Origin of the sequence: Streptomyces sp. NPDC038707, from assembly GCF_040636485.1 — a bacterium.
Classification (GTDB): domain Bacteria; phylum Actinomycetota; class Actinomycetes; order Streptomycetales; family Streptomycetaceae; genus Streptomyces.
On record NZ_JBEZUP010000001.1, the window covers coordinates 390,829 to 579,739 of the forward strand.

Sequence of the window (188,911 nt, forward strand, 5' to 3'; positions counted from 1 at the left end):
GTTCCTCAGGAAGTCCGCGCGCGCGGTCAGTCTGCCGGCGGCGACGGTGTAGCTGCCGTCACCGCCGGTGAAGGACGTGAGGTCGCCGGCGTCCGTGGTCGCGGGCAGATAGGCGGTGCCGGTGAAGGAGCTGTCGTGCACGTCGTACGGCACCACGAGCACGTGGTAGGTCCCGGACGCGCGCGGGATCACCGTGGCCTCGGGGTCGGCGGTGCCCGCGCCGGTGGCCACCTGCTTGCCGTGGTCGTCGTAGACGTACAGGTCGAAGTCGTCCGAGGGGCGCTTCCAGGTGATGGACAGCGGGACGCCGCCCTCGGGGTTGTCGTTCCAGTAGCCGTCCGGCACCGAGACGGTGAGGTCGAAGCGGTGGCAGACGGTGCCGCCGGGGTCGGCGGCCTCGGCGGGGCACTTCTCGGGGCCGCCGCCGGTGCCCTTGGCGTAGACCGGGCTGCGCCAGCCGACGCTGCCGTGGGCGGGGTCCAGTACGGCGCCGGAGGCGGTGGCGGCCTCGGCGGGTGCCGGACCGGACAGCACGGTCGCGGCCAGGGCGGTCGCCAGCCCCAGCGGAACCCAGGCCGGCCAGGGCACACGATGTCGGAGTCTTCGCACGGCGGAACAGCTCCCCTCGCACCTTCGCGGATTGACTGTCCTGACTGACGTTGCTCGGAAGCGCTTGAAACAAGCGATAAACGAGCAACTTCACGCACGAAGCCTCGGGGTAGGCGCAGGTACATGTCAATACCGGGGTGGCGGCCGGGCACCGGAGCGCCGTACCGGGCCGCCCGCCGCGTCTGCTGCATTGGCGGGACCCGGATCACCGGGTCGGGGGAGTGGGCCCCCGGCCGACGGGCCGGACCCCCGGGCCGGTGTGACGATCACAGCAAGGTGACCCAGCGATTCCGGCCGTCACCGCGGCCGGTAGGAGGACCACACGATGAACCCCACACTCAAGCGCCTGCTCGGCGCCGGCGCGGCGGCGGCCACGGGCGCCACCGTCCTGCTCGGTACCGGCGCCGGCACCGCCGAGGCCGCCGGCCGCGTCCACTGCGACCGTGCCGAACGGCCCATATGGAGTGAAGGGCCCAGCCGTAACGTGACCGCCCGCCACTGCGAGGTGCCGGACCAGGACCACCGCTGGTACACCGTCGAGTTCGACACCCTCGTCCAGCCGCACCAGAAGAACGACTATGCGGACGGGGGCGTCGAGCGGACCGCGACCCTGCACGACCGGAGCATCAGGTGCCTCGGCTACACCACGGACAAGGACACGGTGAACTGGTTCGGCTGCCTGCCCCGCCTGCGGCACGTCTCCTGACCACGGCCCCCGGGCCCGGACCGGTCAGGCCCCGGGGCCCGCGACGCGCAGCACCGCCGTCGCGGGCGGCGCGACGGTGCCGGCGGCGGTGGTGACGTCCGTCCACCAGTCGGCGCCGTCCTCGGCGCAGCGCAGCAGCACACCCTCGCGGATCGCCCACGGACAGACCACGGCCCGGGGCAGGCCCATCAGCTTCAGCGCCGTGTGCCCCACCACCGCCCCCGCCAGGCTCTGCGCGGCGCGCGGCGCGGAGATCCCCGGCAGCCGGGCCCGCTCGGCGGCGGGCAGCGCGGCCAGCGCGCGCACCGCCTCGCGCAGGTCCCGGCAGGCCAGTTCCCGCTCCACGAACGGGCCGAACCGCCCCGGCGGCGCCCCGCACAACCGGGCCAGCTGCTGGAACGTACGGGAGGTGACGGCGGCGGTGCGCGGCCGCTCCCAGCGGATCCGCGCGGCCACGTCCCGCAGTTCATGGCGGACCCGGCGGCGCAGCTCCTTCAGCTCGCCCGGCCCCGGCGGGTCCTGGGCGGCCAGGTACTCCCGGGTCAGCCGGCCGGCGCCGAGCGGCAGGGACGCAACGAAGCCGGGCATCCGGCCCCGCCCGAAGGCCACCTCCAGCGAGCCGCCGCCGATGTCGAGCAGCGCCAGCGGGCCCGCCTTCCAGCCCAGCCAGCGGCGGGCCGCCAGGAAGGTCAGCTCGGCCTCCGTCTCCCCGGGCAGGGTGCACATGCGCACGCCGGTCCCGGACGCCACCCGGTGCAGCACCTCGGAGCGGTTCGGGGCGGCGCGGACCACCGTCGTCGCGAAGGCCAGCGGGGCCGCCGCCTGCCATCTGCGGGCCGTGGCGCTCGCCGCGTCCACCGCCTCGACCAGCCGCCGCACCGCCTCGTCCGCGATCGTGCCGTCCGGGCCCAGGTGTTCGGACAGACGCAGCTTCCACTTGACCGTGTGCACCGGCAGCGGCACGCCCCCCTCCACGTCCGCGATCACCAACCGCACCGTGTTCGACCCCGCGTCCACCACACTCACCCGCATGGCCGGGGCCTACCCACTCCACCGGCGCGATCACTCTTCGCACGAGGGGCGTTCCGGTGCACGCAGCGTGCGGGACGCGCCTCAGGAGCGGTCTGCGCGGCGGTCCGACGCGGACCGGGAGCGCGCGGCGCGCGGGCCGGGGGCGAGCGGGCGCCCGTCCGGCGGCAGGGAGCGCGCGCACCGGCCGACCAACACGGCCGCCTCGGACGGGGCCTCCCCGCCGACCGGTGCCCGAGCGGCGGACGGCGACAGCGCGCCGCGCCGGGCACGTCGGCCGGATCCCGCCCCCGCCCGGCCGGCGCTGACCTTGGATGGACAGGCCACCAGCGCCGTCCCGCCAGGACGGCGGGCGACCGGAGTGGATGCGATGAGGGTACTGGTGATCGGCGGCGGCATCGCGGGAACCGCGACCGCGCTGGGACTGCACAAGGCCGGGCTCGACGTCACCGTGTTCGAGGCCCACCCGGACACGGCCGAGGACATCGGCGCCTTCCTGACCCTGGCGAGCAACGGCATGCGCGCACTGGCCGGACTGGGCGCCACGCACGCCGTCACGGCCGTCGGTTTTCCGCTGACTTCGCTGCGGCTGCTCGACAGCCGGGGCACCGAGACGGCGCACACCCCGCTCGGCGAGTCGGCCGACCCCGCCCTGCGCTACCGCTGCCTGCGCCGGGGCGAGCTGAACGCGGCCCTGCAGGGCGAGGCGCTGCGGCGGGGCGTCCCCCTGCGCCACGGCGTCCGCCTGGAGTCCGTGGCGGACGGCCCCGGCGGTGTCACCGCCCGCTTCGCCGACGGCACCACGGCCACCGGGGACCTGCTCGTCGGCGCCGACGGACTGCGTTCGACCGTACGCCGGCTGCTCCTGCCGAAGGTGCGCCCCCGGTACGCCGGACAGCGGGTCCACTACGGCTGCACCCGCACCGCGCCCGCTCCCGGCCCGGACGGCTCCATCACCATGGTGCGCGGCAGCGCGACCGCCTTCGGGTACACGGTGTCCCCGGCGGGGGAGACGTACTGGTTCGCCCGCGAGGGCGGCGACCCGCTGCCCGCCGGGACGGCCGCCGCGCCCCCGGCCGCGGCGCGCGAGCGGCTGCTGACGCTGCTGCGCGCGGACGCCACGCCCGCCGCCGGTCTGGTCGAGGCCGCCGGTGACGCCGCGCTGGTCACCAACGCCACCGAACTGCCGCCGGGCGCGCCCTGGCGCACCGGGCGGGTCGTCCTCGTCGGCGACGCCGCACACGCGGCCTCCCCGGCGACCGGCCAAGGTGCCTCGATGGCCCTGGAGGACGCGGTGGTCCTCGCCAAGGCGCTGCGGGACCTGCCCGATCCGGCCACCGCGTGCGCGGAGTACGAGCGGCACCGCCGGCCACGGGCGGAGCGCAACGTCACCGTCAGCGGCGCCCTGTCCCGGAACGCCACCGGCACCGTGACGGCCCGGCCGGCCGAACCCGACGCGCGCCTCCTGCGCCAACTCGCCTGGGACACCCCGCTGTCCGCCGTCCCGCCCGAGCCGGGTGCCTGAACCCGGCCGCGGTACGCGAAAGTGCAAGAGGCGGGGGACGGGAGTCCATTGCCGGGCGGGGGCCGGCGCCGGATCGTTCCGTGCGACCGGCCCTTCGGCAACCTGGAGCCACCATGCGACTGTCGATCCGGGCGGGCGGCGCCGTGGCCGCCGCCGTCGCCCTGGTCCTGGGCAGCGGCACCGCGTCCCCCGCCGACGCCCGCTACACCGTGACCGTGGGCACCCCCGTGCCGTTCCCGCATCCCACCGACACCCCCGCCACCCCGTTCACCGACCGCGACGGCACCTTCCACTACCAGCAGTCCGCCGCCCTCTACGGCGCCGACGACCCCCGGGTGTGGGACTTCTACACCGGCAAGGACTTCGACACCGCCGCCTTCGACCGGACCCTCAGCGAGGCGGCCGACCCGGCCGACCCCGCCGACCGCAACGACGACACCACCTGGCGCTGCAACGACAGCCCCACCGGGCGCGAGGCGACGTACGCGCCCGCCGGCTCGGGCTACGCCCAGAAGAACTACTGCGACCTGTCCGGGGTGTGGATCGACCCGGACACCGGGGACTGGTACGGCCTGGTGCACAACGAGTTCACCCCGCGCCCCTTCGGCGACGGACTGCACTACGACGCCATCGACTACGCCGTCTCCACCGACCGGGGCCGCACCTGGACCATCAAGGACCACGTGCTCACCTCGCCGTACAGCACCGTGCGTAGGGACACCAAGGCCTTCCCGCACGAGACGTACTCCTACGGCGACGGCGACCAGCGCCTGTTCGCCGACACCGCCTCCGGGTACTTCTACGTCTTCTACGGCTCGCGGATCGTCGACAAGAACGGCGGCTGGAAGGCGTTCTACGAGCACGTGGCCCGCGCCCCGATCGCCGCGAAGATGGCCCCCGGCTCCTGGCGCAAGTGGTACGACGGCACCTGGTCCGAGCCCGGCACCGGCGGCCGGGAGAGCGACATCGTCCCCGTCGACGCGGAACACCCCACCGGCTACGTCCCCGCCGCCGACGAGTACGACCCGGCCAACGCCGGCACCGCCGCCGAGCAGATCGCGGCCGGGAAGATGCCCCCGACCTCCCCGCTGTTCGTGATGAACATCGCCTACGACGCCCACCTCGGCCGGTACATCGGCACCCCGCAGGCCGTCGACCAGAGCGGCCGCGCACCGCAGTACCTGTACGCCACCGACGACCTGGCCACCCAGAAGTGGCAGCTCATCGGCGACACCGGTGACTACACCACCGCGTCCTGGTACCGCTGGTTCCTGGACCCCGCGAGCCGCACCGGCTCCGCCGTCCTCGGCCGGACCTTCCGTACGTACTGCTCCTTCGGCTGCTCCCACGGCTCCTCGGGCGAGTACGCCGACGTCACCGTGGACTCCGCCACGCCCGCCGCGCCGCCGGTGGACCCCGGCCGCCGCTACCGCGTCGCCGCCGGCGGCGGCCGGATCCTCGCCCAGGAGTCCGGCGGCTTTGCCGTCACCTCCCTCGCCCGGCCCACCGGCTCCGCCCGCGAGTCATGGTCCTTCACCCCGACCGGGGACGGCGCCTTCACACTCGCCAACGCGGCGACCGGCCGGCTGCTGGGCGTGGACTCCACGCGGACGGCGGGCCGGTCCTGGGGAGCGCGGCCCACGGTGACCGCCGCCCCGGCCGGCGGGCCGGCCGTCGGACAGCAGTGGTTCGTGCTCGCGAACACCTCCGCGCCCGGCACCTACCGTCTGGTCAACCGGTACAGCGGGCTCGTGCTCGGCCTGAGCGCGACCCCCGGCCGGCTCGCCGAGACCACCCCGCCGCGCACCTGGACGGCCCCCGCCGGCTCCCTCGGCGCCGGCCGCACCGCCGCCGGACAAACCCTGTCGTTCACCCCGTCCGGGACCTAGCACGCGGGGGGGTCCGGGGCCCCCCGCCTCGAAGCAGGTGGTGTCCGAAGGCTTGTGGTCCGCTTGGTTCATCCCTTAAATCAAAACCTGAACTAAGCCATGGGGCCGTCGGGTCGGCCCCGCCATGTCTGGAGCCGCCGTATGAGATGGAGACCCCTGGGTGTCGCGCTGGCCGCCACGGCCGCGCTGACCGCCCTGCCCGCCACCCACGCCTCGGCCGACGCGGCCGAAGTGCCCCTGTCCCAGGGGAAGTCCGCCACCGCGTCGTCCGTGGAGAACGCCGGCACCGCGGCCGGCAAGGCCGTCGACGGGGACAGCGGCACCCGGTGGTCCTCGGCCGCCGGAGACGACCAGTGGCTCCGGGTCGACCTGGGCGCCACCGCCTCGGTCACCCGGGTGGAACTCGACTGGGAGGCCGCCTACGGCAAGGACTACAAGGTCCAGATCTCCGGGGACGGCACGACCTGGACCGACCTGAAGTCCGTCACCGGCTCCGACGGAGGCGCCGACATCCTCGACGTCTCCGGCCGGGGCCGCTACGTCCGCATGCTCGGCGTGCACCGCGCCACCCAGTACGGCTACTCCCTGTGGGAGTTCCAGGTGTTCGGCAGCACCGACGGCGGCCAGACCGGCTGCGACAGCGCCAACGCGGCCAAGGGCAGGACCGCCACCGCCTCCTCCACCGAGAACGCCGGCACCCCCGCCTCCGCCGCCTTCGACGGCGACACCGCCACCCGCTGGGCCAGCCAGACCGCCGACCCGCAGTGGCTCCAGGTCGACCTCGGCGCCGTCAAGGACCTGTGCAAAGTCGACCTGAACTGGGAGGCCGCCTACGGCAAGGACTTCCAGATCCAGGCCTCCGCCGACGGCCAGAACTGGAGCACCCTCAAGTCCGTCACCGGAGCGACCGGCGGCACGGCGTCCTACGACGTCAGCGGCTCCGGCCGGTACGTACGGATCTACGGCACCGCACGCGGCACCGGTTACGGGTACTCCCTGTGGGAGGTCGCCGTGCACACCGGCACCAGCGGTCTGCCGCCGGTCCAGGGCGGCGGCGACCTCGGCCCGAACGTCATCGTCGTCGACCCCTCCACCCCGAACCTCCAGCAGAAGTTCGACGACGTCTTCGCCCGGCAGGAGTCCGCCCAGTTCGGCACCGGCCGCTACCAGTTCCTGCTCAAGCCCGGCACCTACAACGGCATCAACGCCCAACTCGGCTTCTACACCTCGATCTCCGGCCTCGGCCTGAACCCCGACGACACCCAGATCAACGGTGACGTCACGGTCGACGCCGGCTGGTTCAACGGCAACGCCACGCAGAACTTCTGGCGTTCGGCGGAGAACTTCGCGATCACCCCGTCGAACGGCACCGACCGCTGGGCGGTCGCCCAGGCCGCGCCCTTCCGCCGCATCCACGTCAAGGGCGGCCTCAACCTCGCGCCCAACGGCTACGGCTGGGCCTCGGGCGGCTACATCGCCGACTCGAAGATCGACGGCACCGTGGGCCCGTACTCCCAGCAGCAGTGGTACACCCGGGACAGTTCGGTCGGCGGCTGGACCAACGGCGTGTGGAACATGACCTTCTCCGGTGTCCAGGGCGCCCCCGCCACCAACTTCGACAGCGGCCCGTACACCACCCTGGACACCACCCCCGTCTCCCGCGAGAAGCCCTTCCTCTACCTGGACGGCTCCGCCTACAAGGTGTTCGTCCCGGCCAAGCGCACCAATGCCCGCGGGGTCTCCTGGCCCGCGAACGCCGGCACCTCCCTCCCGCTCGACCGGTTCTACGTCGTCAAGCCCGGCGCCACCGCCGCCACCATCAACGCGGCCCTCGCCCAGGGCCTCAACCTCCTGTTCACCCCCGGCGTCTACCACCTCGACCAGACCCTCGACGTCACCCGCCCCGACACCGTCGTGCTCGGCCTCGGCCTCGCCACCCTGGTCCCCGACAACGGCGTCGACGCCCTGCACGTCGCCGACGTCGACGGCGTACGGCTCGCCGGATTCCTCATCGACGCGGGCCCGGTCAACTCCGACACCCTGCTGCGCATCGGCACCCCCGGCGCCGCCGCCGACCACTCCGCCGACCCCACCACCATGCAGGACGTGTTCGTCCGCATCGGCGGCGCCGGACCCGGACTCGCCACCAACTCCGTGGTGGTCAACAGCGATGACGTCATCGTCGACCACACCTGGATCTGGCGCGCCGACCACGGCAGCGGCGTCGGCTGGGACACCAACCGCGCCGACTACGGCCTGCGGGTCAACGGCGACGACGTCCTGGTCACCGGCCTGTTCGTGGAGCACTTCAACAAGTACGACGTCTACTGGAGCGGAGAACGCGGCCGGACGATCTTCTTCCAGAACGAGAAGGCGTACGACGTCCCCAACGCCGCCGCCGTCACCCACGACGGCATCGTCGGCTACGCGGCCTACAAGGTCGCCGACACCGTCACCACCCACGAGGCCTGGGGCCTGGGCAGCTACTGCAACTTCACGGCCGATCCGTCGATCGTCCAGACCCACGGCTTCCAGGTGCCCGTCGCCCCGGGCATCAAGATGCACGACCTGCTGGTGATCTCCCTCGGCGGCAAGGGCCAGTACGCCCACGTCGTCAACAGCACCGGCGCCCCCACCTCGGGCACCGACACCGTCCCGTCCAAGGTGACGTCTTTCCCGTAGGACCCGTAGGACCCGTACTGCCCCGGACGCGCCAGGCCGTCACTCCTCGGCCTGGCGCAGTCCCTCCCGGGCCCGGCCGCGCAGCGCCGCGTCGTCCAGGACGTCCGCCGCCGTGCAGGCCAGCGCCTCCACCACGGCGAGGAGCACCTGCCGCGCCCGCTGCGAACCCGCGGCCTTCGCGAACTCCGGCGTGTGGTCCGACCCCTCGGCGCCCATGATCGCGACGAAGGGGTGGATCGCGGGCACCCGGCCGCTGACGTTGCCGATGTCGGAGGAGCCCAGATAGACCCCGGGAACGGGCGCGGTGAGAGTGATCCCGGCCCGGTCCAGATGCCCCGCGAACCGCTCGGACAGCGCCGGACTGTCCCGGAAGTGCTCGTAGCGCACGCTCGCCCGCTCCACCGTCACACTCGTGCCGGTCGCCCGGGCCACCCCCTCGGCGGCCGTGCCCAGCTGCCCGGCCAGCTCGTCCAGGGCAGCGGTCGTCAGCGCCCGCAGCCCGAACCGCCCCTCGGCGTACTCCGGGACGATGTTCGTGGCCGTGCCGCCGTGCGTGATGATGCCCTGCACATGGGAGCCCTCCGGCAGCCGCCGGCCCAGCGCCGACAGGACGTTGAACAGCTCGATCAGCGCCGCCAGCGCGTCGATGCCCTCGGTCGGGTTGCCCGTCGGATGCGCGGCCCGGCCCCGGAACGCGACCCGGTACTGCTCCTGCGCGGTCAGCGGGGCCCGCACCCAGTCGTACACCCCCGGGTGGAACATCAGGGCCGCGTCCACCCCGTCGAAGACGCCCGCCTCCACCTCCAGCGCCTTGCCGCCGCCGCCCTCCTCGGCCGGCGTGCCCACCGCGAGGACCGTGCCCTCCGCGCCGCCCCGCACGGCGTCCAGCACCAGGGCCGCCCCCAGACCGGCCGCCGCGATCAGATTGTGCCCGCAGGCGTGGCCGAGCCCGGGCAGCGCGTCGTACTCCAGCGGGAACGCCACCACCGGCCGCCCCCGCCCCGAACGGGCCGTGAACGCCGTCGGCAGCCCCGCCACCCCCCGCCGCACCTCGAACCCCGCGCCCTCCAGCTCGCCGGAGAGCAGCGCCGCCGCCCGGTGCTCGGCGAACGCGGTCTCCGGGTCCGCGTGCAGCGCCGACGCCACGGACCACAGCGCGTCGGCGCGCCGCGCGACCTCCTCCCCGATCCGGTGGTACAGCGACACGAGACCTCCTCGGTGCGGTGGGTGTGCTCCGTGCCGAGCCGGGTTCCACCCGGACGGCCCCTGACACCGGGCCGCCGGGTTTGGGCCGCCCCACCGGTGCAACACGGTGGGTGCGGAACCGGACAGTTCAGGAGGCAGCCATGGATCACTCCCGCGTACCCGTGCTGGAGGCTCTGCAGGAGTTCCGGCGACGAGGGGACGTGGTGTACGGGCCTCCCGGACACAAACAGGGCCGGGGCGCCGATCCGCGGGTGGCCGACATCCTCGGCCTGGACGTCTTCCGTTCCGACGTGCTCAGCCTCAACGGGCTGGACGACCGCCGTCAGTCCCAGGGCGTGCTGGAGCAGGCGCAGGAGCTGATGGCCGACGCGGTCGGCGCCGACCAGGCGTTCTTCTCCACCTGCGGCAGCTCGCTGTCGGTCAAGACCGCGATGCTCGCGGTCGCCGGACCGGGGGAGAAGCTGCTGCTGTCCCGCAACGCGCACAAGTCGGTCATCGCCGCGGTCATCATCAACGGGGTGGAGCCCATCTGGGTGCACCCCAAGTTCGACGGCGAACGGCACCTGGCCCACCCGCCGGAGGCCGACGACGTCCGCAACCGGCTGCGCGAGCACCCCGACGCCAAGGGCATGCTGCTGATCACGCCCACCGACTGGGGCACCTGCGCCGATGTGCGCGCGGTCGCCGACGTCTGCCACGCCGCCGACGTCCCGCTCATCGTGGACGAGGCGTGGGGCGCCCACCTGCCCTTCCATCCGGGCCTGCCCGTGTGGGGCATGAACGCGGGCGCCGACCTGGTCCTCACCAGCGTCCACAAGATGGGCGGCGCCATCGAGCAGAGCTCAGTCTTCCACCTCCAGGGCGACCGCATCTCGCCCGTCGTGCTCAAGCAGCGCGAGGACCTCCTCGGCACCACCAGCGCCTCCAGCCTGGTCTACGCCACCCTCGACGGCTGGCGGCGGCAGATGGTCGAACAGGGGCACGACCTGCTGGACGCGGCCCTGCACCGCGCCGAACGCGTCCGCGCCCAGCTGCGGGAACTACCCGGACTGCGGGTGATGGGCGGCGAGATCATCGACGAGGGACTGGCCGCCGAGTACGACCCGCTGAAGATCGTCGTGGATGTACGCGACCTCGGCATCAGCGGCATGCAGGCGACCGAGTGGCTCCGCGCCAACTGCCACATCGACATGGGCGGCTCGGACACCTGCCGGATCACCGCCTCCATCACCCATTCCGACGACGAGCAGACCGAGAAGCTCCTGGTGGAGTCCGTGCGTTCGCTGGTGGAGCGGGCGGACAGCCTCGAGCGGCGGCCGGCCGTGCACCTGCCCGAGCCGCACGCCCTCGAACTGGAACAGGCCATGCTGCCCCGGGACGCCTTTTTCGGCCCCGCCGAACAGGTGCCCGCCGAACGGGCCGTGGGCCGCATCGCCGCCGAGACCCTCAGCCCCTACCCGCCGGGCGTGCCGGTCGTGGCACCCGGCGAGGTGATCACCACGGAGATCGTCGACTATCTGCGCAGCGGCATCGCCCACGGCTTCCTCGTGCCGGACGCGGCGGACTCCTCCCTGGACACCCTGCGCGTCGTCGCCCGCCCCTGACCGACCGGATCCCCCGCGCACCGTTCGAACTGCGCCGCGCGGTGCCGACGCCTAGGGTGGCGGATGCGGGCGGCCGGGCACCGGCGGCCTGCCCCGGGTCAAGAAGCCGGCCCTGCTGACGGACCCGTCCGCGGCAGGAGGCTGTGGCCCTGCCGACGGTCCCCGGGCCGGACCAGCGCGTCCGGCGGGCCTGCCGTCCCGGCAACTCGATAGGAGACGGCCCGACTTCACCCCGACCGAGAACTCCCCGAGTTCCCGGTTTCGGACGCCCCGGCCCGGGGACCTCGGTACGAGGCCGCCATCGGTCCCCTCCGCCCGGGACTCCACCCGACGCGCGCCATGGCGCCGGCCGAACGCCCCGGGCGGGCCACCGCGCAGCGGACACCCGCGCGTCCGCGTGCCGCGCCCGCCCTCCCCGTGACCAGCGAAGGAATTGCCACTGATGAGCGAGACGAACCCCCTGAAGCGAGCAGCCGACAAGGTGGCGGACGCCCTCCAGGGTGGACCGAAGGGCCCCGAGAACGGCGTCCCGGGCAAGCCGGGCCCGCAGACACCGCCGGTCGCCGAGCCGACCGACCCGCACGAGCCGTTCCCGCCCAAGCCCGACCAGACCGGCCCCGACACCGTCTCCCCGACCGGGCAGCCCACCGGCGCCGACCAGGCCCGGATGGCGCAGAGCGGCAGCTATCTGACCAACGCCCAGGGCACCCGCCTGTACGACACCGACCACTCCCTCAAGGCCGGCCCCCGCGGCCCGGTACTCCTCCAGGACCACCACCTGCGGGAGAAGGTCATGCACTTCGACCACGAGCGCATCCCCGAGCGCGTGGTCCACGCCCGCGGCGCCGGGGCGCACGGCGTGTTCCGCAGCTACGGCACCGCGGCGAACGTGACGAAGGCGGCCTTCCTCGCCGAGGACGTCGAGACACCGGTGTTCGTCCGCTTCTCCACCGTGCTCGGCTCCCGGGGCTCCTCCGACACCGTCCGCGACACCCGGGGCTTCGCGACGAAGTTCTACACCAGCGAGGGCGTCTTCGACCTGGTCGGCAACAACATCCCGGTCTTCTTCATCCAGGACGCCATCAAGTTCCCGGACGTCATCCACGCCGGCAAGCCGCACCCCGACCGGGAGATCCCGCAGGCACAGAGCGCCCACGACACCTTCTGGGACTTCGTCACCCTGCACACCGAGGCCGCCCACCACACCCTGTGGAACATGTCCGACCGGGGCATCCCCCGCTCGTACCGCACCATGGAGGGCTTCGGCGTCCACACCTTCCGCCTGGTCAACGCCGCCGGCGAGACCACGCTGGTCAAGTTCCACTGGAAGCCGAAGCTGGGCGTGCACTCCCTGGTGTGGGAGGAGGCGCAGATCATCAACGGCGTCGACCCCGACTTCCACCGCCGGGACCTCGCCGACGCCATCGAGGCGGGCGCCTACCCCCAGTGGGAGTTCGGCATCCAGACCTTCCCCGACACCCCCGACCAGACCTTCGAGGGCATCGACCTGCTGGACCCGACCAACATCGTCCCCGAGGAACTGGCCCCCGTGCAGCCGATCGGGCTGCTCACCCTCGACCGCAACCCGTCGAACTTCTTCGCCGAGACGGAGCAGGTCGCCTTCCACGTGGGCCACCTCGTCCCCGGCATCGACATCACCGACGACCCGCTGCTCGCCGGCCGCCTCTTCTCCTACCTGGACACCCAGATCACCCGCCTGGGCGGCCCCAACTTCCCGCAGATCCCGATCAACCGGCCGCACTCCCCGGTCAACGACATGCTCCGCGACGGCTTCCACCAGACGGCCGTCCACCGGGGCGTGGCCCCCTACCGGCCCAACTCCCTCGACGGCGGCTGCCCGTTCACCGCCGGCGCGGACCTGGGCGCGTACGTCGAGACGCCCGTACGGGTCCCCGAGGCGACCAAGGTCCGCGAGGCACCCGAATCCTTCAGCGACCACTTCAGCCAGCCGCGCCGGTTCTGGCTGAGCATGACCCCGCCCGAGCGCGAGCACATCATCGGCGCCTACACCTTCGAACTCGGCAAGTGCTACGAAGTGGCCATCCGCGAACGGGCCCTGCAGGTCCTGGCCAACATCGACCCGGAGCTGTGCGCGGGCGTCGCGGCCGGCCTCGGCCTGCCCGCACCCGAGCCCACCGTGCCCCTCGCCGACGTCCGGCCCAGCCCCGCCCTCTCCCAGATCGGGCAGACCTGGCCCACCGACGGCCGGATCATCGGCATCGTCACCGGACCCGACGGCGACCTCGACGGCGTACGGGCCGTCCGCCAGGCGGTCCTCGACGGGGGCATGGTCCCGCTGATCGTGGCCCCGGTCGGCGGCACCCTCGGCGACGGCGACGACGCCCTGACCGTCCAGCGGACCTACGCCACCGCGCGCTCCGTGGAGTTCGACGCGGTGCTGGTGGCAGGCACCCCCGGGGTGGGCGCCGACGCCTACGGAGCCCGGGACGCCAAGGCCGGCCAGCCCACCGCCGGGACGGTCACCCCCGACCCCCGGGTGGGGCTGCTGCTGGGCGAGGCGTTCCGGCACGGCAAGGCCATCGGCGCGGCCAAGGGCGGCGAGGCGGCCCTCGAAGCGGCCGGCATCCCGCTCGACGCGCCCGGGGTGATCGCCGGGGACACCGCCACCGGTGTGCTCCCGGAGCTCACCCGGCTGCTCGGCGCGCACCGGGTCTGGGAACGCTTCCCGTCCGCCGCCTGACCGGCCGGACGGGGGAATCTCAGGGCAAGGACCGGCCCGGACGGCGTAGCAGCGCGGGCGAACGGCGCGCTTCCCGGGTGTGATGGAGACGACCCGACGTCAACCAGTGAGGCAGAACATGCGTCTTCGCAGCTTGGCCACCACCACCGTCATCACCGCAGCCCTTGCCCTGGCCGGCACGGCCACCGCTGTCGCCTCCGACGGCGGTGGCGGCGCGTCAGCCGTCGGGGTCGCCACCAACAGCCCGGGCGTCCTCTCCGGCAACGTCATCCAAGTGCCGATCGGGATCCAGGCCAATGTGTGCGGCAACTCCATCGACATCATCGGACTGCTGAACCCGGCCTTCGGCAACATCTGCGTCAACAAGTGAACCCCGCCGTGCGCCGGCCCCGCGACCGGGGGCCGGCGCACGGTCGTTCAGCCGCACGTGGTGCGGCACAGCAACAGACAGATGTCGTCGTCGTGTTCGGAGTCGTGCAGCATCGGCTTGAGCAAGGTGTCCGCCGCCGTGTCCAGCTCAGCCAGCTCCGCCGCGCCGAGCACCTGCATGGCGCGGGCGAGCCGGTCGATGCCCGCGTCGATCCCGGCGGACCGCCGCTCCACCAGACCGTCCGTGTACAGCGCGAGGACGGACCCGGCCGGCAGCTCGACGGTGTGCTCCTCGTACTCGTACGGCAACGGGACCCCGAGCATGAGCCCCGGTTTCGACTCCAGCACCCGTACCTCTCCCCGGGGCCCGCGGGCGACGGCCGGCGGATGCCCCGCGGCGGCCCACACCACCTCCCGCTCCCCGGGCGTGAACCGGGCGATGGCACAGGTCGCGTACAGCTCCGGCTGCTGGTGGCGGAGCATCCGGTGCAGCAGCGTGAGGATCCGCGCCGGCCCGTTGCCCTCGACGGCGTAGGCGCGCAGCGCGGTGCGCAACTGGCCCATGATGACCGCCGCGCGCAGCCCGTGGCCCGTGACGTCGCCTATCACCGCCAGCACACTGCCGTCCGGCTGGGCGAAGGCGTCGTACCAGTCGCCGCCGATGTTCAGGCCGTGCGTCGCCGGCAGATACCGCGCGGCCAGATCGAGGCCCGGCACCGCGGGCAGATCGGTCAGCTGCGCGCGTTGCAGCGCCTCGGCGACATCCCGGTGCTGCTCGTACTGGCGGGCGTTCTCCAGGGCGATGCCCGCCCGCCGGGCCAGCTCCAGCAGCATCACGGTGGTGTCCGGGTCGAAGCGGTCGCCCGGCGCGGCCAGCGTCAGCACCCCCTGCACGGTGCGCCCGCCCAGCGGCAGGCACAGCAGCGGCCGGTCCGGAAAGAGCGCCGAGGCCGGCAGGTCGTCCACACCCGGCAGCTCCCCGGGGTGCGGGCCCGCGTGCTGGGGGCGGCCCGTGCGCGCCGCCGTCACCGTGGCCGCCGCCCGGTCGCCCGGCGGGGTCCGCTCGTCGTCCACCAGCCACACGTCGACGTACCGGGCGTACTCCGGCACCAGCAGTTCGGGCAGCCGGCGCAGGATGTCCTCGTGGTCCAGGGAGGCGTGCAGCACCGCGCTCGCGTTGGTCAGGAACGTCAGCAGCCGGCGGGCGGTCTCCGCCTCGGCGCGGGCCGCCCGCTCGGCGTCCAGGAGGTCGCGCTGGGCCAGCGCCGCCGCCTCCAGCTCCGCGTGCAGCGCCAGTACACCCTGGTTGGTCTGGTGCAGCTCCTCCCGGTGCAGCCGCAGCAGCTCCTCCGTCTCGGTGAGACCCGTCAGCACGGCGGCGGCGTCCTCGTCGGCGCTCAGCAGCGCCTCGGCGAGCGGGGCGTCCTCCGGTCCGGGCAGCGGGCCGGTCACCGCGGTGGGGCAGAGGAGCGTGTGCTGCCACGGCTCCGGTCCGTCCACGGAGGCCCCGAGCCGGCCGTCCGGACCGGCGGTCACGGTCAGCCGGGCGCCGCCCGCGTCCAGGGCGCGCCGCAGCCGGACCCCGAGAGCGCTCAGGAAACGGGCGCGGTCCAGCGCGGGCACCCCGGCCTCCGCGGTGAGCCGCGCCAGCCGGGCACGGGCGCGGGCCGCGTCGGCGGCGGAGGCGATGGTCCAGGTGTCGCGAACGGCTGTCATGGGGCCAGGGTCCGGCGGTCGGGGGCCAGTACGGCCACGCTGGTGTCGTCGCGGACGGGGCGGGCGGGGCTGCCCGCGTCCCGCAGGATCGCCGCGGCCAGCACCGACGGATCGTGCGCGAGCAGCCAGGGGTCCTGCGGCGGGGTCCACCGGCTGGGCAGCCCGTCACTGTGCATCACGAGCAGACTGTCCCGGTGCCACGGCAGCCGGCGCACCGGGACCTGCGCCGGGAAGTACGCCCCGACGATCCCCGGATGGGACACCAGGGACGTCCAGGAGGATTCCCCGGTGCGCACCCGGGCGGCCACGTTGCCGACACCGGCGACGCTGAGTTCGGCCCGGTCGGTGTCCAGCTGGGCCACCGTGACCGCCGCGCCCCGGGTGGGCCGCAGCGCCGTGTGCAGCCGGCGCAGGATCTCCGCGGGCGGCAGGTGTCCGGTGCGGCGCAGCTCCGCCACCGCCGCGGTGGAGGCGTGCGCGGCCTTGGCTCCGTGCCCGAGACCGTCCGCCAGCAGCAGCGTCACCAGCGCTCCGGAGCGCACCCAGCCCCAGGCGTCACCGCACTGCGCGTCGTGCCCGAGGGAGACGGTGATCCCGCCCGCGGGCAGCCGCGCCGGGGCGGCCCCGCGTTCGCCGGGCTCGGGATCGATCCGGGCCGCCGCGACCGTTCCGCGGCCGGGCCGGCTGTACAGGTGGAAGGCGTTGGCGCTGCGCCGGCAACTGCCCAGCCCCGCGCCGAGCGAGCCGCCGGCGGTGGAGTAGCCGTCGCGCAGCGCGGCGTCCACGTCGGCGACGCCCGGCCCGTGGTCCAGCGAGTACAGCTGGACCGAGGTGCCCGCGCCGCCGGCCGGGGGCTCCACCAGGTTCACCACCATCAGGCCGCCGCCCGCGTGCTTGAGCAGATTGGTGGCCAGCTCGGTGGCGACCAGCTCCGCCGCCGCCGTGCGCGCGGGGGCCAGGCCCGAGTCGTCGCACGCCTCCCGGGCCGCCATCCGGGCGTCCCGCACCCGGGTGGAGTCGTGCACCGGGACCTCCCAGACCCGGCTCATCCGAGCCCCGGTCGGGACGCGGGCACCTGGGCCACCCAGGCCACGGCCGTGACGGTCGTGCCCCGGCCGGGCTCGGTGTCGACACTGAACTCGTGCACCAGCCGTTTCGCTCCGCTCAGTCCCAGCCCGAGGCCGCCGCCGGAGGTGTACCCGTCGGTCATGGCCAGCTCCAGATCGCGGATGCCCGGACCCTCGTCGATGAAACACATCCGCAGGCCGCGACTGTGCCCGTTGTCCAGCGGGGTGATCTCCACCCGCCCGCCACCGCCGTGCACCAGCGTGTTGCGGGCCAGCTCGCTCGCCGCGGTGACCAGCTTCGTCTGCTGCACCAGGCCGAAGCCCAGCCCCGCCGCGCACTGCCGCACGTGCTGCCGCACCCAGGCCAGATCCGCGTCCGAGCCGATGGGCAGGCTCGTCGTGGACACCTGGCCGGACGGCTGCATCAGCTCCCCCTCTGGTTCAGGAGTTCCATGGCCCGGTCGACGTCCAGCGCGGTGACCAGGCCGGGCAGGGTCAGCCCCAGCTCCACCAGGGTGATCGCCACGGCGGGGCGCATCCCGGCCAGAACCGTACGGGCCGCCAGCAGCCGGGCCGTGGAGGCGATCTCCGCGAGCACCCGGCCGAGGAAGGAGTCGACCATGTCGACCCCGGAGATGTCGATCACCACTCCGGTCACCCGGTCGGTGGCGATGCGGTGGGTGATGTCCTGCTGCAACTGCTCGGCCATGCCGTCGTGCAGCTCGCCCTGCAAGGAGACGAGCAGCACATCGCCGAGGGCGAGCACCGGAACCTGGGCCGACTGGCCGGGAAGGGGCTGGTTCACCGGATGCTCTCATTCGCGTGCGCCCGGGACACCTCGATGCCCTGCTTGCCCAGCGCGTAGGCCAGCGCGTCGGCCAGCGAGGACCGGGTGAGCACCGAGCCCAGGTCGATGCCGAGCTGCACGATGGTCTGCGCGATGGCGGGGCGGATGCCGGAGACGATGCACTCGGCGCCCATCAGCCGGGCGGCGGCGACCGTCTTCATCAGGTGCTGGGCCACGAGCGAGTCGACGGTCGGCACACCGGTGATGTCGAGGATGGCGTACCGGGCCCGCTGGTCGACGATGGCCTCCAGCAGCGACTCCATCACCACCTGGCTGCGGGCGCTGTCCAGGGTGCCGATCAGGGGCACGGCGACCGTGCCCTCCCACAGCTTGATGACGGGCGTGGCCACCTCCAGCAGCTGCTGCCGCTGCCGCTCGATCAGCTCCGCGTTGGCGTCCAGCGCCGTCTCCATCACCACCAGCCGCAGCGTGCCCAGCAGCAGGGTCAGTGCCAGCACGGCCTCCTGCGCCTGCGGGGCGGTGGGCTCGGCGAACTCCTCGCGCAGCAGCTCCACCGCGGGCACCCGCAGCCCGGCCACCTCGTCCGCGATCTGCGACGCGGTGTACCCGGCGCGGGCCCGGGTCTGCGTCATCCGCCCCAACTGGTCGCGCACGGGCACGAAGCCGGGCGAGCCCACGTCCTCCAGCCGCCCGCCGGCGGCCACCTCGGACAGCGCTTCCACCACGGCCTTGCACGCCTCGACCGCCTCGTCGCGGGAGACGGTGAAGACCGAGCGGAACAAGGGCGTGTCGGCCCAGCGCTGGGCGATCTGCTCCTTGCGCTGTTCCAGGAAGGAACTCACCACCTGAGGTGCCGATACGGCCGCGTCCTGCTCGGGCACTGTCAACCTCTCCTCTCGCACAGCCAGGGGCGCCGGTGGGCCGGCTCTCCGAAGCCGATCATTGCCGACCGTCCACCGTAGCGACCGGTGTCCGGCCGGGCCAAACCTGCTCGCGACCCTGTGACCAGGCCAACTGTCGCCCAAGCCGTGGGCGGTGGGCCCGGCGGGGCGGGCGGGCGAGCGGGCGGGCACCCGGTCGGTGGTCCGCTGGCTGTGCGGTACGACGGCTCGGCTCCTTCGGCGCGTGCGGCTGCGGCCGGCCCGTCGGCGCGCGTCCGCCGGGCCGGTGTGGTCAGCCGCCTACCCCCGAAACCCGCGGACTCTCCCCGGTGCCGCCGACGTCACCCGTGCGTGCGACCCACCGCGGCACGGGCGGGGCGGCCGGGGAGAGGGGGAACAGACGGCCGAAAGCAGCCGGAACACTCGGCTGGAAAGCGTGGGCCGTCAGTCGCGTGCCGGGGCCGGAGCCGTTGCCGCGGGCGGGGCTTTCCGGCGTACCGGCGCCGGGGCCGGCCGGCGGTGGCGCAGCAGCAGGCGCCGGGCCGGGCGCTCGACCGCCTCGTACAGCAGCCAGGACAGGCCGAGCGAGAGCGCGAACGCCGTCGCGCTGACCGCCAGCCCCGTGACCGGGCCGAAGCGCGGCTTCGTGCCCAGCAGCGTCGTCGCGGCGCGCAGCACCAGCAGATGGACCATGTAGAAGGCGAACGACAGTTCCCCGAGCCGCACCATCCGCCCGCCGCGCCACAGGGACGGCAGCCCGCGCAGGTCGGCGACCGCCGCCGCCGGGATGAGCAGCGCGAAACCGGCGAGGGTGCACACGGTGGCCGAGTAGCCGGGCGTGACCTGCGGGACCAGGAAGTAGCCGATGAGGGCCAGCGCGAGCGACGCCTCCAGGCCCGGGCCGCGCCAGCGGCCGAGCAGCACCAGCCGCGCGGTGACCGCGCCGAGCACGAACTCGGGCAGCCGGGCGGCGGGGAACGAGTAGACCGGGTGCGCCCACCAGTGGTGGGCGTCCGTCCAGGCCAGCAGCACGACCGCGGCCACCGACAGCCCGCCCAGCGCGGTCGTGCCGCGTGCCCCGAGCCGGCGCAGCAGCAGGATCAGCGCGGGGAAGGCGGCGTAGAAGAACGCCTCGCAGGCCAGGGACCAGCTCACCGGGTTCAGCGTCTGCCACCACGGCTGCCACCAGGAGTGCAGCAGCAGCGCGTTCGCCAGGGCCTGCTCCGGCGCCGGCAGCGCCCGGTGCGTCAGCGCGCACGCCATGACCAGCGCGAGGCCGAGCGTCACCAGGTGCACCGGGTAGACGCGGGCGATCCGCCGCCGCCAGAAGGCGAGCGCGCGGTCGCGGGGCCGCGCCGACCAGGTCAGCACGAAGCCCGACAGGACGAAGAAGAACGACACTCCGGTGGCGCCGGCGCCGAAGCCCCAGGACATCAGGCGGCCGGCGGTGCCGCCGAACCAGCCGAAGTTGTGCACGTGCAGTCCGAACACCAGCAGCGCCGCCATCCAGCGCAGTCCGGTGAGCGACGGCAGGGAGGGCGGGGCGGCCGGCGCGGGAGGCCCGGCGGCCGTCCCGCCGGTGCGCGCGTGCGGCGTCCGGAGCGTCCGGGTCGTCGCCGTGGTCATCACATCACCTGCCGCAGGAGAATCGCGTGGGGCATGAAGGGGTACGTTGCCCGTCCGCCCCCGGTCCCTCACGCGGCTCGGCGAACTTCACACTGCTGCCGGGCGACCCACCGCCGCGGACACCACGGACGGCGGGACGGCGTGGGCCCGCACGAGTGAGGACAGGGGCGGTGGTTCCTTCGGCCGGGCGGGGTGCCGGAGCGGGGGTGGTGGTCCCTCCGCGGCCGGGCAGGGGCTGTGGTCCACCAGGGCCCGGGGTCCGGCCGGCCCGTCCGGTGGACCGGCCGACGGATCGTCCGGCCCGGCGCGCCGCCGTGGCCCGCCCGGGGCCCGATGATGCGGGCATGCGCCCGACCACGTCCCGCAGCCCGGACCCAGCCGGTGCGAAGAGGCCCCGAGGACGGCTCGGCGTCGCCCGGACGCGGCCGGAATTGCATTCCTCGTTTTATTGAACCCCTCGTGTTCATGACGGTAGGTTCGGCCCATGTCCGCCTCCCCGAGAGCGACCACCGCCGAGGAACTGCGCGGTGCCGGCCTGCGCGTGACGGCGGCCCGCGTCGCGCTGCTGGAGACCGTCCGGGACGGTGACCACCTCGGTGCCGAGGCGATCGCCTCCCAGGTCCGCGATCGTCTGGGCCACATCTCCCTGCAAGCCGTCTACGAGGCCCTGCACGCGCTGACCGCCGCGGGCCTGGTGCGCCGTATCGAGCCGGCCGGCCACCCGGCCCGGTACGAGGGACGCGTGGGCGACAACCACCACCACATCGTGTGCCGGTCCTGCGGAGCCGTCGCGGACGTCGACTGTGCCGTCGGCGACGCGCCCTGCCTGACCGCCTCCGACGATCACGGCTTCGTCATCGACGAGGCCGAGATCGTGTACTGGGGCCTGTGCCCCGGCTGTTCCACCGGCCGCAGTTCCTGAGCACCGAGTCCCGCACAGTTCGGAAGGATTGCCATGACTGAGAACCACGACGCGATCGTCACAGACGCGAAGTCGCAGGAGGGAAGCGGCGGCTGCCCCGTCGCGCACGACCGGGCCCTGCACCCGACCCAGGGCGGCGGCAACCGCCAGTGGTGGCCGGAGCGGCTCAATGTGCGGATCCTCGCCAAGAACCCGGCCGTGGGCAACCCGCTCGACGAGGGCTTCGACTACGCGGAGGCCTTCAAGGCCCTGGACCTCGCCGCCGTGAAGCGGGACATCGCCGAGGTGCTCACCACGTCGCAGGACTGGTGGCCCGCCGACTTCGGCCACTACGGCCCGCTGATGGTCCGGATGGCCTGGCACAGCGCGGGCACCTACCGCATCAGCGACGGCCGCGGCGGCGCCGGCTCCGGCCAGCAGCGCTTCGCCCCGCTCAACAGCTGGCCGGACAACGGCAACCTGGACAAGGCCCGCCGGCTGCTGTGGCCGGTCAAGAAGAAGTACGGCCAGAGCATCTCCTGGGCCGACCTGCTGATCCTCACCGGCAATGTCGCCCTGGAGACGATGGGCTTCAAGACCTTCGGCTTCGGCGGCGGCCGGGAGGACGTCTGGGAGCCGGAGGAGGACGTCTACTGGGGCCCCGAGACCACCTGGCTGGACGACAAGCGCTACACCGGCGACCGCGAGCTGGAGAACCCGCTCGGCGCCGTCCAGATGGGCCTGATCTACGTCAACCCGGAGGGCCCGAACGGCAACCCGGACCCGCTCGCCGCGGCCCGTGACATCCGTGAGACGTTCCGCCGCATGGCGATGAACGACGAGGAGACCGTCGCGCTGATCGCCGGCGGCCACACCTTCGGCAAGACCCACGGCGCCGGCCCCGCCGACCACGTCGGCCCCGACCCGGAGGCCGCCGGCCTGGAGGAGCAGGGCCTCGGCTGGCGCAACACCTACGGCACCGGCAAGGGCGCGGACGCCATCACCTCCGGGCTCGAGGTGACCTGGACCAGCACGCCGACGCAGTGGAGCAACGGGTTCTTCAAGAACCTCTTCGAGTACGACTACGAGCTGGAGCGGAGCCCGGCCGGCGCCCACCAGTGGGTGGCCAAGAACGCCCCGGAGACCGTCCCCGACGCGCACGACCCGGAGAAGAAGCACCGCCCGCGGATGCTCACCACCGACCTGGCGCTGCGCTTCGACCCGGTCTACGAGCCCATCTCCCGCCGGTTCTACGAGAACCCGGAGCAGTTCGCGGACGCCTTCGCCCGCGCCTGGTACAAGCTCACCCACCGTGACATGGGCCCGAAGTCGCTGTACCTCGGTCCCGAGGTCCCCGAGGAGACCCTCCTCTGGCAGGACCCGCTGCCCGAGCGCGAGGGCGAGCTGATCGACGACACCGACATCGCCGTGCTGAAGACCAAGCTGCTCGACTCGGGGCTGTCCGTGTCCCAGCTGGTCACCACCGCGTGGGCGTCCGCGTCCACGTACCGCGCCACCGACAAGCGCGGCGGTGCCAACGGCGCCCGCATCCGCCTCGCCCCGCAGCGCGGCTGGGAGGTCAACGAGCCCGACCAGCTGGCCCAGGTGCTGCGCGTTCTCGAGGGCGTCCAGCGGGACTTCAACGCCTCGTCCGGGGCCAAGAAGGTCTCCCTGGCCGACCTCATCGTCCTCGGCGGTGCCGCCGCCGTGGAGAAGGCCGCCAAGGAGGGCGGCTTCGAGATCGAGGTGCCCTTCACCCCGGGCCGGGTGGACGCCGGCGAGGAGCACACCGACGCCGAGTCCTTCGAGGCGCTGGAGCCGGCCGCGGACGGCTTCCGCAACTACCTGGGCAAGGGCAACCGGCTGCCCGCCGAGTACCTGCTGCTCGACCGGGCCAACCTGTTGAACCTGAGCGCCCCCGAGACGACCGTGCTCGTCGGCGGTCTGCGCGTCCTCGGCGCCACCTACCAGCAGACGCAGCTCGGCGTCCTCACCAGGACGCCCGGTGTCCTCACCAACGACTTCTTCGTCAACCTGCTCGACATGGGCATCCAGTGGAGGGCGACGTCCGAGGACCAGACCGCCTTCGAGGGCCGGGACGCGAGCACCGGGGAGGTGAAGTGGGCCGGCAGCCGGGCCGACCTCGTCTTCGGCTCCAACTCCGAGCTGCGCGCCCTCGCCGAGGTGTACGCGAGCGACGACGCCAAGGAGAAGTTCGTGAAGGACTTCGCCGCCGCGTGGAACAAGGTGATGAACGCGGACCGGTTCGACCTGTCCTGACCGCGGCGCCCTGGCCGGCCCGGCCCGGCCCGGGCTGATCTGCCCGTCCCGCTCCGGACGGCCCGGCCTGGGCCGGCCTGCCCGCCTGGCCCGACCGTCCGGCCAGGACCGACCTGCCCGACCGTCCAGCCTGCCGGACAGCGCGTCCGGGTCCGCCCCTCGGGGCGCACCCGGACGCGCTGCCTTGCGCACGCGCCGGGTGGCGTCAGCGGCCGAGGACCGCCGCGCCCGCCTGCGCGTACCGCTCGTCCAGGTCGCCGGAGGGGGCGCCCGCGACGCCGATGCCCGCGACCGGTGCGCCCTTCGCGGTCACCGGCGTGCCGCCCGCGAGGAACAGCGTGCCCGGGATGTCCTTCAGGTTCGGCGCCTGCGCCAGCCGCTTGGCCAGCTCCGAGGTCGGCGCGTTCCAGGAGACGGCGGTGTACGCCTTGCGCTCCGCCGACTCGTACGACTGCGGGCCGGCGCCGTCCCCGCGCAGGGTGACCACCGTGTTGCCGTCGCGGTCGACGACGGCCACGGACACCTGCCGGCCGTCCTTCTCGGCCGCCGCGAGCGCGGCGCGCGCCGCCTTGGTGGCCGCGTCCACGGACAGGTGCGTGCTCTGGGTCAGCTCGCCGCCGCGGGCCGCCACGGGCACGGCGGCGGGCGTGGCACCGGTGGAGTCGGCGGCGCTGGCGGCGACCGTGCCGACGACGCCGGCCCCGACGACGGCCAGGGCGGCACCGCCCACCAGGACACGGGTACGGCGGGCCGGCTTCTTGAGAGTGGGCATGCTGAGGAACCTTCCGGTAGAGCCTTGGGCGGGAGGCGGAACCGCGTCCCGCAACCGATCCTGGTGCCGGACGGGGCCGCGTCCCGTCGGTGGACCGGTCGTCCCGGGGGTCATCCGATCGGATGACCCCGCACCCCTCGCACCCGGGCACAATGAAGGGTGTTTGCCCAGTTCAGCGCGGAGCCGAGGGAGGTGCCGGAAGTGGCCGCAGCCGAGCGCGACGACACCCGCGCCCTCACGGTCGTCATGCACACGGCGTTCTTCGTGCTGCTGTCCGCGTCCGTCGCCCGCTATCTGGCCCGGCACGCCGAGGGACCGCACACCCCCTGGGTGATCGCCCTGTCCGTGCTGCTGGCCGTGCTCTACGTCCTCGGGCCCGCCCTCGGCACCCGCCCCACACCGGGCCGGCTGACCTGGCTCGGCCTGGTCGTGGCTGCCTGGGCGCTGCTCGTCGTCCTCGCCCCGAGCTTCGCCTGGTGCGCGGTCCCGCTCTTCTACACCGGCCTGCGCACGCTTCCGCCGCGCGCCGCGATTCCCCTGGTGGCCCTGCTGACCGCGCTCGCGGTCGCCGCCCAGCTCGGCCTGGCGGGCTGGCCCGACCCGAACGTGCTGCTGGCGCCGCCCGCGGTGGCCGCCGTGGCCACCACCGTGTTCGTCGTCATGCAGCGCCAGGCGGTCCGCCGGGACGCCCTGATCGACGATCTGGTCCGCACCCGGCGCGAACTGGCCGCCACCGAGCGCCGCGAGGGCACCCTCGCCGAACGCGAACGGCTCGCCCGGGAGATCCACGACACCCTCGCCCAGGGCCTGTCCAGCCAGCGCATGCTGCTCCAGGCCGCCGACCGGCTGTGGGACACCGCTCCCGGCACGGCACGCGACCACGTCCGCACGGCGGCGGCCATCGCCGAGCGCAGCCTCGCCGAGGCCCGCCGCTTCGTGCACGACCTGACCCCGGCCGACCTCGCCGAGGGCGGCGGCCTGCTCCGGGCCCTGCACGCCGTCGCCGAGCGGGAGAGCACACCGGACCTCACCGTGCGCGTGCACACCGAGGGCAGCCCGGCCGAGCCGCTGCCCGCCCCCGTGGAGTCCGCCCTGCTGCGCATCGCCCAGGGCGCCCTCGCCAATGTCCGCGAACACGCGGCGGCCACCACCGCCATCCTCACCCTGACCTGCCTGGACGACCAGATCGTGCTGGACGTCGCCGACGACGGCCGCGGCTTCGACCCGTACCCCCCCGCCGGGCCCGCGCCCGCCGGCGGGGAGCGCGGCCACGGCCTGCCCGCCATCCGCGCCCGCCTGCGTCAGCTGGGCGGCACCCTCACCATCGAGTCGGCACCGGGCGAGGGCACGGTCCTGTCGGCGGCGATCCCCCTGGAGCCGAGATGACCCGCACCCCCGCACCGGCCGCCCGGACACCGGTGCGCATCCTCGTCTGCGACGACCACGCCGTGGTCCGCGCCGGACTGCTGGCGCTGCTGCACAGCGCGCCGGACATCGAGGTCGTCGGCGAGGCGGGCAGCGGCGAGGAGGCGCTCGCGCTGGCCCGCAGGACCGCCCCGGACGTCGTGCTGATGGACCTGCAACTGGGCGAGGGCATCGACGGCGTCGAGACCACCCGCCGGCTGCGCGCCGAGCCGCCCGCCCCGCACGTCCTGGTCCTGACCACGTACGACACCGACGCCGACGTCACCCGTGCCGTCGAGGCGGGCGCCACCGGCTATCTGCTGAAGGCCGAGCGCGCCGAGGACCTGTTCACGGCGATCCACGCGGCGGCCCAGGGCCGCCCGGCGCTCTCGCCCCCGGTCGCCGACCGAGTGATGTCCCGGCTGCGCAACCCGCGCCCCGCCCTCACCCCCCGGGAGCGGGACATCCTCGCCCACCTGTCCCGGGGGCTGTCCAACCACGCCATCGCCCGCGCCCTCTACATCAGCGAGGCCACCGTCAAGACCCATCTGCGCCGCATCTACGACAAGCTCGGCGTGGACACCCGGGCGGGCGCGGTCGCGGTGGCGAAGGAACAGCGCCTGCTGTCCTGAGCGCCCCGGACGTGCTGTCTCCGCTGTCTCCTATCTCCGCAATGCCTCGAACGCCTCCCGCCCCGCCGCGCCGATCGCCAGGTCGATGTCCGGCGCCAGCCCCGCGCGGCGGGTCGCCCGGGTGAGCGCCGCCATCGCCACCCGCTCCCCGGAGTCCGCCTCGACGACCCCGATCTCGTGCCGCAGGTGCAGGAATGTGCCGGTCTTGCCGCTCCACCGCAGCGTGTCCGCGCGCAGCTCACCCGCCAGCCGCTGGGTGAAGACCTGGTGTCCCATCAGCCGGCGCAGCTCGGCCGTCGCGGAAGGAGCGGAGATCTCGTCGTGCCACACCCGCTGGAGCAGGCCGACGAGTGCGGCGGCCGTGCCCGCGTTGGCGTGTGCCGGGTCCAGGGTCTCGATGGTGTGCCGGCCCGTCCCCTCGTCCCGGACGGCCAGTTCCAGCGCGAGGGAGAAGTCGTTCCCGGCGGCCCCGGCCGCGCACTCGTACAGGTGGTTCATCCGGTGCCGCAGCCGGATCCCGTCGCACCCCCAGGCACACAGCCGGGCGTCGGCCTCGGCCGCGGGCACCAGGTCGAACAGCGCGTCCGCGGCGGCGTTGTCGCTCACCGACAGCATCAGCAGGAGCAGATCGCCGACGGCCACCGTGGCCGGGTGCCGGAAGGCGGCGAGCCCGGTCGGGCCCACGCTGCTGGTGCGGGGGTCCACCGGCACCGGGCGGGCCGGGTCCAGCTCGCCGGCCGCGATCCGGTCCAGCACCACCAGGGCGAGCGGGACCTTGGCCACCGACGCGAGCGGCACCGGCTCGTCCGCGTCGAAGCCGAGCTGCTCACCGGTGTCCAGGTTGCGGGCGAGGAAGGAGCCGCGGACGCCCAGCGCCGCCCAGTCCGCGGCGATGGTCTCGGCGACGGCCGGCAGGGAGCCGTCGCCGGTGTACACGGGGTGGCGCGCCGCCCCGCTCATCCGCGCGCGGCCAGCCGTGCGGGGGCGTCCGCGCGCCCGGTCCCCGGCTCCGGTCCGCCGTCCCTGCGGGGTACGGCGCCCAGCGCGGCGGCGAGCAGCGCGGCCAGCCAGTGCGGCACGGCCGCCGTGCCGTCCCGGCCCGGGGCGGCACGCACGTCGTAGCCCCGGTGCAGGGCGGGATCGGCGAACGGTGTCCAGTGGGCGCCGTGCTGCCGGGCGAACGGTTCGGCGCACAGCAGCAGCGCGTGCCCGGCCAGGGTCTCGGCGAGCGCGGTGGCCGCCGCTCCGGCCGGCCGGATCCGCTCCTCGGGCAGCCCGGCGCGCGCGGCGGCCCGCGCCAGCCGGTCCTCGAAGCACGGCACCTGGTCCTCCGCCAGCAGCAACAGGGGCGGCACGGCGGCATGTCGGGCGTCCCGGCCGCGGCGGGGCCGCAGCTCCTCCAGGTGGAGCGTGCGCCGCGGGGCGGTGCCGTCCGGCACCGGCGCGGACGCGAGCCCCAACGGCACCCGCAGCGCGGCCTGTTCGGGAGCGGTGCGCACCAGGGCGTAACTGAGCGAACCGTCGGCCAGGCCCGACACCCGTTCTGGCGGGGGGAGTTCGCGCATGCCGAGGGTGATCCCGTGCTCGCCGCCGGTGCGCAGGGCGCGGGCCAGTGCGGCCGGGTCGCAGTGCGCGGGGACGCCGACGGGGCGTACCCGCGAGCGCCGGGCCGAGCGGGCGACCTGCCGCAGCCGCTGGGCCCGGTCCAGCACGTCGCGGGCGTAGGGGAGCAGCAGCACCCCGAGTTCCGTGGTCTCGATCTGCCGCCGGGACCGGTCGAACAGCGCGCCGCCGAAGTGCTCCTCCAGCGTCTTGACGCGGCGGCTCAGCAACGGCTGGGCGATGCCGAGCCGGTCGGCGGCCCGGGAGAAGCCCGCCTCCTCGGCCGTCGCCACGTACGCCTCCAGGTGTGCCAGCAGATCCACCCGGCACTCATATCAATAAGGCATGGGAACGTCAAAGTTTCCTCTTGGACATGGACACCCCCGTCCTGTTTCGCTGTCCCCGTCGAAGACCGGCACCGACGACGTACGTCCCGGAGGAGTACGCCCATGTCCCGTACGCCCATGTCCCCCACGCCCTTCACCCGTGCGACCGCATCCGACGCGACCGCACCCGCACCCGCCGGTCCCGTTCCGCTGCCGCGCCGCCGCCTGCTGCGGGCCGGACTCGCCCTCACCGGCGCCGCGATGGCCGCGACGGCCCTCTCCTCGCCCGTCGCGTCCGCCGCCCCGGACTCCGCCGCGCGGGCCGGCCGGGCCGAACTGGCCGAGCTGGAGCGGCGCTACGGCGCCCGGCTCGGGGTGTACGCGCGCAACGTCCGCACCGGGCGGACCGTGGCCCACCGGGCGGGGGAGCGGTTCGCGATGTGCTCGACGTTCAAGGCGTTCGCGGCGGCGGCGGTGCTCCGCGACCACGGCGACCGCGCTCCGCTGGAGCGGGTGGTGCACTACCCGCCGCACGACATCATGCCCAACTCCCCGCGCACCGAGGAGCATCTGGCGACCGGCATGACCGTGGCCGCTCTGTGCGCGGCGGCGATCCAGTACAGCGACAACGCGGCCGGCAATCTGCTGCTCCGGGAGCTCGGCGGCCCGGCCGGACTCACTCGCTTCTTCCGGTCGCTCGGCGACACGGTGAGCCGGCTCGACCGGTGGGAGCCGGAGCTGAACACCGCGATCCCCGGGGACGCGCGGGACACCACGACACCCGCGGCGATCGCCGGGAGCCTGGAGCGCCTGGTCCTGGGCCGGGCGCTGGACCGGACCGGCCGGGAGCGGTTCACCGGCTGGCTGAAGGGCAACACCACCAGCGACGAGCGGTTCCGCAAGGGGCTGCCGCCCGCCTGGGCCGTGGCGGACAAGACCGGGACCGGCGACTACGCGACCGCCAACGACATCGGCGTGGCCTGGACGACCCGGGGGACCCCCGTGGTGCTGGCCGTCCTGTCGGACAAGAGCGAGCCCAAGGCCCCGGTGGACCAGGCGCTGATCGCCGAGGCGGCGGCCGTCGTGGCCCGCACCCTGGCCCCCGGCGAATAACACCGCTCCCCGTATTCATGTTTCTGAATATGAATCATCTACGCGACTGTTGACGCGTGCATGCCGTCTCCCTACCGTCGGGAAGGTCCAGAAGGAAAGCGCTTTCCGGTCACCGTTCACCATGCCATGGCCGACCGCCGTGTTCACCCCTCTGGACCGCTCGCATCCGCACAGCCGAGTCAACCCGCAGGGAGACAAGCCGATGCAACTCAGACCAGCCATTGCGTGCGCCGGGCTGCTGACCGGTGCGCTCGTCGCGCTGTCCGGCACCACGGCCCAGGCCGTGACCACCCGGTACGAGGCCGAGAGCGCCCCAGCGGTCTGCACCGGGACCATCGACTCCGACTGGACCGGCTACTCCGGCAGCGGATTCTGCAACGCCACCAACACCACCAGCGCGTATGCCCAGTTCACCGTGAACGCCGCGAGCGCGGGCACCGCGACGCTGAACATCCGCTTCGCCAACGGCTCGGCCGCCGCCCGCCCGGCCACCCTCGCGGTCAACGGCACCACGGCCGCCACCGTCTCCTTCGAGACCACCGGCGCCTGGAGCACCTGGGTGACCAAGACGCTCACCGTGCCGGTCAAGGCGGGCGGCAACACCGTCCGTCTCACCCCGGCCACCGCCGACGGCCTGCCCAACCTCGACTACCTCGACGCCGACGTGGCCCCGGCGGCGACCGGCAACGCGCTCTACGTGTCGCCGGCCGGCACCGACGGCGCGGCCGGCACGGAGTCGGCCCCGACCACGCTCACCTCGGCCCTAGGCCGGATCACCCCCGGTGGCACGATCTACCTGCGCGGCGGGACCTACCACCCGTCCTCCACGGTCACCGTCCCGGCCGGCAGCGACGGCACCGCCGCCGCCCGCACCACTCTGACCGCCTACCCGGGCGAGAAGCCGGTCCTGGACTTCTCGGCGCAGACGGAGAGCCCGTCCAACCGGGGCATCCAGCTTTTCGCGAACTACTGGCGGCTGTCCGGCATCACCGTCCAGCACGCCGGGGACAACGGGATCTACGTCGGCGGCAGCAACAACGTCGTCGAGCGCGTGGTGACCGCCTACAACCGGGACACCGGACTCCAGCTCGGCCGGATCGCCTCCACCACCCCCAGCTCCCAGTGGCCGTCGAACAACCTGATCGTCAGCTCCGAGTCGCACGACAACGCCGACTCCGACGGCGAGGACGCCGACGGCTTCGCCGCCAAGCTGACCACCGGCACCGGAAACGTCTTCCGCTACGACGTCTCACACCACAACATCGACGACGGCTGGGACCTCTACACCAAGACGGACACCGGCGCCATCGGCCCGGTCACCATCGAGTACTCCCTCTCCTACGACAACGGCACGCTGAGCGACGGCACCGTCAACACCAACGGCGACCGCAACGGCTACAAGCTCGGCGGCGACGACATCCCCGTCAACCACGTCGTCCAGCACAGCATCGCCTACAAGAACGGCCACCACGGGTTCACCTACAACAGCAACCCGGGCACCATGACGATCTCCGGCAACGTCGGCGTCGACAACGCCGAGCGCAACTTCTCGTTCGACAAGGGCACCTCGGTGTTCCGTGACAACACCTCCTGCCGGTTCTCCGGCAGCGGCTCCAATGACAAGACGGTCGGCAGCGCCGACAGCTCCAACCAGTTCTGGACCGGCACCAACGGCTCCCGCTGCTCCTCGTACGCGGGCGCCCTCGGCTGGTCCTTCGCCTCCGACGGCCGCCTCGCGGTGACCTTCGGCGGCAGCGTCGTCAACCCGTAACCGGCGCGGGGCAGCAGCCGGAAGAGCGGGACGCCGTACGGTACGGCGTCCCGCTTCCCGTCGTTCAGCAGCGGGAGCCGGTCTGGGTGAGCAGGCCGAGCCGCCACGGCAGGCTGTTGTAGTCACCGCTCGCGGCCGGGTCCATGCCCTGGTACAGGTAGCGGAGCCCGCACGCCGGGATGGTCAGCGTCTGGTCGTAGCCGGCGCGGATCATCTCGCCGTGGCTGATGTCCTTCGTCCAGGTGCCCGACGGGAAGGTCACGTTGCTCGCCCGGGCGAACGGATTGCTCTCGGAGTCGGCCAGCGGGGACCAGGAGCCGGCCAGGCTGGAGGAGGTCCAGGAGCGGAAGTAGCGCCGTCCGTCGGAGCCGATCGCCTCCACCAGCATCAGGTACTGGTCGCTGCCCTTCACCTTGTAGACGTTGCTCGCCTCGAACAGGGCGTACCTGTCGGAGTCCTGGGCGGCGATGACGGTGTTGGTGAACCCGTTCGGGAACTGGCGGACGGTGGTCTGCGAGCGGTAGAGGTGCCCGTTGTCGTCGGAGGAGAACAAATAGCAGTTGACGCGGTCGCAAATCACCCACATGTCGACCCAGTAGCCGTTGCCGATGTTCTGCTTGATGATCTCCGGCATCTCGGGGTAGAAGTCGCGCGGCGCGCTCCAGCCGTTCGGGTCGGAGATGTCCTTGTTGGTGGAGTACGACGCGTTGCCCGTCTGGTAGACGAGGTACCAGAGCTTCTGCGGCGCGTAGTAGAACACCTGGGGCGCGGCCCGGTACCCGCTGCCGATGGCCGTGCGGTCCAGGTAGTAGTGGGTGGCCGAGCCCGCCTGCGACCAGTCCTTGAAACTCAGGTAGACGAGGTTGTAGCCGGAGGCGCTGGCCACGCTCGCGAACACGTGGTACTTGCCCTTGTAGCGGACGACAGACGGGTCCTTGATGCCGGCGATGTCGTGCGTCGCGTCGGACTTGGGCGCGATCAGCTGCTCGCTGGACGACCAGGTGAAGCTGGACGGCAGTGTCTTGTGCCCGGCCGGCGCGGCGGACCCGGAGCCGAGCGCGGACAGCACCGCGCCGTACGCGGCCTTCTTGTTGCCCGCGCCGTCGAACAGCAGCGGGTTCTCGCCGCTGCGCCAGGAGTCGCTGTCCCGGATGCCCCACACCGTGATGCCGGTACAACGGGCGACGTTCCGGCACGCCGTGACCGTGTCGGCGTACGCGGTGGCCGGCGCCTGCGCGATGTCCAGCTCGGTGATCTGCACGTCCACGCCGAGGGCGGCGAAGTTCGCCAGGGTGTTCCGGAAGCTCGCCGGCGGCCCGGAGGTGCCGAAGTGGCTCTGGAAGCCGACGCAGTCGATCGGCACGCCGCGGGACTTGAAGTCGCGCACCATGCGGTACACGGCCTGGGTCTTGGCGTCCGACCAGTTCTCGATGTTGTAGTCGTTGTAGCAGAGCTTGGCCGCGGGGTCGGCCGCGCGGGCGGTGCGGAAGGCGTCCTCGATGTAGCCGTCGCCGAGGACGTTCTGGAAGACGGAGGCCCGGCGCGCCCCGCTGCCGCCGTCGGCGAACGCCTCGTTCACCACGTCCCAGGCGTAGACCTTGCCCTTGAAGTGGGCCGCCTCGGTGGTGATGTGGTCGCGCATCACGGTGCGCAGCGTGGTGGCGTCGGTGATCGCGCCGACCCAGCCGGGCAGTTGGGAGTGCCAGACCAGGGTGTGGCCCCGCACGCGCTGTCCGTGGGCGACGGCGTGGCCGACGATCTGGTCGGCGGCGGTGAAGGTGAAGGAGCCCCGGGTGCGTTCGGTGGCGTCCCACTTCATCTCGTTCTCGGGTGTGACGGCGTTGAACTCCCGGTCCAGGATCGTGCTGTAGGTGCCGTCACCGAGCCGTCCGGCGGCCACCGCGGCGCCGAAGTACCGCCCGGACCGTTCGGCCTGGGCGCCGAGGGTGTTCGCCTGTGCGGGTGCGGGCCGGGCGTCGGCCGTTCCGGTCACCGCGAGGGTGGCGGCGGCGAACGCGCCCACGAGGGCGACCAGGCGCCTGCCTGACCACGGGGGACGTTTCATGGTTCTCCTCGTACGGTCGATCGTGCGGGCTATGTCATGGGCCTGACACACCGAGGCACCGTTTCGCCTGTTCGGTATGACGAACAATGATCGGCTGTCCGGATGACCTGGATGATAAGAGGGGGTGGCGGGTCGTCAACACCCCTCGCATCATTCGGGATTGGCAACGAAATCTTTCGGGGACTCAGCCGACCCGGTCGTCCGGGCAGACGGGCTGTGTCTCCAGGTCCGCCGTGGCAAGCAACTCCGCGATCAGCTCCGCCGAGCCGCCGACGTAGGTGCTGACCAGGTCCACGTCCCCGCCCAGCACCCAGGCCCGGTCCTGCGGCCACCACAGGTCGGGCAGTTCGGCGAACTCGTCCAGGGACACCGGGGAGACGGCGTCGGCCAGCCGGCCGGCCAGCAGGACCTCATCACGACCCGGCGTCCCGAACGTCGGGAACCGGCCCCAGTCCCAGCTGCCGTACCCGTGCCAGAGCCCGAACCAGCACCGCTCGGGCGTGCCGGTGTGCCGGGACAGCACGGGCAGCAGCGCCCCGGCGACCTCCGGCGGGGTCGGACCCTCGGCGGGGCGCTCGTCCCACACGCCGGGCAGGCCGGGGCCGGATGCGCCGAGGTGGTCCTGAGGTGCCCCGATGACCTCGTGCCAGCGGCTGCCGGGCGTCACCCGGGTGCCCTGCGCGGCGGCCACCGCCGACCAGCGCACCGGCCGCTCCCCGAGCCGGGCCGGGTGCAGGATCCGCGCGTACGCCGCGAAGCCCGGCGCGGCGACGCCCGCCACCGTGCCGAAGGCGCCCTGCCCCGGGCCGTGTGCGGTGAGCCAGTCGGCGGGGGAGAGGTCGTCCGCCCGTACCCGCAGGTGTCCGTACCACTCGGGTGCGGGCGGTCGGCCGGCCAGGGAGAAGTCGTTCACCCGCCCCAGTCTGCCCGAGCGGGCCGGGGCCGGGGCCCCGGCCCTTGTCTCAGGAGGTCACCGAGGGCTGGTGGCCGCCGTACGGACGCGTGATGATCTCCATGCCGTGCCCGGCGGGATCCTTGAAGTACAGGCCCCGGCCGCCGTCGTGCCGGTTGATCTCGCCCGGCTGCCTGCCGTGCGGATCGGCCCAGTAGGTGATCCCGGCCGCCCGGATGCGGGCGAAGGCCGCGTCGAACTCCTCCTCGGAGACGAGGAAGGCGTAGTGCTGCATGACGATCGACTCCGCCGGGATCGTGGCGAAGTCCAGGGTCACCCCGTTGCTGGTGCCGACGGGGACGAACGGGCCCCACTCGGGCCCGGTCTCCAGATCCAGGATGTGGGCCAGGAACTCGGCGGACTCCCGGTTGTCCCGGGCGTGGACGATGGTGTGGTTCAACTCTACTGACATGAGTGGAATGCCTCCGCGGGCAATCTCACGGGCACCTCCATGCCTCACCCGGACGGTGACCGACACGCGATGCCGTGCGCCGATCCTATCGGACCGCTCCGGCCGGCCCCCGGTGCGTCACATGTCCGCCGGTCACCGTCAACACCGCGGGCGCGTCGGTGAGTTCGCCGACGGGCGCGTGCACGGGGTCGACGGCCAGTGCGGTCAGGTCGGCACGGAAGCCGGGCGCGATCCGGCCGGCGACGGCGGCCTCCCCGGCAGCCGCCGCGGCGTGGCTGGTGCAGCCCTCCAGCGCCTGCGCCGCGGTCAGCCCCGGCCGGTGCGCGGCGGCGCCCTTTGGCCGGCGGGCCGTCGCCAGCACCGCCCGCACGTCGTAGTGCGCGATGGGCCAGTCCGAGCCGAGGGCGACCGTGGCCCCGGCCTCCCGCAGATCCCGCAGCCGCCAGGCGCGCCCGGCCCGGTCGCCGCCCAGCCGGCGCGACCACTCGTCGCTGCCGTCGTCGCGGGTGTAACCGGTGTGCGGCGGCTGGAGCGAGGCTGCGACACCCAACTCGGCGAAACGCGGCAGGAGTTCGTCGGGCGCGGTCTCGATGTGCTCGATCCGGTGCGCGCCGTGCCCGCCCGGACCCAGCGAGGCCACCGTGTCCAGGACGTGCCGGACGGCGGCGTCCCCGATGGCGTGCGTGGCGGTACGCACCCCGGCCGCGTGCAGGACGCGGACGGCCTCGGCGTACGCGTGCGGGTCCGGCCAGAACGCGTCGGTGCCCTGGCCGTGGCAGTCGGGGTGGTCCAGCCAGGCGGTGCCGCCCTCCACGGTGCCGTCCATGAAGAACTTGACCCCGCCGACCACCCAGTGCCGGCCGCCCCGGCCCTGCGCCCCGATCAGCTCGTCCAGCGCGTCGGCGTCCGCGCCCGGCATGCACCAGGGCGCGAACCGCAGCCGCACCGGCAGCACCGTCTCCCGGGCCACCGCCTCCACCAGCTCCAGGTCACCGCCGTCCATCACATGGGCGCCGGTCAGCCCGGTCGCGGCCATGGCGGACAGCAACTCCAGCAGCCGGGCCCGGCGTTCACCGTACGACGGCCGGGGCGCGACGGCGGTGACCAGGTCCATCGCCGCGTGCTCGACCAGATGCCCGGTGGGCCGCCCCGAGGCGTCGCACACCACCTGGGCGCGCTGGTCGAAGGCGCGCGGCCCGGACACCCCGGCGGCGGCCAGCGCGGGCCCGTTGGCGAGGGCGGAGTGACCGTCGTACAGGCGCAGGAAGGCCGGGGTGCCGCCCAGCACGTCCGCCACCAGCTCATGGTGGACGGCACGGCCCTGGAAGGCGTTGTGGTCCAGCCCGTAGCCGATCACCCAGCCCTCGATCCGCTCGGCGCGGGCGAGCGCCGCGCGCAGCCCGGCTAGGTCCGTCACGCCGGACAGATCGGTGCCGGTCGCCATGTCGAGCCCCCACACCGGGTGGCTGTGCGCGTCGGTCAGGCCCGGCACCAGGTGGGCGCCGCGCAGATCGACGACCTCGGTGCCGGGGCCGCGCCAGTCCCGTACGTCGTCCGCCGTCCCCACGGCGGCGATCAGCCCGTCGCGCAGGGCGACGGCCGTGGCGGTGGGACGGGCCGGGTCCAGGGTGCGGATCCGGGCGCCGGTGAGAATGAGATCGGCGGTGGGCATGCCGGGAACTCCTGTGCGGAAGAGGGTCATTTGGCGGGTTCGGTGCCGAACGAGGCGTACACGCCCGGTCGGTTGCGGCGCAGCCACCAGGCGAGCGGCAGACCGAGGAGGAACACGGCGGGTGCCACGGCGGCGAGCACGACGTTCACCGTCTGCGGCGCGCCGGTGAACAGGTCGATGTGGGAGACCACCAGCACGATCGCGGTCGCCAGCAGGACGGCGGCGAGGGCCGGTGCCAGCACCGTGCGCACCCGGCCCTCGGTGTGCCGTACCCGCCGGAAGTAACGGAACACGGCGAGCGCGGCCAGCAGCTGGAGCAGCAACAGGCCGATCATCCCCGGGGTGTTCACCCACAGCAGCAACTGCTGGTACGGATCGGCGCCGGCGGCCCAGAAGGCCAGGACGACCACGGCGCCGAGGACGGTCTGCGCCACGCCCGCGAGATACGGGGAGCGGTGCCGGGGGTGGACACGGCCGAGCCGACGGGGCAGCACGCCCTCCTCGGCCAGGGCGAGCGCGTAGCGGTTGATGGCGTTGTGGAAGGCGAGCAGCGAGGCGATGACGCTGGTGACGATGAAGACGTGCATCAGGTCGGCGGCCCAGCCGCCCACATAGGTGGTGATCGCGGTGAAGAAGAGCCCCGCCGGGTCCTTCCCGGCGGCCTGCACGACCCGGTCGTCCCCGAACGCCTGGACGGCGATCCAGACGGTGAAGGCGTAGAACAGGCCGAGGAAGCCGACGGCCGCGTAGGTGGCGCGCGGGACCGTGCGCGCGGGATCGCGGGCCTCGCGGCGGTAGATGACCGTCGACTCGAAGCCGGTGAACGCGGCGAACGCGAAGGCGAGGACGGCCGCCGTGCCCGGCACGAACACATGGGCCGGGGCGAGCGAGGACAGGGAGAGGCCGTGCGCGCCGCCCCGTACCAGCACCCCGCCCGCGAGCAGCACCAGTATCCCGGTCTCGGCGACCAGCAGGACCCCGAGGAGCTTGGCGCCGAAGTCGATCGAGCGGTAACCGCCGTAGCCGATCAGCACCAGGCCGGCCAGGGAGACCGGCAGCCAGGGCACGCCGGCGCCGAAGAGGGCGTGCACGGTGTCGCGGGTGGTGGTGGCGAGGAGGCCGTAGACACCGATCTCCATGCCGTTGTAGCCGACCAGGGCGAGCAGGGCGGCGCCGACTCCGGCGGGGCGGCCGAGTCCGCGGGTGATGTAGGCGTAGAACGCGCCGCCGCTGGTGACATGGCGGCTCATGGTGGTGAAGCCGACGGCGAAGACGGCGAGGGTCAGCCCGGCCAGCAGATAGCCGACCGGCGCGCCGACGCCGCCCAGCAGGAGGGCGAGCGGGGCGACCCCGGCCATGACGGTCAGGGGGGCGGCGGCGGAGACGACGAAGAAGGCGATGTCGGCCGTGCCGAGGGTGCCGGACCTCAGGCCGGGCGCGTCGGACGGCGCGTCCTCCTGGGGGAGTTCGGTGGTGCTCACGGACATGCGGGAGGCCCTTCTGGCAGCGGAGGGGAGGGGGTCCCGTTGGTGGGGCAGCGGGGTTCGCGGCACCGGCGGGCGCGGCCGGGGTGGGCCGTGGGGGCCGGCGTCTCACGGGAGCACGAGGGGATGGCGGGCGCCCGGAGCCGTAAACCTAAAGGCTTTCGGTTTCCGCAATGTAGCCTGCCGTTGGGCATCCGGGAAGACCTCAGGGGGACGCTGACCATGGGACGGCCGCGCACACCGCTGCTCGACCGCGAGCGCATCACCACCGCCGCGCTCCGGCTCATCGACGAGACCGGTGACTTCACCGTGCCGCGGATCGCCCGCGGGCTGGGCGTGCAGACCGGCTCGGTGTACCACCATGTGGACGGCCGGGAGGGCATAGTCGAGCTGCTGCGCGAGCGTGTCTGCGCCGCGATCGACCCGGCCACGCTGGACCTGACCCCGTGGGACGCCGCCATGGAAGCGTGGGCGCGGTCCTACCGGGCCGCGTTCGCCGCCCATCCCCGGGTGATCCCGCTGCTGATGACCTCGCCCGTCCGTGCTCCCCGGGTGCTCGCCCAGTACGAGCGCGCGGTGGGCGTCCTGCTCGCGGCCGGTTTCGACCCGGCCGGGATCATGCCGCTGATCGTCGCCCTGGAGAACCTGGTGCTGGGCTCGGCCCTCGACCTGGCCGCCCCCGAGGCCATGTGGCACCTGGCCGACGGCGTCCCGACCCCGCGCCTGGCCGACGCCCTCGCGGCGGCGGGCGACGGCCGCGCCGACCGCGCCTTCGAGGTGGGCCTGACGGCCTTCCTCAACCACGCGCGGGCCCTGCGGGAGGGGCGGTAGCCGGTCATCGACGGGAACCCAGGGCACGGGGCCGGGTCTCACGGGTGAACCCGCGCCCGCCGGCCCCGCTCCCGTACTCGCTCAGCGGGCCGGGATCAGGTCCCCGGTCAGCGGTACCTCCGGCCGGCCGGTGTTGTCGACCACGGCGAGGCGGGGACCGGCCGGCTCCGGGTGCCGCTGGCCGCCCACCAGGGGCAGCAGCGCGATGTTCGGGGTGGGGCCGGCCGTCCAGTCCAGCGGGCCCTCGACGGCGTCCAGCCGGATGCGGGCGACGGCGTCGGCGACCGAGACGCGGTCGGCCGGGTCGGCGCCCGTGGCCAGGGCGTGGTGCGCGGTCTCCAGCAGGGCGTGCGCGAGTCCCGGCGGCTGGAGCGGTAGGGGTGGACGGGGCTCCAGTGGACCAGCGTGGCCCCCCGCGCGTCGCCGAGTTCTGCGTGCCTGTCGGGGCGCGCTGGTGTGGGTGTGCGGGTGGGTCAGCCGGCGCGAGCAGGTGATCAGCCGGGGCCGCGGCCCGCCTGGCGGGCCTGGCGGTGGAAGAGGGCCAGGTCGGTGGCGGTGGACGCGCTGGTGACCAGGTCGGCGCCGTGCTCGCGCAAGCGGTCGGCCCGGGCCCGCAGGTCGGTGGCCGGCTCGTGGCGGGCGCCGACGTCGGCCAGGGTGTGGCCGCGGCCGGACAGCGCCGCCTCGAACCCGTACCGCTGCGCAGCAGCAGCCGGCCCTGGAGGCCGTCGTTCCACAGGCAGCCGACGGCGGCCCGGGGCGTGATCTGTTCCCGCGTCCCGGCGAAGACCCGGGCGATGTCGTCCAGGCCCCGGGCGAAGTGGTACGTCCACCGGAACCGGTGTCCGGGACCGGCGCCCCGCGCGTGCACGTATGCCCGCCAGGGGAACGTCGTGGACACACACGGCACCCCGCCTCCTCGCAGACGTCGGCGACGGTCACCTCGTGGCTCCGCCCGCCGTTGCGGACGTGCGCGAGGTGCGGGGCCAGGGCGCCGACAGTACGAGTTTCCCAGTACCGGCAGTAACATGATCACCTTGTTCCGGGTGTACCAGTCAGTCAACTAGGCGCAGTCCCCGGACGCGCCCTGCCCGGAGAAGTCCATGTCATCTGTCAATGACGCGTTGGAAAACGCGCGCTTCACCTACGAACAGCACATGAACACGTGCCGTCAGTGCCATGCCGACGCCGCGCCCTGCGCCGTGGCCAAGCATCTGCTGCGCCTGTACAACCTCGCCCGCCGGGACGCGATGCGGGCCGCCGGTCCGGACGCGCCGACCGCCTGACCGGCGCGGAACGCTTTTCACCCGCCGCCGGGCGGGAACCCGGTCGCCTGTCCCGTCCTCGTCACACACAGGAGGCCACTGTGACGGACCAGCACGGTGACCGGCCCGATCCGGTCACCCGGCACGCCCGCCCCGACTTCCCCTCCCAGGACCAGCCCCACCCGGGCTGGACCGGCCCCATGGACCCGCCGCCCGACCACGGCGAGGCGTCCTACCGCGGCGCCGGCCGGCTCGACGGGCTCAGGACCGTGATCACGGGAGGGGACTCGGGCATCGGACGGGCGGTGGCGCTCGCCTTCGCCCGCGAGGGCGCCGATGTGATCTTCACCCACCTTGCCGAGGAGGAGGACGAGGCGCGGGAGACCGCCCGCCTGGTCGAGGACGCGGGCCGCAAGGCGGTGGCCGTGTCCTGCGACATCAGGGACGAGGACAACTGCCGCGCCCTGATCGCGCGGGCGGTCGACGAGTTCGGCCGCATCGACGTGCTCGTCAACAACGCCGCCTACCAGATGGCCCAGCCGGACGGCATCGAGGCCATCAGCACCGAGCAGTTCGACCGGGTGCTGCGGACGAACCTGTACGGCATGTTCTGGCTGACCAAGTTCGCCCTGCCGCACATCCCGGCGGGCGGCTGTGTCCTCAACACCACCTCGGTGCAGGCCTACCAGCCCAGTCCCCCGTTGCTGGACTACGCGATGACCAAGGGCGCCATCGTCACCTTCACCCACGGGCTGGCCCAGATGCTCGCCGGGCGCGGCATCCGGGTCAACGCGGTCGCGCCGGGCCCGGTGTGGACCCCGCTGATCCCCGCGACCCTGCCCGACACCGCGGAGTTCGGCAAGCAGAGCCCGCTCGGCCGCCCGGCCCAGCCCGCCGAACTGGCCCCCGCCTACGTCTACCTGGCCTCGCCCCAGGCGAGCTACATCACCGGCGAGATCCTCAACGCGACCGGCGGCACCCCGCTGCCCTGACCGGCGGGCGGTCAGCCCGGGAAGGGCGGCTCGGCCAGCAGCTCCCGCAGCCACTGGGCACTCTCCGCCGCCCCCGGCGCGGTGCCGGGGGCGGCGGGGAACATCCGGCCCCAGGAGGCGGCCCGGCCCAGCGCGCTCAGCCGCCAGGCGAGGTGCGCCGCACGCCGTAGCCCGGTCGTCGTGCGGCCCTCTCCGGTCCACGGCTCCAGATAGGCGTCGAGCAGCCGGGGCAGCACCTCGGGCCCGTAGCGGTCGCGGGCCCGCTCGGCGGGCACGCGCAGGCTGCAGAACGGGTGGGTGACGGCCGCGTCGCCCCAGTCGAAGAAGGTGAACCGGCCGGGCGCCGGCCGCAGCAGCTGGCCGTCGTGCAGATCGGCGTGGTCGAGCGTGTCCGGCAGGCCGGCACCGGCCAGTTCGGCGCACCAGTCGGCCAGCCGGGGCCGCAGCGCCCGGAGCCGAGCCCGGTCGTCCGGGCCCAGCACGGGGTTCGCGGCCACCAGCCGGTCGAACACCCCCGGCAGGTCCGCGGTCCGCGCCGAGGGCACCCCGAGCCGCTCCATCTCGGCGGTGCGCGCGACCAGTTCGCGCTGCATCCCGGCGTACTGGGCCAGCAGCGCCTCCCACTCGCGCGGCTCGACCGGCTCCCGGTCCAGCACGGCCCGGAACAGCTGCCCGCCGTCGGGCAGCAGCGCCCAGCCGCGCCCGGCGTCGACGGCCAGAGGTCTGAGCACGTGCTCCGGCACCCAGCGGGCCAGTGCGGCGGTCAGCGGGCCTTCGAACGCGGCGCTCGGCGGAGTCGCCTTGAACCAGACGGCCCCCGGTCCGGCGACGGGCACCCGGACGAGCACCGACCACGGCCGCAGCCGTACCCGCAGCGGGCCGTCCACGCCGAGTCCCCGCTCGGCGAGGTGCCCGCCCACCCAGTCCAGTGCCGCCGCCCGCCAGGACTCCGTCTCCCACGGAGTCACGGCGTCCGGATAGCCTCCCCGGTCCACCTGCGCCCTGTGCATGTCGTGCATCGCCCCATCCCAACAGCGTCCGCACGGGCGTGGCCAGCGATTTTCCCCGGGCGGGGCGGCGGGTCAGTCCTTCACCGCCCCGCCCAGACCCGAGACCAGGCGGCGCTGGACCAGCACGAAGAAGACCAGGACCGGGACCGTCATCACGGTGGACGCCGCCATGACACCGCCCCAGTCCGGGTCGTCGGGCTGGTAGAAGACCAGGAGCGCCATCGGCAGGGTCGACTGCGACGTGTCGCTGATGACGAAGGACTTGGCGAACAGGAAGTCGTTCCAGGCGGAGATGAAGGAGAACACGCTCGTGGCCACCAGGCCCGGCAGGACGAGCGGGAACAGGATCCGCCACAGGAACCGCGCGCGGCTCGCGCCGTCGAGGTACGCGGCCTCCTCCAGGGACTCCGGGACGGCCCGTACGAACCCCCGCAGCATCCACACCGCGAACGGCAGCGAGAAGGCGATGTGCGGCAGGATCAGCGAACCCAGCGTGTTCAGCAGGCCGAAGTCCCGCATCAGGAAGAACAACGGGATGGTGAGCGCCTCCACCGGCACCATCTGGGCCACCAGGAACATGATCAGCAAGGTGGTCCGGAAGCGGAACCGGAAACGCGTCACGGCGGTCGCGGCGAGGAACGCGATCAGCGCGGAGGCGAGGACGACGCTCCCCGCGACCAGGAGGCTGTTGGCGAAGTACCGCCCGAAGTCGTGCTGTTGGAACACGCGCCGGAAGGAATCCAGGGTGGGGGAGGACGTCCAGGGCCGCGGCTCGGTGGACTGGATCTCGCCGGCCGGTCTCACGGCGCCGAGCAGCATCCAGTACAGGGGGAAGGCGACGACCGCGGCGACCAGCAGCGCGGTCGCCTCGGCGGCCAGCCGCCAGGGGCGCCGCACCGGAAGACGCGGGCGGCTCACAGCTCCTCCCCTTGGCGGCGCAGCAGCCGCAGATACCCGAGCGTGACGGCCAGCAGGAGCAGCAGCATCACGACACCGATCGCCGAACCGAGGCTGTACTGCGAGGACGCGAACGCCTTCTGGTAGGCGTACACGTTCAGCACCAGGTTCTGGCCCGCGATGCCGCCGCCGTCCGTCATCACGTAGATCTGGGTGAACACCTTGAAGTCCCAGATCACCGACTGGACGGTGACGATGCCCAGGATCGGTCGCAGCATCGGCGCCAGCACCGACCGCCAGATCCGCCACTGCGAGGCACCGTCCAGGGCGGCGGCCTCCAGCACCTCGCCGGGTACGGCGCGGATCCCGGCGTAGACCGTGATCATCACGAACGGGAAGGAACACCACACCACTTCGAGCAGCACCAGCAGGAACGCGCTGTAACGGCCGTACGTCCACGAGAAGTCGCCGAGCCCGAGGAGGCGGTTGACCGGGCCGAAGTCGGGGTCGAAGAGGAACAGCCAGACGGTGGAGCCGGTGACCGTCGGTGTCGCCCACGCGCCCAGCGCGGCCAGCAGCAGAGCGAGCCGGGGGAGCGCGCGGACCCGGGTGAGCAGGACGGCGAGCGCGCAGCCCACCGCGAGCGTGCCGAGCACACAGGCCGCCGCGAAGCCGACCGTCGCCAGCAGCACCTGCCCGAACCGGTCGTCCGCGAACAGGCCGGTGTAGTTGTCCAGGCCCCGGAAACGTGTCGGTTCACCGCCGCTGACCTGGGCCTGGGTGTACTCCAGGAACGACATCAGCCCGAGCTGGTAGACCGGGTAGACCAGCAGCGCGCCGAGGACGGCGAGGGCGGGCGCCAGATACAGCCAGGGCATCCAGCCGCCGCGCGGGCGCGGGCTCTCGCGGCGGGAGGGCGTCGTCGTACCGTCCCGCCGGGCGGGGGCCACCGGTGCGCCCCGCTGTGCCGGAGGTGCCGGGTGCGGCGTGCGCCTCATCCCGCGGACCCGAACGCGTCGTCCATCTTCTTCGCCGCGTCCGCCGAGGCGTCCGCCACGTCCTTCCTGCCGCTGACGATCTCCTGGAACATGGTCGGCAGCACCAGCGAGGAGTCGATCTGCGCCCAGGCGGGCGTGACCGGCACGAACCGGGTGCCGGCGGCGAGCGTGTCGACGAACGGCTTCACGAACGGCTCCTTGGCGGCGGCCTGTTCGCGTACGTCCGTGAAGGTCGGCAGGAAGCCCATCGCGTCGAAGAGTCGTCCCTGCGTCTGCTTCGAGGCCAGCCGCTTCATCAGGTCCACGGCGAGCGTGCGGTGCGAGGTGCTCTTGAGCACCCCGATGTTGTTGCCGCCCGCGAAGGCCGGCGCGACCGAACCGGGCTTCGCTCCGGGCAGCGGGACCACCGCGTACTTCCCCCTGGCCTTCCCGGCGTCCACGGCGGCGTGGCTGAAGTTCCCGCCGATCGCCATCGCGGCCTTGCCCGCGGCGAACGCGGTCACCGTGTCGTTGCCGGTCATGGTCGCGCACTTGGCGGCGGGGCAGTTGTCGTCGCCGAAGAGGGAGGTGTACGCCTCGATGCCCTTGCGGGCGGCGGGGCTGTTCAGGGCGGAGGCGTACCCGCCGCCCTTCTCGGTGGCCAGGTCGCCGCCGTTGGCCCACAGGAACGGCAGCGCGCCGTAGGTGTAGGCGCCCCCGACGGCCAGGCCGTACAGCTCCGGGCGGGCGGCGTGGATCCGCTGCGCGGTGGAGACCAGTTCGGCCTGCGTTCTCGGTACCCGCAGACCGAGCCCGCGGAAGACGTCGGTGCGGTAGTACAGGGCCCGGATGCCGACGAAGTACGGCGCCCCGTAGACCCTGCCGTCCACGGTGACCGACCGCCGGGCCGTGGGGTCGGTGTCCCGGGACTCGTTCCAGGCCTCGAAGTCCCGGGTGACGTCGGCGAGTCCGCCGTCCTTCACATAGCCGGCGGTGTCGGTGTTGCCGTACTCGATGACGTCCGGCGCGGACCTCGGGTCGTTGAAGGCGGCCTTGACCCGCTGGGCGCGGCTCTCGACCGGGATGTACTCGACGGTGACGCCCGCGCCCCGGTGCGCCTTCTCGAAACCGGCGAGGACCGCGTCGACGACGCGCTGCTTGGGCCGGTTGTCGACCTCCTGGAACAGCCAGACGCGCAGGGTGCCGGTCTTCTCGTCCTTGCCGGAGGAGGAGGTGCCGGAGGTCTGGGGCGCGCAGGCGGTGACCAGGGCGGCGGCGAGCGCGGTGAACCCGGCGAGACGGACGGACAGCTTCATGGACTGCTCCTCCGATGAGGCGTTGCAACATGCGCAATGATGGTTTCGCTGTGCACAACGCCTCGGAGGCTAAAGGCTGCGTTCACACCCCCACAAGAGGTCTCCACCACTCTGTGACCGCCCGGCGCACCCCGTGCAACGGCCAAGCGGACAAAGGGCCCTTAAGGTGCGTCAGCGCACCGGGAAGCCGAAGGAGTACCCCTGCTCCTTCAACCACGGCAGCAGGGTGCGCAGCGCCGCCACCGTCTGCGAGCGGTCGCCGCCCGCGTCGTGGAAGAGGATCGTCGGGCCGTTGGCCAGCTCACGCTCGACCGTCGCCACGATCGCCTCGCTGCCCGGCCGCTCGAAGTCCTTGGAGTCGACGTTCCAGCCCAGCGGCCGCATCCCGTGCGAGGCCGCCAGCTTGCGGCTGTAGGGGGTGAACGCGCCGCCCGGGGCCCGGTAGTACACCGGCCGCACCCCGCCCGACGCCTCGGTGATCTGCCGCTCCGCGTCGACGATCTGCCGCGCCTGGTAGGACTCGGGCCTGTGGTCCATGCCCGTGTCGTGCGTCACCGTGTGGTCGCACAGCCGGTGACCGGCCGCCACCACCTGGCGCACCAGGTCGGGGTGGGCCGCCGCCTGGGGACCGACCATGCAGAAGGTCGCCTTCACGCCGTTGTCCCGCAGCAGTCGCAGCACCTGCGGGGTCCAGACCGGGTCCGGGCCGTCGTCGATGGTGATGTTGACCGCGTGCGCGCCCCCGTCGGAGGCGTGGACTATGGACGGGGACACGGGCGCCGCCTTGGACGCGGCGGGCCGTGCGGCCGCGTCCGGTGCGGCCGGTCCGCCGCCGCTCTGCCCGGCCTGCGCCGTCCACACCGAGGTGACGGCGGCCACCGCCGTCACTCCGACCGCCGCCGCGATCACCCGGCCGTACCAACCCCGTCCGCCATGCCGTGCCATGTCCGCCCCGCCCCCTGGTGTGTCCGTCGTCCCGATCGTTTTCCGTGCACCTGGCAGGACGGCGGAAAACGATCACGGGATCCGGCTGTTACGGATCACGGACAATTCCGCGGCGCTTCGGCGACAGTCACCCGCCGCCGGGGCCGGAAATCGCCCGTCGTCCCGTCGCGACTGTTGATGCCCCGGGGTACCGCCGCGTCCAATGGCCGTCACCGGCGGCGGTCCGCCGCCGGTGACGGACGTACGCATGTGGGGGGTTGGGGAGACAGTGCGTCATTCCAGAACACGCGCCGGGCGACCGGTGGCGGTACAGAGAACCCGGCGGAACGGCTGGTCAGGTGCGGCGGCGCTCGTGGGCGCCGCCGCACTCGTCGTCTCGGCCGCCGTCACCGCGCCGGCGGCGCCGGCGACGGCCACGACCGCCGTGTCCCGGACGGCCGGTCCCGGGACGGGCACGGCGACGCCCGCGCTGGTGGACGGCATCCGGGAAGAGGCACCGGAAGCCCGCACGGCGGCCGACGCCGCGCGCGCCCACCTCGCCGCCCGCGAGGACCGCTACCGGATCGCCGACCCGGCTCGCGACCTCAGGCCCGCCGGCACCCTCGCCTCCGGCGGCCGGGAGACCGTGCGCCTCCAGCAGACCCATCACGGGGTCCCGGTGCTGGGCGGGCAGTACCTCGTCCGCATGGAGCGGCGTGACGGCCGCCGGATCGTCACCGGCACCTCCGGCCGGTACTTCACCGGGCTGCGCACCGCCACCACCGCCGGCATCGACGACGCCCTGGCCGTGGAGCGGGCGGTGGACGCCGTCGGGCGGGACCTCGCCGCCCGCGACTTCACCGCGGGCCCGGACGACGGGGACGCGGGCACCCCGCTCACCGGCACCTCCCACGGCCTGGTCGTCGTACCCCGCGGAACCGGCGTCCTCACCCGGCACATCACCGTGCGCGGCACCGGCCCGGCCGGGGGCGAACCGGTGCTGCGCGAGGTGTACATCGACGCCCGGGCCGGCTACCCCGTCCTCCAGTACAGCGGGATCCACACCTTCACCGCGCCCACCACGGCCCCGGGGAGCGCGGCCCGCGCCCTCGCCGACGAGCCCGCACCCGGCACCGCCGGCAGCGGCGTCCGGCTGGACGGCACCACCGTCCCGCTCGCCGTGACCCACGACGAGTCCCGCGACGCCTATGTGCTGCGCGACCGCACCCGCATCCAGAGCGACCCCGCGCACGTCCTCGCCACCTGGGACGCGCGCGGCCACTGGGCGAGCGACCTGTCCGGCGCCTGGCCCGACGACCTCCAGGAAGTCGCCTCTCCCGCACCGCGGTTCGGCACCGAGGCCACCGAGTCGGGCGCGGTCGACGCCCACTGGGCCGCCGGACAGGTCTACGACTACTACCGGACCGCGTTCGGCCGGGACAGCCTGGACGGACACGGCATGACCGTCAACTCCGTGGTGGGCGCCACCGATTACGGCCAGCCGTACGTCAACGCCTTCTGGGACGGGCAGAAGATGGTCTACGGGTCGGGGGACGCCGAGTACCGGCCGCTGTCCGCCGCCCTGGACGTGGTCGGCCACGAGATGACCCACGGCGTCATCACGGCCTCCGCCGACCTGGTGTACGCGGGCCAGTCCGGCGCCATGAACGAGGCCATCGCCGACTACTTCGGCAACGCCATCGAGACCGACGCCCGCCGTGTGCCCATGGACGACCCCGCCTCCGGGCTCATCGGCGAGACCCTGTGCCGCACCGAGGACCCGCGGGCCTGCGCCTTCCGCGACCTCAACGACGGGCGTACCACGGCCGGTTCCTTCCTCGGTGTCGGCTTCGGCACCGACAACGGCGGCGTGCACCTGAACTCCACCATCTTCGCCGGCGCGCTCTGGGACATCCGCGAGGAGCTCGGCCCCCGGCTCGCCGACGCGGTCGTCTACAAGGCGCTCACCGAGTACCTCACCCCGCTCGACGGCTTCACCCAGGGCCGGGACGCGGTCCTCGCCGCCGCCAAGCGGCTCGGGGCCGGCGGGCGCGGTCTCGCCGCCGTCCGGAAGGCGTTCACCGCGCACGGCATCGTCCCGCACTGGGAGCAGGCCCTCGGCATCGACTCCGACGTGCTGCTGCCCCGCGTCACCACCTACGACTCCCGCCTCGGCGCGGGCGGCGGCTGGTGGGTCGCGGCCACCTCGGACGAGTCCGGCTCCGAGCCGTACTCGGTGTGGGCCGGCCGCACCGACGGCAAGGGGCAGCTCAGGCTGATGAGCCCCGACGACGGCCGCTATCACGTCAATCCGGCCACCGACGGCACGACGGTGGTCTGGCAGGCCCACGGGCCCACCGGCGTGGAGATCCTCGCCCGGCCCCTCGCGGGCGGACCGGTGCGCACCCTGTGGCAGGGCCGCGGCGCCGGTCCGGCCCTCGGGGTCGACGGCGACATCGTGACCTTCGCCTACGCCAACCACGGCGGCCGGGCCGGCGTGGCCTACCTGAGCCTGAAGGACCCGTCGGACGTCGTCACCATCGGCGGCGGCACCTACCACCGGGCGACCTTCCCGGCCGTGAGCCACGGCAGGATCGTCTACCAGGACCGGCAGCGCGTCAGCGCCGTCTACGAGTCCACCACCCGGCTGATCGACGTGGCCACCGGCGAGGAGACGGTGCTCCAGAAGGCCGCGCCGGGGACCACCCTCGGCCCGACGGCCCTCACCGCCGACCACGCGTACTGGCTGCTGGACGCGGTCGACCAGAACGGCACCACCGCCCTGCGCCGCGCCGCACTCGACGGCTCGGACGTCACCGACCTCAGTCCGGAGACCGGCCCCGACGCCCTGAACGTCTCCGAGGTGACGGCCGGCGCGGACGCGGTCACCATGGTCGCCCGCACGCCCGCCGCCGAGATCTCCAACGCGGCGCTGTCCAAGCTCTGGCAGTTCACCCCGGACCGCAAGGGCGACGGGACGCGCCGCGCCCGGGTCTCCTGCAACCGGGGTGAGCAGATCTTCGCCGCGGCGGCCGGCCGTACCCGGGTCGTCTGGCAGGACGCGACCACCGGCACCGGCGATGTGGTGACCCGGGCCCGCCCCAGCGGCACCTGCGCCTGACCCCGCCCGTACGGCGCCGGCGCACCCGCCCGCGGCGGGTGCGCCGGAAGAGGGGGCCGCGTCGGACCGTGTTACCAGAAGTGACGACGGCCGCCGACCGCGTGGCCCATGGATCCCAGGATCCACAGGATGGCTCCCACCACCAGCAGGATGATGCCGATAGTCCACAGGATCGAGATGCCCGTGACGAAGCCGACGATGAGCAGGATGATGCCGAGGGCGATCATGGCGTGCCTCCAGCTGGTAGTGGTGCTCCTGGCCATCGGGTGCCCCGATCGCGGGGAAAATCGCATGCTCCGTCGTAAAAACTTCGTGTAACGGGACGATCAGTACCGGGAGCGGCGAGGAAAAAGCGGACCAAGACCGTCCGTGTTTCAAAAGTTCGGTCCGCGATGTTGCTTTCCGGTGGCGGCGGCCTCACATTACCTAGCGGTAGAACTCATCGGTAATCCCCCACGCCCCGTTCCCGTGTTCCGGCTGGACCTCCCCGGAAGGGTTAATGTCATGCCCATGCCAATTATGCGCCGTGTCCTCACTGCGGCGACCGCGGCCCTCGGCGCCCTGGCCCTCGGCCTCGGCGCGGCCCCCGCCCAGGGCGCCACCTCCCTCGACTACGCCGCCCTGGGCGACAGTTACAGCGCCGCGTCCGGAGTGCTGCCCATCGACCTCGGCAGCCCGCTGTGTCTGCGGTCCACCGCGAACTACCCCCACGCCATCGCCGCCCGTACCGGCGCCCGGCTCACGGACGTCACCTGCGGCGCCGCCCAGACCAAGCACTTCACCGAGTCCCAGTACCCCGGCGTCGCCCCCCAGGCCGACGCGGTCACCGCGGACACCGACCTGGTGACGCTGACCATCGGCGGCAACGACAACGGCACCTTCATCAACGCCGTGACCTCCTGCGGCACCGCGGGCGTCTTCAGCGGCGGCAAGGGCAGCCCGTGCAAGGACAAGTACGGCACGTCCTTCGACGACGAGATCGACGCCAAGACCTATCCGGCGCTGAAGGCAGCGCTCGGCGCCGTCCGGGCCAAGGCGCCGCACGCCCGGGTGGCCGTGCTCGGCTACCCGTGGATCACGCCCGCGACGGCCGACCCGTCCTGCTTCGTCAAGCTGCCGATCGCCGCGGGCGACGTGCCCTACCTGCACTCCCTCCAGGCCCACCTCAACGCCGTGGTCCAGCGCGCCGCCGCGGAGACCGGGGCCGTGTACGTGGACTTCGCCGAGGCCTCCGCCGGACACGATGCCTGTCAGCCCGCCGGCACCCGCTGGATCGAGCCGCTGCTGTTCGGGCAGAACATCGTCCCGGTCCACCCCAACGCCCTCGGCGAGCGGCGCATGGCCGACCGCACCCTGAGCGTCCTCGGCCTCGGCTGACCCGGGCCCGCCGGCCGGCCCCCCGTCCGGGGCCGTGGGTCACGCCTCGGCGAGCAGCGGGTCGTACGGGGTCGAGCGGGACCGGCCCGACATGAAGGCCAGGAAGTCCCGGACGAACGCGCCACGCGGATACGTGCCGTCGGCAGCGGCCAGGTCGCGTCCGAAGCCCCGGCGGAACAGTGCCCGGTACTCGTCCGCGTCGAGGCGCTGGTCGCCGTTGGTGTCGGTGACGTCGAAGAGGACCTCGGCGACCCTGATCAGGGCGGGGCCGGCGAGCGACGGCACCGCCTCGGCGTACTCCCGGCGGCTGACGCGGCCGTCGCCGTCGGTGTCGAGAGCCGTCTGGAGCTCCCGCCACCAGTCGGCGAAGGCGTCGTACAGCCGGGTCTCCGCCGGCTCGTCCAGGTCGAGACGGCCGGCGAGTTCCCGCGCCATCGCGGCGAGGTCGGGCCAGTCCACGTAGCCGTCGCCGGTCTGGTCCAGCACCGTGGCGAAGAACTCCTCCGCGCCGCGCTGGAGGCCGTTGTCCGTGCCGCGGTCCGCACCGGGCTCCGGCTCCGGCGGCAGAGGTGTGATCAGCCGGACGAGGGCCCCGGCCCGCCGCATCCGGTCCCGCAGCGCCCGCAGCGTCCGGGCCCGGGGGTCGTCGCTGTCGGGGGAGAGGGAGAGCAGGTCCAGCACCGTCTCGGTGCGCAGCCAGCCCTCCGGCAGGAACCGGGCGAGGCCCGCGCCCAGGTAGGCGCTCTGCATCAGCGTCCGGTCGCCGGGCAGCTCGGGCAGCCCCGCCCGGCGGCGGAACGGCTCCGGCAGGGACGCCACCGTGACCACGCCGATGACCGGGCCGACGACCGCCCGGCCGGCCGCCCACAGCGTGGGCAGGCCGTGCAGCAGCGGCGGTGCGGGCAGATGGTCGAAGAGGCGGTAGAGGATGATGCGCATCGCCTCCGTGTGCTCCAGCTCCTCCTCCACCACCCGTTCGTAGTACGGCCAGAAGGCGTGGACCGTGGGCGGAAGATGCCGGGCATCGCCGTCCAGGGCGGCGAGATAGGCCCGGAACTCTCCGTACAGCTCCTCGATGGCGTCCTGCTCCAGCGGCTGCCCGCTCAGCCGGCACATCGCGACGCTGCTCTCGAAGAGGGTCGCCACCACCCAGGCGCGCACCGCGGGATCCATCGCGTCGTAGGCCCGGCCCTGCGCGTCGGTGCCGCTGATCCGGGCGTGCAGCCGGTTGAGCCGCGCCGCCTCCTTGCGCCGCGCCTCCGCGTCGGAGCCGGACATGCGCTGGAGGCTCGTGATCGTGTTGCGCAGCCGCCGCCACGGGTGGGTCACGAACGTCGAGTTCTCGGCCAGGGCCGCGCCGATCTGCGGGTGCGCCGCCTCCAGCACGGTCGCCCGGATGATGGCCAGTGCCCAGCGCGGATCGTCGAAGAAACCGCGGAACCGGCTGCCCAGGCCGAAGAGTTGGTCGGCGCCGGGGGTGGTGTGCTGGGGCTCGTCGGCGCCCGTCTCGGTCACGGTCGTCGTTCTCCGTTCTCGTTCGGCCGCACGCCGCCGAAGCGGCGGTCGCGCTGCTGATAGGTGTGCAGACACTCCAGGAAGTGCGGTGCGCGGAAGTCGGGCCACAGGACCGGCGAGAAGATCAGCTCCGCGTACGCGACTTGCCAGAGCAGGAAGTTGGAGATGCGCTGTTCCCCGGAGGTCCGGATGACGAGGTCCACGTCCGGGGTGTCGGGGAAGGGCAGATGAGCGGCGAGGCACCGCTCGTCCACGGCCTCGGCCGGCACTCCGGCGCGGATCAGCGACCGTGCCGCCGCCACGATGTCCCGGCGCCCGCCGTGATCGAACGCCACGGTCAGCGTCATGCCCCGGTTCCCGGCGGTCAGGGTCGTCAGATCCGCGAAGTCCCGGGCCAGCGGCGCCGGGATGCGCGGGTCCGTCACCCCGAGGAACCGGCAGCGGATCCCGCGCGCGTGCAGCAACGGGGCGTGCTTGCGCACCGCGCGGCGGACCAGCCGCATCAGGAAGTCGACCTCGGTGCCGGGCCGTTGCCAGTTCTCCGTGGAGAACGCGTACAGGCTCAGCCACTCCACCCCGGCCGCGCGGGCCGCCTCGATGACGTCGATCACCGCCGTCTCGGCCGCGCGGTGACCCGACGTACGCGGCAGCGACCGCCGGGCCGCCCAGCGGCCATTGCCGTCCATCACACAGGCCACGTGCCGCGGTACCCCTCGGCGGCCCTCCTCCCGGGCCGGCCCGGAGGCGGAACCGTCCACGGCTTCCCCCCTCATGCCCGCGCCCGACACCCACGAGCGGACCCGCGCCGCTGCTCCCGGCCCCGTCGGGCCACGGGCCGGATCGTCTCCAGCAGACTGTCAGCCGCACCGGCCCGGAGCCGGGGCAACGTCCGCGGTTCACCCTTGGTACGGGTGTGCGAGAGTCCGGCGTGTGCGCCGGTTCCTCCGGCGAACCCGAGCGGAAGCGGGGGTTGTCCTCAGGTGCGTGCTGGGGGTGGCCCCCGGACCGATGCGGCTGCCTGCCGGAATGAGGTCGCGACGGGCGGTGCCTAGCGTGCTGTCCCATGGCGATTTCCTTACCGCGCCGCGTGACGCACCGGCGTACCGGACTCCTGGCCCTGTCCGTGGCCTGCCTGCTGACCGCCGCCCCCGCCGCCGTCGCGCACCCCGCCCGGGACGCGCCCCGTGCCTGCGGCCCGCACCCGGAGGTGACCCGGTCCGTGCGCCACCTGGTGACGCACGACCGCATCGCCGGCGCCGCCGTGCTGGTCACGGATCCCGGCCCGGCCGCGCCCTGCGCGCGCTGGACGGTGTCCGACGGCGTGGCCGATCTGCGCACCGGCCGCCGCATGAACACCACCGACCGGCTGCGCGCCGGCAGTGTCACCAAGACGTTCACCGCGACCGTCGTGCTGCAACTCGCCGCCGAGGGACGGCTTTCCCTCGACGCGCCCGTCGAGCGCTATCTGCCCGGCCTGATCCGCGCGGGCGGTCACGACGGCCGCCGGATCACCGTACGACACCTGCTGCGGCACACCAGCGGACTGCCCGACTACCTCGAGGCACCGGAATGGCAGCACCCCGAGCGGGTGCGCTACCGCCACTTCGAGCCGCGCGAACTCATCGCCCGGGCTCTGCGGTTGCCGACCCCGGACGGCGGCTGGCACTACGCGACCACCAACTACCTCGTCGCCGGACTGATCATCGGGAAGGTCACCGGCCACCGCCCGGAGGCGGAGATCACCCGCCGGATCATCACGCCGCTGGGCCTGCGCGACACGTACTGGCCCGGCGACCACACCCGGATCGACGGCCCGCACTCGCACAGCTACTTCACCGCGGCCGACGGGCGCCGCGTGGACGGCACCGCCTGGAACACCACCTTCGGCGGGGTCGGCGGCGCCCTGGTGTCCACCCCGGCCGACCTGACCCGGTTCGCCGGCGCACTCCTCACCGGCCGGCTGCTGCCCGCACCCCAACTCGCCGAGATGCGGCGGACCGTGGCCGCCGATCCCGACCGGCTGTGGCCCGGCGCCCGCTACGGACTCGGCCTGATCTCCTCGCCGCTGTCCTGCGGCTCCACCTGGTGGGGCCACGCCGGCACGGTGCCCGGCGGCCACCGGGCGCTGGTCGCCACCGGCCCCGGCGGACGCACCGTCGCGGTCGCCTTGAACGAGGTGCCCGCCACGCTCCGGGCCGAACTCGACTTCCTCGACATCGTCGACACGGCCCTCTGCGAGGGCACGCCCGCCGAAAGGACCCCGTCGTGACCGGCACCACCTCCCCGGACCGCCGCCGCCCCCGCCGCCGTGCCGCGCGGACCGCGGCGGCCGTCGCCCTGGCCCTCGCGGGCACGCTGTCCCTGGCCGCCGCCCCCGCCTCCTCCGCCGCGACCCGCCCGGCCGCCGACCCCCTCGCCCGCTACCACCACCAGCACCTGCGCTGGCAGAGCTGCCTGCTCGGCCCCGGCGACGCCACCGGCAAGGAACTCGACCAGGCCGGCGCCCAATGCGCCGACGTCACCGTGCCGTTGGACTACGCCCGTCCCGACGGCCGCACCCTCACCGTCGCCATCTCCCGCATCCGGGGCACCGACACCGCGCACCGCGCAGGCGCGCTGCTGCTCAACAGCGGCGGTCCCGGCGGCCAGACCCTCGGTGATCCGCCGTTCGTGCGCCGCGCCATGCGGGAGGTGGCCGCCCGCTACGACGTGGTGGGCGTCGACCCCCGCTTCGTGGGCCGCAGCACCCCGCTCGACTGCCACTGGCCCACCGGCAGCATGATCCGCGGTGCCGGCACCGGCCGCGCCGGCTTCGACCGCGAGGTCCGCTTCGCCGCGGACCTGGCCCGCCGCTGCCGCGCCCACGCCGGTGACCTGCTGCCGCACTCCGGCACCCGGAACACCGCGCGCGACATGGACATCGTCCGGGCCGCGCTGGGCGAGCGCCGCATCTCCTACCTGGGCTACTCCTACGGCAGTTACCTCGGCCAGGTCTACGCGACGATGTTCCCGGGGCGTGTCGACCGGGTCGTCCTGGACGGCGTGATCGACCCCGCCCGCTACAGCCCCCGGCTGCTGCGCGGCGCCGAGGAGGCCAATGGGCACGCCCTGCGCGACTGGGCCGACTGGGCCGCCGCCCACCACGCGGCCCGCGGACTGGGACGCACCCGCGACGCCGTGCTGGCGACCGTGGAAACGGCCCGGTCGGCCGCCGCCCGCACCCCCCTGCGCGTCGGCGGCTACCGGGTGGACGACCACGTCCTGCCCGTCCTCGTCCTCAACGGCCTCTCGCAGGACAACCCCACGGCCTACGGCGACTTGGCCGACGCCGTCCGGGACCTGCGGCGCGCCGCCGAGGGCCGGGCCGTCACCCCGTCCCCGTGGCTGGCCTCGGCGCTGGAGTTCACGCTGACCGGGCACGAGTCCGCGTACGGAAGCGCGCAGGCGTCCATCCTGTGCGGGGACGTGCCCGCGCCCCGCGACCCGGAGACGTACTGGCGCGACCTGCGCCGGGCGGGGAACGGAGACCGGCTGTTCGCACCGGTCACCAAGAACATCAATCCCTGCGCGTTCTGGGACCCGCCGCGCGAGCGCCCCACCACGGTCCGCGCCGATCTGCCCGCCCTGCTCGTGAACGCCACCGGCGACCCCCGCACCGTCTACCCCGGTGCCCGGGCGGTGCGCCGCGACTGGCCCAGCTCCCGCCTGGTCACCCTGCGCGACGCCGACCAGCACGCTGTCTACGGCGTCTACGGCAGCCCCTGTGCCGACGCCGCGGTCAACGCCTACCTGGCGACCGGCCGGCTGCCGGCGACGGACGTGAGCTGCCCCCGGCCCACCCGGTGAGACACGCGCCCGGGCGTGCGCCTGCCCTTCGGCGCATGACGCCACGACGAGCGATTCTCAGCGGATCCACCTTCGAGGAGCGGATCGACTACGCCCGCGCCGTGGTCGACGGGGGCCGGGTCCATGTCCCGGAACCACCGGGTTCGACTGCACCACCATGACGATCTCCGAGGACGTCGTGGAGCAGGCGGAGCAGTGCCTGCGCGACTTCGGTGCCGCGCCGGCCGAGGCGGGGTGCGGCTTCGCCGACGTGGTCCGGGTGCGTCACATGCTTCCCGGCCGCGCCGACTCCGAGCCCTGCCGGCCGGTGCTCCGCCGCCGCTTCGGTGAGGTCAGGCCGGCCGCCACCATGCTGGAGTGCGGGCTCGCCGACCGCCGCATGAAGAGAGAGATCAAGGTCGACGCCCGCCTTCCCAGCGGGCGTTGAGCACAAGAGCGGGGGAGCCGGTCCGGCGGGAGCGGGGAAGGGCGACTCGGTCTCCGGCGGCTCCCCGGCCCGGACGTGTGCTCATCCACCGGCCACCGGCCACCGGCCACCGGCCACGAGCCACCGGCCACCGGCCACCGGAGACCCGGCCACCGGAGTCCCGGCCACCGGAGACCCGGCCACCGGGGCCTGGGAGCGGAGCGCCGCGCGTCCGCCCGCCAGGAGTGCCATCAGCACGGAACCGGCCCGTGCCCGGTTCTCGCCCCCGCTGTCAGGCCGCTGGGTGTGGAGGCGTACGGCTGACCCGCCCGTGCCGACGGCCGCCGCGCCGGAGCCGAGAGCTACCGCACGGGAAAAGGAGCCCGGGACCGTTGGCCACAGCCCTTATGTCAGGTAGCCTGACATTAAAAGCGCACGGACCGGAGGCTCCGCATGACCATCGAATACGCCACCCGCTACCGGGCCCGCTCCTTCATCCCCCCGGAGCCGGGCAAGCCCTACTTCATAGAGAAGGGCCTGGGCGACCGGGCGCACCTGTTCGGCGACCTGATCACGGTCTACGCCGGCGGCGAGCAGACCGAGAACACCTTCAACTTCTTCACCTGCGAGGGCCCGAAGGGCGAGATCATCCCCGCCCACTCGCACGCGGACACCTACGAGGTCTTCTACATCACCCAGGGCGCCGTACGACTCTTCGTGGAGGACCTCGAGGGGGAGCAGCACGAGAAGCTGCTCACCCCCGGGGACTTCGGTTTCGTGCCGAAGAACTGCGTCCACGCCTACCGCATGGAACGCCACCACTCGCAGGTCGTGGGCGTGGCCGCCGGACCGGGCGGCACCTTCGAGCGGTTCTTCGAGACCCTCGGTACCCCGGCCGAGGAACTGGGCCTGCCCGCCCGGCCGTTCGTGCCCGAGCGGGAGAAGTTCCAGACCGTGCCCCAGCAGCACGACGTCCGTTTCCGCCCCGACCACCAGTGGCGCACCGGCGGCTGACGGCCGCGCCCCACGCCCGGCCGGCGGGCGCCCGCTCACCGCCGCCGACGCCAGGACCCCGTCGCCCCGCCCGCCGAGGACACCCATGCCACCCGAGGACCCCATGCCGGAAGACGCCGTAGCCCCAGACGCCGTAGCCCACGATCCCCTGCCCCCGGACGCTCCTCCCGTTCCCCGGGAATTCCTGGCGCCCCCGGACCCCGCCCGGCTGCCCCTGCCGCCGCCCGCCCGGCCCGCGCCCGGGGTGCGGCTGCTGCGCGGTGCCGTCTACGCCGTGCCCGAGGGGAGCCGGCCGCTGGAGACCGACCTCTGGCTGCCCGAGCCTGCGGACGGCCCGCTGCCCGTGGTCGTCTTCGTGCACGGCGGCGGCTGGCGCGGCGGACGGCGCGACGACCCGGGGCCGCGGTTCCGGGACTGGCGGCCGGGGCCGTTCGCCCGGCTGGCCGGGTCCGGGGCGGCCGTGGTCTGCCCCGACTACCGGCTCAGCGGCGAGGCCCGGCACCCGGCCCAGCTCGAGGACCTGCGCGCGCTGCTGGTGTGGCTGCGCGACCGGGCCGGCGAGCTGGGCCTGGACCCGGACCGGGTGATCCTGTGGGGCGAGTCCGCCGGCGGCCACCTGGCCGCGCTGACCGCCCTCACCGTCGGGGCGGCCGGTCCCGGCGGACCGGCGGTGACCGTGCGCGGCTGCGTGACCTGGTACGCGCCCACCGACCTCACCCGCCTGGCCGAGGACCACCGGCCGGGCCGCTTCGACCCGCGGGACCCAACCACCCGTGAGGCGCTGCTGCTGGGCGCCGCCCCGGCCGCCGTCCCCGGCCCGGCCCGGGACGCCAGCCCCGCCCTGCGGGTCACACCGGGGGCACCGCCGTTCCTGCTGCTGCACGGCACCGAGGACGAACTGGTGCCCTGCGCGCAGAGCGACCGGCTCGCGACGGCACTGCGCGCGGCGGGCGTGCCGGTCGAGCAGGTGCCGGTGCCCGGCGCCAACCACCTGTGGATCGGACTCCCGGAGGAGGAGGTCGAGCGGTGCTTCGCGCGGACGGCCGAGTTCGTCGCACGGCACTGTGCTGGAGGAGCCGGAGGGGCCGCAGGAGCCGGAGGGGCCTGAGGACAGCCCGGGGAGGCCGGGAAAGCCGGAGCGCGGGCCGGGGAAGCCGGAGCGCGGGCCGACCGGGTCGGGGCAGAGGAGGATAATCCGCTGGGTATCCGATCATCCGAGGAGCCATGAGTCATCGCGCCGCGCATCTGCCCCAGCTCCTGTCCGAGGCCCGCCGCTGGTTCGAGGACGCCCTGTTCGCCAGCATGGAGGCGGCGGGCGAGCAGCCGGTGACCACGGCACAGGCATCCGTCTTCGCGATGCTCGACGCCGAGGGCACCACCGTCTCCGAACTCGCCCGGCGCATGGGCGTCACCCGGCAGACGGCCCATCAGGCGGTGCACGGCCTCATCGGCATGGGGCTGCTGGAGCAGGAACCCGACCCCGGCTCCGCCCGGCGGCGGCTGATCCGGATGACCACCGAGGGACGGCGCGTGCACGAGCGCGCGCAGGCCACCATCGGGGTGATCGAGTCGGTGCTGCTGGAGCGCATCGGACCCGATGCGGCCCGCGCCCTGCACGACGCGCTGCGCCGCGACTGGGGCGCGCCCCCGCTGGTCGCGGCTCCCTGAGCGGCCTCACGCGGCCGCGTTCCGTTCCCCGGCGGCCACCGGCACCACCTCGATGCGCTGCACGGCCCGGCTGAGCACCAGCACGCCCGCGACGATCAGCAGGCCCCCGCACACCTCGGGCACGAGCCACCACCCGGTGCGGACGCGTTCGCCGAAGAGGGTGACGCCGAGGGCCAGGCTCACCACCGCGTCGCCGATGGTCAGCGCGGGCTGCGCCGCGACCAGCGGACCGGCCTGCAACGCGTTCTCCAGCAGCAGCACGGCGGCGACCCCGGCGAGTGCGAAGCCGTACGTCTGCCAGGACCGCAGGAACGCCGTGAGGCCGTGGTCGGCGAAGGTGCCGCTCGCCGACTTCAGCAGCGCGGCGGTCAGGGCGTTGCCCGTCGCGGAGGCGGCGGCCAGCAGCGCGGCGCGCCGGGGCGGCGGGCGTCCCGGGCCCGCCGCCGCCACCAGCGCGGCCATCGCGCCGGCGCCCAGCAGCACAGCCGGCAGCCACCGTGCGAGCGGAGCCTGGTCCGTCGCGCCGTGCGGGGCCGCCGCCAGCAGCAGGATCGCGAGGCCCGCCACACAGCCGCCGACCCCCCACCAGCCCGTGCGCGGCAGCCGCCGGTGCATCAGCGGGGCGGCGACGAGCAGCGCGAAGGGCAGTTCCAGGACGAACAGCGGCTGCACCAGGGCCAGCGGGCCGTTGACCAGGGCCAGGCTCTGGAACAGCGCGGCGCAGGCCACACCGGCCATGCCGATCATCCAGACCGGGCGGCGCACCAGCTCCGCGAGCAGCCGCAGGCCGCCGCGGGTACTGGCCGAGGCCGCCTTGCGCTGGAACGCGGTGCCCACGGCGTTGCTCGCCGCTCCCGCGACGGCGAACACCGCGGCGAGTTCGATCACGGCCCCCTCCTGCCTGCGGCGGACCTCCCGGAATCGGACGCCTTCAGCCTACGGAAGCCGGCGCGGGCGTGCCGTGCGGCGCCGGGCCGGGAGGCGGACAGACCCTCCGGGTGGTCCCTTGCCCGTCGTGGAGCGAACGGTGACCGTGCCCGGACCGCCGGTGGCGGACGGTCGCCGTGCCGAGGGGTGAGCGCGCGCCGGGCCGGGGGATTTCCCCGCCCCGGCGGCCGGGCTCAGCCGAACAGGGGGAACCGGTCGGCCACCGGGCCCAGGGCGGTGCGCTCGGCGTCGGTGAGCGCGGCCCGGCCGGTGCCCACGCGCGCGTAGTGGGCGTCGCTCCACTCCGGCAGGCCGGGCCGGCCGAGCAGCCCGTCGAGGGTGGCGCGCACCGCGGCCAGCCCGTCGGCCGAGGGCCCCGGCGCGAGCGGCAGTGCCACGGTCAGGTCGAGATGGTGGACGGTCGCCTCCACCGCGAGCGTGGTGATCAGGTCGCCGGCCGTCAGTACATGTCCCTGCGTGGCCACCCGGCGCGCGGGGTCCGCCTGCCCGGCCGCGTGCACGACCGCGGCCAGCGTCTCCAGGTACAGCCCCTTCAGCTGCCCGAAGTCCAGGAACATGCTGCCGTTCACCCGCGCCCAGCGCCGGCCGTTCGCCGCCCCGACGGTGTCCGGCAGCCAGCCCTGCCAGTACGTCACCCAGTCCCGGTCGGCGGGCTCCTCCGTGGGCGTGTGCAGGGCCACCAGGGCGCGCTGGGCGTCCCCCAGGCAGTGGAACAGGAGGTCGCGGACCGCCCAGCCCGTGCAGCCGGTCGGCTGCCACGACTCCTCGTCACCGAGGCCGGCGGCGACCGCCGAGGCGGCCTCGTAGGCGGCGCGCAGCGTCCGCGCCTGACGTGATGTGAACTCGTCTGTCATCATTGCCCCTTTCGCTGTCGGCCGCCGGCCCGGGGAATCCTAGGCGGTCGGCCCCAGCGGCGGTCCGCCTTTTTCGGCGGCCGGGGGCACCGGCACGGACACGGGACCCCGGACCGCCTCGCGGGCGGCCCGGGGCCACGCGTGGGCGCAGGCGCTCAGGCGGCGAGGCGCTTGGCCAGCTCCCGCGCCTTGGTGGCCGCGTCCTCCAGGGCCCGGTCACGGGAGGCCTCGTACAGCGGGACCAGGTCGGCCATCGCCGGAGACTTGGGCGCCATGGTCAGCTCCGGGACGATGTAGTCCACCTCCAGGCCGAGGGCCGTGCCCAGCACGGCGTCGAGGTAGTTCTGCACGTGGTCGAAGCCCTCGCGCGGGGTGCCCGGCGCGTAGGAGCCGCCCCGGCTGGCGACGACGGTCACCGGGGTGCCCGCGGCGGACCGGGTCTCGCCCACGGTGCGGCCCATAAGGATCACGTTGTCCAGCCAGGCCTTGAGGGTGGAGGGGATCGCGAAGTTGTACATCGGGGCACCGATCAGCACGGCGTCGGCCTGCTCCAGCTCCTCGATCAGCTTGACGCGCTCGGCGAACGCGGCGGCCTGCTCGGGGCTGTGGGCGGCCGGGTCGGTGAAGCCGGCGAGGTGGGTGTCGGCGGTGATGTGCGGAACGGGCCGCGCCGCCAGGTCGCGGTAGACGACCGTGCCGTCCGGGTGCTCCTCCTCCCAGTGCTTGCGGAAGGCCTCCGTCACGACACGCGAGGCCGACGCCTCGGCCGGGAACACGGACGAATCGATGTGCAGCAGGGTGGCCATGGGTGTCTCCAGAAAGGGATGAACCAGCCGGACGCCGGAAGTGCGGCCGACTTTTCGTACGGGACTACTTTTAGCACATGGACTTACTTTTTCTCAGCTCCTACGGAGAGGTAGTACCCTGAAGTCCATGGGCGAGAACCACGACAGCGCGGCCTGCAAGCGGGTGGACGACGGCATCACCCGCGTGTTCCAGCTCCTCGGCAAGCGCTGGAGCGGGCCCATCGTGGCCGTCCTGGTGGGCCGGCCCGCCTACTTCGCCGATCTGCGGCGGGCCGTCCCCGGCATCAGCGAACGCATGCTTTCCGACCGGCTCGCCGAACTCGGCGCCGCCGGCCTCGTCCTGCGCGAGGTCGACGAGGGCCCCCCGCTGCGCGTCTCCTACCGGCTGACCGAGGCCGGCGCCGCCCTGGAACCCGCGCTCCGCGAACTGGCGCAGTGGGCGAAGGCCCACCTCCCGGACGTCTCCGAGTGCCCCGGCAGCACCCTGGAGCGGCCGGGACGGACCCTGGCCTAGCCGCCGGTCGTGCCGTCGAGCAGCTCCGCTGGGCCGAGTACTGCTGTCGCTCAGCCGATACGCCGCTCAGAGCGCCCGCTTCCGGGAACTGGTCGCCGGGCACTACCTGTCCGACGCAGTCGGGAAACGTGGTGAGCCGGGTTCTCCCGGCGCCCCGCGCGGGGGTGTCCAGCGTCCCGGACACGCAGGCGTGGCGGCAGACGCGTCCCTCCTCGTAGTGGGAGGCGTGGCCGGGGGCCAGCACGTCCCCCGGAACGAGGTCCGCCTTCGTACCGTGCAGGTACGTTCCCGCCTCGTACACCCGGAAGGGGACCGGGACGCTGGTCACGGGCTGCTCCTCGGGCGGGGGCCCGGAGCAACAGGGAACCTCGGCAAACCCCGTGGGAGCCGAGTCCCGGCCGGCGACGGCTCGCGCACCGGGACCGGCCGCCGTCAGTCGACCGGCCAGGTGTGCACCGGGGCGTTGAGATGCATGTAGTCGATGTACACCTCGGTCATCCGGCGCAGCGCCTCGTGCCGGCCGGCGTGCGCGACGGCGTCGATGTGGTGGAACATCTCCTTCTGCCACACCGCTCCGTTGCGCGCCGTCACACACCGCTGCTCGATCACCCCGAGCAGCGGCTCCCGCCACGCCGCGTCCATGCCGGAGCGCTCCAGGCCCCGGTGCGCGAGCGGCAGCAGCCGCCGCAGCACCAGCTCCGGCGCCGGTACTTCGCCCATCCCGGGCCAGTACAGCGGTGCGTCGATGCCGAGCCGGGCGGCGGTGTGCAGATTGTCCTCGGCGGCGGCGAAGGACATCCGCGACCACACCGGCCGGTCCTCCTCCACCAGCGCCCGGGTCAGGCCGTAGTAGAACGCGCCGTTGGCGAGGGTGTCGGCGACGGTCGGGCCGGCGGGCAGCACCCGGTTCTCCACCCGGATGTGCGGCCGGTCGCGGGCGACGGCGTACACCGGCCGGTTCCAGCGGTAGATCGTGCCGTTGTGCAGGGTGAGCTCGGCCAGTTCGGGGATGTCGCCGCGGTCCAGCGTCTCCACCGGGTCCTGCTCGTCGCACAGCGGGAGCAGGGCCGGGAAGTAGCGCAGGTTCTCCTCGAACAGGTCGAAGACGCTGTTGATCCACCGCTCCCCGAACCACACCCGGGGCCGCACACCCTGCACCTTGATCTCCTCCGGGCGGGTGTCGGTGGCCTGCTCGAACAGCGGGATCCGGGTCTCGTGCCACAGCTCCTTGCCGAACAGGAACGGCGAGTTGGCCGCGAGTGCGACCTGCACCCCGGCGATCGCCTGCGCCGCGTTCCAGTAGCCGGCGAACTCCTCCGGCGACACCTGGAGATGGAACTGCGTGCTGGTGCACGCGGCCTCCGGGGTGATGGTGTCGGCGTAGGCCCGCAGCCGGTCCGGCCCGTCGATCTCGATGCGCAGATCCTCGCCGCGGGCCGCGAAGACCTGGTCGTTGAGCAGCCGGTAGCGGGGATTCTCCGACAGCGCGTCCTCGCCGATCTCCTCCTGCCGCAGGGTGGGCAGGATCCCGGTCATGATCAGCCGGGCGCCGGCCGTCCGGGCCCGTGCGTCGGCGTGGTTCAGCGCGGCCCGGATCTCCGACTCCCAGGCGTCGGGACCGCCCGCGGTCAGCCGCCGAGGCGGAACGTTGATCTCCAGGTTGAACCGGCCCAGCTCGGTGGACCAGGCGGGGTCGGAGATGGCCGCCAGCACATCGGTGTTCCGCAGCGCCGGCTCGGCGGCGTCGTCCACCAGGTTCAGCTCTATCTCCAGGCCGACTTGAGGGCGCTCCGCGTCGAAACGCGCCTCGCGCAGCATCCGCGCGAGCGCGTCCAGGCACGCCTGCATCTTGATCCGGTACCGGCGGCGGTCCTCGCGGGTGAAGACGAGCGCCGGGACGTCCCGTCCCATCGGCCCTCCAGTTCCCCTCGGCGGACACGTTCTCCTCCAGCGTCGCACCGGGGGGTCCACGGCACCACGTCGGGGAGGGGCGGGGAGGGGAGGGAGGGGAGGGCGACGGCGGGAGGCGGGAGGCGGGAGGCGGGAGCGGGGGCTCGGCGCCGGGAGCGGGGCGGATGCCGGGTGCTTGTGCTCGGGTGCCACTTCCTGGCCACGGGAGACGGCCGCCGGGTGTCGTCACGGACAGTGGTGGATCCGCGCGGGGTGCGGTCTGCCGGTGTCGAGGGGACGGCCGCGTAGCCGCCGTCTGTCACGCTGTGCTCCTCTCATCGGTCGGCCCGGCCCGCCCCGTCGACCTCCCGGACGGCCAGGGGAGTTCCCGCAGGCCGCGGGCGGCTGGCGCGACCGGGAGAGCTGCCTGCCGGGCACGGAGGCCGGGTGGGGAAGCTCCCGGGCCGTCGGGCGGCGGCGGTGCGGGGGCGCCCGCGGGCCTCACCCGGCCGGCTCCGCCGGGTGGCGGGCGCGCGGTCGGGGGCGGACAGTCGGAACGGGACCGGCGGTGCGGGAACGTCCGCCGGTCAGCCCCCACGGACCGGCACGCCGTCCCGGCCCCCCGGCGGCGGGCCGCCCGGCAGGGGCGGGGAACGGTGAATCCATGCGCTCGGGCCGTTCCCCGCCCCGTCGGTCGCCAGGCCGACCACCGACCCCGACCCGTGACGAGGTGCCGGCCGCTGCCGGTTCTTGCCCCGGTGTGATCGTGATGATCGCCCGCGACGAGGGCGTCACCGGCGCGCTGTGCCGCGACCAGTCCCGCTTCCGCCCCGTCCCCGCCCCGCCTGTCCGGTACCCGTCCCCGCCCCGCCTGTCCGGTACCCGTCCCGGCTGTCGGACGCGGACGAGAACCAGTGGAGCGAGGACTACCGCGCCCTGTTCGCCCTCGCCCTCGCCCTCGCCTGCGCCGGAGCGTGCGCCGGGCCGGGACAAGGGCCTGCCTTCCGGCCGCTCCCGGCCTGGCCCGTCCGGTGCCCGTCCCGGCCGTCGGCCCACTCTGCTCCCGGCCCGCCCTGCTCCCGGTCCCGGGCGCCCGGGCGGTGTCCCGGCGGACACGTCAGCGGGACACGCCCGGGCGGCGGTCAGAAATGCGTGCCGCCGTCGACGCGGATCTCGGTCCCGGTGATGAACGCGCCGTCCGACGAGCCGAGCATCGCCACGACGGACGCCACCGTCTCCGGCCCGGCGAACCCCTGGCCGAGCGCCGGGGAGAGCTTCGCGAACAGGCTCATGTCGGCGTCGGCGGGCAGCCCCGGCCCGCTGCTCAGTCCGCTGGCGCCGCTGCCGTCGGTCATCCCGCTGGAGATGGAGCCGGGCTGGACGGCGGTGAAGCGGATGCCCCGGCTCGCGTACTCGGAGGCGAGCGCGTGCGTCATCGACTGGATGCCGCCCTTGCTCGCCGCGTACGCCGCCATGTAGGGGTGCGCGAAGACGGCGGAGGTGGAGCTGAAGTTGACGACCGCCGCGTCCCGGCCCGCGAGCAGGGCCGGTATCGCCTCGCGGATCACGAGGAAGGTGCCGACGAGATTGACCTGGAGGACACGGGTGAAGTCCTGGAGGCTCGTCCCGTGCGTGTGTGAGGAGCGCAGGATCCCGGCGGCGTTGACCAGCACGTCCAGGCCGCCGAGCGCGGTGGTCGCGGCGGCGACCCCGGCGCGTACGGAGGACTCGTCGGCGACGTCGACGACGAGGGTGGTGAGCCGGTCCGCGTGAGCGGCGGCCTTCTCCTGGGTGTCCCGCAGACCCCGCTCGCTCACGTCCGCGGCCACCACGCTGCCGCCCTCGGCGAGGATGCGCAGCACGGTGGCCTGGCCGATGCCGGAGCCGCCCCCGGTGATCAGCACGCGGCGGCCTCGGTAGCGGTTCATGTGTTCTCCTGCCCGGCCCGCCGGGGTGCGGCGGGCCCTGTGCGACGCCGGTTCTCTTGCCGTCCGACGCCCCGATGGCGTTCACGTTACGCCTTGGCGGCACGTTTTGCCATCACGGCAATGCGTGCCTATGAGGTCGCCCGGGCCGTACTCTTCTGGGATGAGCACCAAGCCGCCCACCTCCCTCACCGAGCGCCGCAAGGCCGCGACCCAGTTGGACATCGCCCACGCGGCGGCGGAGCTGTTCGCGGCGCGGGGACCGCACGCGACCACCGCCGAGGAGATCGCCCGGCACGCGGGCGTGGCGCTGCGCACCTTCTACCGCTACTTCCGCTCCAAGCAGGACGCGGTGAGCCCCCTGCTCGCGGCCGGGGCCGACCGGTGGCGGGCGCTGCTGGAGGCGGCCGAACCCGGGGCCGGTCTGCTCCGGGCGCTGGAGACGGCGGTGGAGCAGTCGCTCGGGGCTCCGGACGAGGAGGCCGCCGCGGCGCTGGAGCGGACCCGGGGGCTGCTGCGGGCCGCCGCGGACGATCCCGCGCTGCGCGCGGTGTGGTACAGGGTCAACCAGGAGTCGGAGGAACGGCTCGTCCCGGCCGTCGCCCGGCTGGCGGACGGGTGCCTGGAGACCTTGCAGGTGCGCCTGGTCGCGGCGGCGGCCACGGACGCGATCCGCATCGCGCTGGAGACCTGGGCCGCCACGGAGGCGGGCGTCGCGGGGGAGGGCTCACCGGCCGCGCTCGCCCTGCGGTGCCTGCGCCAACTCCTGGGCGGCATACGGGAGGTGGCAGGCGACCGCGACCGGTAGGACGGCCGGCGGCCGGCCGCCCGCGCCCTGCCCGAGGGCCGTTGTCAGTGGGTGCCCCTACGGTGAACAGCAGTCGGGGACCCGCCGGACGGGGACGGGTCCGTCTTGGGGAGGGGTCTGCCATGTCCACGGGGTCCGCGGTGTCCACGACGACGTACCTGGAGCTGTCGCAGGAGGGCGGCGGCGCCCACAAGTTCTACGAGGTGACGGTCGACGGCCGGGTGGTGACCGTGCGGTACGGCAGGATCGGCGCCGCCGGGCAGACCCAGACGACGACGTTCCCGACCGAGGAGAAGGCGCGGGCGGCCGCCGCGAGGAAGGCCGGCGAGAAGGTGCGCAAGGGCTACGCGCCGGCCGTCCGGGGACAGCGGGCACCCCGTGCGGTGACCCGCCGCCAGGTCAGCTCGGCGCCCTCCACGGCACGGGCCGTGGCGCCGGTGCTGTGGCGGCTGCGCACCGGCTCGGCCGCGTTCGGCATCCATGTCGACGACGAGCGCTGCTGGGTGGGCAACCAGGCCGGTGACGTCTACACCCTGGACCACGAGGGCGCCGTGCTGGCCCGCTTCAGCCTGCCGGACGGCGTGAAGTGCCTGGTCGCCGACGACTTCTGGATCTACGCGGGCTGCGACGACGGCAAGGTGTACGACCTGTCCTCCAAACTGCCCTTCGCCGCCTACGACATCGCCGCCGACGTCGACATCTTCTGGCTGGACATCCACGAGGGCGTCCTGGACGTCTCGGACCGCGCCGGCCGGCTCACCGTCATCGACCACGAGGACGAACACCAGTGGTCCCGCCGCAGTCAGGGTGAGCACGCCTGGATGGTCCGCGCCGACGACCGGGCCGTCTACCACGGCCACCACCGGGGGGTCACCGCCTACGCGCCGGACGGCGGCGGGGAGTTGTGGCACACCCCCACCCAGGGCGGGGTCCTCTTCGGCTGGCAGGAGCGGGACGCGGTGTACGCGGGCACCGCGCACCGGGTGGTCCAGCGGCTGTCGAAGGCCAGCGGCGCGATCGAGGCGACGTACGCCTGCGACAGCGCGGTGTACTCGTGCGCCACCTCACCCGGCGGCCGGTTCGTCTTCGCCGGGGACGCGGCCTCCTCCGTCTACTGCTTCGACCGGGACGGCGCACGGCTGTGGAAGCTGGGCACGGGCGGCGGCTCGGCGCTGTCCATGCAGTACCGCGACGAGCGGCTGTACCTGGTCACCACCGACGGCTCCCTCGTCTGCGTCGACGCGAGCGAGGCGGCGATCACCGCGGCCCAGCAGGGCACGGTCCCGATGGTGCGGGACGTCGAACTCGCCGCCGCCACGCCGACGTACGCTCCGGCCACGGCGGTGACCGCGGTCTCCGCGGTCGACCGGGCGCCCGCCGGAGCGGTCGTGGTCGAGTGCGTCCAGGAGGCCGGCCGGGTGCGGGTCCACGTCGTCTCCGAGGGCTACGACCCCTCCTGGAACGTCCAGTTCCCCCGCGCGATACGCGAACCCGGAGCCCGCTACGTCGTGGACGCCCTGCACCCCGCGTCGGGCGGCTTCTACCGGGTCCGCGGCGACATCCACCGCCTTCTGTGATCAGCCCTTGCCGGGCGCCGGCACCAGGGGCACGGCACCGCACCTGGGGTGTCAGGGGAGCACGGGCGCCGTTCGTTCCAGCACCTCCCGTGCGGCGGGCAGGGCCTCGGCCCGGTCGCCGGGGACCAGGCCGACGCGGGTGCGGCGGTCCAGGAGGTCGGACTCGTCCAGGGCGCCCTCGTGGCGGACCGCCCAGAGGAGTTCGGCGCGGGTGACGGGGTGGCCGGGGAGCACGGGCCCGGCCAGGGCGGGGTCCTCGGCGGCGAGGGCGTGGACGGCCACGGCCTCGGTGCCGTAGCGGTGGACCAGGCGGCGGGGTGCGGGCAGTGCGCGCAGGCGGCCGGGGGCGGCGGCGCCGATCAGCGGCAGGGCCGCCGTGGGGGAGGGGGCCGCGTCCAGGCCCCTCGCCGCGACGGCGGCGTCCACGGCGTCCTGCGCCATCCGCCGGTAGGTGGTCAGCTTGCCGCCGACCACGGTGGTGACACCGTCGGGCGAGGTGAGCACCGCGTGCCGGCGGGAGATGTCCGCGGTGCGGGCCGGAGCGCCGGCCCCGGCGCCGGGCGCGGTGTCGAGCAGGGGGCGCAGCCCGGCGAAGGCGCCGACCACCTCCTCCCGGGACACCGGGGCGTCCAGGGCGGAGCCGAGCACGTCCAGCAGGAAGCCGATGTCGGTCTCGGGCACCTCGGGCACGTCCGGGATCCCGCCCTCCACCGGCTCGTCGGTGAGGCCGACGTAGACCCGGCCGTCCCCCTGCGGCAGCACCAGCACGAAGCGGTTGGTCTCGCCGGGGACGGGGATGTGCAGTCCGGCCGGCAGGGCGCCGAGCCGCTCCGAGCGCAGGACCAGATGGGTGCCGCGCGACGGGCGGATCCGGATGCCCCCGGTGAGGGAGCCCGCCCACACCCCGGCCGCGTTGATCACGGCCCGCGCCCTGATCTCGCCCTCCTCGCCGGACAGTTCGTCCCGGATCCGGGCGCCCGTCGCGGTCAGTTCCAGCGCCCGCACCCGCGTCAGTACGCGGGCCCCGTGCGCGGCGGCCGTCCGGGCGAGGGCGGTCACCAGCCGGGCGTCGTCGGCCACCCGGCCGTCCCAGGACAGCAGCCCGCCGCGCAGCCCGGCCGGGCGGACCGAGGGCGCCAGGTGCCGGGCCTCGGTCGCCGGCAGCCGGCGCGGTGCGGGCAGCACCCGCCGCGGTGTGCGGGCGGCCACCCGCAGCATGTCCCCGGCCCGGAAACCGGCCCACGCCAGCGCGGCCTGGGCCCGGGACACCAGCGGGGTCAGCGGCAGCAGGAACGGCTGGGCGGCCACCAGGTGCGGCGCCGTACGGGTCATCAGCACCCCGCGCTCCACCGCGCTCTCGTGGGCGACGTCGAACTGCCCCGAGGCCAGGTACCGCAGCCCGCCGTGGATCAGCTTCGAGCTCCAGCGGGAGGTACCGAAGGCCAGGTCGTGGGCGTCCACCGCGACGACGTCCAGCCCGCGGGCCGCCGCGTCCAGCGCCACCCCGGCACCCGTCGCGCCCAGCCCGACCACCAGGACGTCGGCCACCCGGCCGTCGGCGGCCTCGGCCAGTTCCCGGCCGCGCCGGTGTGCGCTCAGGGACGAGCCGGGCGCGGCCTCGGTGTGGCTCATGGCGTCAGGGTCCTCTCCAGAAGGGTGCGCAGTTCCCCGAGGAACGCGGCGGAGTCCAGCTCCGGGTCGTCCTCGTCGGTCATCGTGCGCAGGGACAGGGTGAAGGACTGCACGGTCAGCAGCAGGGCACGCGCCTGCCGTTCGGTGTGGCCGGGCCGCACGGAACCGTCCGCGTGGCCCTCGCGCAGCGCGTCGCAGAGCAGCGCCAGCAGCGCCTCCTGGCTCGCGCCGCGCCGGTCGAGGACGTACGGCAGCAGCAGTTCCGGATCGACGTCGACGATCTTGCGGAAGAGGGGGTGCGCCCGGAACGCCTCCACCCCGGCCACCAGGCCGTCCACGATCCGGGTGCGGGTGGCGACGCCGCGCGCGGGCTCCGGGATCGCCCGGGTGGCCACGTCGATCCACTCCCGGGTCATCAGATCGCCCACCAGCGTCCGCAGGTCCGGCCAGCGCCGGTAGAGCGTCATCCGGGAGACCCCGGCGCGGCGGGCGACGTCGGCGAGCGTGGTGCGCCGCACCCCGACGGCCAGCACGCAGTCGCGTACCGCGTCGAGCACGGGATCGCCGTCCGAGCCGTTGTGACGAATAGGCGTCATGTGTCACAGTGTAACGCCCCGGGGCGGGACAGGAGCAGGACGGGACAGGAGGGGGCCGGTCCCCGCGGACGCCCGCCGCGCCGCACGACAGCCTGCCGACCGCCCCGCCGAGCCGTACGAGGACCAGCTCACCGACCCTGTGAGGACGACCGTTCAATGGACATGCTGTGGAACGGCTGGGGCGACCCGGCCAAGGCGGCACCGCTGCCCGACACGGTGACCGGGCTGCTGCGCGACCTGCTCGGTGTCATACCGCGCGGTACGCCCGCCCCCGGCCTGGCGGACCTCCGCCCGCCCGCCGTCACGGTCCCTCCCGCCGCCCTGCACGCCCTCGCCGAGGCCGTCGGCGGCGAGGAACACGTCCGCACGGACGCCGAGAGCCGCATCCGGCACACCCGCGGCAAATCCACCCCCGACCTGCTGCGCATCCGCGCCGGTGACTTCGCCGGCACGCCCCAGGCCGTCGTCCTGCCCGCCGGTCACGACGAGGTCCTCGCCGTGCTGCGCGCCTGCGCCGCGCACGGCCTCGCCGTCGTCCCGTTCGGCGGCGGCACCTCCGTGGTCGGCGGACTCGCCCCGCGGCGCCGCGAGTTCGTCGCCCTGGACCTGCGCCGCATGAACGGCCTGCTCGACCTGGACCCCGTCTCGCGCACCGCCGTCCTCCAGCCCGGCCTGCGCGCCCCCGAGGCCGAGCGGCGGCTCAACGAACACGGCTACACCCTCGGCCACTTCCCGCAGTCCTTCGAATGGGCCACCATCGGCGGCTTCGCCGCCGCCCGCTCCAGCGGACAGGCCTCCGCCGGCTACGGCCGCTTCGACGAGATGGTGCTCGCCCTCACCCTCGCCACCCCCGAGGGGACCCTCGACACCGGCCGGGCCCCGCGCTCCGCCGCCGGCCCCGACCTGCGCCAGCTGATCCTCGGCTCGGAGGGCGCCTTCGGCGTCATCACCTCCGTCACCGTACGGATCCGCCCGCTGCCCGAGGTCCGGGTGTACGAGGGCTGGCGGTTCGGCTCCTTCGAGGAGGGCACCGCCGCGCTGCGCCGGCTCGCCCAGGACGGGCCCCGGCCGACCGTGCTGCGCCTGTCCGACGAGACCGAGACGCTCGTCGGACTCGCCCAGCCCGACGCGATCGGCGCGGGCCTCGACCAGGGCGGCACCGGCTGCCTCGCGATCACCGGCTACGAGGGCACGGCCGAGGACACCGCGTACCGCCGGGCGCGGGCCGCGGACGTCCTGACGGCCTGCGGCGGCACCCCGGCCGGTACCGAACCCGGCGAACGCTGGGCGCACGGCCGCTACTCCGCGCCCTATCTGCGCGACGCCCTGCTCGACGCGGGCGCCTTCGCCGAGACCCTGGAGACCGCCGCGTTCTGGTCCCGGGTCCCCGAGCTGTACACCGCCGTCCGCACCGCCCTGACCGACACCCTCACCGAGGCCGGCACCCCGCCGCTGGTCATGTGCCACATCTCCCACGTGTACGAGAACGGCGCCTCGCTGTACTTCACCGTGGTCAGCGCCCAGGGCGAGGACCCGGTGGCCCACTGGACGCCCGCCAAGCAGGCGGCCAGCGAAGCCGTCCTCGCCGCCGGCGGCACCATCTCCCACCACCACGGGGTCGGCACCGACCACCGTGACTGGTACGTCCGCGAGGCCGGCCCGCTCGGAGTCGCGGCCCTGCGCGCCGTCAAGCGCCGCCTGGACCCGGAGGGCCTGCTCAACCCCGGCGTCCTGCTCCCCACCGACTGACCCCGACCGACCGCCTGCCCCGGAGGCCCACCGATGCGCCAGTTCACCGCCGTCGTCAACCCCACCGCGGGCGGCTCCACCGGGGCGGCGAGCCTGCTGCACCTGGCCCGGCTGCTGCGCGAGGCCGGGGCCGGACTGGAGACGGAGTACAGCCACAGCCTCGCGCACGCCCAGGACATCGCCCGCGCGGCCGGTGAGCGCGGCCGGACCGTACTGGCCGTGGGCGGCGACGGCATCGCGGGCGGCATAGGCGGCGCGCTCAGCGGCACCGGCACCGTCCTCGGCCTCGTACCCGCCGGACGCGGCAACGACTTCGCCCGCGCGCTGCGACTGCCCGCCGAGCCCCGGGCGCTGGCGGACATCCTGCTGCACGCCGAGCCCCGGCCCGTCGACACCATCGAGGTGGAGTCGGCCGTCCACCCGCGCACGGTGGTGCTGGGCAGTGTGTACGCCGGCGTCGACGCGGAGGCCAACCGGCACGCCAACAACGCCCGGCTGCTGCGCGGCGCCGCCTCGTACTACGCGGGCGGACTGCGCGCCGTCACCACCTGGCGGCCCGCCGACTACCGCGTCACCGTCGACGGCACGGAGCACACCCACCGGGGTTACACCGTCGTGGCCGCCAACTCCCCCTATTACGGTTCCGGCCGGCTCATCGCCCCCGACGCGCGGGTGGACGACGGGCTGCTCGACATCGTGCTGATCCGCGAGGCCCCGCGCCGGCTGTTCTTCGCCCTGATGAACGAGTTGCGGACCGGCGCCCACGTCCGCCGTCCCGAGGTACGCGTCCTGCGCGGCCGGGAACTGCGCATCGAGGCCGGCCGGTCCGTCCCCTACGGCGCCGACGGCGAGGTGGAGGCCACCCTGCCGGTCACCCTGCGGGTCCGTCCGGCCGACCTGCCGGTCCTGTACTGACCGGGGCAACTCATCGAACATCAGGGGGATTTACGGGGCATCACCCGTTCCCGCGGGGGTAGGGGAGAAGTGCCTGGGGAGGGGTGGTGGGCCGGATGACAGCGGAGCGGGCCGAGGACGTGGTGCGGGCGGTCGTCGTGCACGACGGACGGTTGCTGATGGTGCCGGAGGCAGCCGGCTGGGGGCTGCCCTCGGGCACGCCGCAGCCCGCCGAGACGGTCCAGGCCACCGCAGCGCGCGTGGTCTACGAACTCACCGGTTACCTGGTCGACGGCACGGAGCCGCTGGAACCAGGGGGAGCCGACGGCGGGACGGCCGTCCTGTGCCGGCTGCTCACCGAGTCCCCTTCCGACGGCGGCCGCCTCACCCCGGACCGTCTGCGCTGGGCATCGGCTCAGGAGACCGCCGACACCCATCTGCCGGCCCCCGTACGCCACTACCTCCAGGGCCACACGCCCCCCGTCTGAGCCCACGGCCCGCCCCGGTGGGAGCGGGGGGAACGGCGCGGGCAACCACGATGCTCCGGCACCCGAGGAGGCGGGCTCGGTGCCCCGAAGGGGGTGCCGAACCACCACGGCGCGGTCGCGCCACCCCGCCCTCCCCCCACCCCGGCGTCCGCCGAGCCGACGCCGCCCCGCCGCCCTCCGCTTGCGGTGCCGTCCCCCGGGGGTTTCAGTGATGTGGGGACCCCGTCGTGGGTCCCTCGCGTTGCCGACAGCGCGGAACCCCCTCGCGGGACGCCGCTCGCGGATGTCCTGCGCGAACGGACCGGTCCCCACGCGCGCCAGGAGCTGTCATGTCGATGTCGTTCGGTGCACCGTTCGGTTCTTCGGACCCCTTCAGCGAGCTGCTGAACCGGTTCTTCGGTATGTCGCCCGCGTCATCGCCCCCGGCGGTGCAGCGCGTGCCCATCGGACGGCTGCTGACCGAATCCGCGCAGGCCCTGCTCAACCTGGCCGCGCAGCGGGCCGCCGACTACGGCACTCCCGACCTGGACACCGAACACCTGCTGTGGGCGGCCACCCAGGTCGAACCGTCACGCCGGCTGCTCTCCCAGGCGGGCCTGGAACCCGAGGCGCTCGCCACCGAGCTGGCCAAGGTACTGCCCCGCGAGTCCGGCACGCCCTCCGCGCAACCGGGCCTGACCCCCGCCGCCAAGCGCACGCTGCGCGCCGCCTACGCCTGCTCGCAGGCCGCGGGCGTGTCCTACATCGGCCCCGAGCACATCCTCGGCGCCCTGATCGGCGACACCGACACCGGCGCCGCGCGGCTGCTGCGGGCCGAGGGCGTGGACGCGAAGCGGCTGGCCGGCCTCACCGACCAGACGGCACCGCGCCCCGAGGCGGCCCCCGCCGAGCGCGGCCGGCCGGCCACCACCCTGGACGAGTTCGGCCGCGACCTGACCGAAGAGGCCAAGGCCGGCAAGCTGGACCCGGTCGTGGGGCGGGCCGAGGAGATCGAGCAGACGGTGGAGATCCTCTCGCGGCGCACCAAGAACAACCCCGTGCTGATCGGCGAACCCGGCGTCGGCAAGACCGCGATCGTGGAGGGACTGGCCCAGCGCATCGTGGCCGGGGAGGTCCCCGACACGCTGAAGGACAAGCGGGTCGTCGCACTGGACCTGTCGGGGATGGTGGCGGGTGCCCAGTACCGGGGGCAGTTCGAGGAGCGGCTGAAGAAGGTCATCGAGGACGTCCAGGCGGCCGGCGGTGACATCGTCCTGTTCATCGACGAACTGCACACGGTCGTCGGCGCCGGCGCCACCGGCGAGGGTGCCATGGACGCGGGCAACATGCTCAAGCCCGCCCTCGCCCGCGGCGAACTGCACGTCGTGGGCGCCACGACCATCGACGAGTACCGCAAGTACATCGAGAAGGACGCCGCCCTGGAACGCCGCTTCCAGCCGGTGCTGGTCCCGGAGCCCACCGTCGAGGAGACGGTGCAGATCCTCGAAGGACTGCGCGACTCCTACGAGGCACACCACCAAGTCCGCTTCGACGACGGCGCGTTGGCCGCCGCCGCCGAACTCTCCGACCGGTACGTCAGCGACCGCTTCCTGCCCGACAAGGCCATCGACGTGATGGACCAGGCCGGCGCCCGGGTCCGGCTGCGCGGCACCGGACGCTCCACCGAGATCGTCAGCCGCGAGGACCGCATCGCGAAGCTGCGCCGGGAACTCGACCAGGCTGTGTCCGCCGAGGACTTCGAGAAGGCGTCGGAGGTGAAGCGGCAGATCGCCGAGGTGGAGGGCGAACTCGCCGGCATCGAGGAGCGCCGGGAGGGCGTCGTCTCCGTCACGGCCTCCGACATCGCCGACATCGTCTCCCGCCGCACCGGCATCCCGGTCTCCCAGCTCACCGCGAGCGAGAAGGAGAAGCTGCTGCGGCTCGAAGAGGAGATGCACGAGCGGATCGTCGGCCAGGACGAGGCGGTCACCGCCGTCTCCCAGGCCGTGCGCCGCAACCGGGCCGGCATGGGAGACCCGAACCGCCCCGTGGGTTCGTTCCTCTTCCTCGGCCCGACCGGTGTCGGCAAGACCGAACTCGCCAAGACCCTCGCCGCCCTGCTGTTCGGCAACGACGACCGCATGATCCGTTTCGACATGAGCGAGTTCCAGGAGAAGCACACCGTCGCCCGGCTGGTCGGCGCGCCTCCCGGATACGTCGGCTACGAGGAAGCGGGCCAGCTCACCGAGAAGGTGCGCCGCCAGCCCTACAGCGTGGTGCTCTTCGACGAGGTGGAAAAGGCCCACCCCGACCTCTTCAACACCCTGCTGCAGATCCTGGACGACGGGCGGCTGACCGACGCCCAGGGCCGCACCGTCGACTTCCGGCACTGCGTCGTCATCATGACGTCCAACATCGGCGCCCACCGCATCCTGGAGCACCGGGGCGATGTGTCCGACCTCAAGGACGAGCTGATGGAGGACCTGCGCACCCGGTTCCTGCCGGAGTTCCTCAACCGGATCGACGACATCATCGTCTTCCACGGCCTGACCGAGGACGACCTGGGCCGGATCGTGGACCAGCTGCTCGACCGGAGCAGGCACAAGGTGCGCGCCCAGGGCCTGGACCTGGAGGTCACCGAGAGCGCCAAGAAGCTGCTCATCGCCCATGGCCACCAGCCGGAGTTCGGTGCCCGCCCGCTGCGCCGCACGATCCAGGCGGAACTGGACAACCGCATCGCCACCCTGCTGCTCGGCGGCGAGACCGAGCCCGGGGACACCATCGTCGCCGATGTGCGGGACGACTCGCTGCACTGCACGGTCCGCCACGGCGCCACCGGGGCACCCGCCCCCGCACCGGCCGGGTGACACCGGGGGCGCGGCGGGCAACGGGCTTCAGGAGGACGGAGGTTCGCCGAGGGAGACCAGGACCGCCGTGGCCGGCCCGTCCGGGGTGTCGTAGCGCACGGTGTCCCCGGGCCGGCGGCCGAGCAGGGCCCGTCCGAGCGGGCTGTCGGCGGTGACCAGCGTCTGGTCCAGCGCTTCGGCCACCTCACCGATCCGCAGCGTCTCCGTCTCGCCGTCCGGGAAGCGGACGGTCACCGTGCTGCCCACGCCCACCGCGTCGGTCGGGGCGGGACCGGCCGTCTCCGCCTCGCGCAGCCGCTCGGTGATGTCCTCGATCCGGCGGTCCAGACGCGCCAGTTGGTCGACGCGCCGCAACTGGTCCGCCTGGTCGGCCTGGTCGCCGGCCGACGCGGAGGACTCCCGGAGGGTCCCGGCGACCAGCCGGCGCTCGTCCCGCAGGTCGGCCAGCTCCTGCTCCAGCGCACGGCGGGCCTGTGCGCTGATCGGCGCCGGATCACCGGTCATGACGTCTGCTCCTCTGCGGGACGGGTAACCGGAGGAAGAGTCCGGCGTTCCGCATCATAAAGGGATCAACTCCACCCAGGATGTAGGGAGGGACATACGGGGATACTGTGCATGTGTTCCGATTGTTCCGACCGTCGGGCTGGTTCCGGCCCCTGTCAGGGCGCGGAGGGAGGTGCCCATGTCCTCGAAGCGACGCCGGAAGAAGAAGTCGCGCCGCAACCACCCGGCCAACCACGGGCGGCGCCCGCAGTCCTGACCCCCGCGGCGGACCCTCGGCCGCCGTCCAGGCGGTCCCTCAGTCGTCGGCCAGGGCGTCACCGACGCTCGGGTAGCAGGGGATCAGCGGTGTGAGGCCGACGATCTCCAGGGTGCGCAGGACGGGCCCCCGGACGCCGGCCAGCCGCAGCCAGCCCGTCGGCTGGTGGGCCTGGTGCCCGGCGATGAGGACGTTGATGCCGCTGGAGTCCATGAACGGCACTCCGCCGAGATCCGCGACCGTGCGGGCCCCGGGTGCGGGGTCCGCCGGGGCGAGGGCGTCCCGGAGGACGCCCGAGGTGTGGTGGTCGATCTCGCCGGTCACCGTGACGACGGTGACCCCGTCGATGGTGGACCGGAAGACGGACAGCCGCTCCGGTCCCGTCTGTTCGTACATCTCCACCGTGTCCGCCACGCGTTTCCTCGTCTCCGCTCGCCACTGAGGGGCCTGGGGGCCCACGCACGCGCGCCGGGCCCGGCCCGGCGCGTCCCGGTTCTCGCCGGGCGTATCCCTTGCCGGGCCGTGCCCCGCGCATTCCTCACCCGGCGGCTGCCCCGGATCGCGCGGAGGATGCCTTCCGTCAGCGCGCGCTCCCGCGCTTGTCTGCCGCACCGGTTGCGTGTTCCCGCTTTTTCCGTACCACCTCGCGCGCCCCTCCCGGCGCCCTCTGGCACGGGCCTCGGCGGGCGTCTCGACAGTCCAGTACCGCATGTCGGAAGATATCTACCGCAGTGCGGAATGATGGAGGGGTGACTCGGTGAGGGGGCGGGACGTGCGGCGGTCGGTCGGTGTCCGGCGGTGGCGTCGGGAACGGGGCGCGGGCTTCGGACGGGGGCTGCTGCGCGGTCCGGCCCAGGTGATGTTCCTGGCCGACGCGCGGACCGGCGCCGTCTTCTGCCTCGCCCTGGCCACGGCCGACTGGCGCTATGGCGGCTACGCCCTCGGCGGCGCCGTCCTGGGCACCGGCACGGCACGGCTGCTGCACGTCGCCCGGGACCGGGTGGAGCTGGGGCTGGAGGGCTTCAACTCCTGCCTGGTCGCCCTGTGGTGCGCGGTGTTCCTGGGCCCGGGCCGGCTGTCCACGGCATTGCTCGCCACCGTGGCCGGCGTGGCGACCACGGTGGCCACCGCGGCCGTGGCCCGGCTGCTGCGCCTGTGGCAGCTGCCGCCGCTGACCCTGCCGTTCTGTCTGCTGGCCGGCGTGGTCACCCTCGCCGCGCCCGCCTTCCGGCGCCTCCGGCCGCACGCCGCCGCCCCCGCCGCGCTCCCCGGCCCGGCCATCGGTCCGACCGCGCCCCACCCCGGCGACCTGTGGCGGGCCTTCTTCCGCAACATCTCCCAGGTGTTCTTCCTGGACCAGTGGTACGTAGGCGGGCTGCTGCTCGTGGGCCTGTTCCTGGCAAGCCGGGCGGTGGGGCTGCTCGCCTGCGCCGGCAGCGCCACGGGCACCCTGACCGCGTGGGCGCTCGGCGCGCCGGCGGCCGGCATCACCGACGGCACGATGGGCTACAACGCGGTCCTCGTCGCCATCGCCCTCGGCGGCGTGTTCCTCGCGGCGGCCCCGGCCACCCTGCTGTACGCGCTGCTCGGCGCCGTGACGGCGACCGCCGTCACCCCGGCCGTCGCCCAGTTGCTCGCCCCCTCCGGCGGCCGGGCGTTCACCTGGCCGTTCGTGCTGACGACGCTCTGCTTCCTGGCCGCCGCCCGCTCCTTCCCCCGGCTGACCGGCCGGCCTCCCGCCCAGGACGAGAGCCGCCCGCACCGCCCCCGCACACCGGCACCGACCGCGTAGGCCGCGGCAGCGCTGCCGCCGCCAGGCCCGCCCGGGTGCCGTGACGAGCCGCGTGGCCGGGAACCCGGGGCCGCACCCCGGTGCGCCGCCCTCGCCGGCCCGGCCGGCACCCGACCACCGGCTCCGGCGTGCAGCCGGTGGCTTCCGGCCGCCTCGGGCACCGGGTCCGCCGCGGGGCTGACCGTCCTGCGCGGGCTTGCCTCGGCGCGGCTGCCGGCCGGGGCGGTGGCGACCGGCGAGGCGGTCACGATGTCCGTGGCCGCGAGCGTGGCGTCCAGTCCGACGGCGGCCGCAGGTGGTCGCTGTCGTGCCGCAGCTCCTCGAAGTCGGGCAGCGGCTGTTCGGTGAAGTCGATCCAGTGCTGCGCCTTCATACCGGCGGTCGACCGGGGCGGGCGTTCCGCCGGGCCGGTCGCCGCCGCCGAGCAGTGCCGTCAGGCGGGGGCAGAGGCGCGAGTGTGCCCGCGGGGCCGGGTGCTGCCCGTGGTGACGGAGCGGAATCCGCAGCCGGTGAGGGTCTGGGCGCGGCCGGCGCCGTTCTCCACCGTCGTCCTTCCGGGCAGGGCCTCCCCATGACCCGGCCCCGGCCCATGCCGCGGCCGGCCCGCTCAGCCGGCCGGCCGGCCGCCGGTGCGGATCCTGCGCCAGCGGGCGTCGCACCAGGAGAACAGGCCGAACGCGGCCAGACCGAGCGCGACCAGGGCGAGCAGCCACGGTCCGGCCGGCAGATCACGGAACGCGCGCAGGGTGTCGTCCATGCCCTTCGCCTGGCCGGGCTGATGCCGCACGGCCGCGACGACGGCGAAGACCCCGGCCGCCGCGAAGACGACGCCACGCGCCGTACCCCCGGTCACGCCGAGCGCCTCGACCACCGGCCGGGCCCGCCCGGACAGGGCCTCGGTCCGCAGGTTGTCCAGGAACTTCCGCCGCACGGCCCGCACCGACATCCACACCCCGGCGACCACCACACCCGCCCCGGCGAGGCCGAGGAGCCACTGACCGGCGGGCCACTCCAGTACCCGGGCGGTGACATCGTCGGTCTGCCGGTCGGACGCGCCACTGCCGCTGCCCCGGTCGCCGGCCGCGTAGGCGAGCACCGAGTAGGAGACGAAACCGTAGAAGAGCGAGCGGAACAGCGACGCCGCCCGCCGGGAGAGTTTGGACCCATCGGGGCCCGACGCGCCGAACACCGCCTCCGACAGCCGCCAGACGGCCATCCCGGCCAGGGCGATGCCCACGATCCACAGCAGCGCCGACCCGAACGGCCGCTCGGCCAGCTCGCCGAGCGCACCGCCCCGGTCGGCCTGCCGTCCGCCGCCGGCCCCGCCCAGGGCGATCCGCAGCGCGATCACCGCCACCAGTACGTAGATCAGCCCCCGCGCCGCGAAACCGGCCCGGGCCGCCACGGCCATGGGTCTGCTGTCCGCGGCCCGGGCCGAAGAGCGTAGTACGTCCATACACCGCCGGTGCCCCCGCGTTCCGCGCCGACACCTGCGCCCGGCGGCCCGCTCAACGGGACGCGGCGCCGGTGCGGCCGCCGGGCCACCGCCGCCGGCCCGGCAGGCGTCCGCCGAGCAGCACCGCGCAGGCCCCCGCGGTCAGCAGCCCGCCGGCGAGGAAGACGCCCCGCGGACCGGCCTGCGGCAGGATCAGCGCCCCCAGCGCGGCACCCGCCGCGATCCCGGCGTTGTAGCAGCCGGAGTTCGCCGCGAGCGCGAGGTCCGTACGGCCCGGAGCGCAGTGCAGCATCACGTTCTGGGCGGCCATGAACACCGGGCCGAGCGCCCCTCCGGTCAGCACCAGGAACACCACCGCCGCCGGGGGCCGGTCACCGGCCGCGTACAGGCCGAGCATGCCCACGGTCTGCACGGACACGGCGGCGGTCAGCGCCGAGTGCGGGAAGCGGTCCAGCAGCGCGGCGGTGACGCCCACCCCGGCCAGACACGCGGCACCGAAGACCGAGAGCAGCACGCTGACCGTGCCCGGGGCGAAACCGCTCACCCGGTCCAGGAACGCCACGATGTAGGTGTATCCCGCGAACGCGCCGGTGGCGGACAGGAACCCCGCCGTCAGCACGGTGGCGAACCGGCGGGCGTCGGGTCCGGCCGCGTACGCGGCGGGCTCCTCCTCCGGGCGCGAGACCGGCAGCAGGGCCGCGATCGTCACCAGGGAGAGCAGACCCAGCGCGGCCGGCAGCGCGAACGGCAGCCGCCAGCCGCTCAGCCGGCCGAGCCAGGCCGCCGCCGGAACACCGAGCACCAGGGCGAGCGAGCCGGCCACGGACAGCGCCCCGGCCACCCGCCCGCGCGCCCCGGGCGCGAACAGGCCCACCGCGACCGGCCCCGTCACGGCCCAGAACAGCGCCTGAGCGAGGGCGGCGAGCAGCCGTGCCGCGAGGAGGACGCCGTAGGACGGGGCCAGCGCCGAGCCGACGCCGGCCACGACCAGCGCGGCCAGCAGCCCCGTGAGCACATGCCGCCGGGGCACCGCCCGCAGGGCATGGGCGAGCGGTACGGAGGCCACGGCCACCGTCAGGCCGTACCCGGTGACCAGGAGACCGGCCGCCGGCACCGGCACCCGCAGGCTGTCGGCGACGGGCTCCAGCAGGCCGACCGGCAGGCTCTCCACGGTGTTGAAGGTGAAGGCGGCCAGCATCAGGGCCGCCAGCACGGCCCTCCGCCGCCAGGGAGCCGGCCGTGCCGTCACCCCGCGCGCCGCGTCGGCCCCGGCCGGTTGTGCCCGTCGTACGACCCCGTCCATGGCGGTACCCCACCCGGCTCACCCGTCCCGCCGCAACCGAATTCACCCGCCGTCGCGCCGGCCCACCGCGCGACACGGCGCGCACCGCCACACGTCCGGCAGCGCGGCGCCTGCGCGGGCGCGCAGTTCCCCGGCCCCGAGGGGGAGGCTCGGCGCGCGCCTCACCCGAGGCCGGACAGGAACCGCTCCAGCAGGTCGTGCAGGATCTCCGGCCGTTCCATGTGCAGATCGTGCCCGGTGCCGGGAACGCTCACCGCCACGGCCGGCGGCCGCTGCGCGAGCATCGCGTCGATGTCCGGCCCGGGAAGCAGGCTCGCCCGCGCGAACACGGCCAGGGTGGGGCAGCCGACCCGCCGCCACGCGGGCCGGGAGGAACGCCGGGCGTTCTCCGCCACCGAGGCGACCATCACGTCACGGTCGAACCGGGGGCGCAGGCCGTCCCCGTGCCGCTCCAGGCCGGCCGCCCACCCCTCGCCCACCGGGCCACCGCCGAAGAAGGAGACCGCCGCCGCCCGGGAGGGGAACGGCACCGGCCAGGAGTCCAGCCACGCGCCGATGTTCCGGGGAGCGCGGGGATCGGGGTCGCGGGGCGCGGCCTCGACCAGGACGAGCGCGCGGACCAGCGCGGGGTGGGCGGCGGCGGTCAGCAACGCCGTCAGACCGCCCAGCGACTGCCCGACCAGCACGGGCCGGCCCAGCCCCAGCCGCCGGACCACCGCCACCACGTCCGCCACGCGGGACGCGTGCGAGACATCACCGGGCCGCCGCTCGCTCGCCCCGTGCCCGCGCTGGTCGACCGCGACCACCCGATGACGCCCCGACAGCCTCTCGGCCAACGCGTCCCATTCACCGGCATGACCGGCCAGCCCGTGCAACAGCACGACGGCGGGGCCCGGACCGCCGCCGGCATCACGGCAGACCAGACGGACCCCGCTCCGTACGACCACCCGCTTCGACCACTCCACAACCAGCTCCTCGCGTACCGCCGTTCGTCACTCCCGGTCGGGCGCGGCGCGGTTCGTCAACGGCCTTCGACCGGTTCACGACGGTCCGCCGCGCTCCAGTGGTATCCGCTCGCCGGCCGCCACCGCCAGCCGGCCGGTCGATGTCCCGGACGGGGCGTCCCGGACTGGGCACCTGTATGTCAGGGGCATATACCGGCGGTTTGCCCGTTCTGTCGTGGGCCGGGACCGTCCGGTGAGGGGACGGGTGGGCGTGGTCACTAGGATGTGACGCCAAGACAACCATGCGACCGGTCCGTTCCATGCGTGCCGGTCGGGGTCGCCGATGCCAGGGACCGCTCCCCGGGCTGCGGTGATCTTCCTTCCCAGGAGGACCCTCCGCATGTTCCGACGAATAGGCACCGCCGTCGTCCGTCATCCCATTTGGACGATCGTGGCGTGGCTGATCGCCGCGGTGGCGATAGTCGCCACCGCACCGAGTCTGCCCTCGAACAGTGACGAGAGCAGTTTCCTACCCAGTAGTTATGAGTCCATCAAAGCGGCGGATCTCCAGCAGAAGGCGTTCCCCGGCGCCTTCACCCCGTCCGCGATCGCGCTCTACCAGCGCACCGACGGCGGCAAGCTCACCGCCGCCGACCAGAAGGATGTCGCCCGGATCACCACCGAGCTGGGCAAGAAGCACATCGACCAGGTGCAGAAGGTCGTCCCCGGCCCGCCGTCGAAGGACGGCAAGTACACCCTGACCCTGGTGCAGATGGACAGCAAGAACGCCGGTCAGCCCAAACAGGCCGACGCGGCGAAGGAGTTGCGTGAACAGGCCAAGGCACTGGCCAAGGGCACGCACCTCGACGTGAAACTCGGCGGCTCCGCGGCGCAGGCGCTCGACCAGCAGGACTCGTCCAAGCGCGGCGAGGCGCTCATCGGCATCGGCACCTTCGTCATCATCCTGGTGACCCTGCTGATCATCTTCCGGGCGCCCATCCTCGCCGTACTGCCCCTGGTGCTGATCGGCCTGGTGTCCGCCGTCGCCAACGGCCTGATCGCCTACGCCACCAAGCTGTTCGGCCTCCAGGCCAACAGCTCGATCTCGTCGATCCTCATCGTCGTGCTCTTCGGTGTCGGCACCGACTACTTCCTGTTCCTGATCTTCCGCTACCGCGAGAGTCTGCGCGCCGGGGACGAACCCAAGCAGGCCATGATCAACGCGGTGGACCGGGTCGGCGAGGCCATCGCCTCGGCGGCCGGAGCGGTCATCATCGCCTTCCTCGCCCTGGTGCTGTCCACGCTCGGCTTCCTCAAGCAGATGGGCCCGGCGCTCGCCATCGCGGTCGGCGCCACCCTGGTCGCCGGCCTGACCCTGATCCCCGCCGTGGTCTCGCTGATCGGGCCGAAGGTCTTCTGGCCGTCGAAGTCCTGGCAGAAGGAGCCGCAGAACGCCCGCTTCGCCGCCCTCGGCCGGGGTGTCCAGCGCCGCCCGGCGCTGACCGCCATCGTCTCCGGGCTCGTCCTGCTGGTGCTGTCCATCGGCACCCTCGGCTACAAGGCGACCTTCGACCTGGCCTCGGGCTCCATGCCCAAGACCAAGGAGTCGATGGTCGTCCAGGACCAGATGCAGAAGGCGTACTCGGCGGGCGCGGCCGCTCCCACCGACGTCTATCTGTCCAGCACCGACGGCAAGCGGCTGGACCGCTCCCGCTTCACGGAGTACGCGCGGAAGCTGGGTGAGGTGGACGGCGTGGCCGCCGCCCGGATGACCCAGGTCAACAAGGACGGCACCACCGCCGACTTCACCGTCACGCTGAAGTACGAGGCGTCGACGGACAAGGCGATCGACGCCGTGGGCCGGGTCCGCGACGTCGCGCACTCGGCGGCACCCGACGGCACCGAGGCGTTCGTCGGCGGCATGTCCTCGATCTACAAGGACATCGACGCGGCGGTCAACCACGACTACCGGACGGTCTTCCCGGTCGCCGCCCTCCTCATCATGATCATCCTGGGGCTGCTGCTGCGCAGTGTGGTCGCGCCCTGGTACCTGATCGCCTCCGTGGGCCTCGGCTTCGGCGCCACCCTCGGCGCCACCGTGTGGATCTTCCAGAACGCACAGGGCCACTCGGGTCTGATGTTCATGCTGCCGGTGATCATGTATCTCTTCGTGGTCGCGATCGGCACCGACTACAACATCCTGATGATCGCCCGGCTGCGCGAGGAGGCCCGTGCGGGGCGGGAGCCGCGCGAGGCGGCCGGCATGGCACTCCGGCACGCCGGGCCGACCGTGGCCGCGGCGGGCTTCATCCTGGCGGCGACCTTCGCCACGATGATGCTGGCGGGCAACTCGCTGCTGTCGGAGATGGGCTTCGCCGTCTCCTTCGGCATCGTGGTGGCCGCGTTCGTCATGGCTATGTTCTTCACGCCGAGCCTCACGGCCCTGATCGGCCATGCCGCCTGGTGGCCGGGGCACGGGGACCGGGCCGGGACGCCGGGCACCGGGGCCGCCGGTTCCGGTCCGGCTCCGCGCGACGAGGACCGGGACACCACCGCCCACGATCCGGCCGGACACCGCGGCTAGCGGCAGCCGGAACGAGGAACGAGTCCTGCCGGGCCACTGGGCCCGGCAGGACTTTTCTCATGCCCCCTGCCCACGGGCCCGCACACGGGCGGGCGCCCCTCACGCCCCCGGTGCGGCCGGCCGATCGGCGATCGCGGCGACCTCGAACGGCATGCCGGGCAGCGCGAGGGACGCCACGCCGCTCAGCGTCCGGGCCGGCGGCCGGCTCCCGAAGCGCGCGCCGGACCCTGCCGAGGACCGCCGGCTCCGCCGCGTCGTGGTCGACGACGAACGTGCCGAGCCGGACGGCGGGTTCGTACCCGAGCCGCTCCGCCTCCAGCACCGGCCGCAGCCGGTCGAAGACCGGCTCGACCCGCGCGGCGAAGCCACCGGGCACGGGAGCGCCGTCGCGTCGGAGGCGTACTGGCCCGCGACGAAGACGAGCGCGCCCGGTGCCAAGACGGCGTGGCCGTAGCCGAACGGGACCGGGTCGCGCAGGGTGGCCGCGACGGTGATCGCGCGCACGTCGCGGGCCAAGGAGGGTGCTTCCTTCCGTCGGGCACGGCCACCCGGCAGACGGGGTACGCCGCACGCGGTACGGGGGCGACAGCCGTTTCCCCCTCTCCGGCACTCGCCGGACACCAGGTCCCGAGGGTCGCACGCCCCCTCCGCGCCGGTGACCGGCCGGCGCCGCACGAGCGCGCGCCGCATGCTCGTGTGAGCCCTGTACGCGCCCCCCGCCGCGCGACAAGACTGCCGCGCGACAGGACTGCGCTGTCGGCGGACAGGTGGCCGTCCGCCGTCCGCCCCGTGCCCCGAGACCGGAAAGGCAGGTCGGCCGCTGTGCTCCTGCGTCTGCCCACGTCCGTGCCGGAAGCCCGGCAGTGCCTCGCCGACGGGGCCGTGCCGATAGGCGGCGCGACGCTCGTCTGGGCGACCTGGCAGCGCGACGGGTTCCCCGCACTCGCGATGTCGCTGCGCGAGGTGCCGGAGGCGAACGAGGTCGGGCGGGAGTTTCTGGGCGGCGCCGTGCTGCTGCACCGCATCGACACGACGGTGCCGGACGTCCTGCGGCTGGCGGCCGCCACCATCGGCACCGGTGCCGTGCGGCGCACCGCGACGGTCGGCGGCAACATCGTCGGCAGCACGCTGCGCTGCCTGCTGCCGGCCGCCCTCGTCCTGGACGCCCGGGCCACGGTCCTGGAACCCGACGGCGTCCGCGAGGCCGACCTGGCCGAGGTGGTCGCCAAGCGCCCCGTGCTGCTCGGCCTGCGCTGGCGCACGCCCCTCGCCTCGGCGTACCGCAAGCTGCCCGCCGAGCCCTGCGGGCAGCCGCCCCTCGTCGTGGCCTCGGCCCTGCACACCGACGACGGCGAGCGGCGCCGGCTGCGCGTCGCCGTACGGGACGGCTACGACGTGCTCACCGGCACCACCCGGTGCGACACCGGCACCGAGGACGCCCTCGGCGCCCTGCGCGACACGGCCCTCGGAGACCTGCCGGCCACCGCGTGGGAGGTCGTCCGCCCGCAGGTCACCGGCCTGCTGGACGGCGGCGGCCGGGACTGAGGGCCGCCCCGGGACGCTCGTCCGCCGGGCCGGTGGCGTGCCACAGTGGCGGTATGGCGACACAGGCGGACCTGGCGGTGCTGGTCGGGCTGCAGGCCTCCGGGAAGTCCACCTTCTACGCGCGGTGCCTGTCCGACCGGTACGAGCTGGTCGGCAAGGACCTGTTCCCGCGCGGCGCGCGGAACAAGCAGGCCCGGCAGATGCGGCTGGTCACGGAGCACCTGGCGGCGGGCCGGCCGGTGGCCGTGGACAACACCAACCCGTCCCCGGGGGAGTGGGACCCGCTGATCGAGGCGGCCCGCTCCCACGGGGCGACCGTGACGGCCTACTGGTTCCCGCCCGACGTGCCGGGCTCCCTGCGCCGCAACGCCGCCCGCGAGGGCCGCGCCCGCGTCCCCGACGTCGGGCTCCTGGCCACCTTGAAGCGGTTGCGCAGACCTTCGGCGGCGGACGGGTTCGACGCCGTGTACGAGGTGCGGTTCGACGGCCGGGGCGGCTTCCGGATCCGCCCCTGAGCCGAGCGGACGGTCATCCGCTCCGGGCCTTGCGCACCCGGCCGCCAAGAGCGCCTGCTCCCGGAAAGCACAAGGTCGCCACGGGCTTCCGGTTCGGGCGGCCCGGGGGATACCCCTGGAAGGGGCGGCTCCGGCCGGGGCCGCCCGTGGGAAAGGAGCCCCGCCGTGGACGGATGGTACGTGGACGACCGCTGCACGAACTGCGATGTGGCCCGGCAGTTCGCCCCCGAGCTGATCGGCGAGGCCGACGGGAAGTCGCGGATCCTGCGCCCGCCGGCCGACGAGGCGGAGAACCGGCGCCTGCACGCGGCGGTCTTCGCCTGCCACACCCGCTCGATCCGTCCGGCGACCGGACGCGCGGACCCGTCGCTGGACCCGTTCCCGCTGGCTCTCGACGACGGCGTGCTGATCTGCGGCCACAACTCGACGCACACCGCCGGCGCCAACTCGTACCTGCTGCTGCGGCCGTCCGGCACCCGGATGATGATCGACACCCCGCGCTGGAGCCGGGAACTCGCCGGGCGCTGCACGGCCGGCGGCCCCGTCACCGACGTGCTGCTCACCCATCGCGACCACGCCGCACACGGCCGCCGCTACGCCGACCACTTCGGCGCCCGCCTCTGGATCCACGAAGGCGACCTGGACGCGGCGCCGGACGCGGACCAGGTGATCCGCGGAACGGAACCACGGGAGATCGCCGAAGGCGTCACCGTCCACCCGCTGCCCGGACACACCCGGGGCAGCGTCCTGTACCTCGCCGACGACCGGTACTGCTTCAGCGGCGACAGCTTCTACTGGTCGCGGACGACCGGGGACCTGGCAGTCGCCGACAGCGTGACCTGGTACTCCATCGAGGAACTGGCCGCGTCCCTGGCCAGGACGGCGGACCGGCTGCGGTTCGAATGGGTGCTGCCGGGCCACGGGGACCGGCGCCGGCTGCCGGCCGACGAGATGTCCCGCCGGCTGCGCGGCCTGACGGAACGCACCCGCCTGCTGCGTCCCCGGCCGGTCGACTTCACGGCGGTGCGCTGGTAGGCGGCGGGCCCCCGGGGAGCGGACCGGCACGGTGCCGGCGGCCGACCGCCCGCCGGGCCGGCGCCGCGCGCGGTACCGTCCGCGTGGGCCCTCGCGTTCCCTGGATTATCCTGTGTCCGCGGCCGCGCGGCCAGGGCTTCCACGCCTGTGACGCGTCACAGGCATGGAAGCCGCGGGGAGGCCGGCCGGTGCGGAGGAGGCCCCGCCCGGTGCGTGCGTGTGAGGTGTCCCTCGGCATCGGACGCCGATTCCGGGGCAGAGAGGCAAAAGTGCGCGGCCAGGGGGCGGCCGTGAGTGTGTTCGGCTTGAGAGAGGGCCACAGTGGTGGGCCGGCGTGAGGGAAGGGTGGCGCGTGGCACGTTCCGACGGGGTTGACCGCAGGCCGCCGGTTACGGCCTACGACGTGTTCACCGCCGACCGCGAGATCGGCCGGGATCTCGCGGCGGTGGACTGGGCGGCCACGCCCCTCGGCCTGCCCCGGGAATGGCCCCAGAGCCTGCGGACGGCGGTCGGCATCCTGCTGTCCTCCCGGTTCCCCATGTGGATGGCGTGGGGCGAGCGGCTGACCTTCTTCTGCAACGCCGCTTACCGGCGCGACACACTCGGCCACAAGTACCCGTGGGCACTGGGACGTCCGGCGAACGAGGTGTGGGCGGAGATCTGGGACGACATCGGTCCCCGCGTCGACACCGTGCTCCGTACCGGCGAAGCCACCTGGGACGAGGGGCTGTTGCTGTTCCTGGAACGGTCCGGGTACAGCGAGGAGACGTACCACACGTTCTCCTACAGCCCGCTGCGGGACGACGCCGGTGACGTGGTGGGCATGCTCTGCGTGGTCAGCGAGGACACCGACCGGGTGATCGGCGAGCGGCGCATGGCCACGCTGCGTGACCTGGGCTCGGACCCCAGCGTGATCCGCACCGAGCAGGAGGTGCTGGCCTTCGCCGACCGGCAGCTCTCCCGCAACGGGCGGGACCTGCCCTTCACCCTGACCTACCTCTTCGACGGTGACACCGCCCGGCTGGCCGGAGCGACCGGTGTTCCCGAGGGCCACCCGGCCGCCCCGGCCCTCCTCACGGCCGGCGACCCCGACGGTGTCTGGCCGGTCGAGCCCCTGAGGAAGGGGGAGACGGTCCTGCTGCCCCTCACCGGTGACACCTTCGCCGGCCTGCCCGCCGGCGACTGGCCCGACCCCCCCGCCCAGGCGCTCGTCGTTCCCCTGCTCCAGCAGGGCAGCGTGCCGTACGGCTTCCTCGTCGCGGCCCTCAACCGGTACCGCGCCCTGGACCAGGGGTACCGGGGGTTCATCGAGCTGACCGCCGGACACATCGCGTCCGGCATCGGCAGCGCCCGCAGCTACGAGGCGCAGCAACGGCGAGCGGAGGAACTGGCCGAGCTGGACCGCGCCAAGACCGCGTTCTTCTCCAACATCAGCCACGAGTTCCGCACCCCGCTCACCCTCATCATGGGCCCCGTCGAGGAACTGCGGCACCGGCTCGGCGACGCGGACGAACAGGTGCGGCAGGAACTCGACCTCATCCGCCGCAACAGCCTGCGCCTGGGCAAGCTGGTCAACACGCTGCTGGACTTCTCCCGCATCGAGGCCGGCCGGATGCAGGCCCGCTACGAGCCGGTCGACCTGGCCGTGGTGACTGCGGAGCTGGCCAGCGTCTTCCGGTCGGCCGTCGAAAAGGCCGGACTGGCCTTCGACGTGGACTGCGCGTCCCTGGACGAGCCGGTGTACATCGACCGCGGCATGTGGGAGAAGGTGGTCCTCAACCTGCTCAGCAATGCCCTGAAGTTCACCTTCGACGGCGCGATCAGGGTGAGCGTGCGCGGGCATGACACCCATGCCGTCGTCACCGTCGCCGACAGCGGCATCGGGGTGCCCGAGGAGGAGATGCCCCGGCTGTTCGAGCGGTTCCACCGTATAGAGAACGCGCGTTCCCGTTCGAACGAGGGCAGCGGCATCGGACTGGCCCTCGTGCGGGAACTGGTCGGCCTGCACGGCGGCGAGATCACCGCCGAGAGCACCGAGGGTGAGGGAACCACCTTCACCATCCGGGTGCCGTTCGGCACCGCCCACCTGCCGGCCCGGTCCGTGGTGGCCGCGGCGGGCGGTCCGGCGGCCTCCGCCACCGCCGATCCCTACGTCCAGGAAGCCCTGCGCTGGCTGCCGGACGGCGACAACGCCGCGACGGCCGGGGATTCCCTGGTGGGGGCCGGGGCGGAAGCCACGGTGGCCGCCTCCGGGGACACCGTCAGCGCCCGGGTCCTGGTCGCCGACGACAACGCGGACATGCGCGAGTACCTCACCCGGATCCTCGTCACGGCGGGATACGAGGTCACCACCGTCACCGACGGCTTGGAGGCGCTCCAGGCCGTGCGCCGCGGCACACCCGACCTCGTCGTCAGCGACGTGATGATGCCCCGGCTCGACGGGCTCGAACTGGTCGCGCGGCTGCGCGGTGACGCGCGTACGGCCTCGGTCCCCGTGCTGCTGCTGTCCGCCCGGGCCGGACAGGAGGCGTCGATCGAGGGACTGCGCGCGGGAGCGGACGACTACCTGGTCAAACCGTTCGCCGCCGCCGAGCTGCTGGCCCGGGTGCGCGCCAACATCGAACTGGCCCGGCTGCGCGGCCACCACCTGCGGTGGCGGACCGCGCTCGTCGACTCCCTGCAGGAGGCGTTCTTCGTCTGCGACGAGTCCGGAGCCGTGGTGGAGATCAACACCGCCTTCACCGACATCCTCGGCTACGGCCCCGAAGACCTCCCGTACGCCCCCATCCACCCGTGGTGGCCCGATGCCGCGACCGACCCAGAGGCACACCGACGGGTGGAGGAGGCCTTCACCGGACTGCTGGAACACGGGCACGGCGCCTACACCATCCCCGTGACCCACCGCGACGGCCACCGGCTGTGGGTGGCCGTCACCTTCAACAACGCCCAGGACCCCGACACCGGACGCCATGTCACCGTCGGCACGTTCCGGGACGTCACCGCCGAGCACTACGCCGTCCAGCGGGAGTCGGCCCTGGCCGCCCTGAGCACCTCGCTGTCCCGGGCCGCGAGTCTGCCCGACGCGCTGTCCGGTGCCCTGGACGTGCTGAAGACGCTGTGGCGCGCGCGGAGCGTGCTGGCCGCCGTCTTCGGGCAGGGCGACGTCCCCGCCCTCACGGCCACGGAAGCGGAGCCGCGCTGGGAGGAACTGCCCCGCGAGCGCCGGGACGCACTCGCCGCGCTGCCCCACCGGCCACCGCTCACCCCGGTGGCCGAGGCCGCCGGCGCCGGTGTGCTGCTGGAGCACCCCGACGGCCCCCTGGCCCTGTGGATCGACCTGGGCGAGAACCGGCCCTTCACCTCCGAGGACCGGCTCCTGCTGTCCCTGCTGGCCGGACACCTGGCACAGGGCCTGGTCCGGGCCCATCAGATCGACCAGCAGCGGGAGACCGCGATCGCGTTGCAGCGCGCCATCCTGGGCCCGGCCCGGTTGCCCGACGGTTTCGCCGTCCGGTACGAACCCGCCACCCGTCCGCTGGAGGTGGGCGGCGACTGGTACGACACCGTCGCCCTGCCGGACGGGCGGATCGGGATCGTCGTGGGGGACTGCGTCGGACGGGGACTGGAGGCAGCCAGCGTCATGGGGCAGCTGCGCAGCGCCTGCCGCGCGCTGATGCTCCAGGACTCCAGCCCGGCCCGGACGCTGATGGCCCTCGACCAGTTCGCCGCGAGCGTACCGGGAGCCCTCTGCACGACCGTGTTCTGCGGTGTCCTCGATCCCGGCACGGGAGAACTGACGTACTCCAGCGCCGGACATCCGCCCGGCATCGTCGCGCACCCCGACGGCGGCACCGAACTGCTGGAAGGCGGGCGCTCGCTGCCCCTCGCCGTACGACCGGGCAGGCCGCGGCCGGAGGCTGCGTGCACCCTGCCCGCACGCTCCACGCTGCTGCTGTACACGGACGGGCTCGTCGAACGCCGCCGGCGCCCGCTCAGCGCCGGGATAGTCCAGGCGAGCGCGGCCGTGCAGGAGGGCCGCGACGCACCTGTCGACGACCTCGCCAGCGCGGTGATGTCCCGGCTCGCGCCGGCCGGCGGTTACGACGACGACGTGGCGCTGCTGCTGTACCGCCACCCGGCGCCGCTGGAGATGTCCTTCCCGGCGGAGTCGTCCCAGCTCGCACCGGTGCGCAAGGCGTTGCGCAGCTGGCTCGCCCAGTGCGAACTGCCGCCGAACACGATCCAGAACGTTCTCGTGGCCGCCGGGGAGGCGTGCGCCAACGCGATCGAGCACGGGCACCGGCACGCCCCGGGGGAGGTCGTGCGACTGCGCGCCGAGGCGCTCGTCGACAAGCTGCGTCTGACGGTCGCCGACAGCGGTCGGTGGAAGACCCCCCAGCCGGAGCTCAACGCCCACCGGGGGCGGGGTGTGGCCCTGATGCGGGCCATGATGCAGCACGTCACCATCACTCCGGGCCCCTCGGGCACCACCGTCGACATGCAGATGAGGATCGCCTCGTGACCACGCCTCTCACCCTCACCCCCGACCGGAGCCCGGACGGCACCGCCCGCCTCTCGGTCAGCGGAGAGATCGACATGAGCAACGCCGCCTCCCTGGCCGAGGCCCTGGAGGGTGGTTCCGGTCCTCTCGTGCTGGATCTGACCGCGGTGGAATACCTCGACAGCGCCGGGCTGAGCGTGCTCTTCGCCCACGCCGACCGGCTTCAGCTCGTCGTCACGCCGCTGCTGGAACCCGTCCTCACCGTCTCGGGCCTCGCCGACCTGGCGACCGTCCGGGGCCTCGGTCCGGACGACGCGCCGCATCCTGAGCGATGACCGCGGCAAGCCCCGCGGCTCCGTCCGCGACCGTAGTGTCCGAGCCCCCCGGTCAGGAGTGATGACCAACGTGACCGAAACCCTTCAGGTGACCGTCCGGTACACCGGCGACCGCGGCGCCGTCCTCACCGTCGCCGGAGACGTGGACCTGCACACGGCGCCCACGCTGCGCGAGCGGGCCGTGTCCGTCGTGGAGGAAGGGGTCCCGCATCTGGTGCTGGACCTCTCCCAGGTGGACTTCGTCGACTCCACCGGCCTCAGCGCCCTCATCAGCCTCCTGCACGCCACGCAGAAGGCGAACGGCTCCGTCCGCCTCGCGGCCGTTCCGGACCGCCTCGTGCGCATGGTCAACATGACCGGCATCTCCCAGTTGCTGCCGGTCCACCCCACGGTCGCCGACGCGTTGGCCGCTGGGGCGGCGGACGGTGCCACCGAACCTGTCCGCGGTGCCGACACGTTGGGCTGACGCCGCCGCTCCGGGGAGCCGCCGAGGCAGGGGACCGGGGGCCGCCGAGGCACGGGAGCGGGAGCGGCCGCCGCCCTGATCCGTCGGCCCCGGCGGGCGGCCGGGGTGCCCGACGGGGGGAACCGGCTGTGCGGTCCGGTGGAGGACCGTACACCCCGTCCCGGTCCGGCTGTGCGCTTGCCGCCGGCGGGGAAGTGAGCGGGAAACACGCTCCGGGAGGCGTGCGCCGGCCGTCCCGGTGCATATGACCTTGGTGACACACATCGACCGATGGCGTGCGAGATGACGAACAGCCTGGTGTCCGCGGCGGGCGGTCCGGCGAGGGGGCGAGATGACGGTTGAGCGGGAGCGGCTGACGAGGAGCGACGTCCGCCGGGCGGACACGGCGCGTGACACGGACGAGGACCTGTCGGCGCTGTTCGGCACGTCCACCGCGCTGTTCGCGTCCATGGCGGGCCCCGCCCACGTGCTGGAGGCGGCGAACCCGGCCTTCTTCGCGGCGATCGGAGGAGGACGGCGGGCGCGTACCGGGGTTCCGCTGGTCGAACTCATGCCCGAGCTGGCCGGCCAGGGAATCATCGGGCTCCTGGACCAGGTGTACCGGACGGGCACCCGGTACGTCGGGCGCGACGCCCGTCTCCTGGTCGGCCCGGGGGGCGAGGCGCGCGAGGCGTACTTCGACTTCACCTACGAGGCCCGCCGCGACGCCGGCGGCAATGTCGTCGGCGTCCGGATGCTCGGGGTGGAGACCACCCAGGCCAAGCACGCCCGGCGCCTGGCCGCCGAACAGCGCGCGCTGCTGGAGCAGATCGCGCGTCAGGCTCCGCTGCCGGACGTGCTGGACGGCATGTGCCGGGCGATCGAGGAACTGTCTCCCGGCGTGATCGTCTCCGTCCTGCTGGCCGACGAGGAGGGCCGCCGGCTGCGCCACGGCGCGGCGCCCAGCCTGCCCGACTTCTACAACCAGGCCATCGACGGCATCGCCATCGGCGAAGGCGTGGGGTCGTGCGGCACCGCCGCGCACCGGCGCCGGAACGTGAGCGTCAGCGACATCGCCACCGACCCCCTGTGGACCGACTTCCGCGACCTCGCCCGGCAGGCGGGAGTCGCCGCCTGCTGGTCCAGACCCATCCTCGACCGGGACGGCCGATTGCTGGGCACCTTCGCGATGTACCACCGGGTTCCCCGCGCGCCTCAGGACACCGACCTCGCCCTGACCCGCGTCTTCGCGGACACGGCGGCCCTCGCCATCGAACGTCATCGCGCGGAGCAGGCCCGGCTGGCGGCCGACGCCCGGGAGAAGGCAGCCCGGCACGACCTCGCCTTCCTGCTGACCGCCAGCACGGCCCTGGCCGGCCGGCTGGACGAGAGCCAGACGCTCCAGCGGCTGGCCACTCTGGCCGCCCCCACTCTGGCGCCCCTGGCCACGGTCGATGTCGTGGAGGCCGGACGCGTGCACCGGGTGGCGACCGCCGCGCCGACGGAGGACGCCCGCGGGCTGCTGGCCGCCCACCGCCCCGCCCGCGACGCCAAGGACGACGCCGTCGCGCGGGTTCTGGCCTCGGGCCTGACCGAAGTCGCCCGCCGCACCCCGACCGGCCCGGGACCCTGGCACGATCTCGGCGTCACGGGCTACGTCTGCGTCCCCCTCCTGGACCGCGGACGGCCGTTCGGCGCGCTGACCCTGCTGTCCACCGCCGGGCACTGCCTCGACGGCCGCCAGGTCGCCCTGGCGGAGGAACTGGCCCGGCGCGCGGCCTCGGCGGCCCGCAACGCACGTCAGTACGCACAGCGCGCCGCTCTCGCCCGGGACCTGCAGACCGGACTCCTGCTGCCGGACCTGCCCGAGGTCCCCGGCGCCCAGCTCGCCGCGTTCTACCATCCGGCCGGCGAGGGACTGGAGATCGGCGGCGACTTCTACGACGTCTTCCCCCGCGGCGACGGAAGCTGGTCCTTCGTGCTCGGCGATGTCTGCGGGCGCGGAGCCATGGCCGCCACCACGACCGCGCTGGTACGTCACACCGCCCGTGCCGTCGCTCCGCTCCTCGACGACCCCGTCGCCGTCGTCCAGGCCGTGGACAAGGCTCTGAACGACCGGTACGCCCAGCAGAACAACGGCTTCGTGACCCTCGTCTACGGGCACCTCACGCCCGCCCCCGACGGCCTCGCCGTCCATCTCGTCCGAGCCGGCCACACGCCGCCCCTGCTGCTGGACATCCACCACACGGTGCATACGGTCGAAGCGTCCGGCGGGCTGCTCGGCATCAACATCCCGCCCCGGCTCGCCGCCCGCCGCTTCACCCTCCGTCAGGGGGAGAGCCTGTTCCTCTACACCGACGGCCTCACCGAGTGCCGGACCGACGGAACCGAACAGTACGGCGACACACGCCTCGCCAAGGCCCTGGCTTCCGCGCCGCGCCGGCCGGCCGCGGCGGACATCGTCAGGACGGTGGCCGAAGACGTCCGCGGCTTCATAAACGGCCTCGACGTGGAGGACGACCAGGCGGCCCTGGTCATCACCGCCGGCGCGCGTGGAGAGTCCGGAGAAAACCGGCGGACTTCCGTGCATGCCGGTCGACAGCCGGGGTAGGCGGCAGTTCGCCGGACGACCGGCGAAGACGGGACCACCCAACGAGAAGGGCGCATGATGGCGACGACGACCGTGCAGAGGACCGGGCACGCGACGGACGTTCCGGAGATCGCGGACCCTTCCAAGGTCGCGCCGAAGGACGCGAGGGAACTGTCGAAGCTGTTCTTCGACCAGTTGACGGTGCTGGAGGAGGGAACCCCCGAGTACCAGTACGCGCGGAACACGCTGATCGAGATGAACATGTCCCTCGTCCGCTTCGCCGCCGGCCGGTTCCGCAGCCGGGGGCCGGAGGAGATGGAGGACATCGTCCAGGTCGGCATGATCGGTCTGATCAAGGCCATCGACCGGTTCGAGCTGTCCCGTGAGGTGGAGTTCACCTCGTTCGCCATCCCCTACATCGTGGGCGAGATCAAGCGGTTCTTCCGCGACACCTCCTGGGCCGTGCACGTCCCGCGCCGGCTTCAGGAGGCCCGGGTGCAACTCGCCCGCGCGAACGAGGAACTGCGCAGCCGGCTGGGCCGGACGCCGACGACCAAAGAGCTGTCGGAGCTGATGTGCCTGCCGGAGGACGAGGTCGTCGAGGCGCAGCTGGCCTCCAACGGGTACCAGTCGGCCTCCCTGGACGCGGCGATCAACGGCAGTGAGGACGGTGAGGCCGCGCTGGCGGACTTCATCGGCGCCGACGACGCCGCCCTCGGCCTGATCGAGGACTTCCGCGCCCTCGCCCCGATGATCGCCGAGCTCGACGAACGCGACCGCAGGATCATTCACTGGCGGTTCGTCGAGGAACTGACCCAGGCACAGATCGGCGAACGCCTCGGCGTCTCCCAGATGCACGTCTCCCGCCTCCTGTCCCGGCTGCTGGCCCGCCTGCGCGAAGGCATGCTCAGCACGGACTGACGGCCCAAGGGGGAACTCCCCCCGCCATCGACCCGGTTGTGCGCCCTTCTCGCCCCGCGGTGCCGAGAAGGGCGCCGGGCCTTTTCCGAGGCCGTGAGCACAGGGGGAGCGTCTGCTCTCAGGCGATACCCAGGCGAGCCAGGAGTCCGCTTCCCGGAGGCGTGGGAGAGCCTGAGCCGCTGAGCGGCGAACCCCACGCGGGGTCGTGCCAGGTCTTCCCTCCGGAGTGCCCGAGCAGGCGCCGGGCCGTGAGCGGAGCGGTGTCCCGCGGAGCTCCGACCGCGATCAGGGCGGCGCCGAGCGTCGCCGTCGCCCCGCCCGGCAGGGCATGCTCGACCAGCAGGGGAAGCAGCAGCAGAAGGCGGGCAGCCGGGTCCTCGATCCCCTCGGCCGCGGCACCAGGGCTGCCGGCGATGCGGACCAGCTCACCCCACCTCAGTGTCTCCCCCTCCAAGTCCCCTTGCCGGACGGCGAGGTGCTGGGCACGGCCGCGGCCCGGAGGGGTGATCAGGTAGTCGACTCCGTAGTCGTCGACGCAGTTGCGGTAGACCGCCACGAGGCCGTACCCGCCCGCGACCGGCACCCGGAACACCGGCCAGCGTCCGGGATCCAGGAGCGCCTCGGACATGGCGTCGACATCCGCTCCGTCATCGCCGAACCACTCCGGTTCGACGTCCCCCGCGGGACCACACCGGCCCCACAAGTGGTTCGGCCAGAAGCCGGGACGGGCCAGCAACGGTTCCCCGGCGACCAGCGGGCCACCGTCATATCCCTCGATCAGCACCCCACAAGCCTGCCATCGCCGCCGGCGGCGCCCGTACCGGGCCCCGCGCCACTCTGTGCCGCGCACACCGGGCACATCCGGCGCCGGAGCAGGGCCGCGGTTACGCCGAGGTGACGGGCAGGGGCGCGGTGACCGGTCCAGGACAGTCCGCTTTCGGTCATTGCACCGACCATGCAACGTACATATGGTCATGGACGGCACCGGAAATCAGGTGTCTGCCAAGAAGTCTCCTGTCAGCGAGCACTTGCTTCGGACGGACTCGGAGGACAAGCGGCGTGGTCAGCGTTCTGATAGATCAGAATGACCGTTTCCTGGATATTCTGGAGCGGCTGAGCTCGAAGTCGGTCGAGGATTACTACAATCCGTACAAGCTGTTCGAGTGGCCTGATCAACTTCCTCAGAACATGTGGTGGATGAGCCCCGAACTCACCACCACGTACGGAACGGCCGCGGCCGAGCGGTTGACGGAGGAACAGCTCTACGCGCTGTCCCGCCACGAGAGCATCAACTTCTACAGCCTCAACGTCCACGGAATCCGGGAACTTCTCATCGAAGTGACCAGGCGCATCCACACCTCGGGGTTCGAGACCCCGTCGCAGTTCTTCCACCACTTCATCGGTGAGGAGAACGAACACATGTGGTTCTTCGCGGAGTTCTGCCTGCGCTACGGCAACAAGATCTACCGCCAGCCCGCCGGCGCGACCGCGGAGATACCCCGATCGGACGTCGAGAGCCTGCTGGTGTTCGCCCGTATCCTCATCTTCGAGGAACTGGTCGACCACTTCAACTCCAAGATGGCCCTGGACACCCGCCTGCACGAGACGATTCGCGCCATCAACCGGATCCACCACCAGGACGAGTCCCGGCACATCGCCTTCGGCCGGGAACTGGTCTCGGCCCTCTTCGCCGAGGTCAAGAAGAACTCGACCGAGCAGGAACTGGCCGATGTGTCGGCCTACATCAAGCGGTACATGAAGTACAGCTTCGAGTCTCTTTTCAACCCGCAGGTGTACCGGGACGCGGGCATCGAGAAGCCGCAGGAACTGCGTCGGGAACTGCTGGAGGCGCCCACCCGCGCCGAGTTCGAGCAGAGCGTCTTCCGCAAGACCGGCAAGTTCCTGGAGAAGGTGGGAATCATCTGATGCCGCCCACCACGCAGCAGGACATCGGCACCGGCGACGCGCTGGTCATCCTCCCGCCGGACCAGACCGACCTCCTCAGGGAACTCGACGCCGTCTTCTCCGGCTGGGGACGCGCGCAGGGCGCCCGCGAGATCCTCCCGCCGCCGGTCTACCCGGTCCGGGACCTGGAGAAGTTCGACGTCTACACGAACTTCCCGCACCTCGCCCTGGTCGGGGCCGCCCTCGACCTCGACACGGGCTCCGGCAAGCCGGCGGACGGCCGGTTCGCCCCCGGCAGCCTGCTCGGCGCGCAGCTCGGGCTCCCGCACGCCACCTGCTACGGGGCCTACCTGTACCACGAGAACACCCGCGTCCCCGACCAGACCCTGATCACCCTGGTCAACCGGTGCTTCCGCAACGAGGAGCACTACGGCGGGCTGCGCCGGCTGCTGAGCTTCCAGATGCGGGAGATCGTCGCGCTGGGCACGTACGAGCACACCCAGGAGACCATCGCCCGGTTCACCGAACGCATCCTGGAGTTCTCCCGGGCCCTGTCCCTCGGGCTCGAAAAGGTGGCCGCGACCGACCCGTTCTTCGAGAACGACGGCGGACGCGCCCTGCTGGCGAAACTCAGCCCCGTGAAGTACGAGTTCCAAGCGGGCGATCTGGCCATCGCCTCGGTCAACACGCACCGCAACTTCTTCGGGGAACGCTGCAACATCCGGCGCGAGAACAGCGACGAGCACGCCTTCACGAGCTGTGTCGCCTTCGGTCTGGAGCGCTGGCTGGCCGTCCTGCTGGACCAGCACGACGGCGACGCGCACAAGGCGTTGGAAGCCGTCCGGGCGGCAGCCGGACAGGTCTCCTGACATGCTTCCGGGGCGAATCGGGATCGACCTGGTCCCCTTCGCCCGGGTGAGCCGGCTCCTTTCGCCGGAGGCGGAACCCGTCCTGCCCCGCATGCTCTCCGGGGAGGAAATCGGGCTCTGCGTCACGGACACCGGGCCGGACATTCCGGGAATCGCCGGGAGACTGGCCGCCAAGGAGGCCGTCTTCAAACTGTTCCACGCGGCGGGTCAGCCCATGCCGTGGCTCGGAATCGAAATCCTGAAGGAGAACGGCGGGCGGCCCGTGGTGAGGCTCAGCGGCCGCGCCGCACGACTGGCACGGGACGCCCGTGTCGGACACATCGAAGTGAGCATCGCGCACGACGACCCCTTCGCCGTGGCGGTCGCCTTCTGCGACACGGCCACGGACAGGGAAGCACACCAGCTCGAATCGGCCTGAACCACTGAGGAGTTGACATGGCTTCCGCAGGTATCGAGGAAATACGTTCGTGGATCCTGAGCCGGCACCCGGAACGCACTGACGTCGCGCCGGACGAGAACCTCATCGAGAGCCGCCTGGTCGACTCGCTGTCCTTCGTCGAACTCGTCTACGCGATCGAGGGCGCCAGCGGCATCGAGATCGATTTCGACACCATCGACATTCGCGACTTCCAGACCCTCTCCTCCATCGAGAAGGCGTTTTTCGCGACGGTCTGACTTCTTAGGGAGGTAGGGGACGTGGAAGCTGTTTCGTATACGGCCCAGTGGACGGCGGCCGCTCGCGCCCTGGAGTCGGAGCGCACCGGGGACGCCATGTTCGAGGACCCGTTCGCCCGCGCGCTCGCGGCACCGCGCGGCTTCGAACTGCTCGACAGGTACGGCGGCGGCGGGCTGGTCCCGTTCATCGCGATCCGCACCCGGTACTTCGACGACAGCGTCGAGACCGTGCTGCGGGACGGCGAGGTCAGGCAGGTGGTCCTCGTGGCCGCCGGAATGGACACCCGGGCGTACCGCCTGACGTGGCCGGCCGGCACCACGGTGTACGAGATCGACCACGAGGCCCTGATGGAGGAGAAGCGCGACCGCCTCGCACGGCTGGGCGCGCGGGCCGGTGTCGAACGCGTGGAGGTCAAGGCCGACCTCGCCGGGGACTGGCTGCCCACGCTGAAGCAGGCCGGCTTCGACCCGGCCAGGCCGACGCTGTGGATCGCCGAGGGACTGATGTTCTTCCTCACCGAGGACCAGGTCGTCCACCTGCTGCGCACCCTGGGCTCGGCCTCCGCCCCCGGCAGCTGGCTGGCGGTGGATTTCGTGAGCAAGGCGCTGCTGCGCAGTCCGTTCTCCCAGTCGTTCCTCAAGGGGCTGAAGGAGGACGGCACACCGTGGCTGTTCGGGACCGACGAACCGGAGGACTTCCTGGCCGCCTCGGGCTGGAAGGTGCGCGATCTGCGCGAGCCCGGCGACCCCGGCGCCGGTGAGGGCCGCTGGCCGTACGAGGTGCAGCCCCGCGACCGCCGGGGCGTGTCCCGCAGCTGGCTCGTCCGGGCCGAGTACGCGGGCAGCTGAGGAGGCCGGGTGAGCACCGCGACGACGCTGGAGAGGATCGAGTCGTTCCTCCCCGAACGCAGCGTCAGGATCGACGACGTGGCCGGCAGCCTGGGACTCAGACGCGCCGAGGTGGGCGTCTTCCGCAAGATCTACGGACTGGACCGGCTCCGCTTCGACCCGGACACCGGCCTGTTCGACCTGGTGCTCCCGGCGGCGCGCCGGGCGCTGGACGCGCTTCCCGAAGGACGCCGGGTCGAGTACGTCATCTACGCGCACACCGTGCAGGCCGTCGCCCCGCCGCACGTCGACACCGCCGCGACGATCCGCGACGGCCTCGGACTGCACGACGCGGAGGCCTTCGCGCTGACCCACCAGGCCTGTGTCAGCAGCCTGGGCGCGATCGACCTGGCGGGCGAACTGCTGCGCGCCGAGGCCCCCGAGGGCGCGTACGCGCTGATGGTCACCGGCGAGCGGGCGTACTCGCCCAAGGTGCAGCTCATCCCCAACAGCGCCATCATGGCCGACGCGGCGGCCGCCTGCCTGGTGACCGTGGGCGGCCCCGGCGACGAGGTGCTGTCCTTCGTGACCCGCACCCTCGGCGAGTACGCCGCCGGCCTGGAGATGACGAGGGAGGAGACACAGGGGTTCGGGCAGGTCTACGGCACCGTGCTCGGCGAGGTGATCAACGAGGCCGTGGACGCCGCCGCGCTCTCCTTCGACGACGTCGACCTGGTGATCCCGCACAACGTCAACATGGTCTCCTGGCGCCAGACCATCAAGGAGATGGGGGCCGATCCGGAGAAGTTCTTCCTGGACAACGTGGCGCAGTACAGCCACACCTACGCCTCCGACGTCTTCGTCAACTACACGACGCTGCGCGACCGGGACCGCCTGACCGACGGCCGGTACTACGTCCTGGTCTCCGTCGGCCTCGGCGCCACCTTCGGCGCCATGGTGATCAGGCACAGGAAGCGGTGAGCGCGATGTCCTTCGACGACGGTTACACCGCGGGCCTGAAGCAGGCGCTCACCGGCGACCGGGACGCCCGGTTCGTATGGCTGTGCAACTTCGAGGTGGAGAACCAGTGGGCGCGCTCCTACACCGGTCTCCCGGCGGCGCGGGGCTCGGCGACGGCCGCCACCGTGCAGCGCATGGAGGAGCTGGGCGCCCTGCTGGCCGAGCCGGCCGACTACCTCCTCCTGGACCGCCCCCTGGACGAGGGCTACCGCAGCTACGCCGAGAAGACGGGCCTGGGAGCCCCCGTCGAGCTGGTCACCGCCGCGCCCGCCGCGGACGGCGGCACCGGCGCGGCCGTGCTCGACTCCCCGGAACTCCTGGAGCGGCTGCGCCGGATCGCCCGGGACGGCGCCTACCTGATGCCCATGGGCAACTCCGTCCAGGAGGAGCGCATCGCCGAACTGACCGGGCTGCGCCTCGCGGTGCCCGACGCCGCCACCTGCGAACGCGTCAACAGCAAGATCTACAGCCGGCGGGCGGCCGAGGAACTGGGGCTGCGCACGATCCCCGGCTTCTGCTGCGAGACGGTGGGGCAGCTGCGGCGCGCCCTGGACGAAGGGCTGCGCGACGACCGGCCGGTCATCGTGAAGGACGCCTACGGAGTCTCGGGCAAGGGCCTGCTGATCCTGGACAGCCGCAGGAAGGCCGACCGGCTGCTCCGCATGGTCGAGCGCAGGGCCGCGAACCGCGGTGACGATGCGCTGCACGTCGTGGTCGAGACGTTCCTGCCCAAACGCTTCGACCTCAACTACCAGTTCACCGTCGACCGCCGCGGGCGGGTGCGCCTGGACTTCGTCAAGCAGGCCCTCACGTCCGGCGGGGTGCACCTCGGCCATGTCATGCCCGCCGACCTCACCCCCGCCCAGCAGGACGAACTGGCCGCCGCAGCCGTGGCCCTGGGCGCGCGCCTGTACGCGGACGGTTTCTTCGGCGTCGTCGGCGTGGACGCCCTGCTGGGCGCCGACGACCGGGTCTACCCGGTCCTGGAGATCAACGCCCGGCTGAACATGTCCAGTTACCAGGGGAGGGTCACCGAGCGCTTCGGCCGGCCCCGGGGAGCCGCCCTCGCCAGGCACTACCCGCTGCGGCTGGCCGAACCCCTCCCGTTCGAGGCGGTCACCGACGCGCTCGGCGACCTCGCCGAACCGCCCCACGACCGGGACGGGCTCGTCATCACCTGCTTCGGGACGGTCAACGCCCAGGCCGGCGACGCGCTCGCCGGCGTACCACGGGGCACGCCGGCCCCCCACTTCAACGGCCGGCTCTACACCATGCTGTTCGCCGGGAACCGCGAGGGACTCGACGTGCTGGACCGCCGGGTCGAGGCCGCGCTCGACCGACTGAACACAGCCGGGAGGACGCCATGAGCAGTCGGGAACTCCATGTGCAGGGCATACCGGTGTCGGAGATCGCGGAGGAGTTCGGCACCCCGCTGTTCCTCTACGACGCCGACGTGCTGCACTCCGTCTACACCTCCCTGAGGGAGCGGCTGCACCCCGCCGTCGACATCTTCTACTCCCTCAAGGCCAACCCCAACATCAGCGTGTGCGGCTACCTCGCCTCGCTGGGCGCCGGCGCCGAGATCTCCTCGATGGTCGAGCTGATGACGGTGCGGCGGGCCGGCGTCGCGCCTGAGAACGTCATCTTCCTGGGGCCGGGCAAGACCCGGGCCGAGCTGGAGGCGTGCGTCACCGCCGGCATCCACGCGGTGGTGTGCGAGTCCCTGGAGGAGGTCGCCCTCCTGGAGGAGATCGCCGCCGGGCTGGGACGCGACGACGTCACGGTGCTGCTGCGCATCAACCCGGACTTCCACACCAAGGGCTCCGGCCTGGCCATGGGCGGCAAGCCACGGCAGTTCGGCATCGACGCGGACACGCTGCGCCGCTCACGGGAACAGCTCGCCGCACTGCGCCGGGTGCGGGTGCGCGGCTTCCACGCGTACATGGGGACGCGCTTCCTGAACGCCGACGACCTCGTGCACAACACCCGCGAGATCCTCGCCCTCGCGGCCGACCTGTCGGAGCGGCTGGGCATCGTCCCCGAGACCGTGGACTTCGGCGGCGGCTTCGGTGTCGCCTACTTCGACAACGAGAAGAGCCTCGACATCGAGACCACGGTCGCCGGCATCAACGAGGCCGTCGCCTCCTTCACCGCGAAGTACCCCCGCTGCCGCCTGATCAACGAGCTGGGGCGCTACCTCGTCGCCGCCTGCGGCACCTACGTGGTGCGCGCCCTGTACGTCAAGGAGTCCCTGGGCGAGAAGTTCGTGATCGCCGACGGAGGCACCAACCACCACATGGCCGCGGTGGGCATCGGCAGCTTCGTCAAGCGCAACTTCCCGATCCGGTCGCTGAGCCGGCACGGCGAGGAGGCGGCGGACACCTACACGGTCACCGGGCCGCTGTGCACGCCCAACGACGTCATCGGCAAGAAGGTCCAGCTGCCGCCGGTCGCACCCGGCGACCTCATCGGCGTCGAACTCTCCGGCGCCTACGGACCGACGGCCTCACCCGGGCTCTTCCTCAGCCACGGATTCCCCGCCGAGGTCCTCGTGCACGGCGGCACGGCCCACCTCGTCCGCGAACGGGACCGCAAGGAGGACCTGCTCGACAAGCAGCGCCTCGTGGACTTCACCCGCCACTGAAGGAACCCGGCACCGAAGGAGAACATCGGCAATGGAACGTCACGACGTGGTCAACGCCGTCGAGAAGGCGCTCAGCGAGGTGCTGGAGCAGCCCGTCACCGGCCTGACCGAAGAGGTCCGGCTCTTCGAGGACCTGCACCTGGACTCCACCTCGGTCCTGGAGATGCTGATGGCCCTGGAGGACGCCATCGACATCTCCGTCGACCCGGAGAACCTCGACATGGACGACTTCAAGTCGGTCGGCACGCTCACCGATTACGTCCTGTCCCAGCAGACCACCAGCGGAGTATGAGGCGGATCGCACATGCCGGCCCTCCTTGCCGCCTGCGGGGTGGTGGCACCGCCCCGCAGGTCCCCCGAACCGACCCTGTCCAACCTCTCCTACTACCGTGACCTGGTCGAGCCCTTCGGCCTGGAGGTGGACGAGACGCTGCTGCGCTCCGCGCCCCACGTCGGCCACCGCGACCTGGTCGACCGGCTGGTGGCCGCCTCGGGGACCGACGGCAGCGACCCCGACCTGGTGATCGTGACCCACGCGCTGCCGGACATCACCCCGTTCACCGCCATGGCGCCCTACCTGGACCGGCTCCTGGGCGGCCGGGCCGTCAACTTCGGCATCCACCAGCAGGGGCTGGCCGCGCCGTTCACCGCGCTGCGCGCCGTCTCGGCCTTCCAGCGGGCGGGCCGCTCCCAGCGGGCGGTGCTCGCCGTCCTGGAACAGACCACCCTGCCCACGCGCTTCCCCCTGGTCCACGACAACCACCTGGTCGACTCCGGGGTCCTCCTGGTCCTCGGCACCGGCGGCGGGCCGCGGATCGCCCGGGTGGAGTCCGTCCCGGCGACCGAGTCCGCCGCCGCCCGGCTCGGCGAGCTGACCGCGAAGGACCCGGACGGCACCCTGCTCGTCACCGGCCCCTGGCAGGACCGTGACGTGCTCGGCCAGGACGTCCCCTCCTTCCACGCCAATCCCGGCACCTACTGCACCAGCGTCTGGCTGGCCCTGGCCCGGCACTGGACCGACTGGCGGGAGCGGTACGGCACGGTGCTGCTGTGCGACACCGACCCGCTCTCCGGCGCCACCCACATCGCCGTACTGCACTCCGACCGGGCCCGGGGCGCCGCGCGGGAGGCGCGATGACGACGACGGACACCACCCTCCCCGCCCCCGTCCTGCGGTGGCTCGAGGAGTTCGCCGGGGAGCTGGACGCGTGCCACGAACAGGCCGCACCGGGCGGCACGGTGTCCTCCCCGGCCGGCTGGACCATCGCCTCCGTACAGCGCCTGCCCGGCGGCGCCCCGGTCCCCGGCACCTCGGACACCCTCGCCGCGCTGCGGGACCCGTCGCCGGCCGACGACGGGGCGACACAGGTCTTCTGCGACGCGCTGGTGCGGCTGCACTGGCGGCTGCTGCGCGATGTCCTCGACGGCGCCGTCACCCGCCTCGACGGGCGCTCCTCGGAAGGAGCCCCGCTGCTCGGCCGGCAGCTCGTCCGGGGCGCGATCGCCGACGTGGCCCTCGCGCTCTCCGAGACCCGGGACCTCCTCGGCCTGCCCCGGCCCACCGCCGGGCGCCGCCGCCGGATCCACCGCGACCTGGTGGGCGCCGGCCGCACCGCGCTCGGACTGTACGGCGCGAGCAGCTTCGCGGCCGAGGGCCCCGGCCGGCTCCTCCACGCGGCCGAACTGCTGGGCAACACCTACCTGCACCCCGGAGAGCACGAGGAGGGAGCCGGCCGTGAGTGAGCCCCTGCTGCCCCGCCGGACGGAGGTGCTGCGCTCCCACGTCAGGGACGCGGCCGCGGAACTGCGGGACGCCGGCCTGGAGATCGACCGCGACCCCACGGCCATCGACCGGTGGCTCCACCTGCCCGCGGCCGGCCTCATGCGCATCGCCACCCTTCCCGTCGAGTACCTGGACGCCCCGCTGCGCATCGGCGAGTACACCTACGACCTGCGCTCCTGTCTGGAGCACACCGTCACCATCGAGGAACTGAGCTACGGCGACGCCGGCTTCATGCTCGCCTGCCCCGGCCCGCTGATGTCCGGGGTCGCGGTGGACGCGCTCGGCGACGACAAGCAGCGGCACGCCTACTACGAGCGGCTGAGCCGCCCCGAGCCGACCTGGACGTTCTTCGGCCTCACCGAGCCCGCGAAGGGATCGGCGGCCACCGAGCTGGAGACCGCCCTGACCCCCGACGGCGACGGCTTCCGCCTCAGCGGTGCCAAGCGCTACGTCGGCAACGCCGCCTTCGCCCAGCTGGGCGTGGTGTTCTGCCGCCGGGCGCCCGGACCGCTGGGCATCGAGGCGGTGCTCGTCGACACCCGCGACCCCGGCTTCCGGGCCGGGCTCATCCCGACCGTCGGCATGCGCGGGGCGCGCATCTCGGCCATCACGCTCGACGGCGTGCGGATCGAGCGGGAGCAGGTCCTCGGCTACGACACGCTCAAGCCCAGCCGCCGCGGGCTGGTGGGAGCCATCCGCACCCTCCAGCGCTTCCGCCCGGTCCTCGCCGGCACCGCGCTGGGCCTGACCCGCGCCGCCTTGGACCACGTCCGCCGCGAGCGCCCGGCACTCGCCGGAGCGGCCCGCGGCCGGCTGGACGACCTGCGGGACCGGCTCGAGGCCACCCGGCGGCAGAACTACGACATCGCGTCCGCGATCGACGCCGGGAAGGTGCGGTCCGACCGCATCGCCGGCGTCAAGATGCGCGCCGCCGAGCTGGCCGAACGCGCCACCCTCGCCGCGGCCGACCTCCTCGGCCCCGCATCCCTCCTGGAAGACCCGTGGCTGGGCAAGCTGTACCGCGACGCGCGCGCCTTCGAGTTCATGGAGGGCACCGGCCACATCCAGCGGCTCGCGGTGTTCCAAGGCATGGCCAAAGGCACTTTCCTCGCATGACCCCGGCCCCCCGCGCCAGGACCCGGGAAGGAGACAGGGAGCGAGCCATGTGGATCGGCATCGACGTCATGACCGAGGGCGAACTCGGCGACCTGCTCGGCCGGCCCTGGTTCCGCCGTTACGTCTACGACGCCGACGAACTGGCCCTCGCGGACTCCTTCGGGGCGGAACGCGCCCGGGAGTTCCTCACCGGCCGCTTCGCCGGCAAGGAGGCCGCCCTCAAGGCCATCGGCACCGGTGTCGGGGCCGGGGTGACCCCCCGGCAGGTGGCCATCCTGCGCGCGGACGACGGAGCCCCCGTGGTACGGCTGACGGGGACCGCCGCCCAGCGCGCGCGGGAACGGGGCATCGGCTCCCTCAACCTGTCCATCACCCACAAGAAGGGCTTCGTCGTCGCCGCGGCCATCGGGGTGCCCGCCCGGTGCCCGCACCCCTGCGACCGGCCCGCCGACTGACCCCGCCCCGCCCGCCGTGCCCGTATCCGCCGCCGGTGCGCCCCGCGCACCGGCCGACCCCTCTCAGGGAGCGCTGTGTCCCGTCGTCTGTTCACCTCCGAGTCCGTCACCGAGGGCCACCCCGACAAGATCGCCGATCAGATCAGCGACACCATCCTCGACGCCCTGCTGGAACAGGACCCGTCCTCCCGCGTGGCGGTGGAGACGCTGATCACCACCGGCCTGGTCCACGTGGCCGGGGAGGTCACCACCGCCGCGTACGCGGACATCCCCGCGCTGGTGCGGGCCAGGATCCTGGAGATCGGCTACGACTCCTCCAAGAAGGGCTTCGACGGCGCCTCGTGCGGGGTGTCGGTGTCCATCGGCGCCCAGTCGGCCGACATCGCCCAGGGGGTGGACACCGCCTACGAGCTGCGGGTGGAGGGGGACGCCGACGAACTGGACCGGCAGGGCGCCGGTGACCAGGGGCTGATGTTCGGCTACGCCTGCGACGAGACCCCGGAGCTGATGCCGCTGCCGATCCACCTGGCCCACCGGCTGTCACGGCGCCTGAGCGAGGTCCGCAAGAACGGGACCGTCCCCTACCTGCGTCCGGACGGCAAGACCCAGGTCACCATCGAGTACCAGGGTGACAAGGCCGTCCGGCTGGACACGGTGGTGGTCTCCTCCCAGCACGCCTCGGACATCGACCTGGAGTCGCTGCTCGCCCCCGACATCCGCGAGTTCGTCGTGGAGCCGGAGCTGAAGGCCCTGCTGGACGAGGGCATCAAGCTCGACACCGAGGGCTACCGCCTGCTGGTCAATCCGACCGGCCGCTTCGAGGTCGGCGGCCCGATGGGCGACGCCGGTCTGACCGGCCGCAAGATCATCATCGACACGTACGGCGGCATGGCCCGTCACGGCGGCGGCGCCTTCTCGGGCAAGGACCCCTCCAAGGTGGACCGCTCGGCCGCGTACGCCATGCGGTGGGTCGCCAAGAACGTCGTGGCGGCCGGGCTGGCGACCCGCTGCGAGGTCCAGGTCGCCTACGCCATCGGCAAGGCCGAGCCGGTCGGGCTGTTCGTGGAGACCTTCGGCACCCACACCGTGGACGTGGCGCGGATCGAGCAGGCCATCACCGAGGTGTTCGACCTGCGGCCCGCCGCGATCATCCGTGACCTGGACCTGCTCCGCCCGATCTACGCCCGGACGGCCGCCTACGGTCACTTCGGCCGGGAACTGCCCGACTTCACCTGGGAGCGCACCGACCGCACCGACGCCCTCCGCACCGCCGCCGGCCTGGACTGACGCGAACCGCCCCCCGGCACTCCCGTGCCCGGGCGGGCCGAGGGAGGAAGCACCGTGCGTATCGCCGTGACCGGATCCATCGCCACCGACCATCTGATGGTCTACCCCGGACGGTTCGCCGACCAGCTGATCGACGGCCACCTGGAGCGGGTCTCGCTGTCCTTCCTGGCGGACACCCTGGAGATCAGGCCCGGGGGAGTGGCCGCGAACATCGCCCTGGGGCTGGGACGCCTGGGCCTGCGTCCGATGCTGGCGGGAGCCGTGGGCCCCGACTTCGCCGAGTACCGCCGCCGGCTGGAGGAGAACGGCGTGGACACCCGGCTCGTCCACGTGAGCGACACCCTGCACACCGCCCGCTTCGTGTGCACGACGGACGCCGACCAGAACCAGATCGCCACCTTCTACGCGGGCGCCATGGCACAGGCCGGCGTCATCCGGCTGGAAGCGGCCACCCGGTACGCCGGCGGGCTGGACCTGGTGGTGGTGGGCCCCAACGACCCGGAGGCGATGCTCCGCCACACCGACGAGTGCCGCGCGCTCGGCGTCCCGTTCGCCGCCGACCCCTCCCAGCAGCTCGCCCGCATCGGGGCCGAGGAGGCCAGGCGGCTGATCGACGGCGCCCGCTATCTGTTCACCAACGAGTACGAGGCCGCCCTGCTCGCGCAGCGGACCGGCTGGACGCGTGGCGAGATCCTCGAACGCGTCGGCACCTGGATCGTCACGGCCGGCGCCGACGGTGTGACCATCGCCGGGAAGGCGGAGCCCGAGCGCGCGGTCCGGGCGGTGCCGACGGACCGGGCCCAGGACCCCACCGGAGTCGGCGACGCCTTCCGGGCCGGTTTCCTCGCCGGCGTGGCCTGGGACTGGCCGCCGGAGCGCTCGGCCCGGCTCGGCTGCGCGCTGGCCACCGTCGTCCTGGAGTCGGTCGGTACGCAGGAGTACAAGCTCTCCGCGGCCGACCTGCTGATCAGGATCGAGGAGGCCTACGGCAAGGCCGCGGCGGCCGAGATCCGTACGCGGCTGTCGGACGTGCTCTGACGGCCCCGGGGCCCGGTGCAGGGGGGCCACCCCCGTGCCGGGCCCCGCGGCGCCGCAGGGATGCCGCTGTCACCTGCCGACGGGGGTCCCGATGAGGCCCGCGCTCGCCGCCGCCGCGCCGGCCTGGAAGCGGCTCTCCGCCCCCAGCTCCTCCATGATCGCGGCGATGTGGCGGCGCAGGGTGCGCGAGGAGATCCCCACCCGGCGGGCGATGACATCGTCCTTGAGACCGCAGGCGAGCATCTTCAGGATCGCGTTCCGGACGTTGTTGAGCGAGGTGTCGTTGGGGGTGCTGCCGTCGAAGACGCAGGCCGACTGCCAGGTGTTCCGGTAGATGCCGCACAGCACGTTCACGATCGCCGGTTCGTAGACGACGGTGACCGCGGAGGTGCCTCCCTTGGAGGAGTCGGTGGGCAGGAACGCCGTCTCCCGGTCGACGATGATGATGAAGTGCTGCACCTCGTCCGACGTCCGGACCTCCGCCCCCGACTCCAGGTTCTGCTGGAGGTTCGCCCGGAAACTGGGATGGTGCCTGGCCGAGTGGGGGTACAGGGTGCGCAGTCGCACCCCGCGCGGGACCGCGTCGTAGGAGAGCCGGAGGGTGTCCTCCAGGATCTGTGTCTCATAGCTGCAGACCGGCCACATCGTGAGGATCTCCCCGGAGGACCGGCGGATCGAGTCCGTCAGCCGCAGGGAGATCTCGCGCTGGTTCTCCAGCGTCGCCACCAGCCGACTCTTCCGCTGGGTGCGCTGGTGCCGCTTGAAGGACTTGGAGAAACGTTCCATCTGGTGGTGGATGGCGATCAGTTCGCGCTGTTTTTCGTGTATGGCGGATTCGAGCGGCAGAACGAGTTCCGTCTGGGCGGCATCGGGGTCGGAGGCCAGGAAGGTGTCCTGCTCCTTGCAGTGTCTGACGAGTTTCAGACGCAACAGTTCCCGCATGGCGTCCCTGACGGCGGCGCTCGACACCCCGAGCGCCGTGGCGATTTCCAGTGTGGTCGCCGCGTGATAGGACAGTACGTGATCGTACACACCGAGAAGCAGGTCCTCGCCGATGTCCTGGCCGCGTGGCATCGGCCCGAAGCGGACTCTCTCGTCTTCCTCCGCCGACAGCTCGGACATTGCTGCGTACGCGAGCATGTTCTCCACTGCGTTCACCATCCCGAGTCAGACGGTCAAAGAACTCCGTTGCGGAGGATCTCGGCGATCTCCTCGGCGACCTCCGCGACTTTTTCGTTCAGGAAGAAATGGCCACCGGAGAAGCGGGTGACCTGAAATTCTGCCGTGGTGTGCCGCTCCCAGCCGTGCTCCCCGCCTCCGGTCAGATACGGATCCGCGTCGGCGAACAGGAAGGATATGGGGCAGCCGACCGACGCCTCTGCGGATGCGAGATACGTGGAATTGGCGTGGTAGTCGTTCTTCACGACCGTGAGGATCGGCTCCAGGAATTTCTCTTTCTCGAAGAACCGGGGAGGAATGCCGCCCAGCTCCTTGAGTTCCGCGATGATCTCCTGGTCGTCGCGCGGTGTGTGGCTGCCGAGCCCGTCGGAGGGGGAGCGGCGGCCGGACACGATGAGCCGCACGGGGGCGGCGCCGGCGGCCTCCAGGCGCCGGGTGACCTCGAAGGCCACCACCGAGCCGAAACTGTGGCCGAAGACGGCCACCGGCCTGTCGAGCCAGGGGCGGACCTCTTCGGCGATGCGGTCGGAGAGTTCGCCGACGTCCTTGATCGGTGGCTCGCCGCGGTTCCCCGGGCGGCCCGGGTACTGGACGGAGAGCGCCTCCACCTCGTCGGGCAGGGCCGCGGACAGGGCGTTGTAGGCACTGGCGGAGGCGCCGGCGTAGGGACAGCACACCAGACGGATTCCGGGGTTCACCCGGGGCGCCGCTCTCTGGATCCAATCGCTTCTCTTGTCGAGGGGTTGGATGGCCATGTCACCTTCCGTGTGTCCCCGGGGGGAGCGTACCGGATCGGCCGCAGGCATTGCCTGGGAATGGCGCACCACTGGTGAGGCGCTGCGGTGGCGCTCTTTTTTCTCGCTTCTCCGTCAAATCATCTGCCATGTAATGCGGAGAGCCGATCGATCCGTTCGTTCCGGCCTCGGACTGGCGGATTAAAAGCTTCCGTTACGGTCACGCTACTGACAGTTGCGTCATATGTCAACGGTGTTTCTGGCGGTCGCCGACGGTCGATGTGCGGCAGGTCACAGCGCTTTTCGTGAAGCGCATGAATACAACAGCAGACGAATAGGAAGAATTGAGGACCGGCTTGTCCGTCGGCCCGCACACCCCAAAAAAAGAGGTTGCTCGCCTTGCAATAGCGTAGGGTGACCGGGCTACGCCAAAGGATACGGTGTCACACCTTTAGACGTGGCTGCCGGACAGCCCTGAGGGCTGTTTCCGGCCAATGTTCCGAACGTCCTCCCGCGCAGGCCGGTCCGGTTCACCGTGACGGACGGGAAATGTGTGACGTCAGTGGCAGGAGAGCGAGACGGGGGACGGCCGACATCGGTGGCCGTCGGCATGCCCCCGGGGTGGTCTCGCGTGGGCGCCCGGGACCGGCGGGACGGTGCGGCCGGCGGGGGCCGAGGGGGTGAGGGCGAAGGTCCGTGCCCTGTGCGGGGTGCCCGCCGGTGCCGCGGCGGCGGACAGGGGCGGTCTCGTGACCGGCGTCCGTCGCCGGAACCGCCGCGCGGCCAGGGCCGCCGGGCCACAGGGAGCGCCTGGACAGGGTGCTTCGGTGGTCCGCAGGGTTCTGGTCATCAGCGCACCCGCACCTCCCACGATCCCGGCCGCCGTGGCGGCTGTCGTCAACCCCCTTCGATGAGCATCGACCACTTCGATGCGTATCAAACCGAGAGCGGGGTATGACACAGGTCAGGGAACGCGGCCGGCTGCCGCAACCGCAGGCTGCCGCAGCCGCACACGGAGCGCGGCGGCACCGGAGCGCTTCCGTCCCCGTGCGTCACGCACGGAGCTCGACCGGCGCTTTTCCAGGCCTGCTCGACTTGATCCGGGGAGCCGGGCCCGCCGCTCCGGACACATGCAGGGATGGTGTGCGCACGGACGCATGAGCAAGGGGTGAGGCGGACACGGGTCAGGACAGCAGCCGCTGCGCCATCTGCCGCGCCCGCCGGAAAGGCTCGACGCTGCGCTCGCTCATCGCGGTGACCACGGCCCCGTCCATCAGCAGCGTGAACTGCTCCGCCAGCTCCGGCGCCCCGGCGTGGCCGGCCTCCTTGATCAGGCCGCACACATAGTCGGCGACCTTGCGCTTGTGCTCGACGGCGAGCCGGTGGACGCTGCTGCCGGGTTCCTTCGCCCTCTCCGCCATGGCGTTGATGAAGGCGCAGCCGCGGAACGCGCTGTCCTGCGCCCCCTCGGCCAGGGCGTCGAAGACGGCCAGGGGTGCGCCGCCGTGGGCCTCGACGCGCTCTCGCAGCCACGTCCTCCAGTGTTCGTCCCGGCGCTGCAGGACCGCGGTCACCAGATCGTCCTTGCCGTCGAAGTGTCGGTACAGGGAGGCGCGCCCGACGCCGGAGTGGGTCAGGAGGCGCTCCAGGCCCACTCCGTTGATGCCCTCCTCGTAGAAGAGCTCATCGGCTGCCTGTAGTAGGCGGTCACGTGCGCGAGTCGGCATGTGGCCAGAGTAGTCGCCCTTGACGCTAAACGGTACCGACCGATACCGTCCGCCAAGATGGTACCGATCGGTACCGAAATCGAGGAGGGTTCATAGTGAGTAAGTCCGTCCCGGACCGGACGAGCGGGACGTCTGAGGGGAAGGCCGACGGGGGAGCGGCCGCCGGGCCGTGGCGGGGAGTCCTCGTCCTGGCGTTCGGCGCCTTCGCCATCGGCACGGACGAGTTCGTGCTCGCCGGCGTACTGCCCGAGTTGAGCGACTCCCTGTCCGTCAGCATCACCACCGCCGGGCAGGTGGTCACCGTGTTCGCGCTGACCTGCGCGGTCATGGCGCCGATCCTGTCCACGCTCACCGCCGCCTGGCCGCGCCACAAGGTGCTCAAGCTGTCCGTGCTGATCTATCTGCTCGGCGTCGTGGGGACCGGACTGGCGCCGTCGTTCCCCGTGGTCCTGGGCGCCCAGGTCGTCGCCGCCGTCGGCGCCGGCCTCTACATCCCGGCGGCCAGTGTCACCGCCTCCGCGCTGATGGGGCCCGAACGCCGGGGCCGGGCCATCGCGGCCGTCACCACCGGGCTCACCGCCGCAACCGCGCTCGGCGCGCCGATCGGGACCGTCGTGGGCAGCGTCCTCGACTGGCGGGCCACGATGTGGTTCATCGCCCTCCTCACCGTGCTGAGCCTGTTCGGCGTGTTCACCCTCGTGCCGGCGGTGGTCGTGGGCGCTCCGGGCGGGCTGCGCCAGCGCCTCGCGCCGCTCGGCGACCGTCGCGTCGTCGCCGTGCTCGCCGCGACGCTCGTCGCCTTCACCGCGGCGTACATCGTCTACACCTACATGGCCGAGGTGTTCGCCCCCGCCACCGGCGGCGACGGCAGGAAACTGGCCATCCTGATGTTCGCCTTCGGTCTGACGGGCATGGTCGGCAACTTCTACGCCGGGACACTGGCCGACCGGTTCGGGGCCCGTCTGGTGGTGGGCGGCGCGGTCACGCTGCTGGCGGCCAGCCTCCTCGTGCTGCCGCTCGCCACCGGCTCGTTCCCCGCGGCCGCCGTCGTCATCGTGGTGTACGGCGTCGCGGCCTGGGGCATCACCGCGCCGCAGCAGTCACGCCTGATCAGCCTCAACCCGGAGTCGGCTCCCCTGCTGATCTCCCTCAACGCCGCGTTCCTCTACCTCGCCATCGCCCTCTCCGGCGTCATCGGCGCGGTGGGCATCAGCACCATCGGGGCCCGGAACATCAGCCTGGTCGGCGCCGCGGTGGCCGTGCTCGCGCTGGCGCTGTCCGAACTGGGACACCGGCTGGCCAAGAGCACGCGGGCGCAGTCGGCCAAGGTCAGCGCGTAGTCGGCACACATGTCATTCAACCCGTAGTGAAGGGCGTTCCTATGTGCGGAATCGCTGGATGGGTGGACTTCGAACGCGACCTCGTCAAGGAGGCGGCCGCGGCAGAGGCCATGACCAGGACGATGGCCTGCCGTGGCCCCGACGACGAGGGGATCTGGAGCGCCGGGCACGTGATGCTCGGACACCGCCGGCTCGCGGTGATCGACATCGAGGGCGGCCGGCAGCCGATGCGCACCCCGGAGACCGGTCCGGACGGCGATCCGCTGGTGGTGATCAGCTACAGCGGCGAGGTGTACAACTTCAAGGAGATCCGCGAGGAACTCGTCCTCTTAGGACACCGCTTCCGCACCAGGAGCGACACCGAGGTCGTCCTCCGTGCCTACCTCCAGTGGGGCAGCGGGTTCGTCGACCGGTTCAACGGGATGTACGCCTTCGCCCTGTGGGACACCCGGACCGAGGAACTGCTCCTGGTCCGGGACCGCCTCGGGATCAAGCCGCTCTTCTACTACCCCACCCCGTCCGGGGTGCTGTTCGGGTCGGAGCCCAAGGCGATCCTGGCGAATCCGCTCGCCAGCGCGGTCATGGACCTCGACGGCCTGCGCGACGCGCTCGCGCTGGCCCGGGTACCCGGACGGACCCCGCTGCGGAACCTGTACGAGGTGCGGCCGGGACACATCGTCCGCGTCAGCCGCGCGGGCATACGCGAGGAGGCGTACTGGAGACTCGAGACCCGGCCGCACACCGACGACATCCCCGGGAGCGTCGCCAAGGTACGGGAGATACTGGAGGACGCGGTCACCCGGCAGATGGTCTCCGACGTGCCGCTGTGCACGCTCCTGTCGGGCGGCCTGGACTCCAGCGCGCTGACCGCGCTCGCCCAGCGTTCGCTGGACGCCGACGGCGGGGGACGGGTCCGCACCTTCTCCGTGGACTTCGTCGGCCTCGCCGAGAACTTCCGGCCCGAGCCGTTCCGCGAGGCGCCCGACGCGCCGTTCGTCACCGAACTCGCCCGGCACGTGGGCACCGAGCACCGCGAGATCCTGCTCGACACCGCCCGGCTCGTCGAACCGGGCGTACGCGACGCCGTGCTGCGGGCCTGGGACCTCCCCTACGGGATCGGGGACCACGACCCCTCCCTCTACCTGCTGTTCAAGGCGGTCCGCGAGAACTCGACCGTGGCGCTGTCGGGAGAGTCCGCCGACGAGGTCTTCGGGGGCTACCTGTGGTTCCACGACCCGGTCGCCTCGCAGGCCGACACCTACCCGTGGCACGCGATCAACAAGGTTCCGGTGAGCGAGCAGGCCACCAGCTTCCTGGACCCGTCCCTGGTCAAGGAGTTGAGCCTCGCCGAGTACATCGCCGACCAGTACCACAGCGCCGCGAACGAGGTCACCCACCTTCCCGACGACAGCCCGGCCGAGCGGCGGATGCGGCTCGCCAGCTACCTCAACATCACCCGCTTCCTGCAGATGATGCTGGACCGCAAGGACCGGATGAGCATGGCGACCGGCCTGGAGGTCAGGGTCCCGTTGTGCGACCACCGGCTCGTCGAGTACGTCTTCAACGCACCCTGGTCGGTGAAGACGTTCGACGGGCGGGAGAAGAGTCTCCTGCGGCACGCGACCAAGGACCTGCTGCCCGAGTCGATCGTCCAGCGGCGCAAGGCGCCCTATCCCTCGACCCAGGACCCGGAGTACGACCAGGCGGTCAACCGTGAGCTGAGCCGGATCGTCGCCGACCCGGACGCGCCGGCGCTGCCGCTGCTGAACACCGAGGCGATCCGTTCCCACCTCGCCAAGCCGGTCGACACCCCGTACTCGATGATGCAGCGCTCCGTCTACACCGAGACTCCCGTCCGGCTGAACGCCTGGATGGAACTCCACGGCGTCGACATCCAGGGCCTGTCGGCCTGAGGCCGTCCCGCCCCGCCCGGATCCACGGCCGCCGCCGGTCACCGGTACCGGCGGCGGCCGCGCACGCTGCCCCGCCGGTGTGTGTGCCGTGCACCCGGGCGCCGAGCGCGCGGAGTCGTCAGCGGGATCCCGTTCGCGTCCGTCGGCCCCGTGCGGGGACCGGTCCGGTGCCTCCCGACGCGGGCCGGAAGCTGCCCCCCGCGGTGTGCGGTCCGGCGGGGAGGCGGCCGGCGGGTGCTCACCGTTCGTTCACGGTCGGCGTGATCAGAAGTCCTCGTCGCCGAAGCCCTCGTCGCCGAAGTCGTCCTCGGTCATCCCCGGTCCGGAGAAGAGGCCCTGCATGATTTCCTTCAGGTCCAGCTCCTTGGCGCCGGCCGGAACGGTGGGCTTGGTGCCGTCGGTCATCCGCAGGACCAGGCCCAGCTTCTTGACCTTGGCGGTCTCGGCCAGCTTGGCGAGGTCCACGTTCACCTCGGACAGCTCACCGTTCTTGAGCGTGAAGTCAGCCGTCACCTTGGCGTTCGGGGCGTCCTTCAGGTCCTTGTCCGTCGGCAGGTCCATGCCCGGCGGCAGGTCCTTCGCCAGCGGGCGGATCTCGCCGAGCAGCTTGGTGAGCAGCGTGCGGAAGGGAGCCGTGGCGGTGACGTGCTCGGTGTCGCCGTCCCCGTCGGCCGTCTTGAGGTCCACCTCGCGGGCGACGACCTCGCGCAGCGACTTCACCAGCTTCTTCTGCGTCTTGGCGTCCAGGGACGGAGCGGGCGCGGGGCTGTCCTCGCCGTCCTCGCCCCCGAAGCCGGCCTTCTCCATCTCCTTGGTGTCGAACTTCACCCACTTGCCGGACAGGACGTCCTTGAAGGCCCCGGCCTCCGGCGGCAGGTCGTCGGCGGACGGCACGGGGCTGCCCGTCAGCTTGCCGATGGTGTCGACGTCGGCACGGAGGTAGACGTCGTCACCGAACATCCGGTACTCGGCGAGGTCGCCGTCCGGGTTGCTGATCTTCATGGCCATGCCGACGAGATCCTTCTCGCCGGAGTCGGCGAGCGGCTTCTTCGACTCCATGGTGAGCGTGATCTTCGCGCCGCTGAGCAGTTCGGCGGCCTCGTCCGGCATCTCGTCGCCGGGCGCGGGCTTCGACTTGGCGTCCAGCGCCTTCAGCGTCGCGGCGTCGGTGTCCAGGTCCAGTTCGAAGGAGAGCGTCTTCTTCTCGCCGAGCTTCTCGAAGGCGCGGTCGAGCTTCTTGCCGGCGGAGAGCTGCTCCACCGTCCCGCAGGCCGCCGAGCCCGCGAGAACGGCGCCGACGACGGCGGTGGCGGTCAGGGTCTTGCGTATGGCGCTGATGATGGTCTCCTTGTAGACGCGACCACGGTGTGATCGATCAGAAGACTCACAAGCCGCCGACAAGGTTGCACGCCATTTTTCATTCGCGTCGGGTGAGCCGGTCGTAGCGCCCGAGGAACCGGAAGGCGTCGCCGTCCGCTCGGTACAGGAAGTACGCCCCGTCCTGCCGCCCGTCGATGCTCCGGGGGCTGCCGGCGGTGAAGCGCAGGGTCTTGGCGAGTCCCTGGAGGGTGAGGTCCGACAGCCGCTCGGCGACCGCCCCGGGGGTGGCGCCGGCCGGGCCGTCCAGCGAGGCGAGGGCCCGGGCGACCAGTCCCACCGCGTCGTACGCCTCCGGGGCCCAGCGGCCGGGCGCGGTGCCGTAGGCCGCGCGGTGGGCGGACCGGAAGGCGCCGGACACGCTGCCCGGGTCGGTGAACGGGGCGCCGAACACCCAGCCCCGCGCCGCCGCGGCGGCCCCCCGCAGGAAGGCCGGCCGCATGAGGTGCCAGGTGCCGAGGCGTGGCCCGGTGAAGCCGGCCGCCGCGAGGGCGCGGGCGCAGCGCACGGCGCGTTCCGCCGCTGTCCCCGTGAAGACGACGGCCTGGGCCCGTTCGGCGAGCGCGGCGCGGACGGCGGGGGTGAAGTCGTCGCTGCCGGCCGGTACGGAGTACACGCGGGTCGTGCCCCCGTTGGGCGGATCCTGGGTGAGCGCGCCCACGAGTTCGGAGCCCACGCGGCCCGCCGCCCGGTCGTCGAGCACGGCGGTGCGGTCGACCGGCCGTACGGAGGTCAGGTACGCGGTCAGCGGGATGGCCAGGAACTGCTCCGGGGCGCGGGTGACGCGCACGGTCCGCAGCCTCTCGTCGTCCAGTCGCGGATCGTCCACGGAGATCAGGACCATGGCGGTGTGCGCGGACTGGTAGCGCGGGGCCGCGGCCAGTGCCGCGGGAACCGTGTCCGGCCCGAGGACCGCGCTCACGGCGGCCCCGGTGAAGCGCTCGGCGGCCTGCCGGGCCCGGGCGGGGTCGCCCCGGTCGTCGTAGGTGTCGAGGGCGAGCCGGAACCCGCCGCCCGCGCGTGCGTTGTGGTGCGCCACGGCGAGTCGCGCGCCGCGCTCCTGGGCCACGCCGTCCGTCCCTCCGGCACCGGTCAGATCGGCCTGGAAGCCGAGCGTGTACACGGGCGGCCCGCCGCCGGAGCCCCGGCCCACCGTCAGATACGCGGCGGTGCCGCCGCCCAGGGCCAGCACCGAGGCCGCCGCGCTCCCCAGTGCCAGCACCCGCCGCCGGGCCGGCGCGCGGTCCCCGGCCGGGGCCGCCGGCCGGGAGCCCGCGGCGGTCTCCTCGTCCGTCGGCCGGACGGGGACCCGCCGGGGGGCGGGCACGTCGAGTGCGCGTGCGGAGCGTTCGGCGACCAGGCGCAGCACGGCGGGCGGCAGCCAGTCCCCGGCACCGCCCGCGTCGGAACCGGTGTTCCGCGCCGGCCCCGTCCGGGGGTCCTGGAGCGCGGCCCGGAGCCGCGCGGCCGTCGGGCGGCGCGCGGGGTCCTTGGCGAGGCAGCGCTCGATCAGCGGGCGCAGTGCGGCGGGCACGTCCGTCAGGTCCGGGTCCTCGTGCACCGTGCGGAACAGCACCGCCGCCGCGTGCCCGGTGCCGAACGGGCGCCGGCCCGAGGCCGCGTACGCCAGCACGCACCCGAGGGAGAAGACGTCGCTCGGCGGGCCGACCTCCGCGGCGCGGGCCCGGGCCTGTTCCGGTGCCAGGAAACCGGGGGTGCCCACGACGGCGTCGGGCGCGGTCAGCGCGGTGGCCCCGGCGGCGAGGGCGATGCCGAAGTCGATGAGCCGGGGACCGTCGAGGCCCAGCAGCACGTTCGCCGGCTTCACATCGCGGTGCACCAGTCCCGCCGCGTGCACGGCGGTCAGTGCCTCGGCCAGCCGGGAGCCCAGCACCCGCACCGCGGCCACGGGCAGGGCTCCGTGTCCGTCGACCGCCTCCGCCAGGGCGGGGCCCGGCACGAACTCCGTGGCCAGCCAGGGCGAACGGGCCTCCGCGTCGGCGGCCACGACCGGCACCAGCCACCGCCCGGACAGGCCGCGGACGGCCGCCACCTCGCGCCGGAACCGGGCCCGGAAGGCGGGGTCGGCCGCGTGCTCGGCGCGGATCACCTTCAGCGCGACCAGCGCTCCGCCGGCGCCGCGGGCGAGGTAGACGACGCCCATGCCGCCGGCGCCGAGCCGGGCCAGCAGCCGGTGGCCGCCGATGTCCTCCGGGTCGTCCGCGGTGAGCGGGCGCATCACAGAGCCGCCTCGCCCGCGTAGGCGTACCGGCCGCCCCTCACCTCGTAGCGGAACACGTCGTACCCCTTGAGCTGCTGGTCCTCGTCGAACGCGTAGGTGCGCACCAGCCCCTTGTACGTGCCCTTGGCCAGCAGGCCGTACAGCGTGGCCCGGGAGAGCCAGCCGCCCGCCCCGGCGACCCGGGCGAGGACCATGCGGGCCACGTCGTAGGCCTCCGCCGCCCAGTACGGGGGCGCGGAGCCGTAGCGCCCGCGGTAGGCGGCGGCGAAGCCGCGCACCCGTGCCGCCGACGGGTCGATGTACGGCGCGAAGACCTGCCAGCCCTCGGCGGCCGGGCCCGCGGCGGTCAGGAACTCCCGGCCGGCGGCCGGGTAGCCGAGGACGCGCACGCCGGTGAAGCGCCGCTCGGCGAGCGCGCGGGCGACGGCCGCCGCGCGCGCCGGGGTGCCCGTGTACACGAACCCGTCCGGCGCGTGCGCGAGCATCTCCCCGACCACCGGCGCGAGGTCCCCGGCGAGCCGGGGTACGACGCGGGGCTCGGCCGGGATCCTGACGGCGCCGAGGGACTGGAACGTGGTGTGGCCGATCTGCCAGGAGGGGATGCCGCCGTCGCGGTCGATCAGGACGCCCGCCCGTTCGACGCCCGCCCCGGCGAGCCGGAGGGCGATCAAAGCGGGCGTCACCAGGTAGCCGGGAACGGCCTGGAGGAAGCGGCGGGGCCGCGAGACGCCGTACACCGCCTGGGCGGAGGAGGCCGTCAGCTGGGGAACGAGCTGTGCGTCGTAGGCGTCCAGGCTCGCGCCGGTGGTCCGGTCACCGGTCGAGCCGATGACGGCGAGCAGGCCGGGGTCGGCGGCCAGGGCGCGGGCGACCCGCACCGCGCGGGCCTCGTCGCCGCCGTCGTCGACGACCGTGAGGGTGAGCGTGAACGGCTTGTCCTCGCGCGCGTTGAACTGCTCGACGGCCAGCCGTACACCGCGTTCCTGGGCCTGTCCGACGGCCTTCTGGGGCCCCGTCAGATCGGCCTGGACGCCGAGCAGCCGGCGCGGGACGGAGGGCGCGGGGCCGCCGCCGCGACTGGCCCGGAGGGCGGCACCGCCGCCCGCCGCGAGCAGGGCCGCGCCGCCGAGGACCAGGAAGCGGCGGCGGCTGCCGGGGCGTGGCGCGGGGCGCGCGGCGCCGGGAACCTCCGCCGGCGGCTCGTCCGCCCCCGCGTCGAGGGCCGTCGCCTCGATGTCCGGCAGGGCGAGCATCGCGGCGGACCGGTCCGCGATGAGCCGTACGACGTCGTCGGGCAGCCAGTCGGCGGCGTCGGAGGGCGTGTTGCCGCCCAGCGCCTCGGCCGCCTCGCGGGCGGTGGGCCGGGCGGCCGGGTCCTTGGCGAGACACCGTGCCAGCGGCTCGCGCAGACCGTCGGGGAGCCCGTCGAGGTCGGGCTCGTCGTGGACGGTGCGGTAGAGCAGGGCGTCCACGGTCCCGGTGCCGAAGGGCGGGCGTCCGGTGGCGGCGTAGGAGAGGAGGCAGCCGAGGGCGAAGACATCACTGGCCCACGTGGCGGGCCGGGCCCGCGCCTGTTCCGGAGCGAGGAAGCCGGGGGTTCCCACGACCATGCCGGCCGAGGTGAGGGCCGTCTCCTCGGCGGCACGGGCGATGCCGAAGTCGATGAGCCGGGGGCCGTCCAGGGCGAGGAGCACGTTGCCGGGTTTCACGTCGCGGTGCACCAGCCCCGCGTCGTGCACGGCGGTCAGCGCCCGGGCCAGCATGCGGCCGAGCGCGCGCACCGCGGGCGGCGGCAGCGGGCCGCGGGCGGCGACCGCCTCGGCCAGCGAGGGGCCCGGCACGAAGGCGGTGGCCAGCCAGGGCGCGGGCGCGTCGGGGTCGGCGCCGGTCACCGGCACGGCCCAGGGACTGCGCACCCGGCGGGCGGCGGCGACCTCGCGGCGGAACCGGGCGCGGAAGGCGGGCTGGTCGGCGTACTCCGGCAGGATCACCTTCACGGCGGCCAGTTCCCCGGACGGCGCCCGGCCGAGATAGACGACGCCCATGCCGCCGGCGCCGAGCCGCGCGAGCAGCCGGTGCCCGCCGACCCGGGAGGGGTCGGAGGGGCTGAGCTTCCCGGTCATGGGCGACCGCCCCCGGGGGTGGTGGGCCCGGGGGCCGTGGGCGCGGGGGCGCTCGGCCCCGTCGTCCCCGGGGCGTCGGTTCCCGTGGCGGGAGGTGGCACCGCCGCGGTCGGTGGCCGCCGTCCGAGCGCGGCCCGCAGGCCGGTGCGCATCGTCGCGTGGGGGCGGCGCAGCAGGTCCAGCAGGTCGCGCTTGGTCCAGCCCTTGGCGCCCCGGGCCGACACGGCGAGGGTGAACCGGTCGATGCGGGTCTGCTCCCAGACGTACGGGTGCGGACCTCCGACATCGTCGCCGGTGTAGGTGCCGGACTCGGCGAGGAAGTCGTCGGTGAAGCCGTTGCCCGAGTCGCCGAGGGCGCTGGGTACGTCGGTCAGGTCCCCCAGCACCTCACCGGGGCGCAGCAGTTGGGAGGGGCAGCGCATCATCTCCTCCAGCACCTCGGCGTTCTCCCAGTCGGCCTGCTCGGCGCTCCGGTGCACCGTGACGACGGCACTCAGCCGCAGCGGACCCCGCCCGTCGTGCGCCGGGATCTCGTAGTGGCGGGTCAGACTGGCGAGGACGTTCTTCGGGAGCGCCCGTTGCTCCCACACGCAGGAATCCCCGAGCACCGCCCACCGCCGCGGGTCGCTCTCGTACGGGTCACGGCGGACGGTGCCGGAGCCGAACGCGGCGGGCTCCGGCAGGATGTCGCGGACCAGGGCGGAGGCATCGGCCGGCGTCCGGGGGAGCCGGGCCGGGCCGGCGTCGACCGCGGTGGCCGGCGACGGACCGGTGCCGCCGCTCCCGCCGTTCGGCGTCCCGGCCGCCGGCCGGCCGGGGGAGTCCCCGCCGGAACTGCAGCCGGCCAGCAGTGAGCCGCACAGTGCGACGGCGCAGCCGAGGCGCGCCGCCGACCCTCCCAGTACCACGAAGCCCCCCGGGGGTCGTCCGGCCTACCTGCGTCGGACTTCATGCTAGGCGGCAACGGGCTGACGTACGGCGGAAGTTGACGGTCGTGTGGCCCAGCTGTGCCAGGGTTGTCACACGGTCCCGGCCGTGTCACCGGCCCGTGGTCACGGCCGCGCTCAGTGGCCGTGCCCCGCGTGCTTGCCGGGCTGCGGCGAGGGCGTCGACGGGGTGTCCGACCGCTCGGCGGGCCGGTCCGCCCGGACCGTGAACGCGGCGGTGTGCACCCGGCCGGCGTGCTTGAAGTCCAGGAACAGCCGGTAGGTGCCGGTGCTGGGCGCCGTCGTGGTGAAGGAGATGCCCGGTCCCGGCCGGGTCGTGCCGTCCCCGGGTTCGCCGCCCGGGTGCACATGGAGGTAGCCGAGGTCTCCGGAGCGCAGCGCCACCAGATGGCCGTAGGCGCCGAGATACGGCTGGAGGTCACGCACGGGCTTGCCGTCCCGCGTCACGCCGAGGGTCAGCTCGCCGGCCCGGCCGGGGGAGAGCCGGCCCCGCAGGCTCACCTCGTACCCGTCGGCCTCGGCCGTGGCGGCGGGGGCGGGGAGGGGCGCGGGCGCGTAGGTGCCGGAGGCGGTGAGGTCGGCGCCGAGGGTGAGTCCTTCGCCGCCGTCCGGCGTGAAGTCGGCGAAGACCCGGTAGGCCCCGGCCCTCGGCAGGGTCAGGGAGGTGGACCAGGTGCCGTCGGCGGCGCGCGCCGGGTGCAGGTGCTGGAAGTGGGCCAGGTCCCGGGAGGCGATGATCAGGTGGAGTTCCTTGGTGTGCTCCTCCTGGTAGGCGGTGAGCGGGCGCCCGGTGGCGTCCCGTACGACGGCGAACTTCAGGTCGGTCCTGCGTCCCGCCGTGACGGCCGGGGTCTTCAGATCGAGGGTGTAGCCCCGCTCCGAGGTCTGCAGCCCGCCGGGCGCCGCTCCCTGGCCGGGGTCCGCCGTCGAGCCGGGATCCGCCGCGGACGCGCCGCCCGGCGCGGCGCCCGCGTGCCCGTCGTGTGCGGTGCTCTCGGTCCGGAGGGAGATCTCGCCGACCCCGCCGCCGACGCCGTAGGCGATGCCGAACGCGGCGGCGAGCGCGGCGGCGTAGGAGGTGATCCGCAGCCCGGTGTTCATGGTGACTCCTCGTCTGTTCCCTGCCCGCAGGCGGCTCGATGGCCTTCAACATACCCCAGGGGGGTACAGAGTCAAGCCGGGGAACGCCTTGCCCGGAGATACGGGCCGGGGGTATGTGTGGAAGCCGCTTCACCGCCGGTCCGCGACGAGAGGAACCGAAGATGAATCCCAGGCCGAATCCCGCCGGAGTGCGATACCCGGAGCGTGGCGGCCCGGTCGCGCGGACCGTGCTCCGCAAGGGAGCCGGGCACCCCGTGACCCGTATGGCGGCCGTCGCCCTCCTCCAGGCCCTGGCCGCCCACCTCGGCCCCGCGGGCCCCCGCCGGCCCTGTGGCTGCCGGGGAGCCGCCGGGCGCGCCGCGATGTGACAGCAGGTCACTTCGTCACTACGCTGCGCATGTGATCGGAACGCGGGGCGGCGGCGGGCGCGCGGGGCGCTTGCGCCGCGCCGCCCTGCTGGTCGGGCTGGTCCTGCTGATCACCGCCCATCTCACCGGCTCGGTGCACGCCTGCTCCTTCGCCGAATCCGGCACAAGTGCCCTGTCCGTGCGGGACGTCGTACGCCCGGCGGATCCCGCCGACGGCGCGGGACCCACCGGGCCGCCCCGGCACCGGCACACGGCGGACGGCCACCTGGACCACACGGCCGACCGCCCACGCGCCGCCCTCGACGACACCGGGCTCGACGGCGGACAGCACCCGCCGGTGCAGCCCGCCGCGGCGCGCGGGCGTGCGACGCGCACCGGACGGCACCGGATTCCCGGTGTGCCGCCCGACCGCGCCAACGGCCCCTCGCTCGCGGCCGTCCGCGTCCTCCGGCAGTAGGGCGGCACCCGCACGCCCCGGACCCGTCGGCGGGCCGGGGTGTGCCCGCGCGCCACACCCCCACTCGCACTGCGCCCGCCCGAGGCCGGGCGCGAAGGAGCGTACCCTCATGCCCCTCTCCCCCCTCGAAGTCCGCACCCCCCATGCGCCGGCCGCCCGGCACCCCGCCCAACTCGTCGGCGGCACCCCGGTCCTGTGGGTGGGCGAACCCTTCGCCCCGCCCGGCCGGGGCTTTCACGCCAAGCTGGAGGGCGCCAACCCGGGCGGCCTCAAGGACCGGCCCGCCCTCCACATGGTCCGCGAGGCCCGGCGCCGCGGCGACCTCGCGCCGGGCGCGCCGATCGTCGAGTCCTCCAGCGGCACCCTCGGTCTCGGCCTCGCCCTGGCCGGGCTGACCTACGGCCACCCCGTCACCGTCGTCACCGACCCCGGCCTGGAACCTCCCGTCGCCCGTCTGCTCACCGCGCTGGGCGCACGGGTCGTCCGGGTCACCGCGCCGCACCCCGAGGGCGGCTGGCAGGAGGCCCGCCGCGCGCGGGTCGCCCGACTGCTGGCCCGCACCCCGGGCGCGTACTGCCCGGACCAGTACCGCAACCCCGACAACGCCACCGCCTACCGGCCGCTCGCGGCCGAACTGATCGCCCAACTCGGCCGCGTCGACGTGCTGGTGGCGGCGGTCGGCACGGGCGGACACTCCGCCGGGGTGTCCGCCGCGCTGCGCGAGACCTGCCCCGGGCTGACGCTCATCGGGGTGGACGCGGTCGGCTCCGCGATCTTCGGCCAGCCGGCCGGCCCACGGCTGATGCGCGGGCTCGGCTCCAGCATCCACCCGGACAACGTGGACTACGCGGCCTTCTCGGAGGTCCACTGGGTGGGTGCGGCCGAGGCGGTCCGGGCCTGCCGGCGCCTCGCCCGCCACTACGGCGTCTCCGGCGGCTGGAGCGTCGGGGCGGTGGCGCTGGTGGCCGGATGGGCGGCCCGGAACCACCCCGCCGGCACCCGGATCGCCGCCGTCTTCCCCGACGGCCCGCACCGCTACCTGCAGACCGTCTACGACGACGACTGGTGCCGCGCCCACGGGCTGCTCGGCCGGCCCCCGGTGGCGGAACCCGACGACATCGCCGAGCCCGACGCGCGCGTGGTGACGCGGTGGACCCGCTGCGCCCGGGTCCGCGATCCGCTCGCCCGCGCCCTGGCACAGGCCGGTGCCCGGTGAGGGGGCCGTGGAACCGGATGGCCGGCTTCGACCGGCCGGCCCGGCTGCTGATGGTCAATCAGTTCGGCATCAACCTCGGCTTCTACATGCTCATGCCCTACCTGGCCGACCATCTGGCCCACGGCCTCGGCCTCGCCGCCTGGGCCGTCGGCCTGGTGCTGGGCGTGCGCAACCTCTCCCAGCAGGGCATGTTCCTCCTCGGCGGCAGCCTCGCCGACCGCTACGGCTGCAAGCCGCTGATCCTCGCCGGATGCGCCCTGCGCGCGGTCGCCTTCGCCCTGCTGGCCGTGGCCGGTTCGCTGCCCGTCCTGGTGGCGGCCTCCGCCCTGACCGGCCTGGCGGGCGCGCTGTTCAACCCGGCCGTGCGCGCCTATCTCGCCGCGGACGCGGGGGAGGAGCGGCGCGTGGCGGCGTTCGCCGTCTTCAACGTCTTCTACCAGGCCGGCATCCTGATCGGCCCGCTCGCCGGACTGGCCCTCCTGGCCTGGGACTTCGGCGCCGTGTGCACGGTCGCGGCGGTCCTCTTCGGTGCCCTGGCCGTGCTCCAGGCCCGGGCCCTGCCCACCCGGCCCCCGGCCGGGCGGAACGCCGGACCCGCCTGGCGGGCGGTCGCCGCCGACTGGCGCACCGTGGCCGCCAACCGCCCCTTCCTGCTGTTCGCCGCCGCCATGAGCGGCTCCTACGTGCTGGCGTTCCAGGTGTACCTCGCCCTGCCGCTGCACGCCCGGCACCTGTTCGGAGCCCGGACCGGCGCGGTGACGGGCGCGGTGTTCGCCGCCTCCGCCCTGGCCGCGCTGGCGGGACAGCTGAGACTGACCGCGTGGGCCCAGCGCACCCTGCCCGGTCCGCGGGCCGTCGTCCACGGCCTCACGGTCATGGGCGCGGCCTTCCTGCCCCTGCTGCCCCGCACGCACGGAACCGTGCCCGGGGTGGCCGCCCTGACGGTGTGCGCGGTCCTGCTGGCCTGCGGCGGGGCCCTGCTCTACCCGTTCGAGATGGACACCGTGGTGCGGCTCTCCGGGGACCGGCTCGTCGCCACCTACTACGGCGCCTACAACACCGCCTCCGGCATCGCGGTCTCGCTCGGCAACCTGGCGGTCGGGGCGCTGTTCGACACGGGGCCGCGGTGGCTGCCGTGGGCGGTGCTGGCCGCGACCGGGCTCGGCTGCGCCGCTCTGGTCGCATGGCTGCACCGGGCCGGACACCTGGCCGCGCCGCCCGTGCCGGCGGCCGGACGACTTGCCGCTGGATAGGGGTAGGGGGTATACCTGTGCTTCGTCAGCGCCTGCGATACCCCAACCCTCTAGGGGTATTTGACGCGCTCCGTGTCATCACCACCCTCAGGAGGAAGTCCATGTCGTCCTGCTGCAGCCCCGACGGCAGCTGCCACTCCGGCTCGGCCACCACCCAGATCACCACCGACGCCACCAAGACCGTCTACGCCGTGACGGGCATGACCTGCGGCCACTGCGAGGCCGCCGTCACCAAGGCCGTCAGCGGTGTCGACGGCGTGCTGTCGGTCGAGGTCGACGTGAAGACGGGCCGGGTCACCGTGGTCGCCGAGGAGAACCCCGACGACGCCCTGATCGCCCAGGCCGTCGACGAGGCCGGTTACGCGCTGACCGGCCGCGCCGCCTGACCCCGGACGCTCCTCGCCGCGGTGCGGGGAGCGGCCCGGCCGGGCTCACCCGCCCCCGTCGGTGAGCCCGGCCGGACCAGTCGTCCCCGGCTCAGGGGGAGACCGCACGCACCCGCGCGCGGGCGGACAGCCGGGCCAGAGTGCCGTCGTCCAGGGACAGTTCGATCCTGCGGTCGATCCGGTCCTCCTCCCAGTGCCGGGTGTCGATCAGCCACCAGCGCTCGACATCGACCCGGTACAGGCGGTGCGGCGCGGCCCCGCGCAGCAGCTCCGGCGGCAGCTGCCACCGGGCGCGCTGCCCGGCGTCGGGGAACACCGTCTCGTAGAAGGGCGCGTGGTACGCCGCCAGCCGCTCCGGGCCGATCTCCGTGCAGCGGCCGGTGAACTGGGCGCCGTCGACCGACGCGACGGCCACCCCGGCGGCGCCCTCGGTCACGTACAGCGAACCGCTCACCCGGGGGTCGGCGCGGAGGTCTCCGCTGTGCCGGGCACCGGTGGACGAGCCGAAGACGAAGTGCAACGGAGCGGCGAACCAGGCGTATTCCAGGGTGGCCACCCACGGGGCTCCGTCCCGCGCGGTGGCCAGGTTCAGATAGCGCGCCCGGTCCAGCAGGTGGACCGTCCGCTCGATCAGGGTCTCGTCGATCGCCATGGGAGCCTTCCGGTGTCGTGCCGCGGCGCCGCGGCGGCTACGGGATTCCAGGGGCGGGCCGGCCGGGACGCGGAGCACGCGGGGAGAACCGGCCGGGACGCGCTCACGTGTGCCGCAGGAAGACCGGCAGGGACGCGACGTCGTTGCCGATGAAGGTCTGCCCGGGCGGGACGTCCTCAGGGTCGACGGCCGGCGCCAGCCGCGGGAACCGGTCGAACAGGGCGGGCAGCGCGATACGGGCCTCCAGCCGGGCGAGGTGCGAGCCCGGGCAGAAGTGCGCGCCGAGGCCGAAGGCGAGGTGGTCCTTGTCCTCCCGGTCGATGTCGAAGGTCCCCGGGTCCCGGTGCACCCCGGGGTCCCGGCCGTGGGCGCCGTAGCAGATCAGGATGGCGTCCCCCGCGCGTATGACCACCCCCTCGCCGAGGTCGATGTCCTCCTTGGCCCAGCGCATCGGCAGGTGCATCACCGGGCAGTGCACGCGCAGCGACTCCTCGATCGCGTCGTCCCAGCGCGCGGGGTCCGCCCGGAGGATGTCCAACTGGTCAGGGCGGGCAAGGAGTTCGCGGACGGTGTGGTCCAGGAGGTTGATGGTCGTCTGGCTGCCGCCGCCGATCATCAGCAGCAGCGTCGACACCAGCTCGTGTTCGTTCAGCGACTCCTCGCCCTCCTCGCGCGCGGCGAGCAGGAAGCTGGTGAGGTCGTCCGCCGGCGCGCCGCGCTTGGTGGTGATCAGCAGGTGCATCGCGGCCACCAGGTCGCCGTACAGCGCGACCGACTCCTCCTCGGACAGGCCGGTCCTCGCCACCTCCCGGAACACCCGCAGCACCTCGGGCCGTTGGCCGTCCGGGATGCCGAAGAGGTCGCAGATCACCTGGGTCGGCACGCTGTAGGAGAACTCCGCGTGCAGGTCCACCGGTTCGTCGCCGGGCCGCGCGGCCAACTGGTCCAGCAGCATGGTGACGTCCGCCTCGATGTGCGAGCGCAGCCGCTCCACCCGGCGGGGGGTGAAGGCCGGGGTGATCAGCTTGCGCAGCCGCGCGTGCTCGCGCCCGTCCGCCGTGGCCATGGAGTCCAGGTCCACCCACGGGGACAGCCAGGGCACCGAACCGGGCCGGTAGCTCGGCACGGTCTTCTTCAGGTCCCGGGACACACCGGGGTGGGTCAGCAGCATCCGCACGACATCCCCCCGGGACACCGACCAGGCCGCCACCCCCTCCGGCAACTGCACGGGGACGGCGGGCCCCAGCGACCGCAGGCGTTCGACCTGTGCGTACATGCACCGGCCGCCCTTGTTGTCGAGTGTCTCGGCGGGAGCCGCGCTGAACGGGATCACTGACACGTGTGCCTCCTGACGTGGGACCGGACGCGGCGGCCGGCGCGGATGCGGACCGCTCCGGCCGCCACGTCCGGCGGTGTCCGGTCGAGATCGGTGGATGGGCCGTGCTGTCGGTACTGTCAGTCGGAGTCCGCGGCCGGGACCGACGGGGCCGGACCGGCCCCGTCGGTCCCTCCGCCGGGCACCGCCGAGCCGGTCGGCGGTACGTGGCGCAGCGCGAGCGCCGCGGCGACGGCGCCCGCCGCCGCGATCACCGCGGCCGTGCCCGCGGCGACGTTGAGCCCACTGGTGAAGGCGTCCCTGGCCGCGCCCAGCAACTGGTCCCCGACCCGGCCGGGCAGTTCTCCGGCGGCGGCCACGGCGCCGTCGAGGTTCTCCCGGGCGGCGGAGGCGGCCGGCTCCGACAGGCCGTCGGGCAGCTTGTCGTCGATGCCGTCGCGGTAGACGGCGGTGCCGATGGTGCCGATGACGGCGACGCCCAGCGAGATGCCGAGGTCGTTGACGGTCGACGCCAGCCCGCCGGCCGCGCCCGCCTTCTCCGGCGGCACCGAGCCCACCACCAGGTCCGTGGTCAGCGCCATGGACGGGGAGACCGCCGGGTAGAGCACGATGAAGCCGACGATCACCCAGGGCAGCCCGGTGGTGCTGTCGACGAGCGTGAACAGGATGTAGCCGACGACCTGGACGGCGAGCCCTGTGGCGATGACGTACCCCGGCCGGACGCGCCGGGCGAGGACCGGGGAGCGCATCGCGACCACGATCAGCACGAGGGCCGCGGGGAGGATCGCGAACCCGGTCCTCAGCGGCGAGAGGGCCTTCACCAGCTGGAGGTACTGGGTGAACATCAGATACACGCCGCCCAGGCCCATGGCCGAGAGGATGAAGACGCCCAGCGCCCCGCTGACCGTACGGTTCTTGAACAGCCGGACGTCCAGCAGCGGTTCGGCGGAGCGGAGCTGGCGGACGACGAACACCACCCCGAAGATCAGGCCGGCCAAGACGGCCAGGGCCGAGACCAGCGGTGCGTCGGTGGTGGCGAACGACTTCACGCCGTAGATCAGCGGCAGCAGCGTCAGCAGCATGAGCAGGGCGCTGAGCAGGTCCAGCCGGCCCGCGCTGGGGCCCTGTCGGCCCGGCAGCAGCAGCGGTGAGCCGATCACCACGACCGCCATCACCGGTACGGCGACGAAGAATGTGGCCCGCCAGGAGAACGCCTCCAGCAGCAGACCGCTGAGCAGCGGGCCGAGGGCGACACCGGCCGAGATGGCCGCCGCCCAGGTGCCGATGGCGACGCCCCGCTGCTTCGGGTCCTGGAACATCGTGAAGATCAGGCCGAGCGTGGTCGGCATCTGCATGGCCGCCGCCACGCCGAGCAGCGCCCGCCACACGATCATCAGTTCGGGCGAGTCCGTGAAGGCGGCCGCCGCCGAGACCAGCCCGAACATCAGTGCCCCGGTGATCAGCAGGTTCCGGTGGCCGAAGCGGTCGGCCACCGTGCCCATCAGGACCAGCAGGCTGGCCATCAGGAAGCCGTAGATGTCCAGGATCCACAGGGTCTGTGTGCTGCTGGGCCGCAGATCCGCCGCGAGATAGGGGATGGCCAGGAACAGGATGGTCAGCATCATGAACAGCAGAAGCGCGGGAAGAACCAGCAGGCCCAGCGCGGCCCACTGCTTACCCCCTGCTCGTAACTGCGGACTTCCTGCCGAAGACATCAGCACTCCTCTCCTCGTCGAGACCTGCGGCGGGACCGCGCCGCGCCGCGACACGGCCACCGGGCACACAGGTATACCCCTACCGGGTATTGCAGTGAAAATACGGGTGGGGGGTATGGGTGTCAAGCCGGGCGGAGGGGTGGGGCACTCGGGCGCTCAGGCCGTGCCGAGACCGCGTGCCAGACAGTTCCAGAACGCGGCCTCCAGCGCGTGCACGGCCGCCGCGCAGCGCACGGCGGCCACCGGGTCGTCCCCGCCGGCCAGGCCGTCCGCCAGCGTCGCCGTCGCCTGGTCCAGCAGGGCCTGCGGGGTGTCGGCGAAGAAGCGGAAGTGCTCCAGCGCCCCCTCCTCGATGCCGTACCGCGCCACCAGGGCATCGGCCACCCGGACATAGGTCAGGGTGGACTCCGCCACGTTGGCCAGCAGCGCCAGCGCGGTGTCGCTCGCGGTGCCGAACAGTGCCGCACGCGCCAGGTAGGCCGGGTAGGCCTGGGCGAGCGGCCGCGGTTCGTGGGCCCGCAGGTCCTTCGGCGTGCGGCCGAGCGCCGTCGCGAAGCCCCCGAGCAGTTCCAGGGCCTGGTCCTCGCCCCGGGCCATGGCCAGGAACAGGTCGCCCGCCGGGGCTTCGGGGAAGCGGGCGGCGAGGAGCGCGAAGCTGCGGCGGTCGCTGCTCACCAGGTGGTACAGCTCCCCGGCGAGCCACGTGAGCCGTTCCTCGGGCACACGGCCCTGTTCGAGCGCCTCGAGGAAGCGGTTGGGCTCGGTGTCCTCGGCGATCCGCAGCCGCGCCGCCTCCAGGACGTCCGTCACGGTGTTCACCGGCTCCTCCTCGTCGTTCCGCCGGCTGGCCGGCTGGTCCTCGGCGGTCCCGCCGGCCGGACGACCCGCCGCAGATTCGGTCCCGTCGCCGGCCCCGGCCGCTGCTCGGCGATCCAGGGCCCGTCGACGGAGACGTCCACCACTCCCTCCTCCAGCCAGGCGTGGCGGCCGTCCAGCACCTGGCCCGTCACCGCGCGGTCCGTCGCGTCGGTGTTCTCGCCGAGCCGGGCCAGCGACTCGGCCACCCGCAGCCGTGCCTGCCGGCAGAAGGCGTCGGCGAGTTCGCCCGGGGAGCCGTCGGCACCGCCCAGTGCCCGGGCGTAGACACAGCTCGCGGCCATGGCGTACAGCTCGGCACCGACATCGACGATCCTGCCGAGGAACCGCTGCCGCTCGTCGAGACCACCGGCCTCGCGGCCGGACTCGGCGGCGACCGCGGCGAGTTCGCCGGCGATACGACGGCTGGTCCGGACGACGAACTCCAGGTGAGCGTCGAGCACACCGCCGTGCCGGTACGCCGCCCCGTCCGGTCCGGCCGGGGCCATGGCACCTGCGGGCCCTTGCGCGCCCGCCACGTTTCCGGCTTGCGCTGTGTCCGTGACTTGCGCCGTGTCTCCGGCTTGCGTCGCGTCCCTGGCTTGCGCCGCCTCTCCGGTTCGCGCCGCGACTGCGGTTGGCGTTGTGTCTGCGGCTCTCGCCGTGTCCCCGGCTGGCGCCGCGTCTCCGGTCGGTGCCGTGTGCCCGGCGTGCCCCGGCTTCCCGGTCGCCGCGGTCTTCCGGGCGTCCGCTGTTTCCCCGGCCCGTGAGGTGGATCCGGCTTGTGAGGCTTCTCCGGTGCGTGAAGCTTTCCCGGTCCGTGCGGCCTCCTCGGCTTGGGCCGTTTCTCCGGTGTCCGCCCCCTTGCCGACGGCGTCCGCCGTATCCACGACGTCCGCCGAGGCCCGGTCGGGCGTCGTCTCCCGGGTACCCGCGGAGGTCAGGTGTGTCTCGATCAACTCCTGGGCCAGGAAGGACCGGAGTGCTTCGCTGGAGCCGTCGAAGATGCGGCCGACCCGGACGTCGCGCAGCAACTGCTCGGCCGGGACGCCGCGTTCGCCCCGGGCGATGGCCGACTCGGCGGTCTCGTAGCCCCGGCCGCCCCGGAGCTGCACCAGTTCGTCCGCGACGACGCAGGCCTGTTCCGACGCGAACAGCTTGGCCAGTTCGGCGTCCAGCCGGGTGTCGGCGTCGCCGGTCTCCGCGCGCCGGGCGATGACCTCGACCATCGCCTCCAGTGCGAAGGCGGTCGCGGCGATGAAGGACACCTTCCCGGCCACCGCGTCGTGCCGGGCGAGGGGCCGCCCGAACTGCACCCGGGCCGCACTCCACTGCCGGGCGATCCGCAGGCTCCACTTGGCCGCGGCGGCGCTGACGGCCGGCAGCGACAGCCGCCCGGTGTCCTGCGCGGCGAGGGCGATCGGGAGCCCCTCGCCCTCCGCGCCGATCCGGTGGCCCGCCGGCACGACCACCCGGTGCAGCCGGACGCAGCCGTTCTCCAGACCGCGCAGCCCCAGGAAGGAGTTGCGGCGCTCCACCGTCACCCCGGGCGCGTCCGCCTCCACGACGAACGCCGTCATACCTCCCTCGCCGCGCTCCCCGGCGGGTACGACGGCCATGACCACGAGCAGGTCCGCGATCACCCCGTTGGTGGTCCATGTCTTCACCCCGTCGAGCACATAGGTGTCCGAGTCCGGGTCGTACACGGCGGTGGTGTGCATGCGGAACGGGTCGTTGCCGATGTCGGCCTCGGTGAGGGCGAAGGCGGAGATCTCCCGTACGCACCGCGGCAGGAACGCCCGCTGCTGCTCGTCGGTCCCGAACAGCAGCAGCGGCTGGACCAGCCCGATCGCCTGGTGGGCGGCGAGCAGTTCGCTCAGCGCCGGATGCGTCGTACTGGTGAGCATCAGCGCGCGCAGGTAGCAGTGGGTGGACAGGCCCAGGCCGCCGTGCCGGCGCGGGAGCCGGATGGCGAAGGCGCCGATGTCCTTCAGTCCCTCGATCACCCCGTCGGGTACGCGGTCGTCGCGCTCGATCGCGGCGCTGTCGACCTCCTTCTCGCAGAAGTCCCGCAGGCGCGCGAGGAAACGCTCCTCCGCCGGATCCAGCCGGCGCGGATCGCCCGCGGGCAGCGTGAGCGCTTCCGTCCCCGGCCGGCCGAGGAACAACTCGGCGGCGAACCCCGGCCGTTCGGGGCAGGGCGGGGTCTGCGGCTGCGGCATGCCGTCCGCCGTCATGCCGCGGAGGCGGGAACGGCCTCGATGACCGACAGCGGTCCGGCCTGTCCCAGCCCGACCGACCGCACGGCGAACCCGGCCTCCTCCAGCAGTGCCCGGAACTCCCCTTCGGTGCGTTCCCGGCCGCCGGTCGTGACCATCATGTTGACGTCGGTGAAGTACGCGACGGGCGCGGAGGTGTCGGCGGTCTCGGGCAGGACGGTGCCGACGATCAGCAGGGCGGCGGATGCGGGGATGTGGGCCCGGACCGTGCGCAGGATCGCCCGCGCCTCGTCGTCGCCCCAGTCCTGGAACACGCTCTTGATGATGTACAGGTCGCCGCTGTCCGGCACGGCCTGGAAGAAGTCGCCGGACCGCACCTCGCACCGGTCGGCGAGACCGGCCTTGCCCAGGGTGGCGGGGGCCTCGGCGACACCGCTCGGACTGTCGAAGACGATGCCCCGCAGTCCGGGCCGGGCCTGGAGGATCGCGGTGAGCAGGGTGCCGTCGCCGCCGCCGAGGTCCACCACGGTGCCGGTCGCCGGGAAGTCGTGGCCCGCGGCGAGCTGCGCGGCCGAGAGCCGGGACTCCTCGCTCATCGCCTCGTTGAACAGGGCGCTGGTCTCGCCGTGCTGGGCCAGCCAGTCGTAGATGCCCGTCTCGTGGACGTGGTCGAAGGCGCGTTCGCCGGTGGTGACGGTGTGCCGCAGGCTCTGCCAGGACGTGAAGAAGACGGGGTGGCAGAACATCTTGGCGAACTTGTGCAGCGAGTCGGGGGAGTCGGAGCGCAGCTGGGAGCCGACGCCGGTCAGCGCGAAGCGGCCCGGCTCGGGCTCCTCGGCGATGCCGACGGCGGCCAGCATGCGCAACAGCCGCCGCAGCGAGGGCTCGTGGGTGCCGGTCGCGTCGGCCAGCTCGCGGCTGGTGCGCGTACCGGTGCCGATGAGGTCCGCGAGGCCCAGTTCGGCGGCCACACCGATGCCGTGCGCGGTCATGTAGCCGCCGATCCGCTCGATCAGGGCGGCACGGAGATCCAGTGCGCCGGTGGCGAGGACGTCGTGGGGAGTCGTGCTCATGGTCGTACTCCTTCTCGGTGGTGTCGCTCGGGGAAGGCCGGCCGGACTTCTCGCGCCGGCAGGGGGCGCCGGCGCGTGCGTGCCGGAACGTCAGGGGCGCCGGCCGGTCAGGCGGTGCCGGACCCAGACGTTGGGTTCGACGTACACGGCGTGGTCGTGGGTGGTGTTCACGGTGAGCGGGGTCAGGGCGCCGGGCAGCTCCACGGGGCCGTCGGCGTCCAGGGGAAGGCCGGTCCACTGCCGCCACTGGGCCAGGCTCCCCGAGATCGTCATGGACGCCGGGCACACCCGCAGCACCTCGCCGCCCGCCCGTACGTGCACCCGCAGCCAGGGGTCCTCGGGCAGCCCGTCGGGCCGGCGCCGCGCCAGGTACTCGGCCAGCGGCTGCCACGGGTACCGGTGCTTGCCGCTGGGCCGCACCGGGACCACCACGTCGCCGAGCCCCCGCTCACGCGCCCGGTCGGTCAGGGCGCGCAGGGTGTACCCGGACAGGTTCTGCGCGAGGCGGCCCGGGACGACGGCGATCTCCAGCGCGCACAGTGCGGTGGGTTCGCGGCCGGCGGCGGTGTCGGTCAGGCACTGGCGCAGCGTCTCGTCCCAGCCGGTGTCGGGCAGCCCGTCGGGGTCGCCGTCCCAGGCGAAGGGCACCGCGGCCGCCCTGGCCACGACGCGGTCCTCCTCGTCCAGGACGACGAGCTGGTACTCGGCGTGCCGGCGCAGCGCCCAGTCCACGAGGAGCGGTTCGGGGCGGATGTAGGCGGGCCACGACGACTCCATCATGATCATCGCCTCTTCCAGGTCGGGCCGCTCGGCGAGGCTGGTCACGCGCAGGCTGGTGCCGGTGGTGCTCATGAAGTCGCTCCCGTCGGTCCGCGTACGGTGGTGCTCATGGCCTGCTCCCGTCGGTGTGCGCGGGCACGGTGGCGGGCGTGGTCCTCACCCGGCGAGCCGGCGGGCGGGCAGCCGCTCGGTGGGCAGCGGCCGGGTCGCGCGCCGGCCGGCGAGCAGGGCCAGATAACGTGCCCGGGGGACCGGCCGCGCGCCCAGCAGCCGGACGTGGTCGCCGTCGCGCTGCACGTCGACGGCCAGCCCGCCGGCCGCGGCGAAGCGCCGGGTCAGGTCGGCGACCGCCGTCTTGCCCGCGCCGCTGCGCACGGTGAACTGCGAGTCCGCGCTGAACACGGCGCCGACCCGGATGCCGAAGGTGCCGCCGACCAGTTCGTCGCCCTCCCACACCTCGACGCTGTGCGCGTGGCCCAGTTCGTGCAGCACGCACAGGCCCCGCAGCAGGTCGTCGGTGAGCCACTGCTCGCTGCGCCCGGTACGGCACTGGCGGACCACCCGCTCGAAGCACATGTCCGCCGTCGTCGTCCACTCCGGGGTGCGGCGCAGTTGCCGGCGCAGGCTGCGCTGGAGCCGGGCCTCACGCACGGGGATGACGGGCCGCGGGTCGGGGGAGCACCAGGCGATGGAGAAGGGTTCCTCGCGGCCGGGCAGCACCTTCACCGCACCGGCGGCGACTTCGGCCTCGTGGAGCAGCTCGTTGACGATCCGCTGTTCTTCCGTCGCCGCCGGGAAGGGGTACAGGCCGCGCCGGTAGGCGGCGAGCAGGGACTGGGGTCCGAGGTCGCCCCCGAAGGCGACGGGCCCGTCCGCCGGGGCACCGAGGACGTCCAGGGACTCCCATGAGCCGCCGGTACGCGCCAGCGTATGGATGTACACGTCCGCCTCACAGGAAGTCGATGGAGGTCAGGTAGCGGATGTAGCGGTCCAGCAGCTCGGCGTCCACGGGCGGGATCTCGATGCCGCTGCCGCGCAGCGCCCGGTCGACGTTGTCCCGCGTGAACACGGGGAACGTCGTCTCCAGGTACATCTCGGCCACGCTCATCTCGCCGGTGGAGCAGCGGTCGATGAACAGCGGGGCGAACGGGGTCATGGGGTGGTCGGGCCGCTCGACCGCCATCCGGACGATCCCGTCGGTCCACTCCTCCCAGGGAACCTCGCGGATGCGGTGTCCGTGCGCCCGCAGCCGGTCGGCCAGCACGGAGACGTTCACCTTGCCGGGATTGGTCAGGTGGTAGATCTCGCCGGCCGGCAGCCTGCTCGACGCGATGTGCAGCAGTGCGGCGGAGTAGCAGTCCACCGGGGTGTAGTCCAGGGGCAGTTCGGCGACGGGCGAGGTACCCGTGTCCACGATGAACTTCTTCATCGCACACATCTCGGTGGCCGTGTTCCAGGCGCCGGTCGCGCGGTCGCCGGAGATGTCGGCGGCCCGGTAGACGGCGACCGGCAGGCCCTGCTCGGCCGCGTTCAGCAGCAGTCCCTCGGCGACCCACTTGCTCTCGACGTATCCCACGGACAGCCGCTCCGGATGGCCGAGCGGTGTCTCCTCGGTGACATGCCGGACGCCGGCGGTGCCGAAGCCGGAGATCACGGCCATCGTGGAGACATAGTGCACGGGGATGTTCCGGTACCGTGCCGCCATCCGCACGATCTCCCGGGTGCCCTCGACGTTGGCGGGGCGCATGTGTGCGTACGGGTAGATGAAGTTGACCAGTCCGCCCGGGTGGTGGATGACGTCGACCGTCCTGGCGAAGCGGTCGAACTCCGCCTCCGTCAGCCCGAGGCGCGGCCGGCCCAGGTCGCCCGGCACCGCCGAGATCCGCCCGGACGCCACGTACCCGGCCAGGTCCTCGGCGAGATAGCGTCGCGCGGTGTTCTGGATGCGCTCGACGGCGTGCCGGGCGTCGCGTGCCCGCACCAGGCAGTGCACGGTGGCGCGGGTGGTCCGCAGCAGGTCGCGCAGCAGGTGGACGCCCAGGAAGCCGGTGGCCCCGGTGAGCAGGACATGGGCCGGGTCCGCCCACGCGGTCTCGGTGGGCCGTGCCCGGACCGGCACATCGACGGCGGTGTCCGCCCGCAGGTCGGCCGGGGCCGTGCCGTCCGCGCCGAGCGTGCCCGCCCGGGCCGACTCCACCGCCGCGGCGAAACCGCGCAGCGTGGCGTCGTCGAGCAGCAGCCGGATCAGGGGGCGCACCTGGGTGATCAGGACGCCGAGGGAGGCCCGCACCTTGGCCATCAGCTCGGCCGCCAGGATCGAATTGCCGCCGAGGTCGAAGAAGTTGTCGCCCGGTTCCACCGACTCCACGCCGAGCACCTGGCACCACAGCCCGGCGACGGCGCGCTCGACCAGGCTCGCCGGGGGCGCCCCGGCACCGGTCGCCGGCCGGTCCGCGGGCAGCTCGGACGGGTCGGGCAGCGCGGCGAGGTCGATCTTGCCGTGCGCGGTGGTCGGCATCGTGTCGAGCTGCACGAACCGGGCCGGGACCATGTAGGCGGGCAGCCGGCGGGCGGTGAAGGCGCGCAGTTCCCCGGCGTCGAGCCGGTGCGGGGTGCGACGGGCGGTGAAGTAGGCGACGAGCTGGTCCTCCCCGCGGTGGGTGAAGGACGTCACCGCGGCGTCGTCGACGAGGTCGTGCGCGGACAACGCGGCCTCGATCTCGGCCGGTTCGACGCGGAAGCCGCGGATCTTGAGCTGCCGGTCGGCCCGCCCCACGATCTCGAGGTTCCCGTCGGCCGTCCAGCCGCCCAGATCGCCGGTACGGTACAGGGTCCCCGCGTCCGCCGCCGCGCCCGGCAGGGTCACGAACCGCTCGCGGGTCCGCGCCTCGTCGCCGAGGTAGCCCTGGGCGACGCCGGGGCCGCCGAGATAGATCTCGCCGTGCCGCCCGGCCGCAACCGGGCGCAGCCGCTCGTCCAGCACCCGCACGACGGTGCCGGGCAGCGGCCGTCCGACGGGTGCGGGGCCCCGGTCCGGCAGCGCCTCGGGGGTGATCTCCATGGTGCAGGAGGTGATCGTCGTCTCGGTCAGCCCGTAGGCGTTGACGAGGCGGGAGCCCGGCATCAGCCGCAGGGCGGTCCGGCAGTCCTCGGCGTGCACCGCGCTGCCGCCCACGATGGTGAGCCGCACCGGCAACTCGACGGGCTCGCGGGCCAGTTCGGCGAGGAAGGCACGCCAGTACGGCGGGGTCAGATCCATGACCGTGATGCCGAGCGACACCAGCCGGCCGGGCAGTTCGCTCGGTGCCCAGGCGTACTCGGGCAGCACGAGGGCCGCGCCGCTGAGCAGGGTGTTGAGGATCTGCTCCAGGGAGGTGTCGAAGGAGATCGCGGCGAACTGCAGCACCCGGTCCTCAGGCCCGACGCCGTAGCGTTCGTTGACGCTGTGGCACAGATGGGCGAGGGAGGCGTGGGCCACCGGTACGGCCTTCGGGGCTCCGGTGGAACCCGAGGTGTAGATGACGTACGCGGTGTCGTCCGGCCCGACCTGGGCGGCGGGCCCCGGGCCGGGGGAGTCCCCGGCGCCGGCGGCCCCTGGGTCCAGGGTCGTCACCGGCAGCCCGGTGAACCGGCCGGTGTGCTCGGGGCGGGTGACGGCCACCGCGCAGCCCGTCTCCTTGACATGGGCGGCGAGCCGGTCCCCGGGGACGCCCGGCTCCACCGGGAGATAGGCCGCCCCCGCCTTGAGCGTCGCGAGGAACGCCACGACGAGGTCGATCGAGCGCTCCAGGTGGACCAGGACCACCGCTCCGCTCCCCGCTCCGCGCGCCCGGAGCTCCCGGGCCAACCGGCCCGAACGCGCGTCGAGTTCGGCGTAGCTGATCCGGCGGCCGTCGTGTTCCACCGCTGTCGCCTCGCCACGAGCCGCCGCCACCGCGGCGAAGCGCTCGTGTGCGTACGGCTTCCCGATGATGTCCATGGGTCCTCTCGTCCAGTGCGGGTATGAGAACGCTGACCGTCCGCCGGCGTGCGTGAGCGCACGGCGGACTCGTGCCTGGGATTGCGCCGGCCCTGGGTGAACGGGCAGCAGGCCGGGGTGCCGGTGTGCAGTGAATCCGTTGGCTACGGGCGGGAATTCAGAAGGAAGAAGTCACCGCGCCCGGCAGGCGGCGGGCGCGCGGACACGGCTCGGCGACCACACGGAAGGGGGTCGGCCGGCTCCGGGGAACCGGGCGGGCGAGCCGATCGGCCACGGAGGTGTCAGAGTACGTGTTCAGGGTGCCCCGGCGCCGTCACAGACAGCGGGGTGCGGTCGCGCTCGGTTCCTGCATCGTGGATGTGCCCATCGTTGCCGTCCCCCATCTTCAACCGAACGTCAGTTGCTGTGCCCGGGTACTCGACCTGGCGCCGACTGTGCTCTGTTGCGACCGTGCAGAGGTAACCCTACGGGGGTAGGCGTTGTCAACGGGGAAGATCGCTTTTCCGGAGAGCGGAACCAGGTATGGGGAGGGAGTCACGCGGGGAAAAAGAGAGAAGTGAAGCCGCTCACACCGGTGCCTCGCGCGGAAGGCGGGGGCCGGTAATCGGGCGACAATCCGATGCGCCACTCGGGCCGGGCCGCCCCCTTCTCCGTGCCCGAACACCTTGCTTCCCCTAGGGGGTATGGGTATAAGAGAAGTGGCACAGGACTCCAATCCGTATGCGGGAGCGGCTTTTGCGCGACTTCTCCGGACCGGCCGGGACCGGCCGTACCCCGCTCCCCTTTCGGAAATGCCAGGACCGGGCTGTCGTCGCCGATGCCCGGGCATTGGCGTCCGGTTAACCGGCGATTATCCGCGACATTCCGGGCGTCGGCCGTGAGATATCCGGAGGCCGGCCCGGTCTCCCGTACCACGTTCCGCCGCGCCGTTCCCGGTACCACCGCCCAGCCGTCGCCCGGCCGCACCTGGAGAACGCCATGAGCCACCTTCCCTCCCGGGGCATGTCACGCCCCTCGGCACGGCCCCGGGCCAGGCGGCGACCGGCGACAGGGTCACCGACGGCGGACGCCCCCGATCGCGCCGGCCGCCCGCCCGCGATGACGCACGGCAGCAGAAAGGCACCCCATGTTCGACGACCTCGACGTCCGCGCCCTGTCCCGCCGCCCCGGTGCCAAGTGGAGCCGTGCCGAGCCGGACGTCCTTCCGGCCTGGATCGCGGAGATGGACTTCCCGCCCGCCCCGGCCGTGCGCGAGGCCCTGCTGCGGTGCGTGGACAGCGACCTCGGCTACCCGTCCTGGGACGGACGGGCCGCGGAGAACCCGTTGCGGACCGCCTTCGCCGAGCGCATGCGTACCCGCCACGGCTGGCGGCTCGACTCCGCGCACGTACGGGAGTTCACCGACATCAACCAGGGCCTGCAAGCCGTGCTGAACGCCGCCACCCGGCCGGGCGACGGGGTCGTGGTGCACACCCCGGCCTATCCGCCGTTCCTGGAGACCATCGCGAGCATGGGCCGACGTCTGCACCCGGTGCCCTGCGCCCCGGACGGAGCTGGCTGGACGTTCGACACCGACCGGCTGGACCGGGAGCTGCGCGAGGGCACCTCCCGGGTCCTGCTGCTGGTCAACCCGCACAATCCGACGGGCCGGGTGCTACGCCGCGAGGAACTGCGGACCCTGGCCGAACTCGCGCTCCGGCACGATCTGCTGGTCGTCGCCGACGAGATCCACGCCGACCTGGTCCACGACCCGCACCGGCACCTCCCCTTCGCCTCCCTCGGGGACGAGGTGGCCGCCCGCACGGTGACCCTGACCTCGGCCACGAAGGCGTTCAACGTGCCCGTCGTGCGCTGCGCCGTCGCCCATGTCGGCGCGGCCGGGGTGCGCGAGGCACTGGCCCGCCCCACCCACCTGTACGGCGAGCCGAACACCTTCGGGGTCGCCGCCACCCTGGCCGCCTGGGAGCACGGGGACGACTGGCTGGCACGGCTGCGGCAGGTCCTGGCCCGCAACGCCGCACTGGTGCGCGACGGGCTCCCGGCCGGCGTCGGCTACCGGATGCCCGAGGCCACGTTCCTCGCCTGGCTGGACTTCCGCGAACGGGAGCCGCACCCCGACCCGCACACGTTCCTCCGGGACAAGGCCCGGGTGCTGCTCAACGACGGCCGCGCCTTCGGACCGGGCGGCGAGGGCTTCGTACGCCTCAACTTCGCCACCTCCCGGGACATCCTGGAGGACATCCTGCACCGGATGCGTCGGTGTCTGCCCTGACGTACCCGGGCCGCGCGGACAGACGGCGGTGGGGCGGACCCCCTGGTCCGCCCCACCGCCGCGGTGTGGTTCAGGCAGCCTTGAAGCGGCGCAGCCGCAGGCTGTTGCTGACCACGAACACCGACGAGAACGCCATCGCGGCACCCGCGATCATGGGGTTGAGCAGCCCGCTCGCGGCGAGCGGCAGGGCGGCCACGTTGTAGGCGAACGCCCAGAACAGGTTGCCCTTGATGGTGCCGAGGGTGCGCCGGGCGAGCCGGATGGCGTCCGCCGCGACCCGCAGGTCCCCCCGGACCAGGGTGAGGTCGCCCGCCTCGATGGCCGCGTCCGTGCCGGTGCCCATGGCCAGCCCCAGGTCGGCCTGTGCCAGCGCGGCGGCGTCGTTGACGCCGTCCCCGACCATCGCGACGGCGTGTCCCTCGCCCTGGAGACGCTTGACCACGTCCACCTTGTCCTCGGGCATGACCTCCGCCATCACCTGGTCGATGCCCGCCTCGGCGGCCACGGACCGGGCGACGCTCTCGTTGTCCCCGGTGAGCAGGACCGGGGTCAGCCCGAGCGCCCGCAGCCGCCGGACGGCCTCGGCGCTGGTCTCCTTGATGGCGTCGGCGACCTCCAGCACGGCGCGCGGCTCGCCGTCCCAGGCCACCGTGATGACCGTACGGCCCGCGGCCTCGGCGTCGGCACCGGTCCGCGCCAGCGCGGCGGGCAGCTCCATGGACCGCTCGGCGAGCAGCTTCTGCCGGCCGACGAGGACGCGGTGCCCGTCGACGACGCCCTCCACCCCGAGCCCCGGCAGGTTCCTGAAGTCCCGCGGGACGGGCAGGGTGCCGACCCGGTCGGCGGCACCCGCGGCCACCGCCTGCGCGACGGGGTGCTCGGAGGCGTGCTCCAGCGCGCCCGCCAGCCGCAGCACCTCGCACTCGTCCACGCCCTCGGCCGGGTGCACGGCCAGCAGGCTCATCCGGCCGGTGGTCACGGTGCCGGTCTTGTCCAGCACGATGGTGTCGACCTTGCGGGTCGTCTCCAGCACCTCCGGCCCCTTGATGAGGATGCCGAGCTGGGCACCGCGGCCGGTGCCGACCAGCAGGGCCGTCGGGGTGGCCAGGCCCAGGGCGCACGGGCAGGCGATGATGAGCACCGCGACGGCGGCGGTGAACGCCGCCGTGGCGCCCGCGCCGTTGCCGAGCCAGAAGCCGAGGGTGGCCACGGCCAGGCCGATCACGATGGGCACGAAGACGGCGGAGATCCGGTCGGCGAGCCGCTGCGCGGCGGCCTTGCCGTTCTGCGCGTCCTCCACCAGCTGCGCCATCCGGGCCAGCTGGGTGTCGGAGCCGACGCGGGTCGCGCGGACGACGAGCCGGCCGCCGGCGTTCAGGGTCGCGCCGGTGACGGCGTCGCCCTCGCCGACCTCCACGGGCACGGACTCACCGGTCAGCATGGAGGCGTCGACCGCCGAACTGCCCTCGACCACCGTGCCGTCGGTCGCGATCTTCTCGCCCGGCCGGACGACGAACCGGTCGCCCACGGCCAGGTCCTCGATCCGGATCCGCTCCTCGCGGCCCCCGCGCACCACGGTGACCTCCTTGGCGCCCAGCTCCATCAGGGCCCGCAGGGCGGCGCCCGCCATGCGCTTGGAGCGTGCCTCGAAGTACCGGCCCGCGAGCAGGAAGGCCGTGACCCCGGCCGCGGTCTCCAGATAGAGGTTCCCGGCGCCGTCCGAGGGGGAGATGGTCAGCTCGAAGCCGTGGGTCATCCCCGGGGTGCCGGCCGAGCCGAAGAACAGCGCCCACAGGGACCACAGGAACGCGGCGGCGGTGCCGACCGAGATCAGGGTGTCCATGGTGACGGCGCCGTGCCGGAGGTTGGTGAAGGCCGCGCGGTGGAAGGGCCAGGCGGCATAGGTGACCGCCGGAGCCGTCAGGGTGAGGGAGAGCCATTGCCAGTAGTCGAACTGCCAGGCGGGCACCATCGCCAGGACGATGACCGGCACGGCCAGCACCACGGCGGTGACGAGCCGCTCGCGCAGCGGGCGCAGCTCGTCGTCCGCCCGGCCGCCGGTCTCGTCCGCCGCGCCGCCTTCCGGAACGGCGGGCGCGGGCGGCGCCGCGGTGTAGCCGACGGCCTCTACGGTGGCGATCAGGTCCGCCACCTGGAGGACGGGGGAGTAGGTGATCCTGGCCTTCTCGGTGGCGTAGTTGACGGTGGCCTCGACTCCCTCCATGCGGTTGAGCTTCTTCTCGATCCGGGCGGCGCACGAGGCGCACGTCATCCCGCCGATGTTCAGCTCGACTTGGGCCAGGTCTTGGGTGGTTGTCGCCATCATGCTCCTCGGCAGGGGACTGCGGGGCCGGCGGACCAGGAGGCTGACCGCGGCTGGTTGCATACCCCTACAGGGTATCGGTAGAGCTATATATACCCTCGCTCCCACCCGGAGGCAAGCCCGGGAGGGAGCGTCGGCCCTATGCAGCCAGGGGGTGTGTCCGCCGAGGGCCCGGTCCGCGCGCCGGTGCGGGGCCAAGTCGCCCGGCGCTGCCGCGCATTCCCATGTCGCGCCGGGTATGACCGGTCGGTCGCGGGTGGTTGGCAGGGGCCGCGGGTATCTTGCTGGAGGGAGCGCGCCGCGCTGCGGGGCATCCCTCGGGAGAGGGAAGGGAAGCGGAGTCATGGCGGGGCAGAAGAAGCACAAGGATGACGTGATGATGCGGCTCCGCCGTATCGAGGGCCAGGTCCGCGGCCTGCAGCGGCTGGTGGCCGAGGACACGTACTGCATCGATGTCCTCACCCAGGTGTCCGCGGTGACCCGCGCGCTGCAGTCGTTCGCCCTGCAGATGCTCGACGAGCACATGGCCACCTGCGTGAGCAACGCGGTCGCGGAGGGCGGCGAGGAGCGCGAACGGAAGCTGAAGGAGGCGTCCGACGCGATCGCGCGCCTGGTGCGTTCCTGACGGATCTCCGTGGGGCGGCGGTCGGTGCCACCGACCGCCGCCCCACGTACGTCTCCTGCCGTGCGCGGACTCCCGCCCGGCATGTCGCGCTGCCGACGGGCGAGTTCCCCGAGGCGGGCCGGCGCGCGCCCTTCCGGCTCCCCGCACTCCCGGCCCGGGGCTTGTCCCGGCCTCCGCTCGCCCCTAGGGTCGTCCGCGTACGCTAGCAAGCGCTTTCCATGGTCGCCGTGACTCCCCGGCTGCCCGGCTTCCATGGCGGCCCGCGTCCTGTCGATCCCCGAGGAGCGCCGCATGTCCCTGCCCGCACCCCGCCGCCGTGCCGCCGTGATCGGCACCGGCGCCATCGCCACCGGCGGCCATCTGCCCGCGCTCAGAGCCCACGGCGAGCGCGTCGAACTCGTCGCGGCCGTCGATCCGGACGAGGGCAGGCTGGACGCCTTCCGGCAGCTCGCGGGCGCCCGGGTCGCCGGGTTCACCTCGACCGCGGCCATGCTGGACGAGGCCCGGCCGGACCTCGTGCTCATCGGCACCCCGCCCGCGCTGCACCGGGAGCAGACCGTGGCCGCGCTCGAGGCGGGCGCCTGGGTGCTGTGCGAGAAGCCGCTCTGCCTGTCCCAGGCCGAACTGGACGACATCGCCGCCGCCGAGGAGGCGTCCGGCGCCTTCGCCGCGGTCGTCTTCCAGCACCGTTACGGCTCGGGCGCCGCACACGCCCGCGACCTCCTCGCCCGCGGCGAACTGGGCGCCCCGCTGGTGGCGCACTGCCAGACCACCTGGCACCGGGACGCCGCGTACTACGCCGAGCCGTGGCGCGGCCGGTGGGCCACCGAGGGCGGGGGACCCACCATGGGCCACGGCATCCACCAGTACGACCTGCTGCTGCACCTGCTCGGCGAGTGGGAGGAGATCCGGGCCATGGCGGCCCGCCTGGTCCACGACATCGAGAGCGAGGACGTCTCCACCGCCCTGGTCCGCTTCCGCGGCGGCGCGCTCGCCACCGTCGTCAACAGCGTTCTGTCCCCTCAGGAGGTGAGCCGCATCCGGATCGACTGCGCCGACGCCACGGTGGAGCTGACCCACCTGTACGGACACGGCAACGACGACTGGGTCTACACCCCGGCCCCGCACGTCGACCCCGAGCGCGTCGCCGCCTGGCGCGCCCCCGCGCGGAACGTGCCCAGCTCGCACACCGCGCAGCTCGGCGCCTTCCTCGACGCCTACGACCAGGGGATACGGCCGCCCGGCAGCGGCCAGGACGCCCGCGCGGCCGTGGAGTTCGCCGCCGCGCTGTACAAGGCGGCGTTCACCGGGCTGCCCGTGCGCGCCGGCGAGATCGGCCCCGGCGACCCCCACTGGACGGCCATGCACGGCGGCCACCCCGACTGGGCCCCGAAGGAGCCCGCGTGAGCATCCGCGTCAGCCACGTCCACGGCGAACACCTCGCGGTCCAGGCGCCGAACGGCACCGAGATCCTCCGCTACGTCTACCGCCCCGACCCGGACCCCTTCGAGTCCCCCAAGCCCTACGCGCACCCCGTCCGCACCCTCGCCGGGCGTACGGTCACCGGGTACCGCCCGAGCGACCACCGCTGGCACAAGGGCGTGCAGATGACGGCCAGTCACCTGTCCGGGCAGAACTTCTGGGGCGGCAACAGCTATGTGCCCGGCCGGGGTTATCTCGCCCTGCCCGACCGGGTCGGCTCCATGCGCCACGACGGCTTCACCGCCCTCGACGTCGAGGACGAACGGCTCACCGTCACCGAGGAGTTGACCTGGGTCGCGCACGGCGGGCAGGAGTGGGCCCGCGAGGAGCGCCGCATCGGGGTCCACTCGGTCGACGAGGAGGCCGGTGCCTGGGCGCTGGACTGGTCGATCAGGCTCACCAACATCCGCGCCGAGCCGCTGGTGTTCGGCTCCCCGACCACGGCGGGCCGCGAACTGGCCGGGTACACCGGCCTGCAGTGGCGCGGCCCGCGCGACTTCACCGGCGGCCGGGTCCTCGCACCCGGCACCGGGGACGCCGACGCCGGTGACCTGATGGGCGGTCAGGGGCCCTGGCTGGCCTTCACCGCCGAGCGCGACGAGACCGACGGGCACTCCACGCTGGTCTTCGCGCACGCGCCGGAGAACCTGGACGAGGCGACGGCGGTCCACGCGTCCCACTGGTTCGTCCGCGCCGAACCCATCCCCTCGGTCGCCTTCTCCTGGGCGTTCTTCGAGGAGTTCGCCCTGGCGCCGGGGGAGTCCTTCGGCTACCGCTACCGGCTGGTGATCGCCGACGGCGCCTGGGACCGGGACCGGATCGCCGCCCACCTGGAGGCCCTGCCGTGGTGAGACAGCCGGAGTCCCGGCTGCCCGGCGTGTGCGGCGGCAGCCCGCACCCGCACCTGGTGCGCACCGAGGCGTACGTCATGACCTGCGGCCCGGGCGCGGTGCAGCCCCTCGGCCCCGACGGCTACCGGGACATGTCCCTCGGACCGGGCACGGTCGCCCGGTTCACCCCGAGCACCGTCCACCGCACGGTGCGGGGCGGCGGGCCGCGCGTCACCGTGCTGAGGGAGAACAGCGGTCTGTCCGAGGCCGGGGACGCCGGTCTTCGCCCTTCCGCCCGAGGTACTCGCCGGTCCCGGGGAGCTACGCGGCGGCGGCCACGCTCCCGCCGGACACCGGCCCCCGGACGGAAGCGGCGGCCCGGCGGCGCGGGGACCTCGCGGCCGAGGGCCTCCTCGTGCTGCGCGAGGGCCTTGCCGCCGGGGACGCGGGCCCCGGGGACGCGGGCCCCTACCGGGACTTCCAGCGCACCGCCGCCCGCCTGGTCCGCACCAGGGTGCCCCGCCGGCGCGCTCTGGCGCGCCGGCGCCCCTGGCCACCGCGGAGCGCGCCGGCGCCCGGCTCGACGCGCCGGAGACTGGAGATCGGCGAGCCGGCCCACCTCGGGGACGTGACCGCGTGCCGCGCCGGACCCACCCGGCCGGTCACGGCATGCGCGGCCGCGGGTACACGCTGCCGGGCACGACACTGCCAGTGCCCGACGGCACCTGAGGGGCCGGTCCGGCCGCGCGGACGGCGCGGGACTCAGGGCGGCCGACGCCGGTTGACCAGGACCGCGCCGAGGAGGGAGACCGCCCCGCCGGCCAGGCCCGCCACGGTGGGCAGTGTGTGCAGCAGGACCAGGGCGACGAGGATCGTGAGGACGGGCAGCGCGTACAGGGCCGAGGTCATGGCGGAGACACTCAGCCGGGTCATGGCGTGGTTCCACAGCAGATACGCGACGGCCGCCGGGAACACGCCGAGGTAGCCGACCACGGCGACGCTCGCGGGGGAGGCGGCGGGCAGCTCGTGGGCGAGCCGGCCCGCGTAGGGGAGCATCACCACGGTCCCCAGGACCGTCACGACGGCGTTGAACTCCGTCGAGCCGTACCGCCCGAGCAGCGGCTTCGAGAGCACGAAGTACACGCTCTCGGCGAGCGTCGCGGCGAGGACCCAGAGGGCGCCGGCATTGACCCGGAGGCCGGCCTGATCGGCGAAGAGCATGACCACCGTGCCGGTCGCGCCGAGGCCGATGCCCGCCCAGCCGACCGCCGCCACCTTCTCGCGCAGCACGACCGAGGCCAGGACGGTGCTGACCACAGGGGCCTGGCCGACGAGGAAACCGGCCGTTCCCGGGCTGACCGTCGACTCCCCGTAGGTGACGCCCAGGTTGTACACGACGATCACCAGCAGGGCGCACAACAGCAGCAGGGGAAGATCGCGGACCGGTGGGGGCCTGAGCGGGCGGCGGGACGTGGCCGCCCGGACCACCACGACGCTGACGGAGGCGACACAGAAGCGCAGCAGCACCAGGGGGCCGGGGCTGAAGTCGTCCAGGACCGCCTTGATCCCCACGAACGCGGACGCCCACAGGACGAGGGCGGCGCCGAGACAGGCCCAGATCCGCGCGGAGGGGGTGCCCTCCACCCCCTCACCCGCCCCAGCGGACACAGCGCCGGCTCCGTCGGTTCACACGACGCATACTTTTTGCCGGCTCGACGCCGCGTCCAGGTGGTTTCAGGCCGTTGCGGCCTCATCGGGCGCGGTGCCCCGGAACGCGGCACGGACCGAGGCCGCGGACCGCCGGGCCGGGGGCAGGCCGCCCGGCCCGGTACGGTCACACCGCACGGCGTGGGCTCACAGCGCCGGACCGCTCGTGTCGCCCGGCGCGATCCGGCCGCGCCACGCGCCCGACTCGGCGCCGCGCTCCTCGATGTACTCCTTGAACCGCTTCATGTCGCCCTTGACGCGGCGGTCGAAGGTGCCGATCAGATCCCCGGCCTTCTCCACGGCCCCGCTGGGCTCGATGTCCATGACCAGCTCCACCCGGGTGTGGGTGTCGTCCACCCGCTCGAAGCGGACGCTGCCCCGCTGGCTGGTGTCGCCGCCGACCGTGCGCCACGTGATCCGCTCGTCCGGGAGCTGGTCGACGATCTCGGTGTCGAACTCCCGCCGTACCCCGCCGATCTTCGTGGTCCAGTGATTGTGCCGGTCGTCCAGCTGGGTGACCTCCTCGACGCCTTCCATGAAGTTCGGGAAGCTCTCGAACTGCGTCCACTGGTTGTAGGCGGTGTGCACCGGAACGCCGACTTCCACCGCTTCCTTGACCGTGCTCATCTCCACGTCTCCGTTCTCACTGGTGTGATCTCCCGGGCCGTCCGCCCGTGCGGACGGCCCGGCCGGGGTCTGCCGGGTACCCGGGGAGCCGAGGGTCATGGCACCGACTTCGATCATCGCTGCCGGCCCGCCGGCGCACCCGGGCCGCGCCCGGTGCCCGCCGCTCGGGGGAGGGCCGGCGGGGTGCGGAATCCAGCCACCGGCCTCCTCTGGGGGTCACCGCCCTGACGTGGTGTTTTACAGTGTTTGCCACCAGTTCAGGGCAACAGGACCTGTGAGGAATTCGCGAACATGCCGACCGAGACGTTTGAGTTCCAGGTAGAGGCCCGTCAGCTGCTCCAGCTGATGATCCACTCGGTTTACTCGAACAAGGATGTCTTCCTGCGGGAACTCGTCTCCAACGCCTCCGACGCGCTGGACAAACTGCGGCTGGAGAAGCTCTGGGACGACTCGCTCGAAGCCGACACGTCCGATCTGCACATCGAGATCGACATCGACAAGGACGCCCGTACCCTCACCGTGCGCGACAACGGCATCGGGATGTCGTACGACGAGGTCGGGCGCCTCATCGGCACGATCGCCAACTCGGGCACCGCGAAGTTCCTCGAGGAGCTGCGCGAGGCCAAGGACAAGGCCGGCGAGGACGGGCTCATCGGCCAGTTCGGCGTCGGCTTCTACTCCGGCTTCATGGTCGCGGACGAGGTCACCCTGCTGACCCGCCGGGCCGGCGAGAGCCAGGGCACCCGCTGGTCCTCGCGCGGCGAGGGCACGTACACGCTGGAGAAGGTCGACGACGCGCCGCAGGGCACCTCGGTCACGCTGCACCTCAAGCCCGCCGACCCGGAGAACCAGCTCCACGACTACACCTCCCCGTGGAAGATCCGGGAGATCATCAAGCGGTACTCGGACTTCATCACCTGGCCGATCCGCATGGTGCCCGACAAGGCCGGCGAGAGCGACGAGACGCCCGAGCCCGAGACGCTCAACTCCATGAAGGCCCTGTGGGCGCGGCCCCGCGACGAGGTGTCCGACGACGAGTACCACGAGCTGTACAAGCACATCGGCCACGACTGGCGCGACCCGCTGGAGACGATCCGGCTCCAGGCCGAGGGCACCTTCGAGTACCAGGCCCTGCTGTTCCTCCCGGGCCACGCGCCCCACGACCTGTTCACCCGCGACTTCAAGCGGGGCGTGCAGCTGTACGTCAAGCGCGTGTTCATCATGGACGACTGCGAGGCGCTGCTGCCGCCGTACCTCCGCTTCGTCAAGGGCGTCGTGGACGCGGCGGACCTGTCGCTGAACGTGTCCCGCGAGATCCTCCAGCAGGACCGCCACATCGAGATGATGCGGCGCCGGCTGACGAAGAAGGTCCTGTCCACGGTCAAGGAGATGATGACCAAGGACCAGGAGCGCTACGGCACCTTCTGGCGGGAGTTCGGCACGGTCCTGAAGGAGGGACTGGTCACCGACACGGAGAACCGCGACGCCATCCTCGCCGTCGCCTCCTTCGCCAGCACCCACCACGACACCGAGCCGACCACGCTGAAGCAGTACGTGGAGCGGATGAAGGACGGCCAGGAGGACATCTACTACCTGACCGGCGAGTCCCGGCAGAGCATCGAGAACTCCCCGCACATGGAGGCGTTCCGGGAGCGGGGCATCGAGGTGCTGCTGCTCACCGACCCGGTCGACGAGGTGTGGGCCGACGCCGTCGGCGAGTACGAGGGCAAGAAGCTGCGCTCCGTCGCCAAGGGGCAGATCGACCTCGACGCCAAGGACGAGGACGGCGCCGACGAGGACCGGGAGAAGCAGAGCGAGGAGTACGCCGGGCTGCTCGGCTGGATGAAGGAGCGGCTGGACGAGGACATCAAGGACGTACGGCTGTCCTCCCGGCTCACCGTCTCCCCGGCCTGTGTCGTCTCCGACGCGCACGACCTCACCCCGGCGCTGGAGAACATGTACCGCGCGATGGGCCAGGAAGTGCCCCGGGCCAAGCGGATCCTGGAGCTGAACCCGGACCACCAGCTGGTCAAGGGCCTCAACCAGGCGTACAAGGAGCGCGAGGACCGTACGGAACTGGCCGAGACCGCCGAGCTGCTGTACAGCCTGGCGGTGCTCGCCGAGGGCGGCCAGCCCAAGGAGCCGGCCCGTTTCGTCAAGCTGATGGCGGACCGTCTGGAACGCGCGCTGTAATCCCCCCGGCGGGCCCGGGCCGCGCGGCCCGGGCCCGCTCCGGTCTTCGCCGGGCACACCGGCCGCGTCGGCCGAGCCCGGGTGTCGCCCGCCGTCCGGGCCGGTCAACGGGATCCGTGGGTCAGAAGGCCCCGAGGTCGGCGGACACCCAGTGTTCGGGGCGCATGGAGATGATGACGTGCTCGCCGAGCCGGGTCCGGTCGTACTCCACGAACGCGGCCACCTTGTCCTCGGGGAGATACCGCGCGGCCATCTCCCAGGACAGCTCAGGGCTGTCCGGATCCGTCGCGACGACCGGGCCCTCCACCGACACGTAGCGCACGGTCGGCTGGATGCGCTGCACCAGCAGGCTGAAGCGCCCCGCCGAGCGGATCGCCCGCCCCTTGCGGGAGTCGGGCCCGGTACGCACCCACAGGTCGCCGCCCGGCGTGTACTGGTACCAGATGGGAACCGTCAGCGGGGCGCGGTCCGGGTGCTCGACGACCGACAGCGCGCCGATGTGCGGCTCCGCCAGGAACAGTTCGCGTTCTTGCCTCGAGAGTGCCACCGGCCGACCCTAACCCGCTGTTCCGGCCCGGACAACAGGCCGCAGCGGAGCCGGGGGTGTCAGTCGGTGCCGCGCTCCAGGACCCGGCGGGCCGCCTCCGCCTCCGCCGCCGGCGGGGACAGTTCGTCCAGGGTGTCCAGCTCGTCGTCGGCTTCCAGCTCCCGCGTCCAGGCCGCCGCGAGCCGCTCCTGTTCCTCGCGCGGCCGCGCGCCGACGTCCTCCCGGTGACCGGGGTCCAGCGCCGCCAGGAATCGTTCGACCGGGTCCGTCGGCATGCCGTGCTCCTTGTCGCCGCGTGGGGTGCCGCTTCCGGCCAGCATGGCCAACCCGGTGCGCGCCCGCCGCCCGACACGGGCCCGGTCCACCCTGATGGCCCTGCCGCCCGCCCCGGCCGCCCGAGGGCCGCCGTCAGCTCTGCCGGGCGTGCACGGACGCCTGGGCGACCTCGTCCGGACACCTCCGGTGCGGCGTGCGCCGCCGATCGCGCCGCCAGTCGAACACCGCGAGGGCCAGGGAGGCCGCCATGCCGGCCAGCGCGGCACCCAGCGCGACCACGAGAGCGCCCCGGTAGTCGCCGCCGCGGCCGAGCACCAGGTAGAACAGGCCGGGCAGCGCGGCCGTGCCCAGCGCCGCGCCCAGCCGCTGCCCGGTCTGCAGCGCGCCGCCCGCCGCGCCCGCCATGCGCACGGGTACGTCCCGGAGGGTCATGGTGATGTTGGGGGAGACCACGAAGCCGCCGCCGACGCCGCCGAGGAAGAGCACCGGCGCGGCGACCCAGGGCGCGAGCTCCAGCGGCGCGAGGCGGAGCAGCAGTGCCGTGCCGCCCAGGCCGGCGATCACCCCCGCGAGACCGCAGACGGTGAGCAGGCGGCCGTACCGCTCCACCAGCCGGCCGGAGACCACCGCCGCGCACGCCGAGCCGAGGGCGAAGGGGGTGACGGCGAGGCCCGACCGGAGCGGGGAGAAATCCAGCCCCCGCTGGTAGAAGAGGGCGAAGACCAGCCACACACCGCTGAACCCGACGAAGTACAGCGCGCCGATACCGGCGCCGACGGCGTAACCGCGCACGGTGGTGAACAGGCGCGGGTCGAGCAGCGGCTGGGCGTCCCGGGCGACGAGACGGCGCTGCCACCCGGCGAAGACGGCGAGCAGCGCGGCACCGGCCGGGAACAGCCACCACAGGCGCTCGATGCCACCGGACTCCGCCAGCACCAGCGGACACATCAGCGCGAGCACGCCGAGACCGAGGAGCAGGACGCCGGGCAGGTCCACCCGGCCCCGCCCCGAACGCCGGGTGCGCGGCAGCAGGCGCCGGCCGAGCAGGACGGCGAGGATGCCGATGGGAACGTTGACGTAGAAGATCCACCGCCAGCCCTGGGCGCCGGAGGCCAGGGCGAGGATGGCCCCGCCGGTGATCGGGCCGGCGGCCGAGGATATGCCCACGGTGGCACTGAAGAAGCCGAAGGCGCGGCCCCGCTCGGCGCCGCGGAACATCTGCTGGATGAGCGCCGAGTTCTGCGGGGCCATGAAGCCGGCCGCCAGGCCCTGGGCGAGCCGGGCCGCCACCAGCAGCGTGATGTCCGGGGCCGCGCCGCAGGCCGCGCTGAAGACCACGAAGCCGCCGAGGGCCAGCAGGAAGATACGGCGCCGGTCCAGGGCGTCGCCGAGCCGCCCCGCGGTGACCAGGGCGAGGGCGAAGGTCAGGGCGTATCCGGACACCACCCACTGCACCTGCGCCGGAGAGGCGTGCAGGGCGCGCTGGACGGTGGGCAGGGCGACCGCCACGATGGTGACGTCCAGCAGGCTCATGAACCCGGCCACCTGCGTGACCCACAGGGCGCGCCAGCGCTGCGGATCGGGCTCGTACCCGCCCCCGCGGGCGTCCGGCTCCTGACCGCCCGCGGCCGGCGTCGACGCTGTCACCTGGACTCCTCTCCGCCGAGGCCACCGAGGCCACCGAAACCGAAGCCACCGGGGCCACCGGGGCCACCGGGGCCACCGGGGCCACCGGGCGGACCAAGTTCCCCCGCCCCTGCCCGGCACACCTGTCCGGCTCATACCCCCAGCCTGCTCCGGGCACCCGGCCGCCGGTCCCCGACGAGGCACCGGACGGACAGCTCACCTAAACTGACCGCATGAACACGAAGAGTGACGAAATACTTCCGATCCGTGACCGCCCCCCGCTGGCCCGGGGCACCGCCCTGATCTGCGCGGCGGCCGCGGCCGGAGCCCTGCTCACCGGGTGCGGCACCGGCACCGGCGGCGAAGCCGAGGGGAGCGGCGCCGCCGACGCCGCCCGGGCCGCCGCGACCTCGCCCGCGCCGTCGGACACGGGCAACCTCACCGAGGACCAGAGGGAACGCAAGGCGCTCGTCCCCCAGGCCAAGACCGGCTACGAGCAGGCGCTGAGCGCGGCCGTAGGGGCCGTACCGGACTCCGAGCCGGTGTCCGTCGAACTCAAGGGCCCGCCCGGGAGCCCCCGGTGGGAGGCCGAGGTCGCCATGGACGACGGCACCGCCCACACCGTCTCCGTCGACGCGATCGGCGGAAAGGCCGGCCGCGCGCGGGCCAAGGACGAGGACGGCGACGACAAGCGCGAACTGGCGGACCTGCTGAAGAAGGCCACCGTCACCCCGCAGCAGGCCGCGCAGACCGCCACGGGCAGGACCAAGGGCACCGTCACCGCCGTCGAACTCGACGACACCGACGGAGGTGCCCCGAAGTGGTCCGTCGACGTCGTGACGACCGACGACTGGAACAAGACGACCTTCGACATCGACGCGACCAACCGCAAGATCCTCCGCGAGCACGTCGACCGCGACTGACGGACCGGCCGCCAGGGGAGCACGGCTCCGCACCGCCCTCGGGCAGGGTGCGGAGCCGCCTCACCCGCGATCCACGGGGCCCGGATCTCAGGTCTCCCGCAGCGGCGCGTACGCCGTCTCGTCCAGCCCGAACGTCCAGGCGACCCCCTGCCGTGCCGTCCGGGTCGACGGCGCTACCCGCAGCCAGTAGGCGCGGTGCGTGCCGTCGGGCTCCGGAGTGGAGTTGAGCACCTCCACCATCACCACCGGCTCGTCCCGTCGAGGTCGATCCGCCACAGCGTGCCGGTCCCGTCCCGGTGCGGCGGACGGGCCGCCGAGTCCGCCAGACAACGGTCGTAGCCGTAGAACTCCAGCATCACCCGGCGCAGTTCGGCGTTCTCCTCCGCCCGGACGCGCTCCGGGGTGAGCGTGCGCGGCTCCGCCACGAAGGACGCGTCGACCGGCATGCGCCAGCGCGGGACCGTCGCCGCAGTCGAGCCGGCCCGCCTCGTCCCGGTACAGCGCCTCCGGACCTTCGCAGACGACGGCCACCCGCGCGAACGGCCACCACCACCCCGCGCTGCGGCACACCTCGGCCAGCCCCTCCAAGGGTCCCTCCCTGCCGTCGAACGCCGCGAGCCAGGGCGCGTCGTGCTGCCCCAGTACCGCGTCCAGCAGCGCGAGCCGTGTCTCCGGTTCCTCGCCCAGCTCCCCCAGCACACCCGCCCGGACGCGGTCGACGAGCGCCTGGTTCAGACTCCACAGGCGTGCACCGGTGGCCGACCAGCGCGCCGCCCAGCCGGCCGCGCCCAGCCCCTCGTGCAGCAGCCGGCGCCGGTCGGCCCACGGCGCGCCGCGCACCGCCTCGCGCACGCTCGGCCCCTTGTCCGGCAAGGACCGCACCAACGCGACCCCTCGCACGGCGAACTCGCCCACAGCACGCGCTCCGGCTCCGGCAGCCCCGCCAGGCGGTAGGCCGCACGGACCCCCGCCTCGGCCGGTCGGCCGGCCGCGTCGAGACGGCCCACGCGCGCCACTCCCCGGCCATGTCCCGCCTCGCGTCCTCACCTGCCACCGGCGATGCCTCCCACCGCGTCACCCTCCGCTCCCCTCCGCTCAGTCGGCCACGATCCGCACGGAACCGGGCACGTACTCCCGCTGCCGCACCACCCGGCACCACCCCGCGGGCAGCGCTATCGGCGCGTGCTCCTCGTGCACCACCCGTCCGCCCCTGGGCAGCCGCAGCGGCATCGGCCCGGACGGGCCCGGCTCCCGCACCAGTTCACCCGGCCCCACCACCGCGTGCGCGTGCCCCGTGACCTAGCCCAGGGCCAGGACGAGCCGGCCCCGACCGTCCCTGCCCTCCCGCGGCGCGCCCGCCACATGAGCCGGAACCGCCTCCTCGGCGACGGGCACGAGCAGCACGTCTCCCTGCCGGTACATGAACGCCCCCCTCCACAGCGGCGCACACCGCGCCGCCCGCGTGCCACCGGCAGTAGGACCCGCCACTGACAACGCTCCCGCGAACGGGCCCCGCCGCCCGCCGTTGTCAGTGCCGGTTGGTAGAACTGCCGACATCAGCCCGTGTTTCCTTCCAGCTCCAGGAGCAGCAGCATGACCCTTGGCGACCACCCGCACATCTTCCACGGGCTGCCCGTGTACACCTTCCCCGAGCCGGACTGGAAGAAGGACCTGCCCGAACCGGACGGCGTCGCCTGGCGCGTCGGCACCTCCGTCTACGACGCCGGGGAGGAGTGGCAGGAGGTCTTCGCCCGCTTCCTGGACAAGATCGACACCACCCGTGTCCGCGCGCTCGTCGTCGGCGCCTGGAAGGAGGCGTACGACACCGACTCCTCCGCCGTCATCGAGGCGCTGCTCGCCGCCCGGGACCGACTCCCCGCCCTGCGCGCGATCTTCCTGGGCGACATGGAGTCCGAGGAGTGCGAGATCTCCTGGATCAACCAGACGGACGTCACCCCGCTGCTGACCGGCTTCCCCGCCCTGGAGGAGTTCGGCGTGCGCGGCGGATCGGGCCTGGAGTTCCCCGCCGTGCGCCACACGCGGCTGCGCACCCTCACGATGGAGACCGGCGGCCTGCCCGCGGCGGTGGTGCGCGGAGTCGGCGCGAGCGACCTGCCCGCGCTGGAACACCTCGACCTGTGGCTCGGCACGCCCGACTACGGCGGCGACAGCGAGCCCGCCGACTGGGAACCCATCCTGTCCGGGGCGCGCCTGCCGAGCCTGCGCCACCTCGCGCTGCGCGACAGCGAGATACAGGACGCCGTCGCCGCGGCCGTCGCCTCCGCCCCGGTGGTGGCCCGCCTGGAGACGCTGGACCTCTCCCTGGGCATCCTCACCGACGAGGGCGCGTCCGCCCTCCTCGCCGGCCAGCCCCTCACCCACCTGAAGAAGCTCGACCTGCACCACCACTACCTCACCGAGCCCCTGCTGGACCGGCTCCGGCAGACCCTGGAGCCCGCCGGGGTCGAGCTGGACCTCGACCGGGACGACGCCGACGAGGACATCGAGAGCGACGGCACGGTCTGGCGCTACGTGTCCGTGGGCGAGTAAATGGCGGCGCACCACGAGGACTTCCGCGCGCGTGAGGCGGGCGCCGCGCGCTTCGCGGTGGTCGGCAACCCCGAGAACCGCCGCGTCGCGCTCTTCGCCCAGGCGGTGCGCGCGGCCGGCCTGCCCGCCCCGCGCGTCGTCGCCTGGGCGGACGTCCTGCGCGCCGGCGGCGCCGGCTTCGCCGCCGGCGAACTGGTCCGGCTCGACTCCCCGGGCGAGAACACCGAGGTCGACCGGCTGCTGCGCGGCGCCGAGGACCCCACCCGGGTGGAGGGCTCGGCCCACTGGTACGCCACGCTGACCTCCGCGCTGCGCGGACTGCGCGGCGGCGTCCGGCTGGACGACCCGGACGACCTCGCCGTGCTGTTCGACAAACGCCGCTGCCACGCCGTGCTGGCCGGCGCGGGCGTGCCCGTGCCGTACTCACCCACCTCCGGCGCCTGGGCACCCACTGTCGGCGGCTGGGACGACGTACGTGCCCTGATGCGGGAGCACCGGATGCCACGGCTGTTCGTGAAGCTCGCGCACGGCTCGTCCGCGTCCGGCGTACTCGCCGTCGAGACCGCGGGCGGCGGCCGGATCCGTGCCACCACCTCGGTCGAACGCGCTCCGGACGGCCGCCTGTTCAACTCGCTGCGGATCCACCGCTACACCGACGAACGGCAGATCGCGGCCATCGTCGACACCCTGGCCCCCGACGGCCTGCACCTCGAACGCTGGCTGCCCAAGGCCACCCAGCGGGGACGCGCCGCCGACCTGCGGGTCGTCGTGGTCGCCGGAAAGGCCACCCATGCCGTCGTCCGCACCAGCGCCTCCCCGCTGACCAACCTGCACCTCGGCGGCCGGCGCGGCGACCTCGACGCCGCCCGCGCCGCCGCCGAGGCGTCGGGCGCCCGCTGGGCCGACGTCCTCGGCGTGTGCGAACAGGCTGCGGCCTGCTTCCCGCGCACCCTGTGCGTCGGCGTCGACCTGCTGCCGGCGACCGGCTGGCGCCGGGCGGCCGTCGGCGAGGTCAACGCCTTCGGCGACCTGCTGCCCGGGCTCACCGGCCTGCCCGGCAGCGGTGCCGAGGGCCTCGACACCTACGCGGCACAGGTCACCGCCGCCCTCGCCCGGCACGCCCGCGTACCCCATGAGCACGAGAACAGAACGGGAATTCCTCATGCGTTCGCCTGACCCGACGCCGTCGCACCAGCCTCCGGGCCGCGCCGGGCAACCGGACATGAACCGGATCGTCGGCAACCACGACCTGCTGCTGGTCACCCTCGACACCCTGCGCCACGACGTGGCGGCCGAACTGGCGGCGGCCGGCCGCATCCCCCACCTGGCCCGGCACCTGCCCGGCGGCCGATGGGAGGAACGGCACGCCCCGGGCAGCTTCACCTACGCCTCCCACCAGGCCATCTTCGCCGGGTTCCTGCCGACACCGGCGGCCCCCGGCCCGCACCCCCGGCTGTTCGCCGCGCGGTTCGCGGGCAGCGAGACCACCGCCGGCGGCACCTATGTCTACGACACCCCCGACCTGGTCTCCGCCCTCGCCCGGGACGGCTACCACACGGTGTGCATCGGGGGAGTGGGCTTCTTCAACAAGCAGGGACCGCTCGGCTCCGTCCTGCCCGGGCTGTTCCACGAGTCCCACTGGGAACCGGAGTTCGGCGTCACGTCCCCCACCTCCTTCGAGGCCCAGGTGACCCGCGCCGAACAGGTCGTCAGCCGGCTCCCCGCCGACCGGCGGCTGTTCCTGTTCGTCAACGTGTCGGCCCTGCACCAGCCCAACTGGTTCCACCTGCCCGGCGCGACCCGCGAGGCCGGTGACACCCGCGCCACGCACGCCGCCGCGCTGGAGTACGTCGACCGGCACATCGGCCGCCTGTTCGCCGCCGCGAGCAGCCGGCGCCCCTGCTTCGCCATCGTCTGCTCCGACCACGGCACCGCCTACGGCGACGACGGCTACACCGGACACCGCCTCGGCCACCCGTCCGTGTGGACCGTGCCCTACGCCCACTTCGTCCTCGACCCCGCCCACCGCCCCGAACCCCCGCACGCCGAGGCCGCCCGATGACGCTCGCCCCCCAGCCCACCGACGCAAGCCCGTACCAGAGCTACGTCTACGCCTACCCCCACAAGACCGCCTACCGCCCCCTGCCCGACCGCCCCGCGCTCACCACCCTGTGGGCGGCGGAACCCAAGGACGCGCTCTCCCTCTACCTGCACGTGCCGTTCTGCGAGGTCCGCTGCGGCTTCTGCAACCTGTTCACCCGGATCGGCGCCCCCGACGGGCTCACCACCGCCTACCTCGACGCCCTGGAACGCCAGGCGACGACGGTCCGCGCCGCCCTCGGCGACACGGCCGGCGTCCGCTTCGCCACGGCCGCGTTCGGCGGCGGCACCCCCACCTTCCTCACCGCCGCCGAACTCCAGCGGCTGTGCGACCTGGCCGAGCACCGGATGGGCGCCGACCTGCGGGCCGTCCCGTTCTCCGTGGAGGCGTCCCCCGCCACCGCCACCGCCGACCGCCTCGCGGTCCTCGCCGACCGGGGCGCCACCCGGCTCAGCCTCGGCGTGCAGAGCTTCGTCGACACCGAGGCCCGCGCCGCCGTACGCCCCCAGCGCCGCGCGGACGTGGAGGCGGCCCTCGCCCGGATCCGGGACACGGCCATCCCGGTGCTGAACATCGACCTCATCTACGGCATCGACGGCCAGACCGACGCCAGCTGGCTGCACTCCCTGGACGCCGCCCTCGCCTGGCACCCCGAGGAGCTGTACCTCTACCCCCTCTACGTCCGCCCCCTCACCGGCCTCGACCGCCGCCGCCCCGGCCCCGACCCGGCCTGGGACGAGCAACGGCTGCGCCTGTACCGGCTGGGCCGCGACCACCTCCTCGCCCACGGCTACGTACAGCACTCCCTGCGCATGTTCCGCCGCGCCGACGCCCCGCCCCAGGGCCCGGACGACTACGCCTGCCAGACCGACGGCATGATCGGCCTCGGCTGCGGCGCCCGCTCGTACACGTCCGCCCTGCACTACTCGTTCGACTACGCCGTGGACATGCACCAGATCCGGGCCATCATCGACGACTACGTGGCCCGGCCCGCCGCCTCCTTCGCGCACGCCGAGTACGGCCGCCGCATGACCCCGGACGAGGCGCGCCGCCGTCATCTGCTCCAGTCCCTGCTCCAGGCCGAGGGACTGGCGGTCGCCGGCTACCGGGCGCGCTTCGGCACCGATCCCGCCGAGGACTTCGGCCCCGAGCTGCACCGCTTCGCCGACCGGGGCTGGCTGGAACCGGACAGCGCGCACCGGCTGCGCCTGACGGCGGAAGGGCTGGCGCACTCCGACGCGATCGGCCCGGAACTGTTCTCCCCGGCCGTCCGCGCGGCGATGGCCGCCTACGAGAGCAAGTAGGCGGCCCGCATGGACCTGACGATCCTCTACCGCGGCCCGCTCGCCTCCTGCGACTACGACTGCCCTTACTGCCCGTTCGCCAAGCGGCGCGACACCACGGCACAGCTGCGCGCCGACCGGGCCGCCCTGGACCGCTTCACCGCGTGGGCCGCCGCGCAGACCGGCGACCGCCTCTCGGTGCTGTTCACCCCGTGGGGCGAGGGGCTGGTCCGCTCCTGGTACCGGCGGGCCCTGGTCGGCCTCTCCCGGCTGCCGCACGTCCGCCGCGTCGCCATCCAGACCAACCTCAGCTGCCGCACGGACTGGCTGGCCGACGCCGACCCCGACGCCCTGGCCCTGTGGTGCACCTACCACCCCGGGCAGACCCCCTACGACCGCTTCCTGGCCAAGTGCCACGATCTCGCCCGGCGCGGCATCCGGTACAGCGTCGGCATCGTGGGTCTGCCCGAGCACCTGGACCACGCCCGCCGGCTGCGCGCCGGCCTGCCGGACCACGTCTACCTCTGGGTCAACGCCGCCGAGGGCCGCACCTACACCGACGCGGACGCCGCCGTCTGGACGGACCTGGACCCGCTGTTCCCGTACAGCCGCCATCCGCACGCCAGCGCCGGGCTGCCCTGCCGCACCGGCGAGTCGGTCGTCTCGGTCGACGGCGACGGCACCGTCCGCCGCTGCCACTTCGTCCGTACCGAGCTGGGCAACCTCTACGACGGTTCCTACCGGGCGGCGCTCGGCCCGCGCCCCTGCCCGCTGGCCGTGTGCGACTGCCACATCGGTTACGTCCACCTCGAGACGCTCCCGCTGTACGACGTCTTCGCCGGCGGGGTCCTGGAACGGATCCCCGCCGGCCGCTGAGGCCGTCCCCCGTTTTCCCCTCCCGCACGGGGGAACCCGGGCGGGCCGACGAGTGGAGCGGAGGACGCCATGAGCGGACACACCGGCGAGCCCGCCGACCGGTACGGGCGGGCCCGCGACGAGAAGGAGCCCGGAGCGCACTCGGGCAGCGAGAGCCAGGCACACGAGCGCACGGTCCGGGGCACGTCCAGCGCCAAGGAGGGCTACCAGCCCGACAGCGGCACCACGGCCGGCGAGCCGCTGCGCGGCGTCGAGGCCGAGGACCGGCGGCGCGACGACCGGCCGCGGGGCGGCGAGGAGGACCGGTCCGGCGGCTGACGGCCGCCGGACGCTAGGCGTCCTCCTCGGGCGGGCGCCGCACCACCAGGCTGCTCACCTCGAAGGACATCTCGTTCGTCGCCGGGTCGGGCGCGGGGTGGTACCGCCCGGCGCAGACCGAGAGGTTGACGATGAGGAAGGCGTGCCAGCGGCGCCCCACCCCGCGCCGGTCGGCGAAGACCGGTTCGCCGTTCAGCGACCAGACCACCGAGCGCCGCCCGAACTCGGTGCGCAGATCGACCCAGGCGCCCGGCCGGACCGCCTCGTGGTGCACGTACCGCTGCGACCCGCGCACGTGGTTCGTGAACTCCAGCAGGTCCGGGTGGTCCGGGTGGTACTCGAAGACATCGACTTCCTGGCCGCCGTCCCGCCAGGTCCAGATGGCCGGCCACGCGCCGGTCTCCGCGGGCAGCCGGACCCGGGCCTCCAGCACATCCCCCGCGAGGAGCAGGAACTCCTCCTCGCTGTCCTCGGTGGTCAGCAGTCCGGTGTCCCACATGCCGTCCGGCCGTCGGGCGGCCCGGAACACGCCCGAGCGGCTGTGCTCGGCGCCGTCCACCAGATGGTCCAGCTTGTCGTCGTCAGGATTGACCGGCCCGCCTCCCGGGTAGGCCGAGGTCCGGCCCGCGGTCCACTGCGCCGTGGCGGCGAAGTCCGCCGTGAACACGATGTCGGACCGGTCCGGGTCGCGCGGGGACGGCACCGGGGCGCCCGTCGTCGGTTCTGTCATGTCCCATGTCTCACCGGCGCTGACCCGGTCATGCGCCGAGGCCCGTCACCGCCATGGATTTCCTCCGTGTGGGTGAACACAGCGGGCGGGATCGTCAGCGCAGGCTGGCGCCCTGGGCTCGCAGTTCCCGCTGGACCGCGCCCACCGGGACGTCCCGGGGCCGCTGCCCCCGGGTCGCCGCGAGGGCCGCGCAGACGCCCGCCGCCTGCCCGGTGGCCATGGAGATCGGCATCACGCGGTAGGAGGAGTGGGCCACATGGTCCCCGGAGATGCAGCGGCCCGCGACCAGCACCCGATCCAGGCCCCGCGGCACCAGACAGCGCAGCGGGATGTCGTAGGACTCGCCGCGCGGCAGCCGCCTGAGCGTGGTGCCGCGACCGCTGGGATTGTGGATGTCGACGGGGTAGGCGCCGCGCGCGACGGCGTCGTCGAAGGTGCGGGCCGTCAGGACGTCCTCGCCGGTCAGCCGGTACTCGCCGGTGATCCGCCGGGTCTCCCGCACCCCGACCTGGACGCCGCTCTGCACCACGTAGGAGTCGGCGAAGCCCGGTACGCGGCCGCGCAGGAACCGGGAGATCTGCGCCATCTGCCGGTGCGCGGCCAGTTCCGCGCGGGTCAGGTCCCAGACGCTGGTGCCGAGCACCTCGGTGACCCGCGTGGAGTTCACCGCCACCTCACCGGCGTTCGGGGTGGCGAAGAACAGCATGTCCTCGCGCGGCAGGTCCAGCTCACCGGCGTCGGTGGCCGCGCGGACCAGGTCCCACAGCCCGTGCACGCCCTTCCACTGGTCCGGCCGGGCGCGGGTGTAGGCGGCGAACTCCTCGTGGTCGAAGCGGACCATGCGGAACATCAGCGTCATGGGCTGCGTCCAGCCGTCCTCCGGCCGGCCGGTCTCGTACCCGGCCCCCGCCGCCGCGGCGATGTCGCCGTCCCCGGTGCAGTCGACGATCACGTCCGCGTCCAGTACGAGCGGCCCCGACTTGGTCTCGAACACCGCCCGGGCCCGGTCGGGCAGGCCGATCACGCCGGACGCGAAGGCGTGCAGCAGCATGCGGACCTCGTGGTTCTCCAGCAGCTCGTAGGCCGCCAGCTTGAACAGCTCCGCGTCGAACGGCACGGTGTAGCCGGTCTCCAGCGAGGGCCGGATCGCCGCTCCGGTGCGCACCAGCTGGTCGAGCAGCACCCACAGCATCCCGCCGACGACCGGCTCGCCCTCGCCGTGGTCGGGCGGCAGCAGCCGCGTGGTGTCTCCGGGCACGGCCTGCTTGACCTCGTTGTGGAAGCTCATCAGCGGCATGACCAGGGCCGCGGTGGCATTGCCGCCCAGGAAGCCGTAACGCTCCACGAGGATCACCTCGGCGCCCGCGTCGGCCGCCCCGAGGGCCGCGCCGAGCCCGGCGGGCCCGCCGCCGACCACCAGCACCTGGGTGCTTCCCGCGTGCACGGCCCGACGTGGGGGCAGCTCCACCGTGGTGGGGACGCGGGGCGGTATCAGAGAGGACACGTTGACTCCCTCGGGGGACCGGCGGCCGTCGGCGTCAGCGGGCGGTGGTCGCGGGCACGGGCGTGCCGGGGCGAAGGACGCCGGGCGCGGCGGCGTCGAGATAGGCGAGGAGCCGCTCGCCGGTCCCGGCGGCCCGCAGCCGCATCGCGGCCGTGCGCGCCGCCGCGTCCGCCGCGCGGGCGTGCCGCTCGTCCCACAGCCGGTCCACCTCCGCCAGCAGCAGCCCGGCCGTCTCCCGGACGACACCGCGCAGCGCGGGCGCGCCGATCCGCTGGGCGAAGTCGAAGACCTTCCCGGCGTACGGCAGCGGCAGCAGGGGGATCCCGGCGAGCGCGGCGAAGACCAGGAAGTGCAGCCGCATGCCGACGGCCAGGTCGAGCTGCGCGACGATGTCGAGGACCTCCTGGGGCCCGTGGTCCCCGTGCAGCACCGTGCAGTGGTCGGCCGCCGCCATCCGGGACGCCACGGCGTGCGCGTGCCGGATGTCACCGCGCTCCATCGAGACGAAGACGACGTGCGCGTCCAGCCGGTGCACCAGGAAGTCACCCACACCGGCGAGGAGTTGGTGATAGCCCTCCTCGTCCAGGTGCTCGGCGGCGTGCCCGGGCTCCCGCACGCTCATCCCCACCAGGCGCACCCGGCGGGGCACGGCCTCCGCCCGCAGCAGGGCCCGGCCGCGGTCGCCGGGTTCCAGCAGCAGCGCCGGGTCGGCGGTGACGGAGACGGGCCGGGTGACCCCGGCCTCCTCGAGGACGAGCTTGGACTCCTCGTCGCGGACCGTCACCTCGACCGCGTCCGACAGCACCGCGCGCACGCACGCGCAGTCCGTCTCTTCGGTGAGCGGACCGGCCCCGACCGCGTAGGTGAAGACGGGCACGCCGAGGTTCTGCGCGGTGGCGGCCAGCCGCAGATACCGGCGCGCCTCGGTGTCGTAGAGGATCCCGCCCCCGCCGACCACCAGCACGTTCAGCCGGCCGAGCGGCCCGGAGATGCCCTCCCGGCACACCCCCTCCCAGCCCACGACCTCGACGTCCGGATGGACCGAACGGGTGTGCGCGGGATTGCGTGAGAAGACCACGAACCGGGTGTCCGGGCGGCCGGCCCGGACCTGGCCCAGCAGGGCGGTGAGGATCGCCTCGTCGCCGACGTTGCGGCCCCCGTAGGAGCCCAGTACGCCTACGGTCACGCCGTCCGTGCCCTCCATGACCGCTCCCTCATGGTTCGCAGCAGAAGCTGTACCAGCTTGCCGCCTTCCGGTGGGAACGGCGACCGGGGCCGCGCCGGGGCCGGTCGCGTCAGCGGGCGACGCGGTGTTTGCGCCCGCCTCGGCGGAAGCGCACGGCGGCGTAGACCAGGGCGAGGACGAGGACCACGGCGCCGATGATCAGGAGGTAGAACAGTCCTTTGACGACGAATCCGATGATCCCCAGGACGACGGCCGCGAGGATCAGGAACAGGAACAGGCTCATCGGCTCTCCCGGATTTCCCGGCGGGTCCGGCGGATCAGCGGCGTGCCAGACGTCGCTCGCCGCCGGCGCCCGGTGTGTAGGGCAGTTCGTAGTGGGCGAAGACTCCCGGTTCGTCGGCGGCGGTCAGTTCGCCGTCGGTGTCGATGGAGGGGGCCTTCTTGACGTGGCCCTTGCTCTGGGCGACCTTCAGGTAGCCCGGCCCGACCTTCGCACCCGTGAGGGGCACGAACGCCAGCCGGCGACGGGTGGGCACGCCCACGGTCACGGCGGCGAAGAAGGGCTGGTCGGTGGCGGTGTCCACGTAGACCGACTCCAGAACGCCGATCTTGTGACCGCCTTCGTCGACCACGTCGTGGTTGCGCCATTCGCGGATATCGGATGCTTCGAACATCGGTACCTCCTGTGCACGGGGTACCCACTCGCGCCGGATATGTCGCGCCGGTGGCGGCGAAGCCCTCGGAAGGCGTACCGGCCCGGGGCCGGATGCCGGGCCGGGTACGCCGAGCGGTCAGGTCACGGGCACGACGCCAGGAAGTCGATCAGTGCCGCCGTCACCTCGTCCGGCCGTTCCTGCTGGGTCCAGTGGCCGCAGCCCGCCAGCTTCACCGGCTCGCGCCGCAGGCCGGGCATCAGCGAGGGCAGCCGCTCGATGAGTTCCGGGGTGCCGGGGAAGGCGGGGACCACGTCACGGTCGCCGTAGACGTACAGCGACGGCGGGGTGACGACGGCGCCGTGCCAGGGAGCGGTCAGCTCCCAGTTCCGGTCCAGGTTGCGGTACCAGTTCAGGGCCCCGGTGAAGCCCCGGGAGAAGCTCTCCGTGAGGGCGTCGAGATCCTCCTCGGTGAACCACCGGGGCAGCACCTCGGGGTCGGCCATGTCCGCGAGCCAGCCCCGCTCCGGGTCGACCAGCGGCTGCTTCTGTCCGGCGCCGGGGGCGTCCCCCGAACCCCAGTAGACGAACTTCCGCAGCGCGGTGCGGGTGTCCTCGGCGAACTCCGCGTCGGCGACTCCGGGACGGTTGAAGTAGTTCCAGTAGAAACGGCCGCCGAACATCTCGTCCATGGCGGGCAGCGGTGGCCGCGACCCCCGGAACGGCGGCGGCACGCTCAGACCGGCCACCCCGCGCACCAGGTCCGGCCGCAGCAGGGCGGTGTGCCAGGCGACCGGCGCGCCCCAGTCGTGCCCCACGACGTACGCCCGCTCCTCGCCCAGCGCCCGGATCAGCCCGACGACATCGCCGACCAGGTGCAGGATGGTGTACGCCTCGACGTCCTCGGGATGGTCGCTGCGCCCGTATCCGCGCTGGTCGGGGGCCACCACCCGGTAGCCCGCGGCGGCCAGCGGGGCGAACTGCCGGTGCCAGGAGTGCCATGACTCCGGGAAGCCGTGCAGCAGGATGACCAGGGGGCCCTCGCCCTCCTCGGCGATGTGCAGCCGGATGCCGTTCACGTCCACCATGCGATGCTCAACCATGACCCGAAGACTACTCGCGTGATCATCGCGGGCACGGCGACCGGCACGGGTGCGCTGCGCGGGGCCGCCGCCATGGCCCGTCCGCCCAGCGTCACCGGCACGGTGGCCGGCGCCCTCGTCCGCTGTCGCCGGCCGGCGCGCCGGGGCACGCGCCGGGCCCGGGCGCCCCGTCGCCGGCGCCCGGGCCCTCGGTGGTGGCCTCGCGGATCAGCCGCTCACAGCCGCTGCCACAGCGCGGGGGCGTTCGGCGGCTCCCACCCGGTCTGCGCCTGGTGGCCCTGGAGACAGCGGTAGCCCGCGCCGCCGTACGTCACCGTGTCGCCCGCCCGGTAGACGGTGCCGGCCGCCCAGGTGCCGCCCGGCTCGCCCGGGTCACCGGGGTCCTCCGGGTCCTCGGGGCCGGTTCCGGTCGTCGTGAGAGTGAGGCCGTAGGACTGCAGGATCGGATTGACGGGCTGGAAGTACGTCGTACCGCCGCTGGTGCAGTTGCCCGAGCCGCCCGAGGTGACGCCCTGCGCCTGGCTGCCGGAGATGAACGAGCCGCCCGAGTCGCCCGGTTCGGCGCACACCGACGTCCGGGTGACTCCGCTGACGGTGCCCTCCTGGTAGGTCACGCTGGTGTTGAGCTGCTGCACCGTGCCGCAGTGCCAGCCCGTCGTGGAACCGGAGCGGCACACCGAGGAGCCCACCGGGGCCTGCGTGGATCCGGCGACCTGGACGCTGGAGCCGTTCACGTTCGAGGTCGCGGTCCAGTTGGCGTTGGCCGCCACCCAGGCCATGTCGTTGCCCGGGAAGACGGACGCCTGGAAGGTGCCCTGCGCGACCCGGTTGGAGCCGGTGGTGGTGGCGCCCGCCCGGCCGCAGTGCCCGGCCGTGGCGAAGCCCTGCTGGGTGCCCCGGGTCACCGGGAAGCCGATCGAGCAGCGGCTGCCGCTGCCGATGTAGTACGCGTCGCCGCCGCGCAGGTCGTACAGCGGGCGGGGACGCTCGGCCGACTTCACGGTCCGCGCGAGGGAGGCGCCGACGTGCGCGGCGGCCAGCAGGGAGCGGGCGGCACCCGGCCGTGTCGCCTCCACCACCAGGGTGTTGGTGGGCACGTCGACGTACCAGACCGGGGTGTCGGCCGTGGCGCGGCGGGCGGCGGCACGGTCCACCCGGGCCTTGGCGGCGTCCAGCGCGGCCAGGGAGTGGTCCACGACGACCGCGCGGGCCCCGCGCGCCCGGATCGCCGGCACGTCGGCCGGGTCGGTCGTGGCCACGTTCAGCGTGTCCGACTCCGCGCCGCGCACCCAGGCACCGGCGAAGTCCGGGCCGAGCGCGGCCGCGAGCCGGCCGGCGGTGGCGCCCGCCTCGGCCTCGTTGGCCAGCCGGCGCTCCGCCTGCCCGCGGTCCAGCCCCAGGTCCCGCTGGAGGGCGCCGAGGAGCGCGGGCGGCGCCGCGTCGGTGCGCAGCGTCTCGGCCGCCGTCGGCGGGGCGGGGGAGGCGGCCGGCCGGGCGCTCGCCGAGCCGCTGAGCCCGGCCACGAGCAGGGCACCCGTCGCCGCGGCGGCGGCGCACGCGGCTCTGAGGTGTCGTTGGAGCATGGGGAGGTCTCCTCGGATTCGGTGGGTGCCGAAACCGTAGGGAGATCACGCCCGGCCCCGTAAGACATCGGCCGACCCCCTGCCCGCGCGTTATGGATGGCGGGGAGGCGAACCGGGGGTGTTCACCCGCGCGTCGTGGATGACGGGGAGGTGAGAACCAGGGGCGTTCAGGAGGCCAGACCGGTGCGGCGGTGCCGGGCCGCGGTCTCCCGGTCCTCGCGCCGCGCGAGCCAGCGCGCGTAGCTGTCACTGCGGGCCGCCACGCCGGCGTGCGCCGTGCGGGCCTGCGCCAGCACCGTCGCCACCGTGTCCGCCCGCTGCCCGGCCCGGTGCCGGCCCAGCAGATGCCGCCACACCAGCGGGGTCCCGGCGAGCGGGCGGGTGGTGAGCCCGGGCGTCGGCGGGAACGTGGCCCGGCACAGACCCACCGCCCGGCCCACCTGCACCAGATGGACACAGGACGCGGTGTCCGTCTCGTACATGCGGCGGGGCGTGAAACCGGCCCGGGCGCAGGCCGCGGTGAAACAGTCCCCGAAACAGCCGTCGCCCGGGACGCATGCCCACTCCTCGTCGGCGAGCGCGGCGAGGTCGGCCTCCCGGCCGCGGGCGAGCGGATGGCCCTCGGGGAGCATCACGAACACCGGGTCGACGGCGATCTCCTCCCAGACCAGATGCGGGGCGCCGGGCGGGGGAGCGGAGCCGCAGGCGCCGGTCAGCGCGAAGTCCAGGCGCCCCTCGGCCAGCAGCTCCGCCAGCTCCCGCTCCGACCAGGAGGCGCAGGTGGTCACGGTGGTGCCGGGGAGGGCGTCCGCCAGCCGGTCCACCAGCGCGCCCAGCAGCGGACCGTGGGTGCCGCCGAGCCGCAGCCGCTCCCCGTCGCGCCGGGTGCGGGCGAACCGGGCCGCCTCCCGCTGGAGTTCGCTGACCGCGGGCAGCACGATCCGGGTGCGTTCCAGGACCAGTTCACCGAGGGCGGTGGCCCGCACGCCGTACCGGCCGCGCTCGAACAGCGTGCCGCCCAGGGCCCGTTCGATGCGCCTGAGCTGCGCGCTGAGCGCCGGCTGGGCGAGTCCGAGCGCCGTCGCCGCCTTGGTCAGACTGCCTGCTTCCGCGATGGCCCGAATGGTCTTCAGATGCCGCAACTCCAGCTCCATGAGGGGAGCTTGCGGGTCGGGCGGGCCGGGGGCAAGAGGCTGGTACAGACCAGAGGGCGGGTTTCGCTGTTTCCCGGTGCCCCGGCGCGTGGCATGGTCACAAGGACGTGATTGGTCTGTACCTGATCCGCGTCCCCGCGGTGCCCGACAGGTCCTGGAGAAAGGGGAGCATGGCCGATGCGCAGCACCACCGTGTTACCGGGAACCCCCGGCTCGCCGCCCGCGCCCGGGGACGTGCCCCTGCACCGGCTGGAGGTGGCCGGGCCCGGCGCCCCGCCCTTCGCCGCCGGTTCCTTCGAGGCCGTGGGGCCGCTGTCCCGCTGGGACCGGCCGCACCGGCACACGTTCTACGAGATCGTCCACGTCAGCGCCGGATCCGGCACCCACGTCGTCGATCTCGCGCGCTGGCCGCTGCGCCCCCCGCACCTGGCGGTGATCCTGCCCGGCCAGGTGCACCACTGGGAGGGCGGCCGGGGACCGGAGGGAACGCTCGCGCTGTTCACCGACGACTTCCTGGTGGACCATCCGCACGACCGCGAGGTGCTGCGGGAACTCGGCGAGCGGTGCTGGTTCGCGCTCGACCCCGAACAACACCGGTCCGTCGGGCGCCTGATGGCCGAACTCGTCGCGGAACACCGGCAGCGCGCTCCGGGACACGAGAGCGTGCTGCGCTCCCTGCTGCACGTGCTCGTCGTGCGCGCCGCCCGGCTGCCGGGCCCCGCCGGCACCGGCCGGGACCCGCGCGCCCAGGGCCGGCCGGCCGCCGTCGCCGAGGGATTCGCCCGGCTGATCGCCCGCCCGGAGGCGGCGGCCTGGTCCGTGCGGGAGTGCGCCGACCGGCTCGGCGTGACCCCCCACTACCTCACCCAGGCGGTCCGCGCCGCCACCGGCCGGCCGCCCGGGCGGCTGCTCATCGAGGCCCGCGCCTACCAGGCGCAGCGGCTGCTGGCGCACACCCAGCTGTCGGTGCGGCAGGTCGCCGCCCGCACCGGGTTCGCCGACCCCGCCTACTTCAGCCGGTTCTTCCGGCGGGAGACCGGCAGCAGCCCCGGTGACTTCCGAAAACACCACAGCCGCCCTCATCAGTCCCTCGAAGCCCCGCCGGCGCACGCCTAGGTTCGTTGCCGGTCCGGCCCCCTGGGCGTGCGCCCCCGCTCATCGCCGATCCGGCCCCAGGACGTCCGCCGCCCGGGAGGACCGCACAGCCCGCCCCCCGCAGGAGCCCCCACAGGAGGAGACATGGACGGAGCAGGTACGCACGACACCGAGCGCGACGACACCGGCGCGCAGGCGCCGGGAGCACCGGGGTCCCCCCGGCTCGTCGCCCGCAAGACGGTGCTGCGCGCGGCACTCGCGGCCACCGCCGCGATCCCCCTGGCCCTGACCGGCGGCCCCGCCCTCGCCCGCACCCTGGCCGGGAGCGGTACGGAGCCCCAGCTCACCCCGGAGTGCGACGACGGCGACGATCCCACTCCGGAGCAGACCGAGGGCCCGTACTTCAAGCCCAACTCACCGCAGCGCACCAGCCTCCTGGAGCCCGGCCTGCCCGGTACCCGGCTCACCGTGACCGGGTATGTCTTCGGCCGGGCCTGCCGCCCGCTGTCCGGGGTCCTGCTGGACTTCTGGCAGGCCGACAACAACGGTGCCTACGACAACACCGGGTTCCGGTTCCGGGGCCACCAGTACACCGACTCGACCGGCGCCTACTCGCTCACCACGATCGTGCCGGGACTGTACCCGGGGCGCACCCGGCACATCCACGTCAAGGTGCAGGCCCCCAACCAGCGCGTGCTGACCACGCAGCTGTACTTCCCGAACGAGCCGCGCAACAACACCGACACGATCTTCGACCCCCGGCTGCTGATGACCGTGCGCGACGGGAACGGCGGCCGTGAGGCGGCGTTCGACTTCGTGCTCAACGTGGCGCAGGACCCGGGCCCCGGCCCCGGCCCCACACCGCCCGGCGGCACCTGGGCCGTCGGCACCGCGTACCGGACGGGGGACCAGGTCACCTACGGCGGCCGCGGCTACGTCTGCCTCCAGCCGCACACCGCCCAGCCGGGCTGGGAGCCCCCGGCCGTACCGGCACTGTGGCGCGCGCTCTGAGCGGGCACCGTGCGCCGGCCGTGACGCGGCCGGCGCCGGTGGATGCCGGTCCGCCGGAGCACACCGTCCCCTGACCGTCACCGCTGCCTCCCGGCCTCAGCGAAGCGGGGCCCTCGAGGGTCAGGCCGACCGGACCCGCCGCGAGCGTGCCGTCGAGGGGCGCGTCGCTGAGCAGGGCGCGGACGAAGAGGGGGCCGGCGAGGGCCTCGATCACCGGGCCCCGGATCGGTGCCCGCGGCCAGTTCACCGCGTTCGATGCCGCGCCGGACCATGACCTCGGCGCGTTCCAGCCGATCGCTCCGGTAGGGTCCGCGCCGGTCCTCCGGTGTCTCGTCCCGCTCGACGCCCAGCCGCAGCAGCGCCTGCCCCTGCGCGATGGTGGTCAGCCGGCTCAAGGAGGTGAGGAGAACGACCCGATCCGCCTGAACCCGCGCCCGTGGCCGAAGGACCCACTCCGGTGCGCCCGCGAGTCCACGACACCCTGCGCGGGGCGGACGGCGCCGGCGGGCGCACTTCCCCGGCGGTGTGCCGCCGCGCCGGGGACCGGCTCAGGGTGCTGTCGACGTGGTGTCGGCGTCCGCGGTCCGGGCGGACCCGGAACCGGCGGCGGTCGCCTCGCCCGTGGTGCCGCGCGCGGTACGCAGGACGGTCGCGGCCACCACCACGGCGCCCAGCACGAACAGCGCGCCGATCCGGAAGGCGAGGCGGTAGCCGCCGGTCAGGGCCTCGTCGCGGGACGCGCCGTCGTGCAGCAGGGCGCCGGTGTGCGAGGCGGCCAGGGTGCTCAGCACGGCGAGGCCGAGGGAGGCACCCACCTGCTGCACGGTGTTGAACATCCCGGACGCCAGGCCCGAGTCCCGCGGGGTCGCGCCCGACATGGCCAGCCCGGCCAGCGCGGGCATCGCCAGGCCGAAGCCGGTCCCGAGCGGCACGGTCGCGGGGAACACATCGGTGAGGTAGGAGCCGTCCGCCGGTATCCGTCCCAGGAACCCCAGACCGCCGCAGATCAGCACGAGCGCGGCCGGCAGGACGGCCCGGGCCCCGAACCTGCCGATGAGCCGGGGCGCGAGGAACAGCGACATCAGCCCGATCAGCAGCGAGACGGGCACGACACCGGCACCGGTCTCCACCTCGTCGAAACCCAGCACCTTCTGCAGGTACAGCACGACCAGGAACTGGAAGCCGAACATCCCGGAGATCATCAGGGCGTGGGTGCCCAGCGCGCCGGAGACATCCCGGTACCGGAACATCCGGGGCGGCAGCAGCGGGTTCTCGGTCCTGGCCTGCCGGATGACGAACGCGGCGAGCAGTACGAGGGCGGTCAGGCCGCAGCCGAGCGTGCGGGCCGACCCGAACCCGTGGCCGGCCGCCGCGACGACGGCGTAGACGGCCGACATGAGCGCCGCCGTGATCAGTACGGCGCCGGCCGCGTCGGTGCCCTTGTCCCGGCCCGTGCCCCGCTCGCCGGCCGGCAGCCGGCGGGCCAGGACGGCGGTGGCGATCCCGATGGGCACGTTGACGAGGAAGATCCAGTGCCAGCCGGCGGCCCGGGTGAGCACCCCGCCCAGCAGCAGACCGAGGGTGCCGCCCGCGGACTGGACGAAGCTGTAGACGCCGATCGCCCGGGCGCGTTCGCCCGGCTCCGGGAACATGGTGACGATCATGGCGAGGGTGACGGAGGACGTCACCGCGCCGCCCGCGCCCTGGAGGAAGCGGGCGACGAGCAGCATGGCCGCGTTCTGCGCCAGGCCGCACAGCAGGGACGCCGCGGTGAAGAGGACCAGGCCGGTGACGAAGACCCGTCTGCGGCCGAAGAGGTCGCCGAACCGGCCCGAGAGCAGCAACAGGCCGCCGAACGGGATCAGATAGGCGTTGACGACCCAGCCCAGGCCCGAGGCGGAGAAGCCCAGGCTTTCCTGGACGGCCGGCAGCGCCACGTTCACGATGGTGCCGTCGAGGATCACCATCAGCTGGCCGGCGCAGAGGATCGCCAGGGCGAGCGGGCGGGATGCGCGCACCGCCGGCGCGGGCACGGTCCGAGCGGACATGGAAGTGCCTTTCATAGGAGCCGTTTTGTTACGGGCTCCATCCTGGGCATCCGTCTCGGAGCGGGGAAGAAGGCACTTTTGTGTCCCACCGTCACAGCGATGTGACGGTGGGACTCGGCGGCGCCGGCGTCCGGACGCTGCCGAGGCCGCGGGGTTCAGGGGCAGGTGACCACCTGGCCGGCCCAGGACAGGCCCCCGCCGAAGGCGAGCAGCAGCACCGGGGCGCCGCTGGGCAGTTCGCCGCGCTCGGTCAGCTTGGACAGGGCGAGCGGGACGGACGCGGCGGAGGTGTTGCCGGACTCCACGACGTCGTGGGCGATCACCGTGGACCCGGGCAGGCCGAGTTGGCGTACGACGGCGTCGATGATGCGCAGATTGGCCTGGTGGGTGACCACGCCCGCCAGGTCGGCCGGCGTCAGACCGGCCCGGGCGCAGGACTCCCGCACGATGGCGGGCAGTTCGCCGGTGGCCCAGCGGAACACCGTCTGCCCGTCCTGGGCGAAGCGCGGGTGCCAGTCGTCGACGAGCCGGACCGCGTCGCCGCGGGTGGGGTCCGATCCCCAGCACACCGGGCCGATCCCGTCCTCGGCGGAGGCGCTCAGCACGGCGGCGCCCGCCCCGTCGCCGAGCAGCACGCAGGTGCGGCGGTCGGTCCAGTCGGTGACATCGGACATCTTCTCGGCGCCGATGACGAGCGCGTGCCGGGCGGCACCCGCGCGCAGCGAGTGGTCGGCGCAGGCCAGCGCGGTGCAGAAGCCGGCACAGCCGTTGTTCAGGTCGAAGGCCACCGGGGCGGGCAGACCGAGCCGCCCGGCGACCTGGGCGGCGACGGAGGGGCAGCGGTCGACCGCCGAGCAGGTCGCCACGGTGATCAGTCCGATGTCGGCGGGCTCCAGCCCCGAGGCGGCCAGTGCCTTGCTCGCGGCGGCGGCCGCCAGGTCGGTGACCGATTCCTCGGGGGCCGCGATGCGGCGGGTGGCGATGCCGGTGCGGCGCCGGATCCACTCGTCGCTGGTGTCGACCATGGCGGCCAGGTCGTCGTTGGTCAGGACGCGCGTCGGCTGGTAGTGGCCCAGGGCGGCGATACGGCTTCCCGGCACGGCGTGAACTCCTCGGTTCGGCGTCAGGTCCCCGGAATATAGCAACCGATCGGTCGGAAGCTGAAGCGTGCCGTCTCGCCTACGATGGTGGGCATGAGCCCTCGCAACTCCGTGGCCGAAGCCCGCAGGACGCGGCAGCGCATCGTCGAGCGCGGTATCGCCCTCGCCTCGTGCGACGGCCTCGAAGGACTCACCATCGGACGGCTGGCCGCCGACCTGGAGATGAGCAAGGCCGGTGTGCTCGGGCACTTCGGCACCAAGGAGGCCCTTCAGCTGGCCACCCTGGAGGGGGCCGCGGCGGCGTTCTCCCGCCTGGTGTGGGAACCCGCGGCGGGCACGGAGCCGGGCCTGCCCCGGCTGCGGGCCGTCTGTGACGCCTGGATCGCCTACCTCGACCTGGACGCCGGGCGTGCCGTCTTCCCCGGCGGATGCTTCTTCACCACGGCCTCCGTCGAGTTCGACGCCCGCGGCGGGCGCGTCCGCGAGGCCGTGGCCCGGATGTCCCGGGTGTGGCGGCGCCGCCTCGCGGCCGAGGCGCGTACGGCGGTGGCGGCGGGCGACCTGCCCGCGGACACCGATCCGGACCAGGTCGTGTTCGAGTTGACCGGGCTGTTCATGGCCCTGAACCAGGAGATCCAGCTCTTCGCGGCACCGGACGCCGCCGACCGGGCCCGGCGGGCACTGGACCGGCTGTTCGGCCCGCGCCCGCAGCGGCCCGGCGCGTAGCCGGAACGGACGGACCTGCCGGGGAGCGGCCGTCAGTCGGGGTCGGCGTCCTCGTCGAAATCGCCCAGGTGGACCGGCGCCGGAAGGGACTCGCCGGCCGCGAGCACGGCGCTCAGGTGTGCGGCCAGCCTCTTCGGACGGACGGTCTGCCGCGTGGTGGCGAGTTCGTCCAGCGACCACCAGTGGTGCCCGTAGCGTGCCTCCTCCGTGGTGACCGCGATCCCGCGCGCCTCGTCGGCCGTGACGCGGGCGAGGCGGTACTCCTCGTACTGGTCGTAGGTGCGGCCGTCCCAGCCGAACAGCGCCTGCCGGGTCCACACCACCGGGCTCAGCCGGTGGCCGGCGAGGGGCAGCGCCGTCTCCTCCCGGACCTCGCGCACGGCCGCCCGCACATAGTCCTCCCCGTCCTCGACGGCGCCGCCGACGGTGAACCACCAGCGCGCTCCCGGCCGGCGCGGATCGCGGCCGCACAGCAGGAGGAGGCGATCGCGGTCATCCACCAGCAGCACACGGGACGTTCGCCGTCGTATGGGTGTCATGGCAGCCGATGCTATCCACGGCCCTTCGTCCGTGGCCCGGGAGATCCGCGGACCCCGACGGCGCGATGCCGCCGACCGCGGCGGCATGACGCCACGGACCGCGGGCGGGGTGCGCGCCGCGGTCCGTGGCGGGCCGGCTGCGGGGAGGCCGGCCTGGCGTCTCGTCCTGGTCAGCCCGCCTTGGTCACCTGCGCGACGGCCTTGGCGAGACCGTAGGCCCAGAGCTGGTTGACCCGGGAGCGCTCGGTGGCGTTCGGGTAGCGGTTGGTGCAGGAGGGGCCGGGGCCGCCGCCCGACATCAGCTCGCTGCACGGCCCGCTGTAGTGGTCGGGCAGGCCCAGCACATGGCCGGTCTCGTGGGCGGTGACGCGGATGGAGTCGTACTGCTGGTTCTGCGCGTAGTCCAGGAAGATGTAGCCGCGGCCGTGGCCGTCGGTGGAGGCGTAGGACCCGCGTGAGTCGTTGCCCTCGTAGTAGGCGAAGTCGCCGCCGCTCGAGGTCGCCTGGAGCTTGACGTTGGACACGGAGCTGTTCCATATCGAGGCGGCGCTCGATATCTGGGTGCGGAAGCTCGGGGCCTGGGAGGCGTTGTAGTAGACGGTCACCGCCTGCAGGGAAGGCCGCTCGGCCTGCCGCTCGGCGACCGACTTCAGTACGGCGTCGAAGAACGCCTTGGTGCCGGCGTCCTCAGCGCCGGCCACATAGCCGGCGGCAGCGCGGGCGGGTGCCGCGGCGGGGGCCTGGGCGACGGCCGGGCTCGCGGTGCCGAGCGCGGCGGAGGCCAGTCCGAGACCGAGTGCCAGGGCCACGAGTCTCCTGGTGCCCTTCGACCCGGTGCTGCTTCGGAACGACGCCATGGGGGGCTCCTTCTCGTCCTGTGGGGTTGAACGATCGGTTGCCAGTGAGTCTCAGGCAGGCCAACGCGGCGGGGAATGATGGCACTTGGGGATAGCTCCGGCCTATCACCGCCCGGCTCGTCCGCTTTCCGCGTCCTTCCTTGTCACTTGAACATCTGGTGTCGTCCTCCGTGCGGCCCTACGCTCCCTGCATGGAGTTGGAGGTGAGGCATCTGCGTCTGCTCTGCGCCATCGCCGACACCGGCAGCCTGCACAGAGCGGCACGGGAACTGGGCCTGGCGCAGCCCTCGTTGAGCACCCAGCTACGGCGGATCGAGCGCGCGCTCGGCGCCCAGCTCTTTGTGCGCGCCCGCACCGGCTGCCGGCCCACCCCGCTGGGGCTCGCGGTGCTCAGCCGGGCCAGGCCGCTGGTCGCGGAGTTCGCGGCGATCGTCACCGACACCAGGGCGGCGGCGGCCCGGGCCGACGGCGGGTTCCAGCTGCGGATCGGCGCCACGGCGAGCCGGGCCATCCCGGGCTGGCTGCGGCTGCTGCGGGCCCGCCGTCCGGGGATCGAGCCGACCGTGCAGATGAGTGTGTCCGCCAACGCGCTGCTGGGCATGGTCGCGGCCGGCCGGCTCGACATGGCCTTCGTGCACGAGGTCGAGGGCAGTCCGCTGCGCGTGCCGCCCGGGCTGTGCCTGCGGGTGCTGGTCGAGCGGGAACCGCAGTTCGTCACGCTCGCCGCGGACCATCCGGCGGCGTCCCTGTCCCGGGTGCGCCTCGCCGACCTGGCCGGCGACCGCTGGATGGTCGACTCCACGGTGGACGGAGAGTGGGACGCCCTGTGCCGGGTGCTGCGCGCGGCGGGCCTGCGTGCGGAGATGCTGCACGGCGATTACCTCACCGCGTACTCGCTGGCCGCCATAGGCGAGGTGGTCACGGTCAGCCAGCCCACCGCCCCGGTGCGTCCCGATCTCGCGATCCGTCCCCTGGAGGGCGACCCGATCGGGGTACGGCTGCTGCTCGCGGCCCGCACGGAAGGGGAACTGGACGGTGCCTACCCGGAATTGGAGGAGGCCTACTGGGCGGTGGCGCACGAGGCGCCGGCGTACCGCGAATGGCTCGGGCGCGCGCCCGCGGCAGGCGCCGGCCCCCGGGTTCCGGCGGCGCCGGCCCGCCCGGCCGCGCACCACCCCGACGCGAGCGCACCGCCGGCGCCCGGGCCGTGGCCGGTGGCGGCCGATCTGCGCACGGGATAGAGCGGACCTCCGGCGCGGCGGGGGAGCGCCGTGGTCCGGAGTCCGGCTACGCGAGAGGGCGGCCCGCGCGGCTGTGGGGTCGCGCCGGTGCGGGGTTGCGTGCCGTGGCCGCCTCGTGCAGGTACGGGCTGATGTGCCGCGGGTCCTTCGTGCAGGGCAGGACGGCGTGCAGGACCTCCACGGTGCGCTCGATGATGTCCGTCCGGTCGCTGACGATCCAGGACAGCAACTGCGCCCCGAAGAACGCCGAGACGAGGACCCGGGCCAGCGGCTCGGGAGGCGTCGCGTGCTCCAGGTCGCCCACGGCCAGCGCGCCCTTCAGCCAGGTGGCTATCAGCGCGGTGTAGTCCTCGAAGGGCAGGGGGAGTTCGGCGTCGATCAGACCCCGCTCGATCTGCAACCGCGCCCCGGCCTGCATCAGCGGCTCGTCGCGCAGCTCGGCGGCGGTGCGCAGCAGCAGTTCCGCCACGGAGGCCACCGGGGGCAGGGCCAGTTGGTCGACGGCGTCCGAGATGGCGGGCAGCCGCCTGGCGAACTCCTCGCTGACGGCGACGGCCAGACACTCCTTGCTGGTGAAGTGGAAGTAGACGGCGCCTTTCGTCATTCCTGAGAGTTCGGCCACGTCATGCATGGTTACGGCCGGGTAGCCCCGTTCGGCGAACGCACGAGCGGCGGCCAGCAGGATGTTGTGCCGGGACCGGATGGCGCGTTCCTGTTTGAGTTCCTTGGAGCGGGTGGCAGGGGTGGGGCCCGTGGTGGGGTTGCGGGGAAGTTTCACGAAGGCCTCCCTTGTCTGGTAGGTGATCAACAGCGCGTCGTGGCGGAATGCACCCGGAACAGACCTTCTCAGCAGATGGTCCGGGTCGGCGGCGGCCACACGCGTGCAACCGTCTACATACGTGACCGGGAGGGTGTATGAGCGGGATGCAGAGTAGCGCACGTGCGCGGATCCCTGACGCGGAAACGGAATGATGCCGACCGCTGTCCCGGACCGTGCGGCGCGGTGCCGGCACCGGTGCGCGAGGCGAGCGGTTCGCCGTCCGAGGCAAGCGGTGTCGTCGGGCACGCGAGGAGGCCGGGCCTCGTGGCCGGACGGGGGCGCGGGGCGCGTGGGTGAGGAGGTGAGCGGCGGCGTAACAGCCATCTGTGTGAACCATGTACTCCCATGTGGCGGAAATCCGTCACCTGCATACCGGACCGGGCCTCCGGAGTCAGGTCGGCGCCACGAACGGCGTCTTGCTTGTTCAAGTGTGCGGGTGGCGGCGGGCCCGACCCGACTGCATACAGAACGGCGTCGCCGGCCCGGTGCGGTCCGGCCGCCCGGGGAGCGCGCGGCGGATCTCGCCGGCCGGCTCCCGGAGTGCGGTCGCGCGCACGGCCGACGCGCACCGTGCGCGCGGCTCCCGGCGGTCCCCCGTCCCCATCGACCGTGCCGCTAGCTAGCCCTGATGGCAGGGCGCGGGCACGTCCTGCTGCCGGACGGGCCGGGCGGGCTGGTCATTGCCCAGCGCCTGCCACCAGACCGTGCACAGGAGTTCGCTGAAGCGGTCCATCCGGCATTCCGGCGTCGAGTAGTAGACCCCGAACATCAGGGCCAGCAGCAGCTTGCCCAGCCGCTCCGGGTCCTGTGCCCCGGCCGACTGCCCCTGTTGCCGGGCCTCGGCCATGAGGGTCGCGACCGTGCCGCACAGGCCCTGGGCCACCCGCGGCAGCCGGCCGTGGGCGCGGGCGGCCTCGCTGCACAGATGGAACCCGGCACGGAAACGCAGATCCGTCTGCAGCCGCTCGGCCAGTCTGACGGCGAGGACGCGCAGTTTCTCCATCGGCGCGGCGGCGCTCTGTTCGACCTGCGTCAGCAGTTCCTGCCAGGTGTGCTCGAAGGGCTCTGTCAGCGCCTTGGCCAGCAGCCGCTTGGATGCGAAGTGGGCGTACAGGGCGCCCTTCGTCATATGGGCCTCCTGCGCCACGCGCTGCAGATTCGCGCCCATGTACCCATGCCGGACGAACTCTCCCGCCGCCGCGTCGAGCAGTGACTCATGAGTCCTGCGTGCTCTGTCTTGCTTGATCACGGTGCCCCTTCGTGCTCCGGAATGGATCGACAAATCACCCCCAAGAAATCCTTTCTTAACGCTGCGGGGCCCACAAGCGGAGTGAGATGAGCTGTCCGAAACCGACACCGCTTGCTACGGCTCCACAGGAAGGAAGGTGGCCCCGTCGTGCGGGGAAGCGCGGCCGGCTGGCCGGATCACTTCCGTCCCTCGCGGCCCAACGGTCACGCTGTGCGCCACCGGTCCGGAGCGGGGCGTGCGCCCCCGGGCACGGCCGGACGGTGGCGAGCGGGGTCCGGCGGGGGTGCGCCACGGCCCGGCCGCACGCCCTTCTCGCCGGTCCGTGTGCCCGGGGCCGCCCGGTCGTGGGTGTGTTCCCGCAGGTGGCGGGGGGAGGTTGGAAAGTCGTCAACCGCTCCCCAGAAATTGACGTTTGAGAAGGTATTTTGTCTCGGGGTTGATTGCGCATATGCACCGAGCACCGCACCGCACGGCGGTGCGGCCGATGCCAGGGGGAGAGGTTTCAACATGCCGGCAGGCACCTTAGGCGCAACTTCGATCGACACTCATGAGCTCCGGACCTTCGTCGAGGAGGTCTTCGAACCACTCCAGCGCGCCGACCAGCGCCGCTGGGCTCATGCGTATCTCGGCGCCCTGCTGAGTGTGCCAGGCAAGAAGACGCTGCAGCGGCTGGCGAAGGCGGTCTCACCCGCTCCCGCCGCCGCCCACGGGCTGCAGCAGTTCATCAACGCCAGTCCCTGGGACTGGAGTCCGGTCCGGCGCAGCCTGGCGCGGGCCGTGGCCACGCAGGGACTGCCACGAGCCTGGACCGTGGCCGAACTGACCATTCCCAAACGCGGTGTGCACTCCGTGGGCGTGCACCGCCGCTTCGACGCCGATCTGGGCCGGACGGTCAACTGCCAGCTGGCGATGGGGCTTTTCCTGGCCGCCGAGATCGGCTGTGTGCCCGTGAACTGGAGTCTGCTGCTGGAGGAGTCCTGGTGCGCGGACAAGGAGCGCCGATTACGGGCGCGCATCCCGGCGTCCGTCACCGCTCGTCCGGCCTGGAGACACATCCTGGACTTCGCGGCGGACGTGTCGGCCAACCCCTCGCTGTCGGGCATCCCGTGGGCGCTCGACCTGCGCCGCACCGCCGACGCGGGCGCGGTCGTGGAGGGGCTGGCACGGCGCGGGCTGGACTTCGTCTGCGAGGTGAACGCGGCGGAGCCCGTGCTGCCGGCCTACGGCGTGGCCCCGGCAACCGGCCTGGGCGAGCTGATGGCACGCAGCCATCTGCGCCAGCCACAGGTGGTGGTGCGCCAGGCCGTCACCGGCCGCCTCGAACGGCTGGCCGTCCACTGCGGGGAGGTACGGCTGCCGGGACGGGCGGGAGAACCGTCCGGCGGGCCGCGCGTCTACCGCGCCCTGGCCCGTCCGGGAGGCGTCGGCAGGCCCGGCGCACGGTACTGGATCACCAGCCTGGCCGACTGGCGGGCGGAGGAGGTGCTCGCCCTGGCCCGGCACGCCGCCGCGGGTGAGACGGCCGTCCGGGACCTCGGCCACGTCGGCGTACAGGACTTCGAGGGCCGGTCCTTTCCCGGCTGGCACCACCACATGACGATGGCTTCCGCCGCGCACGCCTTCACCCGGCTGACCGCGCGGGGCCGTGCCATGGCCCTCACCGCGCCCGACAGCGTCTGCGCCTGAACCGGCGCGAGAACGGGCCCCGATCCGCCCTGCGACTTCCGCAAGTCGAGGTTGCCCTCGCCGAGGGCCAGCCCCAAGAATCACCGTGAATCCGCGTGATAGGGCCTCGCGTTCGCGGACCGCACCCCAGTTCCCCGAACTCACCGTCCGCCCACTTGCGTACCCATTAGTACGTAAGTTGTAGTACTTACGAATGGAGACTGTCGTGAGCTCAGCCGGCGCCGCAGCCGACATACTCCGCCCGCCGCCTTCCGAGCAGACGCAGGACTGGCTGGCGCGCGTGGAGAAGATCGCGCCCGTCATCGAGGAGAACCGCCAGCGAGCCGAGCAGGACCGGGTCACGCCCCGCCCGGTGTTCGAAGCGCTGCGCGATCTGGGCATCCCGCGCATGTGGGTCTCCAAGGAGTTCGGCGGCGAGCAGCTGCCCATCGAGACCGGCTCGGCCATCATCCAGGCGCTCGCCCGGCTCGACGCCTCCATCGCCTGGCAGATGGGCGTCCAGGGCGCCATCGGACGGCTGTCGGACTACCTGCCGGACAGCACCTCGCGCACCCTCTTCCGGGACAGCGACGGCCTGGTGGTGGGCGGCGTCAACCCCTCCGGCCAGGCCGAGGCGGTGGCCGGGGGCTATCTGCTGACCGGAGAGTGGGCCTTCGCCAGCGGCTCGGCCCACGCGGACTGGCTGGTGTGCGCCGCCCCCGTCACCGACGGCGGCGAGGTCCGCCGCACCTCCGCCGGACCGGCCGTGCGCATGCTGTTCATCCCGCGCTCCGACGCCGACATCCGCGACACCTGGTACACCGTCGGCCTGCGCGGCACCGGCAGCAACCACTACCGCGTGGACAAGGTGTACGTGCCCGAGGAGTTCACCGTCGACGGCACGGCCATGCACCGCCCGCCCGCCGACCGCCCCTCCCGGGCCTACCCGATCAGCTACTACGACTTCGGTCCCTTCACCTCCGCCTCCACCGCCCTCGGTGTGGCGCAGGACGCCCTCGCCGACTTCAAGGCGCTGGCCGCCCGCAAGACCGCCACCGGCGCGTCCAGCAGCCTGGCCGCCAGCCACACGGTCCAGGAGAAGCTGGCCCGCGCCCAGGCGGAGGTGCACATCGCGGAGACCCTGCTCGCGCACGCCGCGGCACAGGTGACCGCGCACGGGACCGACGGCGGCGACGCACTGACCGCTCTGGTGCGGCTCACCGCCGCGACGGTCGCCGAGAAGAGCGTGGCCGCGGTGGACTCGCTGTTCACCCTGGCCGGGGCCACGTCGGTGTACGCCACCAGCCGGCTGGAGCGCTGCTTCCGCGACATCCACTCGGCGACCAAGCACATCACCCTCTCCTCGATGCACTTCGAGACGGTCGGCCAGTTCCTGCTCGGCGGACCGCTCGTGATGCGGCGCTAGCCGCACCCTCCCCGCACCACCCCGCAGCGGCCGGTGCCGGGCGCCCCGGCGCCCGGCCGGCCCCCCAGGGCCCGCACGCCCGACCGACACCACGTCCCACCACATGACGAGGACTGACTCATGCAGACGATGAAGGCCGTGCAACTCCTCGCCCCGCGCAAGACGGTGCTGGCCGACCTGCCCATCCCCGCCACCCCGGCGGACGGACTGCTGATGAAGACGCGCTGCGTGTCGATCTGCTCGACCGACATCTCCTTCTTCGAAGGACACCTCTTCCCCTCCGAGTACCCGGTGATCCTCGGGCACGAGTACCTCGGCGAGATCGTCGACATAGGCCCGGACTTCGACGCCAGCGGCACCGACATCCGGATCGGCGACCGGATCGTGTACTGGGGACAGACGGACTTCGGCGGCTTCGCCGAGTACCGCACCGTCCGGCCGATCTTCTCCGGCCAGGTCAAGGAAGACGTCTTCGCCGCCGACCGCAACTTCAACGACGACCGCCGTGCGGCGGCCGTGAAGATCCCCGAGGACATGAGCGACCTCGAGGCCTCCTTCATCGAGCCGGTGACCGGCGCGCTGCGCTCGGTGCTGTCCAACCCGCCGCGCATCGGCGACCGGGTCCTCGTCATGGGCACCGGACCGATCGGCGTCATCGCGGGCAGCATCATCCGGCGCCTGCTGGCCCCCAACTCCGTGGTCTCGGTGGACAACAACCCGGCTCGCAACGTCTTCGCCGAGGACCAGTTCTCGCAGAAGGCCTACCTGCCCGACGAGCTGATCGAGACCGTCGAGGACGGCACCTTCGACTACGTCTTCGACGCCCTGCCCACCGTCAAGGTCGACGACGAGAACAAGGACCCGCGCCGCGTCGCCATGCGCAAGCTCAAGGCCGGCGGACGCTACATCCTCTACGGCGCCTCCCAGGAGATGCAGAAGTTCGACACCTGGCTGATGCTCGCCAAGGGCATCACCATCCGCTCGGCGCCCTTCGACGTCACCAGCTTCCCGATGCACAAGAGCGCGAACGTCATCGCCTCCGCCATGCAGATGCTGCGGTCGGGTGTCGTCAACGGCAAGGCGCTGCTGTCGACCGTGCACCGGTTCGACGACTACGACGGTCTGGTGGACATCTTCGAGAACTACCGCTCCACCACCGACCTCAAGACCATCGTCGACTTCCGGCGATGAAGCCACGGGCGATGGACACGGCACAGCAGACGCTGGCCCCGCAGGGCACGGCGCCGTCCGCGGCCGGTGCCGGGCTCGTCGTGGTGGCCAACCGGCTGCCCGTGAGTCTGGAGGCGGCCGGCACCGACGGCGGCCCGCGACGCTGGCGGCGCAGCCCCGGGGGCCTGGTGAACGCGCTGGAGCCCTTCCTGCGCACCCACCGGGGCGCCTGGGTGGGCTGGCCCGGCACCGCGGAGTCGGCCGGCGCCCCGGCCCATGCCTGGCAGCACGACGGACTGCTGCTGTACCCGGTCGCGTTGACCGCCGACGAGGTCGACGGCTTCTACGAGGGCTTCTCCAACGCGACCCTGTGGCCGCTGTACCACGACGTGATCATGCCGCCCCGCTACCGCCGCAGCTGGTGGGACGCCTACGTCCACGTCAACCGCAAGTTCGCCCAGGCCGCCGCCGACATCAGCGGACCCGGGGCCACCGTGTGGGTGCAGGACTACCAGTTGCAGCTGGTGCCCGCGATGCTCCGGGAGATGCGCCCCGACCTGAAGATAGGTTTCTTCCTGCACATCCCGTTTCCCCCTGTCGAGCTGTTCATGCAGGTGCCCTGGCGCACCCAGCTCATCGAGGGGCTGCTGGGCGCGGACCTCATCGGCTTCCACCGGCCGGGCGGCGCCCGCAACTTCCAGTGGCTCGCCCGGCGGCTGGCCGGAGTGCGCGAGGAGCGCGCCGTGTCGGACGTCGGGGACGAACCCGGACTCCTCAGCGTCGCGGAGTCCCCGGCCGGCCGGCGGACCGTGAAGGTGGGCGCGTTCCCCATCTCCATCGACGCCGCCGACCTCGACCGGCTGGCCCGGCGCGAGGACGTCCGGCGGCGGGCGGAGCAGATCCGCGCGCAGCTGGGCAACCCCCGCAAGATCGTGCTCGGCGTCGACCGGCTCGACTACACCAAGGGCATCGACATCCGGCTGCGCGCGCTGCACGAGCTGCTGGCCGAGGGCCGGGTCACCGCGGAGACGACCACCATGGTGCAGATCGCCACACCCAGCCGGGAACGCGTCGAGCACTACCTGCGCATGCGGGAGGACATCGAACGCACCGTCGGCCGGATCAACGGCGAGTTCGGCCGGGTCGGCCATCCGGCCGTGCACTACCTGCACACCTCGGTCGGCCGCGAGGAACTCGCCGCCCTGTACCGCGCGGCCGACGTCATGCTCGTCACCCCCTTGCGGGACGGGATGAACCTCGTCGCCAAGGAGTACGTCGCCTGCCGGCACGACCTGCAAGGCGCCCTGGTGCTCAGCGAGTTCGCGGGCGCCGCGGCCGAACTGACCAGCGCCGTCCAGGTCAATCCCTACCACCTGGAGGAGGTGAAGTCGGGCCTGGAGAAGGCCCTGACCATGAGCCGGGCCGAGGCCGGCCGCCGGATGAGCGCGCTGCGCGCCCAGGTGCTCACCCACGACGTGGGGCACTGGGCCCAGTCCTTCCTCAGCACGCTCGAGGACCGGACGCCGGTCGGCGAGCCGGTCCGGCAGACCGCCTGACGGCAGGGCGCCGCCCCGGCGCGGAATCCACCGGGCGTGAATCCAGACGTGTTCCCGCCAGTACTCGTCATGCCTCAACATCCGCGTTGATCCCCCCCACTGTCGAG

The 188,911-nt window shown here is 73.5% G+C and carries 159 protein-coding genes and 5 pseudogenes (1 of these 164 cut by a window edge); 84 read left to right on the forward strand and 80 right to left on the reverse strand.

Going from position 1 to position 188,911, the window contains the following annotated elements:
- A pseudogene (locus tag AB0E62_RS01770) lies at positions 1 to 21 on the reverse strand (TIM-barrel domain-containing protein); its annotated part reaches 1,929 nt to the left of the window's first position; the annotation flags it as partial.
- 913 nt (positions 22 to 934) lie between these two features.
- On the opposite strand from AB0E62_RS01770, the gene AB0E62_RS01775 reads away from it, so the two are divergent.
- The gene (locus AB0E62_RS01775) at positions 935 to 1,315 is read left to right on the forward strand and encodes a hypothetical protein (protein WP_362186476.1); all 381 of its coding nucleotides are present in this window, start codon (positions 935 to 937) and stop codon (positions 1,313 to 1,315) included.
- A gap of 24 nt (positions 1,316 to 1,339) precedes the next feature.
- Here the strand turns inward: AB0E62_RS01775 and AB0E62_RS01780 are convergent, their stop codons facing one another.
- Positions 1,340 to 2,347 (reverse strand): Ppx/GppA family phosphatase, encoded by a 1,008-nt coding sequence (locus tag AB0E62_RS01780; protein WP_362186479.1) that lies wholly within the window; start codon positions 2,345 to 2,347, stop codon positions 1,340 to 1,342.
- 367 nt (positions 2,348 to 2,714) lie between these two features.
- On the opposite strand from AB0E62_RS01780, the gene AB0E62_RS01785 reads away from it, so the two are divergent.
- The 3 genes from AB0E62_RS01785 (at position 2,715) to AB0E62_RS01795 (ending at position 8,440) form a co-directional block, all read left to right on the forward strand.
- Positions 2,715 to 3,869, forward strand: a complete 1,155-nt coding sequence (locus tag AB0E62_RS01785; protein ID WP_362186482.1) for an FAD-dependent oxidoreductase — start codon at positions 2,715 to 2,717, stop codon at positions 3,867 to 3,869.
- A 113-nt stretch (positions 3,870 to 3,982) separates the two neighbouring features.
- Entirely contained in the window at positions 3,983 to 5,758 is a 1,776-nt protein-coding gene (locus tag AB0E62_RS01790) for an RICIN domain-containing protein (RefSeq protein ID WP_362186485.1), read from the forward strand.
- A 141-nt stretch (positions 5,759 to 5,899) separates the two neighbouring features.
- Complete coding sequence (locus tag AB0E62_RS01795; protein ID WP_362186488.1) at positions 5,900 to 8,440, forward strand: discoidin domain-containing protein; 2,541 nt, start codon at positions 5,900 to 5,902, stop codon at positions 8,438 to 8,440.
- 39 nt (positions 8,441 to 8,479) lie between these two features.
- Here the strand turns inward: AB0E62_RS01795 and AB0E62_RS01800 are convergent, their stop codons facing one another.
- On the reverse strand, positions 8,480 to 9,646 hold the full coding sequence (locus AB0E62_RS01800; protein WP_362186491.1) for an amidohydrolase: 1,167 nt from the start codon (positions 9,644 to 9,646) through the stop codon (positions 8,480 to 8,482).
- Positions 9,647 to 9,786: 140 nt separating this feature from the next.
- Between AB0E62_RS01800 and AB0E62_RS01805 the strand changes: the two genes are divergently transcribed.
- The 3 genes from AB0E62_RS01805 (at position 9,787) to AB0E62_RS01815 (ending at position 14,342) form a co-directional block, all read left to right on the forward strand.
- A complete protein-coding gene (locus AB0E62_RS01805) occupies positions 9,787 to 11,250 on the forward strand; it encodes an ornithine decarboxylase (protein ID WP_362186494.1) in 1,464 nt (487 codons plus the stop codon).
- 442 nt (positions 11,251 to 11,692) lie between these two features.
- On the forward strand, positions 11,693 to 13,972 hold the full coding sequence (locus AB0E62_RS01810; RefSeq protein WP_362186496.1) for a catalase: 2,280 nt from the start codon (positions 11,693 to 11,695) through the stop codon (positions 13,970 to 13,972).
- Positions 13,973 to 14,090: 118 nt separating this feature from the next.
- Positions 14,091 to 14,342: a chaplin gene (locus tag AB0E62_RS01815; RefSeq protein WP_362186499.1), complete on the forward strand. Its 252-nt coding sequence runs from the start codon at positions 14,091 to 14,093 to the stop codon at positions 14,340 to 14,342.
- A gap of 47 nt (positions 14,343 to 14,389) precedes the next feature.
- Here the strand turns inward: AB0E62_RS01815 and AB0E62_RS01820 are convergent, their stop codons facing one another.
- From AB0E62_RS01820 to AB0E62_RS01845, 6 genes are all read right to left on the reverse strand, one after another.
- A complete protein-coding gene (locus AB0E62_RS01820) occupies positions 14,390 to 16,057 on the reverse strand; it encodes a SpoIIE family protein phosphatase (RefSeq protein WP_362186502.1) in 1,668 nt (555 codons plus the stop codon).
- Complete coding sequence (locus AB0E62_RS01825) at positions 16,054 to 17,106, reverse strand: SpoIIE family protein phosphatase (RefSeq protein ID WP_362186504.1); 1,053 nt, start codon at positions 17,104 to 17,106, stop codon at positions 16,054 to 16,056. Before AB0E62_RS01825 ends, AB0E62_RS01820 begins: the two co-directional genes overlap by 4 nt.
- Complete coding sequence (locus AB0E62_RS01830) at positions 17,103 to 17,549, reverse strand: anti-sigma regulatory factor (RefSeq protein WP_362186507.1); 447 nt, start codon at positions 17,547 to 17,549, stop codon at positions 17,103 to 17,105. The genes AB0E62_RS01825 and AB0E62_RS01830 overlap by 4 nt, the downstream gene beginning before the upstream one ends.
- Positions 17,549 to 17,929 (reverse strand): STAS domain-containing protein, encoded by a 381-nt coding sequence (locus AB0E62_RS01835; RefSeq protein ID WP_362186509.1) that lies wholly within the window; start codon positions 17,927 to 17,929, stop codon positions 17,549 to 17,551. Before AB0E62_RS01835 ends, AB0E62_RS01830 begins: the two co-directional genes overlap by 1 nt.
- Complete coding sequence (locus AB0E62_RS01840; protein WP_362186512.1) at positions 17,926 to 18,813, reverse strand: STAS domain-containing protein; 888 nt, start codon at positions 18,811 to 18,813, stop codon at positions 17,926 to 17,928. The genes AB0E62_RS01835 and AB0E62_RS01840 overlap by 4 nt, the downstream gene beginning before the upstream one ends.
- 444 nt (positions 18,814 to 19,257) lie before the next feature.
- Entirely contained in the window at positions 19,258 to 20,439 is a 1,182-nt protein-coding gene (locus tag AB0E62_RS01845) for an acyltransferase (protein WP_362186514.1), read from the reverse strand.
- Positions 20,440 to 20,923: 484 nt separating this feature from the next.
- Here AB0E62_RS01845 and AB0E62_RS01850 point away from each other — a divergent pair, with 484 nt between their 5' ends.
- Together AB0E62_RS01850 and katG are read left to right on the forward strand one after the other, a co-directional pair.
- On the forward strand, positions 20,924 to 21,361 hold the full coding sequence (locus AB0E62_RS01850; RefSeq protein ID WP_362186516.1) for a Fur family transcriptional regulator: 438 nt from the start codon (positions 20,924 to 20,926) through the stop codon (positions 21,359 to 21,361).
- A 33-nt stretch (positions 21,362 to 21,394) separates the two neighbouring features.
- Complete coding sequence (gene katG, locus AB0E62_RS01855) at positions 21,395 to 23,620, forward strand: catalase/peroxidase HPI (protein WP_362186519.1); 2,226 nt, start codon at positions 21,395 to 21,397, stop codon at positions 23,618 to 23,620.
- 205 nt (positions 23,621 to 23,825) lie between these two features.
- Here the strand turns inward: katG and AB0E62_RS01860 are convergent, their stop codons facing one another.
- Entirely contained in the window at positions 23,826 to 24,392 is a 567-nt protein-coding gene (locus AB0E62_RS01860; protein WP_362186521.1) for a heme-binding protein, read from the reverse strand.
- A gap of 246 nt (positions 24,393 to 24,638) precedes the next feature.
- Here AB0E62_RS01860 and AB0E62_RS01865 point away from each other — a divergent pair, with 246 nt between their 5' ends.
- Both AB0E62_RS01865 and AB0E62_RS01870 read left to right on the forward strand, forming a co-directional pair.
- A complete protein-coding gene (locus AB0E62_RS01865) occupies positions 24,639 to 25,778 on the forward strand; it encodes a sensor histidine kinase (protein WP_362186950.1) in 1,140 nt (379 codons plus the stop codon).
- Positions 25,775 to 26,428: a response regulator transcription factor gene (locus AB0E62_RS01870; protein ID WP_362186524.1), complete on the forward strand. Its 654-nt coding sequence runs from the start codon at positions 25,775 to 25,777 to the stop codon at positions 26,426 to 26,428. Before AB0E62_RS01865 ends, AB0E62_RS01870 begins: the two co-directional genes overlap by 4 nt.
- Positions 26,429 to 26,458: 30 nt before the next feature.
- Here AB0E62_RS01870 and AB0E62_RS01875 read toward each other — a convergent pair whose 3' ends face one another.
- Both AB0E62_RS01875 and AB0E62_RS01880 read right to left on the reverse strand, forming a co-directional pair.
- Complete coding sequence (locus AB0E62_RS01875; RefSeq protein WP_362186525.1) at positions 26,459 to 27,388, reverse strand: serine hydrolase; 930 nt, start codon at positions 27,386 to 27,388, stop codon at positions 26,459 to 26,461.
- Positions 27,385 to 28,353 carry a LysR family transcriptional regulator gene (locus AB0E62_RS01880; RefSeq protein ID WP_362186527.1) on the reverse strand — a complete coding sequence of 323 codons (969 nt, stop codon included), beginning with the start codon at positions 28,351 to 28,353 and terminating at the stop codon, positions 27,385 to 27,387. The genes AB0E62_RS01875 and AB0E62_RS01880 overlap by 4 nt, the downstream gene beginning before the upstream one ends.
- Before the next feature lie 264 nt (positions 28,354 to 28,617).
- Here AB0E62_RS01880 and bla point away from each other — a divergent pair, with 264 nt between their 5' ends.
- On the forward strand, positions 28,618 to 29,469 hold the full coding sequence (bla, locus tag AB0E62_RS01885) for a class A beta-lactamase (protein ID WP_362186953.1): 852 nt from the start codon (positions 28,618 to 28,620) through the stop codon (positions 29,467 to 29,469).
- 202 nt (positions 29,470 to 29,671) lie between these two features.
- On the forward strand, positions 29,672 to 31,240 hold the full coding sequence (locus tag AB0E62_RS01890) for a carbohydrate-binding protein (protein WP_362186529.1): 1,569 nt from the start codon (positions 29,672 to 29,674) through the stop codon (positions 31,238 to 31,240).
- A gap of 64 nt (positions 31,241 to 31,304) precedes the next feature.
- Here the strand turns inward: AB0E62_RS01890 and AB0E62_RS01895 are convergent, their stop codons facing one another.
- The 5 genes from AB0E62_RS01895 to AB0E62_RS01915 form a co-directional block, all read right to left on the reverse strand.
- Positions 31,305 to 33,305: a non-reducing end alpha-L-arabinofuranosidase family hydrolase gene (locus AB0E62_RS01895; protein ID WP_362186532.1), complete on the reverse strand. Its 2,001-nt coding sequence runs from the start codon at positions 33,303 to 33,305 to the stop codon at positions 31,305 to 31,307.
- Between the two features lie 184 nt (positions 33,306 to 33,489).
- A complete protein-coding gene (locus tag AB0E62_RS01900; RefSeq protein WP_362186534.1) occupies positions 33,490 to 34,218 on the reverse strand; it encodes a hypothetical protein in 729 nt (242 codons plus the stop codon).
- A gap of 49 nt (positions 34,219 to 34,267) precedes the next feature.
- Entirely contained in the window at positions 34,268 to 34,669 is a 402-nt protein-coding gene (locus AB0E62_RS01905) for a VOC family protein (RefSeq protein ID WP_362186537.1), read from the reverse strand.
- Positions 34,670 to 34,754: 85 nt separating this feature from the next.
- Positions 34,755 to 36,341 carry an amidohydrolase gene (locus tag AB0E62_RS01910; RefSeq protein ID WP_362186539.1) on the reverse strand — a complete coding sequence of 529 codons (1,587 nt, stop codon included), beginning with the start codon at positions 36,339 to 36,341 and terminating at the stop codon, positions 34,755 to 34,757.
- Positions 36,342 to 36,367: 26 nt separating this feature from the next.
- Positions 36,368 to 37,828, reverse strand: coding sequence for an APC family permease (locus AB0E62_RS01915; protein WP_362186542.1), 1,461 nt, complete (start codon positions 37,826 to 37,828; stop codon positions 36,368 to 36,370).
- Positions 37,829 to 38,047: 219 nt separating this feature from the next.
- Between AB0E62_RS01915 and AB0E62_RS01920 the strand changes: the two genes are divergently transcribed.
- Both AB0E62_RS01920 and AB0E62_RS01925 read left to right on the forward strand, forming a co-directional pair.
- Positions 38,048 to 38,656, forward strand: a complete 609-nt coding sequence (locus AB0E62_RS01920) for a TetR/AcrR family transcriptional regulator (protein WP_362186545.1) — start codon at positions 38,048 to 38,050, stop codon at positions 38,654 to 38,656.
- 171 nt (positions 38,657 to 38,827) lie between these two features.
- A complete protein-coding gene (locus AB0E62_RS01925) occupies positions 38,828 to 39,034 on the forward strand; it encodes a hypothetical protein (protein WP_362186548.1) in 207 nt (68 codons plus the stop codon).
- Positions 39,035 to 39,150: 116 nt separating this feature from the next.
- Here AB0E62_RS01925 and AB0E62_RS01930 read toward each other — a convergent pair whose 3' ends face one another.
- A complete protein-coding gene (locus tag AB0E62_RS01930; protein WP_362186551.1) occupies positions 39,151 to 39,393 on the reverse strand; it encodes a hypothetical protein in 243 nt (80 codons plus the stop codon).
- A 366-nt stretch (positions 39,394 to 39,759) separates the two neighbouring features.
- Here AB0E62_RS01930 and AB0E62_RS01935 point away from each other — a divergent pair, with 366 nt between their 5' ends.
- Positions 39,760 to 39,942 (forward strand): hypothetical protein, encoded by a 183-nt coding sequence (locus AB0E62_RS01935; protein WP_030611315.1) that lies wholly within the window; start codon positions 39,760 to 39,762, stop codon positions 39,940 to 39,942.
- Positions 39,943 to 40,022: 80 nt separating this feature from the next.
- Positions 40,023 to 40,913, forward strand: coding sequence for an SDR family oxidoreductase (locus AB0E62_RS01940; RefSeq protein ID WP_362186554.1), 891 nt, complete (start codon positions 40,023 to 40,025; stop codon positions 40,911 to 40,913).
- 11 nt (positions 40,914 to 40,924) lie between these two features.
- On the opposite strand, the gene AB0E62_RS01945 is transcribed toward AB0E62_RS01940, so the two are convergent.
- The 5 genes from AB0E62_RS01945 to AB0E62_RS01965 all read right to left on the reverse strand — a co-directional run bounded on the left by AB0E62_RS01945 (position 40,925) and on the right by AB0E62_RS01965 (position 46,058).
- The gene (locus AB0E62_RS01945; protein WP_362186557.1) at positions 40,925 to 41,932 is read right to left on the reverse strand and encodes a phosphotransferase; all 1,008 of its coding nucleotides are present in this window, start codon (positions 41,930 to 41,932) and stop codon (positions 40,925 to 40,927) included.
- Positions 41,933 to 41,995: 63 nt separating this feature from the next.
- Positions 41,996 to 42,841 carry a carbohydrate ABC transporter permease gene (locus tag AB0E62_RS01950; protein ID WP_362186560.1) on the reverse strand — a complete coding sequence of 282 codons (846 nt, stop codon included), beginning with the start codon at positions 42,839 to 42,841 and terminating at the stop codon, positions 41,996 to 41,998.
- Positions 42,838 to 43,818: a sugar ABC transporter permease gene (locus tag AB0E62_RS01955; protein ID WP_362186563.1), complete on the reverse strand. Its 981-nt coding sequence runs from the start codon at positions 43,816 to 43,818 to the stop codon at positions 42,838 to 42,840. The genes AB0E62_RS01950 and AB0E62_RS01955 overlap by 4 nt, the downstream gene beginning before the upstream one ends.
- Positions 43,815 to 45,113 carry an extracellular solute-binding protein gene (locus AB0E62_RS01960; protein ID WP_362186566.1) on the reverse strand — a complete coding sequence of 433 codons (1,299 nt, stop codon included), beginning with the start codon at positions 45,111 to 45,113 and terminating at the stop codon, positions 43,815 to 43,817. The genes AB0E62_RS01955 and AB0E62_RS01960 overlap by 4 nt, the downstream gene beginning before the upstream one ends.
- Before the next feature lie 171 nt (positions 45,114 to 45,284).
- Entirely contained in the window at positions 45,285 to 46,058 is a 774-nt protein-coding gene (locus tag AB0E62_RS01965; protein WP_362186569.1) for a polysaccharide deacetylase family protein, read from the reverse strand.
- Between the two features lie 352 nt (positions 46,059 to 46,410).
- Between AB0E62_RS01965 and AB0E62_RS01970 the strand changes: the two genes are divergently transcribed.
- On the forward strand, positions 46,411 to 49,158 hold the full coding sequence (locus AB0E62_RS01970; protein WP_362186572.1) for a M4 family metallopeptidase: 2,748 nt from the start codon (positions 46,411 to 46,413) through the stop codon (positions 49,156 to 49,158).
- Positions 49,159 to 49,229: 71 nt separating this feature from the next.
- Here AB0E62_RS01970 and AB0E62_RS01975 read toward each other — a convergent pair whose 3' ends face one another.
- A complete protein-coding gene (locus AB0E62_RS01975; protein ID WP_362186575.1) occupies positions 49,230 to 49,385 on the reverse strand; it encodes a DUF6131 family protein in 156 nt (51 codons plus the stop codon).
- A 277-nt stretch (positions 49,386 to 49,662) separates the two neighbouring features.
- On the opposite strand from AB0E62_RS01975, the gene AB0E62_RS01980 reads away from it, so the two are divergent.
- Positions 49,663 to 50,535, forward strand: coding sequence for an SGNH/GDSL hydrolase family protein (locus tag AB0E62_RS01980; RefSeq protein WP_362186577.1), 873 nt, complete (start codon positions 49,663 to 49,665; stop codon positions 50,533 to 50,535).
- Between the two features lie 39 nt (positions 50,536 to 50,574).
- On the opposite strand, the gene AB0E62_RS01985 is transcribed toward AB0E62_RS01980, so the two are convergent.
- Together AB0E62_RS01985 and uppS are read right to left on the reverse strand one after the other, a co-directional pair.
- Positions 50,575 to 52,050 carry an oxygenase MpaB family protein gene (locus tag AB0E62_RS01985; RefSeq protein WP_362186580.1) on the reverse strand — a complete coding sequence of 492 codons (1,476 nt, stop codon included), beginning with the start codon at positions 52,048 to 52,050 and terminating at the stop codon, positions 50,575 to 50,577.
- Positions 52,047 to 52,823: a polyprenyl diphosphate synthase gene (gene uppS, locus AB0E62_RS01990; RefSeq protein WP_362186583.1), complete on the reverse strand. Its 777-nt coding sequence runs from the start codon at positions 52,821 to 52,823 to the stop codon at positions 52,047 to 52,049. The genes AB0E62_RS01985 and uppS overlap by 4 nt, the downstream gene beginning before the upstream one ends.
- Positions 52,824 to 53,113: 290 nt before the next feature.
- Between uppS and AB0E62_RS01995 the strand changes: the two genes are divergently transcribed.
- The 6 genes from AB0E62_RS01995 to AB0E62_RS02020 all read left to right on the forward strand — a co-directional run bounded on the left by AB0E62_RS01995 (position 53,114) and on the right by AB0E62_RS02020 (position 58,984).
- On the forward strand, positions 53,114 to 54,319 hold the full coding sequence (locus AB0E62_RS01995; RefSeq protein WP_362186586.1) for a serine hydrolase domain-containing protein: 1,206 nt from the start codon (positions 53,114 to 53,116) through the stop codon (positions 54,317 to 54,319).
- Positions 54,316 to 55,896: an alpha/beta hydrolase gene (locus AB0E62_RS02000; RefSeq protein WP_362186589.1), complete on the forward strand. Its 1,581-nt coding sequence runs from the start codon at positions 54,316 to 54,318 to the stop codon at positions 55,894 to 55,896. Before AB0E62_RS01995 ends, AB0E62_RS02000 begins: the two co-directional genes overlap by 4 nt.
- A 157-nt stretch (positions 55,897 to 56,053) precedes the next feature.
- Entirely contained in the window at positions 56,054 to 56,323 is a 270-nt protein-coding gene (locus AB0E62_RS02005; protein WP_362186592.1) for a Rid family hydrolase, read from the forward strand.
- A gap of 432 nt (positions 56,324 to 56,755) precedes the next feature.
- Positions 56,756 to 57,316 carry a quercetin 2,3-dioxygenase gene (locus tag AB0E62_RS02010; protein WP_362186595.1) on the forward strand — a complete coding sequence of 187 codons (561 nt, stop codon included), beginning with the start codon at positions 56,756 to 56,758 and terminating at the stop codon, positions 57,314 to 57,316.
- Positions 57,317 to 57,401: 85 nt separating this feature from the next.
- On the forward strand, positions 57,402 to 58,424 hold the full coding sequence (locus AB0E62_RS02015) for an alpha/beta hydrolase (protein ID WP_362186597.1): 1,023 nt from the start codon (positions 57,402 to 57,404) through the stop codon (positions 58,422 to 58,424).
- A gap of 116 nt (positions 58,425 to 58,540) precedes the next feature.
- Positions 58,541 to 58,984, forward strand: coding sequence for a MarR family transcriptional regulator (locus AB0E62_RS02020; protein ID WP_362186600.1), 444 nt, complete (start codon positions 58,541 to 58,543; stop codon positions 58,982 to 58,984).
- Between the two features lie 6 nt (positions 58,985 to 58,990).
- On the opposite strand, the gene AB0E62_RS02025 is transcribed toward AB0E62_RS02020, so the two are convergent.
- From AB0E62_RS02025 to AB0E62_RS02035, 3 genes are all read right to left on the reverse strand, one after another.
- Entirely contained in the window at positions 58,991 to 59,872 is an 882-nt protein-coding gene (locus tag AB0E62_RS02025) for a DMT family transporter (protein WP_362186603.1), read from the reverse strand.
- 233 nt (positions 59,873 to 60,105) lie between these two features.
- A complete protein-coding gene (locus AB0E62_RS02030; RefSeq protein ID WP_362186606.1) occupies positions 60,106 to 60,786 on the reverse strand; it encodes a maleylpyruvate isomerase N-terminal domain-containing protein in 681 nt (226 codons plus the stop codon).
- 155 nt (positions 60,787 to 60,941) lie between these two features.
- A complete protein-coding gene (locus AB0E62_RS02035) occupies positions 60,942 to 61,592 on the reverse strand; it encodes an NAD(P)H-dependent oxidoreductase (protein ID WP_362186609.1) in 651 nt (216 codons plus the stop codon).
- A 127-nt stretch (positions 61,593 to 61,719) separates the two neighbouring features.
- On the opposite strand from AB0E62_RS02035, the gene AB0E62_RS02040 reads away from it, so the two are divergent.
- The gene (locus tag AB0E62_RS02040; RefSeq protein WP_362186612.1) at positions 61,720 to 62,106 is read left to right on the forward strand and encodes a helix-turn-helix domain-containing protein; all 387 of its coding nucleotides are present in this window, start codon (positions 61,720 to 61,722) and stop codon (positions 62,104 to 62,106) included.
- A gap of 160 nt (positions 62,107 to 62,266) precedes the next feature.
- On the opposite strand, the pseudogene AB0E62_RS02045 reads toward AB0E62_RS02040, so the two are convergent.
- From AB0E62_RS02045 to AB0E62_RS02055, 3 genes and pseudogenes are all read right to left on the reverse strand, one after another.
- A pseudogene (locus AB0E62_RS02045) lies at positions 62,267 to 62,434 on the reverse strand (NAD(+)--rifampin ADP-ribosyltransferase); the annotation flags it as partial.
- Positions 62,435 to 62,538: 104 nt separating this feature from the next.
- A complete protein-coding gene (locus AB0E62_RS02050; protein WP_362186615.1) occupies positions 62,539 to 64,017 on the reverse strand; it encodes a glutamate--cysteine ligase in 1,479 nt (492 codons plus the stop codon).
- A 1,121-nt stretch (positions 64,018 to 65,138) separates the two neighbouring features.
- Positions 65,139 to 65,924 carry an SDR family NAD(P)-dependent oxidoreductase gene (locus AB0E62_RS02055; protein WP_362186618.1) on the reverse strand — a complete coding sequence of 262 codons (786 nt, stop codon included), beginning with the start codon at positions 65,922 to 65,924 and terminating at the stop codon, positions 65,139 to 65,141.
- A 160-nt stretch (positions 65,925 to 66,084) separates the two neighbouring features.
- On the opposite strand from AB0E62_RS02055, the gene AB0E62_RS02060 reads away from it, so the two are divergent.
- Entirely contained in the window at positions 66,085 to 66,729 is a 645-nt protein-coding gene (locus tag AB0E62_RS02060) for a TetR family transcriptional regulator (RefSeq protein WP_362186620.1), read from the forward strand.
- Between the two features lie 122 nt (positions 66,730 to 66,851).
- Positions 66,852 to 68,306, forward strand: a complete 1,455-nt coding sequence (locus AB0E62_RS02065; RefSeq protein WP_362186623.1) for a WGR domain-containing protein — start codon at positions 66,852 to 66,854, stop codon at positions 68,304 to 68,306.
- Positions 68,307 to 68,357: 51 nt separating this feature from the next.
- Here the strand turns inward: AB0E62_RS02065 and AB0E62_RS02070 are convergent, their stop codons facing one another.
- Both AB0E62_RS02070 and AB0E62_RS02075 read right to left on the reverse strand, forming a co-directional pair.
- On the reverse strand, positions 68,358 to 69,938 hold the full coding sequence (locus AB0E62_RS02070) for a glycerol-3-phosphate dehydrogenase/oxidase (RefSeq protein WP_362186626.1): 1,581 nt from the start codon (positions 69,936 to 69,938) through the stop codon (positions 68,358 to 68,360).
- Entirely contained in the window at positions 69,935 to 70,534 is a 600-nt protein-coding gene (locus tag AB0E62_RS02075) for a TetR/AcrR family transcriptional regulator (RefSeq protein ID WP_362186629.1), read from the reverse strand. The genes AB0E62_RS02070 and AB0E62_RS02075 overlap by 4 nt, the downstream gene beginning before the upstream one ends.
- A 156-nt stretch (positions 70,535 to 70,690) precedes the next feature.
- Here AB0E62_RS02075 and AB0E62_RS02080 point away from each other — a divergent pair, with 156 nt between their 5' ends.
- The 4 genes from AB0E62_RS02080 to AB0E62_RS02095 all read left to right on the forward strand — a co-directional run bounded on the left by AB0E62_RS02080 (position 70,691) and on the right by AB0E62_RS02095 (position 76,511).
- Entirely contained in the window at positions 70,691 to 72,283 is a 1,593-nt protein-coding gene (locus tag AB0E62_RS02080; protein WP_362186632.1) for an FAD-binding oxidoreductase, read from the forward strand.
- 33 nt (positions 72,284 to 72,316) lie between these two features.
- Complete coding sequence (locus AB0E62_RS02085) at positions 72,317 to 73,198, forward strand: YegS/Rv2252/BmrU family lipid kinase (RefSeq protein WP_362186635.1); 882 nt, start codon at positions 72,317 to 72,319, stop codon at positions 73,196 to 73,198.
- Positions 73,199 to 73,293: 95 nt separating this feature from the next.
- Complete coding sequence (locus AB0E62_RS02090) at positions 73,294 to 73,665, forward strand: NUDIX domain-containing protein (RefSeq protein WP_362186638.1); 372 nt, start codon at positions 73,294 to 73,296, stop codon at positions 73,663 to 73,665.
- Positions 73,666 to 73,994: 329 nt separating this feature from the next.
- Positions 73,995 to 76,511 (forward strand): ATP-dependent Clp protease ATP-binding subunit, encoded by a 2,517-nt coding sequence (locus AB0E62_RS02095; protein WP_362186641.1) that lies wholly within the window; start codon positions 73,995 to 73,997, stop codon positions 76,509 to 76,511.
- Between the two features lie 27 nt (positions 76,512 to 76,538).
- Here the strand turns inward: AB0E62_RS02095 and AB0E62_RS02100 are convergent, their stop codons facing one another.
- Together AB0E62_RS02100 and AB0E62_RS02105 are read right to left on the reverse strand one after the other, a co-directional pair.
- The gene (locus AB0E62_RS02100) at positions 76,539 to 77,015 is read right to left on the reverse strand and encodes a GreA/GreB family elongation factor (protein WP_362186644.1); all 477 of its coding nucleotides are present in this window, start codon (positions 77,013 to 77,015) and stop codon (positions 76,539 to 76,541) included.
- 295 nt (positions 77,016 to 77,310) lie between these two features.
- Complete coding sequence (locus tag AB0E62_RS02105; protein ID WP_362186647.1) at positions 77,311 to 77,685, reverse strand: STAS domain-containing protein; 375 nt, start codon at positions 77,683 to 77,685, stop codon at positions 77,311 to 77,313.
- Between the two features lie 358 nt (positions 77,686 to 78,043).
- Between AB0E62_RS02105 and AB0E62_RS02110 the strand changes: the two genes are divergently transcribed.
- A complete protein-coding gene (locus AB0E62_RS02110; RefSeq protein ID WP_362186649.1) occupies positions 78,044 to 79,063 on the forward strand; it encodes an urea transporter in 1,020 nt (339 codons plus the stop codon).
- Positions 79,064 to 79,293: 230 nt separating this feature from the next.
- Here the strand turns inward: AB0E62_RS02110 and AB0E62_RS02115 are convergent.
- The 4 genes and pseudogenes from AB0E62_RS02115 to AB0E62_RS02130 all read right to left on the reverse strand — a co-directional run.
- Positions 79,294 to 79,427: pseudogene (locus AB0E62_RS02115) on the reverse strand (flavodoxin); the annotation flags it as partial.
- A gap of 243 nt (positions 79,428 to 79,670) precedes the next feature.
- A complete protein-coding gene (locus AB0E62_RS02120) occupies positions 79,671 to 80,474 on the reverse strand; it encodes a DUF1206 domain-containing protein (RefSeq protein ID WP_362186652.1) in 804 nt (267 codons plus the stop codon).
- A 97-nt stretch (positions 80,475 to 80,571) separates the two neighbouring features.
- A complete protein-coding gene (locus AB0E62_RS02125; RefSeq protein WP_362186956.1) occupies positions 80,572 to 81,717 on the reverse strand; it encodes an MFS transporter in 1,146 nt (381 codons plus the stop codon).
- A gap of 266 nt (positions 81,718 to 81,983) precedes the next feature.
- Positions 81,984 to 82,787 (reverse strand): alpha/beta hydrolase, encoded by an 804-nt coding sequence (locus tag AB0E62_RS02130; protein ID WP_362186655.1) that lies wholly within the window; start codon positions 82,785 to 82,787, stop codon positions 81,984 to 81,986.
- 379 nt (positions 82,788 to 83,166) lie between these two features.
- On the opposite strand from AB0E62_RS02130, the gene AB0E62_RS02135 reads away from it, so the two are divergent.
- The 10 genes from AB0E62_RS02135 (at position 83,167) to AB0E62_RS02180 (ending at position 97,237) form a co-directional block, all read left to right on the forward strand.
- On the forward strand, positions 83,167 to 85,350 hold the full coding sequence (locus tag AB0E62_RS02135) for an MMPL family transporter (protein ID WP_362186658.1): 2,184 nt from the start codon (positions 83,167 to 83,169) through the stop codon (positions 85,348 to 85,350).
- A 151-nt stretch (positions 85,351 to 85,501) separates the two neighbouring features.
- Positions 85,502 to 85,804 (forward strand): hypothetical protein, encoded by a 303-nt coding sequence (locus AB0E62_RS02140; RefSeq protein ID WP_362186661.1) that lies wholly within the window; start codon positions 85,502 to 85,504, stop codon positions 85,802 to 85,804.
- Positions 85,805 to 86,172: 368 nt separating this feature from the next.
- Complete coding sequence (locus AB0E62_RS02145; RefSeq protein WP_362186663.1) at positions 86,173 to 86,895, forward strand: FAD binding domain-containing protein; 723 nt, start codon at positions 86,173 to 86,175, stop codon at positions 86,893 to 86,895.
- A gap of 53 nt (positions 86,896 to 86,948) precedes the next feature.
- Positions 86,949 to 87,410, forward strand: a complete 462-nt coding sequence (locus AB0E62_RS02150) for an ATP-binding protein (protein WP_362186666.1) — start codon at positions 86,949 to 86,951, stop codon at positions 87,408 to 87,410.
- A gap of 165 nt (positions 87,411 to 87,575) precedes the next feature.
- The gene (locus tag AB0E62_RS02155) at positions 87,576 to 88,445 is read left to right on the forward strand and encodes an MBL fold metallo-hydrolase (protein WP_362186668.1); all 870 of its coding nucleotides are present in this window, start codon (positions 87,576 to 87,578) and stop codon (positions 88,443 to 88,445) included.
- Positions 88,446 to 88,983: 538 nt separating this feature from the next.
- Positions 88,984 to 92,967 carry a SpoIIE family protein phosphatase gene (locus AB0E62_RS02160; RefSeq protein WP_362186959.1) on the forward strand — a complete coding sequence of 1,328 codons (3,984 nt, stop codon included), beginning with the start codon at positions 88,984 to 88,986 and terminating at the stop codon, positions 92,965 to 92,967.
- The gene (locus tag AB0E62_RS02165; RefSeq protein WP_362186671.1) at positions 92,964 to 93,281 is read left to right on the forward strand and encodes an STAS domain-containing protein; all 318 of its coding nucleotides are present in this window, start codon (positions 92,964 to 92,966) and stop codon (positions 93,279 to 93,281) included. The genes AB0E62_RS02160 and AB0E62_RS02165 overlap by 4 nt, the downstream gene beginning before the upstream one ends.
- Before the next feature lie 61 nt (positions 93,282 to 93,342).
- Positions 93,343 to 93,747 carry an STAS domain-containing protein gene (locus tag AB0E62_RS02170; RefSeq protein ID WP_362186674.1) on the forward strand — a complete coding sequence of 135 codons (405 nt, stop codon included), beginning with the start codon at positions 93,343 to 93,345 and terminating at the stop codon, positions 93,745 to 93,747.
- A gap of 331 nt (positions 93,748 to 94,078) precedes the next feature.
- Entirely contained in the window at positions 94,079 to 96,337 is a 2,259-nt protein-coding gene (locus AB0E62_RS02175) for a SpoIIE family protein phosphatase (RefSeq protein ID WP_362186677.1), read from the forward strand.
- A 57-nt stretch (positions 96,338 to 96,394) separates the two neighbouring features.
- On the forward strand, positions 96,395 to 97,237 hold the full coding sequence (locus tag AB0E62_RS02180; protein ID WP_362186962.1) for an RNA polymerase sigma factor SigF: 843 nt from the start codon (positions 96,395 to 96,397) through the stop codon (positions 97,235 to 97,237).
- A 118-nt stretch (positions 97,238 to 97,355) separates the two neighbouring features.
- On the opposite strand, the gene AB0E62_RS02185 is transcribed toward AB0E62_RS02180, so the two are convergent.
- Entirely contained in the window at positions 97,356 to 98,021 is a 666-nt protein-coding gene (locus AB0E62_RS02185) for a hypothetical protein (protein WP_362186680.1), read from the reverse strand.
- Positions 98,022 to 98,296: 275 nt separating this feature from the next.
- Between AB0E62_RS02185 and AB0E62_RS02190 the strand changes: the two genes are divergently transcribed.
- From AB0E62_RS02190 to AB0E62_RS02260, 15 genes are all read left to right on the forward strand, one after another.
- Positions 98,297 to 99,163 carry a diiron oxygenase gene (locus AB0E62_RS02190; protein WP_362186682.1) on the forward strand — a complete coding sequence of 289 codons (867 nt, stop codon included), beginning with the start codon at positions 98,297 to 98,299 and terminating at the stop codon, positions 99,161 to 99,163.
- Positions 99,163 to 100,011, forward strand: coding sequence for a hypothetical protein (locus tag AB0E62_RS02195; protein WP_362186684.1), 849 nt, complete (start codon positions 99,163 to 99,165; stop codon positions 100,009 to 100,011). Before AB0E62_RS02190 ends, AB0E62_RS02195 begins: the two co-directional genes overlap by 1 nt.
- Before the next feature lies 1 nt (position 100,012).
- Positions 100,013 to 100,429 (forward strand): holo-ACP synthase, encoded by a 417-nt coding sequence (locus AB0E62_RS02200; RefSeq protein WP_362186686.1) that lies wholly within the window; start codon positions 100,013 to 100,015, stop codon positions 100,427 to 100,429.
- 17 nt (positions 100,430 to 100,446) lie between these two features.
- Positions 100,447 to 100,686 carry a phosphopantetheine-binding protein gene (locus AB0E62_RS02205; RefSeq protein ID WP_362186689.1) on the forward strand — a complete coding sequence of 80 codons (240 nt, stop codon included), beginning with the start codon at positions 100,447 to 100,449 and terminating at the stop codon, positions 100,684 to 100,686.
- A 21-nt stretch (positions 100,687 to 100,707) separates the two neighbouring features.
- Positions 100,708 to 101,535 carry an SAM-dependent methyltransferase gene (locus AB0E62_RS02210; protein WP_362186692.1) on the forward strand — a complete coding sequence of 276 codons (828 nt, stop codon included), beginning with the start codon at positions 100,708 to 100,710 and terminating at the stop codon, positions 101,533 to 101,535.
- Between the two features lie 9 nt (positions 101,536 to 101,544).
- Positions 101,545 to 102,495: a 3-oxoacyl-[acyl-carrier-protein] synthase III C-terminal domain-containing protein gene (locus AB0E62_RS02215; protein ID WP_362186695.1), complete on the forward strand. Its 951-nt coding sequence runs from the start codon at positions 101,545 to 101,547 to the stop codon at positions 102,493 to 102,495.
- Positions 102,496 to 102,500: 5 nt separating this feature from the next.
- Positions 102,501 to 103,901: an ATP-grasp domain-containing protein gene (locus tag AB0E62_RS02220; RefSeq protein WP_362186698.1), complete on the forward strand. Its 1,401-nt coding sequence runs from the start codon at positions 102,501 to 102,503 to the stop codon at positions 103,899 to 103,901.
- Positions 103,898 to 105,178 carry a type III PLP-dependent enzyme gene (locus tag AB0E62_RS02225; RefSeq protein WP_362186701.1) on the forward strand — a complete coding sequence of 427 codons (1,281 nt, stop codon included), beginning with the start codon at positions 103,898 to 103,900 and terminating at the stop codon, positions 105,176 to 105,178. Before AB0E62_RS02220 ends, AB0E62_RS02225 begins: the two co-directional genes overlap by 4 nt.
- A gap of 31 nt (positions 105,179 to 105,209) precedes the next feature.
- Positions 105,210 to 105,470, forward strand: coding sequence for a phosphopantetheine-binding protein (locus AB0E62_RS02230; RefSeq protein WP_362186704.1), 261 nt, complete (start codon positions 105,210 to 105,212; stop codon positions 105,468 to 105,470).
- A gap of 12 nt (positions 105,471 to 105,482) precedes the next feature.
- A complete protein-coding gene (locus AB0E62_RS02235) occupies positions 105,483 to 106,316 on the forward strand; it encodes a hypothetical protein (RefSeq protein ID WP_362186707.1) in 834 nt (277 codons plus the stop codon).
- Positions 106,313 to 106,921: a hypothetical protein gene (locus tag AB0E62_RS02240; RefSeq protein ID WP_362186710.1), complete on the forward strand. Its 609-nt coding sequence runs from the start codon at positions 106,313 to 106,315 to the stop codon at positions 106,919 to 106,921. Before AB0E62_RS02235 ends, AB0E62_RS02240 begins: the two co-directional genes overlap by 4 nt.
- Complete coding sequence (locus AB0E62_RS02245; protein WP_362186713.1) at positions 106,914 to 108,077, forward strand: acyl-CoA dehydrogenase; 1,164 nt, start codon at positions 106,914 to 106,916, stop codon at positions 108,075 to 108,077. Before AB0E62_RS02240 ends, AB0E62_RS02245 begins: the two co-directional genes overlap by 8 nt.
- A 47-nt stretch (positions 108,078 to 108,124) precedes the next feature.
- A complete protein-coding gene (locus AB0E62_RS02250; protein WP_362186716.1) occupies positions 108,125 to 108,532 on the forward strand; it encodes a holo-ACP synthase in 408 nt (135 codons plus the stop codon).
- A 75-nt stretch (positions 108,533 to 108,607) separates the two neighbouring features.
- Positions 108,608 to 109,819, forward strand: a complete 1,212-nt coding sequence (gene metK, locus AB0E62_RS02255) for a methionine adenosyltransferase (protein WP_362186719.1) — start codon at positions 108,608 to 108,610, stop codon at positions 109,817 to 109,819.
- 54 nt (positions 109,820 to 109,873) lie between these two features.
- On the forward strand, positions 109,874 to 110,857 hold the full coding sequence (locus AB0E62_RS02260) for a carbohydrate kinase family protein (protein WP_362186722.1): 984 nt from the start codon (positions 109,874 to 109,876) through the stop codon (positions 110,855 to 110,857).
- 69 nt (positions 110,858 to 110,926) lie between these two features.
- Here the strand turns inward: AB0E62_RS02260 and AB0E62_RS02265 are convergent, their stop codons facing one another.
- From AB0E62_RS02265 to AB0E62_RS02275, 3 genes are all read right to left on the reverse strand, one after another.
- Positions 110,927 to 112,018 (reverse strand): helix-turn-helix transcriptional regulator, encoded by a 1,092-nt coding sequence (locus tag AB0E62_RS02265; protein ID WP_362186725.1) that lies wholly within the window; start codon positions 112,016 to 112,018, stop codon positions 110,927 to 110,929.
- A 14-nt stretch (positions 112,019 to 112,032) separates the two neighbouring features.
- Complete coding sequence (locus AB0E62_RS02270; RefSeq protein WP_362186728.1) at positions 112,033 to 112,734, reverse strand: alpha/beta fold hydrolase; 702 nt, start codon at positions 112,732 to 112,734, stop codon at positions 112,033 to 112,035.
- Between the two features lie 1,220 nt (positions 112,735 to 113,954).
- Entirely contained in the window at positions 113,955 to 114,497 is a 543-nt protein-coding gene (locus AB0E62_RS02275; protein ID WP_362186731.1) for a TetR family transcriptional regulator, read from the reverse strand.
- A 95-nt stretch (positions 114,498 to 114,592) separates the two neighbouring features.
- Between AB0E62_RS02275 and AB0E62_RS02280 the strand changes: the two genes are divergently transcribed.
- Positions 114,593 to 115,837 (forward strand): MFS transporter, encoded by a 1,245-nt coding sequence (locus AB0E62_RS02280; protein WP_362186734.1) that lies wholly within the window; start codon positions 114,593 to 114,595, stop codon positions 115,835 to 115,837.
- A 41-nt stretch (positions 115,838 to 115,878) separates the two neighbouring features.
- Positions 115,879 to 117,750, forward strand: a complete 1,872-nt coding sequence (gene asnB / locus AB0E62_RS02285) for an asparagine synthase (glutamine-hydrolyzing) (RefSeq protein WP_362186737.1) — start codon at positions 115,879 to 115,881, stop codon at positions 117,748 to 117,750.
- Between the two features lie 264 nt (positions 117,751 to 118,014).
- On the opposite strand, the gene AB0E62_RS02290 is transcribed toward asnB, so the two are convergent.
- The 5 genes from AB0E62_RS02290 to AB0E62_RS02310 form a co-directional block, all read right to left on the reverse strand.
- Complete coding sequence (locus AB0E62_RS02290) at positions 118,015 to 119,010, reverse strand: hypothetical protein (protein WP_362186964.1); 996 nt, start codon at positions 119,008 to 119,010, stop codon at positions 118,015 to 118,017.
- 157 nt (positions 119,011 to 119,167) lie between these two features.
- Positions 119,168 to 121,366 carry an ABC transporter substrate-binding protein gene (locus tag AB0E62_RS02295; RefSeq protein ID WP_362186740.1) on the reverse strand — a complete coding sequence of 733 codons (2,199 nt, stop codon included), beginning with the start codon at positions 121,364 to 121,366 and terminating at the stop codon, positions 119,168 to 119,170.
- Positions 121,366 to 123,492 (reverse strand): bifunctional serine/threonine-protein kinase/ABC transporter substrate-binding protein, encoded by a 2,127-nt coding sequence (locus AB0E62_RS02300; RefSeq protein WP_362186743.1) that lies wholly within the window; start codon positions 123,490 to 123,492, stop codon positions 121,366 to 121,368. Before AB0E62_RS02300 ends, AB0E62_RS02295 begins: the two co-directional genes overlap by 1 nt.
- The gene (locus AB0E62_RS02305) at positions 123,489 to 124,400 is read right to left on the reverse strand and encodes a hypothetical protein (protein ID WP_362186746.1); all 912 of its coding nucleotides are present in this window, start codon (positions 124,398 to 124,400) and stop codon (positions 123,489 to 123,491) included. Before AB0E62_RS02305 ends, AB0E62_RS02300 begins: the two co-directional genes overlap by 4 nt.
- 156 nt (positions 124,401 to 124,556) lie before the next feature.
- Positions 124,557 to 125,540, reverse strand: a complete 984-nt coding sequence (locus AB0E62_RS02310; protein ID WP_362186749.1) for a hypothetical protein — start codon at positions 125,538 to 125,540, stop codon at positions 124,557 to 124,559.
- Between the two features lie 399 nt (positions 125,541 to 125,939).
- Here AB0E62_RS02310 and AB0E62_RS02315 point away from each other — a divergent pair, with 399 nt between their 5' ends.
- The 4 genes from AB0E62_RS02315 to AB0E62_RS02330 all read left to right on the forward strand — a co-directional run bounded on the left by AB0E62_RS02315 (position 125,940) and on the right by AB0E62_RS02330 (position 129,220).
- The gene (locus tag AB0E62_RS02315) at positions 125,940 to 126,365 is read left to right on the forward strand and encodes a hypothetical protein (RefSeq protein ID WP_362186752.1); all 426 of its coding nucleotides are present in this window, start codon (positions 125,940 to 125,942) and stop codon (positions 126,363 to 126,365) included.
- 109 nt (positions 126,366 to 126,474) lie between these two features.
- Complete coding sequence (locus tag AB0E62_RS02320; protein WP_362186755.1) at positions 126,475 to 127,581, forward strand: pyridoxal-phosphate dependent enzyme; 1,107 nt, start codon at positions 126,475 to 126,477, stop codon at positions 127,579 to 127,581.
- A gap of 17 nt (positions 127,582 to 127,598) precedes the next feature.
- Positions 127,599 to 128,834 carry an MFS transporter gene (locus tag AB0E62_RS02325; protein ID WP_362186758.1) on the forward strand — a complete coding sequence of 412 codons (1,236 nt, stop codon included), beginning with the start codon at positions 127,599 to 127,601 and terminating at the stop codon, positions 128,832 to 128,834.
- A 101-nt stretch (positions 128,835 to 128,935) separates the two neighbouring features.
- Positions 128,936 to 129,220, forward strand: a complete 285-nt coding sequence (locus AB0E62_RS02330) for a heavy-metal-associated domain-containing protein (protein WP_362186761.1) — start codon at positions 128,936 to 128,938, stop codon at positions 129,218 to 129,220.
- A 91-nt stretch (positions 129,221 to 129,311) separates the two neighbouring features.
- Here the strand turns inward: AB0E62_RS02330 and AB0E62_RS02335 are convergent, their stop codons facing one another.
- From AB0E62_RS02335 to AB0E62_RS02375, 9 genes are all read right to left on the reverse strand, one after another.
- The gene (locus tag AB0E62_RS02335) at positions 129,312 to 129,872 is read right to left on the reverse strand and encodes a pyridoxamine 5'-phosphate oxidase family protein (RefSeq protein WP_362186764.1); all 561 of its coding nucleotides are present in this window, start codon (positions 129,870 to 129,872) and stop codon (positions 129,312 to 129,314) included.
- 103 nt (positions 129,873 to 129,975) lie between these two features.
- On the reverse strand, positions 129,976 to 131,211 hold the full coding sequence (locus AB0E62_RS02340) for a cytochrome P450 (protein ID WP_362186767.1): 1,236 nt from the start codon (positions 131,209 to 131,211) through the stop codon (positions 129,976 to 129,978).
- A gap of 116 nt (positions 131,212 to 131,327) precedes the next feature.
- A complete protein-coding gene (locus tag AB0E62_RS02345; protein WP_362186770.1) occupies positions 131,328 to 132,923 on the reverse strand; it encodes an MFS transporter in 1,596 nt (531 codons plus the stop codon).
- Between the two features lie 156 nt (positions 132,924 to 133,079).
- A complete protein-coding gene (locus AB0E62_RS02350; RefSeq protein ID WP_362186773.1) occupies positions 133,080 to 133,742 on the reverse strand; it encodes a hypothetical protein in 663 nt (220 codons plus the stop codon).
- Positions 133,739 to 136,015 (reverse strand): acyl-CoA dehydrogenase family protein, encoded by a 2,277-nt coding sequence (locus tag AB0E62_RS02355; protein WP_362186776.1) that lies wholly within the window; start codon positions 136,013 to 136,015, stop codon positions 133,739 to 133,741. Before AB0E62_RS02355 ends, AB0E62_RS02350 begins: the two co-directional genes overlap by 4 nt.
- On the reverse strand, positions 136,012 to 137,070 hold the full coding sequence (locus tag AB0E62_RS02360) for a methyltransferase (protein WP_362186778.1): 1,059 nt from the start codon (positions 137,068 to 137,070) through the stop codon (positions 136,012 to 136,014). Before AB0E62_RS02360 ends, AB0E62_RS02355 begins: the two co-directional genes overlap by 4 nt.
- A 90-nt stretch (positions 137,071 to 137,160) precedes the next feature.
- Positions 137,161 to 137,922, reverse strand: a complete 762-nt coding sequence (locus AB0E62_RS02365; protein WP_362186781.1) for an N-acetyltransferase — start codon at positions 137,920 to 137,922, stop codon at positions 137,161 to 137,163.
- 84 nt (positions 137,923 to 138,006) lie between these two features.
- Positions 138,007 to 138,792 carry a leucyl/phenylalanyl-tRNA--protein transferase gene (locus tag AB0E62_RS02370; protein WP_362186784.1) on the reverse strand — a complete coding sequence of 262 codons (786 nt, stop codon included), beginning with the start codon at positions 138,790 to 138,792 and terminating at the stop codon, positions 138,007 to 138,009.
- 7 nt (positions 138,793 to 138,799) lie between these two features.
- Positions 138,800 to 141,829, reverse strand: a complete 3,030-nt coding sequence (locus AB0E62_RS02375; RefSeq protein WP_362186787.1) for an amino acid adenylation domain-containing protein — start codon at positions 141,827 to 141,829, stop codon at positions 138,800 to 138,802.
- Positions 141,830 to 142,955: 1,126 nt separating this feature from the next.
- Between AB0E62_RS02375 and AB0E62_RS02380 the strand changes: the two genes are divergently transcribed.
- A complete protein-coding gene (locus tag AB0E62_RS02380; RefSeq protein WP_362186790.1) occupies positions 142,956 to 144,101 on the forward strand; it encodes an aminotransferase class I/II-fold pyridoxal phosphate-dependent enzyme in 1,146 nt (381 codons plus the stop codon).
- Positions 144,102 to 144,171: 70 nt separating this feature from the next.
- Here AB0E62_RS02380 and AB0E62_RS02385 read toward each other — a convergent pair whose 3' ends face one another.
- A complete protein-coding gene (locus AB0E62_RS02385; protein ID WP_362186967.1) occupies positions 144,172 to 146,424 on the reverse strand; it encodes a heavy metal translocating P-type ATPase in 2,253 nt (750 codons plus the stop codon).
- Positions 146,425 to 146,767: 343 nt separating this feature from the next.
- Here AB0E62_RS02385 and AB0E62_RS02390 point away from each other — a divergent pair, with 343 nt between their 5' ends.
- From AB0E62_RS02390 to AB0E62_RS02400, 3 genes are all read left to right on the forward strand, one after another.
- The gene (locus AB0E62_RS02390; protein WP_181795595.1) at positions 146,768 to 147,049 is read left to right on the forward strand and encodes a metal-sensitive transcriptional regulator; all 282 of its coding nucleotides are present in this window, start codon (positions 146,768 to 146,770) and stop codon (positions 147,047 to 147,049) included.
- Positions 147,050 to 147,340: 291 nt separating this feature from the next.
- Positions 147,341 to 148,456: a Gfo/Idh/MocA family oxidoreductase gene (locus tag AB0E62_RS02395; RefSeq protein ID WP_362186793.1), complete on the forward strand. Its 1,116-nt coding sequence runs from the start codon at positions 147,341 to 147,343 to the stop codon at positions 148,454 to 148,456.
- A complete protein-coding gene (locus tag AB0E62_RS02400) occupies positions 148,453 to 149,382 on the forward strand; it encodes a PmoA family protein (protein WP_362186796.1) in 930 nt (309 codons plus the stop codon). The genes AB0E62_RS02395 and AB0E62_RS02400 overlap by 4 nt, the downstream gene beginning before the upstream one ends.
- 741 nt (positions 149,383 to 150,123) lie before the next feature.
- Here AB0E62_RS02400 and AB0E62_RS02405 read toward each other — a convergent pair.
- Together AB0E62_RS02405 and AB0E62_RS02410 are read right to left on the reverse strand one after the other, a co-directional pair.
- Positions 150,124 to 151,029, reverse strand: coding sequence for an EamA family transporter (locus AB0E62_RS02405; RefSeq protein WP_362186799.1), 906 nt, complete (start codon positions 151,027 to 151,029; stop codon positions 150,124 to 150,126).
- Between the two features lie 186 nt (positions 151,030 to 151,215).
- On the reverse strand, positions 151,216 to 151,695 hold the full coding sequence (locus tag AB0E62_RS02410; RefSeq protein WP_362186802.1) for an SRPBCC family protein: 480 nt from the start codon (positions 151,693 to 151,695) through the stop codon (positions 151,216 to 151,218).
- A 291-nt stretch (positions 151,696 to 151,986) separates the two neighbouring features.
- On the opposite strand from AB0E62_RS02410, the gene htpG reads away from it, so the two are divergent.
- A complete protein-coding gene (gene htpG / locus AB0E62_RS02415) occupies positions 151,987 to 153,888 on the forward strand; it encodes a molecular chaperone HtpG (RefSeq protein WP_362186805.1) in 1,902 nt (633 codons plus the stop codon).
- A gap of 121 nt (positions 153,889 to 154,009) precedes the next feature.
- On the opposite strand, the gene AB0E62_RS02420 is transcribed toward htpG, so the two are convergent.
- The 3 genes from AB0E62_RS02420 to AB0E62_RS02430 form a co-directional block, all read right to left on the reverse strand.
- Positions 154,010 to 154,435 (reverse strand): pyridoxamine 5'-phosphate oxidase family protein, encoded by a 426-nt coding sequence (locus AB0E62_RS02420; protein ID WP_362186808.1) that lies wholly within the window; start codon positions 154,433 to 154,435, stop codon positions 154,010 to 154,012.
- 59 nt (positions 154,436 to 154,494) lie between these two features.
- The gene (locus tag AB0E62_RS02425) at positions 154,495 to 154,710 is read right to left on the reverse strand and encodes a hypothetical protein (protein WP_362186811.1); all 216 of its coding nucleotides are present in this window, start codon (positions 154,708 to 154,710) and stop codon (positions 154,495 to 154,497) included.
- Positions 154,711 to 154,843: 133 nt separating this feature from the next.
- On the reverse strand, positions 154,844 to 156,358 hold the full coding sequence (locus tag AB0E62_RS02430) for an MFS transporter (RefSeq protein ID WP_362186814.1): 1,515 nt from the start codon (positions 156,356 to 156,358) through the stop codon (positions 154,844 to 154,846).
- A 212-nt stretch (positions 156,359 to 156,570) separates the two neighbouring features.
- Here AB0E62_RS02430 and AB0E62_RS02435 point away from each other — a divergent pair, with 212 nt between their 5' ends.
- A complete protein-coding gene (locus AB0E62_RS02435) occupies positions 156,571 to 157,260 on the forward strand; it encodes a PepSY domain-containing protein (protein ID WP_362186817.1) in 690 nt (229 codons plus the stop codon).
- A gap of 87 nt (positions 157,261 to 157,347) precedes the next feature.
- Here AB0E62_RS02435 and AB0E62_RS02440 read toward each other — a convergent pair.
- Both AB0E62_RS02440 and AB0E62_RS02445 read right to left on the reverse strand, forming a co-directional pair.
- Positions 157,348 to 158,287 (reverse strand): annotated as a pseudogene (locus AB0E62_RS02440) (DUF6745 domain-containing protein).
- 68 nt (positions 158,288 to 158,355) lie between these two features.
- Positions 158,356 to 158,682 (reverse strand): annotated as a pseudogene (locus AB0E62_RS02445) (hypothetical protein).
- A 171-nt stretch (positions 158,683 to 158,853) separates the two neighbouring features.
- On the opposite strand from AB0E62_RS02445, the gene AB0E62_RS02450 reads away from it, so the two are divergent.
- The 6 genes from AB0E62_RS02450 to AB0E62_RS02475 all read left to right on the forward strand — a co-directional run bounded on the left by AB0E62_RS02450 (position 158,854) and on the right by AB0E62_RS02475 (position 164,388).
- A complete protein-coding gene (locus AB0E62_RS02450) occupies positions 158,854 to 159,810 on the forward strand; it encodes an STM4015 family protein (protein ID WP_362186820.1) in 957 nt (318 codons plus the stop codon).
- A complete protein-coding gene (locus tag AB0E62_RS02455; protein ID WP_362186823.1) occupies positions 159,811 to 160,986 on the forward strand; it encodes an STM4014 family protein in 1,176 nt (391 codons plus the stop codon). It begins immediately after the preceding gene.
- 46 nt (positions 160,987 to 161,032) lie between these two features.
- Positions 161,033 to 161,872, forward strand: a complete 840-nt coding sequence (locus tag AB0E62_RS02460; RefSeq protein WP_362186826.1) for an STM4013/SEN3800 family hydrolase — start codon at positions 161,033 to 161,035, stop codon at positions 161,870 to 161,872.
- The gene (locus AB0E62_RS02465) at positions 161,869 to 163,215 is read left to right on the forward strand and encodes an STM4012 family radical SAM protein (RefSeq protein ID WP_362186829.1); all 1,347 of its coding nucleotides are present in this window, start codon (positions 161,869 to 161,871) and stop codon (positions 163,213 to 163,215) included. Before AB0E62_RS02460 ends, AB0E62_RS02465 begins: the two co-directional genes overlap by 4 nt.
- 9 nt (positions 163,216 to 163,224) lie before the next feature.
- On the forward strand, positions 163,225 to 164,070 hold the full coding sequence (locus AB0E62_RS02470) for an STM4011 family radical SAM protein (RefSeq protein WP_362186832.1): 846 nt from the start codon (positions 163,225 to 163,227) through the stop codon (positions 164,068 to 164,070).
- A gap of 69 nt (positions 164,071 to 164,139) precedes the next feature.
- Positions 164,140 to 164,388 carry a hypothetical protein gene (locus AB0E62_RS02475; protein ID WP_362186835.1) on the forward strand — a complete coding sequence of 83 codons (249 nt, stop codon included), beginning with the start codon at positions 164,140 to 164,142 and terminating at the stop codon, positions 164,386 to 164,388.
- A 13-nt stretch (positions 164,389 to 164,401) separates the two neighbouring features.
- Here AB0E62_RS02475 and AB0E62_RS02480 read toward each other — a convergent pair whose 3' ends face one another.
- From AB0E62_RS02480 to AB0E62_RS02515, 8 genes are all read right to left on the reverse strand, one after another.
- The gene (locus AB0E62_RS02480; RefSeq protein WP_362186838.1) at positions 164,402 to 165,118 is read right to left on the reverse strand and encodes a beta-glucanase; all 717 of its coding nucleotides are present in this window, start codon (positions 165,116 to 165,118) and stop codon (positions 164,402 to 164,404) included.
- 94 nt (positions 165,119 to 165,212) lie between these two features.
- Positions 165,213 to 166,622, reverse strand: coding sequence for an FAD-dependent oxidoreductase (locus AB0E62_RS02485; protein WP_362186841.1), 1,410 nt, complete (start codon positions 166,620 to 166,622; stop codon positions 165,213 to 165,215).
- A gap of 34 nt (positions 166,623 to 166,656) precedes the next feature.
- On the reverse strand, positions 166,657 to 167,826 hold the full coding sequence (locus AB0E62_RS02490; protein ID WP_362186843.1) for a polysaccharide pyruvyl transferase family protein: 1,170 nt from the start codon (positions 167,824 to 167,826) through the stop codon (positions 166,657 to 166,659).
- Between the two features lie 91 nt (positions 167,827 to 167,917).
- Positions 167,918 to 168,091, reverse strand: coding sequence for a hypothetical protein (locus tag AB0E62_RS02495; protein WP_362186846.1), 174 nt, complete (start codon positions 168,089 to 168,091; stop codon positions 167,918 to 167,920).
- A 34-nt stretch (positions 168,092 to 168,125) separates the two neighbouring features.
- Positions 168,126 to 168,482: a PRC-barrel domain-containing protein gene (locus tag AB0E62_RS02500; protein WP_362186849.1), complete on the reverse strand. Its 357-nt coding sequence runs from the start codon at positions 168,480 to 168,482 to the stop codon at positions 168,126 to 168,128.
- A gap of 122 nt (positions 168,483 to 168,604) precedes the next feature.
- A complete protein-coding gene (locus AB0E62_RS02505; RefSeq protein WP_362186852.1) occupies positions 168,605 to 169,564 on the reverse strand; it encodes an alpha/beta hydrolase in 960 nt (319 codons plus the stop codon).
- A 215-nt stretch (positions 169,565 to 169,779) separates the two neighbouring features.
- Positions 169,780 to 171,147, reverse strand: coding sequence for a trypsin-like serine protease (locus AB0E62_RS02510; RefSeq protein WP_362186855.1), 1,368 nt, complete (start codon positions 171,145 to 171,147; stop codon positions 169,780 to 169,782).
- Positions 171,148 to 171,314: 167 nt separating this feature from the next.
- Positions 171,315 to 172,301 carry a LysR family transcriptional regulator gene (locus AB0E62_RS02515; protein WP_362186858.1) on the reverse strand — a complete coding sequence of 329 codons (987 nt, stop codon included), beginning with the start codon at positions 172,299 to 172,301 and terminating at the stop codon, positions 171,315 to 171,317.
- Between the two features lie 177 nt (positions 172,302 to 172,478).
- On the opposite strand from AB0E62_RS02515, the gene AB0E62_RS02520 reads away from it, so the two are divergent.
- Together AB0E62_RS02520 and AB0E62_RS02525 are read left to right on the forward strand one after the other, a co-directional pair.
- Positions 172,479 to 173,417, forward strand: a complete 939-nt coding sequence (locus AB0E62_RS02520; protein ID WP_362186861.1) for a helix-turn-helix domain-containing protein — start codon at positions 172,479 to 172,481, stop codon at positions 173,415 to 173,417.
- A gap of 123 nt (positions 173,418 to 173,540) precedes the next feature.
- Positions 173,541 to 174,407, forward strand: coding sequence for a carbohydrate-binding protein (locus AB0E62_RS02525; protein ID WP_362186863.1), 867 nt, complete (start codon positions 173,541 to 173,543; stop codon positions 174,405 to 174,407).
- A gap of 548 nt (positions 174,408 to 174,955) precedes the next feature.
- Here the strand turns inward: AB0E62_RS02525 and AB0E62_RS02530 are convergent.
- The gene (locus tag AB0E62_RS02530; RefSeq protein WP_362186866.1) at positions 174,956 to 176,455 is read right to left on the reverse strand and encodes an MFS transporter; all 1,500 of its coding nucleotides are present in this window, start codon (positions 176,453 to 176,455) and stop codon (positions 174,956 to 174,958) included.
- 155 nt (positions 176,456 to 176,610) lie between these two features.
- On the reverse strand, positions 176,611 to 177,555 hold the full coding sequence (locus AB0E62_RS02535; RefSeq protein WP_362186869.1) for a beta-ketoacyl-ACP synthase III: 945 nt from the start codon (positions 177,553 to 177,555) through the stop codon (positions 176,611 to 176,613).
- Between the two features lie 93 nt (positions 177,556 to 177,648).
- Between AB0E62_RS02535 and AB0E62_RS02540 the strand changes: the two genes are divergently transcribed.
- Entirely contained in the window at positions 177,649 to 178,281 is a 633-nt protein-coding gene (locus AB0E62_RS02540; protein ID WP_362186872.1) for a TetR/AcrR family transcriptional regulator, read from the forward strand.
- Positions 178,282 to 178,313: 32 nt separating this feature from the next.
- Here AB0E62_RS02540 and AB0E62_RS02545 read toward each other — a convergent pair whose 3' ends face one another.
- Positions 178,314 to 178,820, reverse strand: coding sequence for an NUDIX domain-containing protein (locus tag AB0E62_RS02545; RefSeq protein WP_362186875.1), 507 nt, complete (start codon positions 178,818 to 178,820; stop codon positions 178,314 to 178,316).
- Between the two features lie 170 nt (positions 178,821 to 178,990).
- A complete protein-coding gene (gene snpA / locus AB0E62_RS02550; protein ID WP_362186878.1) occupies positions 178,991 to 179,677 on the reverse strand; it encodes a snapalysin in 687 nt (228 codons plus the stop codon).
- Between the two features lie 191 nt (positions 179,678 to 179,868).
- On the opposite strand from snpA, the gene AB0E62_RS02555 reads away from it, so the two are divergent.
- A complete protein-coding gene (locus AB0E62_RS02555; RefSeq protein ID WP_362186881.1) occupies positions 179,869 to 180,918 on the forward strand; it encodes a LysR family transcriptional regulator in 1,050 nt (349 codons plus the stop codon).
- A gap of 46 nt (positions 180,919 to 180,964) precedes the next feature.
- Here the strand turns inward: AB0E62_RS02555 and AB0E62_RS02560 are convergent, their stop codons facing one another.
- Entirely contained in the window at positions 180,965 to 181,696 is a 732-nt protein-coding gene (locus tag AB0E62_RS02560; protein WP_362186883.1) for a ScbR family autoregulator-binding transcription factor, read from the reverse strand.
- 661 nt (positions 181,697 to 182,357) lie between these two features.
- Complete coding sequence (locus AB0E62_RS02565; protein ID WP_362186886.1) at positions 182,358 to 182,987, reverse strand: TetR/AcrR family transcriptional regulator; 630 nt, start codon at positions 182,985 to 182,987, stop codon at positions 182,358 to 182,360.
- Between the two features lie 507 nt (positions 182,988 to 183,494).
- Here AB0E62_RS02565 and AB0E62_RS02570 point away from each other — a divergent pair.
- The 4 genes from AB0E62_RS02570 (at position 183,495) to AB0E62_RS02585 (ending at position 188,804) form a co-directional block, all read left to right on the forward strand.
- Positions 183,495 to 184,673, forward strand: coding sequence for a transposase (locus AB0E62_RS02570; RefSeq protein WP_362186889.1), 1,179 nt, complete (start codon positions 183,495 to 183,497; stop codon positions 184,671 to 184,673).
- 205 nt (positions 184,674 to 184,878) lie between these two features.
- The gene (locus AB0E62_RS02575) at positions 184,879 to 186,078 is read left to right on the forward strand and encodes an acyl-CoA dehydrogenase family protein (RefSeq protein WP_362186892.1); all 1,200 of its coding nucleotides are present in this window, start codon (positions 184,879 to 184,881) and stop codon (positions 186,076 to 186,078) included.
- 120 nt (positions 186,079 to 186,198) lie between these two features.
- Positions 186,199 to 187,269 carry an alcohol dehydrogenase catalytic domain-containing protein gene (locus AB0E62_RS02580; protein ID WP_362186895.1) on the forward strand — a complete coding sequence of 357 codons (1,071 nt, stop codon included), beginning with the start codon at positions 186,199 to 186,201 and terminating at the stop codon, positions 187,267 to 187,269.
- Positions 187,270 to 187,280: 11 nt separating this feature from the next.
- Positions 187,281 to 188,804, forward strand: a complete 1,524-nt coding sequence (locus AB0E62_RS02585) for a trehalose-6-phosphate synthase (protein WP_362186898.1) — start codon at positions 187,281 to 187,283, stop codon at positions 188,802 to 188,804.
- The last annotated feature ends 107 nt before the right edge of the window (positions 188,805 to 188,911 follow it).

Excerpts from the sequence above, each read along its gene's own strand:
- AB0E62_RS01775 (WP_362186476.1), top strand. The coding sequence starts at position 935 with ATGAACCCCACACTCAAGCGCCTGCTCGGCGCCGGCGCGGCGGCGGCC.
- AB0E62_RS01780 (WP_362186479.1), bottom strand. The coding sequence starts at position 2,347 with ATGCGGGTGAGTGTGGTGGACGCGGGGTCGAACACGGTGCGGTTGGTG.
- AB0E62_RS01785 (WP_362186482.1), top strand. The coding sequence starts at position 2,715 with ATGAGGGTACTGGTGATCGGCGGCGGCATCGCGGGAACCGCGACCGCG.
- AB0E62_RS01790 (WP_362186485.1), top strand. The coding sequence starts at position 3,983 with ATGCGACTGTCGATCCGGGCGGGCGGCGCCGTGGCCGCCGCCGTCGCC.
- AB0E62_RS01795 (WP_362186488.1), top strand. The coding sequence starts at position 5,900 with ATGAGATGGAGACCCCTGGGTGTCGCGCTGGCCGCCACGGCCGCGCTG.
- AB0E62_RS01805 (WP_362186494.1), top strand. The coding sequence starts at position 9,787 with ATGGATCACTCCCGCGTACCCGTGCTGGAGGCTCTGCAGGAGTTCCGG.
- AB0E62_RS01810 (WP_362186496.1), top strand. The coding sequence starts at position 11,693 with ATGAGCGAGACGAACCCCCTGAAGCGAGCAGCCGACAAGGTGGCGGAC.
- AB0E62_RS01815 (WP_362186499.1), top strand. The coding sequence starts at position 14,091 with ATGCGTCTTCGCAGCTTGGCCACCACCACCGTCATCACCGCAGCCCTT.
- AB0E62_RS01820 (WP_362186502.1), bottom strand. The coding sequence starts at position 16,057 with ATGACAGCCGTTCGCGACACCTGGACCATCGCCTCCGCCGCCGACGCG.
- AB0E62_RS01825 (WP_362186504.1), bottom strand. The coding sequence starts at position 17,106 with ATGAGCCGGGTCTGGGAGGTCCCGGTGCACGACTCCACCCGGGTGCGG.
- AB0E62_RS01830 (WP_362186507.1), bottom strand. The coding sequence starts at position 17,549 with ATGCAGCCGTCCGGCCAGGTGTCCACGACGAGCCTGCCCATCGGCTCG.
- AB0E62_RS01845 (WP_362186514.1), bottom strand. The coding sequence starts at position 20,439 with ATGACCACGGCGACGACCCGGACGCTCCGGACGCCGCACGCGCGCACC.
- AB0E62_RS01850 (WP_362186516.1), top strand. The coding sequence starts at position 20,924 with ATGTCCGCCTCCCCGAGAGCGACCACCGCCGAGGAACTGCGCGGTGCC.
- katG (WP_362186519.1), top strand. The coding sequence starts at position 21,395 with ATGACTGAGAACCACGACGCGATCGTCACAGACGCGAAGTCGCAGGAG.
- AB0E62_RS01860 (WP_362186521.1), bottom strand. The coding sequence starts at position 24,392 with ATGCCCACTCTCAAGAAGCCGGCCCGCCGTACCCGTGTCCTGGTGGGC.
- AB0E62_RS01865 (WP_362186950.1), top strand. The coding sequence starts at position 24,639 with ATGCACACGGCGTTCTTCGTGCTGCTGTCCGCGTCCGTCGCCCGCTAT.
- AB0E62_RS01870 (WP_362186524.1), top strand. The coding sequence starts at position 25,775 with ATGACCCGCACCCCCGCACCGGCCGCCCGGACACCGGTGCGCATCCTC.
- AB0E62_RS01875 (WP_362186525.1), bottom strand. The coding sequence starts at position 27,388 with ATGAGCGGGGCGGCGCGCCACCCCGTGTACACCGGCGACGGCTCCCTG.
- bla (WP_362186953.1), top strand. The coding sequence starts at position 28,618 with ATGGCCGCGACGGCCCTCTCCTCGCCCGTCGCGTCCGCCGCCCCGGAC.
- AB0E62_RS01890 (WP_362186529.1), top strand. The coding sequence starts at position 29,672 with ATGCAACTCAGACCAGCCATTGCGTGCGCCGGGCTGCTGACCGGTGCG.
- AB0E62_RS01895 (WP_362186532.1), bottom strand. The coding sequence starts at position 33,305 with ATGAAACGTCCCCCGTGGTCAGGCAGGCGCCTGGTCGCCCTCGTGGGC.
- AB0E62_RS01905 (WP_362186537.1), bottom strand. The coding sequence starts at position 34,669 with ATGTCAGTAGAGTTGAACCACACCATCGTCCACGCCCGGGACAACCGG.
- AB0E62_RS01910 (WP_362186539.1), bottom strand. The coding sequence starts at position 36,341 with ATGCCCACCGCCGATCTCATTCTCACCGGCGCCCGGATCCGCACCCTG.
- AB0E62_RS01915 (WP_362186542.1), bottom strand. The coding sequence starts at position 37,828 with ATGTCCGTGAGCACCACCGAACTCCCCCAGGAGGACGCGCCGTCCGAC.
- AB0E62_RS01920 (WP_362186545.1), top strand. The coding sequence starts at position 38,048 with ATGGGACGGCCGCGCACACCGCTGCTCGACCGCGAGCGCATCACCACC.
- AB0E62_RS01935 (WP_030611315.1), top strand. The coding sequence starts at position 39,760 with ATGTCATCTGTCAATGACGCGTTGGAAAACGCGCGCTTCACCTACGAA.
- AB0E62_RS01945 (WP_362186557.1), bottom strand. The coding sequence starts at position 41,932 with ATGCACGACATGCACAGGGCGCAGGTGGACCGGGGAGGCTATCCGGAC.
- AB0E62_RS01955 (WP_362186563.1), bottom strand. The coding sequence starts at position 43,818 with ATGAGGCGCACGCCGCACCCGGCACCTCCGGCACAGCGGGGCGCACCG.
- AB0E62_RS01960 (WP_362186566.1), bottom strand. The coding sequence starts at position 45,113 with ATGAAGCTGTCCGTCCGTCTCGCCGGGTTCACCGCGCTCGCCGCCGCC.
- AB0E62_RS01965 (WP_362186569.1), bottom strand. The coding sequence starts at position 46,058 with ATGGCACGGCATGGCGGACGGGGTTGGTACGGCCGGGTGATCGCGGCG.
- AB0E62_RS01975 (WP_362186575.1), bottom strand. The coding sequence starts at position 49,385 with ATGATCGCCCTCGGCATCATCCTGCTCATCGTCGGCTTCGTCACGGGC.
- AB0E62_RS01980 (WP_362186577.1), top strand. The coding sequence starts at position 49,663 with ATGCCCATGCCAATTATGCGCCGTGTCCTCACTGCGGCGACCGCGGCC.
- uppS (WP_362186583.1), bottom strand. The coding sequence starts at position 52,823 with ATGAGGGGGGAAGCCGTGGACGGTTCCGCCTCCGGGCCGGCCCGGGAG.
- AB0E62_RS01995 (WP_362186586.1), top strand. The coding sequence starts at position 53,114 with ATGGCGATTTCCTTACCGCGCCGCGTGACGCACCGGCGTACCGGACTC.
- AB0E62_RS02005 (WP_362186592.1), top strand. The coding sequence starts at position 56,054 with ATGACGATCTCCGAGGACGTCGTGGAGCAGGCGGAGCAGTGCCTGCGC.
- AB0E62_RS02010 (WP_362186595.1), top strand. The coding sequence starts at position 56,756 with ATGACCATCGAATACGCCACCCGCTACCGGGCCCGCTCCTTCATCCCC.
- AB0E62_RS02015 (WP_362186597.1), top strand. The coding sequence starts at position 57,402 with ATGCCACCCGAGGACCCCATGCCGGAAGACGCCGTAGCCCCAGACGCC.
- AB0E62_RS02020 (WP_362186600.1), top strand. The coding sequence starts at position 58,541 with ATGAGTCATCGCGCCGCGCATCTGCCCCAGCTCCTGTCCGAGGCCCGC.
- AB0E62_RS02030 (WP_362186606.1), bottom strand. The coding sequence starts at position 60,786 with ATGACAGACGAGTTCACATCACGTCAGGCGCGGACGCTGCGCGCCGCC.
- AB0E62_RS02035 (WP_362186609.1), bottom strand. The coding sequence starts at position 61,592 with ATGGCCACCCTGCTGCACATCGATTCGTCCGTGTTCCCGGCCGAGGCG.
- AB0E62_RS02040 (WP_362186612.1), top strand. The coding sequence starts at position 61,720 with ATGGGCGAGAACCACGACAGCGCGGCCTGCAAGCGGGTGGACGACGGC.
- AB0E62_RS02050 (WP_362186615.1), bottom strand. The coding sequence starts at position 64,017 with ATGGGACGGGACGTCCCGGCGCTCGTCTTCACCCGCGAGGACCGCCGC.
- AB0E62_RS02055 (WP_362186618.1), bottom strand. The coding sequence starts at position 65,924 with ATGAACCGCTACCGAGGCCGCCGCGTGCTGATCACCGGGGGCGGCTCC.
- AB0E62_RS02060 (WP_362186620.1), top strand. The coding sequence starts at position 66,085 with ATGAGCACCAAGCCGCCCACCTCCCTCACCGAGCGCCGCAAGGCCGCG.
- AB0E62_RS02065 (WP_362186623.1), top strand. The coding sequence starts at position 66,852 with ATGTCCACGGGGTCCGCGGTGTCCACGACGACGTACCTGGAGCTGTCG.
- AB0E62_RS02070 (WP_362186626.1), bottom strand. The coding sequence starts at position 69,938 with ATGAGCCACACCGAGGCCGCGCCCGGCTCGTCCCTGAGCGCACACCGG.
- AB0E62_RS02075 (WP_362186629.1), bottom strand. The coding sequence starts at position 70,534 with ATGACGCCTATTCGTCACAACGGCTCGGACGGCGATCCCGTGCTCGAC.
- AB0E62_RS02080 (WP_362186632.1), top strand. The coding sequence starts at position 70,691 with ATGGACATGCTGTGGAACGGCTGGGGCGACCCGGCCAAGGCGGCACCG.
- AB0E62_RS02085 (WP_362186635.1), top strand. The coding sequence starts at position 72,317 with ATGCGCCAGTTCACCGCCGTCGTCAACCCCACCGCGGGCGGCTCCACC.
- AB0E62_RS02090 (WP_362186638.1), top strand. The coding sequence starts at position 73,294 with ATGACAGCGGAGCGGGCCGAGGACGTGGTGCGGGCGGTCGTCGTGCAC.
- AB0E62_RS02095 (WP_362186641.1), top strand. The coding sequence starts at position 73,995 with ATGTCGATGTCGTTCGGTGCACCGTTCGGTTCTTCGGACCCCTTCAGC.
- AB0E62_RS02100 (WP_362186644.1), bottom strand. The coding sequence starts at position 77,015 with ATGACCGGTGATCCGGCGCCGATCAGCGCACAGGCCCGCCGTGCGCTG.
- AB0E62_RS02120 (WP_362186652.1), bottom strand. The coding sequence starts at position 80,474 with ATGGCCGTGGCGGCCCGGGCCGGTTTCGCGGCGCGGGGGCTGATCTAC.
- AB0E62_RS02125 (WP_362186956.1), bottom strand. The coding sequence starts at position 81,717 with ATGCTGGCCGCCTTCACCTTCAACACCGTGGAGAGCCTGCCGGTCGGC.
- AB0E62_RS02135 (WP_362186658.1), top strand. The coding sequence starts at position 83,167 with ATGTTCCGACGAATAGGCACCGCCGTCGTCCGTCATCCCATTTGGACG.
- AB0E62_RS02140 (WP_362186661.1), top strand. The coding sequence starts at position 85,502 with ATGCCGGGCAGCGCGAGGGACGCCACGCCGCTCAGCGTCCGGGCCGGC.
- AB0E62_RS02150 (WP_362186666.1), top strand. The coding sequence starts at position 86,949 with ATGGCGACACAGGCGGACCTGGCGGTGCTGGTCGGGCTGCAGGCCTCC.
- AB0E62_RS02160 (WP_362186959.1), top strand. The coding sequence starts at position 88,984 with ATGTGGATGGCGTGGGGCGAGCGGCTGACCTTCTTCTGCAACGCCGCT.
- AB0E62_RS02170 (WP_362186674.1), top strand. The coding sequence starts at position 93,343 with ATGACCAACGTGACCGAAACCCTTCAGGTGACCGTCCGGTACACCGGC.
- AB0E62_RS02175 (WP_362186677.1), top strand. The coding sequence starts at position 94,079 with ATGACGGTTGAGCGGGAGCGGCTGACGAGGAGCGACGTCCGCCGGGCG.
- AB0E62_RS02180 (WP_362186962.1), top strand. The coding sequence starts at position 96,395 with ATGGCGACGACGACCGTGCAGAGGACCGGGCACGCGACGGACGTTCCG.
- AB0E62_RS02195 (WP_362186684.1), top strand. The coding sequence starts at position 99,163 with ATGCCGCCCACCACGCAGCAGGACATCGGCACCGGCGACGCGCTGGTC.
- AB0E62_RS02200 (WP_362186686.1), top strand. The coding sequence starts at position 100,013 with ATGCTTCCGGGGCGAATCGGGATCGACCTGGTCCCCTTCGCCCGGGTG.
- AB0E62_RS02205 (WP_362186689.1), top strand. The coding sequence starts at position 100,447 with ATGGCTTCCGCAGGTATCGAGGAAATACGTTCGTGGATCCTGAGCCGG.
- AB0E62_RS02220 (WP_362186698.1), top strand. The coding sequence starts at position 102,501 with ATGTCCTTCGACGACGGTTACACCGCGGGCCTGAAGCAGGCGCTCACC.
- AB0E62_RS02225 (WP_362186701.1), top strand. The coding sequence starts at position 103,898 with ATGAGCAGTCGGGAACTCCATGTGCAGGGCATACCGGTGTCGGAGATC.
- AB0E62_RS02230 (WP_362186704.1), top strand. The coding sequence starts at position 105,210 with ATGGAACGTCACGACGTGGTCAACGCCGTCGAGAAGGCGCTCAGCGAG.
- AB0E62_RS02235 (WP_362186707.1), top strand. The coding sequence starts at position 105,483 with ATGCCGGCCCTCCTTGCCGCCTGCGGGGTGGTGGCACCGCCCCGCAGG.
- AB0E62_RS02240 (WP_362186710.1), top strand. The coding sequence starts at position 106,313 with ATGACGACGACGGACACCACCCTCCCCGCCCCCGTCCTGCGGTGGCTC.
- AB0E62_RS02250 (WP_362186716.1), top strand. The coding sequence starts at position 108,125 with ATGTGGATCGGCATCGACGTCATGACCGAGGGCGAACTCGGCGACCTG.
- AB0E62_RS02265 (WP_362186725.1), bottom strand. The coding sequence starts at position 112,018 with ATGGTGAACGCAGTGGAGAACATGCTCGCGTACGCAGCAATGTCCGAG.
- AB0E62_RS02275 (WP_362186731.1), bottom strand. The coding sequence starts at position 114,497 with ATGCCGACTCGCGCACGTGACCGCCTACTACAGGCAGCCGATGAGCTC.
- asnB (WP_362186737.1), top strand. The coding sequence starts at position 115,879 with ATGTGCGGAATCGCTGGATGGGTGGACTTCGAACGCGACCTCGTCAAG.
- AB0E62_RS02295 (WP_362186740.1), bottom strand. The coding sequence starts at position 121,366 with ATGCGCCCGCTCACCGCGGACGACCCGGAGGACATCGGCGGCCACCGG.
- AB0E62_RS02300 (WP_362186743.1), bottom strand. The coding sequence starts at position 123,492 with ATGACCGGGAAGCTCAGCCCCTCCGACCCCTCCCGGGTCGGCGGGCAC.
- AB0E62_RS02310 (WP_362186749.1), bottom strand. The coding sequence starts at position 125,540 with ATGAACACCGGGCTGCGGATCACCTCCTACGCCGCCGCGCTCGCCGCC.
- AB0E62_RS02320 (WP_362186755.1), top strand. The coding sequence starts at position 126,475 with ATGCCCCTCTCCCCCCTCGAAGTCCGCACCCCCCATGCGCCGGCCGCC.
- AB0E62_RS02325 (WP_362186758.1), top strand. The coding sequence starts at position 127,599 with ATGGCCGGCTTCGACCGGCCGGCCCGGCTGCTGATGGTCAATCAGTTC.
- AB0E62_RS02330 (WP_362186761.1), top strand. The coding sequence starts at position 128,936 with ATGTCGTCCTGCTGCAGCCCCGACGGCAGCTGCCACTCCGGCTCGGCC.
- AB0E62_RS02335 (WP_362186764.1), bottom strand. The coding sequence starts at position 129,872 with ATGGCGATCGACGAGACCCTGATCGAGCGGACGGTCCACCTGCTGGAC.
- AB0E62_RS02345 (WP_362186770.1), bottom strand. The coding sequence starts at position 132,923 with ATGTCTTCGGCAGGAAGTCCGCAGTTACGAGCAGGGGGTAAGCAGTGG.
- AB0E62_RS02355 (WP_362186776.1), bottom strand. The coding sequence starts at position 136,015 with ATGACGGCGGACGGCATGCCGCAGCCGCAGACCCCGCCCTGCCCCGAA.
- AB0E62_RS02360 (WP_362186778.1), bottom strand. The coding sequence starts at position 137,070 with ATGAGCACGACTCCCCACGACGTCCTCGCCACCGGCGCACTGGATCTC.
- AB0E62_RS02365 (WP_362186781.1), bottom strand. The coding sequence starts at position 137,922 with ATGAGCACCACCGGCACCAGCCTGCGCGTGACCAGCCTCGCCGAGCGG.
- AB0E62_RS02375 (WP_362186787.1), bottom strand. The coding sequence starts at position 141,829 with ATGGACATCATCGGGAAGCCGTACGCACACGAGCGCTTCGCCGCGGTG.
- AB0E62_RS02380 (WP_362186790.1), top strand. The coding sequence starts at position 142,956 with ATGTTCGACGACCTCGACGTCCGCGCCCTGTCCCGCCGCCCCGGTGCC.
- AB0E62_RS02385 (WP_362186967.1), bottom strand. The coding sequence starts at position 146,424 with ATGGCGACAACCACCCAAGACCTGGCCCAAGTCGAGCTGAACATCGGC.
- AB0E62_RS02390 (WP_181795595.1), top strand. The coding sequence starts at position 146,768 with ATGGCGGGGCAGAAGAAGCACAAGGATGACGTGATGATGCGGCTCCGC.
- AB0E62_RS02395 (WP_362186793.1), top strand. The coding sequence starts at position 147,341 with ATGTCCCTGCCCGCACCCCGCCGCCGTGCCGCCGTGATCGGCACCGGC.
- AB0E62_RS02410 (WP_362186802.1), bottom strand. The coding sequence starts at position 151,695 with ATGAGCACGGTCAAGGAAGCGGTGGAAGTCGGCGTTCCGGTGCACACC.
- htpG (WP_362186805.1), top strand. The coding sequence starts at position 151,987 with ATGCCGACCGAGACGTTTGAGTTCCAGGTAGAGGCCCGTCAGCTGCTC.
- AB0E62_RS02425 (WP_362186811.1), bottom strand. The coding sequence starts at position 154,710 with ATGCCGACGGACCCGGTCGAACGATTCCTGGCGGCGCTGGACCCCGGT.
- AB0E62_RS02435 (WP_362186817.1), top strand. The coding sequence starts at position 156,571 with ATGAACACGAAGAGTGACGAAATACTTCCGATCCGTGACCGCCCCCCG.
- AB0E62_RS02450 (WP_362186820.1), top strand. The coding sequence starts at position 158,854 with ATGACCCTTGGCGACCACCCGCACATCTTCCACGGGCTGCCCGTGTAC.
- AB0E62_RS02455 (WP_362186823.1), top strand. The coding sequence starts at position 159,811 with ATGGCGGCGCACCACGAGGACTTCCGCGCGCGTGAGGCGGGCGCCGCG.
- AB0E62_RS02460 (WP_362186826.1), top strand. The coding sequence starts at position 161,033 with ATGAACCGGATCGTCGGCAACCACGACCTGCTGCTGGTCACCCTCGAC.
- AB0E62_RS02465 (WP_362186829.1), top strand. The coding sequence starts at position 161,869 with ATGACGCTCGCCCCCCAGCCCACCGACGCAAGCCCGTACCAGAGCTAC.
- AB0E62_RS02470 (WP_362186832.1), top strand. The coding sequence starts at position 163,225 with ATGGACCTGACGATCCTCTACCGCGGCCCGCTCGCCTCCTGCGACTAC.
- AB0E62_RS02475 (WP_362186835.1), top strand. The coding sequence starts at position 164,140 with ATGAGCGGACACACCGGCGAGCCCGCCGACCGGTACGGGCGGGCCCGC.
- AB0E62_RS02480 (WP_362186838.1), bottom strand. The coding sequence starts at position 165,118 with ATGACAGAACCGACGACGGGCGCCCCGGTGCCGTCCCCGCGCGACCCG.
- AB0E62_RS02490 (WP_362186843.1), bottom strand. The coding sequence starts at position 167,826 with ATGGAGGGCACGGACGGCGTGACCGTAGGCGTACTGGGCTCCTACGGG.
- AB0E62_RS02495 (WP_362186846.1), bottom strand. The coding sequence starts at position 168,091 with ATGAGCCTGTTCCTGTTCCTGATCCTCGCGGCCGTCGTCCTGGGGATC.
- AB0E62_RS02500 (WP_362186849.1), bottom strand. The coding sequence starts at position 168,482 with ATGTTCGAAGCATCCGATATCCGCGAATGGCGCAACCACGACGTGGTC.
- AB0E62_RS02505 (WP_362186852.1), bottom strand. The coding sequence starts at position 169,564 with ATGGTTGAGCATCGCATGGTGGACGTGAACGGCATCCGGCTGCACATC.
- AB0E62_RS02510 (WP_362186855.1), bottom strand. The coding sequence starts at position 171,147 with ATGCTCCAACGACACCTCAGAGCCGCGTGCGCCGCCGCCGCGGCGACG.
- AB0E62_RS02515 (WP_362186858.1), bottom strand. The coding sequence starts at position 172,301 with ATGGAGCTGGAGTTGCGGCATCTGAAGACCATTCGGGCCATCGCGGAA.
- AB0E62_RS02520 (WP_362186861.1), top strand. The coding sequence starts at position 172,479 with ATGCGCAGCACCACCGTGTTACCGGGAACCCCCGGCTCGCCGCCCGCG.
- AB0E62_RS02525 (WP_362186863.1), top strand. The coding sequence starts at position 173,541 with ATGGACGGAGCAGGTACGCACGACACCGAGCGCGACGACACCGGCGCG.
- AB0E62_RS02530 (WP_362186866.1), bottom strand. The coding sequence starts at position 176,455 with ATGTCCGCTCGGACCGTGCCCGCGCCGGCGGTGCGCGCATCCCGCCCG.
- AB0E62_RS02540 (WP_362186872.1), top strand. The coding sequence starts at position 177,649 with ATGAGCCCTCGCAACTCCGTGGCCGAAGCCCGCAGGACGCGGCAGCGC.
- AB0E62_RS02545 (WP_362186875.1), bottom strand. The coding sequence starts at position 178,820 with ATGACACCCATACGACGGCGAACGTCCCGTGTGCTGCTGGTGGATGAC.
- snpA (WP_362186878.1), bottom strand. The coding sequence starts at position 179,677 with ATGGCGTCGTTCCGAAGCAGCACCGGGTCGAAGGGCACCAGGAGACTC.
- AB0E62_RS02555 (WP_362186881.1), top strand. The coding sequence starts at position 179,869 with ATGGAGTTGGAGGTGAGGCATCTGCGTCTGCTCTGCGCCATCGCCGAC.
- AB0E62_RS02570 (WP_362186889.1), top strand. The coding sequence starts at position 183,495 with ATGCCGGCAGGCACCTTAGGCGCAACTTCGATCGACACTCATGAGCTC.
- AB0E62_RS02580 (WP_362186895.1), top strand. The coding sequence starts at position 186,199 with ATGCAGACGATGAAGGCCGTGCAACTCCTCGCCCCGCGCAAGACGGTG.
- AB0E62_RS02585 (WP_362186898.1), top strand. The coding sequence starts at position 187,281 with ATGGACACGGCACAGCAGACGCTGGCCCCGCAGGGCACGGCGCCGTCC.